The 198375-nt window shown below is 57.8% G+C and carries 198 protein-coding genes, 2 tRNA genes and 4 pseudogenes (1 of these 204 only partly in view); 103 read left to right on the top strand and 101 right to left on the bottom strand.

Annotated elements, in window-relative coordinates:
* Nucleotides 1-1484, top strand: the 3' portion of a protein-coding gene (locus ABWH92_RS06015) for an OmpA family protein (protein WP_375573068.1). Its footprint begins 313 nt before the window's first position; 1484 of the gene's 1797 nt are visible here — the last part of the coding sequence; the start codon falls outside the window, past its left edge; the stop codon is at nt 1482-1484.
* Between the two features lie 79 nt (nt 1485-1563).
* Here ABWH92_RS06015 and ABWH92_RS06010 read toward each other — a convergent pair whose 3' ends face one another.
* Nucleotides 1564-2490: a helix-turn-helix domain-containing protein gene (locus ABWH92_RS06010; RefSeq protein ID WP_375573067.1), complete on the bottom strand. Its 927-nt coding sequence runs from the start codon at nt 2488-2490 to the stop codon at nt 1564-1566.
* 177 nt (nt 2491-2667) lie between these two features.
* On the opposite strand from ABWH92_RS06010, the gene ABWH92_RS06005 reads away from it, so the two are divergent.
* From ABWH92_RS06005 to ABWH92_RS05995, 3 genes are all read left to right on the top strand, one after another.
* Nucleotides 2668-2958, top strand: a complete 291-nt coding sequence (locus ABWH92_RS06005; RefSeq protein ID WP_375573065.1) for a putative quinol monooxygenase — start codon at nt 2668-2670, stop codon at nt 2956-2958.
* A 122-nt stretch (nt 2959-3080) separates the two neighbouring features.
* Nucleotides 3081-3251, top strand: coding sequence for a hypothetical protein (locus tag ABWH92_RS06000; protein ID WP_375573063.1), 171 nt, complete (start codon nt 3081-3083; stop codon nt 3249-3251).
* Nucleotides 3252-3424: 173 nt separating this feature from the next.
* Nucleotides 3425-3715: a YggT family protein gene (locus ABWH92_RS05995; RefSeq protein ID WP_375573062.1), complete on the top strand. Its 291-nt coding sequence runs from the start codon at nt 3425-3427 to the stop codon at nt 3713-3715.
* Nucleotides 3716-3724: 9 nt separating this feature from the next.
* Here ABWH92_RS05995 and ABWH92_RS05990 read toward each other — a convergent pair whose 3' ends face one another.
* The 13 genes from ABWH92_RS05990 to ABWH92_RS05930 form a co-directional block, all read right to left on the bottom strand.
* Nucleotides 3725-4018: a hypothetical protein gene (locus ABWH92_RS05990; protein WP_375573060.1), complete on the bottom strand. Its 294-nt coding sequence runs from the start codon at nt 4016-4018 to the stop codon at nt 3725-3727.
* Nucleotides 4019-4169: 151 nt separating this feature from the next.
* Nucleotides 4170-4703, bottom strand: a complete 534-nt coding sequence (gene ppa / locus ABWH92_RS05985; protein WP_375573058.1) for an inorganic diphosphatase — start codon at nt 4701-4703, stop codon at nt 4170-4172.
* Nucleotides 4704-4835: 132 nt separating this feature from the next.
* Entirely contained in the window at nt 4836-5378 is a 543-nt protein-coding gene (locus tag ABWH92_RS05980) for a GNAT family N-acetyltransferase (protein ID WP_375573056.1), read from the bottom strand.
* 69 nt (nt 5379-5447) lie between these two features.
* Entirely contained in the window at nt 5448-7280 is a 1833-nt protein-coding gene (gene typA, locus ABWH92_RS05975; RefSeq protein ID WP_375573054.1) for a translational GTPase TypA, read from the bottom strand.
* A 230-nt stretch (nt 7281-7510) separates the two neighbouring features.
* The gene (locus tag ABWH92_RS05970; RefSeq protein WP_375573053.1) at nt 7511-7789 is read right to left on the bottom strand and encodes a hypothetical protein; all 279 of its coding nucleotides are present in this window, start codon (nt 7787-7789) and stop codon (nt 7511-7513) included.
* A gap of 312 nt (nt 7790-8101) precedes the next feature.
* Complete coding sequence (locus ABWH92_RS05965; RefSeq protein ID WP_375573051.1) at nt 8102-9505, bottom strand: DUF3179 domain-containing protein; 1404 nt, start codon at nt 9503-9505, stop codon at nt 8102-8104.
* Nucleotides 9506-9623: 118 nt separating this feature from the next.
* Nucleotides 9624-11348, bottom strand: coding sequence for a cation:proton antiporter (locus tag ABWH92_RS05960; RefSeq protein WP_375573049.1), 1725 nt, complete (start codon nt 11346-11348; stop codon nt 9624-9626).
* Nucleotides 11349-11854: 506 nt separating this feature from the next.
* Complete coding sequence (locus tag ABWH92_RS05955) at nt 11855-12616, bottom strand: hypothetical protein (protein ID WP_375573047.1); 762 nt, start codon at nt 12614-12616, stop codon at nt 11855-11857.
* Nucleotides 12617-12674: 58 nt separating this feature from the next.
* Complete coding sequence (gene clpB / locus ABWH92_RS05950; RefSeq protein WP_375573045.1) at nt 12675-15320, bottom strand: ATP-dependent chaperone ClpB; 2646 nt, start codon at nt 15318-15320, stop codon at nt 12675-12677.
* Between the two features lie 163 nt (nt 15321-15483).
* A complete protein-coding gene (locus ABWH92_RS05945; RefSeq protein WP_375573044.1) occupies nt 15484-15909 on the bottom strand; it encodes a GNAT family N-acetyltransferase in 426 nt (141 codons plus the stop codon).
* A gap of 47 nt (nt 15910-15956) precedes the next feature.
* Nucleotides 15957-16412, bottom strand: coding sequence for a hypothetical protein (locus tag ABWH92_RS05940; protein WP_375573042.1), 456 nt, complete (start codon nt 16410-16412; stop codon nt 15957-15959).
* A gap of 5 nt (nt 16413-16417) precedes the next feature.
* The gene (locus ABWH92_RS05935; RefSeq protein ID WP_375573040.1) at nt 16418-16834 is read right to left on the bottom strand and encodes a DUF6855 family protein; all 417 of its coding nucleotides are present in this window, start codon (nt 16832-16834) and stop codon (nt 16418-16420) included.
* Entirely contained in the window at nt 16831-17271 is a 441-nt protein-coding gene (locus ABWH92_RS05930; RefSeq protein WP_375573039.1) for an SRPBCC family protein, read from the bottom strand. Before ABWH92_RS05930 ends, ABWH92_RS05935 begins: the two co-directional genes overlap by 4 nt.
* Before the next feature lie 101 nt (nt 17272-17372).
* On the opposite strand from ABWH92_RS05930, the gene ABWH92_RS05925 reads away from it, so the two are divergent.
* Both ABWH92_RS05925 and ABWH92_RS05920 read left to right on the top strand, forming a co-directional pair.
* Nucleotides 17373-17990, top strand: a complete 618-nt coding sequence (locus ABWH92_RS05925) for a helix-turn-helix transcriptional regulator (protein WP_375573037.1) — start codon at nt 17373-17375, stop codon at nt 17988-17990.
* Nucleotides 17991-18055: 65 nt separating this feature from the next.
* Nucleotides 18056-18835, top strand: a complete 780-nt coding sequence (locus ABWH92_RS05920; RefSeq protein ID WP_375573035.1) for an MOSC domain-containing protein — start codon at nt 18056-18058, stop codon at nt 18833-18835.
* 11 nt (nt 18836-18846) lie between these two features.
* On the opposite strand, the gene ABWH92_RS05915 is transcribed toward ABWH92_RS05920, so the two are convergent.
* The 5 genes from ABWH92_RS05915 to ABWH92_RS05895 all read right to left on the bottom strand — a co-directional run bounded on the left by ABWH92_RS05915 (nt 18847) and on the right by ABWH92_RS05895 (nt 25781).
* Nucleotides 18847-19707 carry a DUF4167 domain-containing protein gene (locus tag ABWH92_RS05915; RefSeq protein WP_375573033.1) on the bottom strand — a complete coding sequence of 287 codons (861 nt, stop codon included), beginning with the start codon at nt 19705-19707 and terminating at the stop codon, nt 18847-18849.
* A 448-nt stretch (nt 19708-20155) separates the two neighbouring features.
* On the bottom strand, nt 20156-21001 hold the full coding sequence (prmC, locus tag ABWH92_RS05910; protein WP_375573031.1) for a peptide chain release factor N(5)-glutamine methyltransferase: 846 nt from the start codon (nt 20999-21001) through the stop codon (nt 20156-20158).
* Complete coding sequence (gene prfA, locus ABWH92_RS05905; RefSeq protein ID WP_375573029.1) at nt 20998-22071, bottom strand: peptide chain release factor 1; 1074 nt, start codon at nt 22069-22071, stop codon at nt 20998-21000. Before prfA ends, prmC begins: the two co-directional genes overlap by 4 nt.
* An 82-nt stretch (nt 22072-22153) precedes the next feature.
* Nucleotides 22154-24418, bottom strand: coding sequence for a phosphoenolpyruvate--protein phosphotransferase (ptsP, locus tag ABWH92_RS05900; protein ID WP_375574200.1), 2265 nt, complete (start codon nt 24416-24418; stop codon nt 22154-22156).
* A 97-nt stretch (nt 24419-24515) separates the two neighbouring features.
* Nucleotides 24516-25781, bottom strand: coding sequence for an aspartate kinase (locus ABWH92_RS05895; protein WP_375573027.1), 1266 nt, complete (start codon nt 25779-25781; stop codon nt 24516-24518).
* Nucleotides 25782-26116: 335 nt separating this feature from the next.
* On the opposite strand from ABWH92_RS05895, the gene ABWH92_RS05890 reads away from it, so the two are divergent.
* The 3 genes from ABWH92_RS05890 to ABWH92_RS05880 all read left to right on the top strand — a co-directional run bounded on the left by ABWH92_RS05890 (nt 26117) and on the right by ABWH92_RS05880 (nt 30003).
* Nucleotides 26117-27799 carry a methyl-accepting chemotaxis protein gene (locus tag ABWH92_RS05890; protein WP_375573025.1) on the top strand — a complete coding sequence of 561 codons (1683 nt, stop codon included), beginning with the start codon at nt 26117-26119 and terminating at the stop codon, nt 27797-27799.
* A 159-nt stretch (nt 27800-27958) separates the two neighbouring features.
* Nucleotides 27959-28708, top strand: a complete 750-nt coding sequence (gene ubiG, locus ABWH92_RS05885) for a bifunctional 2-polyprenyl-6-hydroxyphenol methylase/3-demethylubiquinol 3-O-methyltransferase UbiG (RefSeq protein ID WP_375573023.1) — start codon at nt 27959-27961, stop codon at nt 28706-28708.
* A gap of 257 nt (nt 28709-28965) precedes the next feature.
* Nucleotides 28966-30003, top strand: coding sequence for an endonuclease/exonuclease/phosphatase family protein (locus tag ABWH92_RS05880; protein ID WP_375573021.1), 1038 nt, complete (start codon nt 28966-28968; stop codon nt 30001-30003).
* 5 nt (nt 30004-30008) lie between these two features.
* Here ABWH92_RS05880 and ABWH92_RS05875 read toward each other — a convergent pair whose 3' ends face one another.
* Genes ABWH92_RS05875 through ABWH92_RS05860 form a run of 4 tightly spaced genes read right to left on the bottom strand, consistent with a single transcriptional unit; the run spans nt 30009 to nt 32464 of the window.
* On the bottom strand, nt 30009-30584 hold the full coding sequence (locus ABWH92_RS05875; protein WP_375573019.1) for a DUF1178 family protein: 576 nt from the start codon (nt 30582-30584) through the stop codon (nt 30009-30011).
* On the bottom strand, nt 30581-31429 hold the full coding sequence (locus ABWH92_RS05870) for a carbon-nitrogen hydrolase family protein (RefSeq protein ID WP_375573017.1): 849 nt from the start codon (nt 31427-31429) through the stop codon (nt 30581-30583). The genes ABWH92_RS05875 and ABWH92_RS05870 overlap by 4 nt, the downstream gene beginning before the upstream one ends.
* A gap of 12 nt (nt 31430-31441) precedes the next feature.
* Nucleotides 31442-31699, bottom strand: coding sequence for a glutaredoxin 3 (gene grxC, locus ABWH92_RS05865; protein WP_375573015.1), 258 nt, complete (start codon nt 31697-31699; stop codon nt 31442-31444).
* Between the two features lie 45 nt (nt 31700-31744).
* Nucleotides 31745-32464, bottom strand: a complete 720-nt coding sequence (locus tag ABWH92_RS05860) for a ComF family protein (RefSeq protein ID WP_375574199.1) — start codon at nt 32462-32464, stop codon at nt 31745-31747.
* 384 nt (nt 32465-32848) lie between these two features.
* On the opposite strand from ABWH92_RS05860, the gene ABWH92_RS05855 reads away from it, so the two are divergent.
* Entirely contained in the window at nt 32849-33793 is a 945-nt protein-coding gene (locus ABWH92_RS05855; protein ID WP_375573014.1) for a methyltransferase domain-containing protein, read from the top strand.
* Between the two features lie 25 nt (nt 33794-33818).
* On the opposite strand, the gene ABWH92_RS05850 is transcribed toward ABWH92_RS05855, so the two are convergent.
* The 5 genes from ABWH92_RS05850 to ABWH92_RS05830 all read right to left on the bottom strand — a co-directional run bounded on the left by ABWH92_RS05850 (nt 33819) and on the right by ABWH92_RS05830 (nt 40431).
* A complete protein-coding gene (locus tag ABWH92_RS05850) occupies nt 33819-33959 on the bottom strand; it encodes a Flp family type IVb pilin (protein ID WP_375573012.1) in 141 nt (46 codons plus the stop codon).
* A gap of 122 nt (nt 33960-34081) precedes the next feature.
* Nucleotides 34082-37825, bottom strand: coding sequence for an EAL domain-containing protein (locus ABWH92_RS05845; protein WP_375573010.1), 3744 nt, complete (start codon nt 37823-37825; stop codon nt 34082-34084).
* 82 nt (nt 37826-37907) lie between these two features.
* Nucleotides 37908-38312 (bottom strand): (deoxy)nucleoside triphosphate pyrophosphohydrolase, encoded by a 405-nt coding sequence (locus tag ABWH92_RS05840; RefSeq protein WP_375573008.1) that lies wholly within the window; start codon nt 38310-38312, stop codon nt 37908-37910.
* Nucleotides 38309-39568 (bottom strand): bifunctional glutamate N-acetyltransferase/amino-acid acetyltransferase ArgJ, encoded by a 1260-nt coding sequence (gene argJ, locus ABWH92_RS05835; protein WP_375573006.1) that lies wholly within the window; start codon nt 39566-39568, stop codon nt 38309-38311. Before argJ ends, ABWH92_RS05840 begins: the two co-directional genes overlap by 4 nt.
* Nucleotides 39569-39585: 17 nt before the next feature.
* Nucleotides 39586-40431, bottom strand: a complete 846-nt coding sequence (locus tag ABWH92_RS05830; protein WP_375573004.1) for a peptidylprolyl isomerase — start codon at nt 40429-40431, stop codon at nt 39586-39588.
* 235 nt (nt 40432-40666) lie between these two features.
* Here ABWH92_RS05830 and secA point away from each other — a divergent pair.
* Together secA and ABWH92_RS05820 are read left to right on the top strand one after the other, a co-directional pair.
* Nucleotides 40667-43256: pseudogene (gene secA / locus ABWH92_RS05825) on the top strand (preprotein translocase subunit SecA); the annotation flags it as partial.
* 173 nt (nt 43257-43429) lie between these two features.
* Nucleotides 43430-43549 (top strand): annotated as a pseudogene (locus ABWH92_RS05820) (SEC-C metal-binding domain-containing protein); the annotation flags it as partial.
* 7 nt (nt 43550-43556) lie between these two features.
* On the opposite strand, the gene ABWH92_RS05815 reads toward ABWH92_RS05820, so the two are convergent.
* The 6 genes from ABWH92_RS05815 to ABWH92_RS05790 all read right to left on the bottom strand — a co-directional run bounded on the left by ABWH92_RS05815 (nt 43557) and on the right by ABWH92_RS05790 (nt 49181).
* On the bottom strand, nt 43557-44726 hold the full coding sequence (locus tag ABWH92_RS05815) for an MFS transporter (protein ID WP_375573002.1): 1170 nt from the start codon (nt 44724-44726) through the stop codon (nt 43557-43559).
* 62 nt (nt 44727-44788) lie between these two features.
* On the bottom strand, nt 44789-45586 hold the full coding sequence (locus ABWH92_RS05810) for an alpha/beta fold hydrolase (RefSeq protein ID WP_375573000.1): 798 nt from the start codon (nt 45584-45586) through the stop codon (nt 44789-44791).
* 32 nt (nt 45587-45618) lie between these two features.
* Entirely contained in the window at nt 45619-46806 is a 1188-nt protein-coding gene (locus ABWH92_RS05805) for a L,D-transpeptidase family protein (RefSeq protein ID WP_375572998.1), read from the bottom strand.
* Between the two features lie 211 nt (nt 46807-47017).
* Nucleotides 47018-47977, bottom strand: coding sequence for an acetyl-CoA carboxylase carboxyltransferase subunit alpha (locus ABWH92_RS05800; RefSeq protein ID WP_375572996.1), 960 nt, complete (start codon nt 47975-47977; stop codon nt 47018-47020).
* A gap of 132 nt (nt 47978-48109) precedes the next feature.
* On the bottom strand, nt 48110-49030 hold the full coding sequence (locus ABWH92_RS05795; RefSeq protein ID WP_375572994.1) for a site-specific tyrosine recombinase XerD: 921 nt from the start codon (nt 49028-49030) through the stop codon (nt 48110-48112).
* A gap of 7 nt (nt 49031-49037) precedes the next feature.
* Nucleotides 49038-49181 (bottom strand): histidine kinase, encoded by a 144-nt coding sequence (locus ABWH92_RS05790; RefSeq protein WP_375572992.1) that lies wholly within the window; start codon nt 49179-49181, stop codon nt 49038-49040.
* Nucleotides 49182-49312: 131 nt separating this feature from the next.
* Between ABWH92_RS05790 and ABWH92_RS05785 the strand changes: the two genes are divergently transcribed.
* From ABWH92_RS05785 to ABWH92_RS05775, 3 genes are read left to right on the top strand one after another with little or no spacing between them, the layout of a single operon-like run.
* Entirely contained in the window at nt 49313-49945 is a 633-nt protein-coding gene (locus ABWH92_RS05785) for a shikimate kinase (RefSeq protein WP_375572990.1), read from the top strand.
* On the top strand, nt 49942-51063 hold the full coding sequence (gene aroB, locus ABWH92_RS05780; protein ID WP_375572988.1) for a 3-dehydroquinate synthase: 1122 nt from the start codon (nt 49942-49944) through the stop codon (nt 51061-51063). The genes ABWH92_RS05785 and aroB overlap by 4 nt, the downstream gene beginning before the upstream one ends.
* A 15-nt stretch (nt 51064-51078) precedes the next feature.
* Complete coding sequence (locus ABWH92_RS05775; protein WP_375572986.1) at nt 51079-52362, top strand: HlyC/CorC family transporter; 1284 nt, start codon at nt 51079-51081, stop codon at nt 52360-52362.
* A gap of 121 nt (nt 52363-52483) precedes the next feature.
* Here the strand turns inward: ABWH92_RS05775 and ABWH92_RS05770 are convergent, their stop codons facing one another.
* Both ABWH92_RS05770 and ABWH92_RS05765 read right to left on the bottom strand, forming a co-directional pair.
* Complete coding sequence (locus ABWH92_RS05770; RefSeq protein ID WP_375572984.1) at nt 52484-52930, bottom strand: hypothetical protein; 447 nt, start codon at nt 52928-52930, stop codon at nt 52484-52486.
* Nucleotides 52927-53883: a tyrosine recombinase XerC gene (locus tag ABWH92_RS05765; RefSeq protein WP_375572982.1), complete on the bottom strand. Its 957-nt coding sequence runs from the start codon at nt 53881-53883 to the stop codon at nt 52927-52929. Before ABWH92_RS05765 ends, ABWH92_RS05770 begins: the two co-directional genes overlap by 4 nt.
* Nucleotides 53884-54168: 285 nt before the next feature.
* Between ABWH92_RS05765 and ABWH92_RS05760 the strand changes: the two genes are divergently transcribed.
* Nucleotides 54169-55179: an ABC transporter substrate-binding protein gene (locus ABWH92_RS05760; protein ID WP_375572980.1), complete on the top strand. Its 1011-nt coding sequence runs from the start codon at nt 54169-54171 to the stop codon at nt 55177-55179.
* Between the two features lie 60 nt (nt 55180-55239).
* Here the strand turns inward: ABWH92_RS05760 and ABWH92_RS05755 are convergent, their stop codons facing one another.
* The 4 genes from ABWH92_RS05755 to ABWH92_RS05740 all read right to left on the bottom strand — a co-directional run bounded on the left by ABWH92_RS05755 (nt 55240) and on the right by ABWH92_RS05740 (nt 59911).
* Nucleotides 55240-55575: a hypothetical protein gene (locus ABWH92_RS05755; protein ID WP_375572978.1), complete on the bottom strand. Its 336-nt coding sequence runs from the start codon at nt 55573-55575 to the stop codon at nt 55240-55242.
* 161 nt (nt 55576-55736) lie between these two features.
* The gene (gene leuC / locus ABWH92_RS05750) at nt 55737-57146 is read right to left on the bottom strand and encodes a 3-isopropylmalate dehydratase large subunit (RefSeq protein WP_375572977.1); all 1410 of its coding nucleotides are present in this window, start codon (nt 57144-57146) and stop codon (nt 55737-55739) included.
* A gap of 92 nt (nt 57147-57238) precedes the next feature.
* The gene (locus ABWH92_RS05745) at nt 57239-59071 is read right to left on the bottom strand and encodes an autotransporter outer membrane beta-barrel domain-containing protein (RefSeq protein WP_375572975.1); all 1833 of its coding nucleotides are present in this window, start codon (nt 59069-59071) and stop codon (nt 57239-57241) included.
* A gap of 90 nt (nt 59072-59161) precedes the next feature.
* Entirely contained in the window at nt 59162-59911 is a 750-nt protein-coding gene (locus tag ABWH92_RS05740) for a LuxR C-terminal-related transcriptional regulator (RefSeq protein WP_375572973.1), read from the bottom strand.
* A 364-nt stretch (nt 59912-60275) separates the two neighbouring features.
* On the opposite strand from ABWH92_RS05740, the gene ABWH92_RS05735 reads away from it, so the two are divergent.
* From ABWH92_RS05735 to ABWH92_RS05725, 3 genes are all read left to right on the top strand, one after another.
* Nucleotides 60276-62900: a hypothetical protein gene (locus tag ABWH92_RS05735; RefSeq protein WP_375572971.1), complete on the top strand. Its 2625-nt coding sequence runs from the start codon at nt 60276-60278 to the stop codon at nt 62898-62900.
* Nucleotides 62901-63112: 212 nt separating this feature from the next.
* Entirely contained in the window at nt 63113-63430 is a 318-nt protein-coding gene (locus tag ABWH92_RS05730) for a bacteriocin (protein ID WP_375572969.1), read from the top strand.
* Between the two features lie 77 nt (nt 63431-63507).
* Nucleotides 63508-64092, top strand: coding sequence for an NUDIX domain-containing protein (locus tag ABWH92_RS05725; protein WP_375572967.1), 585 nt, complete (start codon nt 63508-63510; stop codon nt 64090-64092).
* Between the two features lie 62 nt (nt 64093-64154).
* On the opposite strand, the gene rplS is transcribed toward ABWH92_RS05725, so the two are convergent.
* The 8 genes from rplS to ffh all read right to left on the bottom strand — a co-directional run bounded on the left by rplS (nt 64155) and on the right by ffh (nt 69760).
* Nucleotides 64155-64694: a 50S ribosomal protein L19 gene (gene rplS / locus ABWH92_RS05720; protein WP_375572965.1), complete on the bottom strand. Its 540-nt coding sequence runs from the start codon at nt 64692-64694 to the stop codon at nt 64155-64157.
* A 238-nt stretch (nt 64695-64932) separates the two neighbouring features.
* Nucleotides 64933-65262: a GFA family protein gene (locus ABWH92_RS05715; RefSeq protein WP_375572963.1), complete on the bottom strand. Its 330-nt coding sequence runs from the start codon at nt 65260-65262 to the stop codon at nt 64933-64935.
* An 86-nt stretch (nt 65263-65348) separates the two neighbouring features.
* Complete coding sequence (gene trmD / locus ABWH92_RS05710; protein WP_375572961.1) at nt 65349-66032, bottom strand: tRNA (guanosine(37)-N1)-methyltransferase TrmD; 684 nt, start codon at nt 66030-66032, stop codon at nt 65349-65351.
* A complete protein-coding gene (gene rimM, locus ABWH92_RS05705; RefSeq protein ID WP_375572959.1) occupies nt 66029-66586 on the bottom strand; it encodes a ribosome maturation factor RimM in 558 nt (185 codons plus the stop codon). The genes trmD and rimM overlap by 4 nt, the downstream gene beginning before the upstream one ends.
* A gap of 42 nt (nt 66587-66628) precedes the next feature.
* The gene (gene rpsP, locus ABWH92_RS05700) at nt 66629-67087 is read right to left on the bottom strand and encodes a 30S ribosomal protein S16 (protein ID WP_375572957.1); all 459 of its coding nucleotides are present in this window, start codon (nt 67085-67087) and stop codon (nt 66629-66631) included.
* A gap of 23 nt (nt 67088-67110) precedes the next feature.
* Nucleotides 67111-67647, bottom strand: coding sequence for a GNAT family N-acetyltransferase (locus ABWH92_RS05695; RefSeq protein WP_375572955.1), 537 nt, complete (start codon nt 67645-67647; stop codon nt 67111-67113).
* The gene (locus ABWH92_RS05690; RefSeq protein WP_375572953.1) at nt 67644-68186 is read right to left on the bottom strand and encodes a GNAT family N-acetyltransferase; all 543 of its coding nucleotides are present in this window, start codon (nt 68184-68186) and stop codon (nt 67644-67646) included. Before ABWH92_RS05690 ends, ABWH92_RS05695 begins: the two co-directional genes overlap by 4 nt.
* On the bottom strand, nt 68183-69760 hold the full coding sequence (gene ffh / locus ABWH92_RS05685; protein ID WP_375574198.1) for a signal recognition particle protein: 1578 nt from the start codon (nt 69758-69760) through the stop codon (nt 68183-68185). The genes ABWH92_RS05690 and ffh overlap by 4 nt, the downstream gene beginning before the upstream one ends.
* A 439-nt stretch (nt 69761-70199) precedes the next feature.
* On the opposite strand from ffh, the gene ABWH92_RS05680 reads away from it, so the two are divergent.
* On the top strand, nt 70200-70625 hold the full coding sequence (locus ABWH92_RS05680) for a response regulator (protein ID WP_375572951.1): 426 nt from the start codon (nt 70200-70202) through the stop codon (nt 70623-70625).
* 43 nt (nt 70626-70668) lie between these two features.
* Here ABWH92_RS05680 and ABWH92_RS05675 read toward each other — a convergent pair whose 3' ends face one another.
* Nucleotides 70669-71778, bottom strand: coding sequence for a PAS domain-containing protein (locus ABWH92_RS05675; RefSeq protein ID WP_375572949.1), 1110 nt, complete (start codon nt 71776-71778; stop codon nt 70669-70671).
* 173 nt (nt 71779-71951) lie between these two features.
* A complete protein-coding gene (locus ABWH92_RS05670) occupies nt 71952-72164 on the bottom strand; it encodes a cold-shock protein (RefSeq protein ID WP_375572947.1) in 213 nt (70 codons plus the stop codon).
* 493 nt (nt 72165-72657) lie between these two features.
* Between ABWH92_RS05670 and dapF the strand changes: the two genes are divergently transcribed.
* Genes dapF through ABWH92_RS05650 form a run of 4 tightly spaced genes read left to right on the top strand, consistent with a single transcriptional unit; the run spans nt 72658 to nt 76526 of the window.
* Entirely contained in the window at nt 72658-73560 is a 903-nt protein-coding gene (gene dapF, locus ABWH92_RS05665) for a diaminopimelate epimerase (protein WP_375572945.1), read from the top strand.
* Between the two features lie 7 nt (nt 73561-73567).
* Entirely contained in the window at nt 73568-74860 is a 1293-nt protein-coding gene (mtaB, locus tag ABWH92_RS05660; protein ID WP_375572943.1) for a tRNA (N(6)-L-threonylcarbamoyladenosine(37)-C(2))-methylthiotransferase MtaB, read from the top strand.
* Entirely contained in the window at nt 74857-75870 is a 1014-nt protein-coding gene (gene ftsY / locus ABWH92_RS05655) for a signal recognition particle-docking protein FtsY (protein ID WP_375572941.1), read from the top strand. Before mtaB ends, ftsY begins: the two co-directional genes overlap by 4 nt.
* On the top strand, nt 75867-76526 hold the full coding sequence (locus tag ABWH92_RS05650) for a septation protein A (RefSeq protein WP_375572940.1): 660 nt from the start codon (nt 75867-75869) through the stop codon (nt 76524-76526). The genes ftsY and ABWH92_RS05650 overlap by 4 nt, the downstream gene beginning before the upstream one ends.
* A gap of 112 nt (nt 76527-76638) precedes the next feature.
* Here the strand turns inward: ABWH92_RS05650 and ABWH92_RS05645 are convergent, their stop codons facing one another.
* The 3 genes from ABWH92_RS05645 to ABWH92_RS05635 all read right to left on the bottom strand — a co-directional run bounded on the left by ABWH92_RS05645 (nt 76639) and on the right by ABWH92_RS05635 (nt 78236).
* Complete coding sequence (locus tag ABWH92_RS05645) at nt 76639-77106, bottom strand: GNAT family N-acetyltransferase (protein ID WP_375572938.1); 468 nt, start codon at nt 77104-77106, stop codon at nt 76639-76641.
* Between the two features lie 12 nt (nt 77107-77118).
* Nucleotides 77119-77376, bottom strand: coding sequence for a YjhX family toxin (locus ABWH92_RS05640; RefSeq protein ID WP_375572937.1), 258 nt, complete (start codon nt 77374-77376; stop codon nt 77119-77121).
* A gap of 218 nt (nt 77377-77594) precedes the next feature.
* The gene (locus ABWH92_RS05635; RefSeq protein ID WP_375572935.1) at nt 77595-78236 is read right to left on the bottom strand and encodes a TetR/AcrR family transcriptional regulator; all 642 of its coding nucleotides are present in this window, start codon (nt 78234-78236) and stop codon (nt 77595-77597) included.
* Nucleotides 78237-78345: 109 nt separating this feature from the next.
* On the opposite strand from ABWH92_RS05635, the gene ABWH92_RS05630 reads away from it, so the two are divergent.
* The 3 genes from ABWH92_RS05630 to leuB are packed head-to-tail and all read left to right on the top strand — an operon-like array spanning nt 78346 to nt 80384.
* Complete coding sequence (locus ABWH92_RS05630; protein WP_375572933.1) at nt 78346-78729, top strand: hypothetical protein; 384 nt, start codon at nt 78346-78348, stop codon at nt 78727-78729.
* Nucleotides 78726-79211, top strand: coding sequence for a DUF1772 domain-containing protein (locus ABWH92_RS05625; protein WP_375572931.1), 486 nt, complete (start codon nt 78726-78728; stop codon nt 79209-79211). Before ABWH92_RS05630 ends, ABWH92_RS05625 begins: the two co-directional genes overlap by 4 nt.
* Nucleotides 79212-79265: 54 nt before the next feature.
* The gene (leuB, locus tag ABWH92_RS05620; RefSeq protein ID WP_375572929.1) at nt 79266-80384 is read left to right on the top strand and encodes a 3-isopropylmalate dehydrogenase; all 1119 of its coding nucleotides are present in this window, start codon (nt 79266-79268) and stop codon (nt 80382-80384) included.
* 50 nt (nt 80385-80434) lie between these two features.
* Here leuB and ABWH92_RS05615 read toward each other — a convergent pair whose 3' ends face one another.
* Nucleotides 80435-81316 carry a hypothetical protein gene (locus ABWH92_RS05615; RefSeq protein WP_375572927.1) on the bottom strand — a complete coding sequence of 294 codons (882 nt, stop codon included), beginning with the start codon at nt 81314-81316 and terminating at the stop codon, nt 80435-80437.
* A 275-nt stretch (nt 81317-81591) separates the two neighbouring features.
* Between ABWH92_RS05615 and ABWH92_RS05610 the strand changes: the two genes are divergently transcribed.
* The 3 genes from ABWH92_RS05610 to ABWH92_RS05600 all read left to right on the top strand — a co-directional run bounded on the left by ABWH92_RS05610 (nt 81592) and on the right by ABWH92_RS05600 (nt 83463).
* The gene (locus tag ABWH92_RS05610; RefSeq protein WP_375572925.1) at nt 81592-82626 is read left to right on the top strand and encodes an aspartate-semialdehyde dehydrogenase; all 1035 of its coding nucleotides are present in this window, start codon (nt 81592-81594) and stop codon (nt 82624-82626) included.
* A 64-nt stretch (nt 82627-82690) separates the two neighbouring features.
* Nucleotides 82691-82996 (top strand): YciI family protein, encoded by a 306-nt coding sequence (locus ABWH92_RS05605; RefSeq protein WP_375572924.1) that lies wholly within the window; start codon nt 82691-82693, stop codon nt 82994-82996.
* Entirely contained in the window at nt 82993-83463 is a 471-nt protein-coding gene (locus ABWH92_RS05600) for a GNAT family N-acetyltransferase (RefSeq protein ID WP_375572922.1), read from the top strand. Before ABWH92_RS05605 ends, ABWH92_RS05600 begins: the two co-directional genes overlap by 4 nt.
* On the opposite strand, the gene ABWH92_RS05595 is transcribed toward ABWH92_RS05600, so the two are convergent.
* The 10 genes from ABWH92_RS05595 to ABWH92_RS05550 form a co-directional block, all read right to left on the bottom strand.
* Nucleotides 83445-84302 (bottom strand): DUF6544 family protein, encoded by an 858-nt coding sequence (locus ABWH92_RS05595; RefSeq protein WP_375572920.1) that lies wholly within the window; start codon nt 84300-84302, stop codon nt 83445-83447. The genes ABWH92_RS05600 and ABWH92_RS05595 overlap by 19 nt on opposite strands.
* A gap of 39 nt (nt 84303-84341) precedes the next feature.
* Nucleotides 84342-85313 carry a glycerophosphodiester phosphodiesterase family protein gene (locus ABWH92_RS05590; protein ID WP_375572918.1) on the bottom strand — a complete coding sequence of 324 codons (972 nt, stop codon included), beginning with the start codon at nt 85311-85313 and terminating at the stop codon, nt 84342-84344.
* 84 nt (nt 85314-85397) lie between these two features.
* Entirely contained in the window at nt 85398-86525 is a 1128-nt protein-coding gene (locus tag ABWH92_RS05585; RefSeq protein ID WP_375572916.1) for a helix-turn-helix transcriptional regulator, read from the bottom strand.
* Nucleotides 86526-86681: 156 nt separating this feature from the next.
* Nucleotides 86682-87383 (bottom strand): helix-turn-helix transcriptional regulator, encoded by a 702-nt coding sequence (locus tag ABWH92_RS05580; protein WP_375572915.1) that lies wholly within the window; start codon nt 87381-87383, stop codon nt 86682-86684.
* Complete coding sequence (locus tag ABWH92_RS05575; protein WP_375572913.1) at nt 87383-87763, bottom strand: VOC family protein; 381 nt, start codon at nt 87761-87763, stop codon at nt 87383-87385. Before ABWH92_RS05575 ends, ABWH92_RS05580 begins: the two co-directional genes overlap by 1 nt.
* A 139-nt stretch (nt 87764-87902) precedes the next feature.
* Nucleotides 87903-88808, bottom strand: coding sequence for a DMT family transporter (locus ABWH92_RS05570; RefSeq protein WP_375572911.1), 906 nt, complete (start codon nt 88806-88808; stop codon nt 87903-87905).
* Nucleotides 88809-88827: 19 nt separating this feature from the next.
* A complete protein-coding gene (locus ABWH92_RS05565; RefSeq protein WP_375572910.1) occupies nt 88828-89142 on the bottom strand; it encodes a DUF190 domain-containing protein in 315 nt (104 codons plus the stop codon).
* Nucleotides 89143-89151: 9 nt separating this feature from the next.
* Nucleotides 89152-90138, bottom strand: a complete 987-nt coding sequence (locus tag ABWH92_RS05560; protein WP_375572908.1) for a sodium-dependent bicarbonate transport family permease — start codon at nt 90136-90138, stop codon at nt 89152-89154.
* Nucleotides 90139-90338: 200 nt separating this feature from the next.
* Complete coding sequence (locus tag ABWH92_RS05555; protein WP_375572906.1) at nt 90339-91079, bottom strand: DUF429 domain-containing protein; 741 nt, start codon at nt 91077-91079, stop codon at nt 90339-90341.
* A complete protein-coding gene (locus tag ABWH92_RS05550) occupies nt 91076-91969 on the bottom strand; it encodes a bifunctional hydroxymethylpyrimidine kinase/phosphomethylpyrimidine kinase (RefSeq protein ID WP_375572904.1) in 894 nt (297 codons plus the stop codon). The genes ABWH92_RS05555 and ABWH92_RS05550 overlap by 4 nt, the downstream gene beginning before the upstream one ends.
* Nucleotides 91970-92063: 94 nt before the next feature.
* On the opposite strand from ABWH92_RS05550, the gene ABWH92_RS05545 reads away from it, so the two are divergent.
* Both ABWH92_RS05545 and ABWH92_RS05540 read left to right on the top strand, forming a co-directional pair.
* On the top strand, nt 92064-92933 hold the full coding sequence (locus ABWH92_RS05545; protein ID WP_375572903.1) for an HpcH/HpaI aldolase/citrate lyase family protein: 870 nt from the start codon (nt 92064-92066) through the stop codon (nt 92931-92933).
* 5 nt (nt 92934-92938) lie between these two features.
* Complete coding sequence (locus ABWH92_RS05540; protein ID WP_375572901.1) at nt 92939-93166, top strand: DUF1737 domain-containing protein; 228 nt, start codon at nt 92939-92941, stop codon at nt 93164-93166.
* A 27-nt stretch (nt 93167-93193) separates the two neighbouring features.
* On the opposite strand, the gene ABWH92_RS05535 is transcribed toward ABWH92_RS05540, so the two are convergent.
* The gene (locus ABWH92_RS05535; RefSeq protein ID WP_375572899.1) at nt 93194-93463 is read right to left on the bottom strand and encodes a BolA family protein; all 270 of its coding nucleotides are present in this window, start codon (nt 93461-93463) and stop codon (nt 93194-93196) included.
* A gap of 238 nt (nt 93464-93701) precedes the next feature.
* Complete coding sequence (locus ABWH92_RS05530; protein ID WP_375572897.1) at nt 93702-95699, bottom strand: methyl-accepting chemotaxis protein; 1998 nt, start codon at nt 95697-95699, stop codon at nt 93702-93704.
* Between the two features lie 461 nt (nt 95700-96160).
* On the opposite strand from ABWH92_RS05530, the gene ABWH92_RS05525 reads away from it, so the two are divergent.
* The 4 genes from ABWH92_RS05525 to ABWH92_RS05510 all read left to right on the top strand — a co-directional run bounded on the left by ABWH92_RS05525 (nt 96161) and on the right by ABWH92_RS05510 (nt 100849).
* On the top strand, nt 96161-96820 hold the full coding sequence (locus ABWH92_RS05525; protein WP_375572896.1) for a J domain-containing protein: 660 nt from the start codon (nt 96161-96163) through the stop codon (nt 96818-96820).
* Nucleotides 96821-96887: 67 nt separating this feature from the next.
* Nucleotides 96888-97889, top strand: coding sequence for a cobaltochelatase subunit CobS (gene cobS, locus ABWH92_RS05520; protein WP_375572894.1), 1002 nt, complete (start codon nt 96888-96890; stop codon nt 97887-97889).
* Between the two features lie 13 nt (nt 97890-97902).
* Entirely contained in the window at nt 97903-99822 is a 1920-nt protein-coding gene (gene cobT, locus ABWH92_RS05515) for a cobaltochelatase subunit CobT (protein ID WP_375572892.1), read from the top strand.
* Entirely contained in the window at nt 99812-100849 is a 1038-nt protein-coding gene (locus ABWH92_RS05510; protein ID WP_375572890.1) for an esterase-like activity of phytase family protein, read from the top strand. The genes cobT and ABWH92_RS05510 overlap by 11 nt, the downstream gene beginning before the upstream one ends.
* On the opposite strand, the gene ABWH92_RS05505 is transcribed toward ABWH92_RS05510, so the two are convergent.
* Together ABWH92_RS05505 and rpmB are read right to left on the bottom strand one after the other, a co-directional pair.
* Nucleotides 100800-101465, bottom strand: coding sequence for a VUT family protein (locus ABWH92_RS05505; RefSeq protein WP_375572888.1), 666 nt, complete (start codon nt 101463-101465; stop codon nt 100800-100802). The genes ABWH92_RS05510 and ABWH92_RS05505 overlap by 50 nt on opposite strands.
* A 24-nt stretch (nt 101466-101489) precedes the next feature.
* Nucleotides 101490-101774, bottom strand: coding sequence for a 50S ribosomal protein L28 (rpmB, locus tag ABWH92_RS05500; RefSeq protein ID WP_375572886.1), 285 nt, complete (start codon nt 101772-101774; stop codon nt 101490-101492).
* A 409-nt stretch (nt 101775-102183) separates the two neighbouring features.
* On the opposite strand from rpmB, the gene ABWH92_RS05495 reads away from it, so the two are divergent.
* From ABWH92_RS05495 to ABWH92_RS05485, 3 genes are all read left to right on the top strand, one after another.
* Nucleotides 102184-103053 carry a DUF3108 domain-containing protein gene (locus ABWH92_RS05495; protein WP_375572884.1) on the top strand — a complete coding sequence of 290 codons (870 nt, stop codon included), beginning with the start codon at nt 102184-102186 and terminating at the stop codon, nt 103051-103053.
* Between the two features lie 96 nt (nt 103054-103149).
* On the top strand, nt 103150-103776 hold the full coding sequence (locus ABWH92_RS05490; RefSeq protein WP_375572882.1) for a LysE family translocator: 627 nt from the start codon (nt 103150-103152) through the stop codon (nt 103774-103776).
* Between the two features lie 32 nt (nt 103777-103808).
* The gene (locus tag ABWH92_RS05485; protein WP_375572880.1) at nt 103809-104144 is read left to right on the top strand and encodes a gamma-glutamylcyclotransferase; all 336 of its coding nucleotides are present in this window, start codon (nt 103809-103811) and stop codon (nt 104142-104144) included.
* A gap of 33 nt (nt 104145-104177) precedes the next feature.
* Here ABWH92_RS05485 and ABWH92_RS05480 read toward each other — a convergent pair whose 3' ends face one another.
* Nucleotides 104178-104405 (bottom strand): hypothetical protein, encoded by a 228-nt coding sequence (locus ABWH92_RS05480; RefSeq protein WP_375572878.1) that lies wholly within the window; start codon nt 104403-104405, stop codon nt 104178-104180.
* 623 nt (nt 104406-105028) lie between these two features.
* Between ABWH92_RS05480 and ABWH92_RS05475 the strand changes: the two genes are divergently transcribed.
* The 5 genes from ABWH92_RS05475 to ABWH92_RS05455 all read left to right on the top strand — a co-directional run bounded on the left by ABWH92_RS05475 (nt 105029) and on the right by ABWH92_RS05455 (nt 111171).
* Nucleotides 105029-108157, top strand: a complete 3129-nt coding sequence (locus ABWH92_RS05475; RefSeq protein ID WP_375572877.1) for a helicase-related protein — start codon at nt 105029-105031, stop codon at nt 108155-108157.
* Entirely contained in the window at nt 108144-108575 is a 432-nt protein-coding gene (locus tag ABWH92_RS05470) for an RNA-binding S4 domain-containing protein (protein ID WP_375572875.1), read from the top strand. Before ABWH92_RS05475 ends, ABWH92_RS05470 begins: the two co-directional genes overlap by 14 nt.
* Before the next feature lie 116 nt (nt 108576-108691).
* Nucleotides 108692-109027, top strand: a complete 336-nt coding sequence (gene fdxA, locus ABWH92_RS05465; RefSeq protein WP_375572873.1) for a ferredoxin FdxA — start codon at nt 108692-108694, stop codon at nt 109025-109027.
* 421 nt (nt 109028-109448) lie between these two features.
* A complete protein-coding gene (locus ABWH92_RS05460; RefSeq protein WP_375572871.1) occupies nt 109449-110030 on the top strand; it encodes a CarD family transcriptional regulator in 582 nt (193 codons plus the stop codon).
* Nucleotides 110031-110307: 277 nt separating this feature from the next.
* Nucleotides 110308-111171: an RNA polymerase factor sigma-32 gene (locus tag ABWH92_RS05455; protein ID WP_375572869.1), complete on the top strand. Its 864-nt coding sequence runs from the start codon at nt 110308-110310 to the stop codon at nt 111169-111171.
* 129 nt (nt 111172-111300) lie between these two features.
* Here ABWH92_RS05455 and ABWH92_RS05450 read toward each other — a convergent pair whose 3' ends face one another.
* Both ABWH92_RS05450 and ABWH92_RS05445 read right to left on the bottom strand, forming a co-directional pair.
* On the bottom strand, nt 111301-112761 hold the full coding sequence (locus ABWH92_RS05450) for a M48 family metalloprotease (protein WP_375572867.1): 1461 nt from the start codon (nt 112759-112761) through the stop codon (nt 111301-111303).
* Between the two features lie 82 nt (nt 112762-112843).
* Nucleotides 112844-113857: a thermonuclease family protein gene (locus ABWH92_RS05445; RefSeq protein ID WP_375572865.1), complete on the bottom strand. Its 1014-nt coding sequence runs from the start codon at nt 113855-113857 to the stop codon at nt 112844-112846.
* A 265-nt stretch (nt 113858-114122) separates the two neighbouring features.
* On the opposite strand from ABWH92_RS05445, the gene ABWH92_RS05440 reads away from it, so the two are divergent.
* The 8 genes from ABWH92_RS05440 to ABWH92_RS05405 all read left to right on the top strand — a co-directional run bounded on the left by ABWH92_RS05440 (nt 114123) and on the right by ABWH92_RS05405 (nt 123342).
* Nucleotides 114123-115103, top strand: coding sequence for an ABC transporter ATP-binding protein (locus tag ABWH92_RS05440; protein ID WP_375572863.1), 981 nt, complete (start codon nt 114123-114125; stop codon nt 115101-115103).
* Nucleotides 115103-115864: an ABC transporter permease gene (locus tag ABWH92_RS05435; RefSeq protein ID WP_375574197.1), complete on the top strand. Its 762-nt coding sequence runs from the start codon at nt 115103-115105 to the stop codon at nt 115862-115864. Before ABWH92_RS05440 ends, ABWH92_RS05435 begins: the two co-directional genes overlap by 1 nt.
* A gap of 31 nt (nt 115865-115895) precedes the next feature.
* A tRNA-Arg gene (locus ABWH92_RS05430) sits at nt 115896-115972 on the top strand.
* Nucleotides 115973-116186: 214 nt separating this feature from the next.
* Nucleotides 116187-117665 carry a xanthine dehydrogenase small subunit gene (xdhA, locus tag ABWH92_RS05425; protein ID WP_375572861.1) on the top strand — a complete coding sequence of 493 codons (1479 nt, stop codon included), beginning with the start codon at nt 116187-116189 and terminating at the stop codon, nt 117663-117665.
* Nucleotides 117662-120004 (top strand): xanthine dehydrogenase molybdopterin binding subunit, encoded by a 2343-nt coding sequence (gene xdhB / locus ABWH92_RS05420; RefSeq protein ID WP_375572859.1) that lies wholly within the window; start codon nt 117662-117664, stop codon nt 120002-120004. The genes xdhA and xdhB overlap by 4 nt, the downstream gene beginning before the upstream one ends.
* Nucleotides 120005-120025: 21 nt before the next feature.
* Entirely contained in the window at nt 120026-120916 is an 891-nt protein-coding gene (gene xdhC / locus ABWH92_RS05415) for a xanthine dehydrogenase accessory protein XdhC (RefSeq protein WP_375572857.1), read from the top strand.
* A complete protein-coding gene (gene guaD, locus ABWH92_RS05410; RefSeq protein WP_375572855.1) occupies nt 120913-122211 on the top strand; it encodes a guanine deaminase in 1299 nt (432 codons plus the stop codon). The genes xdhC and guaD overlap by 4 nt, the downstream gene beginning before the upstream one ends.
* A 129-nt stretch (nt 122212-122340) precedes the next feature.
* A complete protein-coding gene (locus ABWH92_RS05405) occupies nt 122341-123342 on the top strand; it encodes a Gfo/Idh/MocA family protein (protein ID WP_375572853.1) in 1002 nt (333 codons plus the stop codon).
* Here ABWH92_RS05405 and ABWH92_RS05400 read toward each other — a convergent pair.
* The 5 genes and pseudogenes from ABWH92_RS05400 to puuE all read right to left on the bottom strand — a co-directional run bounded on the left by ABWH92_RS05400 (nt 123339) and on the right by puuE (nt 128128).
* Complete coding sequence (locus ABWH92_RS05400; RefSeq protein ID WP_375572851.1) at nt 123339-123632, bottom strand: DUF6958 family protein; 294 nt, start codon at nt 123630-123632, stop codon at nt 123339-123341. The two genes, ABWH92_RS05405 and ABWH92_RS05400, sit on opposite strands and share 4 nt — an antisense overlap.
* 111 nt (nt 123633-123743) lie before the next feature.
* A complete protein-coding gene (locus tag ABWH92_RS05395; RefSeq protein WP_375572849.1) occupies nt 123744-125135 on the bottom strand; it encodes a tryptophanase in 1392 nt (463 codons plus the stop codon).
* 150 nt (nt 125136-125285) lie between these two features.
* Complete coding sequence (locus ABWH92_RS05390; RefSeq protein WP_375572847.1) at nt 125286-125780, bottom strand: ureidoglycolate lyase; 495 nt, start codon at nt 125778-125780, stop codon at nt 125286-125288.
* A pseudogene (locus ABWH92_RS05385) lies at nt 125777-126668 on the bottom strand (bifunctional allantoicase/(S)-ureidoglycine aminohydrolase). Before ABWH92_RS05385 ends, ABWH92_RS05390 begins: the two are co-directional and overlap by 4 nt.
* A complete protein-coding gene (gene puuE, locus ABWH92_RS05380; protein WP_375572845.1) occupies nt 126665-128128 on the bottom strand; it encodes an allantoinase PuuE in 1464 nt (487 codons plus the stop codon). Before puuE ends, ABWH92_RS05385 begins: the two are co-directional and overlap by 4 nt.
* Before the next feature lie 159 nt (nt 128129-128287).
* Between puuE and uraH the strand changes: the two genes are divergently transcribed.
* Complete coding sequence (uraH, locus tag ABWH92_RS05375) at nt 128288-128665, top strand: hydroxyisourate hydrolase (RefSeq protein ID WP_375572843.1); 378 nt, start codon at nt 128288-128290, stop codon at nt 128663-128665.
* A 106-nt stretch (nt 128666-128771) separates the two neighbouring features.
* On the top strand, nt 128772-130169 hold the full coding sequence (locus ABWH92_RS05370; RefSeq protein WP_375572841.1) for a DUF3179 domain-containing (seleno)protein: 1398 nt from the start codon (nt 128772-128774) through the stop codon (nt 130167-130169).
* Nucleotides 130170-130187: 18 nt separating this feature from the next.
* On the opposite strand, the gene ABWH92_RS05365 is transcribed toward ABWH92_RS05370, so the two are convergent.
* On the bottom strand, nt 130188-130646 hold the full coding sequence (locus ABWH92_RS05365; RefSeq protein ID WP_375572839.1) for a hypothetical protein: 459 nt from the start codon (nt 130644-130646) through the stop codon (nt 130188-130190).
* A 130-nt stretch (nt 130647-130776) separates the two neighbouring features.
* Between ABWH92_RS05365 and ABWH92_RS05360 the strand changes: the two genes are divergently transcribed.
* The 17 genes from ABWH92_RS05360 to ureG all read left to right on the top strand — a co-directional run bounded on the left by ABWH92_RS05360 (nt 130777) and on the right by ureG (nt 141009).
* Nucleotides 130777-132039, top strand: a complete 1263-nt coding sequence (locus ABWH92_RS05360) for a urate hydroxylase PuuD (RefSeq protein WP_375572837.1) — start codon at nt 130777-130779, stop codon at nt 132037-132039.
* Nucleotides 132036-132893 carry an urease accessory protein UreD gene (locus ABWH92_RS05355; RefSeq protein ID WP_375572835.1) on the top strand — a complete coding sequence of 286 codons (858 nt, stop codon included), beginning with the start codon at nt 132036-132038 and terminating at the stop codon, nt 132891-132893. The genes ABWH92_RS05360 and ABWH92_RS05355 overlap by 4 nt, the downstream gene beginning before the upstream one ends.
* 18 nt (nt 132894-132911) lie before the next feature.
* Complete coding sequence (locus ABWH92_RS05350; protein ID WP_375572833.1) at nt 132912-133214, top strand: urease subunit gamma; 303 nt, start codon at nt 132912-132914, stop codon at nt 133212-133214.
* A 3-nt stretch (nt 133215-133217) separates the two neighbouring features.
* Nucleotides 133218-133439, top strand: coding sequence for a hypothetical protein (locus ABWH92_RS05345; RefSeq protein ID WP_375572831.1), 222 nt, complete (start codon nt 133218-133220; stop codon nt 133437-133439).
* On the top strand, nt 133436-133639 hold the full coding sequence (locus tag ABWH92_RS05340) for a hypothetical protein (protein ID WP_375572829.1): 204 nt from the start codon (nt 133436-133438) through the stop codon (nt 133637-133639). The genes ABWH92_RS05345 and ABWH92_RS05340 overlap by 4 nt, the downstream gene beginning before the upstream one ends.
* Entirely contained in the window at nt 133626-133931 is a 306-nt protein-coding gene (locus ABWH92_RS05335; protein ID WP_375572827.1) for an urease subunit beta, read from the top strand. Before ABWH92_RS05340 ends, ABWH92_RS05335 begins: the two co-directional genes overlap by 14 nt.
* A 107-nt stretch (nt 133932-134038) precedes the next feature.
* Nucleotides 134039-134362: a hypothetical protein gene (locus ABWH92_RS05330; RefSeq protein ID WP_375572825.1), complete on the top strand. Its 324-nt coding sequence runs from the start codon at nt 134039-134041 to the stop codon at nt 134360-134362.
* A 3-nt stretch (nt 134363-134365) separates the two neighbouring features.
* Nucleotides 134366-134752, top strand: coding sequence for a lysozyme inhibitor LprI family protein (locus ABWH92_RS05325; protein WP_375572823.1), 387 nt, complete (start codon nt 134366-134368; stop codon nt 134750-134752).
* Between the two features lie 8 nt (nt 134753-134760).
* A complete protein-coding gene (locus tag ABWH92_RS05320; RefSeq protein WP_375572821.1) occupies nt 134761-135210 on the top strand; it encodes an SRPBCC family protein in 450 nt (149 codons plus the stop codon).
* Nucleotide 135211: 1 nt separating this feature from the next.
* A complete protein-coding gene (gene ureC / locus ABWH92_RS05315; RefSeq protein ID WP_375572819.1) occupies nt 135212-136924 on the top strand; it encodes an urease subunit alpha in 1713 nt (570 codons plus the stop codon).
* A 12-nt stretch (nt 136925-136936) separates the two neighbouring features.
* Nucleotides 136937-137650, top strand: a complete 714-nt coding sequence (locus tag ABWH92_RS05310; protein WP_375572817.1) for a hypothetical protein — start codon at nt 136937-136939, stop codon at nt 137648-137650.
* A gap of 209 nt (nt 137651-137859) precedes the next feature.
* Nucleotides 137860-138228: an ArsR/SmtB family transcription factor gene (locus tag ABWH92_RS05305; RefSeq protein WP_375572815.1), complete on the top strand. Its 369-nt coding sequence runs from the start codon at nt 137860-137862 to the stop codon at nt 138226-138228.
* Nucleotides 138225-138686: an SRPBCC domain-containing protein gene (locus tag ABWH92_RS05300; RefSeq protein ID WP_375572813.1), complete on the top strand. Its 462-nt coding sequence runs from the start codon at nt 138225-138227 to the stop codon at nt 138684-138686. The genes ABWH92_RS05305 and ABWH92_RS05300 overlap by 4 nt, the downstream gene beginning before the upstream one ends.
* Before the next feature lie 95 nt (nt 138687-138781).
* Nucleotides 138782-139267 carry an urease accessory protein UreE gene (locus ABWH92_RS05295; protein WP_375574196.1) on the top strand — a complete coding sequence of 162 codons (486 nt, stop codon included), beginning with the start codon at nt 138782-138784 and terminating at the stop codon, nt 139265-139267.
* On the top strand, nt 139260-139745 hold the full coding sequence (locus ABWH92_RS05290; protein ID WP_375572811.1) for a hypothetical protein: 486 nt from the start codon (nt 139260-139262) through the stop codon (nt 139743-139745). Before ABWH92_RS05295 ends, ABWH92_RS05290 begins: the two co-directional genes overlap by 8 nt.
* 29 nt (nt 139746-139774) lie before the next feature.
* Nucleotides 139775-140389, top strand: coding sequence for an urease accessory protein UreF (locus tag ABWH92_RS05285; RefSeq protein ID WP_375574195.1), 615 nt, complete (start codon nt 139775-139777; stop codon nt 140387-140389).
* Nucleotides 140386-141009 (top strand): urease accessory protein UreG, encoded by a 624-nt coding sequence (ureG, locus tag ABWH92_RS05280; RefSeq protein WP_375572809.1) that lies wholly within the window; start codon nt 140386-140388, stop codon nt 141007-141009. The genes ABWH92_RS05285 and ureG overlap by 4 nt, the downstream gene beginning before the upstream one ends.
* Here ureG and ABWH92_RS05275 read toward each other — a convergent pair.
* Genes ABWH92_RS05275 through ABWH92_RS05265 form a run of 3 tightly spaced genes read right to left on the bottom strand, consistent with a single transcriptional unit; the run spans nt 140997 to nt 143212 of the window.
* Nucleotides 140997-141848, bottom strand: a complete 852-nt coding sequence (locus ABWH92_RS05275; protein WP_375572807.1) for a transglutaminase family protein — start codon at nt 141846-141848, stop codon at nt 140997-140999. The two genes, ureG and ABWH92_RS05275, sit on opposite strands and share 13 nt — an antisense overlap.
* Before the next feature lie 3 nt (nt 141849-141851).
* Nucleotides 141852-142907 carry a permease gene (locus tag ABWH92_RS05270; RefSeq protein ID WP_375572805.1) on the bottom strand — a complete coding sequence of 352 codons (1056 nt, stop codon included), beginning with the start codon at nt 142905-142907 and terminating at the stop codon, nt 141852-141854.
* Nucleotides 142904-143212 carry an ArsR/SmtB family transcription factor gene (locus tag ABWH92_RS05265; protein WP_375572803.1) on the bottom strand — a complete coding sequence of 103 codons (309 nt, stop codon included), beginning with the start codon at nt 143210-143212 and terminating at the stop codon, nt 142904-142906. The genes ABWH92_RS05270 and ABWH92_RS05265 overlap by 4 nt, the downstream gene beginning before the upstream one ends.
* A gap of 486 nt (nt 143213-143698) precedes the next feature.
* Between ABWH92_RS05265 and ABWH92_RS05260 the strand changes: the two genes are divergently transcribed.
* Both ABWH92_RS05260 and ABWH92_RS05255 read left to right on the top strand, forming a co-directional pair.
* Nucleotides 143699-143980 carry a hypothetical protein gene (locus ABWH92_RS05260; protein WP_375572801.1) on the top strand — a complete coding sequence of 94 codons (282 nt, stop codon included), beginning with the start codon at nt 143699-143701 and terminating at the stop codon, nt 143978-143980.
* 78 nt (nt 143981-144058) lie between these two features.
* On the top strand, nt 144059-144328 hold the full coding sequence (locus tag ABWH92_RS05255) for a hypothetical protein (RefSeq protein WP_375572799.1): 270 nt from the start codon (nt 144059-144061) through the stop codon (nt 144326-144328).
* A gap of 110 nt (nt 144329-144438) precedes the next feature.
* Here ABWH92_RS05255 and ABWH92_RS05250 read toward each other — a convergent pair whose 3' ends face one another.
* Nucleotides 144439-145215 (bottom strand): TSUP family transporter, encoded by a 777-nt coding sequence (locus ABWH92_RS05250; protein ID WP_375572797.1) that lies wholly within the window; start codon nt 145213-145215, stop codon nt 144439-144441.
* Nucleotides 145216-145541: 326 nt separating this feature from the next.
* Here ABWH92_RS05250 and ABWH92_RS05245 point away from each other — a divergent pair, with 326 nt between their 5' ends.
* Nucleotides 145542-146387: a MipA/OmpV family protein gene (locus tag ABWH92_RS05245; RefSeq protein WP_375572795.1), complete on the top strand. Its 846-nt coding sequence runs from the start codon at nt 145542-145544 to the stop codon at nt 146385-146387.
* 58 nt (nt 146388-146445) lie between these two features.
* Here ABWH92_RS05245 and ABWH92_RS05240 read toward each other — a convergent pair whose 3' ends face one another.
* The 3 genes from ABWH92_RS05240 to ABWH92_RS05230 all read right to left on the bottom strand — a co-directional run bounded on the left by ABWH92_RS05240 (nt 146446) and on the right by ABWH92_RS05230 (nt 151620).
* Nucleotides 146446-147612 (bottom strand): M20 aminoacylase family protein, encoded by a 1167-nt coding sequence (locus tag ABWH92_RS05240; RefSeq protein WP_375572793.1) that lies wholly within the window; start codon nt 147610-147612, stop codon nt 146446-146448.
* A gap of 685 nt (nt 147613-148297) precedes the next feature.
* Nucleotides 148298-150433: a TRAP transporter permease gene (locus ABWH92_RS05235; RefSeq protein WP_375572791.1), complete on the bottom strand. Its 2136-nt coding sequence runs from the start codon at nt 150431-150433 to the stop codon at nt 148298-148300.
* Between the two features lie 134 nt (nt 150434-150567).
* Nucleotides 150568-151620 carry a TAXI family TRAP transporter solute-binding subunit gene (locus ABWH92_RS05230; RefSeq protein WP_375572789.1) on the bottom strand — a complete coding sequence of 351 codons (1053 nt, stop codon included), beginning with the start codon at nt 151618-151620 and terminating at the stop codon, nt 150568-150570.
* Nucleotides 151621-151935: 315 nt separating this feature from the next.
* On the opposite strand from ABWH92_RS05230, the gene ABWH92_RS05225 reads away from it, so the two are divergent.
* Both ABWH92_RS05225 and ABWH92_RS05220 read left to right on the top strand, forming a co-directional pair.
* The gene (locus tag ABWH92_RS05225; protein ID WP_375572787.1) at nt 151936-153390 is read left to right on the top strand and encodes a D-alanyl-D-alanine carboxypeptidase family protein; all 1455 of its coding nucleotides are present in this window, start codon (nt 151936-151938) and stop codon (nt 153388-153390) included.
* A gap of 12 nt (nt 153391-153402) precedes the next feature.
* Nucleotides 153403-154479 (top strand): CobW family GTP-binding protein, encoded by a 1077-nt coding sequence (locus ABWH92_RS05220; protein ID WP_375572785.1) that lies wholly within the window; start codon nt 153403-153405, stop codon nt 154477-154479.
* Here the strand turns inward: ABWH92_RS05220 and ABWH92_RS05215 are convergent.
* Entirely contained in the window at nt 154466-154717 is a 252-nt protein-coding gene (locus tag ABWH92_RS05215) for a sulfurtransferase TusA family protein (RefSeq protein WP_375572783.1), read from the bottom strand. The two genes, ABWH92_RS05220 and ABWH92_RS05215, sit on opposite strands and share 14 nt — an antisense overlap.
* Before the next feature lie 55 nt (nt 154718-154772).
* On the opposite strand from ABWH92_RS05215, the gene ABWH92_RS05210 reads away from it, so the two are divergent.
* Nucleotides 154773-155315 (top strand): DUF924 family protein, encoded by a 543-nt coding sequence (locus ABWH92_RS05210; protein WP_375572781.1) that lies wholly within the window; start codon nt 154773-154775, stop codon nt 155313-155315.
* Between the two features lie 12 nt (nt 155316-155327).
* On the opposite strand, the gene ABWH92_RS05205 is transcribed toward ABWH92_RS05210, so the two are convergent.
* Nucleotides 155328-157376, bottom strand: a complete 2049-nt coding sequence (locus ABWH92_RS05205) for a methyl-accepting chemotaxis protein (RefSeq protein ID WP_375572779.1) — start codon at nt 157374-157376, stop codon at nt 155328-155330.
* A gap of 354 nt (nt 157377-157730) precedes the next feature.
* Here ABWH92_RS05205 and ABWH92_RS05200 point away from each other — a divergent pair, with 354 nt between their 5' ends.
* Entirely contained in the window at nt 157731-158942 is a 1212-nt protein-coding gene (locus tag ABWH92_RS05200; protein ID WP_375572777.1) for a GNAT family N-acetyltransferase, read from the top strand.
* Here the strand turns inward: ABWH92_RS05200 and ABWH92_RS05195 are convergent.
* The 6 genes from ABWH92_RS05195 to ABWH92_RS05170 form a co-directional block, all read right to left on the bottom strand.
* On the bottom strand, nt 158939-160561 hold the full coding sequence (locus ABWH92_RS05195; RefSeq protein WP_375572775.1) for an AMP-binding protein: 1623 nt from the start codon (nt 160559-160561) through the stop codon (nt 158939-158941). The two genes, ABWH92_RS05200 and ABWH92_RS05195, sit on opposite strands and share 4 nt — an antisense overlap.
* Before the next feature lie 5 nt (nt 160562-160566).
* Nucleotides 160567-163200 carry a DUF3772 domain-containing protein gene (locus tag ABWH92_RS05190; protein WP_375572773.1) on the bottom strand — a complete coding sequence of 878 codons (2634 nt, stop codon included), beginning with the start codon at nt 163198-163200 and terminating at the stop codon, nt 160567-160569.
* A gap of 2 nt (nt 163201-163202) precedes the next feature.
* On the bottom strand, nt 163203-163637 hold the full coding sequence (locus ABWH92_RS05185; RefSeq protein ID WP_375574194.1) for a RidA family protein: 435 nt from the start codon (nt 163635-163637) through the stop codon (nt 163203-163205).
* A 78-nt stretch (nt 163638-163715) separates the two neighbouring features.
* Nucleotides 163716-165101 (bottom strand): glycine betaine/L-proline ABC transporter ATP-binding protein, encoded by a 1386-nt coding sequence (locus ABWH92_RS05180; protein ID WP_375572771.1) that lies wholly within the window; start codon nt 165099-165101, stop codon nt 163716-163718.
* A gap of 30 nt (nt 165102-165131) precedes the next feature.
* Entirely contained in the window at nt 165132-166202 is a 1071-nt protein-coding gene (locus ABWH92_RS05175; RefSeq protein ID WP_375572769.1) for an ABC transporter permease, read from the bottom strand.
* Nucleotides 166203-166294: 92 nt separating this feature from the next.
* Nucleotides 166295-167311, bottom strand: a complete 1017-nt coding sequence (locus ABWH92_RS05170) for an ABC transporter substrate-binding protein (protein WP_375572767.1) — start codon at nt 167309-167311, stop codon at nt 166295-166297.
* Nucleotides 167312-167655: 344 nt separating this feature from the next.
* Here ABWH92_RS05170 and ABWH92_RS05165 point away from each other — a divergent pair, with 344 nt between their 5' ends.
* Both ABWH92_RS05165 and ABWH92_RS05160 read left to right on the top strand, forming a co-directional pair.
* Nucleotides 167656-168552 carry a phosphate/phosphite/phosphonate ABC transporter substrate-binding protein gene (locus ABWH92_RS05165; RefSeq protein WP_375572765.1) on the top strand — a complete coding sequence of 299 codons (897 nt, stop codon included), beginning with the start codon at nt 167656-167658 and terminating at the stop codon, nt 168550-168552.
* A 20-nt stretch (nt 168553-168572) separates the two neighbouring features.
* Nucleotides 168573-170693: a putative bifunctional diguanylate cyclase/phosphodiesterase gene (locus tag ABWH92_RS05160; protein WP_375572763.1), complete on the top strand. Its 2121-nt coding sequence runs from the start codon at nt 168573-168575 to the stop codon at nt 170691-170693.
* A gap of 223 nt (nt 170694-170916) precedes the next feature.
* Here the strand turns inward: ABWH92_RS05160 and ABWH92_RS05155 are convergent.
* A tRNA-Leu gene (locus tag ABWH92_RS05155) sits at nt 170917-171002 on the bottom strand.
* Nucleotides 171003-171190: 188 nt separating this feature from the next.
* On the opposite strand from ABWH92_RS05155, the gene ABWH92_RS05150 reads away from it, so the two are divergent.
* Both ABWH92_RS05150 and ABWH92_RS05145 read left to right on the top strand, forming a co-directional pair.
* Nucleotides 171191-171841 (top strand): exopolysaccharide biosynthesis protein, encoded by a 651-nt coding sequence (locus ABWH92_RS05150; protein WP_375572761.1) that lies wholly within the window; start codon nt 171191-171193, stop codon nt 171839-171841.
* Between the two features lie 31 nt (nt 171842-171872).
* On the top strand, nt 171873-172409 hold the full coding sequence (locus ABWH92_RS05145; RefSeq protein ID WP_375572759.1) for a disulfide bond formation protein B: 537 nt from the start codon (nt 171873-171875) through the stop codon (nt 172407-172409).
* Between the two features lie 3 nt (nt 172410-172412).
* Here ABWH92_RS05145 and ABWH92_RS05140 read toward each other — a convergent pair whose 3' ends face one another.
* Together ABWH92_RS05140 and ABWH92_RS05135 are read right to left on the bottom strand one after the other, a co-directional pair.
* Nucleotides 172413-172958: an HNH endonuclease gene (locus tag ABWH92_RS05140; protein WP_375574193.1), complete on the bottom strand. Its 546-nt coding sequence runs from the start codon at nt 172956-172958 to the stop codon at nt 172413-172415.
* 201 nt (nt 172959-173159) lie between these two features.
* Complete coding sequence (locus tag ABWH92_RS05135) at nt 173160-173804, bottom strand: DNA-3-methyladenine glycosylase family protein (protein ID WP_375572757.1); 645 nt, start codon at nt 173802-173804, stop codon at nt 173160-173162.
* On the opposite strand from ABWH92_RS05135, the gene gluQRS reads away from it, so the two are divergent.
* Nucleotides 173803-174681, top strand: coding sequence for a tRNA glutamyl-Q(34) synthetase GluQRS (gene gluQRS / locus ABWH92_RS05130; protein WP_375572755.1), 879 nt, complete (start codon nt 173803-173805; stop codon nt 174679-174681). The two genes, ABWH92_RS05135 and gluQRS, sit on opposite strands and share 2 nt — an antisense overlap.
* Here the strand turns inward: gluQRS and ABWH92_RS05125 are convergent.
* Nucleotides 174662-175108: a DUF4399 domain-containing protein gene (locus ABWH92_RS05125; RefSeq protein WP_375572753.1), complete on the bottom strand. Its 447-nt coding sequence runs from the start codon at nt 175106-175108 to the stop codon at nt 174662-174664. The genes gluQRS and ABWH92_RS05125 overlap by 20 nt on opposite strands.
* 78 nt (nt 175109-175186) lie before the next feature.
* The gene (locus tag ABWH92_RS05120; protein ID WP_375572751.1) at nt 175187-176131 is read right to left on the bottom strand and encodes an AEC family transporter; all 945 of its coding nucleotides are present in this window, start codon (nt 176129-176131) and stop codon (nt 175187-175189) included.
* A 117-nt stretch (nt 176132-176248) separates the two neighbouring features.
* On the opposite strand from ABWH92_RS05120, the gene ABWH92_RS05115 reads away from it, so the two are divergent.
* Together ABWH92_RS05115 and ABWH92_RS05110 are read left to right on the top strand one after the other, a co-directional pair.
* The gene (locus ABWH92_RS05115) at nt 176249-176620 is read left to right on the top strand and encodes a SnoaL-like domain-containing protein (protein WP_375572749.1); all 372 of its coding nucleotides are present in this window, start codon (nt 176249-176251) and stop codon (nt 176618-176620) included.
* Between the two features lie 85 nt (nt 176621-176705).
* A complete protein-coding gene (locus ABWH92_RS05110) occupies nt 176706-177344 on the top strand; it encodes a class I SAM-dependent DNA methyltransferase (protein ID WP_375572747.1) in 639 nt (212 codons plus the stop codon).
* A 70-nt stretch (nt 177345-177414) separates the two neighbouring features.
* On the opposite strand, the gene ABWH92_RS05105 is transcribed toward ABWH92_RS05110, so the two are convergent.
* The 3 genes and pseudogenes from ABWH92_RS05105 to ABWH92_RS05095 form a co-directional block, all read right to left on the bottom strand.
* Entirely contained in the window at nt 177415-177813 is a 399-nt protein-coding gene (locus ABWH92_RS05105) for a cobalamin B12-binding domain-containing protein (RefSeq protein ID WP_375574192.1), read from the bottom strand.
* 174 nt (nt 177814-177987) lie between these two features.
* Nucleotides 177988-179408, bottom strand: a pseudogene (locus ABWH92_RS05100) (methylmalonyl-CoA mutase family protein); the annotation flags it as partial.
* Between the two features lie 94 nt (nt 179409-179502).
* On the bottom strand, nt 179503-179808 hold the full coding sequence (locus ABWH92_RS05095) for a hypothetical protein (protein ID WP_375572745.1): 306 nt from the start codon (nt 179806-179808) through the stop codon (nt 179503-179505).
* A gap of 296 nt (nt 179809-180104) precedes the next feature.
* Here ABWH92_RS05095 and ccrA point away from each other — a divergent pair, with 296 nt between their 5' ends.
* The 14 genes from ccrA to ABWH92_RS05025 all read left to right on the top strand — a co-directional run bounded on the left by ccrA (nt 180105) and on the right by ABWH92_RS05025 (nt 191794).
* A complete protein-coding gene (gene ccrA, locus ABWH92_RS05090; RefSeq protein ID WP_375572743.1) occupies nt 180105-181373 on the top strand; it encodes a crotonyl-CoA carboxylase/reductase in 1269 nt (422 codons plus the stop codon).
* A 197-nt stretch (nt 181374-181570) separates the two neighbouring features.
* On the top strand, nt 181571-182446 hold the full coding sequence (locus tag ABWH92_RS05085; protein ID WP_375572741.1) for a DMT family transporter: 876 nt from the start codon (nt 181571-181573) through the stop codon (nt 182444-182446).
* Between the two features lie 134 nt (nt 182447-182580).
* Entirely contained in the window at nt 182581-184257 is a 1677-nt protein-coding gene (locus ABWH92_RS05080; protein ID WP_375572739.1) for an acyl-CoA dehydrogenase family protein, read from the top strand.
* A 208-nt stretch (nt 184258-184465) separates the two neighbouring features.
* Nucleotides 184466-184930 carry a BLUF domain-containing protein gene (locus tag ABWH92_RS05075; protein ID WP_375572738.1) on the top strand — a complete coding sequence of 155 codons (465 nt, stop codon included), beginning with the start codon at nt 184466-184468 and terminating at the stop codon, nt 184928-184930.
* A gap of 54 nt (nt 184931-184984) precedes the next feature.
* Nucleotides 184985-185833: an SDR family NAD(P)-dependent oxidoreductase gene (locus ABWH92_RS05070; protein ID WP_375572736.1), complete on the top strand. Its 849-nt coding sequence runs from the start codon at nt 184985-184987 to the stop codon at nt 185831-185833.
* A 64-nt stretch (nt 185834-185897) separates the two neighbouring features.
* Nucleotides 185898-186410 carry a TspO/MBR family protein gene (locus ABWH92_RS05065; protein WP_375572734.1) on the top strand — a complete coding sequence of 171 codons (513 nt, stop codon included), beginning with the start codon at nt 185898-185900 and terminating at the stop codon, nt 186408-186410.
* A 74-nt stretch (nt 186411-186484) separates the two neighbouring features.
* Nucleotides 186485-186679 carry a twin transmembrane helix small protein gene (locus ABWH92_RS05060; RefSeq protein ID WP_375572732.1) on the top strand — a complete coding sequence of 65 codons (195 nt, stop codon included), beginning with the start codon at nt 186485-186487 and terminating at the stop codon, nt 186677-186679.
* A 23-nt stretch (nt 186680-186702) separates the two neighbouring features.
* The gene (locus tag ABWH92_RS05055) at nt 186703-187290 is read left to right on the top strand and encodes a cob(I)yrinic acid a,c-diamide adenosyltransferase (protein ID WP_375572730.1); all 588 of its coding nucleotides are present in this window, start codon (nt 186703-186705) and stop codon (nt 187288-187290) included.
* A 46-nt stretch (nt 187291-187336) separates the two neighbouring features.
* A complete protein-coding gene (locus ABWH92_RS05050) occupies nt 187337-188050 on the top strand; it encodes a rhomboid family intramembrane serine protease (RefSeq protein WP_375572728.1) in 714 nt (237 codons plus the stop codon).
* A 178-nt stretch (nt 188051-188228) separates the two neighbouring features.
* Nucleotides 188229-188978 (top strand): electron transfer flavoprotein subunit beta/FixA family protein, encoded by a 750-nt coding sequence (locus ABWH92_RS05045; protein WP_375572726.1) that lies wholly within the window; start codon nt 188229-188231, stop codon nt 188976-188978.
* Between the two features lie 11 nt (nt 188979-188989).
* Nucleotides 188990-189925, top strand: coding sequence for an electron transfer flavoprotein subunit alpha/FixB family protein (locus ABWH92_RS05040; protein WP_375572724.1), 936 nt, complete (start codon nt 188990-188992; stop codon nt 189923-189925).
* Between the two features lie 50 nt (nt 189926-189975).
* The gene (locus tag ABWH92_RS05035) at nt 189976-190854 is read left to right on the top strand and encodes a 3-hydroxybutyryl-CoA dehydrogenase (RefSeq protein WP_375572722.1); all 879 of its coding nucleotides are present in this window, start codon (nt 189976-189978) and stop codon (nt 190852-190854) included.
* A 178-nt stretch (nt 190855-191032) separates the two neighbouring features.
* Nucleotides 191033-191254, top strand: coding sequence for a hypothetical protein (locus tag ABWH92_RS05030; RefSeq protein ID WP_375572720.1), 222 nt, complete (start codon nt 191033-191035; stop codon nt 191252-191254).
* Between the two features lie 9 nt (nt 191255-191263).
* Complete coding sequence (locus tag ABWH92_RS05025; RefSeq protein WP_375572718.1) at nt 191264-191794, top strand: hypothetical protein; 531 nt, start codon at nt 191264-191266, stop codon at nt 191792-191794.
* Here ABWH92_RS05025 and ABWH92_RS05020 read toward each other — a convergent pair.
* Entirely contained in the window at nt 191791-192474 is a 684-nt protein-coding gene (locus tag ABWH92_RS05020) for a TlpA disulfide reductase family protein (protein WP_375572716.1), read from the bottom strand. The genes ABWH92_RS05025 and ABWH92_RS05020 overlap by 4 nt on opposite strands.
* A gap of 50 nt (nt 192475-192524) precedes the next feature.
* Here ABWH92_RS05020 and argH point away from each other — a divergent pair, with 50 nt between their 5' ends.
* The 4 genes from argH to ABWH92_RS05000 all read left to right on the top strand — a co-directional run bounded on the left by argH (nt 192525) and on the right by ABWH92_RS05000 (nt 198281).
* Nucleotides 192525-193928: an argininosuccinate lyase gene (gene argH / locus ABWH92_RS05015; RefSeq protein WP_375572714.1), complete on the top strand. Its 1404-nt coding sequence runs from the start codon at nt 192525-192527 to the stop codon at nt 193926-193928.
* A gap of 127 nt (nt 193929-194055) precedes the next feature.
* Complete coding sequence (locus ABWH92_RS05010; protein WP_375572712.1) at nt 194056-194241, top strand: lipoprotein; 186 nt, start codon at nt 194056-194058, stop codon at nt 194239-194241.
* A gap of 12 nt (nt 194242-194253) precedes the next feature.
* Entirely contained in the window at nt 194254-195522 is a 1269-nt protein-coding gene (lysA, locus tag ABWH92_RS05005; RefSeq protein ID WP_375572710.1) for a diaminopimelate decarboxylase, read from the top strand.
* Between the two features lie 158 nt (nt 195523-195680).
* Complete coding sequence (locus ABWH92_RS05000; protein WP_375572708.1) at nt 195681-198281, top strand: TIGR02302 family protein; 2601 nt, start codon at nt 195681-195683, stop codon at nt 198279-198281.
* Nucleotides 198282-198375: the final 94 nt, after the last annotated feature.

Here is a 198375-nt window from a genome sequence, read left to right as displayed (position 1 = left end):
CTGCTGACGACACACCGGCTGAAGAAGCGCCCCCACCGGACAATCAAGCCAGCGACAACCAACCCGCACCAATTGAGCAGGAACCGGCTGAGGCACAGGCCGAAGCGGAAACCTCCGAACCTAGATCAGACGTTCCCAACGCAGAAGTTGAGGTTGAGGTTGAGGTTGAGGCGGATCCGGTTGAAACAACCGAAACCCAAGATGCTGAGCAGGCTCAACCGACCGCAGAAGCTGAAACTACTGAGCCAGCGTCCGTCGATGAGACGCCAACAGAAAGCCTCGCAGCCGAGGAGCCGGCTCCAAGCGATGAGCCAGCACAGAGCGAAACGTCGACGACGGAAGGGACTACCGAAGAGGCATCTCAAGAAACGCCCTCAGAAGTCCCGGCGGAGGATCCGATCCCTGAAGACGCCGCTACAGAGACCCCCGAAGTCCAACCCTCAGATACACTGGCGGAAACAATACCAACGCCAGTTGAAGATCCCGAAGCAGCAACAACCGTTATCCCGGACGAGACAACAGAGGATCAGGCGGCAGCGATTCGCGCGCAAGAAGAACAACGTCGCGAAGAGGCTCGCGAGCGGCGGAACGAATTGCTTGGCGCGGCTGCCGTTGGCGCTATTGTCGGCGCAATCATCCCCGCTCTCGGTGGACGCGTGGTGGAAGACCAAGGTGATCGATTAATTGTCGAGCAGGATGGGCAATTTTTCGTGCGCCGTGACGAAAGCAGTCTGCTGCGTGACGGTGATGCAGAGGTGCGTGTTGAACGCTTGAACAGCGGGCTCACGCAAGAGACGATCACGCGCGACAATGGCGTGCAGGTGATCACGATCCGTGACGAGGGCGGGTTTGTTCTCTATCGCTCGCGAATCCGTCGCGATGGACGCGAAGTGGTGCTCATCGACAACCGCGGCTTCGACGACCCCGGTGAGATCTTCATCGGCGACCTGCCGCCGCTGCAACTGCAAATCCCGCGGGAGCGTTACATCGTCCCGGCTCGACGCGCAGACTACGAGGTCATTTTCGACACGTTCGCTGCACCACCAGTGGTGGAAATGGAAGAAACCTTCACACTCCGCCAAGTACGCGAGAATGAGCGGGTACGCGATCTGGTCCGCCGTGTTGACCTCGACTCCATCACCTTTGAAACCGGACAAGCAACGGTAAGGCAAAGCCAAGTGCCACTGTTGGAAGATATCGCGCGTGCGGCCCTCGCCTTGGTTGATCGCGATCCGACCACTCTTCTTCTGGTCGAAGGCCATACCGATGCGGTGGGATCGGATATCTCCAATCTTGCACTGTCGGACCGACGTGCGGAAACCGTCGCTCGCATTCTGGTCGCCTACTATGACGTTCCACCGGAGAATCTCATCGTTCAAGGCTATGGGGAGAGCTTCCTCAAAGTGCAAACTCAAGCCGCCGAGGAGCAGAACCGGAGGGTGACAATCCGCAACATCACACCACTGTTGAGTTCAGCAAAGTAGCCAACACCACCGGCATCACCAGATGCTCCACCCCAGCACCATAGCGCTGGGGTGGAGCATTGAAAGCAATACGCCAAAGCTATCTAGCGTTTGCCGCAACCGCATCGTTCGAAACCATCGCTCGGCGACGAAACTGCACCGGCGTTTCGCCAAAGTGACGGCGGAATTGCTCGATGAAATGCGAGGTGCTTTCGTACCGAACAGCAAACCCAATGTCCGTGACACTGTCATTGGTCAACACCAGCAACTCACGTGCTTGATCCATCCTTTTCTGAAGCATCCATTTGCCAGGAGACGTTCCAAAGGTGCGATGAAAGTCACGGTTGAACGATGCCGGCGAACGGCCTGCCAATGTGGCCAACTCAGCAACTGTTAGATCCTGATCACCATACCGCTGCATAATGTGATGGAGATTCCGAGATGGCATGACGCTGCGCCCGTGCTGCAAGATGGCAAGCAAACGCTGTCTACCATGCAGCTTGCTCAGCAAGTGCAGCAGCTCGACCAGCTTGGTTCGAACAAGATGATCGTCGACCGCCAAATTCTCGTACACCGCCACCACGCCCTCCATGAAGGCAGTGAGGCGTGGGTTCACGTCGATCCGAACAGGGTCGGCTTCGGCTGTAGAAAACTCTTCCGATTCAACGTGCCGCAAAAAGGCCTCCACTGAATCATCTGAGAAAAAGATCAGTATCGCTTCCAACGGACCTGAGTTGGACACAAAATCTGATTGCAGCTTCCAGCCCGCAGGCAATGCAATGAGCGAGCCTGCATCCAGAACAATGCGCCCTTGCTCCCAGAGAAAGGTCTCTGTGCCTTTCACCAAGTAGCCAATGCACGGCATGGACGAGATGAAATCGATCCGTCGTAGATCCTCTTGCAGCGTTTTGTGAATGATCGCGCCGTGGCGACCTTTGAGGATTTCGCGAGTGAACGCGTAGGCCTGCAAATCGTCCGGCAGCACCATCGTGCCAATCTTGGCTTGATCAGCCTGCACTGTGCTCATGTGCTTTGCTTCATCGTCTTCCTATTCACCCGGTAGGCTCATGCCTCACCTGCCTTCGATGCGGCAATATGGCCAATAGGGGTGATTGGATACGCGCACTGCTGATTGGATGCGATTAGCAAGCCGCCTGCGTCGCGCTCACACTGTCATCGTTCTGAAAACAGAAAGGATGAACAGATGAGTGTTTGGGTGAGCCTGGATATGACCGTTGCCGAAGGTGGATATGAGGCGCTGGAACCGTTCTTAGAAGCGAAGCTGCCAGCCGTGCGCGGCTTTGACGGCGCACTTTCCGTTACGGTGCATTACGAGCGGCAAACGCAGAAGCTCTTGATTTTGGAAGAGTGGAAGTCGCGCGACCATCACGCTGCGTACATCGATTCCATCATGAAAAACGGTGTGATGAGCGAATTGGTTGCGTTCATGACTGGCCCGCCAAACGTGGCCTACCTACAGCGCATGCCTATCTAGAACTGTGCTTTGTTGAGCTGCTGACATAAACTGTCGCGCGCTGATCATGAATCATCTCTATCACCGATCAGCGTCTGCCAAGCCACCAGTTTGTTTGGCAAGTGAAACAAAAGGAACATCCTATGAAACTTAGTGCTCCCACGATGATCGTTTTTCTTATCTCGCTGGTCATCGCTGCGCTCGGCGTCTTGGCAGCGCTTGGTATTTTTTCCGTCATTCCGGCCCCTTCGGTCTGGATCATGACGGCAGCCTACGCGGTGCTGCTGGCCGGCGTCCTGCTCAAAGGGGTCTAATCTGTTTGTTATGAAAACACGCCATCGCGCCTGATCCATTGGCGCGGTGGCAAAGGAGCTCCCTTAAGGGTTTCGTGGCCGCTCACTTGTCAGCGCGCATTGCACTGTCTACATGAGCCAGACGTCGAGCCACGCATCCCGTGGCCCTTAAAAAACGCTAAGTGGAGCCAAACATGCGAGCCGTTCTTGATGTCATCATGTTGGCACTCAATCTCTACTGGTGGGTCATCATCATTTCAGCGATCTTGAGCTGGCTGGTGGCGTTCAATGTGGTCAACCCACGCAACCAGGTGGTGGGCACGATTGGTCAGGTGGTGCACAATCTCACCGAACCGGCCCTGCGCCCAATACGTAGGTTCCTGCCCAATATGGGCGGCATCGATCTCTCACCAATCGTTCTGCTGTTTGGCATTTTTTTCTTGCAACAGCTCATTGTGCGCTACGCCTACCCCAACGTTTTCTAGAGCAAGCGTCTAGAACACCGCGCTCCATGGGTGCGTGGTTGGCCGTTCAGCAGGATTGTCGCGAAGAAAATGATGCAGCACGTGTAGCAATTGGCGCTCGTGTTCCACATCACCGCTGCGCTGCGCGATGCGGATGTCGTCAATGATCATGTCGCGCACATGCGACAATCCCTTGTGATCTGAGGACAGATATGCGCCCAGGCTCGCCGCGACGCTGGGCGGGATATGCTCATGTTCGGCGATGGCGAGAATCTCTTCCTCGCTCAGGCCACTCATTCCCACCATGTCTTCCAAGCTTATCATGGTCACCTCCCGATACGACCACCATGATCAAGCTTGTCACAAATCTGTCACAAACGGGTTGCGCCGCATCAATGCGGGAGCCAGAAGCCCTAAACGAAAAAGGGCGCTCACCGAGCACCCTTTGGAAATTGCGTCACGTTGGCGGCTGACACTATTTGGCAGCTTTCGCGCGCTCAATGGCTTCACGCACCATATCCTTGGCCTCGTCCACGCCCGCCCAACGCTCGATCTTCACCCACTTGTTCGGCTCCAGATCCTTATAGTGCGAGAAGAAATGCTCAATCTGGCTGGTGAGGATTGTCGGCAGATCGGTGTAGTTCTGAACACCATCATAGCGACTGGTAAGCTTCTCGGTGGGTACGGCCACAAGCTTCTCATCACCACCACCATCATCTTCCATCACCAGTGCACCAACCACACGGCAGTTCATCACCGCGCCAGGAACAATCGGACGGGTGTTGCACACAACCACATCAATCGGGTCGCCATCGGCTGACAGCGTGTGCGGCACAAACCCATAATTCCCAGGGTAGCGCATGGGGGTGTAAAGAAACCGGTCCACGAACAAAGCGCCGGAGTCTTTCTCGATCTCATACTTGATCGGTTCACCGCCAATGGGCACTTCAATGATCACGTTCACATCATGCGGCGGGTTCTTCCCAATGGGGATGGCTTCAATGCGCATTCGGTTTTCAAGGCTCCGATCAGGGGGGTTGAATTTGGGCGGACAATATCAGTGCCTGCACGCAAATGCCTTAAGAAAGAGGGCTAACGTCCAAAGGTCGCAACTGCGTGACAAAGCCCGCAGGTGGCGTAGCTACTTCGCACCCCAAACAAAAGCGAGCTTTCGGCACTGTTCGTTCTGGTTGGGACTGCGTTTTGTTTGACCGTCACCAAAACGTTCAACACCGTGCGCCACAGGCTCGCCACCCATGGACCGGTAGAACCCAGTGGCCTGATCATTGTCTTCCAACGCCCAGACAACGAAGTGGCCAAGACCAGCGCTTTTCAGGCGCTCGCGCACGGCCTTGAACAAGCGCGAGCCAAACCCGAGGCCCTGATAGGCCGGATCAATGTAGAGCTCATAGATCTCGCCGCGCACACGAAGCGTGTTGGAGCGATTGGAACCCAGCGTCGCATAACCAGCGATTTTGCCATGCACTTCCAGCACCAAAACACCGCGCTGATGGCCAATCAAACGTGCCCACCAAAATGGGCCACGCCGTTCCACCATACGCTCCAACGCGACACCTGGAATGATGCCGCGATAGGCGCCACGCCAAGCACGATCATGCACATCGGCAACGGCACGTGCATCGCTTTGCTCGGCAGGCCTGATCGTGATCTGGTCAAGGCTCATAAGACAAGAGCCTAGGATCAAAACACCAAAACGCAAAGCGCTTTGTGCGAAACCAGCAAACGTTGAGATCTAGGCTGCCGCTTTGGCCTTCGCAGCCCTTTTTCTCTCATGAGGATCAAGGTGGCGCTTGCGCAAACGAACGGCGCTTGGCGTCACCTCCACCAGTTCATCATCACTGATGTAAGCCAGCGCTTTTTCCAGTGTCATGGCAATCGGCGTTGTGAGTCGCACCGCTTCATCTTTGCCCGAAGCACGCATGTTGGTGAGCTGCTTGCCCTTCAACACGTTCACTTCCAAATCGTTGCCACGGGTGTGCTCGCCAATGATCATGCCTTCATAGACCGGCGTACCTGGCTCGATCATCATGGGCCCCCGATCTTCCAGATTCCAAAGAGCATAAGCCACAGCATCACCCTGACTCATGGAGATCAGCACACCGGTATGGCGGTCTTTAATCGCACCCTTGTGAGGAGCGTACTCAAGAAACGCGCGGTTCATGATACCGGTGCCACGCGTGTCGGTCAGAAACTCACCGTGATAGCCAATCAGTCCACGCGTCGGCACATGCAGCACCAAGCGCTGCTTGCCACCACCGGATGGGGTCATCTCGATAAGGTCGCCACGACGCTCGGCGATCTTCTGCACCACGGTGCCAGAAAACTCTTCGTCCACATCGACGGTCACTTCTTCGATTGGTTCGAGAAGTGTGCCGCTTTCATCTTTTTGGAAGACCACTTGCGGGCGTGAAACGCCAAGCTCAAAGCCTTCACGGCGCATGGTCTCGATAAGAACGGCCAATTGAAGCTCGCCGCGACCCGAAACGATAAAGGCCTCTTTGTTTTCGCCCTCTTCGATATGCAGGGCAACATTGCCTTCCGCTTCGGCCATCAGTCGCGCGCGGATAACGCGGCTTTGCAGCTTATCACCGTCACGACCAGCCAGCGGACTGTCATTCACCATGAAGGTCATCGACAGCGTTGGTGGATCAATTGGCTGAGCCTCAATGGGCTCCTTGACCTGCGGATCGCAAATGGTGTCAGCGACGGTTGCCTCAGCAAGGCCAGCCAACGCGACGATGTCACCAGCATGAGCTTCGTCGACGGGCACCATTTCAAGACCCTTGAAAGTCATGACCTTCGAGGCGCGGCCAACTTCAATCTGCTCACCATCACGGCGCAGCGCTTTGATTGGCATATTGGCCTTCAATGTGCCTGACGCGATGCGCCCGGTGAGGATCCGACCCAAATAGGGGTTGGCAGACAGCGTCGTCGCAAGCAGGCGGAACGGACCTTCTTCCGTCACGGGCGCTGGCACATGATCCATCACCAGCTCAAAGAGCGGTGTCATGTTTTCTTGCGGGCCTTCCGCTTCACGCGCCATCCAACCCTGCTTGGCTGAACCGTACAGCACTGGGAAATCGAGTTGCTCATCGGTGGCATCAAGTGCCGCAAACAGATCAAACACTTCATCAAGCACCGCATCGGGACGGCTCTCGGGCTTGTCGATCTTGTTGATGGCAACGATTGGCTTCAGGCCGAGTTTTAAAGCTTTGGACAGCACGAACTTGGTCTGCGGCATGGGGCCTTCGGCGGCATCCACCAGCAGGATCACCCCATCGACCATATGAAGGATGCGCTCAACCTCTCCACCGAAATCAGCATGGCCAGGCGTATCAACAATGTTGATGCGATTGTCGTTCCAAGTAAGCGACGTGACCTTCGCAAGGATGGTGATCCCGCGCTCGCGTTCCAGATCGTTGGAATCCATCGCCCGCTCAGCAACGGCCTCGTTCTCACGGAACAGGCCGGACTCGCGCAGCAGCACGTCGATAAGGGTGGTCTTGCCGTGATCAACGTGGGCGATGATGGCAATGTTACGCAGTGCGTCAGACGCCTGAGCCATGACAGTTTCACTTTTCAAAATCTCGGAGGGTTGCGCTCCTTTACGTCGATTGGTGCAAAAAGGCTAGCGCATAACGACAGCTCGCAAAAACACCCCAGATGGCGGGGCGGCCATCCAGGGTGTAGCCCCCGCAGCTTTTGAAAGCTCATGGGGCTCGGGGGGATAGTAAGTCTGGAAACTGGGGCAGCGGGCAGCTGGCCCGGCCAGAAGGCCGGACCAGCCAAGAGGCCCTACTGCATCATGGCAGCCATGGCTTCATACTCTTCTTGAGTCAGCACCGTGTCGCCGTTCACATCTGCTGATGCGAAGGTTTCTGCAGTGGCATCAGGCATAGCCATGAGGAACTCATCCTCACTGATCACGCCGTCGACATTTTGGTCGACCTCGGAAAAGTCGGGGGCGTCCTGCGCCTGTGCCATGTAAGGTGCCATGGCCACGCCTATCGTAAGCCCGCCTGTAAGCAGAGCCATTTTCCAGGTGCGTAGGAAGCCGTGTGAACGTTTGATCATCGTGTGTCTCCTTTAGGTAAGACGCGGATGCTCGCGGATTTTTGGGAGGAATGGGCACCGGGCAGTGCCTTTGGTTGTGAGGGTGCGCAAACCACCAATCTGACAAGGCCCGGTGCCCGTGCCCGCTGCGGCTATCCGCTGCCACCGCGCCGAGCACGGACAACAGACTGGCGCTCGAATGTGGCTCCAAATGATCGCTTTTGCGGCGGGCTTGCGGCGAACCGGTCACGCCATGTTGCTCACTGTAAGTTACAGCCCAAAGGGCGGTTGATTGGACCAATCAGAGTGGCCAGTCTCAGCTGCCGAACAGGCTCACATCACCAACCGTGTTTCGGGAAAGGCCGCGTGCCAGCCGAACCAGAATGCGCGGTGCGCGGGCAGTCTTTGCAGCGTGCGGCTATCCTCCGCCGTCAGCGCATCCTCGCTAAGCGTCCAAGCCACACCATCCACATCAACAATCGACGCATCGCCATCATAGTGAGCGAAGACAACCTCCTGCGGATCGTAGACCCGGTTCGCACCACTGCTGTCGGTGAAGACGACAATCTGCTGAAAGCCAACCTCAGCGGTGTAGATTGGGTTCTCGCTAAGAAACGCAGTGTCCACCGCCAACTGGTCATCCGGTGCGCCAGGAAACCGAAGGCCCAGAACCTCTTGCTTGTTTAACAGATCATCATTGTTGAAGGGCGTGTTGAACATCAATTCATCGGTGGCAAAGTAGCGATTGTAGGCGACGCCCTCACCATAGTCGCGCGTATGGCCGGTGTTGAGAGAAAGCACCTGCGTATCGGGATGGCGGCGCTTCCACTCACCCCATGTCGTGGTCACCACAGGCTCCCACTCCATACGGATGCCCTGATCGACCAGTGGGCCAACGACCGGCTCACCACGCATGGTGCTCCAAAGACTTTGGGTTGCTTGATCGTACATCAGCTTGTTGGAGCGGTAGAGAAAGCCCGAAGTGCCCATCACATGATTGGTGCCATCGACCGTGGTTCGGTAGGGAATGACAGTGCCGCACAACGTGCAATAGACGCCAGCAATCTCAACACCACCAATCGTGTCGACGAACATTTCGTGCCAGGCGAGAACGCGCTGCGGATAGGCGCGCGCATCACCGTTGATTTCAAGACCAAAGACAATGTTGCTATCGTCCAGATAGTCAGCCTCTTCAGCGGTGAGCATGTCCGGGTTGCGCAACGGCGGAATGCCGTCCTGCACCACACCACCCCAGCGAATTTCATCAAGGCGAATACGGGCACTGTCGCTCCGCCCAGAGAAGTAGGTCTCAAACCGCGGATCGACCAATCGATAAATCAGCGCTTTGAAATCGGCATAGTCTGCGGTGATTGCCTCAGGCCGGTTCCAAAGCCACTGGAACCAAGCTTGGGAATCGGTGCCCAGCGATTGGCCACTCATACGCTCTAGAAACTCGAAGGTGGCAAGACGGGCCACCCAGTTGCTTGTGAAGGCCGTGGTTTCGATCAGCGGCGCGTAGTAGCCATCGCTCCAATTCTCTTCCAGTGTCTGGAAAACCTGCTCAAGGCGCTGAGGATTGCGCACGCGATACAAAGCGAGCAGCGATGTGAGCGGAAGCTCCGCCTCAACAAGCGTGGGGCCGGAGCTTGCGTTTTGCGCTGGAACCAGCGTCACCGGCGCCGCTGCCATCACGGTGGCCAACGCGGCAGACACCGCCAGTTTGCCAATCAACCTCATCTCGCACTCCTTGCTCTGCCAGGCAAAAGCTAGGAGCGCGGTGTTCACACGGTCAAATGGCGTTGGTTCACATTCTGGTTAGCTGAGACACCCAAATTCGGTGAAAACTGGTGTAACTTTAAGGGATCAGCTCCCGCTGCTGCATAGGGTCATCGGCAGTATCCGACGACGGTGTATCACCACCCAAAATCATACTGGCTGCCGCAGATGCCGCATCACGGTAGGGCATGAGCACAAGATCCGCACGCAGCGCCTGAAGCGCCTCATTGTCCTGATCATGATGGGCGGCGACCGCAACGCGACCTTTGTACCCAAGATCGCGAGCCGTGCGCAGAAGCGTTCGCCTGGGGTCGTAATGCGTCAATCCTGTTGCATGCTCAGGTACCGCCAGCACCAGCCAGTCTGCGCTCTCAACAGACAGATGAGACAGAAACTCTGGATCGGACGCATCTCCAAACACGGCTTCCAACCCACGCGCCTTGGCGAAGCGCACGGCCTCTGGGCTGAAGTCAACGCCAAGAACCGTTTTGCCGTCCTTCTCAAGCGCCCGCGCAATCGCAAGACCGTACCGGCCGAGCCCAAACAGGATCACATCGTGGCGTTGAACGTGCTTGGTGCCGGCATCAAGATCAGTTTTGGTACGTTTGCGTTCAAAGATGCCAATAAACGGTTCCAGCCGGTCGTACAGCTCATGCGAATAGGTGATCATGTAGGTTGAGGCGGCAATCGTGATGAGCCCGACAAGGGTCACCAGGCCCAGCGCATCATCGGCAACGTGCCCAATGGCAACCCCCATAGCCATGAAAATGAGCGAGAACTCGCTGATCTGCGCAACCGTCAGTCCGGCAAGCAGGCCGGTGCGTTTCTTGTAGCCCATGGCGCTCATGATGATCAGCACAATCAGCGGATTTCCAATCAGCACGAACAGCGAGAGCACAATCGCTGGGCCAACGCTTGCCCCGAGAACAGTGAGATCGAGAGACGCCCCCAATGCAATGAAGAAGAAGAGAAGCAGGAAATCGCGTAGCGAGGCCAGACGGGCCGCAATGGCCTCACGAAACGGCGTCGAGGCAAGCGACACACCGGCCAGAAGACCGCCCAGCTCTTTGCCAAACCCCAGATAGTGGCCGACCGCTGCCAGCAGAGCCGCCCAACCGATGGCAAAAGAGACCAGAAGCTCCGGAGCGCGGGAAAGCTGCTCCACCAGCGGGTTGGCGACATAGCGGATGAACACCACCACCGCGCCCAACATGGCAAGGCCATAACCCAGCACAGCAAGAACGTCGGTGAGCGCGCCGCTCTCGCCAGCCGCATTGCTCACACCGATGGCCGACAGCGCGATCATGGCGATGACCACGACAACGTCCTGAACAATCAGGAACCCCAGCGCGATCCGCCCATGCAGAGCATCGATCTCGCGCTTGTCGGAAAGCAGTTTGACGATGATGATGGTGGAGGAAAACGTCAGTGCAATCGCGACGTAAAAGGCCGTCAGCGCATCAAGCCCCAGCGCCAGTGCGATCAGGAACCCAAAAACGGTGGTGAAAACCACCTGTCCGAGGCCCGTGACCAACGCAACGGGGCCGAGGGTACGCACAAGATTGAAGTCGAGTTTGAGGCCGACCAGGAACAAGAGCACGGCGATGCCAAGTTCGGCCAGCAGATCGATTTGCTCATCGGACCGGGCGATATCCAGGAAGGACGGGCCAGCAAGAATGCCAACGGCAATGAAGCTGACGATCAAAGGTTGGCGTAGCATCAAACCGATGAAACCGACACTAGCCGCCAAGACCAGAAGCGCCGCGATTTCATAAAAAAGATAGCCTTCGATCGCTGCCGTCATGGCGCAGGTGTGGCGCTGGCGGTCTCTCCGCTGGCTCTGAAAAACTTTGCAAATGTGTCGTTGGTTCGGGGGGTACCGCAGGGCATGACGTCATCCAAACAAGCTGATTGATCAGACAAATCTAATGTCATGAGAGCGATAACGAAGCGCCCCGACTGTTTGAAGTCGTATTAACCCGCTCAGTAGAGTTCAGAGCATCTAAAAATGCCGCCGCCCCACCTCGTCATGGCCGGGCTTGACCCGGCCATCCATCCCTAAAAGCCCAGGATCATGCAAGCGGTCAGCATTAAGGCCGGATCCTCAGGTCAAGCCCGAGGATGACGGCCGGCAGATGAGTCAGATCGTTTGGTTCAACTAGCAAGCGAACCATGATCTGCGCACCGCGCAGAGGGATGTCGGATGGGAGATGATGGAGAAGCGGATCAAGGCGATGAAAGAGGTGGCTTAACTCGACCCGAAATCAAACAGCTATGTAATGCAAAACTAAAACAAGCGACTCTGTGCCCCTAGCTCCAAGGTATTTTTGAAATGAGATCGGACAAGCTATCGACCGCATGATCAGCTGCTTGTCCTAGGGCTGCTTCCGTTTTTTTCTTCGCAACCTTTGATGCGACCTCACCAAGGCTGCTCCGCGCCTTCTTCAAAAGAGACTTCTCCACCATAGGTGCTTTTAGAAGCGCGAGAGCAGTCTCTAGTATTGCGATGAGCTGTGCTCGCTCGACTTGGGTTAGAGCTAAGTCTGACTGAGGAAGGTTGGAGTTACGGGCCAATAGAATTGCACTGTCGATCATGACCGCGACCTGAGCAATCAACTGCTGGGCATCCGATGATTGGGGTAAGGGCGCCCAAACTGCTTCCGCAGAATCAGTCACTGTATGTGTCCCGGCGAGTTCCGGCTTTTCGGGCACTAACTGCTGTGCAGCTTCTTGCTCGTTAGGAGTCTGTCTCGGCTGGATGGAACTCTCAATCGATCGAAGATACGAAATCAGACGCGAGGCAAGCAATTTTGCAGTGTTCGGGTAAACTGGTCGGACAGACCTCGAAAAGCTGTTGATTACATCAGCTGGTATTTTGAGGTCCTGAGCGAGCTCAGATCCATAAGCCGACCAGGGCCCGAATACCTTTAGGACAGCGTCCGATATATTCGGAACTTCCGAAGGATGCACTTCATCGAATTCGCCGCGCTCTTCACTATTCAAGAGCTGAAGGTCAGCCTCAAGGCCATCCAAGAGCCGGTAAAGCTCCTCAATGTCGATTTCCTCAAACAAGATGGCTCCCGATATCGCCGAAATCTAATAGTGCTTTATCTAAGCGCTCGCTGGCGGCCTAAGCCGCCAGCTCTCCGCTATCATTCCCTGTGCCGGTGGTACCCCCGTCGCGGGTCCGGACCTCAAAGATGAGACGGTCGGCGCCGTTCTCGAACTTACCGGCAGACACTTTCACCAAGTCGCCATCCTTCACCGACCCTTCCAGGATTTTTTCGGCAAGCGGATCCTGAAGGTCGCGCTGGATGACCCTTTTCAAGGGCCTTGCGCCATAGGCCGGGTCATAACCCTTATCGGCCAGCCATTCGCGGGCCGTGTCGGCGAGATCAACAACGATCTTGCGATCCTCCAGCAGGGCGTGCAGGCGGCCCATCTGGATATCGACGATGGCACCCATCTCGGTGCGTTTGAGACGCTCAAAGAGTACGATCTCATCCAAGCGGTTCAGGAATTCAGGCCGGAAGTGCCCACGCACCATCTCCATCACATTGTCGCGCACACCCGACATGTCCTCGTCATCCTTGGCGGCAACCAGATACTCCGCTCCAAGGTTGGAGGTCATGATGATGAGCGTGTTCTTGAAGTCGACCGTGCGGCCCTGACCGTCGGTCAGACGGCCATCATCAAGCACCTGCAACAGCACGTTGAAGACGTCTGGATGGGCCTTTTCCACCTCATCAAACAGCAGCACCTGATACGGCCTGCGGCGCACCGCTTCAGTCAGCGCACCACCCTCATCATAGCCAACATAGCCCGGAGGCGCGCCGATAAGGCGGGCGACCGCGTGCTTCTCCATGAACTCCGACATATCAAGCCGCACCATCGCCTGCTCATCATCGAAGAGGAACGAGGCCAAAGCCTTGGTCAGCTCGGTTTTACCGACGCCCGTCGGCCCTAGGAACAGGAACGAGCCGAGAGGCCGGTTCGGGTCCTGCAAGCCAGCACGCGAGCGGCGCACGGCGGTGGAAACAGCGTGCACGGCTTCGGCCTGACCAACCACGCGGTGGGCCAGCTCATCTTCCATCCGCAGCAGTTTTTCCCGCTCGCCTTCCAGCATCTTGTCGACAGGCACGCCGGTCCAGCGCGAGACCACATGGGCGATCATGTCCGGCGTTACCGCCTCTTCGACCATATCATCACGCTCTCCGGCCTCTTCAGCTTCAGCAAGCTTCTTTTCAAGGTCGGGGATCGCGCCATAGGCAAGCTCTCCGGCCTTCGCCAGATCGCCCTGCCGCTGCGCCTGCTCAAGCTGGGTGCGCGCCTCGTCGAGCTGCTCTTTCAGTGTGTTGGCGTCAGCCAGCTTGTCCTTCTCCGCCTGCCAGCGGGCCGTCAGCTCGGCGGACTTTTGCTCAAGCTCGGAGAGTTCAGCCTCCAGCTTATCCAGACGATCTTTCGAGGCTGAATCCGTCTCCTTCTTCAGCGCCTCACGCTCGATCTTCAGCTGAATGACCCGGCGATCCAGCTCGTCCAACTCCTCGGGCTTGCTGTCCACCTGCATGCGCAGACGTGACGACGCCTCGTCCATTAAGTCGATGGCTTTGTCCGGCAAGAAGCGGTCGGTGATGTAGCGGTTGGAGAGCGAGGCAGCCGAGACCAGCGCCGCATCGAGGATGCGCACGCCATGGTGCAGCTCATACTTTTCCTTCAGGCCGCGCAGGATGGAAACCGTATCTTCCACCGTCGGCTCAGATACCATGACGGGCTGGAATCGGCGGGCAAGCGCGGCGTCTTTCTCCACATGCTTGCGATACTCGTCCAGCGTCGTCGCACCAACACAGTGCAGCTCGCCGCGCGCCAAGGCAGGCTTCAGCAAGTTGGAGGCGTCCATAGCGCCATCCGCCTTACCGGCTCCGACCAACGTGTGCATCTCATCGATGAAGAGGATGATGCCACCGGCAGCAGCTTCCACCTCGGAAAGCACAGCCTTCAAGCGTTCTTCGAACTCACCACGGAATTTCGCACCTGCGATCAGAGCGCCCATGTCCAGCGCCATCAACTGCTTGTCGCGCAAGCTTTCAGGCACATCGCCATTCACAATGCGCAGGGCAAGGCCCTCGGCGATCGCGGTTTTACCGACGCCCGGCTCACCGATCAGCACAGGATTGTTTTTCGTGCGGCGCGAGAGCACCTGGATCGCCCGACGGATTTCCTCATCGCGCCCGATCACCGGGTCCAGCTTGCCTTCGCGAGCCGCTTCGGTGAGGTCGCGGGCGTACTTCTTCAACGCATCATAGCCCTCTTCAGCCGACGCCGAATCCGCGGTTCGGCCCTGCCGCACGCCCTCAATAGCCGCGTTCAGGCTTTGCGGCGTCACGCCACCGGCCTTCAACGCCTTGCCAGCATCGCTCTTAGCGTCCAGCGCCAAGGCAAGCAGCAAACGTTCCACGGTCACATAGCTGTCGCCAGCTTTCTTGGCGGCCTCGTCAGCGGTGGTGAACACCCGTGCCATCGCCGGGTCCATGTAAAGCTGACCGCCCCCGCCTTCGACAGCGGGCTGCTTGGCCAGGCTTTGCTCAACCTGCGTTTTCACGACATCAGGCTTACCACCAGCGGCCTCAATCAGGCGCGCGGCAAAGCCTTCGCTGTCGTCAATTAGAGCTTTCAGGAGATGGTCGGGAAGCAGGCGTTGATGGCCCTTGGCCAGCGCGCTGGTCTGGGCAGCCTGCAAAAAACCGCGTGCCCGTTCGGTGTAGTTCTCAAGATTCATCAATCATCCTCCATGCACCCACCGACACCTCTTCAGGTCGTCGGAAAGGTCTCACACAAGGCCGAGACCCAAAAGGCATCTCGGTCAATCATGGCCGAACCCGCTTAAGCGGCGTTCCGCGCTGAAACCGATATGGGAATTGCAAGGGGAGGTTTGAAGGGGATCAGCTGAGCGAACCGGAATAAACGTCCGCCGCTTCCCGGGTGAACCCCAGTGAGGCATAAAACCCTCGAGCTTCAGCATTGCCGACATCCGTCGCCAGCCACACCTGTTCGCAGCCACCATCACGGCCCCAAGCCATGGCCGCTTCAAACAGACCGCGCGCCACGCCCTGCCGTTTGAACGGCGGTGCAACACCAAGATTGTCGATGTAAAGTTGCGGTGGTCGATCAGCCTGAAACTGGATCACCGCCAGCAGTTGGCCAACCACAACGCCACCACCAACGGCGACGAAAAGCGCATGCCCTGGCATCAGCGCCAGTTTTTCCAGATGCGGCGCCGTTGGAATGGCATCAAACACATCCTCAGCCACCGGCGGAAAGGCCGCTGCAAACTCTGGGGTGAGCCGTTCAATCGAGGTTCCAATCATGGAGCTTATGTAACGCCCAATGAGATGAAATGCGAGAACGGGTTGGCCTAGGAGCCGTTTTTGGAAAGGGCCCTTGCTCGCGCCCGCATGGCCGCCGAAGGATCGTTGAGCGCAACCTCAATCAATGGAGCAGCTTCCTCCGGGGCCACATGTGCTAGCGCATCTAGCGCCCAGACCCGTACCAATGCTCGTTTGTGGGAGAGGTATGGACGGATGGCATTGGCAGACGCGTAAGGAGCGTGTTGCACCATCTGCAACAGATGCAAAATCGCATCGGGTTCGGTTAGGCGAGGTAATGCCTCAAACACTTCGCGACCAGTGGCCTCTCCTAAGAGCCCCTCTTCCAAACGCGCTTTCAGCACCCAGCTGGCAGCGATCTCGTGCGGACCAGGAAGTTCAGTCAAAAGAACCGCACTGGGCACATCTGACTTCACAAGCGCTCTCAGCCCGCCAACTCGCTTGCCATCAAAGGCGTGAAGCGCAGTAAGAGCCTCGCCCGCCATCTTGCCTACCTCGCCCGGGCTCGGATGCGATTACCCCGCGGCTTGTGCTCCAACTCAGCAAGCCCCAGCAATTCAAGCACTGGCGACACATAGTTGGCAAAACGTCCGCGATACCCTTTGCGCAGTCCATAATACCCGCGCACTGGATTGCTTTCGTCACGGGCCCAAGCCTCGAGCGACCCTTCTTTCACCGGCTTGCCCTCATCGGCATTACCAAGATCCACCCAGTCACCGCGCTCCGCGAGCATTTCAGTGACATCCTCAAGCGCACGCAGTTGATAGGAGAGCTGTGTCGTACCAACCTGGACCACCAAAGCGGGGGGATCAGTGGCTTCGTCGCGCCATGCTTCATACTCGGAAGAGCCAGGCGGAGTCTTCAACTTCCATGGATCATCAGCTGTGCCTGCACCATAAGTGATCATGCGGCCTCTCCCTGTTGTCGGGCTTCTGACACCCGTTTCAAAGTGTCCGCAAACTGATCGAAGCTCGGCTGAAGGTTAGGCATAGTTTTCCCAATCAACCCAGCCAGCGGTCCGACGAAAGCTTCCTCCACGGAGAAACAAGTGCTGTTTCCATCGTGTTTCAGAGCAAAGGTGCGCGTTCCCGTAAAGAGGCCGAAAGGCATGCCACCCGTCCATATCATCCGTTGGTTTGGCTCGAAGGCTGACACTTTTAGCTTGAAGGCCTGTTTGGGCGCGACAGCAGCGCGCAGCACCAACTTACCGCCTTGTCTGAGATCCCCGTCCAACTCCATGATGCCGAAGTCTTCTGTTAGCAGAGCGTCTTTATCAGTGAGCACCGCCCAAATGGTGGATGGCGATGCGGCAATGGTGCGCTGTGCACCGTAAAACAATCCCATGCGTGTTCCTTCACTTGGCAGAAATCATTGAGGTGACACAGCCTCTAGCGCCCTTAATATGACGTCTTCTGTCATGTTTGCCCGAAGCCTGGGAGCCGGTCATGCGCGCATCGCGCCTTTTGCGCATTCTTCTCATCCTGCAGAACCGTGGTCGTCAGACCAGCCAGCAACTGGCCGACGAGTTGGAATGCGCCCCGCGCACTATTTTGCGTGATGTCGACGCCATGAGTGAGGCTGGCCTGCCCATTATCGTCTTTCAAGGTCAGGGCGGTGGCATTGAGCTGGGTTTTAACTACCGCACCCGTCTGACCGGTCTTACGACGGAGGAAGCCGAAGCGATGGCCTTACAATTGATGGCACCTTCACCAGCCATCAACACATTGGGGCTGTGTGGAACTTATGAGACAGCGCGTGCCAAATTCTTGGAGAGCCTACCGGACAGAACGCGCGTGGTCTGCGAGACGACAATGGAGCGCTTTGGCATCAGCAGTGGCTTGGCCCATGAGCCAGACCCCTACGTCATGGCACTGGCAGAAGCAGTGCGCGAGAAGCGTATCGTGACACTACACGCCCGCTCCAAAAAACCGCGCAAAGTACATCCAGCCGCGCTGACGCTATCGGAAAAGGGGTGGCAACTTACTGACGCATTGGCGCCAGATACGCCGATCCCACAGAACGGCTGGGGCGATCTCAACATCTCCGCAAGACAGTTTGAATGAGCCTACGTTGAGTTTGGCGCGCAGACAGCGTTTAGGGGGAAGATGAACGTAAAAGGATCGATTCGATGACAAACACAGCCACCATCACTCATCTCTGGCGCTGGCCGGTCAAAGGTCTGGGCGGAGAAGACCTCAATGAGGTGGCTGTTAAGGCAGGCGAACTTTTCCCTTTTGACCGCGCCTTCGCTCTTGAGAACGGTCCTTCTGACTTCGACCCTGCCAACCCCCAACATGTGGCCAAACGGCAGTTTGTTTGCATGGTTCACCAACCTACAACCGGACGGCTTTCAGCGACCTACAATGAAACAACAGCACAGCTGTGCATCACAACGCTTGATGGGCGCACACTGACGGTAGACCCAGGCGATCCCAAAACGCTGGAAGACCTAGCGACCGAGTTGGTAGATGAAGGAAAAACAGGCCCTATTCGAGGTGCTTTGCGCCTGTGCAAGGCCAATGACACAACAAGCGGTCACGGCTTCACCGATGTTCCGGGCCGCTGGATTTCGTTGCAAAACCAAGCCTCCATCGATTGGTTGGCACAGACAGTCGGCGCCAAACTCGATCCTCGGCGCCTACGCGCCAACGTGCTTGTCGATGGATGGGATGCTTTTGAAGAAGAAGATCTGATCGGCAAAACCATCGCGCTCGGCAGCGCGGAAATTCTTGTTGAAGTTCCAATCAATCGCTGCCGCGCGATTGATGTGAACCCCAACACGGCCGCCCAAGATCAGGAATTGGTGCGCGCTTTACAAGGTGGACGTGGGAAGCCAAGCCTCGGCATCTATGCCACCATCAAAAAAGCCGGGCGCATGGCGCCCGGCGATAAAGCTGTCGTTCTCTAGAAAGAGCGGACTTATGTGTCGTCAGATGCAGCTTGCTGCACCGGCGGCACGTCATCACCCAATGTAACCGGCTTGGGTGCTTCCGGCGCCGGTTTGGCGTCATCATCAGAATGCCCGCTGGCCTGCTGATCTTCTCCCTCAAAGCGATCAGCAACATCCACGCGCGCTTTACGCTGGCGTGGCGCGCGACGCGGTCGATCATCAGCGCTTGGTTCACCAGCATCAGCACCATTGGGCTCAGCCGCCACCGGCGCCTTATCGTCGTCGGTTGCCTTGTCGGCAGATGCTTCAGCATTTGGGCGATCTTCGCTCTGCGAAGCCTCAACCCGAGCATCACCACCGCGATTGTCATCACCACGAGATTCCTCGCCACGTGACTCCTCTCCGCGCGATTCATCGCCACGACCGCGGCGTTGACGGCCGCGATTGCGGCGAGAGCGGCGTTCGCCATCACCATCATCATCGTCACGACCACGGCGATTGTCATCGCGGTTCTGGCCGGAGCCATTGGCATTGGCATCAGGTTGCGGCGCGTCCGGATCAGAAGGATCAAACCCTTCGCGCCCATTGCTCTCTTCAGTATCGATTGGATCGTCGGCGCGTTTCACGTTCACCGGCTGGTTCATCTGCTGCTGGGCAGCAGCCACGATGCGATAAAAATGCTCCGCGTGCTGGAAGTACGCTTCCGACAACACCGTGTCCCCAGACGACTGCGCGTCACGGGCAAGGTTGATGTATTTGTCAGCAATATGTTGAGCGGTGCCGCGAATTTTTACGTCAGGCCCATTTGATTCATAGCTGCGCGACAGCGGGCTTGGCCCCTTACGTCCGCCGCGACCGCGACCACGCTTGTTCGATTGACCAGGTCTCATTGCCAATGTCTTGTTCTCTTTTTCTCTAAAAAATCCAAAAAGGTTGGCGACATCCCGCCTTCAGCGCCAAGCGCTCCTACAAGCTGATGTTCAAACCCTGCAAAGCTCCACGCTCCGCATCCAACGGCGATCCACGGCCAAGGCCGGACCAATCCAGTGTTCCTACTTGCGCACCATGTTGCATCAAGCATGCGATCCTGATCGCGAGCGATCCAGACCAAACCTGTTCAACTGTGAGGTTCGCTTGCTGCTCCCTACCTGGCCCACTTGCCATCTGTTCAGTGGGTCTTGGCTATGTTTCCAGGTGCCCTGCAGCACCAATAGCCCTAGCTGCTTCGCCACGCTTTTCCAAGCTTTTTTTGTCCAAACATGATCACGCGACCCTTCATAGCCTGCCAATCGAAGCGTTTTTGCGTTGTGCCTCGACATAGGTTTGGCGCAAACGGCTTCAGCGTTGAAAAGCAACAACGCGATCTCGGCCAGAAAGATCTTGGGCAGTTGAAAGATGACTAAGCCCGGCAGCTTCTCCCAACCCACTAACATCCTCCGCCTGATTATGACCGATCTCGAGAAGGGCATGCCCACCGGACTTCAGCTTGGTGGCAATCTGGGGCAACAACGCGCGGTACGCATCCAAGCCGTCCTCTCCCGCCACCAAGGCCAGCGCTGGGTCGTGCTCGCGCACTTCCATTGAAAGAGAGGCCATGTCGCCTGATCGAATATAGGGTGGATTGGAAACAACCATATCCAGCGGCCCATCCACCGCGTCCAACCAATTGCTTTGGAAAAATGTAAGCCTATCATCAAGACCGAGGCCAATTGCGTTGGCCTGGGCTTGGGTCACGGCGTCTGACGCAACATCGATGCCGGTTCCCGTGATGTGGGGGCGCTCACGAGCAAGCGCAAGCAGAACGATACCTGAACCAGTTCCAACATCCACCACGTTGGCAGCGCTATCGGCAGGCAACAACGCCAACGCTGCTTCCACCAACGTGCCGGTGTCGTCGCGCGGAACCAAGGTTGCATCGTTGAGACCAACCTCAAAGTCCCAAAACGCAGCATGACCCAACAATCGCGCCAAGGGCTCGCCAGTCTCACGTCGTGCCAACAGTCCCATAAGAACTTCGTGGTCACTTTGGGGAACAGTGTGGTCGCCAACAACGATCTGCGCCGCGGTTGAATGCCCGGTGACATGCTCCACCAACAGGCGCGCTTCCCGCAAGCCGTTGGCATCAGGGCGAGCATCAATACGCGTCGCAAGATCGCGTACGAGCGCATTGAAGGTTGGGCTCAATTGGCTTCGCTCTCGGCGAGCAGTTCCATCTGATGCGCAGCAATCAGCGGCTCAATCACACTGTCCAGCGCATCGCCAGAGATCACCTGATCCAGCGAATAGAGCGTCAGGCCAATCCGGTGGTCGGTAACACGGCCCTGTGGAAAATTGTACGTACGGATGCGTTCTGAGCGATCACCAGACCCCACCTGTCCTTTACGGGCATCAGCACGTTCATCGGCTGCCTTCTGCCGCTCCATATCGTAAAGCCGGGCTTTGAGCACTTCCATGGCACGAGCGCGGTTTTGATGCTGTGACTTCTCGCTTTGAAGAACAACAATGCCTGTTGGCAGGTGCGTGATGCGCACGGCTGAGTCGGTCGTGTTGACGTGCTGACCACCAGCCCCAGAAGCGCGCATGGTGTCGATACGGATATCCTCGTTGCGCACCTCAATATCGATGTCTTTGGCTTCTGGAAGCACCGCAACGGTGGCCGCAGAGGTGTGAATACGCCCGCCAGATTCTGTCTCCGGCACGCGCTGCACGCGGTGCACACCAGACTCAAACTTCAGCAATCCGTAGGCACCTTGGCCCTTCACCTCGGCAACAATCTCCTTAAAGCCGCCCACTTCACCTTCTGACTGCGAAAGCACCTCAACCTTGAAACCTTTGGTCTGAGCATAGCGCTGATACATCCGAAAAAGACTACCGGCGAACAGCGCTGCCTCGTCCCCGCCGGTGCCGGCACGCACTTCCAAGATCACACCGCCCGCATCGGCTTTGTCCTTGGGCAGCAAGGCAACTTGAAGGTCGGCCTGGAGGCTCTCAAACTGCTTTTCTAGTGTTTCAACCTCGTCTTGCGTGAGGGCTTTCATTTCCTCATCAAGATCCGGGTCGGCCAGCATCTCACGCGCTTCTTCCAGCTCATCGCGCGTTTTTTGCAGCAACTTGGCCTGCTCGGCGACCGGCTCGAGCTCAGCATAGTCACGCGAGAGCTGGACGAATTCGTCAGACTCAGCGCCCGATGCCATTTTGGCTGCAATGCCTTCAAAGCGCGCAATAAGCGCATCAATTTTTTGGTCTGAGATCATAAAAGCGTTTCAACAAAAGCTTGTCCCGGACTTGAACCGGGGTGGGAGCCGACTTTGCGTCCGAGAACGCGACCGGCGATCGTTAGAGGCTTATGCCATGTTCATCTGCATAGGCAACCAACGCCTCACGCACCGAAACAGTGGCCAGCGGGTCAGAGAGCATTGCGTCCATCGCCTCGGTAAGCGGCTCCATACGCACATCGATCACCATCGCCTTCACCGGACCAACAGAGGCCGGTGACATGGAGAGGCGGCGGAACCCAAGGCCAAGAAGCGCCAGCGCCTCAACGGGACGGCCCGCCATCTCACCGCACACCGTAACAGGGCAACGATTGCGTTCACTGGCATCGGCAATGGCTTTCAAGGGCCGAAGGAAGCTCGGGGACAAAATATCAAAACGCCCTGATAAGCGCGTGTTGCCGCGGTCAGTGGCGGTCATGAACTGGAACAAATCGTTCGAACCAACCGACACAAAATCGCAGCGGTTCATCACTGCATCCAATTGGTAGAGCAAGGATGGCACTTCGATCATCGAACCGATTTTCAGATCAGTCGGGGTCTTGTAGCCATGCTTGACCAGATGAGAGATTTCACGGCGCACAATCGCCTTGGCTGAATCCAGCTCGGCAACATCCGTGACCATGGGAAACATCAGCCGCAAACTGCGGCCAGCCGCCGCCATCAGCAGCGCTCGGATTTGTAAGCGCATCAAGCCCGGACGATCCAACCCAAGCCGCACCGCGCGCCAACCCAAAGCTGGGTTCTCCTCGGCGAAGGTGCGCATGTAGGGCAAAACCTTGTCACCACCAATGTCGAGCGTACGGAACGTGACGGGGCGCTCGCCAGCCGCATCAAGCACCCGAGCATACAGCGTTTCCTGCTCCTTGGTGCGCGGCAGTGAACGCGCCACCATAAATTGAAGCTCCGTGCGGAACAAACCAATGCCATCGGCGCCTGTTTCTTCAAGGCTCGGCAGGTCGATCAACAGACCGGCATTGTGCTGCAACATGATCGGCACGCCGCACGCAGTGACAGACGCTCGGTCTTTTAGCGCGCGATATTGCGCTTGGCGCCGGGCGCGGAATTTGACCTTCTCCACATAGGCCCGCTCTACATCGACGGGTGGACGCACATGAACCGCACCGTCTTCGCCATCCAGGATGATCGGGTCGCCATCTTCAACCAGCGCAACAACACCAGTTACGCGTCCAACGACCGGCACACCCATGGCGCGGGCGACAACAGCAACATGGCTGGTCGGACCGCCTTCCTCGAGCACCAGACCGCGGATTTTCGAGCGGTCATAGTCAAGCAGTTCAGCAGCGCCCATCATGCGCGCGACAATCACTGCATCATCAGGCATCTGATCTTGATGACGCCCATTCTCGCCTGAAAGCTCGCGGAACAAGCGGTAAGCCAGATCATCAAAATCGTTCAAGCGCTCACGGATCAATGGATCCTTCTGGCGCATCAGTTTGGCGCGCGTGTCCGACTGCACACGCTCCACGGCTGCCTCGGCGGTAAGACCAGACTGGATTGCTTCGCGCATCCGTCGCGCCCAGCCCCGATCATAGGCAAACATGCGGTAAGCTTCGAGGATATCGCGGTGCTCGCCGTGATGGGCAACGTCACCGGACTCCACAATGCTATCGATGGAGAGGCGCAGTCGCGCAACCGCCTGATCCAGCCGATCGATCTCTTCATCGATGTTTTCAGCGATCATGTCGGTGACGATGAGGCGTGGCTCGTGCAGCACCACGTGACCAAGACCCACACCATCGGCAATGCCAGACCCTTCAAGGTGCAGCTGACGTGCCGCTTCAAGATCAAGCCCCGAGCGCGAAACCCCTTGCAGTTCACCAGCGGCCATCATCTCAGCGATGACCATAGCCACGGTCTGCAGCGCTTCCACTTCCTCTTCGGAGTAACTGCGACGCGCCTGGTTCTGCACCGTCAGAACGCCCAGCACACGACCAACGCGCATGACCGGAACACCCAGGAAAGAGTGATAGTCTTCCTCTCCCGTCTCAGGCAGATAAGCAAAGCTTGGATGCTTTTGCGCATCAGCAAGGTTCAGCGGCTCAGAGCTTGCCGCAATAACACCAACCAGACCTTCGCCAATCTTTAGACCAGTCTGGTGCACCGCTTCCTTGTTGAGGCCTTCAGTGGACGAAAGCTCCAACACACCATCGGCGCGCAGCAGATACACCGAGCACACCTCAGCCACCATGTTGGCTGCGATGAGCACTGTAATCTTATCCAGCCGCTCCTGCCCGCTGATGCGCTCGGCCATGACCTCGCGCAAACGCCGCAGCAGGACACGCGGCCCCGCTAGCGAACTGCGCATGGGCATGGTGACCTCGCCTGTCAGATGGTTTGTGGTGCAAACCCTTGCAAAGGAAGTTTACGCCGCCGCACCGTTGCGGCAACCGGTTTTTGTCCGTTTATGCCGCGTCGAGACCATATAGCGAATGCAGCGTGCGCACGGCAAGCTCAGTATAAGCCGCATCGATGAGCACCGAAATCTTGATTTCGGAGGTCGTGATGGCGCGTATATTGATGTTTTTCTCCGACAACGCCTTAAACGCGTCGGCAGCAACACCGGCATGACTGCGCATGCCAATGCCAATAACTGAAACTTTCACAACGTCTTTCGAACCGTTAAGCGCGTCGAACTCAATACCACTTTCAGGGTGCTCCAAAATGCCAACGGCTCGGTCGTAGTCGCCTTCAGGCAGTGTGAAAGTGATGTCGGTTGTCGCGCCATCAGCGGAAATGATCTGCACGATCATGTCCACATTGATGCCTGCCTCGGCCAGGGGACCAAAAACGCTCGCAGCAACACCTGGGCGATCTTTCACCCGGCGCAAGGAAATCTGAGCCTCATCGCGCGAAAAGGCGATACCGGTGACGACCTGCTCTTCCATTATCTCTTCCTCATCGCAAATCAGCGTGCCGACCGGTGTATCGGTCGCAAGTTCGGGCGCTTCAGGATCATCAAAAGATGAGCGCACAAACACCCGCACCCCGTGAACCATGGCAAGCTCCACCGAACGTACCTGCAAGACTTTGGCGCCCAGCGATGCCATCTCCAGCATCTCTTCAAAGGCAATTTTGTCCATGCGTGTCGCCTTGGAGGCGACACGTGGATCGGTTGTGTAAACACCATCAACATCGGTGTAGATATCGCAGCGGTCTGCTCCGACTGCGGCGGCAATCGCCACCGCAGAGGTATCAGATCCTCCACGGCCCAACGTCGCGATGCGGCCATCCGGCGATATACCTTGGAAGCCTGCAATCACTGCCACTTGGGGTGTGCCGGTTTCACTACCCGACATCCGACCCACAAGCTTTTCAGCATCGATGGATTCGATACGTGCCGAGCCATGGCTGGCATCGGTCTTAAGCGGTATCTGCCACCCCTGCCAGGAGCGTGCGTCCACACCCATGCCCTGAAGAGTGATTGCGAGCAGGCCAGAGGTCACCTGTTCACCAGATGCAACCACCGCATCATACTCACGCGCATCATGCATCGGCGAAGCTTCACGACACCACGCCACAAGCTCATTGGTCTTACCCGACATAGCGGAGACGACGACGGCCACCTCGTGGCCTGCATCCACTTCACGCTTCACATGACGCGCGACTGTGCGGATGCGCTCCAAATCGGCAACCGACGTGCCGCCAAATTTCAGGACCAAACGGGCCATGGCTTTGCGCTGTTCTTATCAAGGGTCGAAGGGTGGGCTGGTGTCAGCCAGTAGACCGGCGCGTGTTAGCGGCAAAGCAGGTGCAAGTCCATGGGCGTTTCTGGGGATCAGTCAACGCGGCCGAGGTAAGCGTTTTACTATTAACTCTCCAATCGCGATGTATTGTTGACGCAACGTTACGTAAAAGCACGCACATCATCGTACTTTTTTAAGAGATTTGGCCGAGAAGGCTAGCGCTGGGGACAAAGCATAACGCTTTCGTCAAAACCGAACTTTTTGATCAATTGAACCGCCACCGCCTTTTTAGTCGGGCCGGTCCAATCGGGAGCCACTTTGTGAAAAATCTATCCATTGGAATGCGCCTCGTTGCGCTATCTGTTGTTTTTGGCCTGGGTATCTTCGCCCTTGCAGGCACGTTTTTGTATCTGTCGAACCAGATGCTCAATGAACAACGCAGCGCCGAACTGATCAGCATCACGGACGCAGCTGTGTCGCAGGTGGCGGCCCAACATGCCCGCGCTGAAGCTGGCGAGATCACTGTTGAGCAAGCACAAACCAATGCAATGAACGCCATTCGGGACATACGTTACCGCGACATCGAGTACTTTTTCATCCATGATCTGGAAGGCACCATGCTCATGCATGCGGTGCGTCCCGACTTGGATGGGCAGAATCTCAACGACCTTCAAGATCCTAATGGAACTTACCTCTTTCGCGAGCTGATCGTTGCGGCCAGCTCACCAGAGCGCTCAGGCTTTGTTGACTATTACTGGCCACGCGCTGGCTCCGATGAACCGATCCACAAGCTTTCCTATGTGGTTCAGTTCGAGCCCTGGGGTTGGGCCATCGGCACAGGCCTTTACACAGATGATCTGCGCGCGGCGCTGTTGGCCAAGGTCGCCAAATTCGCCCTCATCGGTGGTATCATCATTCTTCTTGGGGCTGTTGTTGGGTTTGCCATCAGCCGCTCAATATCTCGTCCTGTTCGCGCCATCACCGACACAATGAAGAAGCTGGCTGACGGTCAGACCGACATCACCATTCCAGCGCGCGAAGAGCGTCACGAGATCGGCGCTATGGCAGCAGCTGTCGAAGTCTTCCGTGACAATGCACTTCGTCAGACGGAGATGGCAGGCAAGGTGGAGGCTGATGCCAACCAGCAAATGGAGCGTCAGCAACGTATCGAGGGATTGATTACAGACTTCCGCGCCTCGGTCAGCACAATGCTTGATGCTGTGAGCGGCCGTGTGGGCGAGATGGAAGAGGTTGCTGTCAACCTTGCAAACGTCGCCGAAGACACATCGGGCCGCGCCACAACTGCCGAACAGGCCGCGCAAGATGCTTCATCCAACGTTCAAACCGTGGCCAGCGCGACGGAGGAACTGACAGCATCCATCGCCGAAATCTCCCGCCAAGTGGATGAAACCACAACCACGGTTGGTCAAGCCACCCACACGGTGCGCACGACCAATGAGAAAGTGGAAAGCCTGTCAGACGCCGCACAAAAGATTGGCGATGTGGTGAAGCTCATCTCCGATATTGCGGAGCAAACCAACCTTCTGGCGCTGAACGCAACGATTGAGGCAGCACGTGCTGGTGAAGCTGGCAAAGGCTTTGCTGTCGTGGCCAGCGAGGTGAAAACCCTTGCATCCCAAACCGCCAAAGCAACTGAGGAGATCTCCGAACAGATCGGGTCTATCCAAGATGCCACCGGCGAAACAGTTGTCGCTATCCGCGACATTGGCACTGTGATTGAGAACATCAACGGCACCATCGACATGATTGCTGAAGCCACGCAACAGCAAGGCGCAGCCACCGCTGAAATATCTTCATCTGTCATGGAAGTGGTGCATGGCACATCGAACGTCGCCGACAATGTATCGGTCGTAAAAAACTCTGCTGGCGAGACATCAAGCTCCGCTGGCACTGTGCGAACGGCCGCTCAAGACCTTTCACAGAAAGCTGACACGTTGCGCGGCGAAATCGACACGTTCCTAAAGAGCGTCACAGCCGCGTAAGATTAGCCTAACCACCACGTCATCAAAGGCCGAGAAAGGGAAACCTCTCCCGGCTTTTTTGTAGCGCGGGAAACAGGGCCGCGACATGAGGCCACTGGCGCTTGCCACCGCGCTTCTTATAGTGTGACACCAACGCAAGCAGCACAGGCACACACATCCATGGCCACGACCACAAGCTCCATCGATCCCGATGAAGTTGCACGCTTTTCTGCATTGGCCGCTGAATGGTGGGACCCCAAAGGCAAGTTCGGTGTGTTGCACAAGTTCAACCCGGTGCGTCTGGCCTATATCCGCGAAAAACTGTGCGCTCATTTCGGCCTGGATGAGAAGCTCGCCCACCCTCTCAAAGGTCTGCGCATTTTAGATATCGGTTGCGGCGGCGGTCTGCTTTGCGAACCGATGGCGCGTTTGGGCGCGACGGTTGTGGGCGTCGATGCCTCCGAGAAAAACATAAGCACCGCTGCCGTGCATGCGCAAGAACAGGGTCTGACCATCGACTACCGTGCAACCACAGCAGAGTCTTTGTTAGCGGACGGCGAAACCTTCGATGTCGTGCTCAACATGGAAGTGGTGGAACACGTGGCCGATGTCGACAGCTTCGTTGCCGATTGCGCGGCTATGGTGAAGCCTGGTGGCGTGATGTTCATTGCCACCATCAACCGCACCGCCAAAGCGTTTTTCATGGCAATCATTGGGGCCGAACGCCTGTTGCGCTGGCTGCCAGTTGGCACCCATCAATACGACAAATTGGTGAAGCCCGAAGAACTGGCAAACGCCCTTGAACCAACAGGCATGGCTATCATTGATCGCGCCGGCGTGGCGTTCAATCCATTGGAGGATCGCTGGAAGCGCGTGCCCAATGATCTGGACGTCAACTACATGGTGCTGGCGGCCCGGCCGAACGAGTAGGCAAGTCTGCTCATTCGTCCATTTCTTGATTGATCACGATACATGGCATCGCTGCGATGCCAAAATGAGCCCAACGTAAAACTTGGCCAAAGACTACAAGGCACCCAGAATCACTCATGATTTGGGGTCGATAGCGCGCGTTTTTCTGTCATAAAAACACCATAGCGATATCAGATACTTTGCTAGAGCAGTATTCACTCTGCTTTCTGACAAGCTTTTGCTCCCATCGTACCTTTCAGTCATGAACGGAACACGCCATGGCAAGCCGCGACATCTCCTTCGCAACGTTCAATCTCTACAATCTGCAACTGCCCGGCCAAGCGATCTATCGCGACACAGACGGGTGGGATGAACCAACCTACAAGAAGAAGATAAACTGGTCTGCGGCCAGCTTGTTACGGTTGCAAGCCGACATGATCGGATTTCAGGAACTTTGGGCAAGAGACGCGCTCGTTGAAGTGCTCAACGAGGCAGACCTCGCCACCAGCTACACGCCCCTTGTACCAACGAACCACAACGGGAAGAGCATCGTCTGTGCTGGCGCCGTGCGCACCGACATGCTGGTCGACGAACCAGTCTGGATCAAAGACTTCCCCGAAGAAGCTGTTTTGCAGTCGACCGGTGAAGATCCTCAGACCGAAAGCATCTCAGTCACCCTTCGCTCTTTCTCCAGACCTGTGCTTCACGTGAAAGTTCGGCCCGATCCACGCACGCCAGTGATTCATGTGTTTGTCTGTCACTTCAAGTCCCGGCGCCCGACCCAAATTTGGCGCGAACGCTCCTGGTACGAGAAAGAGATCCATGGTCCCCATGTAACGGCTCTCGGCTATGCGATCTCTACCATCCGCAGAACCGCCGAAGCGGCAGCGCTTCGCGTTGCAATCACCAAAATCACCAAGGGGACCAATGAGCCGGTGGTTGTGCTTGGCGATCTTAATGACGGCAAATCAAGCAACACACTCAACGTGCTCACAGAGCAGCCCAGCTACCTCAATCCACTGTCGGTTGGAGGTGGTGACAACGCGCTCTACACAGCCCAAACACTGCAAGAATACCGCTCAACCCGCGATGTTTACTACACGCATGTTTTTAAGAAGCAGCGCGAAAGCCTCGATCACATTTTGTTTTCTGAGCAGTTCTACGACAACTCAAAAGATCGTTTGTGGGCGTTTGATGAAATGATCGTCAACAATGATCACCTCAACTATGAGGATCACAAGGAAAGCGGCACAACAGATCACGGTCTGGTGCATGTCGGCTTTAAGTGGCGGCCAGCTCCAAGCGCGCAGGAGTAAGGTTCTTAGTGACCATCCTCAGGCAGCGCCGGTAAGACAAACACGTCTATGCCTTCCTCGTCGAGCGCCGCGGCTTCTTCCAGGCTCGCTTCCCCACGGATAGGGCGCTCATCAACCTCGCCATGATGCATTTTGCGTGCTTCTTCGGCAAAGCGCGTGCCTACATCCTCAGAATTGGCTTCCACTTCAGCCCGCAATTTGCGCACGGTCTCCACATAGGCCTTCACCGGCGCGGGTGCATCCTTCAAAGACGGCACAGATGCTGCAACAAGCGTGTTTGGCGGCGCAGCTGGGGCAGGCGAAACCTCGCTATCAACGGGGGCTTTGGGGGTGTCGTTTGAGGCTTCTGCTTCCAACGCTGCTTTCGCTTGCACCATAGCCTGGTGCACCTCTTTGGCAGCTTTTTCCTTGGCGCGACCGGTAGAGACATTCGGCGCCATTAGGGCCTTGCTGATCGACGCGTCACCGCAGACCGGGCATTGGAGCAACCCACCTTCGACCTGCATGTCGAAATCGTCGCTACCACGGAACCACCCATCAAAGGCATGGTTGTTGGAGCACCTCAGGGAGTAAGAAATCATGCAACAGCCTTCGACGGTGAGAGCGATACGGTTTCCAACGTAAAGTCTCGGTCATGAGTAAGCGCAGGGATCTTGGCACGTGCATCGGCGACTTTGGCAATGTCCAGGTCGGCCATCAAAACGCCGGGCTCATCATCGTCTTTTTCAGCCACGATCATACCCCAAGGGTCGATAACCAGTGAATGGCCATAGGTTTCACGGCCATCCTCATGCGTTCCGCCTTGGGCAGCGGCAGCCACATAGCTGCCTGTCTCAATGGCACGAGCACGCAACAGCACATGCCAGTGGGCTTCACCTGTTTGACGGGTAAACGCTGCTGGCGTTGTCAGCAGATTTGCGCCAGCGCGCGCCTGCGCACGAAAAAGCTTTGCAAAACGCAAATCGTAGCAGACGCCAAGACCCAGACGTACAGAGCCCAGATCAGCGACAGCACAGCGCTCTCCGGGTGCATAGATCGCGCTCTCACGCCAGCTCTCACCCCCAGCAAGATCAACATCAAACATATGAATCTTGTCATAGGTGGTGATCAGCGCACCATCGGAATTGAAAAGATGCGCCCGATTGGCAAAGCGCCCATCGGCAAGTGGCACAGCCATCGAGCCAATGTGCAAAGCAATGCCCAATGAACGGGCAAGCGTCGCAAACCGTACGGTCGCGGCATCAACTGCCCCTTCGGTCACTTCAGTCGCTATACGATCTCGATCGCGCTCTATCAGCGTCGTCATCTCAGGCGTTTGCACATATGTCGCGCCCTGTGCAGCTGCTTGGGCAATCAACGCGCACGCCTCGTCCACATTGGTTGACATGGTGCGCCCTGAGCGCATTTGAATGAGAGCGATCTTCATGATGATCTGTCCTTAGGCCGCCAGCAAGCCATCAAGCTTGCCAGCGCGCTCCAGCGCAAACAAATCATCGCATCCGCCAACATGATGGTCATCTATGAAAATCTGCGGAAAGGTTGCAGCGCCGCCAGATTTTGAAACCATTTCCGCCTTCACTGCTGGCTTCAACGTGGCGTCATGCTCGACAAACGCGACACCTTTTTGTTTCAGCAGAGACTTTGCTCGCGAGCAGAACCCGCACATCGCGCGGGTATAAATCGTAACACTGGCCATCAGGCCCTCCATACACCGGGTTGGGCAGAGCCCAAGTCAACGCCGTTATATGGTGCTGATGCTCTCCTGCACAACGGCAGTGGAAAAAACCAAAGCGTCGACGTGTTTAGGCCGCATGCTGCTGTCTTGTGAACGCAGCGTCAGTGCCAGCGCGTTGAGTGTTGCCCCGGTGGTGTGAACGTCATCAACCATCACCACACGCTTTTCAGCCAAGGCAGCACGCGCCTTTGGCGTCAGTTTAAACGCGCCGCGCACATTGCGCAGCCGATCCCCGCGCGACAAAGAGAGTTGCTGCCGCGTCCGCTTCACGCGCTTCACACCATCATAAAGAACCGGCGCTCCAGTAGTGGCACCAATGGCACGCGCGAGCAGGGCAGACTGATTGTAACGTCGATGTAACTGCCGCCATGGATGCAAAGGCACAGGAACAAGCACTGTATCAGCCTCAAGCAACAGCGCTCGCCCAGCGCGCGCCATCATGGCGCCCAGCGACTCCGCCAAATGCCGCTGGCCGGAAAACTTCAAGGCGTGCACAAGACGCGGCGCCACGCCGTCATGCGTGCATACGGCCCGCAGGCGATCAAACTCCGGAGGATTGGCAAGCGCTTCGGCTGACACAGCACCTGGTCCCAGATCATAGGCAAGCGGAAGTCCCAGCCGATTGCACACAGGAGCCTCGATCCATGGCACTTGCCGCCAACATGAACCGCAAAGTCCACCATCCATTTGGACCATGGTTCGGCACAATGGACAGCTGGGCGGCACGACAAAGTCGAGAGTGTTCGTGAAGGTGGCACGCGACGCGTGCAAAACACGAAGCGCAAGTTGGGTCAGAAAGCCTTGTGATGGCGTGTTGGGGAGATCAGTGTGCGACGCAGCGTTGGCGGGCGGGCCGCTAAGTGCAGATAGGCGCTTTGTCATTTTCCCCCCAAGAAATCGACCACGCAAACGACCTGAAGATCGACAGACTGTGCGTGAAACGCGCAAAGTGCCACTAAGGTCATACACCATTCGTCGTAAAGTATTAGCGTTGCATTGTCATGCGCAGATTCCCCATTAGGGTGCATTGCACAAAAAGAGACCACTTCTCGATAGTTGCGGCGCACCCTAGATGGCCACCAATGCCGTTCTGACAGGTCGAACCACCGTATGCCCACATCACCCTCCTCTCCCGCCCCCGGCGCACCGCTGATTTTTGACAGCCAACTGCTCCGCCAACGCAAACGCCGTGCTCTGGCCACGGCGTCAAAACCAAAAGCTCGCGATGGCGGCTTCCTGCGTGATCACGCAGCCCACGAAGTTCGTGAACGCCTTGATGCTGTGGAACGCACATTCGATCACGCCCTCGATCTCTCTGACGACGACGGCAAGGTCGCGGAGCTGCTCACCAAAAGCCCGCGGGTAAAATCGATGACGCGCTTGGTCAGTGATGAAACCCTTGCAAGCACTGGCCAAGTTCCAGCCAGCGTGGCTATGCAAGAGCACCTGCCAGCCGCCCCCGAAAGCCTAAACCTCGTGACGTCTGTCCTTGGCTTACAGTGGGTGAACGACCTCCCAGGAGCCTTGGTTCAAATTCGCCGTGCATTGAAACCAGACGGCCTGTTTTTAGGCGCGTTGATGGGTGGCAACACGCTGCATGAGTTGCGCGATGTTTTGTCCGCCGAAGAAGACGAAGCTACCGGCGGTGCAAGCCCGCGAGTGATCCCCTTCGTCGATGTGCGTGATTTTGGCAGCCTGTTGCAAAGGGCTGGCTTTGCACTGCCCGTGACGGACGTCGATACCCTGACGGTGCGCTACGGCAATCTGTTTGTGTTGATGGCCGATCTGCGGGCTATGGGTGCGACCAATCCGCTCGTCCATCGCAGTCGCAAACCCTGGACCAAAACGCGTGCGGTGCGCGCTGCGCAGCTCTACGCGGAGCGTTACGCAGACCTTGATGGGCGTATCCGAGCAACCTTTCAGATCGTTTCTTTTTCGGGATGGGCACCATCCGAAGTGCAGCAAAAACCTTTGCGTCCCGGGTCAGCAACAACCCGTCTTGCTGATGCATTGGGGACGCAGGAAGAGCCCAGTGGTGAAAAACCAAATCGCTAGGATAGAAAGACCCGTTTTTGGCGGACTACTGAAGGGCCGTAGAAATTGTCGACAAAATCACCCCTAAGTTGTCGCCAGCTAGCTGGAGACTAACCAAAATCGCAACTGATGTAGCCGCGATGATAAGCCCGTACTCAAGCGCAGTCGCGCCTGATTCATTGCGCATGAAGTTTCTTAGGATATTCATCGTAACGCCCCTACTCACATGGCACCGTGTTAGCGCCTGGCATTGAAGAATTATCCCGCCAAATTGTTAAAGATTGAACCAACCTGGCAGAGCTCGGCTCGCTAAGCATGCCGCTTGATACAATCCGTTGACGCTTGCGGGCGGAGATCGGCGTCAGGACAGTTGGCTTTGTCACCGTCTTTCCAGAACACCGGTCGGAAACTGTATTCAGCTTCAATGTGTGCAGCATCCAGGCACGCTTCATGAAAAGCCTTTGGCTTTGCGAAGAAAAATCCTTGGACGCATTCGCATCCAAGATCTGACACCACTTGGAGTTCCGCTTCGGTCTCCACGCCCTCAACAACCAAGCTCAGACCAAGCCCCCTGCCGAGCCCAATAATGCCTTGCAGCAGACGTTTTTTCTCCGAGTTTTGATCGCAGTTGGAAACAAAAGATCGATCGATCTTCAACTTGTCGAACGACAGATCGTTGAGATAGCTCAGCGATGAGTAGCCTGTTCCAAAATCATCCAACGCGATCTTCACACCCAACTGCTTTAAGCGACTGAAAAGGCGTTGAATGCGCGGCATCGCCTCATCGCTGAACACGCTTTCGGTTAGTTCCACGCACAACAGTTCGGGCGGGAAACCAGTCTGCTCAAGTGCACGAGTGATGTCGGCTTCCACATCGCGATGCCAAAGCTGCGCAACGGACAGATTAACAGCCATTTCAAGGGGCGCCCCGCCAGCATCGAGCCAAGCACGCCCCTGACGACAAACCTCCCGAACCATCCAAACACCCAGATCAGCGATAAGCCGCGAGCTTTCCGCAATCGGAATAAATTTTGAAGGGGGTATTGGACCGCGCGTGGGATGATTCCACCGGGCCAGAGCTTCGAAGCCGAGAATCTTGCCGTCCATGACATCGATCTGAAGTTGATAGTGGGCATCCAGTTCATCCGATTGAATGGCCGTACGCAGATCGCGAGCCAGATTCACCCGATCCTGCACTTCTTGATCAAGCCCAGCATGGAAAAGTAGCGCGCGATTGCGCCCTTCAGCTTTGGCTTCGTAGAGCGCCAAATCAGCAAAACGCATCCCCTCATCCGGATCACTGGTTTGTGCAGGCAGCATCACCATCCCGATACTGGTCGAGATATGAACAGAACCCTCGTTGAGTTTCACCGTGCCAGAGAAAGCCGAGATGATGCTTCGCGCCACTGCACTCAGGTCACAAGCCGACCCGACATCGGGCATAACAATGGCAAACTCATCACCACCGAGTCGAAACACCGTGCCTGCGCCATTAACAGACAAAGACAGACGCTCTGATACACGGCGCAGAAGTTGGTCGCCAGCTGCATGCCCAAGCAAGTCATTGACCTCTTTGAAATGGTCCAGATCAAGCAACAGCAAGCCAGCATTGGTGTCGCTGGTCTTGGTACGCTGCAAAACAGCATCAAGTTCGCGCGAGAAGTAAGAGCGATTGCCGAGACCGGTCAGCGGGTCGTGGAAAGCCAAGGCCTCTAGGGCACGCTCAGCACGTTTACGCTCCGTGATGTCCTGCACTGTGCCAAAGATTTCATACACTCGCCCACGCGCATCTTGTCTTGCTTTGGCAACAACACTGAGCTCGATGGATTTGGAGCGGCCAGCGATCCACTCAACATCCACAGCCTCGCTACCTTTGTTGCGCAAAACCTTGCGAAACGACCGCTGAACTGCTTCGCGCGACTCCGGCGAAAAACGCTGCAAAGCCTCGTCCGGCTGCTTGATGGCCTGGTCCTTGGACAAACCCACAAGGTCGAGATACTCCGGGCTTAACGTTACTGTTTTCGAGCGAAGGTCAAAAGACCAGGCGCCCAATCGACCCAAACGATGAGCCTCAGCAAGCTCCTGTGCACGGCGAGCAGCTTGCTCGCGCGCTTCGATTTCATCGGTGATGTTGGTTCCGGTGCCGCGATAACCCAGAAAAGCGCCATTATCAGCAAACCGTGGTTTGCCGTTGGCGCGAGCCCACATGCACCGGCCATCACTCAATTCCACTTTATAGATGAAGTTGCTGAACGCGCGACGTGCTCTAACATCCTCGTGGTGCTTTCGAAGAACCTCGTCACTTTCTGAGGTGCCGATCAGATCAAACCGCGGCACACCCACATAGGATTGTGCGGATTTGCCAGTGAACTGCTCAACAGCGGCACTCATGGACGTAAAAATGTGGTCAGCATCGGTTTCCCACATCCAGTCAGATGCAGTTTCGGCAAAGTCCTCCATCGCTGCATTGCGTTCTTCCAATGCTCGCTTGGCTTCGACCTCCGGCGTGATGTTGCTGCCTGTTCCACGATACCCCAGGAATCGCCCATTGGAATCAAAGCGGGGAATCCCATTGACGCGCAGCCACCGATCACGCCCGTCGGCGCCTTTGATCTTGTAGACGAGGTCGCGGAAAGGCAGATGTGCATCGATGTCTTTGCGATGGGCGGCAAACGCCTCGGCATTGTCAGGGTCATCGGCGAACGAAAAACGGCTTTTGCCAATGTAGCGCGATGGCGGATTACCGGTCTGGGCTTGCACCGCGTCGGTGATCATCGTCATCTTGTGGTCGGCGTCACTCTCCCACATCCAATCGGACGCCGTTTGCGCAAAGTCTTCCATCGCCTGCTTGTGATCGTCAGCAGCCTGCCGCGCTTCTACCTCTGCGGTGATATTGCTGCCAGTTCCGCGATACCCAACAAACCGCCCCTGCTTATCATATCGCGGAACGCCATTGATGCGCGACCAACGTGGTGTGTTGTCAGCGGCGTACGAGCAATAAACAAAATTTCGAAAAGGTTGCTGGGCCGCGATTTCACGTTTGTGATCATCAAAGCGACCGGCATTCTCCGGCAACGCCTCCAGTTTGAAGCGATTTCGGCCGATATAGTAGTCTGGCCTGTAGCCGGACTTATGAAACACCGCATCGGTGACCATGGTGAACCGATTGTCGGCATCCGTCTCCCACATCCAATCCGATGCTGTATTGGCGAAGTCTTCCATCGCCGTCTTGTGCTCATCAGTCTCCTCACGCGCCACAACATGCTCGGTTGTGTCACTCAGTGAGAAGATCGGTTGATTGGGGCTACCGGTCACTTTCAAGCCAAAAACGCGGCCAAACCGAACCATTGAGTCAGGAAGATCGCAGCAGAAAGCTTTCACACCATCGGATGCATTGATGATGTCGTCCAGTTCGTCAGGCTCCAAGGTTCGTCCAAGCAACGCGCTTAGGCAATCCATCTGCCGGCTGCCAAAAACATCCATTGGGTCGGAAAGCATAAGCAGGGCAAAATCGACAACACGATCATCCTGGATGATCGGTTCCAATGTGCCGCCAAGGAACCCCGTATCCCGTGTAAAGTCGGCCAAAACATCCCAAACCATGGCGACGGGTCTAGCGAACGCCAACACGCGATCTTTCGGGTGCTCAGTGCACGCCGCGATTGGCAGCAAAAGCCGCTGCCAACTGTGGGTTTGATGCGTCATCACCGCTTTATTGACGGCATAGGCGGGCGATTGCATCGCCAAGGCTTCGTCGTAACTGCGAACAAAAAACGACATGATATCTGTGTCGAAATCATTCGAGGACATGCCAAGCATTGACATGCCGCTAAACCGGGTGATGTTCGCGCCATAGTGGGTGTAGACAAACCCGCCTGTTTCCTCGGCCTCTACAATGAGGAAATCATCGGCAAGGGTGGAAAACGGCCCAGATTGTAAGTCTGTCAGTTGCGCATGATCGCCATGATGCCATGCCTCGACCAGCGGACGCATTTCTGGCGTCCGGTCCAAATCCAACGGCGCTATTGGTCGAATAATGCCTTGAACCTGCACAGATAGCTCCATCCCACAGGGCCAACGGGATAGATCAAATCTCTTCACGCAAGGTTAAGTAATCAACGAAAGGCCGTGTTTACTACAGCAGATCAATAAGCGGGGCGATCAGTGGGCCATCAGCCTCGGGCATAGGATAGCTGCGCAACTGGTTGGGGCGCACCCAGGCCAGATCCTGCCCTTCGCGCGGCTTGGGGTGACCTGTCCATCGTCGGATCACATAGAGCGGCATCAAAAGGTGAAAGTCATCATAAGCGTGGCTGGCAAAAGTCAGCGGCGCAAGGCAGGCCGTCTGCGTTTCAACACCCAACTCTTCGTGCAGTTCCCGCAGCAATGCCTCTTCAGGGCGCTCGCCTGCCTCAACCTTGCCACCTGGAAACTCCCAGAGACCCGCCATCGCTTTGCCTTCGGGACGTTTTGCGATCAACACTCGATGATCGGCATCCACCAAAGCAGCAGCGGCCACCAAAACAAGCTTCAGTGTCATGTGCGGTAATCGCCATTAATCGCGACATAGGCTTTGGTGAGGTCGCAGGTCCAAATGGTTGCCGCTCCGTCGCCAAGTCCAAGATCAACGCGCAAGGTGATTTCTGGCTGCTTCATGACAGACGCAGCAGCCTCTTCGCTGTAGGCTGGGTCGCGAGCGCCCTCAACGGCAACACGAACTTCGGTACCACCGGCGCCAAACCAAATGGCAAGCTTGTCGCGATCGGCGGGCTCCCCAGCCTTGCCAACAGCCATAACCACACGGCCCCAGTTGGCGTCTTCCCCAGCAAACGCCGTTTTTACGAGGGGAGAGTTGCCAATAGCACGCGCGATGACATCGGCGCTTGCATTGCTCGTTGCGCCTTCAACGCGCACCGTAACGAATTTCGACAACCCTTCCCCATCTTTCACGATGGCATGAGCAAGCTCGAGGCACAGCTCATCCAGCTTGGCCTGAAATACACCCAGCCGTGAATCCTCGATGTACGTAATCGGCGTCTCACTAAGTGTCTTGCCGGTCGCGAACAACAGCACCGTGTCAGACGTTGACGTATCGCTATCGATGGTGATGCGATTGAAACTTCCACCCACCGCTTTGCTCACCATCGCTTGCAAGACATCGGGCGCAATCGCTGCATCCGTAGCGATGAAGGAAAGCATCGTTGCCATATCGGGCGCGATCATACCGGCGCCCTTGGAGATCCCTGTTAGGGTGATCTCCTCGCCATCGATATCGACTTGTCGCGAGGCTGCCTTAGGAAAGGTGTCAGTGGTCATGATTGCCTTGGCAGCATCCACCCAACGGGTAGGTGCACCGTCAAGTGAACCAACCAATCCCTCCATCACATCAGCAAATTTATCTGCCGTGAGGGGCTCTCCAATAACACCTGTCGATGCGAGATAAACACTCTGTGGAGGCACATCCAAAGCGTGCGCAACAATATCGGCCGAGCGTTGGACCGACTGTTTGCCCTTCATGCCGGTGAACGCGTTGGCGTTGCCGGAATTGACGAGCAATGCCCTAGCTTTTCCCTCGCCTAGGAGGTCTTTGCACCACTCCACTGGCGCCGACGCGCAGGCTGACTGCGTGAAGGTGCCAGCAACGCTGGTGCCTGCGTCAAACGCCATCAAAAGAACGTCTGTACGTCCGGCATATTTGATCCCAGCCGCCGCCGTCGCCATGCGCACGCCCACAATCGGTAAGACATGTGGGTCGTGCGCAGGGGTAAACGGTGAGGGAAAATCAATCCCGCTCATAGAAACCAGCCTTTGTGTTATTCTGGTGCGGCTGGTGGCTCTAAGCCTTCGACTTCGTAGGTGATAGAAGCTTCCTCACGCAGACCGCCAATGGCGTCCACAAAAGCCTGCTGCAACAAACCCTGCTGGATTTGCGGTGCCAGCTCTTCAAAAGATGGTGCTTCGCTTTCGCGCACTTCTTCCAGATAAATCACATGCCAGCCGAAGCGGCTTTCCACTGGGTCCGGTGTGTAGCTGCCAACCTCCAATGAGAAAGCAGCATCTTCAAAGACGGGCACCATGCGACCACGGGTGAAAAATCCAAGATCACCGCCATTGGGGCCACTTGGCCCGGTTGAGCGCTCGGTCGCCAGTTCGGCAAAGTCCGCTCCGTCATCCAGCTCTTCGATGGCAGCACGCGCTTCTTCTTCGGTTTCCACCAGAATATGGCGCGCTTTGCGCTCTTCTTCCGGTTCAAAACCTGCAACGGCCTCGTCATAAGCAGCCCGCAAGGCCTCATCATCAACCTGAGCGGCAAGCACATCCACCAAGTAGGCGGTACGCAATGTGCGAGCACGCTGATAAGCAAGGCGGCGCTGGAAAGCTTCGCTGTCGGCAAGCCCTTCTTCTTCACCGGCACTGGCCAAAAGGTGCAAGTCGATCAAAGCATCAACGATCACCGCGCGCCGCTGATCGTCTGGCACCCGCTGCAACTGTTCAGCAAAGTCTTGGCTGGCCATAAGCGCTTCGTCTTCGGTGATTTCATACCCGTTGACGGTGGCAAGCACGGTGTCGGGCTCGAAAGCATCCTGCGCCAATGCAGCGCTCGACATGGCAAAGGTGGCAAGCCCGGCAACAGCCAGGCGGGTGAAGAGATGCGGCATTACGATGTTCCTTGAATTGGACGCTCGGCGTGAAAACGACCCTGTTCCTCAAAATCGGGCCGGACCATGGCGATGTTTCACGACGTTGACAAGCAAAAGGGCCATTCTTATCTGTGTGGCGCTTTCTCACCCGCTGCAAAGGGCATCATCAGCCATGCAGCCAGCTTTGCTTTTCTTGTTCATCGCACCCTGCCCTTGATGTGGCCGATAAGGGTGCGCGGAGATATTCCCCGCCATGCTCGGCCTTGGTTCCATCGCCTCCAAACTTTTTGGGTCCTCCAACGATCGCATCGTCAAAGGCTATCAAGCCCGCGTTGAGGCGATCAACGCGCTTGAGCCGGAGATGGAAGCCCTCTCTGATGATGCTTTGCGCGGCAAAACCGCTGAATTCCGCCAGAGGCTGGAAAATGGAGAGACGCTGGACAAGCTTCTTCCTGAGGCCTTTGCGGTTGTGCGTGAAGGCGGCAAGCGCGCCCTTGGCCAACGGCACTACGATGTCCAGCTGATCGGCGGCATGGTGCTGCATGAAGGCAAAATCGCCGAAATGAAAACCGGTGAGGGTAAAACCCTTGTCGCCACGCTGGCTGTGTATCTCAACGCGCTCGAAGGCAAAGGCGTTCACGTGGTGACCGTCAACGACTATCTCGCCCGTCGCGACGCGGCCTGGATGGGGCAAGTCTATGGTTTCCTCGGCCTTACCACCGGCACCATTGTTCACGGGCTGTCCGATGAAGAACGCCGCGCGGCCTATCGCTGCGACGTCACCTACGCGACCAACAATGAGCTGGGTTTTGATTATTTGCGCGACAACATGAAGTATCGCCGCGCGGAAATGGCGCAGCGCGCGCATCGCTTTGCCATCGTCGATGAGGTGGATTCAATCCTCGTTGATGAAGCCCGCACCCCTTTGATCATTTCCGGTCCGCTGGCTGACAAATCCGATCTTTACACAGCCATCGACAAGCTGGTGCCGCAGCTGGTGGAAGATGATTACGAGATCGACGAAAAGCAGCGCACCGCGAACTTCACTGAGCAAGGCTCAGAAACGCTCGAACGGATCCTGGCCGAAGCGAACTTGATTGAAGATGGCACGGACCTTTACGACACCGAAAACATTCAAGTCGTCCACCATATGAACCAGGCTTTGCGGGCCCATCAGCTGTTCCAGCGCGACAAAGACTACATCGTGCGCAATGGCGAAGTGGTGATCATCGATGAGTTCACCGGCCGTATGATGCCAGGGCGCCGCTTCTCCGATGGCCTGCACCAGGCGTTGGAAGCCAAAGAAAATGTGGCGATTAACCCGGAAAACCAGACGCTCGCGTCGGTCACCTTCCAAAACTATTTCCGCCTCTACGACAAGCTCGGCGGCATGACCGGTACGGCTTCCACCGAAGCTGAAGAGTTCGGCAACATTTACGGCCTGGAAGTGGTTGAAATTCCCACCAATGTGCCAGTGGCTCGTGTCGATGACGACGATGAAGTCTACCGAACGTTCGAAGACAAATACCGTGCCATCGTGGCGTTGATCGCCGATTGCTCGCGTCGCGGTCAGCCAATCATCGTTGGCACCACGAGCATTGAAAAGTCTGAACTGCTTTCGCAGATGCTTTCTGACAAGAAGGCAGTGCTTGCCATTGCCGATAAGCTGATCGAGCAGGCCGACAACACCGACAAAGGCGAGGCAGAACTTGCCGAATACCTGCGTCAAGCAGGCGAGTATCTCAAAGAAACCGCCAAGGGCGTAAAGGGCAAAAACCCAGCCATTCCGCACCAGGTTTTGAACGCCCGTTTCCACGAGCAGGAAGCTTTGATTGTTGCTCAGGCCGGCGTGCCTGGCGCGGTCACCATCGCCACCAATATGGCCGGTCGCGGGACCGACATTCAGCTTGGCGGCAACGCGGATATGCGCATCGTCACCGAGCTTGGTGAGATGGAAGACGGGGCTGAAAAAGAAGGCAAGGCTCAATCGATCCGCGAGGAAGTCGCAAAGCTCAAACAGCAAGCCTTGGATGCTGGTGGGCTTTATGTCGTCGGCACGGAACGTCACGAAAGCCGCCGGATCGACAACCAGCTGCGTGGCCGCTCCGGTCGCCAGGGTGACCCCGGACATTCCAAGTTCTTCCTGTCGTTGCAAGATGATCTGATGCGCATCTTCGGCTCCGACCGGATGGATGGCATGCTGCAAAAGCTTGGCCTGAAAGAAGGCGAAGCGATTATCCATAACTGGATCAACAAGGCGCTTGAGAAGGCGCAGCAGAAGGTTGAAGCGCGCAACTTCGACATCCGCAAAAATCTGCTGAAATATGATGACGTTATGAACGATCAGCGCCGCGTGGTCTTCGACCAACGCTTGGAGCTGATGGAAGAGGATGATCTGGCCGAACCGGTCAAGGACATGCGCCATGACGTCATTGAAGATCTTGTCGCTGCGCACATTCCTGAAAAAGCCTATCCCGAACAATGGGATACTGAAGGTTTGCAAGAGCAGGTCAAAGCCGTGCTCAACCTTGACTTGCCTGTTGTGGCGTGGGCTGACGAAGAAGGCATTGCCGAAGATGATGTCATGGAGCGCCTAAAACGCGCCGCCGATGAAGCTTATGCCGGACGCGTTGCCCGCTTTGGCCCTGACGTGATGCGCCAGGTTGAACGCGCGGTGCTGCTGCAAACCCTCGATGGACTGTGGCGAGAGCATCTGGCGACACTCGACAATCTACGCTCAGTGGTTGGATTCCGTGGCTATGGCCAACGCGATCCGCTGCAGGAATATCGCACCGAAGCTTTCCAGCTGTTTGAAGCGCTGCTCGCCAATCTGCGTGAGACTGTCACCAAACATCTGATGGTCGTTGAGGTGCGCACCGAAGCACCACCACAACTTCCAACCGCTGATGATGTGCCTGGCGCGGCGCCACAACCCGCTGAACCTATGTCACCAGCCATGGCAAAAGCGGCTGCAGGCATGGCAGCGCTTCGCGGTGAACTAGCCCCAGGCGCAGCACCAGTTGCACCAGAAGCGCGCGACCCGCAGCGTCCTGAAACCTGGGGCAAAGTCGGCCGAAACGAGCCGTGTCCTTGCGGTTCTGGCAAAAAATACAAGCACTGCCACGGCGCAATCTAGGTAAAGGTCAGTGGGCGCGCATCAGCGCCCGCATCGCCCATACGCCGACGACAGGGCCAAGCGCCATCACCACAAGGACCGGCTGCCAGCCCCATTGATTGGCAAGAACAGGCGTTGCCTGCACGGTGACCATAGTCAGTGCAAAACCAAGCGCTGTCTGGAAGGTGAGAAGGCTGCCTGTCTGGTCGGCAGGTGCATGGTCGGCGACCAGGGCTGAGAGTTGCGGAGAGTCTGGGATCACGCTTGCGCCCCAAAGCAGCAAAACGGGTAATACCAGCCAAATCGGCCCGCCAAAGGTAAAAGCCGCAAGCACTGCCGACCCGCCGCTGATCACCATCGCCCCGGCTGCTACCTGCGCCTTGCCCAGCCGGTCAGCAAGCCAACCGGTCGGCACGCACACCAGTGCACCCAAAGCGATCACCAAAAAAGCGGTCAGCGTCGCAAGTCGCGAAGCATCGTCACCAGGCATGCTGATCGCAAAGGAAGCCGCCGCAATGAGGCCAATCCACGCCCACATGGCGTAAAGCTCCCACATGTGCCCCAGATAGCCGATGATCGCCAGGCGCACCCCCTTGTTCGTCCAGGCGGTGCCGATAGCTTTGGGGTTGAACGCGGCTGCCGTGACATGATGCGGCCCGAGTTTCGCGCCCAAAGCCAGCAACCCGCCAAAAACCGCAAGCCCAGACGCCAGCATCACCGTCGTGCGCCAATCCGTTCCACCAGTTAGCGCCAGAAAGTGCGGCGAAGCTGACCCCAGCGCCACGGCCCCAACAAGCGCACCAACAAGCAAGCCGCGGTCGGTAGAACCCCAACCAACGGCAATCTTCATACCCACCGGATAAACCCCAGCGAGCAACGCTCCAGTAACGACGCGCAACAGCACCGCGCCCAACGTGTCAGGTGGGACAAACAATAGCGCGCCGTTCGCCAAACCAGCCAAGACAGCACAGCCTGCGAACACCAGCCTTGGATCAAGTCTGTCGGGTAGACCGGAGATGGCCAATGCCAACGCGCCAAGCACGAACCCACCTTGCACGCCGCTGGACAGCGCTGCCTGCTGACCAGCAGACATCGGAAACTCCGCCACCATGCCCGGCAACACGGCCGCCGACACAAACCAAAGGCTCATGCCACACACTTCGGCGATCATAAGAAGGAGGATGGAGCGCGTCTTCACACCCCATGCCTAGCGCGCAGCCAAAGCCCAAGCAATTGACCTATCGGCACATTTTCGTGTGATCAAAGAGAGGCGTAAAAGTCCCGCAACGCCGTCTCAAACGCGTCCGGCACCTGAACTGGTGCCATATGGCCAGCATCCTTCAGCATCACCATCTGCGCGCCAGGAATAGCGCCTGCCAGGGCCTGAGGGTGCTCGGCAGGGAACGAAAGATCGCGATCAGCACCAATCACCAGTGTTGGTGTCGATACGTCGCCCAACCGATCGAGCACATCATGGGCTTTGACGGCCAGGCCACACGAGAGCGCGCCTGCGACCGTGGTCGAACCGATCATACGCGCCACCGGATCAAGATCAGCCGGGCCAAACCCGTCGATCAGCCCAGCGCCATACCAGCGCTCCATGGTTTCGTGAATTTGCGCCCAGAGACCACGCTTGGTGATCGCTTCTAGCCGCGTATCCCACATAGAGGCAGCCTCCGATGGCAAGCGTCCCGTGGTGCAAGCAAGCACCAACGAGAGCATTCGATCAGCATGGGAGAGCCCGAGATGCTGACCGATCATTCCGCCAATCGACAAACCGCACATATGAGCGCGTTCGACACCGGCATCATCAAGAACAGCGATGACGCTCTGCGCCAGAAAGCCCATATCTGCAGCCTTGTCGTTGGGCTCGGACTGCCCGTGGCCAGGCAAATCCACCGCCAAACATCTGTAACTTGGCGCAAAGCGGGCAATCATGCCGTCCCAAAGCGATGCATTGCATGTGTAGGCATGCACAAAGATCAGCGCAGGTAAGTCGTTGGCACCACCAGTGTCGGTGTAGTGCACGCGTCGGCCATCAAGCGTGGCAAAGGGCATAACAAGTCCTTTGACGAGAAACCTCTAGGGGATCAGTTGCCTGAGAACATCCCGTCAAACAAGCTGCCAGCACGCGCCATGAACGAATTACCGGCTGCAGGGGCCGATGCAGGGGCAGCCTCCACCGCTGCTGTTTCAACGCCAGGGGCAGGGACCGGTGATGATGCCGCTGCTGGCGCGGGCGCTGCAACCGCCGTTTCAGCCAAGGGCGGCGGCGTGGGAGCCGCCGGGGCCGTTGCAACAACGGGCGCCGGTGCAGCGGTTGGCGGTGCCACGGGTTGCGGCGTGGTTGCCACCATCACTCGATCGGCAGCGACCGCTGGTTCACCGACGGCCGGCGCAACAACGCCATTGGGGTGGTACTCAGCCAACGCCACCTCAAAGGCAGCCCGATGCTCAGCCTGTGCAGCCTGAAATGACGAGGCGATAGGCTCAGGCGTTGTGTAAGCCGGGCATTGCTGGGCGGCAGAGAACTGTTCAGCGGCAACCGCGTTGAAGATGTAACGACGGTCGCAGACATCCACTTGCGGCGGTATCTTCGTCACTTCGAAATGCTGATAGCCTTCCTGAAGCATTTCCCAGAAGGCAAAGTGGCGGTGCCCTGCATGCCGGGCCATGTTCTCCGGCGTCATACGGAACGGAAAGGCGTGCACTTGGAACGCACGCTGACCACCCTCAAAAGCTTCGCGCGCCAGCGCATAAATCTCAGCAATCTGGTCATCTGTCATGGCGTAGCAGCCAGCAGATGAGCAGGCCCCGTGCACCATCAGGTGCGAACCAGTGCGGCCGTGCGAGCGATCAAAAGCGTTGGGAAAGCCCAAATTAAACGACAGATAAAACGAGGAATTCGGGTTCATCTGCGCCGGTGTGATGGTGTAAAAACCCTCGGGCGCTTGACGGTCCCCTTCTTGGAATTTCGGGCCAAGTTCGCCCGACCAGGTGCATATCTCATAGGTTTCCAGCAGCATGAAGCGACCGCTTGGGCCACGCTTCCAGACTTCCAGATCGCCCTCTTCCTTGAAGATGCGCATATAAACAGGGTCAGCCTCAGACATCGCCAGACGGTCCATCTTCAACTGCAACGAGGCAGGAAGCGGCTGGAGATGCTTGGGCATGTATTCAGACTGGCAAGCGGCCAACATCGGCGCGGCGCTGGCAAGCAGCAAGCCTTTCACCAATGTACGGCGACTTAACGCATATTTTGGGGGGACTGGAGACATCGTACGCAATACCTTCACGACGCAAAACAAACAGACGGTATTCTCACCATACAATTTGCCCTTGTGAGCTTACGAAAGGTTTACCAAACCTAGCATTGGCCGACTTGCGATGAAAGACGCAAGCCAAGGGCCTCACGCAATCGTCATCACGCGCGGTTTCGGTACGTTACGCTTGAATATGGCCTGACCATGACTGCAGTTGGGCACTTGGTTAAATGCTTAACGTGCGCCCAATGGCCAGAAACTTTTCCTGTCTCAGCGAACGCCAATCCGTGTGTGGCGCGCCATCAAACTCATCAAAACTTGATGCGATATGGTTTCGCACGTTCGCAATGGCATGTGCTGGATCGCGGTGAGCACCACCCAGGGGCTCCTCAATCACCCCATCAACCACTTTGAGGTCGGTGAGGTCTTCAGCGGTCACTTTGAGAGCCGAAGCCGCATCAGAAGCGCGCGCGCTGTCACGCCATAGGATGCTGGCGGCTCCTTCCGGTGAAATCACCGAATAAATCGCATGTTCCAACATGAACACTTTGTTGGCGGTGGCCAGCGCAATCGCGCCACCGGAACCACCCTCACCAATGATCACGCTAATCGTTGGGACTTTGACGTTGAGACAGGCCTCGGTGGAGCGGGCGATCGCTTCCGCCTGGCCTCGTTCTTCGGCTCCAATACCGGGATACGCGCCTGCCGTGTCGACAAAAGTGATGATCGGCAGGTTGAACCGGTCGGCAAGCTTCATGGCCCGCACAGCTTTGCGATAGCCTTCAGGTCGGGCCATGCCAAAATTGTGCTTCAGCCTTGAGGCGGTGTCATCGCCTTTTTCATGGCCAATCACCATCACCGCGCGACCATCAAAGCGCGCCATACCCATTTGAATGGCGTGATCATCGGCAAACGCGCGATCGCCAGCCAACGGCGTAAAATCAGTGAACAGAGCCTGCGCATAGGCTTTGTAGTGCGGACGATCAGGATGGCGCGCGATCTGCGTCTTCTGCCAAGGTGTCAGCTTAGAGTAGAGGTCGGTCAGCGCCTTCTGCGCTTTGACCTCCAGCCGGGCGATCTCGTCGGCAACATCAACCGCAGCATCCTCAGCTTGCAAAGCTTTCAACTCCGCCACCTTGCCCTCAAGGTCAGCGACAGGTTTTTCAAAATCCAGATAGGTGTGCATCACGCCTCAAACTTGGCTGGCAAAGGGGCCAACGGCCCTCGCCGAAAGATCGCCGGACTTGAAGTCGCTTCACGCCCGGAAGTCAAGGGATTGGAATGGTTCAGCTCTTAACAGGCTTAAAAGGTCAGCTCTTCATGTGGCATCACTGAGCGGGTGACAACTGGTCACCAACCCGTGCAACCGCTCGTCGAGCACATGGGTATAGATCTGCGTGGTCGCAATATCTTTGTGACCAAGCAGCGACTGTACCGTGCGCAAATCCGCGCCATGCGCAAGCAAATGGCTGGCAAAGGCGTGGCGCAACACGTGTGGCGACAGTCCCTTTGTTGGCAATCCGGCGGCCGCAGCCAGCGACTTCAGATCACGCGCGAAGGCCTGACGGGTCAAATGACCCTCCGCGCTGTCAGCGGGAAATAAAAAAGTGGAACGCGTCTGGCGTTTATCGGCATCCAGTGCCTCCAGATAGGCTGTCATGGCGCTTTGAGCGATGGGTGTCAGCGGAACCAACCGCTCGCGCCCACCTTTGCCGCGCACCACAAAGGCCTCTCCACCGCCGGCGACGGAACGCGGCAGGCTCACCAGCTCTGAGACGCGCAAGCCCGTGGCGTAAAGAAGCTCCAACAAAGCGCGCATCCGTAACGCCTTGATCTGCTTGCTCGGCGTCAGACCAGCAACCTCGCAGGCCTGTTTGGCCTGCGTCAGCAGCCGGTCAACAGCATCCTCCCCCATCACCTTGGGCAATGGCTTGGGCTTTTTCGGTCCGCGGAGCGGTTCGCACGGATCATCAGCGCGCATGCCTTCAGCGTAAAGAAACTGAAAATATTGTTTCAGCGCGGACAGTCTGCGTGCCGCCGTTGACGCTTTGGCACCATTGGCTTCCAACCGTGCCAGATAGGCGCGCACATCATCAGTGGACGCCGTGTTCAAAGCACCAGAAAGATCGTCGGCAAAATCAGTGAGATCACGCCGATACGCATCCAGCGTGTTGGGTGAAGCGCCGCGTTCCACGGCCAACATGTCCAGAAACAACCCGATGTCACCTGCGCTGCTCATTGCACGCTCACTGGTCAAAGCGTTCAGGTGCGATACGCACCGACACAGGTTCTGGCGTCGGTTCGATATAGGTGGCCAACGCATAAATTGCGCCAGCCGCAAGCGCGCCAAGTAGGGCTAGCCGTATCAAAAAGCGAAATGTTGTGGGCATTGAACCTTAAACGTGATGGGCGAGGCCGATGTCAGTGCGGTCCCAGGACTGCCAGAGGTCGTTAAGCGCAGGAAACCTTTTGTGCGCCTTTATCTTTCCAGTATGACTGAAAACGCTTAAGCAAATCTACCATGACGTCACACTCTTCATCAAATGCCGCGACGACGCTCGACGAGGCCTACCAACCACGCGCCAATGCCGCCGATATTGCCCGCATTCGCGAAGGCTTAGGCACGCGCGCCATCGTGATTGTTGGCATGATGGGAGCGGGGAAATCCTCCATCGGTCGTCGGCTGGCGCAAGCGCTGCACATTGAGTTCGTCGACTCCGATGATGAGATCGAAAAAGCGGCCAACCTGACAATCCCAGAAATCTTTGAGACCTATGGCGAAGCGCATTTCCGCGATGGCGAACGCAAGGTCATCGCCAGACTTCTGTCAGACGGCTCAAAGGTGATAGCCGTCGGCGGCGGCGCTTTCGAGAACCCACAAACCCGCCAAGACATTGCTGAGCATGGGTTGTCAATCTGGCTGAAAGCCGACTTTGAAACGCTTATGGCGCGGGTACGCCGTCGTTCGCACCGCCCATTGCTGCAAAACCCCGATCCCGAAGGCACGATGTTGCGTTTGCTGGACGCACGCGCGCCCAACTATGCCCTGGCGGACCTTACCGTTCCCTCGCGCGATGGCGCCCATGCCGATGTGGTTCAAGCTTGCCTGCATGCGCTCGGCGCGCACCTTCAGAATGAAACGGACCCCAAGTGAGCCCATCTCCACAAAGCGTCCACGTCGATCTCGGTGAACGCAGCTATGACATCCTCATCGGGCAGAACGTTTTGGAAAGCGCCGGTGAACGCATCGCTGCCTTGGCCCCTGGTGCCCGAACGGTCGTCGTCACCGATGGCCGCGTTGCGCGGATGCACCTGGATACGCTGGAAGCCAGCCTAGAAGCCGCAAAGATCGACAGTTTTGCGGTGATCGTGACACCCGGCGAAGGCTCCAAAAGCTGGCACGGCATCCAGACCGTGACCGATGCGATCATTGGCGGAAGGCTGGAGCGTGGGGACCTCGTGATTGCACTAGGTGGCGGCGTGATCGGAGATTTGGCAGGCTTCGCCGCTGCCATTGCACGCCGTGGCATGCGGTTTGTGCAGATGCCCACAACCTTGCTGGCGCAAGTGGACTCCTCGGTTGGCGGCAAGACCGGCATCAACACCGAACATGGCAAAAACCTTGTCGGATCCTTTCATCAACCCATCCTGGTGCTGGCTGATACAGCAACGCTAGAGACGCTGCCCGACCGCGAGATGAAGGCTGGCTATGCCGAAATGGTCAAGTACGGCCTCATCGATGATGCGGCCTTTTTTGAGTGGCTAGAAGTCAATGCACCTGCAGTGCTTGCTGGCGAGGTAGAACCGCGCACCGAAGCGATTGCTCGCTCTTGCGCGGCCAAAGCGCGCGTTGTGGCAGACGATGAGCGCGAAGGCGGTCGCCGCGCACTGCTGAACCTTGGCCACACCTTTGGCCACGCGCTGGAAGTGCTTTGCAACTACGACCCGGCCAAGCTGGTTCATGGCGAAGGCGTTGCGATCGGCATGGTGCTCGCCCACCGCTTTTCCAATCACCTGGGCCTCTGTTCTGGCCAAGATGTGCAACGTGTTGTCGCCCACCTTGAAGGGCTTGGCCTGCCGACCGATATCGCAGCCATTGAAGGGTTCAACCCGACAATCGATGAGTTGGTTGACGCCATGAAGCAGGACAAGAAGGTCGAGCGCGGCGCTCTTACCTTTATCCTCACACGCGGTATCGGCCAGAGCTTCATTGCCAGCGACGTCTCAGAAGGCTCGCTTCGCAGCTTTCTTTCCACTCTTGATCTCACCTAAGCGACCTCAACGCTCATGATCACCACCGAAATCTGGCTCACCGGCCTCGCGGTCCTCGGCCTTTTGGTTCTTTCCGCTTTCTTTTCCGGCTCGGAGACAGCGCTAACAGCTGTTTCCCGCGCACGTATGTTGCAGCGAGAGAAAACAGGCGACAAACGCGCTGGTATCGTCGGCAAGCTCACCGAAGCGCGCGAGCGGCTGATCGGCGCGCTGCTGTTGGGCAACAATCTTGTCAATATTTTCGCCTCAGCGCTGACCACGGTGCTCTTCACGGGCTTGTTTGGCGACAGCGGTGTTGCCTATGCCACCTTGGTGATGACAGCGCTGGTTCTGGTGTTTGCCGAAGTGCTGCCCAAGACGCTCGCCATCTCCAACACGGACCGATTTGCGATCTTTGTCGCGCCAATCGTGCGCATTGTGGTCTTCCTGTTCGCGCCCATCACAGCGGCCGTCCAATGGTTCATCCGCAGCCTTCTGAAAATCTTCGGAGTCGATGTGGAAAACATCGATGTGCTTTCCGCGCACGAGGAAATCCGAGGCCAGTTGGAATTTTTCCATCAAGAAGGCGCAGTGTTCAAGGACGACCGCTACCGGCTTGGCGGTGTGCTTGATCTGCACGATTTGGAAGTTTCCGACGTGATGATCCACCGCACCAAAATGCAATCCATCGACATCGATCTGCCCAACGAGGAAATCGTCGATGAGATCTTGAAGAGCCCCTACACACGCATCCCGCTCTGGAAGGAGCGCTCTGACAACATCATCGGTGTTATCCATGCCAAAGATGTCCTGCGCGCCTTGCGGGCCAAAGGCGATCCCTCAGGCGTGGACGTCACCGAGATTGCGCAAACGCCATGGTTCGTACCCGACACCAACACACTTCAGGCGCAGCTCAATGCGTTTTTGAAGCGCAAAGCTCACATTGCCCTGGTGGTCGATGAGTATGGCGAGGTGCAGGGCCTCATCACACTGGAAGATATTTTGGAAGAGATCGTCGGCGATATCGCCGATGAACACGATGTGTCCGCCGAGGGCGTGCGCACGATGCCTGATGGTTCAGTGGTGGTGGACGGTGGCGTGCCGATCCGCGATCTTAACCGGGTCATGGACTGGAACTTGCCCGATGATGAAGCCACGACCATTGCCGGGTTGGTGATCCACGAAGCCCGCCTCATCCCCGAGCGCGGCCAGGCCTTCACCTTCCACGGCTTCCGCTTCAACGTGCTGCGCCGTCAGGGCAATCGGGTGACAAGCCTCAAGATCGCCCCGCTGACAATCAAACCGCGGCCAGGGCTTTGAACTGGGTGCCATCTTCGACTATCTAAAAAGGGCGCAGACCCGTCAGATAATCCAAGACCTAGCGCATGCATGCCCTCGAAAGCCGGGATAGCCTGGTGGCTTGGGGTGCTTACCCCAATCATCACTCCACCAACGTGAACTGACCCACCATTCGATCGCTAGCGCGCCCAGGTTGGTTGTAGTCATTGACCACCTCCGCGTTCACCTGGTTGCCGGTCAACACAAGACGCATGGCCCGTGTTGCGGTGAAGGTGAAAAACACAGCGCGCAGTGAGGCCCCTTCCACCTCCGCCTCTTCGGCAAAACTCCACGTGCAGAGCGTGCGGCCGCAGCGTGTTTCGGCTTTCACGCGCACACCGCTGACAACATCTTCAATGCACCGCAAATCAACAGTGATGCGCGCCAGCTCATTTTGTGCTGGCCGCCTTGCGTCCCATATCGTCTGGCCTTGATACAAACACCAATCGGGTTCAGGCACCGTGATCGCTTGCGCGTGCGTCATGGTCGTGGTGCCGAAGTACGAAACACCGACCAAAACCATCACGGCAAAACCAAGCCAACGCATCATTCCTCCACCCGTGCGCGTGGATGAGCCTGTCGGTAGCTGGCCAAAAGCGCTGCGCCGTCAACACGCGTGTAGACTTGGGTGGTGGAAAGGCTCGCATGGCCGAGCAAGTCCTGGATGGTGCGCAGATCGCCACCTGCGGCCAGAAGATGGGTGGCAAAGGCGTGACGCAGGGCATGGGGCGTTGCTGTTGATGGCAAGCCAAGCCTACCACGCGCTGTCTCCGTTACGCGGCGCACAATACGCTGATCAAGCACGCCACCACGGGCTCCGCGGAAGAAAAAATCATCAATCTCCAGCGTGAAAGGCATCAAACGCGCATAGGCATCGCACGCCTGCCCAATTACCGGCAAAACAGGCACAAGGCGCGTTTTGCCCCCCTTACCGGTGATGCGCAGTGATCGGCTATCATTCTGAGCTGAAGGCGCTTCGCCCTTGGTAACCGACAGAGCCTCGGACACACGAAGCCCAGCGCCATACATCAGAGAAAACACAGCAGCATTGCGCGCCACAATCCATGGCTCAGCTTCCAAATCATCTGCCTCACCCCGCGCCATGCGCAGCGCAGCCGTCGCATCAACAGGACGCGGCAGTCGGTCAGGCAGTTTGGGCGTTTTCACCGCTCGTGCCGGAGCAGCTTCGGCCAATCCTTCGCGTTCCAAGAAAGTAAGGTAAGACCGGATCGCGGCCAAGTTGCGGGCGCGCGTTCGCGCACTTGCCCCTTCTTGCACACGCTGCGCCAAGAACCGCCGGATCGTCGCTGGTCGCAGATCGGCTAGAGCTACCATGACATCATCTGACACGCCTTCAAGAAAGGCCAGAAACCCACTCACATCGGTTGCGTAGGCGTGCAAGGTCGCCTCCGCCAAGCGGCGCTCTGCACGCAGATGCGTTTGCCAGTCTGAAAACCGCGTCACGAGCGATGGAACAAAGGGAAGTTGGGCCGATGCACTCATGCGAGCAGCATATCACACTGGGCGTTGGCAATTTGTTAATCACTTGCCGCTGCGGAATCGGGGCGTAAGGCCGCACTTCAAAGTAAATACCTGACACGCTGTTGACATATCATAGCTCGGCGATAGTTTCTGCCCACGCCTTCGGAATGAATTTCGTTATCTCGCGAGCATCGCTGAAGTCTCGCAGAAATAGTTATGTTTGATATTTATTCTTACATAATTTGAGTACGACAACCGAAGGTTCACAAAATCAGGGAGAATATTTTGTCTATCAAGAATCTATTCTTGAGCGCGAGCCTTTCTATTGTTGCATCAACAGGCGCGCTTGCGCTGACCTCAACGTCAGTACAAGCCTGCGACATTGATCGAGATATCGTTTTTGGCGATTTGGATTGGGCCTCCGCCCAGTTTCACAACCGTGTGGCCCAGTTCATTTTGGAGAACGGCTATGATTGTTCAACCGATGTGATCCCAGGGTCCACCCTGCCGATCTACAATGGCATGGCCCGTGGCGATGTGGACATCGCCATGGAGATCTGGGTGCCAAACGTTCAAGACTGGTGGGATGAAGAAACCGCCAAAGGCACAGTCGAGTCTGTCGGCTTGTCCTACCCCGACGCGGTTCAAGGCTGGTTCGTGCCCCGCTACCTGGTTGAGGGCGACGATGCCCCTGCCGCTGGCCTGACATCCGTCAGCCAACTCGGCGACTACGCCGAAGTCTTCCAGGACCCAGAGGACCCTGACATGGGTCGCTTCTACAATTGCATCGCCGGTTGGGGCTGCGAAGACGCCAACACGCGCAAACTCTCAGCCTATGGTTTGGATGAAACCTTCACCAACTTCCGTCCGGGTACCGGGGGCGCTTTGGCCGCGGCCATTGAATCCTCAATCCTGCGCGAACAACCCATCGTGTTCTACTATTGGGGCCCAACCTGGGTGCTTGGTAAAGTGGGTGACGATGTCATTCAGCTGGAAGAGCCAGCCTATGATGAGGACATCTGGAACGCGATGATGTCGGCAGAGCCGCCAGAAAGCGCAGAACAAGCAACCGCTTACCCGGTGATCCCGGTGGAGATCGGTGTGAACAGCGAGTTTGGTGCTGAAGCACCCGAAGTGGTCGCCTTCCTGGGTGAGTACGGCATGACCGGTGCTGACGTATCCGCTGCCCTTCTCTACATGCAAGAAAACGATGTGGAAGCTGACGAGGCTGCTGAAGAGTTTCTGCGCACCCGCGAAGACCTTTGGACCGCTTGGGTGAGCGAAGACGTTGCCGACCGCGTGCGCGACGCGCTGTAAGCAACGGACGTCCTATTGAGAAGGCAAAACGCCGGGGCAAACCCCGGCGTTTTTTGTGCGCTAAACCATCCGCAATTTTTGTATTTCCTGCTGCAAAGCATCCTGCAAACGCGGCGCCATAGCATGCACCCAGTCTGGCTCACTGGTACGGATCATGAGCCAAAACAAAGACTTTACATCCCAGAATGTGGCATCGATCAGCCCCACCTCTTTTCGGTCTCGCTTGAAATGCCAGTGAACCGAGTTGGGATACTTCTTTCGGGAATAGCTACCGATGTGAGAGATGTAGAGGCCGACACCCTGCGCGGCTCTTTCGACCAGCGCCATCATCTGCGGTCGGCTGATGTCATCTGGCAGATCAATCGGCATGTCGTACGATTTCTTGGGCTTGGTCATAGGCGTCTCCATACTGCTCAACCATGTGGAGCGGCACAGAAAATCAAAGCTCTAGAAAGCACAACAGCGCTCTCAAACAAAAAACGCCGAGGCAAATGCCTCAGCGTTTTCCAATGATTCTGAGTGTGGGCCTCGGCCAAATCGTCTGGGCTCGAGGCCTTTTAAACCTCGCGGATATCCACAAAGTGCCCATGGATCGCTGCAGCCGCCGCCATAGCAGGCGAAACGAGGTGCGTGCGACCCTTAAAGCCCTGACGGCCCTCAAAGTTGCGGTTCGACGTTGAAGCGCAACGCTCTTCCGGTGACAGCTTATCAGCGTTCATCGCAAGGCACATGGAGCAGCCAGGCTCGCGCCAATCAAAGCCAGCGTCAACAAAGATCTTGTCCAGACCTTCCTGCTCGGCCTGCTGCTTCACAAGGCCAGACCCCGGCACAATCATCGCCGACAGCGTGTCAGAGACTTTCTTATCCTTCACCACTTTGGCCACTTCGCGCAGATCTTCGATGCGACCGTTGGTGCATGACCCGATAAACACGCGATCGAGCTTGATATCCGTCATCTTGGTTCCCGCTTCCAAGCCCATATAGGCGAGCGCTCGCTCTTTGGAGGCGCGGGTGTTTGGGTCTTCAATCTGAGCAGGGTCTGGCACGGCGCCAGTCACCGAAATGACGTCTTCAGGGCTGGTGCCCCATGTCACGATCGGCGGCAGATTGGCAGCGTCCAGCACAACTTCGCGGTCAAAATGCGCGCCCTCATCGCTTGGCAACGTTTCCCAATAGGCCTTCGCCATATCCCACGCTTTATCCTTCGGAGCACGGGGGCGACCATTGATATACGCGTAGGTTTTTTCATCCGGCGCGATTAGACCGGCGCGCGCACCGCCTTCAATCGACATGTTGCAAACGGTCATCCGCCCTTCCATGGAAAGCGCACGGATCGCCTCGCCAGCATACTCGATCACCGAGCCGGTGCCACCAGCGGTCCCGATCTCGCCGATAATGGCTAGAATGATGTCTTTAGCGGTCACGCCCTCAGGCAACGCGCCATTGACGGTGACGCGCATGTTTTTCGCTTTTTTCTGGATCAGCGTTTGCGTGGCCAGCACATGCTCCACCTCTGAGGTGCCGATACCGTGCGCCAGCGCGCCAAAAGCACCGTGCGTGGAGGTATGGCTGTCGCCACAGACAATTGTCATGCCAGGCAGTGTGAAACCCTGCTCTGGGCCCACAATGTGCACAATGCCCTGGCGGATATCGACTTCGCTGTAATATTCGACACCAAACTCAGCAGCATTCTTGGCAAGCGTGTCCACCTGCAAGGCGCTTTCGGGATCATCGATCCCCTTGGAGCGGTCGGTCGTCGGCACGTTGTGATCCACCACCGCCAGAGTGCGCTGAGGCGCACGCACCTTGCGACCTGTCATACGCAGGCCTTCAAACGCCTGCGGGCTGGTCACTTCGTGGACAAGATGGCGATCAATGTAGAGCAGCCCGGTGCCATCATCTTGCATATGAACCAGATGATCATCCCAGATTTTGTCGTACATCGTGCGCGGCGCGGCTGCCATCATGCGCTCCTTGATCAGCTTTAAGAGAAAGAAAGAGCGATGTGCCGCAAAACCGCTACAACGGTCAAGTCATCAGGCGCACTTGAAAGATTGGTTTAGCCTCCAAATGGAATCGCAACCCGCGCTGAAATGGTGGCATCAAAGGCTTCATTCTCAAAAGCGTTCACTGATCCATCAATACCGATCGTTACACCAGCCTGTCTTACCACCTGAAGACCTGCACGAACACCTCCGCCCAGACTGGTGTCGGATGACGCCAACGGCGTGTTGCGATCAGGTTGATCCACCAAAGTTCCAAAGAGAGTGACACCAAGATAAGGCGACAGGGTTACCCCGCCATCGAGCGCAACGTCAGTACCAACCGTTGGTCCCAGGGCAGCGGTCAAACGCGTTGAGCGGGTCTCGGGGATGGCGGTGCCATCAGACGCTGCAAAGCCGTGACGGTTCATGTGTGTCACGGTCAAACTGGCGTCCGGCTCGATCCACCATGTTTCCTGCTCAAATCTCCTAGCGGCCCGAATCTGAGCCTGATAGGCCTGGACGTCAAATGCTCCGATTGCCCGTGTTACGGCAGGATCAAGCACCACCGATCCATCGCCGAAAGAGGCCGCCACCACCGCTTGCAGAGACACACCATTGTCCAAAATCGTTTGCGCAAAGGCGCCCAATGACCACAGATCTACGTCGGTGTCTGCTACCGTCCCATCGCGCTGGGAGCGCGCATACCGCCCAACCAGTCCGGCCTCAATCGCATTGCCAAACAGATAGGAAACACCGCCGGCAAGCGCCACCGTGGAGCCGTCCTCGTCGCGACCATTGCCATCCACTGAATGGAACGTCACCGACGCTTGGAGCCAAGCATTAAAGCGCTCATCGCTCAAAAATCCCGGAAGGTCTTGGGCAGTCGGGGGCGCATCCACGTCGGAAAACCCGTGAGCAACCCGTCGCGCGACAACAGCCCTGCGAACATCGGCAAGGTCCACGCGCTGGGTGAACCCGTTACGCAGCACCCCTACGGCACTTGTCGGCTCGGTAGCGCCTGAGGAAACCGGTGCAAAATTGCTGCTGTTAAGAGCGGCAGCATTATTGGCAGCCCGAACCTCGCGCAGCCGGTCTTCCAGCTCGTTGAACTGTATAAGCAACTGCTCAATGCGCGCATCGCGTTCCTCCAGGCCTTGGGTGACGTCGTCCTGACTGAGAGGATTATCCGGATCACCGACACCAAACTCCGGCGATGGGAAGAGGCCCGCCCTGATAAAAAGAACGCGTTCACGCTGCGCTTCACCGATCTCTTCACCCAGAGCATCGAGTTCCGCCTGCAACTCAAATTCTTCCACGCGCGGCCCAAGCCGCTGCAAAAGGATCGCGCGGGCAAATAGTCCTTGGCTGAGATTGACGCCAAAAGCGTCGCTAAGGCTGCCCGACTGACCCCCCGGAAGCGCATCAAGAGTCACCGCGTCCACCACAGCAGATGACCCCACACCATCAACCTCACCAGCCGCGCCGCTGCTGTCGCAATTGAGCGCTACGCCGACCTGATCTCCAGGATTATCACTGCTGACAACAATGAGGACGCCGCCGTTCGAGGGACCACCGGTGTCCGGCACCGTGAAACTGACCCGCACAGTGTTCCCAAAACCGTTTGTCGGAATGACTTGGGTCTCGCCAAGAAAGCTGACTTGCACGGCGTTGACGCCATTACCAAAAGTAATATCGACGTTGACCACTTCGCCGGGATCGAAATCGAAGTTCCCCGTGCCCCCCGGAGCATTGCCAGTAACTGTGAAACTGTCGCCATCTAAGGCCGCACAACCAAACGATTGTGCGTGGGCATATTGCGGCATAACAATCGCTTCGACCGCCAAAGCCGAAACCGCCAGACATAAGGAACTGGTACACGCCAGCCAACGCTTTGAGAGAAAAGGCATCCAAACCCCACCGATTAAAAGTCGGCGCGACATAAGCAGAGGGGTCAGGTGGGTGGACCTACCCTGTGGGGTAGGGTCAAAGCATCACATTCAAATGGTGCTGTGTGGCAACAAAGCAGCCTTTTGAACGGCCTGCGCGCGCGTCTTCACATTGAGTTTGCGAAACACATTCTTGAAATGAAAGCGCACGGTGTTTTCGGAGATACCAAGAGTGGCCGCAATGGCGGCCGTCGTTTGTCCAGCGCCCGCAGCAGCCACAACACTGGCTTCGCGCGCTGTTAACACCTCACGAGATCGGCCACGCAAATCGTCCGGCAGATCGGGTTCAAGCTTTTCAAGCGCTGAGAAAAAGTAAGTGGACGCCACATGGATCGCATCACGCGTGGCCAAAAAGCGTTCGTGGCTATCAGGTCCAATCCGGCCCATATAACAGGTGACACCATTGTTCCGGTTGACGGTCGAAAGAGGGACGATCCAGGCGTGGCGAACCCCAAAGACTTTTAGCAATCGCAATTGCCATAACGCAGCCTTTTCATCGGATCGGTCTGCCAGATGCTGGAGGTAGTCAAAGGGTTCGTGCGAAAGACCGGCCTCATGTATAGCAGAGCATTCTTCAATAATGCGGTCGCTGACGTAGCGGCGCACAAGGCCAATGTCATAGCTTGCAATTGCAAAATTGCCGGGCACGAGAGGCTTACGGAGGGTCTCGGCCCGCACGCTCCAAGCATCAAACGCTCCATAGCCGTAACCATCGAGAACCGACAGGAAGGCTGTTTTAAGCGCTGCAACATCACGCGCCTGTTGGAACATCGAAAACGACACCGCTGGATCGTGAAGCACAACAAGTCACCACAGTATTGATCAGTAACGCAGCCGCCAGAGCGAACTGCGGTGGGTATCCACACCCGCATTGACCAAAATGCAAGTCACATTTCGCTGAAGCCCACTATCTATAGCGACATAGCAGTCGTGATTCCTGTTCACCTAACATTCAGGCGGAATGCGCTTGATGTGACATCCGTCACGGCGCAGACGCAACAGCCTGCTATGAGACGGTGCGCCGCCGACCAGACCAACCCACCACTTGGTGGACAAGTCTGACTGGGCAGGCGTAACCTTATTGGCGTTACAAATGACTGGGCAGACAAGCAGCAGCACATCATCAACAACGCTGCACCTGAACCAACAAAGGGATCCCGCACGCATGGCTTCTTCAAGCTTCACCAAACCCTCCTTAAAACTGCTCGCAGGGGTCGCCACCACCGCCCTTTCCTTGGGCCTTGTTGCCACCGCGTCAGCGCAGAACAGCCAGCTTGATCCAACCTTCGGGACCGTCAGCGAAGGCCAGGGCTTCGGCTCCGTTTCGCAAACCATTCAAGCAGGCGGAGATATTGACGCCAGCTCTCTGGCATCAGGTTGCAATGGCTTCATCGCTGACGCACCTGACCTGATCTTGGACTATAGCGGCGATGCACCGGTGCTCATCGAAGGCCGGTCAGATGCTGACACGACCATGGTTGTTGAAGCACCAGATGGACAAATCCTTTGTAATGACGACTTTGATGGATTGAACCCGGGCATCGAAACATCATTTGGCGAGCCTGGACGCTATGCGGTGTGGATTGGCACCTATGAACCGATCCAAAACAACACCTATCCCGATGCCGACATTGTGCTCACCGAGTCGCAGGCGATAACACAACCCGTTGCACCTGCTCCCGGCGGTACAGCCACCGGTTTCAATGCCAACCAGGCGCCCACTTTTGGTGAGCTGGAAGTGGATGCAGCTTTTGGCAGTCAAAGCTTCACCCTTCAGGCGGGCGGACTTGTGGATGCCTTTGAAACCAATCAGGCCTGCGCTGGTTTTGTTGCTGATGTGCCCGATTATCAGCTGACCATAGCGCCCGGGATGAACAGCCCGATCGATCTGGCAGTCACATCCGATGTCGACACAACGCTCATTGTGGTCGCGCCCGACGGTTCAGTGCTTTGCAATGATGATGCTGTTGACCTCAACCCAGGTCTACAAATCAGCAACCCTCAGGCCGGTAGCTATGCTGTCTGGGTCGGCACCTTTGGCCCGATAGAGAACGATTTTTATCCCGAAGCCGTCCTTAACATATCCACCAATAGCGCGGTGATTGCCCCACAACCAGGCGGCAGTGGCTTCAACGCCAACCAAACGCCAACCTTCGGCGAAATCGCAGTCACAACCGGCTTCGGCAGCCAAACCTTTACGCTGCAAGCTGGTGGCGATGTGGATGCCTTTGCAGCAAACAACGCATGCGCTGGCTTTGTAGCCGACGTGCCAGACTACGTGATCAACTACCAGGGTGGCAGCCGCGGACCGCTCGATCTGGGCGTGGAATCAGCTGAGGACACCACACTCGTCGTGGTGGGCCCTAACGGCCAAGTCTACTGCAATGATGACGATCTAGACCTCAATCCAGCGCTGTCTATCGCATCCCCAACGGCAGGCAATTACGGGGTTTGGGTCGGCACCTTCAATCCAATCCAAAACGATTTCTTTCCTGACGCCACGCTCACCGTAACCGCTGGGCCTGGCGGTGACAGCGGCTCGGTCTCGCCGGGAGGTTTGGGTGACCGACTGCGCCTAGCGCCAACCTTCGGGTCCACTCAGCTGGGAGCTGGGTTCGGGTCGCATAGCATCGATCTGCAGGCTGGCGGCGCCATGGATGGCACCACCCTTGGCCAATTCTGCAACGGTTTCGTCGCGGAAGCCCCTGACTATGTCGTGACCTACAATGGCGGTCAGGCCTTGCGCATCACGGCAACGTCGGAAGAGGACACGACCATGGCGGTTGCACTGCCAAATGGTCAGGTTCAGTGCAATGATGACTTTTCGGGCCTCAATCCAGGTCTTATCGGCCCAGAAGGCCTAAGCGGCGACTACGCTGTCTGGATCGGCACTTTCAACCCAATTGAGAACGACATCTTCCCACCAGCCACTCTTCGGGTTGAGGAGGTTTCCACCACCAAAGTCCAGCCATCAGGCGCCGTTACATCGATGTCACTGACAGCAGGTTTCACACCAGATCCTTTCACCACAGTCCTTGCTGCCGGTGGTGTGGTGGATGCGGGAACCGTTGACCCCGGCTGCTGGGGCAACATCGCATCAGAGCCAGATTTCGTGCTCAACTACACATCAGGCGATTGGCCCCTGCGTGTGTTCGTGAACTCCGATGCTGACACAACGCTGCTGGTCCGCACGCCAACCGGCGAAGTGCTTTGCAACGATGACACCGATGGGCTGAACCCTGCTGTTTCCATGACAAATCCCAGCTCCGGTCGGTATGAGGTTTTCATTGGCACTTATGACCCGTCGGCTGGCAACCCAGAGGCGACGCTCGCCATCAGTGAGATTTTGGACGAGAAAATTCTACCGGATGGCGCCGTCACAGAAGCAGCCATCACCGGCGGCATGACACGCCAAGAGTTTGAACTCTTGGCCGGTGGTTCTTTCGAAGCGTTCAACACCTTCGGTGGCACCTGCAATGGTTTCATCGCCTCCAACCCCGATTTCATTGCGTATGTCGATGATGCTGGCCTCGACGTGGAGATGACCGTGCGCTCTGCCGAGGACACCACGCTGGCCGTCCGCGCACCCAATGGTACGGTGCTGTGCGATGATGACTCCGGCGGCGATTTCAACCCGCTGGTTCTGATCGACGGGGCACAGACTGGCGCCTACGAAGTTTGGCTTGGCACATTTTCCTCCGTCGGCAATGCGCCTGCCACACTGTCGGTACGCGATGTTAATGCAGCAAGTGGCACCGCGCCAAACGTACCAGGAGGTGGCAAGAAATAGCTGCCAGCCAATCCACCCAAGAGGTCGGCGGTCGCCACCGCATCTGCCGATCTTCAACCTTGGTGACCGATTGGGAACCAAACCGTTTTTGTAGCGTTTCGTGATCAGAGCATTGATCGCGAACAATCGACAGATGTGTCCCGAGGGGGCATCCTGTCACTGCCGCGTGTTGATGGATCGACACGTCCACCGCAATTCAGGAGATTTTCGTGATGTCGCACACCCAAGCTCTTCGTCCCGCCACCCAACGCGGTTTCAAGCGTGTTGCCGCCAGCTTCGTTCTGGCGGGTGCTCTGGCTATGGCAGGATGCCAATCCATGAGCCGGGTTGAACAAAACACGCTTGCCGGCGGCGTTATCGGTGGTGGCCTTGGCGCCCTCACCGCAGCAGCCTTTGGCGCCAGCGCAGGTTGGGTTGTTGTCGCAGGTGCCGCGGGTGCTGCCGCAGGCGCGATCTATGCCCGCAACACCACAACCAACGAATGCGCCGTTTCAAATGGCAACGGGACCTACCGCATCGTTCGCTGTTAGACGTCCCCAACACACGATTTTGGCCCGGCTCACACTCGTGAGCCGGGTTTTTTGTGCGAACAAGCAAGGCCTATCTTTTGAACGAAACAGATTTCTTTCGCCCCATTGAACAGATCGTTTTGGCTGATGATTGGGGCACGCTCACCAAACACACCTTTTCACTGAAACGTCGCGACGGCGCCTGGCAGCAACAAACGCGCGAAGCCTATGATCGCGGCAATGGTGCTGCTTGCCTGCTCTACAATCGCGAGCAAGGCACTGTGCTTTTGGTCAAACAATTCCGTCTACCGGCCAAGCTGAACGGTCATCAAGGCTTCTTGATCGAAACGCCAGCTGGTCTGTTGGAAGGCATGAACCCGGCAGAACGCATGCGCGCTGAATTGGAAGAAGAAACGGGATTCTCCGTTTCCAAGCTTACGCTTGTCTTCGATGCTTTCATGAGTCCTGGATCAGTCACCGAGAAGCTGGCCTGCTTCGTTGGCACTTACACTGCCAAGGATCAGATCTCAGAAGGGGGCGGCCATCCAGACGAAGGCGAAGATATCGAAGTCTTGCATGTGCCACTGAACGAGGCCCTGGCGATGATTGCGTCCGGCGCCATCGCCGACGCAAAAACCATCATGCTGCTGCAGTATTTGGCGCTGAACCGCAACACACTCTGATGGCGCAACAAAAAAGGCGGCCAAACGACCGCCTTTTTAAACCCGAGGGTTGAGAGAAAGACCTACTCGGTTTTGTCCTCAGCAGGCGCTACAGCTTCTGCGGCCGCAGCCTCGGCTGCCGCTGCTTCTGCCGCCTTGGCTTCTGCTTCCGCAGCGGCCTTGGCTTCATCCTTAGCTGCCTGGGCAGCGGCTTTATCAGCAGCGATGCCAGCGCGCACTTCATCGTTCAGCGCACGGGCGCGAACGTTGGTGGCTTCGGCGATACGCGCCGACTTACCGCGACGATCACGCAGATAGTACAGCTTGGCGCGACGCACCTTACCACGACGCACCACTTCGATGCTGTCGAGCAGTGGCGAGTAAAGCGGGAACACACGTTCCACACCTTCACCGTAAGAGATTTTGCGCACCGTGAAGCTTTCGTTCAGCCCACCGCCAGAGCGTGCAATGCACACACCTTCGTAGGCCTGCACACGGGTGCGGGTGCCCTCAGTCACGCGAACGTTCACTTTCAAGGTGTCGCCCGGTGAAAAGGTTGGGATGGGACGCTTGGCTTCAAGCTCAGCAGCGTGTTCTTTTTCCAGTTCAGCGATGAGGTTCATCGGCTGATCTCCATGTTTCGGTCCAGAGGCATCACGAGGGCCTTGCGCAAAAGGCGCTAAAAAGAAGGCCGCAGGATGCGTGCGTGTTCGAACAAAGCCCGTCGGTGATGATCGGTTCGATCTACCTGGTGCGCAAAGCGCGCCAAGTGCACAGGCTGTTTTAAAATCCAAAAGCCCGGCAGTCGCCTACCGGGTGAGCGGATCGCATACACGAGGCGGTAAGCCTTGTCGAGAGGTATCACTCGTATTGATCAGCCTGCGGAAGCCCATCGCTGATCTGGTAGTAATCGCCTTTGTCGGCCACGAAGATGTGGCTCGCCAAGTGCAGGCCGGTTGGCCGGTCGAGACACCCAATATTGATGCTCATATTATCGCCGCCGTCATCCCAAAACAAAGCCGAGCCACACTTCGAGCAAAAGCCGCGCTGCGCATGGTCAGATGAGCGATACCAGGTGAGCGTCACATCGCTTTGAAAGGTGATTGCATCTTTGGCGACAACGCCAGCCACCTGATAATGGCCGCTTTGCCGACGACACTGACTGCAATGACAAGCGGACAACTCGCTCATTGACCCTTCAATTGTGAAGGCAACGCCCCGGCACAGACATCGTCCATGCCACGTCCCTTGATGCGATGCGTCAGTGTTATCTTCGCTCATGTCTTGAGGAGATCAGGTCGCCTTGCGCGGGTCAATGCTTCCGACCGCTCGCGCCGCCAAGCATCAATCTTCTTGTGATCACCGGATCGTAACACGTCGGGGATGGTGCGCCCCTCCCACTCCACCGGACGGGTGTAATGCGGGTGCTCCAACAAACCATCCTCAAAGCTTTCATGCGCGCCGGACACATCATTGCCCATGACGCCAGGCAGTAGACGCACCACGGCATCAAGCACCACCTGCGCCGCCACCTCTCCACCCGAAAGCACATAGTCACCGATCGAAACTTCTGTGAGGCCGCGAGCCTCAATCACGCGTTCATCAACACCCTCAAAGCGACCGCAGACGATCACCGCGCCTGGACCATCGGCTAGATCGCGCACCATCTGTTGGCTCAAAGGAACGCCACGTGGCGACATCAAAAGCTTTGGCCGAGGGTCATTAGCGGGCACGTGCGTATCAAGCGCCTTGGCCAAAATATCAGCACGCAGAACCATGCCAGCGCCACCGCCAGCGGGGGTATCATCCACCGAGCGATGCTTGTCGGTCGCACTGTCTCGAATGTTGTAAGCGTCAAGCGACCAAAGGCCATCAGCCAGCGCTTTGCCGGCCAATGCGGCACCCAGCGTGCCTGGAAACATATCCGGATAGAGCGTGAAGACGTCGGCTTTGAACGTCATCCGTCGGCCTCGGCAGGCTTCTTCTTAGGAGGATCAAGCAATCCATCAGGCGGATCGAGCACAACATACCCGTCACCCACCGTCACGATCGGCACAATCGCCTTGGTGAAGGGCACCAACACCGATGGGCCGCCACGATCTGGCTTCACGTCCAGCAGATCATCAGCACCGTAATTGGCCACCTGCATGATCTCTCCAAACCGAGCTCCATCGGTAAGACGGACTTCCAAGCCGATCAGATCGGCGTGGTAAAAGTCATCCTCATCGTCCACGTCGGGAAGAACCGAACGCGGCAGACCAAGCTCAACACCATTGAGCTCAGCCACCTGCTCTCGACTGGTGATGCCCTCAAACGTTGCCACCACCATGTCGGGCGTTTTCCCAGCACGCATGCTGTTGATAGCCAGATGACCCTTGCCATCAGCCCGCCGCAGCGGGCCGTACTCGGAAAGACCAGCCGGATCGTCACCAAACAGCTTCACCCGCGCTGCACCGCGCACCCCGTTGGGCGCTCCGATGCGAGCTAGGATGATGAAAGGATCAGATCCAGCCATGGCCATAAAAGCCGAGAAGTCTTAACCCCAGGGGGCGAGACCCTATTCGGCTTTCTCTTCTTCGGCAGCAGCCTCTTCGGCAGGCGCCTCTTCAGCCGGAGCCTCTTCAGCAGGGGCTTCTTCGGCTGGTGCGGCAGCCGCTTCAGCTTCGGCTTCGGCCAATGCAGCAGCCTTGTCAGCTTTTTCCTGCTCGCGCTCTTTGGCTTTTTCGCCAGGGACAGCTTTGTTCGGGTTGTTGCGTGGCTCACGCTTGGCCAGGCCGGCTTCATCAAGGAAACGCAGCACGCGATCCGTCGGCTGTGCACCAACGGACAGCCAGTGCTGAATGCGTTCCACGTTCAGCTTCACACGGTCTTCGGAGTCTTTAGGAAGCAAAGGATTGTAGCTGCCCACTTTTTCCACATAGCGGCCGTCACGCGGGGCGCGAACATCCGCAGCAACGATGGAGTAGTAGGGACGCTTTTTTGACCCGCCACGGGCCAGACGCAATTTGATAGCCATAGATTGTCAGTTCCTTCTGTCAGCTATTTCAAGAATTCTGTTGGTGAGAGATGCCGATAAACATCGGCGGTAAAACTGGTGACCGTCTGCGTGCTCTCATAGGTGGCGCCAAGGCGCTCAGCGAGCTTGCGAGAGGGTATGTTGTCCGGGTCGACTAGGCTCATCGCGGTGTCCCAGCCAAGTGCTTCATAGGCAAAGCGCAGCGAGGCGCGTGCCGCCTCAAGAGCGTAGCCTTTGCCATGGAACCGTTTGACCAAACCCCAGCCAATCTCTGGCTCAGGCCAGCCTTTTGGAAAGTTCGGGCCAGCATGGCCGATGAACTGCCCAGAGGCTTTCTCTTCAATGGCAAACATCGCAAACCCGCGCAGATGCCACTGGCCGATGCGCTGAGCGACCATGCGCCAAGCATCCCACGGCGCCATCACGCCACCGATAAACTTGGCATTGTCCTCATCGCCATAAAGCTCGCCATAGCCCTCCGCATCGGAATCTTTCCAGCCACGAAGCAGAAGCCGCTCGGTTTCAAGCGTTGGAATGGTGAGCGCGTAGTCGGTGGTCAATGCACCATCTCCTCACGCCCAGCAATTTGGTGCCGGAAAAAGAAGGATGGGCGGCCATCAAACACGAAGTCTTCGCCGCGCAATGCACCAAGCTTTTCTGCCACCCGCTGCGAGGCAACATTGTCCGGGTGGGTCATGGAGAAAGGAGCCGGATTGTCTTCAATCTGCGTCCACCAAACCAGCGCAGCGCCGGCCGCCTCATGGGCATAGCCTTGGCCTGCAAAGGCAGGAAAAACGCTCCAGCATAGCTCAGGCTCATCAAGCCGCGCCGGGTGCCAAAGCCCCGCCCAGCCCACAAGCTCGCCGGTTTCTTTGTCTTCAACTGCAAACGTGCCATAGCCGCGCAACGCCCATTGACCGGCAAGACCTTCAAAGTCTTTCCACGCCGTGATGCGATCCACCGCACCGCCGCGAAAACGATTGGCTTCGTCATCGGCAACAAATGCGGCATAGGCGTCAAAATCCTCAAGCTCCCAACCGCGCAAGATAAGGCGCTCGGTTTCCAGCGTTGGAGCAACAAGGGGCAAATCGTCGGTCATTTGCGCTTCTTCTTTTTTCCGCCGCGCACCTGACCGCCAAGACCGGGCAGTCCAGGCATGCCGGGCATACCCCCACCGAGACCAGGAAGCCCCGGCATACCACCTGGCGCACCAAGGCCGGGAAGCCCTCCACCAGCTTGCTGCGCCATTTTCGCCAGCGCGTCGGGATCAAGGTTCGGTGTCTCGGCTGCGCCACCTTGAGATGCCTGGGCGGCTGCGATCTCTTCAGGGCTGGGCATGCCGCCACCGAACAGATTGCCAAGCATGCCACCCTTCTTCTTACCCATGGCCTTCATCATGTCGGCCATCTGGCGGTGCATCTTCAGAAGCTTGTTGACGTCAGCCACCTGCATGCCAGAACCCGCTGCAATGCGCTTTTTCCGGCTAGCTTTTAAAAGATCAGGCTTCGCTCGCTCTTTCGGCGTCATCGACTGAATGATCGCGATTTGGCGGGTGATGGCTTTGTCGTCGATGCCGGCTTGATCGATCTGCTTCTTCATCTTGCCAATGCCGGGCATCATGCCCATCAGGCCGCCCATACCGCCGAGCTTCTGCATCTGCTGCATCTGCTCTTTCAGGTCATTGAGATCAAACGCGCCCTTTTGCATGCGCTTGGCCATCTTGGCCGCTTTTTCTTGATCAATGTCCTGAGCGGCTTTTTCAACCAGCGAGACGATATCGCCTTGGCCAAGAATGCGGCCAGCGATGCGTTGCGGATGGAACTCTTCCAACGCGTCGGTTTTTTCGCCCGTACCGATCAGCTTGATCGGCTTGCCAGTAACAGCGCGCATAGCAAGCGCCGCACCACCGCGCCCATCACCGTCCACACGGGTCAGCACAATGCCGGTAACATCTAGACGCTCATCAAAAGCGCGCGCGGTGTTCACCGCATCTTGACCGGTCAGCGCATCGACGACCAGAAGCACTTCGTGCGGTTTGGCAACGGCTTCAATCTCCGCCGTTTCGCTCATCAACGCTTCATCGACCGTGGTACGTCCGGCGGTATCGAGCAGCACAACATCATGCCCACCAAGTCGCGCAGCATCCATCGCGCGGCGAGCGATCTGCACCGCGCTTTGACCTTCGACAATGGGAAGGGTCGGCACCTCAAGCTGCTCACCCAAAACGCGCAGCTGCTCCATGGCAGCCGGACGTCGGGTATCAAGGGAGGCCATCAAGACCTTTTTCTTCTCCCGCTCGGTGAGGCGCTTGGCGATCTTTGCCGTGGTCGTGGTCTTACCTGAGCCTTGCAAGCCAACCATCAGGATCGGCACCGGCGGCACCGAAGCCAAATCGATGGTTTGTGCGTCAGACCCAAGAACCGCCACCAGCTCGTCATGCACTATCTTGATAACCTGCTGGCCGGGCGAAACGCTCTTCAGAACCTCAACGCCAACAGCCCGCGCGCGTACCTGCTCGACAAAGGCACGCACCACTTCCAGCGCCACATCCGCTTCCAGCAGCGCGCGACGAACCTCGCGCAAGGCCTCATTGACGTCTTTCTCGCTAAGCGCACCGCGTTTGGTGAGCCCATCGAAAATGCCTGAAAGGCGGTCAGAAAGCGTATCGAACATCGTATCGGTCCAGTCTGGTTGCTGAGGCAAAAGAAAAGCGGTGAGCCAAACGGAAAGCGCTCCCGCGGGCGCATCGCGCTGGCGGGAGGTCACCTCCGGGATCACATACAGATAGGCGTCCCGGTCGGCTCATGCAAAAGCATCAGCAAAGAGATGGGCGTTCGCTACGGTGTGACGGTCAGCATGTCAAGCAACACCCTCGAATTAGGCGCTTGCTCAAAAGCCAGATCAAGGCTGTGCATTATAGCGATCACAAAAGACTAAAACGAGATTTGCCATGTGGACTCACTGAACTATTAGGCTTCAGGCTTTCCTATACAGAATCAATAAGAATTCACTTATGCCAAAAGTGCTACATACAGAGTACAAGTCAGAGCGCATGCTCCGACACCCCCTGACACGGCGCGCGCATACAACCTTAGAGATGCAAGGAGCGACAATGCAGGACATTGCGTCAGCTACTCCATCACCGCTCGCAAGAGTGTTGGTGGTCGATGATGATGAGCTGGACCGGTTTGTCATTCGCCGCAGTTTCAATGCTTTGGAATCGCCGATTGAACTGATCGAGATTGCGGACTCCCGCCAAGCGGTGAACGCCATCACCACCCACGAGCCCAATGTCACACTGCTTGACATCCAGATGCCCAACATGAGCGGTTTTGATGTGCTCGATGCCCTTGGCAAACTCGAAGCAGATCAAGATAAGGTTCGCCATGTTGTGATGCTATCCAGCTCATCACAACAAGAGGATCGCCGACGTGCACTTGCGCTTGGCGCTACGGACTATAGGGCCAAGCCTTCAACGCTTAGCGATTATGTGAAGCTCGTCGAAGATATCCGAGCAGCTTATCTGCAGCCAAGCTAGGCGGCGCAGCGTCTATCACAGGTATGCGTCGCAGTTGCGCGGCTTAGGGTTCGGCTTGTCCATCAAGAATTGACCCTGCGATTGTGAAAGCAACATTGGCGCCCTCGCCTTCAGCCAACCACATGCGCCCACCGCGCGCTTCAATCATACGCTGTGCGCTGGCCAGGCCAAACCCAGTGGTCGGAGACTTGATCCGAGATTGGGCTGATTGATCAATCAACGTTGCGCCATCGGCAAAGCCCGGACCATCATCGGATGTGATGAACTCAAGGAACCCTGGAGCCTCATCGCTTTCGGCCAGCGTCACCGTGCATCGCGACCGGCCAAACTTAACAGCGTTCTCAAGGAGGTTGCGCAGTGTGATCTGCAAAATGATCCGTTCAGCGACCACCACCTGCTTAGGATAGTCAAAATGAAACGCCCCGCTGGCATCAACCAACCCAATAAGATCGGCCAACAACAGTTGGAGGTCGACTTCCTCAAACTTGGCTTCATCGGGCAAAGACAACGCACGAGCGTAGCTGAGAATGCTATCAACATGCTCAAGTGTTGAACCTGCTATGGTTCCAATGGAATCCAGCAACGCACGCTGATCAGGTGACAAGACAATCGACGCATCGGACGTGGGAACAGTGTCAGCGAAGATCAGTTCCGTTATTACTTTGATCTTGCGCAGCGGTCCGCGGACATCGTGCGCTGCCATGGAGGCATAAGTGTTGACCTCCTCATTGAGTTTTCGCAGATCAGCAAGCGCTTGCGCATCGCGAAACTCCTGCTCTTTGCGAGCGGTGATATCGACACCGGTACCGACAATGCCAACCACCACCCCGTCTTCGGAGATCAAGGGAGAAAGAGTGGTCTGCCACCATAACTCGCCATTGGGGAGGTTCAGCACTTCTTCATAGGAGTATGGGGCACATGATCGCACGCATGTGAGATATTTAGCGTTGACGCTCTCAGCCATACGCGGCGGCAAAACCTCAAACGGCGTTTTGCCGACTAGATCCTTGCTCTTTAAGCCGGAAATCTTCTCATGAAACCGATTGAGCTTGCGGAAGACCAGCTTGCTATCGCCTTGAACTTCCAGAATAAACATCGCCAAGTCGAGGCTATCTGAAAGTTTGATGACTTCAGACAAACGTTGTTGCGGCAAAACTCGTCCTTCACGCTTTTCCAATCGCTGAACCGGAGAAGCTCAAGCCGACAATTCACATGTCCTCGTGCTACTCGGTCATGCAAGGTCAAGACACAAAAAAGCCGGACACATGGCCCGGCTCTTCCTTCAACAACGCATCCCTTACGGACTACGCTGTCATCAAAACGAAATCAGTCGTCCTGGACTTGCAGCTGCGCAGCCGCCATCCGGCCATTACGGCCTTCTTCCAATTCGTACGTGATTTTCTGATTGTCTTTGAGGGTCTGGAGGCCCGCGCGTTCAACAGCTGAAATGTGCACAAACACATCCTTGCCGCCTTCATCGGGAACGATAAACCCGAAACCTTTGGTCGCGTCGAACCACTTAACCGTACCTGTAGCCATGAAACGTCTCCTGCCGTGGCATAAAAGCAGCCTCACGTGCGAGAAGCCGCTTGTTCTGAACCGGCGATCTTTTGCGTTCCAACTGCCAAGGGCAGGTTAGGCTCTTCAAAAAAAATGCCGCCGCACGTTGAACAAATGTAGCATAAAACCGATTTTTAGCAAGGTGTGCACTGCACACTTCTAGGGTCAGAACCCATGTATATGGTCGAAATGGGCGGAGAGCATTTGTGCGGATGCAAGAAGCAAGGCTGCGGGAAGTCATGCGACTTTCAAGGACTTGCGACGCAGCACTCCGTGCAAATGAGCCCGATCCGTAGGACGCTCGATCTGGCATCGCCCTACTGCGTCAAAGCCTTTGACCGGGCAGCAAATCCCGCTCTTCAGGCTTTTCCTTGTATTGCTCGCCATCTCGAACGCCATTTCAATCATAGCCATGGGGCCTGACCCTTAAAAAACTGGCCATCAAAACAGCCTTCAGGCATACATCCGCGTCATGAACAACAACCCGCACAATCACTCGTCAAATGTACTGGCTGGCCGCGTTGCCCGCGTGATGAATGGTGCGGGCAATAAGATCACCGTTTTGGATCTCACTGACAGCGATCACATCGTGTCAGAGGACGAAGCCAGAGCCATTGCAGTTGAGCCTCAAACCACCTTCGATCAGCTGATGGTTCTGCACGCGCCACGCACCGAGGGAACGGTGGCACTGATCCGCATCTACAACACCGATGGCTCGTTGGCCGAGGCATGTGGCAATGGTACCCGCTGCGTGGCCTGGCATCTTGATGAGACACAGGGCTCGCAAGACACGCGTTTGGTGGAAACAGCACGCGGACTGCTAACTATCACCAAACCAGGCAACCCCTTAACCTACACGGTCGATATGGGCACACCGCGCTTTGCCTGGGATGAAATTCCTCTGTCCGAGCCGTTCCAGGACACGCGCTTTATTGAGCTGCATGTTGGCCCGGCCGGCGACCCCATCCTGTCCTCCCCGGCGGTGGTGAACATGGGCAATCCGCATGCGGTGTTCTGGGTCGATGACACAGCCTCCATCGGCCTTGATAAGATCGGCCCTATGCTCGAGCACCATCCGCTGTTTCCGCAGCGTGCGAACATCTCCATCGTCCAAGTGGTTGATCGGCAAACACTGGTGATGCGGACCTGGGAACGAGGCGCAGGCCTAACCCTCGCCTGCGGCTCAGCCGCCTGCGCGGCCGCTGTTTCAGCCGCTCGCCTGCGCCGTGCTGAGCGACATGTAACGGTTCACCAGCCCGGCGGCACACTCCAGATTGAGTGGGCAGACAACGACCATGTTCTGATGACAGGGCCAGTGGAACATGAGCGCGACGTGATGCTGACCGACGCCATTTTTACCAGCGTGGCGGCATAGAGAACCAATGACCGTTGATGTTCTCACCCTTGGTTGCCGCCTGAACACTGTGGAGTCCGAAGCGATGCGCCAGAGTGCGCAGGCTGCGGGCCATAGCAACACGATCATCGTCAACACGTGCGCCGTGACAGGTGAGGCCGTGCGCCAAGCGCGGCAGACGATCCGCAAAGCCAAACGCGACAACCCAACCGCCCGCGTGGTGGTGACAGGATGTGCAGCGCAGATTGAGCCGGAAACCTTCGCGTCTATGGATGAAGTTGATCTGGTGCTCGGCAATGAGGCCAAAACAGCGCCTGCGACCTGGGCAAGCCTGCCAACATCAACGCCAGACAAACTTCACGTCACCGATATCATGCGCGTGAAAGAAACAGCGCCCGCTTTCACCAATGGATTTGGTGAACGCACCCGCGCATTTGTCGAGGTCCAGAACGGCTGTGACCATCGCTGCACCTTCTGCATCATCCCCTATGGCCGCGGAAATGCGCGCTCGGTGCCCATGGGCGTGGCTGTTGATCAGATCAAAGCACTGGTCGACCAGGGTTACGCCGAAGCGGTGCTGACCGGCGTTGATCTCACCAGCTACGGACCTGACCTACCGGGATGCCCCAAATTGGGTGATCTTGTTCAGCAAATCCTGCGCCACGTGCCTGACCTTCAGCGCCTGCGCCTCTCCTCGATCGACTCCATTGAGGCAGATCCGGCGCTGGTCGATGCAATCAAAAGCGATGAACGCTTGATGCCACATCTCCATCTCTCGCTTCAGGCGGGTGACAATATGATTTTGAAACGCATGAAGCGTCGCCATCTGCGCGATGATGCGATTGCTTTTTGTGACGAGATGCGCACCGCACGGCCTGACATCGTCTATGGCGCCGACATCATTGCCGGTTTCCCCACCGAGACTGAGGCGATGTTTGAAAACTCACTGAGGCTGGTGGACGAGTGCGATCTGACCTTCCTCCACGTCTTCCCGTTCTCGCCGCGTCAAGGCACCCCAGCAGCCAAGATGCCACAGCTGGACCGCTCCATCATCAAGGCGCGCGCCGACGGGCTGCGTGAAAGGGGCCGCGAGGCGCTCGCCAAACATCTGGCGTCTCAAGCGGGCGCCACCCAGCCCGTGCTGATTGAACGCGTTGCCGATGGGCTAGCGCGCGGGCGTATCCCGGCCTACACCGAGGTTGCTATCCCCGTGACGGGCAACGGCCCAGCATCGGGAGATATTCTGCCCGTGACCATCACAGGCCATCAAGGACAGCGCCTCACGGGCACCCTAACCAACGAGGCCGATCAGGCAGCATGAGCGACGATCTTTCTTTCATCGCGATCACGCCGGAAAAGCGTGTCGAAACACCGTCTGATGAACCGGCCAAAAAAGGTTGGCTATCCCGCCTGACCGACGGACTAAAGCGATCCTCCAATTCGATCACCCAAGGCGTGGTCTCGCTGGTGACCAAGAAGAAGCTCGACGGCGAGGCGCTGGAAGAGCTGCAGGACATCTTAATCCAGGCCGACCTTGGCGTTGATACCGCAATGGCCATCACCACGCGACTGGAAGATGAGCGCTTCGGCAAAGAAGTCTCCGAAGAAGAGATCAAGCAGGTGCTCGCTGACGAAGTGGCCAAGGTTTTGGAACCGGTCGCCGAACCGCTGCGCGTCGCGCCATCGCGCAAGCCCCACGTGATCTTGATGGTTGGCGTCAATGGTGCGGGCAAGACCACAACCATAGGCAAGCTCGCATCCAAAATTTCAGCACTTGGCATGAAGCCCATGCTCGCCGCTGGCGACACATTCCGCGCCGCGGCCATTGAACAGCTCAAAGTGTGGGGCGAGCGTACCGGCGCCCCTGTGATCACCCGCCCGCAAGGCTCCGATGCCGCTGGCCTCGCCTTCGACGCGCTGACGGAAGCCAAGGCGAACGGCACAGATGTGCTGCTGATCGACACCGCAGGACGCCTACAGAACCGCACCGAGCTCATGGCCGAGCTTGAAAAGGTCATCCGGGTGATCAAGAAAATCGATCCGGACGCGCCACACGATGTTCTGCTTACGCTCGATGCAACAACAGGCCAAAACGCCCTCAATCAGGTGGATGTTTTTGGCAAAACCGCTGGCGTCACTGGCCTGGTCATGACCAAGCTGGACGGCACAGCCAAGGGCGGCATCCTTGTGGCCATCGCCAAGAAACACCAGATACCTGTGCACCTGATCGGCGTGGGCGAAGCCGTCGACGATCTGGAAGCCTTTGACCCAACCAGTTTTGCTCGCGCCATCGCCGGGCTCGACGATACGCAAGAGAACGAGCCAGCATGAGCGACGCGCAAGCCCCAGATCAGGGCGCAACACATCAAAAAGCCACCAAAAACCCCTTGATCAAGCTGGCGCTTGAGCTTGGGCCGCTGGTGATTTTCTTTTTCGTCAACGCGCGTGGGCAGAGCTTGATCGACCGCTATGAAAGCCTGCAATGGTTTCGCGAGCCGATCTTTCTGGCCACGGCTGTGTTCATGGTGGCAATCACCATCTCGCTGATTGCGTCCCGCATCTATCTGGGCAAACTGCCGATCATGCCGGTGGTTTCAGGCGTTGTGGTGCTCTTCTTCGGCGCGCTGACGCTGTTTCTGCACGATGATCTTTTCATCAAGCTCAAACCAACCATCGTGAACATGCTGTTCGCGACGGTGCTGCTTGGCGGGCTCTGGATTTTCAAGCTCTCGCTGCTCTCCTACGTCTTTGATGACGCCTTCAACCTGAAAGAAGAAGGATGGCGCATCCTCACGCTGCGCTGGGGCCTGTTCTTCATCTTTCTGGCCGTGCTCAACGAGGTTGTCTGGCGCACACAGACAACCGACTTCTGGGTCGCGTTCAAGGTTTGGGGCGTCATGCCCATCACCTTCGCCTTCACGCTGTTCCAGATCCCCGTGATGAACCGGTATGCGGAGCATGAAGAAGAGGAAGAGGCAGCCACCTAGCACCTCCCCGGAGCATGAATTGCTCCGGCCCTCCCCATCAAGGCCAGGATAGGCAGCTCCACCGCTGGAGCGTATTCCCCTCCCCCGTGTGGGGAGGGGCTAGGGGTGGGGGCTACAGCGCCTTGCGGAAGATGATCTTGTCCTCCCCAGCTTGGTAGAACTCGCGCACACGTGTCTCTTCCTCATAGTGCGACTGCCGATAGAAGGCGCGTGTCCGATCAAAACCTTCATCGCCAGAGGTTTCCACCAACAAAATGCGCACACCTTCCACGGCAAGCGTCTCCTCCACATGGCCAAGCAATGCCTGACCGATGCCTTGGCCGTGGTGATCGCTATGAACGGCGATCAGATAAAGGTTCCAACAGCCCGTGGTCATAGGCTCAGGAGCCGCGTAAGCGATGGCAACCGGATCAGGGTTGGCAAATGTGAGCCACAAAACGGTATCAGATGCACCGTTCAGATAGCCCTCCACCATTCCGCCCAACATATCCGGCGGGAAAAGATCGGTGCTGGCGACAACGCGTTTCAGCGCCGGCAGATCGGCACGCACAATGGGTCGGATGAATTGTGTTTTGGTCATGGGTAAATCTCTTTAGCGGTTGTCCAACTGAGGGCGCACGGAGACGCGGCCCTTGTAGGTGATGCGGTAGGGTTTTCCGCCCGTTGAGCGGATGAGTTTGCGCTTCTTCAGGCGTTCAAAAACGCGAAGTGTGCAGTCTGTCAGCACGTGACCATCGCGGGTGAAGCAGATGATTTCGTGCACCTTGCCGCTGCTGCTGCGCTTAAAGTGGATGGACCCACCTTGGGCGAGCACGTGCAGCACACGCTGTTCGTGTTTGGAAATGTTCATGGGATCGTCTTGAATTTGGAACGGCAAACGCCAAGCACCGCTCGCCGCCTTTCCCAGGCAGCAAGGTGCTCGTCTTATGGTCCCTTAAGGTTAGCCAGGCTGGCCAACCCTCTACGCCGGGGCCTTAGCGAATGCGCGCAATCTCTTGCATAAAAGCTCCAAAAGCAGCGCCGAACGTTCGGCGCGCAACGCTCACCTAAGCCAAGCCAGGCGCATCTTCAAGCCGGAGCGTAAAGGCGGCGCAACAATGTCAGCGCCCGTGTCGAACGGGCCACAATGGCCTCCTCGGACAAGGGTCCCAGAGCGCCTGTGGCGCGCCTGATCTGCACATCACCGATAAGCAGATCGATATAGATTTCCGCCGCCATATCTGGCTCACTCAAGACCAACGACCCATTGGCGTGGGCGCGGGTTAGCACATCGGCGATCAAGGGCAGAAGGCTATCCCGTCCACCCTTGGCGAGCGCCTCACCCAACGTGCCGGTGTCATAAACATCGCCCGCCGCGGCGCGGTTGATGGCGACCGCACGCTCGCTCGTCACAACCCGCAACAACACCGGCCCAAGCTTCTCCAACACAGCAAACGGATCGGTATGGGAGGTCAGCGCCTCGCTCAGCAGATCGCGCGCTGATTCCGCATTGCGCTCCACCAACGCTGCAAAGAGCCACTGCTTGTTACCGTACCAGCGGTAAAGCGTCTCGTTGGATGCCTTCGCCTCCTTGGCAATCGCAAGAATGGAGGCCGCTTTGTAGCCGTCGCGGACCAACACGCGATACGCCGCCTCTTCTATGGCCCGGCGGCGCACATCAGCCTTTGAGTTGGTTTTTTGGGGCGCTGAGTTCACCATCCGACCTGTCACCGATCCTTACCAAAATGTCACTTGCACATAACCGTAAACTCTTTTACGCCTTTGACAAGCGTAAAGTTCTTTACGTTTAGAAATTGATCTGAACCAGAAGGAAAACACGATGCCGTCCCGTCTACCCCATGCCGCCCTAGGTACGTTGATCATCTTGCAACTGGTGATGCTTGCCAGCCTCTTCGCTGGCGTTGCCCCGCACCCGCCCCGGGCGATTCCACTGTTTGCGATGGCGCCCTTCCTCGCCGCTTCCATGGCCATCGCCACGATGGCTTTGGTTCTTGGGCCACTGTCGAGCAAAGCAGCCCGCGCGCTGACCGGTTTGGCGGTTATCACAGCGCTCATCTCCTACGGCCCGCAAAAATGGATCGACGCAGCCATCGGTGAAATCTGGCCAGCCGTGCTGCTCGGACAGATCGCCTCGCTCATCCTGCTGACGTTGGTCGCAAAACCGAGTCTGGCTGAAAGTGAGCATGGGCGGGCATTCTCGTGAACATCGCCCAACTCCTCACCCTACCACCGTTGCTTCTTGTCGGACTGATGGCTGGCTTCTTCTACGCCTTCTCAGTCGGCGTGATGCCCGGGCTTGATCGCATCGCGCCAAACGCAGCCATCGAGGCGATGCAAGGCATCAACGAGGCAGTGCAAAACCCAGTGTTTTTCATCACGTTCTTTCTGACACCCATCGCGGCCGCCATCAGTGCACTGGTTCTTTGGCGGTCAGGCAGTACGGCCGCTGCGTTCTGGGTGGCGGGCGGCGGCCTCACCTATTTGCTGGGCGCGCTTTTGCTCACGGCCCAGGTCAATGTGCCGATGAACAATGCCCTGGCTTTGGTGGACTCAACGGTCAGCAACGCCGAGACAATCTGGCACGAGTACAGCAGGCGTTGGACGTTTTGGAACGGCGTTCGCACGGCCGTTTCCACCTTTGCCATGCTGATGATCGGTGTCGGAATGCTCACACCCTTGCGCTAAGCGAACCGTACCGCTACGCACGGGGCCTCTTTTCCTACACACGAGGCTCCGTCCATGGCTCCTGCCCGCTCCAACATTCTCGTCCTGCCCGGTGATGGCATCGGCCCTGAAGCCATGGCCGAAGTGGACAAAATCATTGCCTGGACGAATGCAGAGGGCCTGACCGCTATCGAAACCGACGTCGATCTGGTCGGCGGCGCGGCGTATGATGATCATGGTCAAGCCATATCTGATGCAGCGATGGAGAAAGCACTTGCAGCCGATGCGGTTCTTTTCGGTGCGGTCGGTGGCCCGAAGTGGGATGACGTGCCCTATGATGCGCGCCCCGAAGCCGGTCTCCTGCGCCTGCGCAAAGACCTGGCTCTGTTCGCCAATTTGCGTCCGGCCATCTGTTATCCGGCCCTCGCCTCCGCCTCATCCCTGAAACCGGAATTAGTGGAAGGCCTTGATATTCTGATCGTGCGCGAGCTAACCGGCGGCGTTTATTTCGGCGAGCCGAAAGAAGTCGTGACACTGGAAAATGGCGAGCAGCGCGCGGTCGACACACAAGTCTACACCACCCACGAGATCGACCGCATCGCTCGTGTCGCGTTTGAGCTGGCCCGCACGCGCAGCAATCAAGTGTGCTCCATGGAAAAGCGCAATGTCATGCGCTCCGGCGTGCTTTGGAACAAAGTGGTCACCGCAACCCATGCCGACTTCCAGGATGTGGAACTGTCACACATGTTGGCTGATGCGGGCGGCATGCAGCTGGTGCGCGCACCCAAGCAGTTCGATGTGATCGTCACCGACAATCTCTTTGGCGACATGCTGTCCGATGTGGCCGCTATGCTCACCGGCTCTCTGGGCATGCTGCCTTCAGCGTCCCTCGGCGCGGAAGACGCGACAACCGGCAAGCGCAAAGCCATGTATGAGCCGGTACACGGCTCAGCGCCCGACATCGCAGGCCAAGGCAAAGCCAACCCCATCGCCATGGTGGCAAGCTTTGCAATGATGCTGCGCTATTCGCTGGGCATGGCTGATCTTGCCACCCAGGTGGAAACGGCCATCGCCAACGTGCTCGATGCGGGCATCCGCACCGGCGACATCGCAGGATCAGGCATCACACCGGTAAGCACATCCCAGATGGGCGATGCGCTGCTGGCGGAAGTGCAAAAAGTGGTGGCGGGTTAAAACCCTTTCGTCGTGGTCGGGCTTCACCCGACCATCCAATTCTGCGGCATTCACCCCTGCACAAACACCATATCCTCGGCTCGCAACCAGCCCTCGGTTGTGCGCCCGCTCTGACTGTGCGTGAAGGTGACGTAAAGCCAATCCCGGTTGAACGTCACATTGAGAACTCGCCCGACGTCACCATCCACCAGATAGGCATCGCGACGACTTTCCTCATTAGGATCGTTGTGAAAATAGGCGCGCGGAACAGTTGCCAGAGCGGTTTGATGAAAAGCCGGATCATCGGTCGCTTCAAAGTCCCAAGGGTCTGGCGCAATCGCTGATATGATCGCCACTTGCTCCATGCCAGGAACAATAATGCGGTCATACTCGCCATGCCGCTCACGGCTGTAGTGAAACACCGGCTCACCATCTTCGATGCGATAAATGTCCGACGACCAAATCGGTCCTGATCGCGCACTGCTGCGCAGCCACCCCATCACATCATCGCGCTCCGGATTGGAGAAAATGCCGGCATAGGCAAAACCCGCCTTAGGGTCGGCAAGCGAGAAACGCCAATACATGTTCACCCCACCATAGCCAACGCTGTCCAGAACGCCGACATCCAAGAAACCATCGAAGTTGATGTCCAACAGCAGGATCGAATGCTGGTTCCGCCAAAGCTCAACGGGCAATTCAGTGTTGTGCAGGGCGATGCTGCGCTCTCCAACCTCCGCGAGCACGGCATCCTCTGTGATGGTGATGCGCGCCTGTGACCCGTCAAATGCGGGATGACTGACCGAGACGCTTGCTGAGCTGCCCGCCGGCGCACTGACCTGAATACCATGATCCAAGGGCGGAGGTGCATCATCCGACGCCAAAGCGGGCGCAATGCCGCTTAGCAAAAAAGCAACAGCACAGGCCGGAACCATCTTCTTAGGGTCTCTCCACATTGACATTGTCTCCCGTCTGTGGCGGTAAAGCGCACCATGCGCCAAGAAAGCATCCTAACCAAAGCCTTCGATCTCGTTGTGACGTCGCTCACAACGGCTTTGATGCTGGGCGCAACAAAAACCACCACCACCAAGACGACCGAGCTTTAACCAGCCCGTCCCTACCGCGCGTTCGGCTTTTCGCCCAACCCGGAGTTCGGGAGGGGCGATAGGGCTATCTTGCGCTTCGTGCGCAGTTGAGACACACACGGGCAACACGAAAAAGGATAGTTCCCATGGGGTATACCGTTGCAGTTGTCGGCGCGACCGGCAATGTGGGCCGCGAGGCCCTGGATATTTTGGCCGAGCGCGGCTTTCCCGCTGATACCGTTTTGGCCGTCGCTTCGCGTCGCAGCGCAGGGCAGGACGCTTACTTTGGCGACACCAAGCTGAAAGTGGTGGCGCTGGATAATGTCGATTTTTCCAAGGTCGATATCGCCATCATGTCAGCAGGCGGCGATATCTCCCGCGAATGGGCTCCAAAAATCGGCGCCGCTGGTTGTGTCGTCATCGACAACTCCTCGGCCTTCCGCATGGACAGCCAGGTGCCGCTGATCGTGCCCGAAGTGAACGCCGATGCGATTGAAGGTTTCCGGCAAAAAAACATCATCGCCAACCCCAATTGCTCCACCGCCCAGCTGGTTGTGGCGCTGAAGCCTTTGCACGATGCCGCCACCATCAAACGCGTTGTTGTCTCGACCTATCAGTCGGTGTCGGGCGCTGGCAAAGAGGCAATGGACGAGCTGTTCTCGCAAACCAAATCGGTGTTTTCCGTTGGTGAGATCAAGCCGGAGAAGTTCCCCAAGCGCATCGCCTTCAACGCCATTCCGCACATCGATGTGTTCATGGAAGACGGCTACACGAAGGAAGAGTGGAAGATGATGGCCGAGACCAAGAAGATCTTGGATCCGAAAATCAAGCTGACCGCAACCTGCGTGCGCATCCCGGTGTTCGTCTCGCACTCAGAGGCGGTGAATGTGGAATTTGAAAACCCAATCACGGCCGAGGAAGCCAAAGGCATTTTGCGCAATGCACCGGGCTGCCTGCTCATCGATAAGCACGAGGATGGCGGCTACATCACCCCGCATGAAGCCGCTGGCGAGGACGCCACGTACATCAGCCGCGTGCGCGAAGATGCGACGGCGGAAAACGGTCTGACCTTCTGGTGCGTGTCGGACAATCTGCGCAAAGGCGCTGCACTCAACACGGTACAAATCGCAGAGGTTTTGGTGAATCGCGGTCTAATCGAACCGAAACAGGCCGCTGCTTAAAGCAGACAGACCATAACTGGCGGGCATCAGCCCGCCAGATAAATCCGAACAAGCAGAGGTACCTATGACGGACCCCACCCAGATCATCGTGGTCGAACTTCAATACACCAGCGATGACCTGTCGAAGGTCGACGCCCTGATAGACGCACATATGGCCTTTATTGATGCGCAGTATAAGGCAGGCACCTTCCTAGCATCTGGACCCAAAGTACCGCGCACTGGCGGTGTCATACTGGCCAGAGGCTCAGACGTGGACGCCATCGCTGAGCTGATGAAGCAGGACCCGTTTCTGATTGAGGGCGTGGCCACCTATAGCTACACAGCGTTTCTGCCCCGCAGAACCGGTGCTGAGGCATTCGCAGCCCTTTGAAGGCGGCAAGTAAGATCACACTGCGCCCCTTCACCAGTGCCGACATTGGCGCTCTAGGTAGGCTGTTCGGCGCAGCGCGCGCCTCCATGCAACTGTTTGACGATCCCTACACCACCGGCGAACACACCTCTTACATTGCGGGGCTTGCAGTCGGCTGCGAGGTCACCGTCGCTGAGACTGACGAAGGCCTTGCCGGTTTCTTGAGCTTTGCCCGCAAGCTTGACGAGACAACAGGCGAGATCACCCATCTCTTCGTCCACCCTGATCATCAACGCCAAGGCGTTGGTGCGCAACTTCTTGACCACGCGATCAACCAGTATGGCCCGCCGCTCCACCTCTGGGTTTTCCAAGCCAATGCCCGCGCCCGCGCGCTCTATGAAAGCCGGGGTTTTGTCGTGACGGACCGCACCGACGGTTCGGGCAACGAGGAAAAACTGCCCGACATGCGCTATGACTTGGTGGGTTGAGGATAGGTCAACGAGGTCACCCGGACCTGAAAGAACGGGAAATAGTCGGCAGTTCCGTAGAGGTTACCCGCATGAACAACCGTCGGCACCGTAAAACCATCAAAGGTACGATACTCTGACAGGTCACCGCCAAAGGGCTGGAACTGAAACTGCTTCTGTGGGTTGGCATCTGACCATCTCGGCAACACAATATGGGTCGGTGCACCGCGCCCATCCACATGCACCTCGACCGACTGCTCCATCCCAAATGCGGTCAGCGTCACCTGCGCGCTATCCGGTCCAAGCAGCCGCCATTTAACATCTTCCATCGGCAAAAGCGCGGCTGGCGTCCAAAACAGGGCTTCGGCGACATAGCGCCCAAAAGCCGACCGCGCATGGTCGGCATTGCCACCTGCCCGTGCCACCGGCAGCAAACCAGCCAACCAGAAGCGGGTCCAACTGGAACCGCGTAACGCCGCATCCGACCCGGCGATAGACAGCCCACCCTGCTTTGCGTGCACGTGCCAAAGAAACCCATTCGGCGCTCCGAGCACTTGGCGCGCTTGGATTGGCATCCATTTGGGATCATCGGCCTGACCGAGACTAAGCCGTCCTTCCATGACAATGTCAGCAACGGTGAAGAGCGGCGAGCCAGGCGCAATGGCAAAACGGAAGTAGCGCTGAGCCGGTTCAGGAAGGCCTTCCAGCATCGCTTCGTCGAACCGCGGCGGGTCGATAGGCTGAGCGGCATGAAGCGCTGCAGCCACCGCTTGCTCTGCGCGCACATCCATGAAACGCCGCACGCCAAGGGCTGCGACCACCGCGACCAACACACCACCAATGCCAAGAATCCACTGCATCGGCGAAGTCTGTCATCGTGGCGCGAAAGGCGCGTTGATCTAGCGCCGTTCAGGCATCATCGGCCCGATCTCTTCAATGCGGTTCGTCCAAACAAAGCCGTCAAAACCGTTGGGCACGCGTGCCAGGGTCTCGTCATCATCAATGCCAGAAGAGAAATCGCCACCGCTATAGGGGCCGATCAGGATCACCGATGTGCCATGCTCGGCCAACCGCGCGGTCAACCTATGCGGATAGCCCCACACAAAGGGCGCAATGTTAATTGGCAGAACGAGAAGCGTCTCGCGACAGGCTTCAGGCACATAACCGCTCCACCCAAGGGCGAGCAAAGGCTTGCCACAATCAAGCAGAGAACGACGTGTGTACCCCCGAAGCCCTTCCACGCCTGCAAGCGCCGCATCCGTTGGAGGTCGACCGCCATAAACGCCAAGCGTCGACGAACGCGCCACCAAACTGCCATTGAGAAGCTCTGCCAAGGCCTCGCCCTCACCGGCGCGCCGCGACTTGAAATTGATCAAGAACTGCCGGTTCGCAAACAGGTCAAAAACCTCAACCAGGGTTGGCATCATGCCAACGCCCTGCCCGCGAAAGGGAAAGGTTTCTCCTCCATCTGCGGTATAGCCATATCCGACATCAAGGTCGCGCAGCTCCGCCATATCCGCTTCATGGGTAACGCCCGTTCCATCTGTGCGACAGTCCAGCGTCCAGTCGTGAAACACGGCAAACTGTCCATCGCTGGTCAAATGCACATCAAGCTCAACCACATCCGCGCCTGCCTCGAACGCGGCATTCATGGACGCAACGGTGTTTTCCAGAAAGCTATGGGTCGGCTCGTGGATTTGCGCGGCAGTACAGGTGTCGTTGCCAACACCATCCGCTGGAAACGTTTGATGGACACCACGGTGGGCAAGAAGCTGTGTCTCGCCCCCCTCAGAAAACAGCGATGTGTTGGCAGCCCAAAGCCCCGCACCAACACCCAGCAGAACCAAAACAAAGCGTACAAACCAGCGCATCCTCACCTCCTGAACGGTTTTCGCGTGGCTTAGAGCCGCAATACGGCGCCGAGGCGAGCAAGGCTGGGCAAGAATGTGGTGCGGTCAGTGCACTTGGCGGTGCGTGGCATAGACCAGATGCACCAGTTGGGTAGCCCGCTGACAATCAGTTTTCTCGCGCAATCGCGCCAGATAAGAGCGCACAGTCAGTGTGGAAAGATCGAACCGTGTGGCGATCTCGTCTGGTGTCAAACCGTCAGCCAGCGCCATCAAAACGTCGCTCTCGCGGGCCGTTAAGCCATAGCGCGCGCGCAAAAGGCTTGCGACGCTGGGCGGTTCGTGACGAAAGGACACGGCCAGCACAGGCGAACCAATGGCCGGAAGCGGCACCAGTGCGGCACAATCACGCCATGGGTGGGGGCAAGTCCGCACATCGGCGAACCATGTACCTGAGACATCATTGACCTCATTGGACACGGTAAGGGCAACCCGTTCGGTGCGCCCAGTTGCCTTAGACTGTCGGCCTGCAGCCACGATCGCTTCTCGCCAGGACGCGCTGAGCGCAAAGCCGGAAACATGGGGACCATGGATCGGCGCCACACCCTCCAAGGCGTAAACATCAGGACCAGCGCAAAGGATATCCCCGTTTAGCGCCACCACTGCACCCAACGGGGCGAGATCTGGCAGAACAGCGGCCAAAGCATCGGCCCGAGCGCCCTGGACAAGCAGCGGCAAAGCGGGCGCGATCATGGCATGCAACGGTGCCCGCATGGCGCGAAGCAGGGCAATCTCTTGCGCATCAACATGCCCTGCCGATGGTGCCCTTTGAACGGAGACCACACCACAGAGCCCATCATCAAAGCGCAGCGTCGCTGAAACGAAGTAGCGTAGCCCCTGCCTGGGAAGAAACTCCGCATAGAAGGGGTTTCTGTCCAGGTCAGAATCGCTGCCCAGTTGGGCGTCGTATTGAATGTCGGGAGCGTCCGGGCGCGCAATCATAGCCGGGCGCGGCGAAAGGTGGTGATAGTCTTCAATGTAGCTACGCATCAGACTGTCATCGAAGAAAGCCGATCGCGGGCCGACCATACCGAGCGCGCCACGCTCGTCAAAAAGCTCCAGCAACGCACCCACACCGCCAAGGTCAGCGCCCAGTCTGTCGAACACATGAGGCCAAGCGTCGGGCCTGCCTTGTGCCCCGGCAAGCACCGCGGCCAGCGATACTGCTTCAACCATGATCGCAACCCCCGGTAACCCTTAGCCGACCCAGACCATCTGCGCGTTTCTGGTCTTTAAAGGTTCACCCAAGGACGCCTTACGTCAAGCGGGAGTGCCAACGCTACAACCCAAGGCTGCAATAGCGACGATGCAGAAATTGACGAACGAGCGCATCTACCATTCGCGCGTGTGGCATCCTTCCGCTTCCATTTTACGATAGAAATCCACCAACTGCTTGCCGCGCTCAGGCTTAAAGCGTGTGCCATCGACAATCGGCGCAACAATCCGATCAACCCGGAACCCGCGAAAGTCATCACGCAACTCGCACCAAGCAAGCAGGGTCCAAACCTTGCCCCAGAAATAAAGACCAAGCGGACGCACCGTACGCTGGCTCGCATCGCCTTTGGCGTCGGTGTAGTCCATCGACAGCTTCTCAGATCGATCAATGGCTCGGTCAAGCAGATCAAGCGTTTCGCGCTGGCTTTCGGCAAACTCAAAGCTTGGCGCAAAGATCGCCGTGGTCTCGACCGTAGGCCGCTTGGCGTCCGGCAAAACCGCACCGATTTTCACCAATGCTTCCTGCGCAGCGCGGGCCATGGAAAGGCCGCCCCACGCCCGCACCATACGCGCACCAGCAACCAGAGAGGCGATCTCATCGCGGGTGAACATCAGCGGCGGCAGATCATACCCATCGCGCATGATGTAGCCAACGCCAGCTTCACCTTCCACCGGCACACCTGACCCCTGCAGATCAACGATATCGCGGTAGATGGTGCGTTCAGAAACTTCCAATTTGTCAGCAAGCATCCGCGCGGTGACAAGCCTGCCACCGCGCAAAAGTTGGACGATCTGAAACAGTCGGTCAGCGCGCCGCATCAGCTATCCTTGAACCGGAACCAGCCGATGGAATTGCCATCAGGGTCCTGGGAATAAATGAACGAACCTGACGGAATGTCGATGGCAGGTGAAAGCACCTTGCCGCCGGCCTCAACAATCCGGTCGGCAGTTTCTTCCAAACTCACCGGTGCTGCCAAATGCACTGTGGGGCCAATGCCTTCAGGGGCTGGTTTGCCTGGATAGAGGTGCCCAGAAATACCGCTCTTATTGTCGGCAACAGGCAAAAAAGCGAGCTTGTTGGGTCCTTCATCCGTTTCGTGAAGCTCAGTACCCAGGACGGCGCCGTAAAAGGCCCGGCCTTTGTCGAGATCGGTGACGGGAATTTCGGCCCAGACCACTTGGTGTTCAGGATGTGCCATCAGAAACATCTTTCATGTTTGGTTGCGATGGCAGGACCATGACACACCCCTCCTGACAGCATTCTGTCAGGAGCCTTCAGCATCCCTCACCTTAAGGAAAAAGGATCGGCCCCACGACTGAAACATCATGACCCAAAGATCATGATCGGCGACCAAGATGATTCAACGACAAGGACGCAACCAATAGGCCCGCAGCGGCCAGCGATAGCCAGGTCAGCGGATCATCAAAAAGAAAATGACCCAAAATCGCTGCGAACACCATCGCGATGTAGTTGCCCAGCGACATGAAGGTCGCGCCATAGTCACGGGTGATTTTCAGATATACCAAAAGCGCCAACGTCTCGAAAAATACGATGCCGAGCATGGCGGGCATGTTGCGCGTGGCCAAAGACCATTCAGGCAGCGTTCCTGCCGCGACACTGCCAATGAGCACAGCAACCGAAAGAAGCAGGCCCTGCGCACAGGCCACTTGCAAAGCATCAACCCCTTTCGGCCAACGCGAGGCAACAAACAGGCTGTTGCCGGCGTAAAAAACCGGGATGCAAAATGCGATCATCACCCAGAGCCAATTGGTGCCTACCATCGCGGCAGACTGGGTCGTGTCCCACGCGATCAAAAGTGCAACGCCAAACCCCAACGCTATGGCCGCATATTGGGCCGGTCTAGGTCGCTCGATCTTCAAAAGCGCGGCGGCAATCACCGTTACAATCGGCATGGTGGAGATGATCACCAGCAACACAAAGAGCGGCAAATTGGGCGAGGACAAGCTCTCTAAGATGAAGGGCAGGACAAACCCAAACGTTCCCGTCAGCCCGTAAAACACCATCGTATCACGCCGCAATGGCGGCCATGCGCGGCGGACGGCCGACAACAGAGTGAATGCGGCGGCGATACCCAAAACAGACACCGGAACAACAACATGGACGGGCACACCCGAGAGACCGGCAGCTTTGATCGCAGCAAGTCGGCCGCTCCAGAGAAATCCGAGCACGATGAGCAGGCCAATCTTCAGGAAACTGGTCCAACTGCTATCGTGTTCGTGCATGTGCGTGCGCAACAGGCGCTCACGAAAAATGCTCCGGCCTGATCACCTCAACATCCGACACAGTGACAATGCCCACCTGTCGCTTCACCAGCGCGTAGATGCCTTCCAGCATGCTTTCAATCCGGTGTTCGCTGGTGACAACGATGACCTGCGCCATGTGACCAGTGTCGCCGATCATGGCATCACCGCGCCATTCACCGCTGGTTCCACGCCCTGAAAGCACCGGCACCACGGTGTAGCCCGATGCACCAGCCTTATCGATGGCATCAAGAACCCGCCGCAGCATGGGTAGCTCGACAATGATCTCGATGCGCTTCTTTGTGTAGGTTTCCATATCGGGCTCCTAACCGGCGATCATCTGACCCAGCGCCGCATAAAGCGGGATGCCGAGCGTGATGTTGAAAGGGAATGTAATACCAAGCGAGAGCGTCAGATAGATGGCGGGCTTTGCCTCTGGCAGCGCCACCCGCATGGCAGCTGGCACAGCGATGTAAGAGGCTGAGGCTGCAAGCGTGATGAAAAGCGCAGCACCACCTGGCTCCAAACCAATAAGGTAAGCCACCGGTGCCGCCATCGCCGCACCGACCAACGGCATGGTGAGGCCGAAAACAACCAACCGCCAGTCGAGCAACTTTGCGCCTTGGCGCAAACCGCGCCCAGCGACGACGCCCATATCAAGCAAGAACAAGCAAAGCACACCCTGGAACGGATCGACGATGAACGGCGCAATGCGTGTCAAACCTTCTTCACCCGTCACCCAGCCGATGATGAACGCGCCCACCAAGACAACCACCGAGCCGTTGAGCATTATCTCGCGCATCAGTGCGCCGTCGCTTTCACCGGAAGACTTGGCTGACGGGTCGGCCCGCGTGGCCAACCATAGCGCGGTCAGAATGGCTGGCGTTTCCATCACCGCGGCCACCGCCACGATGTAGCCTTCAAAGGGCAGGTTGAGCGTTTGCACCGCTTGTGTGGCAGCAACCAGCGTAACGATGGAAATAGAACCGTAATGGGCGGCCACCGCTGCGGCATTGATCCCATCCAGCTTAGAGAAAGCGCGCAGATACCCGAACGCCACCATGGGAATCAGCGCTGAAAGCACGGCGCCGCCTGCCAGGGCGAGCAGCAGGCCAGTATCGAAGCCGAACTTGGCAACCTCCACACCGCCTTTGAAACCGATGGCGATCATCAGATAGATCGCCAGTGTCTTGGCCACCTGCTCAGGGATCGCCAGATCAGATTTGGCGAGCGCCGCAGCCAGACCAAGCGCGAAGAACAAAACCGGGGGAGAAAGAAGGTTGGCAAGCGCCAAAGACAATGTGCCGTCCAAGGGGAGAATCCTTTTGGAAGGTTGGACAGGAAGGTGCGCGCTGCCTACGCCTGGTGACCCAGCAGGTCAAACCAGTCTTAAGGCCACCCGCGGTTGGTTGAAGCAAGCCAAGTATGGCCAACAAGCGGTCGTTCCAACGGAACGGAGAAAGAAGGAATGCCGGTCGTCGCTTGCGACAGAGCGGATTGGCCCAAAAAGGACTACGCCCAGATCGCGATCTCCAATCCGTGCGCATCCTGTTCGGGTTGGGAGGGAAAACTCACAGCTTCACCCCGCACAATCCGTCCGGCGACCAACCAACAGACCGCTGCATCCAGAACATCATCGACGCCAACACCGGACGGTGGTGCATCAGTGAGGAAAGAGGCTGTCAGACCATGACGTGCCAGCAGCGCGCGCCGTTCATCCATGCCAGCTTCATGCACGCGACCCTTGATCTTTTTCGGCAGCGACATCGGAACACCGCTGTTGAGGACCGTGAAGGCCACTTCCGGGTGGCTTTCTTTCACGCGCGTGCGCAGCTTGGGGTCACCCTTTAGCAGGGCATCGATCTCAAGAATTTTAGGAAAGAGGTAGAACCCCTGGATGGAGACACCTTTGGGTGGCTCAGACAGAGTTTTGGCGAGCGCACTGGCTTTGCGATGCAGCGGATAGTCATCGTCGATACGGCCCGTCATCTGCGCACCCAGTTCGACGGCAGCGCGTGCCGGCATCGCGAAGACACTGGACTGGCGCGGTCCAAGCATCGCCCGCACCTGCTTCTCCGGCGATCGTCCGCCACCGGTGATCCGATCCGGCAGACCAATTGGCATATCAACGGCAATGGTGGCGTCCGGCCAAGCCTCAAGCAGCCCGGCAAAACTCTCGTAAACCCGCAGCTCCGGTGTCTCGCCCACAATAGCAACCCAGCCGCGCTTGCAGCCATCAACGCCTGCGATCATTGAGCAGCTTTCACCCTCACAGCGGCTAACTGCCTTTTGGTGACCATTGCCATGGGTGAGATCAAACTGGCCTGTTCGCGCGCCACCAGCAATTCATCGCTTCCCGCCTTAACCGAGCGAGCGACCATTTCGAACACTGATGAGGTGGCAAGCACCATGGCTTTTTCAGCACTTTGCCCCATCAGCACATGCGCGGTGATAAGGGCAGACAACATGTCGCCCGTGCCATGCGGGGCGCCCGGCACACGTCCGTGTTCGGCAAGCGTGGCCGTCTTGCCATCAACGAGCAACGTGCCGATGGCGTTTTTCATCATGCCAAACGCCGACGTTACAACAACCCGAGGCACGCCAAGCGCCTGCGCCATCGTCACCAACGTGGCATTGTCCTCCGCCTGCCCCATGGCGCTGAAAGCAGCAACCTCAAACCGATTGGGCGTGGCCAGGTCGCAGCGCGGCAAAAGCTCTGTGCGGATCGCCTCAACCACCTCAGAAGGCACATAGGTGCCATGGCTATCCGCGCTCACCGGGTCGCAGACCACAAGCACATCGGGTGACACCTTACGCACAGCGTCAATCGCACGGCACGTGGCCATCACTTGTCCAGCGCTGGCAAAATAGCCGGTGAGGATGGCACCGACCTCGTCAATCACCGGCGTCCCCGTGAGCGCCGAGAGGCTGTCATCAAACACCGCATCAGGCGTGGGATGGCGTGGCGGAACGCCCAGCGTTTTGGCGTGACCAGGATGCCAAGGCATCCAGATCGTCGGGACTTTCCAAACCGACAAGCCAAGCCGCTCAATAGCAAACCCGGCAGCGCGCAAGCCCACTGATCCGCGTCCTACTTGGGAAGAAATAGCCAAAACGGCCTTCGGGTCGTGAGTCTCCAGCATGAAAGCGCTCTTGCCATAGCTGCCGACGAATGACCACCTCGGCAGGGTGGCATCAAAACGCTATTGCAGTGCAACAAACCGTTTGGAGCGACCGATGACTGAGATTCCCTCCCAAAGGCCTACCGAGATACGCCCTCTGCGCACCGTCCTTTACATGCCTGGCTCGAATGCACGTGCCATGGACAAGGCCCGCACGCTCGATTGCGATGGTGTTATCCTTGACTTGGAAGACGCTGTCGCGCCCGAGGCGAAGGAAGAGGCGCGCAAGCTGATCGCAGAGGCTCTCAACGAAGGCGGCTACGGCCATCGCTTCATGATCCTGCGCGTCAATGCTGCGGATACACAATGGCATGAGGCTGACATGGCTTTGGCTGCCAGTCTCAACGCTGACGCGGTGCTGATTCCCAAAATCAATGACGCCCAGGACGTGCAAGCGGCGCGTGCCAAACTGCCCAATGCAACGCTCTGGGCAATGATGGAAACCCCACGCGCCATGCTCAACGCGCAAAGCATTGCATCGGCTGGCCTGCAAGGTTTCGTGATGGGCACCAATGATCTGTCCAAGGACACCGGCGCCCGCCTCACCCCAGGTCGCGAACCAATGCTGGCCTGGCTTTCCACCTGCGTGGCCGCCGCGCGTGCCTATGGGCTGACAATCCTAGACGGTGTGTTCAATTCCATTGAAGACGCCGAAGGCTTTGTCACCGAATGCGAGCAAGGCCGTGATCTCGGCATGGATGGCAAAACGGTCATCCACCCCAAACAGCTGGATCCTTGCAACGCCATCTTCGCGCCCGACGAGGCTGAGGTAACGTTTGCTCGCAAAATCATTGACACCTTCGCGCTTCCAGAAAATGCTGACAAAGGCGCACTGCGTATCGACGGCAAAATGGTCGAACGCCTCCACGCCGAGATGGCAGCCAAAACGGTGGCCATGGCAGATTCCATCGCCAAGCGAGGGTAACAGCAATGCAACTCTATCGCCTGCTCACTGCGGCCGACATTGACGATCACTTCTGCCGAAAGGTCACCCGCGCACTCAACGATGGATGGGAGCTTTATGGCAGTCCAACCATGACAACCCACCCGGAGTCAGGTGAGGTCATCTGCGCGCAAGCTGTCATCAAAACCCAAGACGGTGACTATCGCGAAGACGAGCCACTTTCAAAACAGACCGGTAGACCAGCGCTGCAATAGGCCTTAAGGGCGTTTCACTGACGCGCGTCAGGTTTCACCGCTGGCCGACGCATGGATCGCCAAGGCGTGCACGGGACCAGATAGCTCGTCAGCCAATACCTCATTGATCATGCGATGCATGGCGACACGGCTTTTGCCCTCAAAGGCCTTGGCAACGATATAAACCCGGAAATGGGTTTCACCGCCCGGCTTCCACCCGGAATGCCCCTCATGCTGGCTTGACTCATCGCACACGTCCAAAGCCTCCGGGCGAAAGGCAAGCTTCAATTTGGCTTCAAGGACGGATTGGACGGACATCGCAGCCTTCATCGTAACAGAGTGATTGAGGCTGTTAGCTAGGCGAGGCTGGGGACACAAACAAGCAGGCACGCGGCACAAAGCAAGTGCGTTTGTTGCGGTTTGCGCGTCAGCACTATCCCTATCAACACGGTGTTAGCATCTGAACGGCAGGATCCCGTTTTGGGGGCGCCCAAAGGCGCCCCCTGGGGGTCTAGGCCAGCATCCGGGGGAAAGCATGTTGGCCTATGACACCTGGTTATGCTGCGCGGATGGTCTCCAAGAAGGCGTTGATGTTGCGACGCATGTCGCCCGCCTTATCGTTGACCACCACAGAGGACTGCAGCACATCTGTTGAGGACTGGCCGGTGGCATCTGCTGCTTCGCGCACACCATGTATGTTGCGCGACACTTCATTGGTGCCTTCAGCGACCTGCTGCACGCTGCGTGCAATGTCTTGCGTCGCTGAACCCTGCTCTTCCACCGCAGCTGCGATAGCCGCCGCGGCTTCGTCCATAGCTTCAATTTTTCCAGTTATGGCCTGAATGGCCGATACCGAATTCTGCGTTGCCGACTGAATGGCCGACACCTGATCACCAATCTGCTCAGTGGCACTGGCAGTCTGTCCGGCCAGCGCTTTGACTTCACTGGCAACCACAGCGAACCCCTTGCCTGCATCGCCCGCGCGCGCCGCTTCAATGGTGGCATTGAGAGCCAACAGATTGGTCTGCTCCGCGATGTCCATGATCAGGCTGACAACCTCGCCGATCCGCTCGGCAGTTTGCGCAAGGGACTCCACCTGCTCACTGGTTGATTGCGCTGACCCGACAGCTTCGCGCGACATATCGGCAGAGTTGGCGACCTGCTGGCCAATCTCGGCAATCGAGGCGGACAGTTCTTCGGCCGCCCCGGCCACCGTCTGCACATTGGCACTCACCTCTTCAGAGGCTGAGGCAACGGCTTGCGACTGGGCGTTGGTTTCATTGGCTGTCGTTGAAAGCGACTCCGATGAATTTTGCATCACTTGCGCAGATTGCAGCACGGCACCTAGCGCTTCCTGGCTCGCTGTTTCGAAAGCATTGATGGCTTCTTCGATGGTTTCCGCTCGCGCCAGACGTTTGGCCTGTTCGGCTTCCTGCTCGCTGCGTAGCCGATCGCCCTCGATCATACTTTCTTTGAACACATCCACCGCTCGTGCCATCAGCCCCAGCTCATCACCACGATCAAGAGCAGGGATATCAGCGCTGTAATCACGCGCCCGCAACCGATCCATCACCGACGTCAAACCAAGCACGGGCCGTGAGATGGATGTGGCAAGGACAACGCCAAAGACCGCTGCCACAACAACCCCGATGGCACCGACGACCAGAGCAAGGGTGACTTGGATATCAAAGTCGGCGCTGAGCGCTGGACCAATCGTATCCTGCATGGCGATCTGGCTGCTGTTGATATCAACCGAATCGGCCATGATGCGCGGGCCGACCACATCCAAGGTGCCGGCATAGATATCGTTGCGCTGGTGAATGGCCTCGACAATGTGTCCAAGCGTTTCGATGTACAGGTCGAAATCAGCCTCGATGGTCTCTACACCAGCGCGTTGGATTCCGTCATCAGACACACGCAAAAGGGCCGGAATGAGTTCCATTGCCAGCGTCATCTCGTCAAACGCGCGTTCCTGCATGCGATCATCATTGTCGATAATGAACCTGGAACCGTAGACACGCGCCAGCAGAAGATGTTGCAAAGCGCTGCCTGCATAATAAGCGGCCTGATGGTCGTTGCCTTCGTAGGCATCAAGCAGGATTTGCGTCAGCGCGAGGCGTGCACGCGTACCCGTCGGCTGCAACGTTTGCGTAAGCAACGCATCGACCGTCGTTTGAGCCTCCGCAGCCTCTTCCATCGACCTTTGGTAGAGCAGCGCATCGGCATACATGCCTTCAAAAGGTGCCGAGTGCTGCGGGTTGCGCTCTTGAATCAGATCAAGCGCCTCGCGTAGCCGGTCAACCGACTGGGCGATGGCGGTGTTCGGATCATCCAGGACACCGGAACGGAAGCGCATCACATCCAGGCGCATGGTGGTTACGGCCTTGGAAAACTCTGAACCACCGTTTGAAAGCAATGCAGCTGATCTGTAGTTGCCAAAAGCATATTGATTGTTGACGCCGTTCCAGACGGCATAACCGGCCATAAGCCCAACAATCAAAACTGTAATGCCAAACCCGGCGTACAGTTTGCCTTTCAAGGATAACGACGTCATCGCACAACCATTTTGAAGCATTTCGCTACCATGGGTTTTATTTCTACAACCCAAGACAGTTTCTACTTCAACCAAATCTGGTTAACAGTTGGTTACTTTCATGTATATCGTGTTTTCAATCGCGCTTGACGTGGTAATAAGTGCGCACATTTATCAAAGAAAATTCGGGAAAAGCGCTTATTTTCAAGTCAACTGTGATGAGCTGGGCTTCTATCCCTCAACAGTGAGAGTTGAACTGAAGAATGAAGTCCAAAACTGTCATATATACTTTAAATTGCATAAAACATGCTTATACAACCTAAAATAGAAAACCTAACCATCCCTGCGACGCACAAGCCCCTCGACCAAAACCTCAAGACCGGCTAAACCAGCGCTCCGCCGATTTTCCGCAAAGAGCGCATATCATGCGAGCGCCGCATTGGCTCTTGTCCATGGCGCAAGCATTCCCATAATGGTTGGCTATGACGTCAGATTCCCCCCTCTTCGATTCCATCCGCATCAAGCCGCGCGGCAAAGCCAAGGCTGAAAAACCCAAGGCCGAGGCACGCCCATGCAGCTGGGAAGGCTGCGAAAAGAAAGGTGAGCACCGCGCACCCAAAGGCCGAGACCAAGAAGGCGAGTTTCATTGGTTCTGTCTGGAACACGTGCAAGCCTACAACAAGTCCTACAACTACTTCTCCGGCATGAACGATGAGGATCTGAGCAAGTATCAGAAAGCCTCTATGACCGGCCATCGTCCAACATGGGAGTGGGGCCGCAACGGCAAGGCTGACCCCGTGCGCAAGCGCAAGGGGCCAAAGCCAACCGCTTCGGGCAAGCCGCGCAAACCCTGGGCTGATGATGCTGGGTCGGATCCCTTTGGTCTGTTCGGTGATGCTGCCAGCGCGGCAGCCGCTGAAAAGGCGCGCAAGAAAACCCGGACCGTTGGCAACGCGGCACGCAAAAGCTTCTCCGCCCTCGGGTTGGACACCGATGCCGACGCCGAAGCCATCAAGGCGCGCTTTAAGGATCTCGCCAAACGTCTGCACCCAGACCTCAACAAGGGTGACCGCGGCTCAGAAGAGCGTCTTCGCGACGTCATTCAAGCCTACAACACCTTGAAAGCCGCTGGCTTCTGCTAGACAACGGACCGTCGCTCTTTCCGTCGGCCCAACACCTTTGCCCCTTGCCATCAAGGACACCAATCGCATGACCCTTGCCGTGCCTGCATCCAATGCCGCAAACGAAAACGCTGTGCCCGATACCCCCGTCGATGTGCGCAAAGTGTTCGGCATCGACACCGACATGACAGTGATGGGCTTTGCCGAAGCCGACGCGCATGTGCCCGACTTCGACCCTGATTACATTTTTGATCGTGACACGACCTTGGCCATTTTGGCGGGGTTCGTGCACAACCGCCGCGTGATGGTCCAGGGCTATCACGGCACCGGCAAATCGACCCATATCGAGCAGGTCGCTGCCCGCCTCAACTGGCCGTGTGTGCGCATCAATTTGGACAGCCACATCAGCCGTATCGATCTGGTCGGCAAGGATTCCATCGTCATTCGCGACGGATTGCAGGTCACCGAGTTCAAAGACGGCATCTTGCCCTGGGCGCTGCAAACCAACACAGCACTGGTCTTCGACGAATATGACGCCGGTCGCCCCGATGTGATGTTCGTTATCCAGCGCGTGCTTGAAGTCTCAGGCCGCTTAACGCTGCTTGACCAAAACCGTGTGATCCGCCCGCATCCAAGCTTCCGCCTGTTCGCCACCGCCAACACAATTGGCCTCGGCGATACATCGGGCCTCTATCACGGCACACAGCAGATCAACCAAGGTCAGATGGACCGCTGGTCGGTGGTGACCGTGCTGAACTACCTGCCGCATGACACCGAAGTCGACATCGTGCTTGCCAAAGCGCCAAGCTACAAAACCAGCGCTGGCCGTGAGCAGATCGCCAACATGGTGCGCCTGGCCGACCTCACCCGCAACGCTTTCATCAATGGTGATCTGTCCACTGTGATGAGCCCGCGCACAGTGATCACCTGGGCGCAGAACGCCGAGATCTTCGGCGGGATCGGTTTTGCCTTCCGCGTCTCATTCCTCAACAAGTGTGATGAGACCGAACGCCCGCTGGTGGCTGAATTCTATCAGCGCTGCTTTGGTGAGGAGATTCCTGATTCAGCGCTCAACGTCGCACTGAGTTAAAGCCGAGACCGTCATGGCAGATGCCCGCACGCGTCCAGGCTCCAATCAACGCACGTCAAGCCGTTCAGCCGCGCACAATGAGCCGCTGAAGAAAGCCGTCTCCGGCTGCTTAAAAGCGATTGCCGGTCGTGACGACATCGAAATCGGCTTTGCCGCTGACAGACCCGTTCTGGCTGGCGATACCGTACGCTTGCCCGAGCCGCCGCGCCGCATGACCGCAGAAGATGGCGCGATCCTGCGTGGTCTGTCGGACGCGATGGCTCTAAGATTGGCCTGCCACGACACCAAGCTCCACAAGTCGATGGCGCCTGATGGCCAGGCTGCCCGAGCGGTCTATGACGCGATGGAGCAAGCGCGCGTGGAAGCCATCGGCGCTGGGCGAATGCAAGGTGTTCGCGGCAATCTCTCGGCCATGTTGGAAGACAAGTATCACCGTGGCAATTTTGAAGAGATCACCGACAAGGCCGATGCACCCCTGGAAGACGCTATCTCGCTGATGGTGCGTGAACGGCTGGCGGGCATGCCGATCCCCAAAAGTGCGCAAAAAATCGTCGACATCTGGCGCCAGGATGTGGAGGCCAAGGCCGGCAAGGATCTCCAGGCTCTGGTCGACACGGCCAATGATCAGGAAGGGTTTGCGCGCGTCATTCGCGAGCTTCTGGTTTCGCTCGATATGGCTGATGAGCTGGCCCCCGAACCGACCGACAACAATGAAGATGACGAAGATTCCGACGTCAATGATGATGGCGAGTCCGACAGTCAGAACGATGATGAGGCCACCGGCGATGAGATGACCGGCTCGGTGGAAGCCGACGCCGCCGAGGCTGGTGAGGACGATGAAGCCGGTGAAAGCGAAGCGTCCGAAGAGTCCGTCTCTGAAATGTCCGAAGGCGATGAGCCTGATCAAGGCGAGGACGCTGGCAGCCCGCAAAACCAGCGCCAGAACCAAGGCTTCTTGGAGCCGCTAACGGACTACAAGGCTTACACCACCAAGTTCGATGAGGAGGTGAAGGTTGAGGATCTGTGCGATGCGCAGGAGCTGGAACGCCTGCGCGCCTTCCTCGACAAGCAGCTCCAAAATCTAGCCGGTGCCGTCGCCCGCCTCGCCAACCGGCTGCAGCGCCGCCTGATGGCGCAGCAGAACCGTGGCTGGGACTTCGATCTGGAAGAAGGCATGCTGGACTCAGCGCGACTTACCCGCGTCGTCACTGACCCCATGCAGCCGCTGGCCTTCAAGATGGAGCAGGACACAGAGTTTCGCGACACGGTTGTCACGCTTCTGATCGACAATTCCGGCTCCATGCGCGGACGCCCGATCACGGTGGCCGCCACCTGCGCCGACATTCTCGCCCGCACGCTGGAGCGCTGCGGCGTGAAAGTCGAAGTGCTCGGCTTCACCACCCGAGCCTGGAAAGGTGGGCAAGCCCGTGAAAGCTGGCTAAACGCTGGCAAACCCGCCATGCCGGGGCGCCTGAACGATCTGCGCCACATCATCTACAAGTCTGCCGATGAACCCTGGCGCCGCGCCAAGCGCAATCTTGGCTTGATGATGCGCGAGGGTCTGCTGAAGGAAAACATAGACGGCGAAGCGCTGGAATGGGCGCATGCGCGCCTGCTTGGCCGCCCTGAGCAGCGCCGCATCCTGATGGTGATTTCCGATGGCGCACCGGTCGATGACAGCACTTTGTCGGTGAACACAGGCAACTACCTGGAACGCCATCTGCGCCACGTGATCGACCAGATCGAAACCCGTTCACCGGTGGATCTCATCGCGATCGGCATCGGCCATGATGTCACCCGCTACTACCGCCGAGCGGTGACCATCGTCGATGCTGAAGAACTGGCAGGCGCCATGACCGATCAGCTTGCCTCGCTGTTTGAAGAGGAAAGTGCGGCAGCCGGTCGCCAGATGAGCCGCAAACTTGCGTCTTAAGGCGCTCGCATTTGCAGCAGCGATATCCCTATCGCCTGCTTTCGCCGACGAACCCATCACCATCAACGCCACATCGCTGCCTGTCTTTGATAGGTCAGTCCCAAGCAACCGCTTCGGCCCGTTGACCTATCTGGATGGGCTTTCGCTGAACAGCCGACACAGCGACTTTGAGGCCCTGTCAGGCCTAACCATGCAAAGAGACCGGCTAATCATGGTGACCGATGAGGGCAACTGGGTGACGGCCACGCTGCAGTCAGAAACCAATGGCATGCCCGTCAGGCTGACCAATGCACGCATTGGCCCGCTGCTGAACACCGACGGCTCGCCCATGCAATCCAAGCGGCTGGCCGATGCAGAGGCTGTCACGCTGATCGGTGATCAGCTTTGGGTAACGTTTGAACGTAACCAACCCATCCGCGCCTACGATTTGCAAGATGGTGTGCCCACGGGTCCCGCGCGCCTGCCGCTTGGCTCAGCGGCCCCGCTGCAAAGCAGCCGCAATGCAGGCCCTGAAGCGCTGGTGCATGTGACGACCGGCCCTTTGGAAGGTCAGACGATCCTGTTTTTGGAAGAACAGTGGCGTAGCGCACCGCTCGACAACGCCGCCCGTATCCAACCCGATGGCGGTTTGGCCTTGTTTCAGATCCGTCGTCTGGATCGTTTTGCGATCACCGGCGCGGCCATGCTGCCGGACGGCGATTTGGTGATCGTGGAGCGGTTTTTCACCTGGGATGATGGCATCTTCATGCGGTTGCGCTGGCTACCAGCGAACGAGATCGCCAACGGCGCTGTTGAAGGCCGCATACTGCTCGAGGCCGATGGCGGCACGATCATCGACAATATGGAAGGGATCGCGGTCACCGATCACCCCAACGGGCCGATCCTGACGCTGATTTCCGATGACAATGGAAACTTCTTTCAGCGCACCGTGTTGCTACGCTTTCAGATCACCGGCGATCTGAACGATCTGCCTGTGCTCACGCCGCCATCCCCGACCCCTCGGCCCGTGGCCCGTCCAAACCTGTAGCAAGCAGCAACAGGCGATAGGGGAAGAGCAAAACAGGAATTGCCAACAGCTTAATCGAGAGATCACCCAGCGCCCAGCTCACCCAGCGCGGCGCGTCCGCGGCGAGCAATCCGAACAAAGGCGCCATCTCGGTGGCAAACCCATCGCCGAAGCCAACCAGAGGCGTGATGAATGCGGCAAAAGCCAAGGTGAAGAACAGCGCTGTATCGACCATCGAACCGAAGAACGAAGAGACCGCAGGCGGCTGCCACCAAGCAGCTTTCTTTTCACCACGATTGAGATGGGCAAACAGCTGAACATCCAGCATCTGCGCCACCAGGAACGACAGGCCGGACGCCAGCGCGATGCGTGGTGTCGCGAACACGAACGACAGGACGACCGCGACCGCAAAACCAACCAACACAACCTGACGGGCTTTGGCAGCACCAAAGGCGCGGTTGGCGAAATCCGTGACCAAGAAAGCAAGGGGGAACGTGAAGGCACCCCAAGTGAGCAAATCGCCCAAAGCCAGTGGACCCAGAGATCCGGCCAGCGGGTACTGCACCAGCACGTTGGACACAACGATAACCGCCGCCATGCCAAGCATAGCGGCGATAAAGAAAGCAGTCTTGGTCATAAAGTGAGCCTTAAACGGCGAAGCTTAAGCGGTTTGCGCTTTAAGAACTTCTTTTTTCACCTGCAAAGCCGTTTTCGACAGCTCAGTGTCTTTGGCTTTCAGCAGAAAGGCATCCAGCCCACCGCGATGCTCCACTGAACGCAGCGCACTAGCAGAGATGCGCAGACGCACCGTGCGGCCAAGCGCATCGGAAACGAGCGAAACAGTGTTCAGGTTCGGCAGCCAACGGCGACGGGTTTTGTTGTTGGCATGGCTGACATTGTTGCCAGTCTGCACACCCTTGCCGGTCAATTCACAACGACGCGCCATGGTCGGTCATCCTTAAACGTTGGTTTTCTGCAAGACCGTCGCCCGGATTGGCAGTGCCTTGCGTGCGAACAACAGCGCCGGTCGGACAAGACGCTGAGAACCTTCTTCACCAGCGCTCTTCCGGCGGTACTTTTGCCGCTTTTGGAAACGAGGCGTGTCTATAGGCACCACTGCCCTTTCCCGTCAAGCGCCAGCGGGTTTCGTCAGCTTGCGCGATCATCAAAAAATGCACCAAAAATGCCACATTGGCGGGCAACCACCAGATTGTGGGGGCACGAATCGCGCATGGTTAACGGCTGGTCAACGGCTTTGGCCTAGCGTTTCGCTTCAATCGACCGCCAGCTTGGCCGGTGGTGGAGTGTGAACAAGGGCGCCGTTGCTCAAGCGGTACCGAACGAGGACAAAGACCGTGACCCCGACCAAACATCGCTTTCAATCCCGCGTCTTGAAAGGTGGCGCCGCTATGGCGCTCGGGCTGGCAACCTATTTGGGGTCGCTTCAAGCGGTCGATCAAACCGCGCATGTAAGCCCAATGGCCGGTCCTCAGCCTGCCCATGCCGCAGCGTCCAGCCTAAGGATCACTTATGCCGCACGGCTGGCTGGCATCCGCATCGGCACCGGCGTTCTCTCAGCCAACATGGACGGCGGCCGTTACACCGCCACCATCTCTGCCCAGACCAGCTCCGTGGGCCGCCTGGTCAGCCAAGGCCAGGGTGAAGCGGTGGCGCGCGGTGTGTTCGGCAGAACGGTCGCTGTGCCGGTGAGCTATGACCTCTCAGCGTCGGAAGAGGACCTCACCAATGTGGTGCGCATGCGCCTATCGCGCGGCGATATCTCTGAACTCTCCGCTGAACCTCAGCTTTCAGAACACCCCAACCGGGTGGCCGTACGTGCCCAACATCGCCGCGATGTTGTTGATCCGGTTTCTGCTCTCTTGATGCCAGTGCCCAATGCCGAGGCCGCGCGAGGCCCAGCGGCCTGTGGGCGTACGCTGCCGCTCTTCGACGGTCGCCAGCGCTACGATATCGCGATGACCTTCGTGCGCATGGAAGACGTTCAATTCGGCAATGGCCAAGCTGCCGTCTGTCGGCTGAGTTATCGCCCCATCGCCGGTCATCGCTCCAACCGCCGGGTGAACCAAGATCTGGCGCAAAACCCAAACATGTTTGTTTGGCTCTCCCAAGTAGGCGATCAAGCACTTGTGGCGCCTGTGCGTATGGAGATCGGTTTGGACTTCGGCACCTTGTCGATCCAGGCGCTTGAGTTCGCCGCGCAATAAGCCAGATCAAAAACCGGCACGGCCGCAAAACGGGTTGACGCGGCACAGTCTTGCTGGCCCTTTCTGAAGGTCGAATGATCTTGAGAAAGGCGCGCCATGCTGAGCGAACATCTGCCACATCTTATCTTGGCATGGTCCATCCAGTTCATGGGGATTGTCTCCCCTGGCCCTGGCGTGATGCTCATCTTGGGTGTTGCCACAAGCCGAGGCCGTGCGGCCTCTCTCATCACCTCCTTTGGCATTGCCAGCGGATCGGTGGTTCTGGCAGCGGCCACTGTTCTTGGTGTCACTGCTATCCTTGCGCAAATGGCCGATGCGATGACCGTGCTGCGCTGGCTTGGTGCCGCCTATCTGTTTTGGCTCGCCTACAAGTCACTGAAAACAGCCTGGCGTAACCCGCCCTTGCCAAAAGCGCAGGCGACGACCGTGAGCCCTTTGCGCACCGGACTCACCGGTTTTGGACTGCAAATCTCCAACCCCAAAGCCATTGGGTTTTGGCTCGCCATCGCGGCTGTCGGCGGCATTGGTGAGGCGCCACCATCGGTCATTCTGCTGTTTATTGGTGTGGCGTTCTTGAACTCGTTTCTCGGCCATGGGGCCTACGCGATGCTTCTTTCCTCACAACCAATCCGCCGCCTTTACGGAAGGTTCCGCCGCGTTGTTGAGGGGGTTCTCGGCTCGCTGTTTTTGGCGGCTGGTCTGCGCTTGGCACTGAGCCGCTAGCGTCTGTGAGAGACAAACAGAAGGTTTTTTGAATGTCAGCAGACACACGCCTGGCCAGCTACGGCACCCTCGCCCCTGGACGCGAAAACCATGAGCAGGTGGAAAAGCTCAAAGGCCACTGGATGGAAGGCACCGTACGCGGTCACGCCACCACCAACTCCAAAGGGCGGTGGGTCGGCTATCCGGGCTTCATCCTCGACCCTGCGGGCGCGGAGATACCGGTTTTCATTTTGCAGTCAGACGATCTGCCAGCGCACTGGCCCCATCTCGATGCCTTCGAGGGCGAGGCTTATCGACGTGTGGTCACAACCGCCCAGACAGCAGGCGGGTCGATCGATGTTTCGATTTACGAACTCAAACAGCTGTAGAAGACGATATCGTCGACCAGCCGAGGATTGAGATCAACCTTGCCAATGGTTTGGCACTTCAATCGTATCTTTGGGCAGGTTAAACAGCTCGCGCAATCTGCGCAGCGCGTATGTCTTGGCTTCAGCCTCGCGAGCCGCTGCGGCTCGCGCTTGCTTCTTGCGTTTTAGACGCTCAAAAACTTCCGGCAAAACCTCTGATCTGACCACCGCTTCGATGGCATCGTGTTGACTGGCCGGCTTCCATGGTCGTGAAAAACCCATAGTGCACCTGTGCTTCTCAGGTCCCCCGCAGGACGCTTGGGACGCCGACAACACGATGCTTGATCAGCACCCCTTTCACAAGACGATGCTAATGCGTAGGGCTTCTTGCTTACGTGGTAAACGCGCTCGCCAAGCGGCGCCGATCATCAGGGCCAAAGACCCAAATCCCATCGTGACACACTATGGTTAACGCCCGGCGCCTCATCACACGAAAACGAGGCGCGGTCTTGTGCCTGCAAAGCCAAAAACACCCCATATCCAGCGTGAACGAATCCTGAAAATCGGTCGAACCGCTGATTCGGACACGGTGTGTTCCCCGTTCGTTTAAAGGTTAACGTCCAAGGCTCGAGCGCCAGCTGAGGTGCTAGAAAGTCCAACGCACGCTTTTGAAATGGTCCCAAAGCACAAGCGTGCCATTTTGAAACAACTTTGCTAACGTCGTTGCAGGTCTTCATCTGATTTCGCCGCCCGCCTGGTGGTCGATAAGCACCCAACGCACCATATCTGGCGTGAACAGACCCTGAAAACCGCTCCAACCGCCGATTCGGACACGCCTTGTTCTGGGCACGTTCCTTAGGTTAACACCTACCCCATTCTTCCTGCGCTAAGGCCCTTTCCCCTCCATGCCCTACACCGCACGCTCCAAGGCGCCCGGCGCTGGTGTGACCGCCATTCTCGGCCCCACCAACACCGGCAAAACCTACATGGCGATCGAGCGCATGATGACCCACCAAACCGGGCTCATCGGGCTGCCGCTGCGCCTGCTCGCGCGTGAGGTGTATCTGAAACTCTGCGCCCGCGCCGGTGAAGACAAAGTCGCGCTGGTGACGGGCGAGGAAAAAATCATCCCGATGGAGCCGCGCTACTGGGTCTCCACGGTGGAGGCGATGCCGCGTGACCTGGATGTCGATTTCGTCGCCGTTGACGAAGTGCAAATGGCCGCCAACCTTGAGCGCGGCCACGTTTTCACCGACCGCATTTTGAATGTCCGCGGGAAGCTGGAAACCATGCTGCTGGGAGCAGGCACGATCCGTGGCCTGCTGGCGAGCCTGCTGCCGGGCGTGACCATCATCCAGCGCCCGCGCATGTCGCTGATCACCTATGCGGGTTCCAAAAAAATCACCCGCCAGCCACGCCGCACAGCCGTCGTCGCCTTCTCAGCCAATGATGTCTACTCCATCGCCGAGTTGATCCGCCGTCAGCGCGGCGGCGCTGCTGTGGTGCTCGGCGCACTCTCCCCGCGCACCCGCAACGCGCAAGTGGATATATACCAAAACGGCGATGTGGATTTCCTGGTCGCAACCGACGCCATTGGCATGGGCCTCAACCTCGATGTCGATCACGTTGCTTTTGCCGGACGGCACAAGTTTGACGGCTTTGACTATCGCGAACTCACCGCCGCTGAGATGGGTCAGATATCAGGACGCGCCGGACGCCACACACGCGATGGCACGTTCGGCGTAACAGGTCGCACCGAACCGCTGGACGATTATCTGGTTGAGAAGCTCGAAACGCACGCGTTCGAGCCGGTCAAACGTCTGCAATGGCGCAACGCCGATCTCGATTTCGCCTCCATTGAAGCGCTACGCGACAGCCTGGACGATATTCCAGGCCACGACCTCTTAACCCGGGCCCTACCGCAAGAAGACGCCGACACGCTGGATGGCGTGCTGCGCGACAAGGCATTGCGTGAACGTGCCACCAGCCGCGAGCGCGTGGAAATGCTCTGGGATGCTTGCCAGCTTCCCGACTACCGTAAGATCGCACCTGCCCAGCATATTGAGATCGTCGGCCAACTGTTCGCTCACATCGCCGATCGGGGCACCGTGCCGGACGATTGGATGGACGCCCAGCTGAAGAACTCCGACCGGGTAGACGGGGACATTGATGCGCTGTCAGCGCGCATCGCGCAGGTCCGCACTTGGACCTTTGTCGCAAACCGAAATGCATGGCTCGATGATCCGACGCATTGGCAGGAGCGCACGCGCGCGCTAGAGGACGCGCTGTCGGATGCGCTTCATGAAAAGCTGACACAAAGGTTTGTGGACCGACGCACCAGCGTGCTTATGCGACGCTTGAGGGAGAAGGTAATGCTTGAGGCGATGATCGCCAGCGATGGCGACGTTCAAGTTGAAGGCCAACATGTGGGTTGGCTGGCAGGGTTTAGGTTTACGCCGGACACCACGGCGGAGGACCTGGATGGTAAAGCGGTACGGACCGCAGCACAAAAGGCGTTGGCGGCGGAAATCCAACGCCGGGCTGAAAAGCTATCACTGGCTGATGATGCGGCCTTTGTGCTCGATGGCGAAGGCGCCATCCGATGGACAGGCGAAGTGGTCGCCAAGCTGTCAGCCTCCGATGATATCTTGAAGCCCAAGATCATTCTGCTGGCCGACGAACAGCTTACCGGCGGCGCCCGCGAGATTGTCGATACACGGCTCTCCAAGTGGCTGACCGACCAGATTGAAAAGCATCTGGGCAGCCTGCTCGCCTTGCGCGAAGGTGATGGCCTAGAGGGTATCGCCCGTGGCATCGGCTTCCGCTTGGCCGAAGAGCTGGGCGCCATTGATCGACGGGAAATCGCCGGCGACGTGAAAGCGCTGGAACAGGAAGCCCGCGCCACGCTTCGCAAGCATGGCGTACGCTTTGGTGCCTACGCACTGTTCGTCCCACAGCTCCTAAAGCCCGCACCGGCGGGACTGCTCGCAACCCTGTGGGCACTGCAAAATGGTGGCATGGACCAACCGGGGTTGCGCGAGCTGCCGCAGCTCAACGCATCCGGGCGCACCTCGATTCCAGTGGATGAGAGCTTCGACAAAAGGCTTTATCCAATAGCCGGTTTTCGTGTCTGCGGGCGCCGGGCCGTCCGCTTCGATATCTTGGAGCGCCTGGCCGATCTGATCCGTCCGCTGGTGTCATTTCGCGTTGGTCAAACCGAAGGCGAAGCCCCTGAAGGGGCCGCCGAAGGTGCAGGCTTCACAGTCACCGTTGAAATGACTTCTCTGCTGGGCTGCGCGGGCGATGATTTCTCTGAAGTGTTGAAATCGCTCGGCTACAAGATGGAACGCAAGACCGTTCCTATCGAACCGGCAGCCCCCGAAGCAGTGGTGGCCAAAGCGACTGAGGCCGAAACAGAGACGAAGGCAGACACCGCTACGCCCACAGAGCCGACAGCGGAGGCAAGCGCCACTGAGCCAGCAGCCGATGAACCCATAGCTGCCGAAGTGGAAACCACCGACGCTGCACCATCGTTAGAAACACCCGAGCCAACAACGCCCTCCGAAGCTCCGCCAAGCGACAGCGCAGACGACGCCACGCCATCGCAGGCGTCCGCCAGCGAGGCAACGGATGCTTCCCAGCCGAGCGTGTCTGAAGCAAGCGCGTCGGAACAAAGCACGGCCGAAGACGAAGAGCAGCCCACCGAACACATTGTTGAAATCTGGCGTCCAGCGCCCAACCGACCCCGCCATCAGGGTCGGCCTGGTGGTCGCCGCCAAGGCGCAGGCCATGGCGAGGGTCAGGAGGCTGGAAATGGTCAGCAACGTGGGCCGCGTCAAAGAGCTGACAAAGGCAAACGCCCAGATCGTGGCGACAGACGCGGCAAAGGTCCCAGACGCGACGGCAAAGGCGGCAAGCCATCCGGCCCACGCACCTACTCCGCCGCACCGCCCAAGAAAGAGCGGCAAGCCGATCCAGATTCGCCTTTTGCAGCGCTGGCAGGCTTGCTCGACAACAAAGATGGCGACTCCTAGCGCGAGCGACGACAGCGCCACGGAGAAGCTGCGCCTTGACCGCTGGCTGTTCTTTTCACGTCTGGTGAAAAGCCGCTCGCTGGCAGCCAAAATGATTGAAAACGGCCAAGTGCGCGTGAACGGTGAAAAAACGCATCAGGCCAAACGTGCCGTTGGTCCAGGCGACGTTCTCACCGTTGCCCTGCCGCGCACGGGCATAGACGCGGTCAAAATCATCAAGCTGGTGGCGTGCGGCACACGTCGTGGACCAGCGGCTGAAGCGCAAACACTGTACGAGGACCTCACCCCGCCTCCACCGCCGAAGGAAGAGAGCGATATGGCCGCCACCCGACGTGCTCCCAGCCCCGGACGGCGCCCCACCAAGCACGAGCGTGACCGCCTACAAAAGCTCAAACGCAGCACACCAGAAATTGACTAAGCGGTGCTACGCATTGGTCTCTTCCCTGCCTTGACAAGGCTGGGTCGATAACGATTTGGAAAGACAGGCACGCGTGTCAAACGTGCCGGACATGAAGTTGATCGGAGCCCCCCTAAATGACCTACATCGTCACGGAAAACTGCATCAAATGTAAGTACACCGATTGTGTGGAGGTCTGCCCCGTGGATTGCTTCTACGAGGGTGAGAACATGCTCGTCATCCATCCAGACGAATGCATCGACTGTGGCGTGTGCGAACCTGAATGCCCCGCCGACGCCATCAAGCCTGACACAGAACCCGGCCTTGAATCTTGGCTGACACTGAACACCAAATACGCCTCGGAGTGGCCCAATATCACCATGAAGAAGGACCAGATGCCCGAGGCCGAGGAGTTTGACGGCAAATCCGGCAAGCTGGAGCTGTTTTCAGCCGAGCCTGGCGAAGGTGACTGAGCCGCGTCGCAGGCCGTAAGAGCGTGTGGGAAAGTGGCGTAAGGGCAACCACAATGCCACTGCTGCGCAGCTCGCAAAAATGAACATCGATTAACCATAAGGTGGCAAGAGTTTGATTTTTGCCGCTTTTTGAGGTATGGTCTGTCTTCGTTTCAAAGGTAACTCGACCAGGCCGGACCCTTTTGCCGCCTCTTTCTCGTTAGTCCGCTCAACCACCAAACCGCCCAGCGCGGCCGTAAAAGCCCGGCGCTGATGGTGGCTGTTTGTGTTTGATCGCATACGCCCTGATGCCTCTCACCGTGGCACAGGCGCTTGAGAGCGAGTTTGTCTGGAAACGCCAACAACCAGATCGCATGCACACCGAGCATGCACTTGGTCGGGACATTCCCCACTGCCCGGCCCAACAGGAGTTTGTCAGCGTATGGCGACCGCAAAGAAAACGACGCAGAAGCAGGGTTTCAAAGTCAATGAGCAGATCGTGTATCCGTCTCATGGCGTCGGCCGCATCGTGGCCATCGAAAAGCAAGAGATTGCTGGCCTGACGCTGGAACTTTTCGTCATCACCTTTGACAAGGATAAGATGACCCTGCGCGTGCCTGTGGCCAAGGTTGAAAGCGTTGGTATGCGTAAGCTTGCCGAAGATGGCTTGGTTGAGAAATCACTGAAGACGATCAAAGGCCGCGCCCGTGTGAAACGCGCCATGTGGTCCCGCCGTGCGCAAGAGTATGAGGCCAAGATCAATTCTGGCGACCTCATTCAGATCGCTGAAGTTGTGCGCGACCTTTACCGTGCGGAAAGCCAGCCAGAGCAGTCCTATTCTGAGCGCCAGCTTTATGAAGCTGCCCTTGACCGCATGGCCCGCGAAATCGCTGCGGTGAACAGCATGACCGAAACCGAAGCTGTTCGTTTGATTGAACAGACATTGGCCAAAAGCCCGAGCCGCATGAAGGCGGTTGAAGAGGCTGAAGATGGTGATGCCGAGGACCAAAGCGCGGCGGCCTGAGAGCCCAACGGCCAGTCTTAAGACACGCAAAGCCCGGCCTTCTCGGCCGGGCTTTTTTTGTGGTCTGTCGTTGATTCTATTTGAAAATCAAACTGTTAAGAGAGTTTTTCAGCGCAAGGAAAAAGCAAAACACACGTTTTCCGAGCACCTCGTGATCTAAGGGGTTTAACCTTTCGTAAGAATCCTTAAGATGCTTCTATGGTATAAGTTCGATCCATTTAGTCCGAAACGGCAAGGATCAAACAGCCATAGCCAACGCACAGCGAGGGAACGTGCGATGAACGATGGATCAGGCCCGCGGCGGGACTTCGTTAAAAAGGCGATGCAAGCCCCCTATCTTGAGCGCGATGAAGAACATGCGCTGGCTGTTTCTTGGAAAGAACGACAAGATCAAGATGCGCTCCATCAATTGACTCAAGCCCATATGCGGCTGGTCATTGCCATCGCTGCACGCTTTCGCCATTTCGGCCTACCGATGAGTGATCTCATCCAGGAAGGGCATGTGGGATTGCTCGAAGCAGCCGCTCGGTTTGAACCGGCCCGCGAGGTTCGCTTCTCCACCTACGCGACGTGGTGGATACGCGCTTCGATCCAAGACTTCATTCTGCGCAATTGGTCGATTGTACGTGGCGGCACGTCCTCGGCCCAAAAGGCTTTGTTCTTCAACTTGCGGCGCCTGCGCGCCCGCATCACCCAGGACGGCACCGTTTCACCGTCAGAAATGCATCGCGAAGTTGCCGCAGCCATCGGTGTTTCCGTCAACGATGTTGCGACCATGGATGTGCGACTGTCGGGCTCCGACGCCTCGCTCAATGCTCCAATCTCCGACGGGGAAGATGGCGGCAGCGCTGACCGTCAAGACTTCTTGCCAGACGAAGCACCACTCCAAGATGAACTTGTTGGTGGCGTGATTGATTCTGAACGGCGCAACCACTGGCTCACCAAGGCGCTTGAAGTGCTCAATGAGCGCGAACTGAAGATCGTGCGCGAACGTCGGCTGGCCGAAGATGGCGCAACCCTCGAAGCCTTGGGAGCGACGCTCGGCATCTCCAAAGAGCGGGTCCGCCAGCTGGAAAGTCGCGCGCTGGAAAAACTGAAAATGGCGCTTCTCGACCAGCAAGGCGCAGGGTCCTACGTCTGACCAAAACCTGACCGGAAAGGGCAGACGGCAAGCAGACCGTCTGCTGAAAAGGCGGACCAGTCCGCCGTTAGTCCGCTCTTCGTCTGCATATTTGAGCAGACGGTCCGCCCATAAAAGCGGACGGTCCGCTTATTCCACCACCACTTTCACCTTGTCACCGGCCCGCAAACGGTCACCCGGACCAAGCGCATTGATAATACGGAACAGGGCTTCGGCATCGCCACCAGACTCCATACGGCGGGCAAGAGAAGAAACACTGTCCCCGCGCGCAACCGTCACCAGCTCGATGCGAAGCGGCTCAATGCCATTACGTTCATCCGCTGTCATTTGACGGAAGCTGGCAACCACGCTCGCCGCCGCCTGTGTGAAGGTGTCCGTGCGCGAATTGTTGGCAAAGATGAAGCGATAGACGCGGTCCTGCACCACGATCACCGCCACCTTGAACACCCAACCACCGGCAGCCGCGTTCGCAGTTGCGACCCGCAAGCCATTGGTGGTGTTGATAGCGATGCTGCCCGCATCAAGCCCGTCGATCCAGCCTGACTGCAGATACTCTTCCAGGCTTTGCCCGCGGCGTAGCTCCACACCGTCAAAACGCAGCGCACGGCCATCCTCATGGGCGCCCAGCACCGCTTGAGGCGTGTTGTCCAAGCGGAAGCCGGGTGGCGCTTCAAACGCGATACCAAGGCTCGGATGCAAGAAGCGTCGACCGCGAACAACGCCCTCGTCGGTTGGCTCGCCAAACACCATGCCGTCAATCGCAGCAAGATAGCGGTCGCGCTCAGTTTCCCCGATTCCAGGCGCCCCGAACTGACGCGCCAGACGCACCGCAGCCTCAATGCGCGCGGGCGTTGAGGGGTGGCTGGAAAGAAAACTCGGCACGCCATCATTGCCAGGCAGTGCATCCAAGGCGCTAAACCGCGCCATGGTTTCCAAGAAACGCGCCGCCGCATAAGGGTCATAGCCAGCGCGGCCAATCGTGCGCACGCCCAGCTCGTCGGCCTCAAGCTCTTGATTTTGCGAGAATTGCGCCAGCGACACGCCGTTGGCAAGCACCGCCATTTGGGCAGCCGACGGATCGGAGAGCACATCCGTCAGCACTCGGTCGATCAGCGCCGCCGTCCGCACCTCCTGCTCACGGGCGATGGCATGACGCCGTGTCACATGGCCGATTTCATGCGCGACGACGGCTGCCACTTCGGCCTCATCATTGGCCAGGGCCAACAGACCACGCGTCACATAGAGATAGCCGCCTGGCAGCGCGAACGCGTTGACGCTTGCTGAGTCGAGCAATGTCAGCCGATAGACACGCCCTGGTTCATCCGATGCAGCGATGACCTGTCGCAACATGGCGACCAACCGCGTTTCCAGCTCAGGATCTTCATAGATACCGCCAAACGCATCGAGAATGCGTGGATGCTCGCGCGCGCCAATCGCCTCTTCGGCGGCCAGTGTCGCTGTCGGGCCGGGCTCTCCACCGTCCACCGTCAACGGCACAAGCGGGCCATCTCCGTCCACCGATAGGCAGGCGGCAACAAGAATGGCCGCCAGCGCGGTGCTTGCCAAACGTGCGATCAAAGAAAGGCGCAAGAAAAGAAGGTCCTTACAAAACGGGTTCACGCAGCCCAGTGAATGGTGGCGTCAGCGGACGCCGGATTGGCACATCCTGGTGTCAGCCGCCAGTTGTCAGCAGCTCTATGGCTTCAGGATGATCCACACGGATCATCGGTCCGCCATCCTCAACAACCCAGCCACGCACCCGAACCGGCGCGCCTTGCAGGGCATGAAGATCAAATAGGCTGTCCTCAAACACCGGATCATGCTCCCGATCAATGGTGATCGTGAAATCTTCGCGCCAAGTTTCGCCAAAATTAAGGTACCAGCGACCGCGATGCGCCGCCACATTGCGCACAACGCCCTCAACAAGTTCAAAATGGTTGGTGCGCTCCAACAGATCACGGGTGTGTTGAGCATCGCGCACTGCATAATAGGGATGGTCCCAAACCGCGCGACGTTGTTCACGCGCAACATGCTCGCGCAGCATCAACTCGGGAATAAGGGAACGATTGTCGGCAAAGGTGTAGACCCGAGCAAGCCCTGCCAGCACCATCGCACCTTGCAACCAAAGCGGCTCTCCAGGAGCATCGTCCAAAACGATATGGGCCAGATGGCGATTGTGCCGGTCGGTTCGCCGCCCTCCAAAGTAGAGCTGCGCATCAACGCCGCCTTGCGCAACAAGCTCCTCCAGCAGGCGCTTGGCATCGCGTGCCAATGGCCATTCGCTCACATGATCGCGGCCAAGTGGCAGCTTCGGCGCCTGTGTGCCGACCATGCGCACGTCTGGCCCACGCTCCAGCTCCACGGTGTCACCATCAACCACGGCTTTGATCCGCACACGCGGACCCTCATCGAGCGTGGACCAATCAGGTTCAGAAAAGGCGTGGGACATGGAAGCTCGCGATGACAATTCAGCAGCGTCGAACGACGCGCGGTGGTCACCTGACTCACTTTGCCGGGCGAAGGCAAGGCCATCAGGCCACGCAATGGCGGCAGCCGAGGAGACACCCAAAGACAGGCCTGTGCGGCAAGCGGCTTGAAGCCAGTGGCGGCGCGTGATGCGCTGATGCCCAAACGGCTTGCTCTTCATCCCCTCATCCTCGCCGGTTTCACTCGCAGTCGTTGCCACGCGACAAGCCTAATCGAGCCGATGCCTATCGACGATCCGACCATCGTCGTCTCATCATGCATATTTGCATATCGTCCATGGCAACTTCGGCAATAGCCAATACGTTCTTCGAGGATTAGTTGGTTTCCGACCCACTCTCAGCATGCCCGTTTTCCTGCCGCGCACGCCCCGACACACGGACCAATGTCAGCAGCGTGACTGTGCTAGGTTCCCAAAAGGCGCATGACACCCTACATCCGCAGACCACCCAACGATCGTGACTCCCATGACTGACGCATCCCGAACTGACCCGATGATTGCCATCGCCGGTCTGCAAAAAACCTATAAGAGCGGATTTGAGGCCCTCAAGAACGTCGACCTGACCATCCAAAAGGGTGAGATTTTGGCTCTGCTTGGCCCCAACGGCGCTGGCAAGACGACTCTGATTTCTGCCATTTGCGGCATCACCATGCCAACAGGGGGTTCGATCAAGGTCGGCGGACACGACATTGTTCGCGAGGCCGGCAAAACCCGCCGTATGATCGGTCTGGTGCCACAGGAGATCACGCTGGAGCCTTTTGAAACCGTGCTCAACACGGTGCGCTTTTCACGCGGACTTTTTGGGATGCCTAGCAACCCAGCCTTGATGGAAGAGATCCTTAAAAAACTCAGCCTTTGGGACAAAAAAGACACGCAGATCAAAGAACTATCCGGGGGCATGAAGCGCCGCGTGCTGATCGCCAAAGCGATGGCACACGAACCAAAGGTGCTGTTTCTCGACGAACCCACCGCCGGTGTGGACGTGGAGTTGCGCAAGGAGATGTGGGACGTGGTTGCCGACCTGAAAGAGACCGGTGTCACCATCATCTTGACCACCCACTACATTGAAGAAGCCGAAGCGATTGCCGATCGCGTGGCGATTATCTCAAAGGGTCGCATTTTGCTGGTCGACGAAAAGGCCGCACTGATCGAACGCATGGGCAAGCGTAGCCTGACGATTGATTTCGACAAGCAACTCAGCGCCGTTCCAGACAGTCTTGCCGCCTATGATCTGGTCATGAGCCAAGACGGCACCAGCGCCACCTACACCTATGACACCCGTGCGGACCGCACGGGCATTGGCGCCTTGCTACGTGATGTAAACGCCGCGGGGTTATCGGTGCGTGATCTGCACACCGCGCAGAGTTCTCTGGAAGAGATTTTCGTGAGCCTGGTGGAACACGATACCGATCAGACAACCGCAGCCAGTGCAGGAGAAGCGGCATGATCAACATCCACGCCATCATCGCCATCTTCCACTATGAGATGGCCCGCGCCCTGCGCACAGCTTTGCAATCAATCATCTCACCGGTGATGTCGACATCGCTCTACTTCGTGGTGTTCGGCGCAGCCATCGGCAGTCGCATCGAGTCAGTGGAAGGGGTCAGCTATGGCGCCTTCATCGTGCCCGGCCTCATCATGCTGACCGTCATGACGCAGGGCATCACCAACGCCGCCTTCGGCATCTACTTTCCAAAGTTCATCGGCTCGATCTACGAGGTGCTGTCCGCGCCCGTCGGCGTGGTGGAAGTGGTGGCGGGCTATGTTGGTGCAGCGGCCACCAAGTCGCTGATCATCGGCATCATCATCATGATTACGGCGACGTTCTTCATCGATATCCAGATCGCGCATCCCATCGCCATGGCGCTGCTGTTGGTGACGATCTGCTTCGCCTTCTCATTGTTCGGCTTCATCATCGGCATCTGGGCGCAAAGCTTTGAACAGCTGCAATTGGTGCCGCTGCTGATCATCACGCCTTTGGTGTTCTTAGGCGGCAGCTTCTATTCCATCACCATGCTGCCGCCCTTTTGGCAGACGGTCTCGCTGTTCAACCCGGTGGTCTATTTGATTTCAGCATTTCGCTGGAGCTTCTTCGGCACCGCTGATGTGGCAATTGGCGTGTCACTGGCGGCCATCGCTGCGTTCACCACCGTGTGCATCGGCATCATCTGGTGGATCTTCAAAACCGGCTATCGCTTGAAAAGCTGATAAGACTTAGTCGATAAGAGCATTCATGGTGGGCCCCGTAGCTCAGTTGGATAGAGCACCAGATTCCTAATCTGGGGGCCACTGGTTCGAATCCAGTCGGGGTCACCACCTTTATTTGCTCTGGGCGTACCGCCCAACCGCGGCACGGCAGGCGAATGCAAAACAATCGCCGAGAAGTGCCATAGCGTTTGGCATTCGCGAAAGGCGGAACGCGTGCCAAACAGGCAAAAGCCGCCCAAACTTTTCGCACGCCTATGGATTGCGCGTTTGCATGCCAATAGCCTTATATGTCAGCCGGTTCGACGCATATCCTTGAGGTTTCATGGCAATTCGCAAATCCATCCGCTTTCTGCTCAACGATCAGCTGGTCGAGCGCGATGATGTTCGCGCCACCACAACGCTGCTCGACTTTCTGCGGTTGGAACGTGGACTGACCGGCACCAAAGAGGGCTGCAACGAGGGTGATTGCGGCGCTTGCACGGTGCTGGTGGGACGACTTGGGCCCAATGGCTTGGCCTATCAAAGCCTCAACGCCTGCATCCGCTTTCTGGGGTCGCTGGATGGTTGCCATGTGGTGACGGTGGAAAGCCTGGCACAAGGCGGCGCGCTGCACCCGGTGCAGCAGGCCATGGTCGATTTTCATGGCTCCCAGTGCGGTTTTTGCACGCCAGGCATTGTGATGAGCCTTTACGCGCTGTGGATGGAGAGACCTAACCCGACCGAAACGCAGATCGAAACGGCCCTGCAGGGCAACCTCTGCCGTTGCACGGGCTATGAGCCCATCATCAAAGCGGCCAAGGCGATCTCAACCTACGGATCGGTCGCAGAAGACGTGCTGATGACCCAACGCGAGCGCATCACCGAGCAACTGACCGCCTGGGCCGATGAGAGCTTGGTGGATGTCAGCGCAACAAGCGAGGCGGGCCCCGAAAGGTTTTTCATCCCGCAAACCCCAGACCATCTTGCTGACCTTCTCGCCGAACACCATGACGCCACCATCGTGGCCGGCGCGACCGATGTCGGACTTTGGGTCAACAAGGATCATCGCGCCATTTCACCGGTGATCTTTGTAGGTGGCATAAACGACCTGCAAAGCGTGACCACAACCGATGACGCCGTGACCATCGGCGCAGGCGTCAGCTACTCAGCTTTCGTGCCCGTGCTGCAAGAGCATTTCCCGCACATGGAAGAACTTTGGTGGCGCATTGGCGGCGAACAGGTGCGCAACATGGGCACGCTCGGCGGCAACATCGCCAACGGCTCGCCCATCGGCGACACGCCACCGGCCTTCATCGCGCTTGGCGCAACACTGGCTCTGCGCTCCAAATCCGGGGCCCGCACGCTCCCGCTTGAGGATTTTTTCCTGACCTACGGCAAGCAGGATCGCCGTCCCGACGAATTTGTCGAAAGCCTGACGCTTCCCAAACCAAAAGACGACTCGTTGAACGCCGTTTACAAGATTTCCAAGCGCCGCGATGAAGACATTTCTGCGCTCTGCGGCGCTTTCTCGCTCATCGTGACCAGCGGAACGGTATCTTCAGCCCGCATAGCCTTTGGCGGAATGGCTGGCACGCCGGCACGCGCCAAACATGTTGAACACGCCCTCATCGGCAAACCTTGGAAGCAAGGCACCACCGACGCTGCGAAAGTTGAGTTTTCTAAAGATTATCAGCCACTTACCGATTGGCGGGCAACAGCAGATTATCGCTTGAAAGCCGCAGAAAATCTTCTCACCCGCTTCTATCTGGAGCACGCCAAACAGGATCATCCGGTGCGCTTGACGCGTGAGGTCGCGGCATGAACGAGCATGTGAGCGACCTCGTCGCCATCAAAGGCGGCGTGCACCAGCCGACCAAGCATGATTCCGGCCACAAGCATGTGACGGGTCAGGCGGTCTACACCGACGACATCGAAACGCCCGCCAGCACGCTGCACGCCTATCTGGGACTATCCACCTGCGCCAACGGCACGATTGAGGCCATGGACCTCTCTGCCGTGCGGTCCTCACCCGGTGTGGTGGGCGTGCTCACCAGTCGCGATATGCCAGCCTCCAACGATATTTCGCCGACCCATCTGCACGATGAACCGGTGCTGGCCGATGGTGAGGTGCATTTTTTTGGCCAGGCCATGTTTGCGGTCGTTGCAACCAGCCGCGAGTTCGCCCGCGCCGCTGCCCAAAAAGCCAAGGTCGAATATGGCGAGCGCCCTTTCGCCCGCTCGGTTGATGAGGCACGCGAAGCGGACTACCCCAATGTCACCAAGCCGCTGACGTTGAAGCGCGGCAATGCAGCCTCGGCGCTGGAAGCTGCCACCAACCGCCTGCAGGGCCGCTACGAGATTGGCGGCCAGGATCATATGTATTTGGAAGGCCATATCGCGCTCGCCATCCCAGGCGAGGACGACGATATGACCGTCTATTCCTCCACCCAGCACCCATCCGAAGTGCAGCACATGGTCGCCCATGTTCTCGGCGTGCCATCAGCAGCGGTCACCGTGAATGTACGCCGCATGGGGGGCGGCTTTGGTGGCAAAGAAACGCAGAGCAACCAGTTTGCAGCCGTCGCAGCTGTGGCAGCCAAGAAGTTCGGCAAAGCGGTGAAAATCCGGCCCGACCGCGACGATGACATGATCACCACCGGCAAGCGGCATGATTTCGTGGTCGATTATGATGTTGGCTATGATGATGAGGGCCGCATCGAGGCTGTCTCCGGCACCTTTGCTGCCCGCTGTGGATTCTCCGCTGATCTGTCAGGGCCAGTAACTGACCGTGCGCTCTTTCATGCCGACAATTGCTACTACTACCCGCACGTTCTGCTGCAATCAGAACCGCTGAAAACCAACACCGTCTCCAACACCGCATTCAGAGGTTTTGGCGGCCCACAAGGGCTGATTGTCGGCGAGCGTATTGTAGAGGAGATCGCCTACAAGCTGGGCAAAGACCCACTGGAAATCCGGCGGATCAATTTCTACGACCGCGAAGGCGAGGAGAACGCCCGTTCGGTGACGCCTTACCATCAGAAGGTCACCGACAACATCATCCACCGCGTCGTCGATGAGCTGGAAGAAACTTGCAACTACCAGGCACGCCGCGAAGCCATTTTGGCCTTCAACGAAACGAACCCGATCATCAAAAAGGGCATCGCACTGACACCGGTAAAGTTCGGCATATCCTTCACCGCCACCTGGTACAATCAGGCGGGCGCGCTGGTGCATGTCTACCGCGATGGGTCGGTGCATCTGAACCATGGCGGCACGGAGATGGGCCAAGGGCTCAACACCAAGGTCGCGCAGGTGGTCGCCGACACGTTCCAGATCGATCTGGATAAGGTAAAAATCACCGCCACCACCACGGAGAAAGTGCCGAACACCTCCGCCACGGCGGCCTCCTCAGGCTCGGACCTCAACGGCATGGCCGCCGATAACGCGGCGAACCAAATCAAAGACCGGCTGATCGACTTTGCTTGCGAAGAGTATCAGGTCACCAAGGAACAGGTGGTGTTTGAAGCCAATGTGGTGCGGGTCGGCAATCAGCGCATCCCGTTCCCTGACCTGGTGGACCAGGCCTATATGAAGCGCATCCACCTCTCAGCGGCTGGCTTCTACAAAACCCCGGGCATTCACTGGAATCGTGACACCGGGCAAGGCAACCCGTTTTTCTACTTTGCTTATGGAGCGGCGGTATCAGAAGTCTCCATCGACACGCTCACCGGCGAGTATCATGTTGATCGCACTGATCTGCTGCACGATGTCGGCAAATCGCTGAACCCGGCCATCGATATCGGTCAAGTCGAAGGCGCATTCATCCAAGGCATGGGGTGGCTCACCACCGAGGAGCTCTGGTGGGATGACAAGGGCCAACTGCGCACCCACGCGCCCTCTACCTACAAGATCCCGCTGGCGTCCGACCGGCCCGCCACGTTCAACACCAAGCTCGTCAGCTGGTCAGTCAACAAAGAGCGCACCATTCGCCGGTCCAAAGCCGTTGGCGAGCCGCCCTTTATGCTGGCCGCGAGCGTGGTCGAAGCGCTCTCAATGGCTGTGGCCAGTGTCGGTAACTATGCGGCATGTCCCTGCCTTGACACGCCATGCACACCTGAACGTATTTTGATGGCGGTGGAGCGATTGCGGGGGCGGACGTAGAACGCGCCCCGAAAGGCCTTCATGCTGGATGTCGCCCACCCTGATGAGATTGAGCGTTTCGCGCGCAACACGCCCTGTGTGCTGGTTACGGTTAGCGACGCCAAAGGTTCAACACCGCGCATCGCTGGCACGCAGATGCTGGTATCATCAAGCGATGTTTTGGGCACCATTGGTGGCGGCCAGTTGGAATATATGGCCATCGATGCGGCACGCCGCATGCTCTCCCAGCAACCGACACATCAAGACAACCAAACCAGCCTATCCGTGCCGCTTGGCCCGGAGATCGGCCAATGCTGCGGCGGTCACATCACCCTACTTTTGGCTAGGCTAAGACCAGACATGGCCCAGGCCGTAACGTCACACGTTGAGACGGCTAAGCAAAATCAACCTTCCGTTTACATCTTCGGTGCAGGTCATGTGGGCAGAGCATTGGCCCACGCGCTTTTGCCCTTGCCTGTGAACAGCTTGCTGATCGACAGCCGCGAGGATGAACTCGCTCTGGCCGGATCAGCCATTGATCAGGATTTGACCCCGTTGCCCGAAACACACATTCGCGCTGCATCCTCTGGCAGCGCCTTCATCATGCTGACGCATGACCACTCGCTTGATTTTCTTCTCACCCGCGAAGCTTTAGACCGCAGCCGCACAGCCAATGATGTTGCTTACATCGGCATGATCGGGTCGGCGACCAAACGCGCCACCTTCACCCGGTGGTTTGAAAAAGAAACGGGCCATCGAGATGGTCTGGATCAACTCACCATGCCCATCGGCGCCTCCAAACTGACCGACAAACGCCCGGCCGTCATCGCTGCGATGGTTGCCGCCGAGGTGATGCAGGCAGTCGGCGTGTATGCTGAAGCTGGCGAGACGGAACAGCCAACCCGTAGCGCAAACGCGGAGGTGCCAGCATGAGCACGTTGCTGCGCGGGCGCACGCTCACCTTTCACCGCCGCCCCATCAATGGTGAGGACCACCGGGCCTACAGCTATCACACCGATGGCGCCGTCCTCATTGAAGATGGCAAAATCATTGCGCACGGGCCGTTCGACGCCCTGACAATGGCTCACCCAAACGCAGAGATCATTGATCATCGCCCGAACCTGATTGTGCCAGGCTTTATCGACCCGCACATCCACTATCCGCAAATGCAGGTTGTGGGTTCCTATGCCGGCAGTCTGCTGGAATGGTTGAACCGTTACACCTTCATCGAAGAGCAGCGCTTTACCGATGAGGCGCATGCTGAGCGCATTGCCGATCTCTTTATGAACGAGCTGATCCGCTACGGCACCACCACGGCGGTCGCCTTTTGCTCGGTGCATGCCAACAGTGCTGATGCCTTTTTCACCGCCGCAGCCAAACGCAACATGGCCATGGCCGGTGGTAAGGTGATGATGGACCGTGAAGCACCAGATGCGCTGACCGACACGGCTCAGTCCAGCTATGATGACACCAAAGCACTGATCGAGCGCTGGCACGGCAAAGGGCGAGCGACCTACGCCATCACACCGCGCTTTGCGATCACCTCAACACCGGAGCAGTTGGAAGCAGCAGGCACGCTCGCGCGTGAGCATCCAACCTGCCTGATTCAATCGCATCTGTCCGAAAATGATGGCGAGATTGCCCGCGTTGCTGAGCTTTATCCTGAAGATGAAGACTATACCGCTGTTTACGAGCGCTTCGGCCTGTTTAATGACCGCGCGCTCTATGGTCATTGCATCCACTTGAAACCGCGCGAGCGCGCTGCCATGGCCGAAGCTGGAGCTGTGGCGGTATCGTGCCCAACATCCAACCTCTTTCTCGGCTCCGGTCTCTTTCCCCACAAAGTCTTGCAAGAAGAAGGCGTGCGCATCGGCTATGCGACCGATATTGGCGGTGGCACCAGCTATTCCATGCTGCGCACCATGGATGTTGGCTACAAGGTCGCTCAGCTGCAAGGTGACCGCATGCATCCGCTGCAAACCTTCTTCGCCATGACCTTGGGCAACGCGCAAGCTCTTGGCATGGAGGCAAAGATCGGCACGCTCGACGCTGGCAGCGATGCCGACATCGTCGTGCTCAACGCCTCGGCCATGCCAGCCTCAGCGTTGAAGATGGAGCGCGTGGAAACGTTGGAGGAAGAGCTGTTCCTCCTCCAAACGCTTGCCGACAACCGCATGATCACCGAGACCTATGTGGCTGGTGTGCCACTGAAATCAGCCCTCAGCTAGCAACGACGTAGTCACCGCCGGGCGCGCGATAGCGCCTGGCGTGTTTCCTGGCCGATGGTGCCAAGGGCTATCAAGACCAGGACACTTTCCGCTACACCGGACGAAACAACAATCAGCCGGGAGATGACGATGAGTGAACCTGTCCGTTGGGGCGTGCTGGGTGCTGCCAATTTCGCACGCGAGCAAATGGCGCGCGCGATCCACGCCGCCGAGGGCGCGGACTTTGCCGCGCTTGCGACCTCCAGCGCGGAAAAAGCAGCCGGGTTCACCGCTTTCAATCCCGGCCTACGCATCCACGAAAGCTATGACGCACTGCTGGCAGACCCAGATATTGAGGCCGTCTACATTCCACTGCCCAACCATCTGCATGTGGGATGGACGAAGAAAGCCCTGGCCGCTGGCAAACATGTGCTGACCGAAAAGCCCATCGCGATGAGCGCGGTAGAGATCGATGATCTGATCTCCGCCAGGGACGCGTCAGGTTTGTTGGCGAGCGAAGCCTACATGATTGTTCACCACGCCCAATGGCAACGGGCACGCGAGCTGTATCGCGATGGTGCCATCGGCAAGCTCATCCATGTGGACGGGCTCTTCAGCTATGACAATGCCGCTGACCCGGACAACATTCGAAACCGCCCAGAGTCCGGCGGCGGCGGCATCCCAGATATTGGCGTCTACACCTATGGCGCGACACGCTGGGTCACAGGGCAGGAGCCCCTTTCCATCACCCATGCGGATGTCGATTTTGAAAATGGCGTAGACGTTTTGGCACGGGTCTCAGCCCGCTTTGATGGCTTTACTGCGCATTGGGTGAACTCAATGCGCATGCATCCGTTTCAAGAGATGACATTTATGGGCGAAGAAGGCGTTATCCGGCTGACCGCACCCTTCAATGCCAATCTCTACGGCCCAGCTTTGGTTGAGCTGCATCGCAACATCGGCAATGGCCATGGCGCATCGGTCACGACCGAGCGCTTCGCCGCCGCCAACCATTATGTTGATCAGGTTGAAACTTTCAGCCGGTCGGTGCGCACCGGCGAGCCCTATCCCTGGACCTTGGAGGATGCGCGCGGCACACAAGCAATGATCGATGCGGTCTTTGCCAAGGCCCGCGAAGCATCAGCGAGCTAGTTCGTTTTCATAATCCGCATCGGCTTGGTGGGAAGGCGCTTCACCAAGCCCTTGGCTTCAAGATCAAGCTGCACGCATTTCTGCCACCAGCCCGATGTTTTGCCTTCAGGAAACAGATCGTCTGGCAGATTGGGTTTCAGTGCCGCCAGAGCGTCTTTCACCACCATGCCCGGCTCTTCAGTTGGCAGCACGGCAAGCAAAGCTTCTTTCATCGCGTGATATTTGGCGGCGTCCACATTGGTGACGTGCCCTGGCACATTGACGTTTTCGACGGCGATCTTTTCCGACATCTCTGATGCGCCATGGCCAGGTTTTGCCTGGCCATGCCCTCTTTTTGTTTGGTCGACAAACCAGGTCCATCGTCGGCAAGACAATCGACCTGGTCAAGTCTGAAGGGCCGCCTAGGCCGCTGCCCTGTCACCAGAGGCATCAAGAGGCGCAAACTGGCAGGTGAAATGCCGCATCTGTTTGGGCTCTTGTGTAATGGCAAACCCGCGCAACGTGTCGACCTCAACCTGCAACTGTTCGAAAGCTTCAACAATGTAGTCAGCGTGCGACTGGGTGTAGGTACGCCGAGGAAAGGCAAGCCGCACCAGTTCCATCGCGGCAGGTTTTTCTGACCCATCCGGTTGGCGCCCAAACATCACACTGCCGATCTCGCAGGCACGGATACCGCCAATCTCATAGAGCTTGCAGGCCACAGCGTGAGCCGGAAAATGCAGCGGGTCCATAGCGGGCAACCAGCGCTTGGCATCGATGAAGACCGCATGCCCACCGGCGGGCTTCACCACAGGAATGCCCATCGCATCCAGCCGCTCCACGATATAGGCGTTGGTGCGAATGCGGTATTGCAAGTAGCTCTCATCGACGATCTCAGCCAGCCCCTGGGCCAGAGCATCCAGATCACGGCCTGCCAAGCCGCCATAGGTGGGAAAGCCTTCCGTCTGAATGAGCTTCACACGGGCCTGTTCAGCAAGATCATCATCATTGAGTGCCAACCAGCCGCCGATGTTGCCAAAAGCATCTTTTTTCGCGCTCATCGTCATGCCATCAGCCACGCTGAAACAGTCGCGCACAATGTCCTGGATGGAGCGGTTCTGCTGACCATCTTCGCGCTGCTTGATGAACCAAGCATTCTCGGCGAACCGACAGCCATCGATGATGAAGGGCTTGTGGTACTTGTGCGCAAGCGCCGCTGTGGCGCGAATGTTCTTTAGGCTCACAGGCTGACCACCGCCGGCATTGTTGGTGATGGTGATCATCACCACCGGCACCGCATCGCCATGCTCGGCCAAAAACGCATCCAGCGCCTGCAGATCCATATTGCCCTTGAAGGGATGCAGCGATTGGCTGTCGCGTCCTTCGGCGATGTTGAGGTCATGGGCCTCGGCGCCGCTCGCCTCAATGTTCCCGCGCGTGGTGTCGAAATGCGTGTTGGACGGAATGGTTCGTCCAGCGCCGCCGAAGATCGACATCAAAATCGCCTCCGCCGCTCGGCCCTGATGGGTTGGGATGATGTGCTTGAAGGGCATCAGATTGGTAACGGCGCGTTTGAAACGCTCGAACGAGGGCGAACCTGCATAGCTTTCATCGCCTTGCATGACAGCGGACCATTGCTGCGCGCTCATCGCGCCAGTGCCGCTATCGGTCAGCAAGTCGATGATCACATCCTCGGATTTGAGGGCAAACAGGTTGAACTTGGCCGCACGCAGTTTCTCTTCGCGCTCGGCCCGCGTGGTCATGCGGATCGGTTCAACGGACTTGATGCGGAAGGGTTCGATGATGGTTTTCATAAGGCTTCTCCGGTTTGTGAAACCCCGGATATCCTTAGAACCTGATTTCCGGGGCTAGCGCCGCGGTTGCATCCCTCAAAGTCGCCTTTTGGGGCCTGCCGCGCTCAACGCCGAAAACAAAACCGAGCTATCATCAAGCCGATTGAGCTGTCAAATCGCCTGCCCCACCACCTGATAGGGCGTATCAAACCAATGCTCTTCTAGGTTGGGCGTCTCACCGATCCGGTCCACCACGGCAAACAGGCCATTGCCCGCAAGCGGGGTCAACACACCGTGCCAGACACTGCGATGGTAGTTCACGCCCTCGCCGGTGTGGGTGAGAAACGCCTTCGGTGTACCGGGTTTCCCGCCATCATCGTGAGCGACAATCACCAGAAACGGATGCGTGTCCATCGGCAGAAACGCCTGTGACCCCTCCGGGTGCCGCTCCATCATGTCGAGTGTATAGGGCAGCGACCGCAGCTGCGCTTTGAAGAGGCTGATGCCCGCCTTGCCGTCCGGCCCAAAATCCAACCTGGCTCGATCATGATAGCGCCCGCAAAGGCCCTGATTGATCAGTCTGTCCGGGTCGCCATCCACCGACAGCACATCGCCAAACGGCGCGAACGCTTCGGCAGTGAGCGGCTGAGCGATGATGCGGCTCATCGCAAAAAGGAACCTGGACGACCCAGGCGCGGCAGCCGGTTCATGTCCTTGTAAAGCAGGTAGCGAAAGCGCCCTGGCCCACCGGCGTAACAGGCCTGCGGGCAGAAGGCGCGCAGCCACATAAAGTCACCGGCTTCCACCTCCACCCAGTCCTGGTTGAGCTTGTAGACAGCCTTGCCCTCCAGCACGTAGAGCCCATGCTCCATAACGTGGGTCTCTTCAAACGGGATGGTGCCGCCGGGCTCAAACGTCACGATGTTGACGTGCATGTCGTGCGCCAGATCATCGGGATCGACAAAGCGCGTGGTGCCCCAACGCTCCTCTGTGTCCGGCATCCAGTTGATAGGTTGCTCCTGATCGCTGGTCACGAATGGCTTCGGCGCGTCGATCCCATCAACGGCCTCATAAGCCTTGCGAATCCAATGGAAGGTGGCCGGTTCTTGGCCTTCATTGGCAACAGACCAACTGCTTCCCGCGGGCAGATAGGCATAGCCGCCAGCTTCGAGCACCTGATCGATACCATCGAACCCGCTCGATTGATTGGCCGTGAACCCAAGATTGGCCTTAGCCGCCCCCGCCTCGACCGTGAGCCGCAACGCGCCACCGACCACGAACACCACGCCTTCTGCCAGGGAGTTCTGGCTCGGGCTTTTGCGACCCACCGCCAGGCCCGACCTCCATGATGAGATGAGCAAACGTTTCGGCAAAGCCTGAAAGCGGCCTGGCGATGGTCCAGCTACGGGCTTTTTCCCAGTTCGGCAAAGGGCTGGTCACGATATCGCGCATCACGCCCTTCGGGATTACGGCATAAGCATCGGTGAAGATCGCCCGACCCGTCATCAACGCACTTTGCGGTGGCAGACCGCCAAGATCCGTGGGGTAGCTCATTGATCACTCCACATGGCGTCCAGGCGCAGCCGAGCAATGCGCTCCACTTGCGCGCAGGCTTCGGCAAACTCTGTGTCCCGGTCATTGTCGAGGCGACGTTCAAACGCCGAAAGGATCGATGCTTTGGTGTTGTCCTTCACCGCGATGATGAACGGAAAGCCGAAGCGCCCGGTGTAGCTTTCATTGAGCCGCTCAAAGGTTCGGCGCTCATCATCGGTCAGCGCATCAAGGCCAGCAGAGGCCTGCTCGGCGGTGGAGGCTTCGGTCAGCCGCTCGGCCTGCGCCAACTTGCCTGCCAAATCCGGGTGAGCGGTCAGCACGCCCAGCCGCTCCTCCTCGCTTGCGGCGCGAAACGCGCGGCACAGAGCGCTATGCAACCCGGCGGCCGTGTCGTGCGCCGAGCCAAGCTCCAGCTTGTAGGCGCGCTTAGCAACCCAAGGCGAATGCTCAAAGACACCGCCGAAGGTCTCGATGAACTCATCTTTTTTCATGTATGAGGGCTTCGTCGTTCCGTTCCTCTGGAACGACCACTCCGAAGCCGGATGTGTCTCAGTCCAGTGGTCAGCTATGTCGATTCTGCGTGCAAACCAAACACCCTCATGGCCCTTGGCGTGTTCCAGGAACCGTTTCAGCGCCATGATCCGTCCTGGCCGCCCAGCCAAACGGCAGTGGAGCCCAATGGACATCATCTTTGGTGCACCCGCTTCACCTTCAGCATAAAGCGCGTCGAAACTGTCGGTGAGATAGGCGAAGAACTGATCACCGGAGTTGAACCCTTGCGGCGTGGCAAAGCGCATGTCGTTGGCGTCCAGCGTGTAAGGCACAACCAATTGGTCGCGACCACCGGCCTGGATCCAATAAGGCAGATCATCGGCGTAGCTGTCAGCAACATAGGCAAAGCCACCCTCTTCGGCTGCCAGCTCCACCGTCTGCATCGAACTGCGCCCGGTGTACCAACCACGTGGGCGCTCGCCGACCACTTCAGTATGGAGCGCAATCGCCTCGTCCATGTGCTTGCGTTCCGCCTTGCGCGAGAAATCCTTGTACTCGATCCATTTCAAGCCGTGGCTGGCGATCTCCCAATCGGCGGTCTTCATCGCCTCCACCTGCTCCGGCGAGCGGGCAAGCGCTGTCGCAACGCCGTAGACGGTCAGTGGAACGTCCATGCCGGTAAACAGCCGGTGCAGCCGCCAAAACCCGGCACGCGCACCATACTCGTAGATCGACTCCATGTTCCAGTGGCGCTGCCCTTCCCAAGACGCAGCTCCGACGATCTCTGACAGAAACGCCTCAGAACCTGCATCCCCGTGGATTGTCGCGTTCTCCCCGCCTTCTTCGTAGTTGAGCACGATCTGCACCGCGATCTTGGCCGGACCTGAAGCATCAACTGCGGGCCATTGCGGGTCCGGCGGGTTGGCGCCGTAGCCAATCATGTCGCGGGGATAACGGGGAGGCGTCATAGGGGTACTCCAACTGAGCCGTTTATTGGCTGACCATTCTCAGACCTTGGGCAGGCTCTTGCATACACTTTAGGCAGGCAAGGATACCAACCGGTTTGCCAAACGCGGTAAACCGGTGCAGTCCTGCCTTTAACAAACTGAAGCAGGAGACGGGCCAGCATGGCAAGCGCACAGGACCCCACCACAAATGGTTTTTTGACAACGCACGTGCTCGACACAGCGCGCGGCGTGCCGGCTGAGGGCATTCGCATCTGGCTCTACAAAGTGACAGCAGAGGGCCAACATAAGATCGCCGAAGCCATCACAAACGCCGATGGCCGCACCAATGAGCCGATCCTTCCCAAAGAAGCTTTTGAAACCGGCCAGTATGAGCTGATCTTTTTTGCTGGTGACTATCTGCGCGCCCATGGGCTGGTGAAAGAAGAGCCGCTGTTTCTCGATCACGTGCCCATTCGCTTCGGCATGAGCGAGGACGATCACTACCATGTGCCGCTTCTGCTCTCGCCCTACGGGTACTCCACCTACCGCGGGAGTTAGCCACCGCGTCTTCACAAACCACCCTACCAAATCGTGATCCGTGGTGAAGTCTGCCCGCCCGGCGCCCATGCTAAGCCTTTCCAACGTTTCTGTTGTGAAAGGTTTGATGATGAAGGCTCTGCGCGCGCTCAACCGATGGATCCTTGCACCGCTCTTTGTCGCTGGTGTCTCGCTCCAAGCAACGTCACTCGCCGCACAAGAGGCGGGTGCTGCCAACGCCACAATCTCCGACCACGCCATCGAGCAATTTGGTGAACCGCCAGCCATTCCCGATGGCCCTGTGTCGCCGGAGTTGGAAGCCGCGCTGCGCACCCTGTTCATCGACTTTTTCGATACGCGTCGCTGGGGTTCGGACGAAGTAGAAGCTTTGGAACAAGTGGTTGAAGCGGGAGACCCGCGCGCTGCTTGGGTCATCACCGACATGATGCGCTTCACCCTCAACGCGTTCTTCCACCGCGACCTAGCTGAAGCCGCTGCAAGCCTGCTGGATATCGAGTTGGAAACCAACACCTTCTGGGGTGAACTGACCGACCATCTGATCGCCTGGGATGTCCCGGCCATACCAGGCTACCTGGAATACAAACGCGCAGTTTTCACCAGCATCGTACCCGGTTGGGAAGATCTGATGATCGAGGGCGATATCGACTGGCGGCTTGTGTCCTGGGGCGGTGTGCTCATCGATTCACGCCCTCATGATGCAACCGATGATCCGTGCCGATGCATCCCCGCTGCCGACAATCCAGAAGTCGTGGCCGCCGCCGACGCCACCTGGCCGGCCGATGATGACGTCGTCTTCGGCATCGAAGTGAATGGCGAATACCGTGCTTACCCGCGTCAGATCATGGAAGTGCGGGAGATGGTCAATGACACGCTCGGCGGACGCGACCTTGGCATTCCATACTGCACCCTCTGCGGTGCGGCCCAAGCCTACTTCACCGACCGGCTGCCAGAAGGTGTGGAACGACCGATTTTGCGCACATCAGGTCTGCTGATCCGCTCCAACAAGGTGACGTACGATCTGGTCACCGACTCCATCTTTGACACTTTCCGTGGTGACGCTGTCACCGGCCCATTGGCCGAACGTGGCGTACGGCTGGAACAAGCCAGCGTTGTCACCACCACCTGGGGCGCATGGAAAGAGGCGCACCCCCAAACCACTGTTCTGGAAGAGCGTTATGCCCTTGGTCGCAACCCCGATTTCCGCAACGGTCGCGATGCCGATGGCCCAATCTTCCCGGTGGGCGATGTGGACCCACGTCTGCCCATCCATGAAGACGTGATCGGCGTAATCTCAGCATCTGGCACGCCTTGGGCCTTTGAACGCGCTGGCGCGATGGCAGCCTTGCTTTCAGGCGATGAGATCGAGGTGGAGAACATCCGGCTGGAGCTTGATGCTGGTGGCATCCGCGCGGTCGACGCCGATGGTGGTGACCTGTCGAGCCACCAAGCCTTCTGGTTTGCCTGGTCACAATTCTATCCGCAAACGCAGCTCTGGAATGAGTAGAGCTGGTAGACCTGGTCACTAGACCCGTAAGCTGCGCGTGCAGGCCTGAAACGCCTGCACCGCAGGGGCCGCGCCATCAAGCAACAGCACGACGGACTGCTCGCCCAACAGAGCCGTGGCTGTTTCGTTGAACGCCAGCCCATTAAGAACATTGCCAAACCCACGGTCCGTCACGGTGAGGGTCGCGTCGTCATCGGAGAGTATGTGCCGATTGGTGCTGATCATATTGCTGGCTGGTCCATCAAACCGCAAAGCGAACACCGAGCTTGCAATCCAAGGCTCGTCGAGCGTTATAGCAATGGCATAATCCAGGCTTTGAAGGTCATAGGTGACGCTCACCACTGCACTGTCCTGCGTATGGCGAATCTCGCAGATATCTCCGGGCACAACCTCCCAGGCCATTGCGGACGCGGTGGAGAGCAGCAAAAGGGCAAAAGCGCGAAACATGAGCACCCATGTAACGCTCAAACGGAACACGGACAGCCCCAAGCCGAACCGCGAAGCAGGCAATCCGGCCTTGGCAAACGGCGAACACGTGGCCCCTTCCCCTCTGGCGTGATCCTTGCAAGGATTGGCACACATAGTTTCGCGTTAAAGGCCCCCTTGAATGTTTGACCTTTTTGTCCTCGGCGACTGGCTGGAATTTGTCGTCCGCTGGCTGCATGTCATCACCGCCATTGCCTGGATCGGATCAAGTTTCTACTTCATCGCGCTTGATCTTGGGCTGCGCAAAGGCACCCACCTGCCCGAAGGCGTGGCGGGTGAGGAATGGCAGGTGCATGGCGGTGGGTTCTACCACATCAACAAATACATGGTGGCCCCAGCCAACCTGCCTGAGCACCTGGTCTGGTTCAAATGGGAGGCCTACTGGACCTGGATTTCAGGCTTCGCTCTCCTGGTTCTGGTCTATTATTTCGGCGCTGATCTTTTTCTCATCGACCCCCATGTGATGGACCTTGCCACTTGGCAGGCCATTGGCATTTCGGTGGTCTCACTGGTTGCTGGTTGGGTGCTTTACTCCAGCCTCTGCAACTCCAAACTTGGCGACAATCCACCGGTGATGATGGGGGTTCTGTTTCTCATCATCGTGGCGTTCAGCTTCTTCTATGCGCAGGTGTTTTCCGGGCGCGCGGCGCTGCTCCATCTGGGCGCATTCACCGCGACAATTATGGTCGCCAACGTCGCCATGGTGATCATCCCCAACCAGAAGATCGTTGTCGCCGACATGAAGGCGGGCCGCACACCCGACGCCAAATACGGCAAGATCGCCAAGCTGCGCTCCACCCACAACAACTACCTTACCCTGCCTGTCCTGTTCCTGATGCTGTCGATCCATTACCCGCTCGCTTTTGCCAGCGAATACAATTGGATCATCGCGGCCTTGGTGTTCTTGGTCGGCGTGTTTGTGCGTCACTTTTTCAACACTATGCACGCCACCAAAGAGAAGCTCATCTGGCCGTGGTTCGCCGCAGCCGCCACCATGCTGGTGATCGCCGTGCTTTCCATGGCGCCGATGTGGAACGGCCATGATCCGTGGGAAGATGAAACCAGCATGAGCCCCCGTCAGGAACAGTTCGCCGCCGCGCCAGGCTTTGAAGATGTGCATGCCATCGTGCTCGGGCGCTGCTCCATGTGCCACGCGCAAGAACCGACATTGTTCGACACCTATTGGGCACCCAAAGGCGTGCGACTGGAAACCGAATGGCAGGTAGCACAGCATGCCCACACCATCGCCATGCAGGCCGGCTACACCCATGCCATGCCGCCTCAAAATGTCTCCGGCATCACCGAGGAAGAACGAGCGATGATCGTCGAATGGTACCGCGCCGGACGCCAGGGTGTGCGGGCCGATGAATTGGCGTCTCAGTGAACCATCAGGTTTCGCCGCCAACCTTTCAGCGCACACAAGGGTGTGGGCGTATCAGCGTCAAGCACTCTGGTGATCGCACACGCATCGACCGGCTTTATCAGCAAGGCGCGGCACGCATCCGCGTGCCCGATCATCCAGGCCGCAGCGATCTGGAGGCCGTCATCATCAACACAGCGGGCGGTGTGACTGGCGGTGATAATCTGGCGTGGGAGGCTGCTGCCGGCGCTGGTACGAACCTCACCGTGACCACCCAAGCCTGCGAAAAAGTCTACAAGGCCGATCAAGATACCGCCAACGTCAACGTAAGGTTAGACGTTGCAACAGGTGCGACGCTCAACTGGCTGCCGCAAGAGACCATTCTTTTTGATCAGGCCCGCCTGTCACGCACCATTGAGGCGCACCTTCACGGCAATGCGTCTCTGCTCTTGGTTGAGCCGGTGATCTTTGGACGCCGCGCCATGAACGAAACAGTGCGGTCCGGCCTTTGGCACGATACATGGCGCATTCACCACAACAACTGCCTCATCCACGCTGAAAACGTCAGACTTTCAGGTGAGATTGCCCAAATTTTGGACAGGAACGCCACTCTTCATGGTCACACGGCGCTTGCCACCCTGGCGCTGGTCGGCAACCATGCCGAGGGCAAGCTGGCAGGTGCGCGCGCTCTGCTGGCCGATGGACAAAGCTGTAGTGGAGGAGCGTCCTGTTGGACGGTGGCAGATGCAAACAAGCTGATTGTGCGGCTCGCCGCGCGCGATGGCTACACGTTGCGCCAGGCGCTTATCCCGCTGATCAACTATCTGGCCGCCCATGGTCAACACGCTGCGGCCGTTCCCAAGATTTGGTCGCTTTGAGTTTTTAAGGACGTTTGCATGCAACTCACCCCCCGCGAAAAAGACAAACTGATGGTCGCGATGGCCGCCATGGTAGCGCGCAAACGGCTTGAGCGCGGCGTGAAGCTCAATCACCCCGAAGCGATCGCTCTGATCACCGATTTCGTTGTCGAAGGCGCCCGTGATGGCCGTGCCGTGGCCGATCTGATGGAGGCCGGAGCCCATGTCATCACCCGCGATCAGGTGATGGAGGGCATCGCTGAAATGATCCATGACGTGCAGGTGGAGGCGACTTTTCCTGATGGCACCAAACTGGTCACTGTGCACGAGCCGATCCGCTAGTCGATGAACCTTTCCACCTTTCACCCCCTAGCAAGCTTTGACCTGCTGGCCATTGGCATCGCGCTGGTGGTTGTGATGAGCGTGATCGGCTTCAAGATCCTCACCGGGCGCCCGTGGCGGCGCACACTGCCGCCCGACGAGATCGACGCAGACTCCTTTTCTTCCACCAGCACCACGCGCCCGCGCGCAACACCCCCATTGCTGACCAAGGATCGTGACGGATGAAACAGCTCTTTATTGCCACCATTGCTTTGATGCTACCGGCGATAAGTTTTGCCCATGAAACAGGCGTGCCGCACCATCATCCCCATACCGATTGGACAGCACTGATCGCCTTGGCTGTTCTGGCGGTGATCGGCGGGCTCACCCTTGTCAGGCTGCGCGCTGCAAAAGCCAAAAAGGACGATGACCATGATCCCCGGTGAAGTGATCACATCCCCTGGCGACATCACCCTCAACCAGGGTGCCGACGCCATCACGCTCAAAGTGGCCAACACGGGCGACCGCCCGGTGCAGGTCGGCTCGCACTATCATTTCTTTGAGACAAACCCCGCACTTGCCTTCGACAGAGATGCGGCACGTGGCATGCGGCTCGACATTGCTGCTGGCACTGCGGTGCGGTTTGAGCCTGGCCAAGAGCGCGACGTGACGCTGGTGCCACTGTCGGGCAAGCGCGAAGTCTATGGCTTCCGCAAAGATGTGATGGGCGCACTTTGATCAGCCCGCTCACCCTTTTGAAGCGCAAGAGGTTCACAGGCACCCAGACTGGGGGCCTGGCAACCGGCCGACCCCAAGAACAAGACCAACAAAGGCATCAAGACCCTATGAAGAAAGCAAGCGCCAGCGCGGTGATGGACCTTAACTTTGCGCTCTGGCGCATGGGGTTTGAGGCCCAATCTGTCATCGCCATGCGTGCCATGGGCGCGGCGGGTTTCTGGAACAATTCCGGCCATGAGAATGAATTGATGATCCGCGAAAAGCAGGTGGCTTTCGCCAAAGGCACAGCGGGCGCGGCGCGGGCGCTGATGCGCGGGGAAAGCCCCGCCGCGATCATGCTCGAAGCAGTAAAACCCATGCAGAAAAAGACCGGCGCCAACGCCCGTCGCCTCACCAAACGCGGCCCGCGTATTCCAGGCGTGACGGGCTAGAGGATGCGGGCACTGCTAGCTCTTGCTGTGATGGCTGCCGGTGTCTCCTTGGCGCTACCGAGCTTTGCTCAAGACAAAACCAATTGTGCTGACTCAGCCAACCTTACCCAATCAGAGATGAACCATTGCGCCGGGCTAGACTACCAAGCCGCTGATGACGAGCTGAACGCCGTCTGGGCAGAGCTGCGTGACAGGCGTGGCGAAGGCCACAGCTGGGACCCGATCTTGGAAGCCCAGCGCGCCTGGATCGCGTTTCGCGATGCCCACTGTGAATCCGTCGCCGCACCCTATGAGGGCGGATCAATCCAGCCGCTGATCCGATCCAGTTGCCTTGCCGACGTCACAGAACAACGTACCGCGCAGCTGCGTGACTTCTTGAATGAGCCCTGAGGTCAACTGTGGCACGCATCGTACTCTCGCACGACTATCCCGCACCACCACAAGCCGTCTGGCAGCTGGCCATCGATTTCGATGCCTTTGCCAAAGCCATGCAGGGCGTTGCCACGCTCCGCAACCTGCCCACCGGTCGCCTACAGCAGGGCATGGTGATTGACGCTGAGGTTTCGCTTCTGGGCAAGCTGCCCTGGCAGCCGCACCACATGGAAATTGAGGTCTGCGACCATCAGGCGATGACCTTTCAAAGCCGCGAGCGCGGTCCGGGCATCAAGCGCTGGGACCATCATTTGAAGGTCACGAAAACCAATACCGGGTGCCGCCTAACCGATACTGTCGAGATTGAAGCTGAGCGATCCTGGCTCACCCCCATCTACGCGCTCTGGGCGCGCTTCGTTTACACCCGTCGCCATGCACCGCGCATGGAGATGCTGAACCAGTTGCAGGAGGCCTGATATGCCCGCCACCCTTTCCCGCGCCGACTATGCCGGCATGTACGGCCCGACCACTGGCGACAAGGTGCGCCTAGCCGACACAGAGCTTTTCATCGAGGTCGAACGCGATCTCACCACCTATGGCGAAGAGGTGAAGTTCGGCGGCGGCAAGGTGATCCGCGACGGCATGGGTCAGAGCCAGGTGACCCGAGCAGGCGGCGCGGTGGACACGGTGATCACCAACGCGCTGATCGTCGATCACACCGGCATCTACAAAGCCGATGTCGGCCTGAAGGATGGGCGCATTCACTCCATCGGCAAGGCGGGCAACCCGGACACACAGCCGGACGTGGATATCATCATCGGCCCGGGCACCGAAGCGATTGCTGGCGAAGGCAAAATCCTGACGGCTGGTGGGTTCGACGCCCACATTCATTTCATCTGCCCGCAGCAGATCGACGAAGCGCTGATGTCCGGCCTCACGACTATGCTGGGCGGCGGCACGGGCCCAGCCCATGGCACGCTGGCCACCACCTGCACGCCAGGGCCTTGGCACATTGGCCGGATGATCCAGAGCTTCGATGCTTTCCCCATGAACATCGGCCTTTCCTGCAAGGGCAATGCCTCGCAGCCCGCCGCGCTGGAAGAAATGGTGCTGGGCGGCGCCTGCGCGATGAAGCTGCATGAGGATTGGGGCACCACACCCGGTGCCATCGATTGCTGCCTATCGGTCGCCGATGAATACGATGTGCAGGTGATGATCCACACCGATACGCTCAACGAGTCCGGCTTTGTGGAGTCCACCATCGACGCCATCGATGGCCGCACCATCCACGCCTTCCACACCGAGGGCGCAGGGGGCGGCCACGCACCGGATATCATCAAGGTCTGCGGGCTGGACAACATCTTGCCGTCCTCCACCAACCCGACCCGGCCCTACACGGTGAACACGGTGGCCGAGCATCTCGATATGCTCATGGTCTGCCATCACCTCGACAGCCGTATCCCCGAAGACATCGCGTTTGCCGAGTCGCGCATCCGCAAAGAGACAATTGCGGCGGAAGATATCCTCCACGATATGGGCGCGTTCTCGATCATCGCCTCGGACTCCCAGGCCATGGGCCGGGTGGGTGAGGTGCTCATCCGCACCTGGCAGACCGCTGACAAGATGAAGCGCCAGCGTGGCGCGCTGCCCGATGAGACCGGCGACAACGATAATGTGCGCGTGCGCCGCTACATCGCCAAGTACACGATCAATCCCGCCATCGCGCATGGGCTTTCCAAAGAGATCGGCTCCATTGAGGTGGGCAAGCGCGCAGATCTGGTGCTCTGGAACACAGCCTTCTTTGGCGTGAAACCCGACATGGTGCTGGTCGGCGGCAGCATCGCCGCGGCGCCGATGGGCGACCCGAATGCGTCCATCCCAACGCCCCAGCCGGTGCATATGCGCCCCATGTTCGGCGCGTTCGGCAAGGCGATCACGAATAGCTCCGTGACATTCGTTTCCGAGGCCGCGCTGGATGCTGGCCTGCAAGAGTCGCTGGGCGTGGAAAAAGGCATGGTCGCCTGCGAGAACACCCGCGGCGGCATCAGCAAAGCGAGCATGGTACACAACAGCGCCACACCGGATGTGGAAGTGGACCCAGAAACCTATGAAGTGCGCGCCGACGGCGAACTGCTCACCTGCGAGCCCGCAGATGTGCTACCTATGGCACAAAGGTATTTCATGTTTTGAGGGACAGTAAAATTGGACGATATTTACGACGACCTCCCAGATAATCCACAGTTAGCATTCGCCAAGCTTGAAAGCCATTATCGTCAAATGGCACAGGATAGAATTGAGAGGTCCGAACAAGGCGGTGAAATACGTGAGTATCAGTTAGAATACATAAATCAGGTAATAGCCGCAGCTACCGCTTGCGAAATCCATGAGCTTGCCGCTTACGAAGTGCCCAATGATGAACGCGATCTTTGGCAATACTATACCAGGCTGAAGCGAGATGTTGAAAACCTTGTAATCCAGATTCGCATTCGAGGGGGTCGGCGTAATCGTCGATACAGTGTGGCGTTGGATGGGCCGCAAAAAGAGCGAATACACTTTTACATCAGTCAAATACGAGAGGCCGTCGCGGCTTCCGACATCTCTGGTGATAAGAAAGATGCGGTATTCAAGAAACTCGCGGAGCTTGGATTAGAGATTGATCGGGATAGGACACGCTTTGACAGAGTGGCAGACAGTATTCAAAAACTCGGATCCTTGAGCAAGAGCACAGAACAAGAAGTGGCGGCTCCTTGGTGGAGATGGGTAGCATTGTTTTTTGGCGTGGTAGATGAAGCCAAAGAGAGGGAACAGCAGCAATCTCTTCCAAGCCCTGAGGAGCGCAAGAAGTTAGAGCCACCTCGTCGACAACTCCCGCAGCCAAACAGGTCGGATGATATCGACGACGACATACCGTTTTAACTAAAGCGCACGGCCCGAGGGCGCGGCGCGGTTGGGCCTCAGGCCCAGAGCACGACAGTGCGTAGCGCCCGCCCATTGGGGCGGGACGGGCGCTATCCATCGCGAAGGCGATGGAAAAGAAAAACCACTTCACCAGCACGATAGAACCGCAGCGAGGCTGATAGCGAAAAGAGCATTGACTCTTCGTAAGTATCTACTTACCGTAAGTTATGACTTACGAAACAAATCTCGCAACTGATCAATCTGCCCTGCCCCCGTCTCAGGTGTTCGCTGCGCTGGCCGATGACACCCGCCGCGATATCTTTGAAGCGCTGCGTTCTGGGCCCAAAACGGTCAGCACCATTGCCAGCGGTCGCCCGATTTCGCGGCCCGCGGTTTCCCAACATCTCAAAGTGCTTGCTGACGCAGGCTTGGTAACAGCCACGCCGAAGGGCACCAGCCGCCTCTATGCGGTCGATCCACAAGGGCTTGCACCGCTGCGCGCCTATCTCGACCGCGTCTGGGGCGATGTGCTGGGCGCCTTTGCGGCCGAAGTTCAAAACCAGATAAGTCCATCAGATAAGGAGCCAAACCCATGACTGCCCCCATCGTGAAAACCATCGAGGTACCTTGCACGCCGGATGTGGCCTTCTCCATTTTCACCCGCGACATCACCACGTGGTGGCCACTCGGTGTGAACTCCGTCTCTGCGATGGAAGGCGAAACGGCCAAAGCCGTGAAGTTGGAGCTCAAAGAGGGCGGTACACTGACGGAGATCGGCCATGACGGCACCATCCACAATTGGGGAACGGTCAAAGTGTTCCAGCCCGGCCAGCACCTGCAATTGGCCTGGCACATCAATGCACCGGAAAGCGACGCAACGCTTGTCGATGTGCGGTTCGCTCCATCAGGCCAAGGCACACAGGTGGAACTGACCCACACCGGTTGGGAAGCGCTTGGCGAGCGGGCCGACAGCATGCGCGAAGGCTACAACAGGGGTTGGGTCGGCGTGTTTGAAGAAGCCTTCAAGAACGCTGCCAAGGCCCAAGCAGCCTAGAGCCTTGATTGCCTAAAACTCAGGCGACCAACGGATAGACACGGGATGATGATTGGGTGACGGTACGCCAAGCGTCCACCACCGGTCATCGTTCTATGTCTTTGCTCACCTGCTCATCTGTTCTTGATCACACCCACCATCCGGCCGACACCATCACGCTGGATGAAACCGACCGCCATCGCCGCCGCATGAAGATGACGTCCGATGGCGGTATCGGCTTTCTGCTCGACCTACCCGAAGCACGTCTTTTGAAGCATGGCGAAGGGCTGAAGCTCTCTGACGGACGAGTGGTTGAGGTCCGTGCGCACCCCGAAGCGCTTTACGAAGTGACAGGCCGCGATGCGCGCCATCTGCTCACGCTGGCCTGGCAGATCGGCAACCGCCACTTGGCCGCCGATATCACCGAAACCCGCATCCGCATCCGCGCCGACCATGTGATCAAAACCATGCTAGAAGGTCTTGGCGCGACGGTCAGCGAGATCGACGCACCCTTCGATCCCGAGGGAGGCGCCTATGGTGGTGCGCACCATAACCACCATCATGATCACACCGGTCACCATGGAGACCACCATCATGACTAAAACGGCTACCACTTTCTTCGCCGGTGCTCTTGGTGCCGCACTGATGCTGGCTGGGCTGTCACCCGCCTTGGCGCAGTCGGTCGGAAATTGCGATTGGCGCGCATCCGCCCATGCACTCGTTGAGCCATGGGATGCTCCACAAAACACCCGCACCTTTGCCAATGGCAATGTACGTCTGGCCGTCAGCGACACAATCGAGCCAGGCGCAGCCGCCCTGCATTTGGTGATCCTCTCACCGCCCTATGGCGAGCTTGGCGGGCGACAATGCCGCGTTGTCTCAGCCGACGGCAATCTTGGATTTGCAGGCCTCACCCTGGAAGCCATGATCTCCGACTATGATCCGGCCATTGGATTGATCTTTGCCATGCAGGCAAGCGCTTACGATGAAAAGTTCGGCGACATCTTGCCAAAAACGCTGCGCGTGACGCTGAACCAGGCCACTGGCGAGATTCAAGCGCAGCTTGAAAACCTACCGTGAGCGCGAGCACCACACATCTTGTCCGTTTGATGGCGTGGCTCTCGCCGGTCTTCCCCACCGGTGGCTTTGCCTATTCAGCTGGTTTGGAGCAGGCCGTCGCCGATGATTTGGTGAGCGATGAAGCAAGTCTGCAAAGCTGGCTGGAGACCTTGCTCACCCATGGCAGTTTTTGGAACGAGGCGGTTCTGATCGCCGCCACTCATAGGCAGGAAGATGATGTTGAGTCACTCAGCGCTCTTGCCACATCGCTCGCCCCTACTGCCGAGCGGCACCGCGAAACGCTCGATCAGGGTGCAGCCTTTCTCGATGCTGCAAATGCTTGGGGCAGTGCAGATCTGCCGCGCGAGACGCCACTTCCCGTCGCACTTGGCGCTGTCTGCCAATCAGCAAGCATTCCCTTGATCGATACGCTGACAGCTTCGTTGCAAACGCTAATCTCCAATCAGCTGCAAGCGGCTATTCGGCTTTCCTTGATTGGGCAAACTGGCGCCGCGCGTTTGTTGGCCGCTTTAGAACCCATGGTCTTGGCAACCGCAGCAAGGGCTGAAACCTCGACACTGAATGATCTTGGCGGGTCAGCCTTCCTGGCCGACATGGTCAGCGCGCGTCACGAAACACTTGAACCGAGGCTCTTTCTTTCATGACCAAACCAGCTCACGGCCCGTTGCGCATCGGCATCGGCGGACCCGTCGGTTCCGGCAAGACCACCCTGACGGCGGCGCTGTGTAAGGCACTGCGTGACACGCACTCAGTCGGCGTGGTCACCAACGATATCTACACCAAGGAAGATGCCGACGCGCTGGTGCGTATGCAGGCGCTGACATCTGACAGGATCATGGGCGTGGAAACCGGCGGCTGCCCACACACGGCCATCCGCGAGGATGCATCCATCAACCTGCGTGCCATTGAGCGGCTCACCGAACGTCATCCCGATCTGGATGTGGTGTTGATTGAGTCGGGCGGCGACAATCTGGCCGCCACCTTCTCACCGGACCTTGCTGATCTCTCGCTCTATGTGATTTCGGTCTGCCAGGGCGAGGACATCCCGCGCAAAGGTGGCCCGGCCATCACCCGCTCGGACATGCTGATCATCAACAAGGCGGACCTCGCCCCTTATGTCGGGGCGAACCTCGACACCATGCAAGCGGACGCGGACAAAGCCCGCGCAGGACGACCCTTCGTCTTCACGGACCTGAAGTCGGGCCAGGGCGTCGATGAAATCGTCAGCTATCTGACTGAAACCGGCGGCCTTCAAGCCGCCTGAGCGCGGTCGCGGTGTAGGTGAATGGAAAGCTCCGCATAGCTTAGCGATCCATCAGCCTCCACCCACATCGGTTCGCAGAGCAGCTTCGCATCGCGCACACCAAGCGCCGGGATGTTCCAGCCCATGGAATGGCTGACGGCATAACGCTCGCCAGGTTTGGGATTGAGGCCAGGGCGGATATCACGCGTTCCCATCTTCAAATGATGCGCAATATCCCACTCCAGCACCTCGCCACCGTCACGTATCACCACCCAGCAATGCATGTCGTTACAGGTGCCGTTCTTTTCTTCAGGAAAAAAGTAGCCAGCGACATAGCCCGCTTCAACGCCAACACTGCGCAAGGCGGCAATGAGGTAGATATTGATATCAACGCATGACCCTTCGGTGACACCGCAGCCAAGCATCGGCACCTCATCGCAACCCTCATAGTAGCGCGCATCCGGATGGCCATAGGTGAAAGCCTTGGCCGTGTGCGCAACCAGCGCGTCCACTTTGCCGCGTACCGCCCGTTCGCCCGCGACCACCTGATGAGCGTTATCGATCAGCGCACTGGCAGCGCGTGTGAACCTGCTATCGCGCGGCAGAAACATCGCTTCGGGATAAGTCGTCCCACAATCGGATAGCTGATAACGGAAGGTGATGCTGGAGCGTGCGCCTAAACCGACCGGTGGAACCACAATCACGCTTTGCCCGGTTTGCGCCTCTTGGGTGAAATGCATGGGCACATCGTCGGTGGCCATATGAAGCAGTGTGTGATGCGGCGACGGCATGCTGATCGGTGCTATCAAAGGGCGGCTGCCAGCCTCTGATGTATCAACCTCAACGGTGATGATCGGCATCGCTCAAACCCCTCCAGTCACCAGTTGGAAGATGAACCCGCTGATGATAGCGCCGCCAACGCCAAGACCGAGATAGACCGCAAACACCCGAGGCTTCACCAACGACCAGACGGCGGCCATCGCCGGGATGGAACTGACGGCACCAGCGATAAGGAAGGCCATGGCTGCGCCTTGGCTCATGCCCTGCTCGATGAGACCGGCCAGCATGGGCGGCGCCACGTAGGAGTTGAGATAGGCTGGCATGCCAACCAGGGCGGACACGATGATCGGCATCAGCCCTTCGCCACCCACAAGACCGGCAACCAGCTCAGCAGGCACATAAAAGACCAGGATCGCTTCAAGCACATAGGCCAGGATAAGCCACTGCGCGAGAAACAGTGCCATCTGCCAAAACGTTTCAGAAAACTCGGCTCGGCGCTCAAACTCCTGCCAAAATCGCCACTGCGGCTTACCATCCAGCGGATCAGCCTTGCTGCAACAACTCTTTTTCGGTTGAACTTTGAGCACATAGGCAAACAAACCGGCACGGCTAAGCCCAGCAACAACCATGCCGCCTGCAAGCCCAAGCCCGACAGCCGCAACGGCCTTGGCAACGGCAAAGTTCCAGCCGAGCGCTGCCGCTGTGATCAGAGTGTTGCCCGGATCGACCAGCGGCGAAGCAAGCCAGAAAGCCATGACGGCTGAAAGTGGCGCACCAAGCGCCAACAGACCGGCGATGAAGGGAATGACCTGGCACGAACAGAAAGGCGCGAGCCCACCCACCAAGGCCGCCAGAAGGATCATCCGGTACTCCCGACCTCTAAAGGCCGCACCCACCAGCCGCTCGGCACCGGTGGCCCGCAGATAGGCAAGCAACAGCACAGCAAACAGAATGTAGGGCAGCGTGCGCAGAAACGCGCCAGTAGCAAAATCTGCCACCGCAACCCATTGCCCAGGATCGCGTACCGCCACAGCGAGGAGTGCAAGCGCGGTGACCGTCCAGGGTGTTTTCAGCCAACGCCACAGACGAGCCTGAAACGCCTGACGTGCTGAGGGAGGAGCAAGCGTGGTATCGCTCATGCCGCTTCTTCTTTCTGCAACTGATCGGCACAACACTCTTTGAGAATGTAGCCGGCCAAAGCTTCCAGATGATCGAAGTTGGCCCGACACACGATCATGCGCCCCTGCCGCTCCTGCTGGACAAGATCAGCGGTGGCCAGAAATTTGATGTGGTGTGCAAGCGTCGACGCCGGGATGCCCGTGCGCTCGCCAATCACACCCGTCGGCAAACCGTCCTGCCCTGCTTTCACCAAAACCTGGAGAACCGCAAAGCGCGACGGTGAGCCCATCGCAGAGAATCCATCGGTTGCGAGTGAGATGTCCATGACAACCCTTTTATTTCGATAAAACTAGAAATATCGAAATATAAAGAGTCGGTCAACCAAAAGGTTCACGATGGCGGAAATCGCACCAAAAGCGCACCCAGTGCACCAAACCGCTCACGCGCTCGCGATCAAAGAGGGTCAGTGAGACATCCCGGTCCCGTCAGGCAGGCAAAAAAAGACGTCACATCACAAAAATGCGGAACGTGAAATTGCGCCCCTCAGCCCACTGATCACGGATCTCGTGTGAACCCGTCAGTGGTCTGAGACGGCAAATGCGGGGCTTTGGCAACGCTTTTACGAGCCACTTCACGCGCCCTTCACCGACCGGTCGCAGCCACCTCACGTCCGCGTGACGCCATGTGACAGCCACCCCGCTTGTGAATTTTCCAGATCGGAATATCTTCAACTCATCGAACGAGACACAGCGTCTCTTCAACAACGCAAAAGAAAAGACCAAGATCTTTTCAAGAAAAAGGACTAAGTAACATGAAAAAATTCGCTCTCACCACTGCTGCTCTGGCCGTTGCTTTCGGCGCTGCCGCAACACCAGCTTTGGCTGGCAACTCAGACCGCGACGGCCTTTATGACTTCGATGCCAGCATTGTCTCCGTTGATCGCGCCGCCGGAACGATCAACCTGTCGACCGGTCACACGCTTGACCAGTCAGTTGAGTACTTTGCCTTCCCAGCACGCGCTGCTGCCGGCGACAAAGTTCGCATCGACATCGGCCAGGACAACACACTGAAGGGTGTTCGCGTCCTCAACTAAACCAAGACCACAGACACCTGGTGGGGCCTCCTCCCTCCCCACCAGGTGATCTTGGCTTGCAAGGCGCGCATGAGGTTTATGATGACCTACCGCAAAGCCACATTGAGCGTTGTGTTCGCTGCCGCCTTACCAATCGTCACCTTGGCGAGCCCTATTTTGGCAAGCGGATTGTTTGAAATCTCCAAGACAGAGATCAAAGTCGTCGCGGCGGATCAGAGCACAGGTTTGGTGGCCTCGGCGAACGAAAGCACGCTTCTGCAAGGCAATACACGATCAGGCGACAAGCTTGTCGCTGTCACCGACACAACAAAACAAGAGAATGTGCGTTACCGCGCCACGCGCGGTTGAACGCCATACGCGCCGATCCGCCCTCGTTTGCCCCACGCTTCACGGATCGGCCACTACGGCAGAAGCCTGTTCCCTGGCAGGCTTCTGCCATTTTCCATGGGCCCAACACATTAGCTGAGCCAAACCCACGCGGCCGAGGCAATCAGCTGGACCGCGAGCAGTGTCAGGACCCCTTTGAAGGCAGCGCGAAACGCTTTTTCCGGCAAGGCGTGCAGCAGTTTGGTGCCAAGCAAAGTACCCAAAAAACCGGCCGCGACCATGGCCACCATAACCGGCACCCAGGCACCGAAAGCAAACCCCAGAAAGCCGAACACCACCACCTTCAATCCGTGCTGCATCACCATCGCAGCGGCATGTGTGCCCGCATACTGTTTGCGATCATCCAGACGAGGCGCAAGAAGAGCGGCAACAAACGGCCCAGTGGCACCAACAAACATGGTGAGAATGGTGGCAAACACCCCGCCAACCACCAGCCCGAACGGGCCGCCCTTGGCGCCCTTCACCTTCGGGGCCCAGAGCGTGAAGAGCACAAATAGGCCGACAAAGGTTTTGAGAAGCGTCTCCGGCAGGGTCACCACCAGCTGCCCTCCGATCAGCGCACCGATGAGCGCGCCAACCGTGAAGATGCCAAGCATTGGCCAGACGACTTGGCGCAGTTGGACCAGCGCACGGCCAGCATTGGCACCCAGTTGAACAACACCATGCACCGGGATCAGCACCGCCACCGGCACAACGGACGCCATCACCGCAAGCAAGGCCACACCGCCACCGATACCAAACGCAGCAGTCAGAGCGGCGGTAAAAAAAGCGGTGACAACGAGAAGAGCGGCGAAGCCAAGCGACAAGCCGTCTGGCAGAAGACTTTCAATACCGGCGAGGGCTTGCATCGTTTACCAAGTGTTGACCATTGCGCACAGATCTCGCTCTGGCAGGAGTGCCTGAGAAACGCAAGTCCGGTTGCTCAAAGCATGAATGAAAAGTCATTTAATTCAATATGTTAAAGAAAGAGACTGTGGCGCTTCTCATATCACCAATGCATCAGATCGTTAGCATCTGATCAGAAAAGATGACCAAACATTAACGGTGAACTCACGACCTGTCGGCTACGCAAGAGGACAGAGAATGATGCGCCCAACGACCAGCGAAACAGACCGCTTCGTCGCGACGCTGATGGTTGGCGCATCGATGCAATCACCCCTTGGAGAGTCCCCCAATGACCAAGACTTTAGCCGCAAAGCTTTGTGTAGCCACAGCTCTTGCCAGCCTCGTAGCGACTCCCGCTCTGGCGCAAGCATCGCTTGAGCGGGTTCAACAAGGTTGGCACTTTTTCGGCCAAAACGGCCAGCCTGGGGAAGTGCGCCTTGGCCTTGGCGCAGGTTTCAGCCCTGACTATCAAGGCTCTGATGAGTATGAGGTGATGGTCCTGCCCGTTATCACCGCGAGCAATGTGCTCGGCTTCAACTTCACCCCGTTCGCGCTTAGCTACAATCTGGCAGAGTACAACAGCGCTGGCGGGGCATGGAGCGTTGGCTTTGGTCCGCGCGTTGCGTTTGATTTCGGGCGTGACCAAGACAACAACGCGGCGCTGGCAGGTCTTGGCGATGTGGATTCCAGCATCCTGCCAGGCGCTTTTGTCAATCTGCGCCTTGGACCGGCCCTCGCGACGGCATCGTTCGGCCAAGACATAGCTGACGGCCATGACGGCGCGGTGGCTGATTTTGGTCTGAGCACTTTTGTGCCGGTGACGCAGCAGATCACGCTGGTGCCGGGCATCACGGCCAGTTGGGCTGACGATGATTACATGCAGTCTTACTTTGGCATCAACGCCACCCAAGCCGCCAACAGCGCCTATGGCGTCTACAATGCTGAGGGCGGCTTCAAGAGCATCGGCGCCAATGTCAACGCGATCTACGCGATCAACGAAAACTGGGCCGCCAACACCAGCCTTGGCTATGAGCGACTGATTGGGGATGCCGCCGATAGCCCGATCGTTGATGGGCCAGGCAGCGCCAATCAGTTCTCAGTGATGTTTGGCGTGACGCGCGGATTTAGCTTTTAAGACAGCGCATTGCTCACCAGGGCCCCGGCTCAGCTTGCGCTGTCCGGGGCTTTTTTGACTATCCAGCCAACCGGGTTTCCACCAGCTCCACCCAGTAGCTGGCGCCCAACGGGATGATGTCGTCGTTGAAATCATAGTGTGGCGAATGCAGGTTGGCGGAGTCCTCACCATTGCCGGTGAAGATGAACGCACCAGGACGCCCTTCCAGCATGAAGGCGAAATCCTCGCCTCCCATCACTGGCGCCATCGCAGTGTCGACCTTGTCGGCACCGACAACTTTTGAAGCAATGGTGGCGGCGAACGCTGTTTCGCGCTCATGGTTCACGACCACCGGATAGTTGCGCTCATAGTCGAGAACCGCCGTGCAGCCCATCGCCGCAGACACGCTTTCCACAATCTCGCCAATGCGCCTCTCGGCAAGGTCCCGCATCTCCGGGATCAGCGTACGCACCGTACCGGTCAGCTTCACACGCTCGGGGATCACATTGTCTGCGTCGCCAGCATGAATGGTGGTGACCGAGACAACAATGCTCTCCAGCGGATCAGCGTTCCGTGAGGCGATTGTCTGCAGCATGGTGATGATCTGCGCGGAGGTCACCACCGGATCAATGCCAGTATGAGGGCGGGCGGCATGGCCACCAACGCCGGTCACAACAATCTCAAAAATATCCGTCGCCGCCATCGTTGGCCCGGCGCGCATGGCAAACTCGCCCACCGGAATGCCCGGATAGTTATGCATGCCATAGACCTCTTCGATGCCGAAGCGTTCGAAAAGTCCGTCATCCATCATGGCTTTCGCACCAGCACCACCTTCCTCAGCAGGCTGGAAGATCACCGCCACGGATCCGGCAAAGCCACGTGTTTCGCAAAGATGTTCGGCAGCACCAAGCAGCATTGCCGTGTGCCCATCATGACCACAGGCATGCATCATGCCCGGCTTGGTGGACGCGTGAGGCACACCAGTTTCTTCTTCAATCGGCAGTGCGTCCATATCGGAGCGAAGGCCCACGGTTGGCCCGTCGCCCTTTGTGCCTTTGATGATGCCAACAACACCGGTTTTCCCCAGACCTTCAACCACCTCATCGCAGCCGAACGCACGCAGCTTCTCAGCCACAAAGGCCGCTGTCTCCTGCACCTCGTACATAATTTCTGGGTTCTGATGCAGATGACGCCGCCACTCTTTGATAGCATCGGCGCGAGCAGCAAGGCGGTTGTTCACGGGCATTGGTGTCTCCAAATGGTGTTCGCTGCACTATACCTGTGTTTGTCACAGGCATCCAATCTTGGAGTGTCCAACCGTTATCGTCGTGGGCCGTGCCGTCTTACACGGGCTCTGAACGCCTTCCACCGAAATACCGTGAAGACCACGCTTGCTGCACAAAAGAGGACTAGCCCTAACGCAATCGAAAATATCCAGGCATCGATGCGGTAGGACGAAACAGACCGGGCCGGAAGGAATATGTCAGATCTTAGCCTCGAATATACAACAGTCACTTCTGCGCCTTCTTGGAGAGTGTTTTGACTGCTTGGAACAAGAAACGAATTGACGATTCGGACATCACGATAGTCTACATAGCTAACTGTGACATCGTCGATATTATCCGTAAAGTCTCGAGCGATCGACATGCCCATGTCGACGATGTCTTCCGTCGAGAATTCTCCGATGTCGTTGACAGACAGAACTGTCGATTTCACCTCAACCCCTAAGGTGGTAAGCAGGATGTATTTCAAACCGCTGTGCTGGGTTTGGAACACAAAAATCAACATCACCGATGAGAAAATGAACGCAGCAACTATGCGCAATACATAGTTGTCTTCTGTTGCTTCATGCGGCCGAAAACTCGTACTCATAGTTGAAAATATAGTGTGTCAAATCAGTATATTCAAAAAAGTCTATTCGAAGACTATATTTACGCGGCCTGCCGTTCCCTGTCTTTCTTGATGCTCCAGGCCAGAATCCCGAGCACGACCAACGCGCCAGCGGTTTCAAGAAGCGGCGTGTTCGGCCACATCAGGGCAACACCTGAAACGGCTGTCAGGATGCGCAACGGCCAATTCAGCGGATACTCCATGTGCCCTTCAATGGAGGCACCGAGCGCGTAGACGCCGAGAGTCGCGGCCATGAAGATGAACAGCGACTCCATCAAGTCGCCACCCAAAAAGTTGGTGTACGCAAAGAGCACCGGCATCAAATAAATGCCCTTAGCGAGCTTCCAGCTCATCACGCCGGTGGCCATGGGTCGCGTTTTGGCGATCGCCGCCGCGGCAAAGGCTGTCAGGCAAACCGGCGGTGTGACGTTGGAATCTTGAGAGAGCCAGAAGATGATCATGTGCGCCGAAAGCAGCGCCGTGGTGATCAGCACTGGATCAAGCACTTGCTGATACACCACGGTCAACAACTCCTGGGGCATGGCTCGCACCAGGGCAATGGCGTCTTCGCGAGCCATGGGTTCGGCCAGGGCCGGCAAGATCGACGGATCGGCCAGCATGAACGACATGCGTGCTACTTCGGGGATCGTGCCATCCACCAGAGCGGAAACCAGATGCGCGTTTTGGATCAGGGCGTGCAGGGCCGGCGCGGAAAGCGTGGCCAACACGATGTAGGCCGCCGTCACCGGCAGACCCATGCCCAGCACCAGGGAGGCAAGCGCGATGAGCGCGATGGCGATCATCAAATTGCCACCGGCCCAATCGGCGATCATCAGACTGAACGTGTTGCCGATGCCGGTCATGGCGATCACGTTCACCATGGCGCCGACAGCAACCAGCAAGACGCCTGTCATGATCATGTTTTTGGCGCCCAAGATCAGCGCTTCGATGATCGCTTTGGGGCCCATCTTGTTCGGGGTCAGCCAACTGGCGACGATCACCGAGAGGATTGCCCAAATCGCCGCGAACACCGGTGTGAAGCCGTAGATTAACAAGCTGATCAACGTGATCACCGGGATCAGGAATGATGGACCACCCCGTTTCAGCACGTCCATGGCTGAAGGCGCATCATCAGCGGCCACCTGCATGTTCAGCTTCTTGGCTTCAATGCGGACGAAGAAACCAACAGAGAGGAAATAGACCATCGCGGGCAGGAAGCTCACCGCGACGATGTCGAGATAGGGGATCTGTGTGTAGCTCGCCATCACGAAGGCCCCGGCGCCCATGATCGGCGGCATCAGCTGTCCACCCGTCGAACTGGCCGCCTCCACCCCAGCAGCAAAACGCGGTGGAAAGCCCGAGCGTTTCATGAGCGGAATGGTGATGACGCCCGTGGACACGGTGTTGGCCACGGCAGAACCGGAGATTGTTCCCGTAAGGCCGGAGGAAAAGACGGCCACATAGCCTGGCCCACCGATAAACTTGCCAGCCACAGCGCGCGCCAAATCGATGATGAATTCACCGGCGCCGGATCGCACCAGAAACGCCCCAAACAGAATGAAGAGGAACACAAATGTCGCGGAGATGTTGGCAATCGTTCCGAACATGCCCTCATCGGTGAAGATCGTGCGGAACACGATGGTCTCCACCGACAGCCCGCCAAAGCGGAACACATTGTCCAAATGCTGACCCCAGAAAGCGGGATAGGTCAGCGCCAAGATGATCAGGATCGGGATGATCACGCCGGTGGCGCGGCGGGTCAGCTCAATCGCACCGATGATGACGATGATCGCATAGAGCCATTCTTGCGGGGCCAGCGACACGCCGCGCGCATAGATGGCGTTTTCCGAGGCGATCAAAAGCAACGTGGCCACCGAAACCACGATGCCGAACGCCATATCGAAGGCAAGCACCGCACGGCGCGCGCCGACACTGCGCGTTCGGATCATCGGGTAGCGCATGGACGCCAGCATGGCGAACCCAGCAAAGTGGATGCCGGTTAGCCAGAAGGTCGACATGGTGCCGATGAAATTGGCGTAGAGGTGGAAGATCGACACCGCCAGCGCCAGGCCGGAGAACACCAGGCCGATCAACCCAGCGTCGAGCGACCGGGTTTCGTCTTCCATATGGTCGTCTTCTATCTGGATGCTCGGTTTGTCAGCGGGCGCATCAGACATCTTGCATCCTTCCACGAAGCGTCATGGCCGGGCTTCACCCGGCCATCCAGCTCATATTGTCGTCGATCTGAGATAAGGCGTCCTAGGAGGAAGGAAGGCCAGATCACATCCGGCCATCGCATCGTCGTTAGGCTTTACATCACCGGGCGCAAGCGGTCCGGAATGTCCACGCCCGCTTCTTCATAGTAGCGGATCGCACCAGGGTGCAGTGGCAGTGGAAGACCGGCAATCGCAGCGTCCAAGCTCATCGCATTGGTGGCTGGGTGAATGCCCTGGAGGAAGGCGAGGTTCTCATAGATCGTTTTGGTGATCTCGTAGATCGTCTCTTCCGGCAGATCATCACGCACCATCAGGAAGTTTGGCTGAGCGATGGTCTGCACATCTTCATCAACACCCGGATAGGTGCCAGCTGCAATGGTGTAGCGGGTCCAAAGCTCATCGAAATCGCCGTTGGCCGCAGCCATCTGTTCATCGGTGAAATTGAGCAGAGCAATATCGTCACCCATCGCAGCAAAGGCGCGGGACACCGCACCAACCGGCGCACCAGCCGGCGTTGACATGCCAACAATTTGACCGTTCTGCAGCGCATCCGCCGACGGGCCATAGCCCGCAAAGACCAGCTCGTAGGAATCATCCATATCAATGCCAAGACCGGAAAGAATGGTGCGGTTGGATCCGATGGTACCGGAGTTCTGACGGCCCATGGACATGGATTCACCAGCCAGCGCTTCAATGTCAGAAACCGTTCCGGTATCGACGTGCTCACTGCGGATCACGAAGTGCTCGACATTCGGCCAAAGCATGGTGATTGAGCGCAGGCTCTCCTGCGGGCCCGCATCGGCCAGCGGCCCGGTACCAGTGGCAGCGTAAGCACCAAACAGACCCTGAACGATGGCAAACTGAGCTTCATTGTCGCGCAGCAGCGCAATGTTCTCACCCGATCCTGCGGAGTTGATCGCCGAAACGTTGATGCCCATCGAAGGTTGCAAACGCACCTTGATCAAGGTGGAAAGTGCAACACCCACCGGATAGTAGGTGCCGCCAGTGGAAGCTGTCGCCAGCAAATAATCCTGTGCATCCTGAGCTTGGGTGGTGGCCGGTGCGCCAACAACGCCCAGTGTCAGCGCAGCGGCAAGCGCGCCTGCACCCAGCACCGAACGACGGGTTGGTTTGGTGGAATTGGTCATAAAGTTCTCCCTCGACTTCACGTTGATTGTTCTGCCAATCGGTTCTGACCCGATTTTTTTCAAGGCGCCAACGCTTATCCGTATTTTCTAGTACGGGCTGTGTTCAAAGGTAAAGCCTAACTGTTGAGCAGCGCGCCGCTAGCCAGGCAAACGCAACGCGAAAAACCCACACCGAAATGTGGTTTTGCCATCCTTGCGCCACATCGGTTAGAAACGAAGATGAGAGCTGGTGTGAGTCGCGCAAATGCTCACAAATCGGCACCAAGCATACACGCATGTCTGTGTCACACTGATCGCTAGAATGGGCTGAACCCCGTGTCATCCATCCGCCTTCCGCTGCTTGCCTCCGCCCTTTTGGTGTTTGCTCTGCTGCAAACCGGCTTGGCACACGCACAAACATCCTCCGGCCTCGGTCACTACGATGGGCCCAACATCACCATTGATGTGGGATCAATGCGCGTGCTCTCATCCAACCGTGCATTCGATGCCTGGTATCCAGCCTCCACCACCAAGCTGATGACCGCCTATGTGGTGTTCCAGGCGGTGCGCGAAGGGCGCGTGACCATGCAATCGCCGGTGACGATCTCCGCCAATGCCGCCGCACAGCCACCCTCGAAAGCTGGTCTGGCTGTCGGTCAGGTGCTGACGGTGGAAAACGCGCTGCGTGTGCTGATGGTCAAAAGCGCCAATGATATTGCCGTAGCGCTGGCTGAAAGCGTGGCCGGATCGGAACCCGCCTTTATCGACCGGATGAACAGCACAGCGCGTGCGCTGGGTATGAGCCGCTCCACCTTTACCAACCCGCATGGCCTGCCCGACCGTGGCCAGGTGACCACCGCCTATGATCTGGCACTGCTGACCATGGCCTTGATGCGCGACTATCCGCAGCACAATGATTTTTACTCCATGGGCGCTGTGCGTTTGGGCGATGCCCGCTGGGTGAACCACAATCTTCTCTTACAGCGCTATCGTGGCGCGTTTGGCTTCAAGACCGGCTACATCTGCGACAGCGGGTTCAATCTGGTGGCAGGCGCGCGCCGCGGTGGGCGCACACTGATCACCGTCACCCTGGGCGCTCGTTCTGGCCTGGAGCGCGCCGCGGCAGCGGCCCATCACCTGGATGAAGGTTTTCGTCGCGGCGGCGGCCTGTTTGGCGATGCCGCAGGGACAGCACTTGCCGATTTCGGCCCACGCGGCGCCGTTCAAACCACGGCAACCCGTATGCGCCCTATCGTTTGCCAAAGCCCGCGTGTGCGCCCGACATATGAAGAAATTGCAGGCCAGTTCGGCACCGCAGGCCCGGGCTTCAACCCAACAGCAACCGCCAATGCCTTCAGCGGCGACTCCAGCTCCGTGGTGCTGCCCAACGCCGGTGCCGCCAGCGGTGAAAACGACGGCGCCGATGAGATCGATGTTCTCGACACCTTGCTGGGACCAGTAATCCGCGAACCTCAGCCGGTCCGCTTGGCATTGGGTGGCGCGACCGGACCAGCCGTTGCGCCAACTGGACGTTGGCTGGTGCCAAACCCGATCTCCCGTCCCCCGTCAGGTCAACTTGCCTTGGTCCCTGTCACCGCACCCGCAGCGGCAACGTCGGCAGCGCTGCCTGGGCAGATCGCCCCTGCGGCCAGTGGCCCGGCAGTGCAATTGGCGGCACCGGCAAGCGCGCCTGCAGCCAACACAACAACCAGCAATCCAGGGTCAATCCTAGGCACCGTTGGCCGTGCTGTCCCGATCCCCGTGCCATCGCCACAGCCGCGCCCCAACTAAGCACACGTGGCCATGGACCTTAAACGCCCCGACCGCATGCCGGTGCTCGTGCTATCGGGCTTCCTAGGCGCCGGAAAAACCACGTTTCTCAATCAGCTCCTGGCAACACCAGCGCTGGCCAACTCCTTGGTCATCGTCAATGAGTTTGGCGATGCCGGGCTCGACGGCCTGTTTCTGGAAGCAGAAAGTGAGGCCAAAGGAACCGGCCTCATGGTGGAGGAGCTGACCTCCGGCTGCCTGTGCTGCACCTTGCAAGGACCGCTGGTGACCACATTGGAGGACTTGCTGCGCGCCCGCGATAATGGCCGCATCAAACCCTTCAAACAGCTTGTGATCGAAACGACAGGTCTTGCCGACCCTGCCCCGATCTTGGGAGCTTTTGCCAAGCACCCCTATTTGTCGCTGCGCTATCTGGTGGGTGGCATCGTAACGGTGGTCGATGCGGCGCAGGAGATTTCTCATCTGGATGAGACAGAGGAAGCGACAGCACAAATTGCTGTTGCCGATGTTCTGGCAATCTCCAAAAGCGACTTAGCCGACGAGAAAATGCTGACCGAGCTCCAGGCCGCACTCATGGCGCGAAACCCCCACGCACGGCGGGAAACCACCGCACACTTGGCCGCCGATACGGACTGGCTGGAACAGCTTTTGGCGCAGGCGAGCCCCATTGAGCCGACTGCCGACACCGCGCATGGGCACCATCACAGCCATCATCACGATCATGACCATAACCATGACCATCAACATGCCTATTCCGTTGTAGTTGAAACCGACGCGCCGCTGCAAAGCCGCGTGCTTGCCATGTTCATGGACCTGCTAGGTATGAACCTACCTGGCGAGCTTCTGCGCGTGAAAGGTATTGCCTGGATCGATGCTGGTGAAGGCGCCGAACCCTGGGCAGTGCACGCCGCCGGGCCACTTCAACATCCCGCCCGACCGATCACCGGGCCGATTGTTGACAGGCTCACACCCTATCGCACGCAAATCGTGGTGATCACCCGCACCGACCAAACCAAACGGGTCAACGATCTGTTCAAAGCCTGCATGAAACAGAACCAAGCTGCAGCATCAGAGCCTAGCCACGCCTGATCCAAAACGTCGCGCGAGCGCCATCCACCTGCTGCCCAATCACCTCATGCCCTTCTTCGCGGGCCATATGCGGCAGATCAAGGATCGCCATGGGGTCAGAGCTTTCCACCCGCACCACCTTGCCGACGCTCAAGCCTAACAGAGCCTTGCGCGCACGCAGCACCGGCAGCGGACATTTCAGCCCGATGCAATCGACCATGAAGACACTCTGTTCACCAAGGACCGGCTCGTCAGTCATGGGGTTTTGTGTCACCGTCTTTGGCAAAACGCCAGATCAGTGATGGAGCATTTCAATGGATGATCGCGCGCTCGACCTTTTGGATGCCTGGTGGGAGATCGGAGAGGAGGGTTGGTACAGCCAATCCGATGAAACCGACGCCATGCTCAAGGAGCGCTTTGGCGATCTTGTGGATGCCGCCCGCGCTGGCAAGCTTGATCATTGGCAAGATGCGCCGCACACCACGTTGGCGCTGTTGCTGCTGCTTGACCAGCTGCCACGCAACATCTTCCGCGGCACACCGGAGGCTTTTGCGTCAGATGCTCAAGCGATGAAAGTCGCCGATGCAGCGCGTGCGAAGAGTTTCGATAAAGCCTATCACGGCGTCGCACGGGGCTTCTTCTACATGCCCTATATGCATTGCGAGGACCTGCACGCGCAGAACACCTGCTGCGACATCTTCCGCCAGATCGGCAATCAGAACGGCTACTACTACGCCCTGGTGCATATGGATGCGATCAGGCGCTTTGGTCGCTTTCCTCATAGAAACAAAATCCTCGGGCGCGTTTCCACGCCCGAGGAAGAACTTTACATGAAAACCGGTGGCTTCTCCGCCTAACGGTCCAACTGTCTAGGCTGCCGCCACATCGGTGAGGAACTGATTGACCATACCGCGCAGCTTCTGCGAACGCTCGGTCACCTCACCTGATGCCTGCTGAACCTGACCGGCAGACTGCGATGTCTCATCAACGGCCTGGCTCATCGTTGCCATGGCTTCGGCGACCTGACCGGTGCCGTGTGCAGCTTCGTTGATGTTGCGAGAGATTTCAGACGTCGCAGAGCCTTGCTCTTCAACCGCAGCCGCGATGGCATTGGTGTAGGTCTGCACATCACGCATCGTCTGAGCGATGCCTTCAATGGCCTGGGCAGACTCCGTGGTAGAGCCTTGAATACCAGCAATCTGGCTGGCGATTTCTTCCGTCGCTTTGGCCGTCTGATTGGCCAGCGATTTCACCTCACTGGCAACAACCGCAAAACCCTTGCCCATCTCACCGGCTCGTGCCGCCTCAATAGTTGCGTTAAGAGCCAGCAGATTGGTCTGTTCTGCGATATCCTGAATGAGCGAGACAACATCACCGATCTGCTGTGCAGCAGCGGCAAGCTGGGTAACTTTCTCGCTGGAATCCACAGCCGAACGGGTCGCCTGATCAACGATCTCGTTGGTCTGAACAACCTGGCGTGAAATCTCCTCAACCGACGATGACAACTGTTCGGTTGCAGCCGCCACAGTCTGCACATTGGTTGAGGCTTCTTCCGATGCCGTACTGGTGGTCATCACCTGACCCCGGGAGGTATCGGCCACCCCATTCAGCGCCGTCACCGCACCTTGCATCGACTGCATGTTCTCGGTCACAGCATCCAGCATGGCCATGGATTCGTTGCGGAACCCGTCAACCAGCGCATCCACGCGCCCTTGGCGTTCCAGGCGAGCAGCCTGGTCTGCATCGGATTCCTCGCGCAGCTTGATGCGTTCCATTGCACCTTCGCGGAAGCTCAACAGACCACGTGCCATGGTGCCAATCTCATCGTTCAAATCGGCATCGGCGATCTCAATATCGTAGTTTTCCCCGGTGAATGATTCCATGGCAGAGGCAACGCGACCAATGCCTCCGGTGATCTGGCCAGCGACCCGAAGGCTGAGAATGCCCGTGCCAATCAGCACAGCCACAACCAAACCAATCTCGATGTAGAGCAACCGCATTGCACTGGCGGCTTGACCTTCAGCCATGGCTTCAAGCTCGTGAATGGCATGCTCTTCAACAACATGAAGCGCTTCGATACGCGCCGTGCTTGCATCAAACCACTGCCGACCAGTCACAGTGCTGATATCGCCCCCAAAGGGACCAGACTGCGCCACCTGTCGATAGGCATCAACCGGGCCGGTCACCGACTCGTTCATTGCTGCAGCGAACTCAGCTTTCATGCTCGACGAGGCCAAGCGGTTGAAAATCGAAAAATCCGTTGCCTGCGCACCTTGCAACGCCAACATGCGAGCATACACCGGCTCCTCAAAGACTCCGGCCGTGAATCCGGTAGCGCCCATTGCACGCTCCAGGCCTGCGGCCTCTTTGGCTTCGATGATCGAAATGTAAGCTTCCACACGTTCAGCCATCAGTCCTGAATGGGCGAAATCCTCGATATGCTCCAACGCCACGATCAGGTGGTGGATAGATGAGGTGTAGATGCTGGCCATATCGCCAACACTGACCGTTCCATTGTCGACCAGCGTTCGAACATCAAAAACGCGCGCTTCATCTTGGTAAAGCGTTTCCACATAGTCGGAGAAAGCGACCTCAATCACGTTCGACATCGTGGAAAGCATATGTTCAACTTCGGCATAGCTCGCATTGGTTGCAATGCGTTGCGCGGCAAGTTCGTCGGCAAAGTTTGCACCCGATGATGCGATAAAACCGGCTGTAAGCCCACGTTCGCGTTGCAACTCGTGGACAACCGTTCCGATGATCTCAGCCTTATGGAGCAAAAGGCCCATATCGCTGGCACCCTTGGCTTCTTTCCATGTCGAATAAAGCGTGAAACTAGAAATTGCGGTAAGTGCAATCAAAGGTAGAGCGCAGCAAAGCACGATGCGCTGCTTGATAGATAGCGTGGACAAAGACATACGAACCCCCAGTACAATCTTAAGTACCCATCGCCTAGGTAGGTTGACGAACCGTTAAATCCGCTATCTTAACGCTCCGCTCACCATCGCTGCGAACGCGCCCTTAAGTGGTCCGAGCGTAGAGAAAAGCCTACAACCTCTAAGGGAAAGTTGTGGCGTGCGCCTGTTTTTACCTCTTTTGGCAAAACTGCCTAAACATTTAGGCGCTAGCCAGGCCTCTGTTAGCGCGAAGCTGGAGTCAGCTCTCTCCGGCGACAGTTCGCGCTCAGCAAACAGCCATGCCTCGCTCACCCTGTTTGCAACCATCCGCTTGAAAACAGCAATGCATTTTGCTCCAGCGCCTGGATCGGTCAGATGAGCGTGGCAACCATCACCACGGCGCCTGATCTGCCGCATGGCTACGCCTGGCTGGCAGCCAATGCTGTCGAGCACAACATCTTCTTCGAACCGCAGATGATGGAGCCCGCGCTGCGCCATCTTGCATCTGAAGGCGTGGAACTGTGCCTTGCCACCGATCCACAGGATGGCATACCGCGCGCAGCGATCCCTGTTTACCGCCCGCATGGTCGTTATGGCCCCATGCCGACGCCCCTTCCATTGGCGGTTTGGCATCATCCTTACTCGATGCTCGCAACACCCCTTGTCTCCCCTGAAGACCCGTCAGCTGCCTTGGAAGCCTTGCTCGCCAAAGCCGGTCGACGCCATGACGGTCCCCCGGTTCTGCTGATGCAAAACATACTAGCAGACGGCACTGTCTGGCCGATGCTGCAGCAGGTGATCGAGGCCAGTGGGCGCCGTTTTCACATCCTTGAAACAAGGCAGCGTGCAGGTCTGAAACGTGACGTCGAGGAAACGAAAGCAGCAACACTGCGCCAACTGCTGGGCAAAAAAAGCGCGCAATCGATCAAGGCCAGTCGACGCAAACTCGGCGAACACGGCGCACTTTCGCACACCATCGCAATGGCCCCCGACGAGATGCCCGAGGCGATTTCCATCTTCCTGGCATTGGAAGCCGGAGGCTGGAAAGGCCGCAACGGCACAGCCCTGCGCAGCTTGGGCCATGATGGCTTTGCGCTGGAAACCGCAATGAACCTTGCGGAAAACAGTCGTGCCCGCGTTGATTTTACCCTGCTCCAGACGCCAGGCGCTGAAGCCAAACCAATCGCTGGCACGCTCTCCCTCAAAGCGGGCAATACGGAAACACCCATCTGGATGCCTTGGAAAACGGCTTATGATGAGACCTTCATCAAGGCCGCGCCAGGGGCACTGGCATTGGCTGACCTTACCGAACAATTGTTGGCCGACGCGCAAAGTGCCAACCAACCGCTCCTGCTGGACAGCCTGGCAGCACCAAACAGCGTGATTGCCCGTCGACTTTGGCGCGATCACTGGACACTGATTGACGTGTTGATCGACCTGCAACCAGGCGGCAGTGGCGCGTTTGGCCCTATCCTTATGGCCGAAAAAGCACGCAAATCGGCTTTTGTTGCTGGCAAGGCTGCTCGGGCCGCCATCAAACGCGCGGCCAAGCGAGCACAAACAGCCCTGACATCGCAACGCTGCTAATCCTGATGCTTCAGCATCCGCCGAATGATCTTACCCGTGGTTGTCATCGGCAGCGTTTCCACAAAGCGGATGTCACGTGGGTACTCATGGGCGGCAAGGTTCGCGCGCACATGAGCGCGTAACTCCTGCGCCAAGGCATCGCTCTGATCAAACCCTTCGCGTAACACCACAAAGGCACGCACGATCTCGGTGCGCAGATCATCAGGCACGCCCACAACCGCCGCCATGGAAACAGCTGGATGACCGGTCAGACTGTCTTCGATTTCGCCTGGGCCGATACGGTGGCCGGAGGATGTGATCACATCATCATCACGACCCATGAACCAGATGAACCCATCCACATCGCGCATCGCCATATCGCCCGTCATCAGCAGACTACCGAGCGTATCGGAGGTCAGATACTTGCGCTGCGTTGCCTGCTTGGCCTTCCAATAGCCCAGAAACATCACTGGATCGGGTGAGCGCACGGCAATCTCGCCAAGCTCACCAGGTTCCGTCATGCTGCCATCTTCGCGCACAACAAAAACATCATGGCCAGGCACCGCCTTACCAGTCGCGCCGGGGCGAGATGCTCCATGGCTGGCCGAAGAACCGATGATGAGATTGCACTCCGTTTGGCCATAGGCCTCGCTGATCGCAAAGCCAAGCGCGCGTTCCGCCCACTCATAGGTTGCCCGGCCCAGCGCCTCGCCAGCAGACATCACAGAGCGCAAACCAATGGCCCGCACATCGTCATCGCCGACGCCGGCTCGCATCAGTTTCAGCGCTGTGGGCGGCAAGAAGGCGTGGGTGACCCCTCGCTTCGCCATCATTTTGGCAACACCCACCGGGTCGAACCCTTTGGGATCTGAAAACGCAACCACAGGCGCCCCTTGGGCCAAAGCGGGGAAAAGCAGGTTTAAGAGACCGCCCGCCCACGCCCAGTCGGCAGGGGTGTAAAACACATCCTCCGGCGAGACCTTGCCACCATGGGCAAACAGAAAGCCGGGCATATGGCCTGCCAACACGCGGTGACCATGCAGTGCACCTTTGGCTGGCCCGGTGGTGCCGGACGTGTAGATCATCAGGCAAGGGTCATCAGGACCGGTATCAGCTGGTGCAACGGCTTGGCCACTATCAGCCAGTAAGGCGTCATACTGAAGAGCACCGTGAGCCTGTTCCAGCGCGACGATGTGCTCCAAATCGGGCAAATCATCTTTAACACTCGCCAAGCTTGCCGCACCTGCCGCCGAGACGAACGCAAAGCGTGCGCCGCTATCGGCCATACGGTGGGCCAGCGCATCGCGCCCATACCGTTCTGAAAGCGGCACGCTGATAAGCCCAGATCGCAGAATGGCAGCCTGCACCACCAAGGTTCGCGCGCCCTGGGAAGAAATCACGGCCACGCGATCACCGCGCCTGGCCCCCAGCGCCAAGAGGGCACCCGACAATCGGGCTGCTTCATCAGCCAATGCACCGAACGATGTTGTGTTGCCGGTTCTGCCATCAACAATCGCCGGAGCCTGCGGATCGATAGCAGCTGGCGCATCCAAAATCTGCGCCCCAATGTTCAGCTGCTCGGGGATGTCCCAGGCGAACGCCGCGCGCGCTTCATCATAGGTTGCTGAAGGTGCAAGCATGATCATCAACCCCGACCGGCGGGGCCATCCTCGGGCGTTGGCTCCGCATCGGTTTCCACCGTGCGATCTGGCTTGACCTCCGCCTTAGAGGGAGGCTCTGGCGCTGGCACCGTGCTAACGCCGGTCTGTTTGATGGCTTCATCACCCGACAGGCCACCTGAGCCCAGGCCTTCAGGCAACGTCGCACCAGCCTTGGCCAGCGCCTCAAGCACATTGTCCAAGTTGCGGATCGTGACATCGGATTGCGCAAACGGAATCTCGATACCTTCTTCGGTGAAACGACGGAAAATCTCGAACCGCAAATCAGAGCGCACGCCATAGCCATTGCCGACATCGGCCAGATAGGCAAACAGCATGAAGTCCAGAGAACTCGCGCCAAACTCGATAAAAAACGCGGCCGGTTCAGGGTAGCTCAACGTCATTGGGTGGGCGTTAGCGACCTCAAGCAGGATCTCTTTGACCTTCTGCGGATCGCTATCATAGCCCACACCCACCGGCACATCGATACGCCCCAGCGTGTCGCGGTGCACGCGGTTCTTCACGGTGCCGGCAATGAAGTCCTGGTTCGGTATCAAGACGGTTGCGCGGTCAAAGGTTTGCAGCTCCGTGGCACGCACATTGATGCGCTTGACGATGCCTTGCTCTTCACCAACGACAATCCAATCACCCTGTTTGAAAGGGCGTTCGGCAAGGAGAATGAGACCGGAGACAAAGTTGGAAACGATCGACTGCAAACCAAAGCCGATGCCAACTGAAAGCGCACCGGCCACCAGCGCGATGTTCTCAAGATTAAGACCGAGCGAGGAAAGCCCGATAGACGCGGCGATGATAATGCCAATGTAGCCAATACCGGTGCGGATCGACGATTTCAGCCCGGTGTCCAACGACGTGCGCGGCAGATATCGGTTTTCCAGCCAGCCTTGAATGCCGCGGGTGATGACAACACCAATGAACACCAAGGCAACGGCAATAAGCACTGAGGAAAGCGAGAACGAGAACCCACCAATCTCAATGCCCGTGAAAACACGGCGGAAAATGTCGGTGAGTTGACCTGTTTCCACCCCAAAGGGCGCGATGATCAACGAGGCTGCAGCAACGATAAGAACCAGCTTGATAAGGCCGGCCAAAAGCACCCCGAACTGACCGAGGCCAGAGCGCGACAAGCCGACATTGTCGTGCAGCCAAACCGATGTGCGCGTATCCTCTTGCAAGGTCGCCGACATCAGCCCTTCCACCAGGGCAGCGGCCAGATGCAGTGCGGCCAACACCACCGCAGTCCAGATCAACCGATCAACGATAAACGCGGCCAGCGCCAGATAGCCAAACAACTGCGCAACAACGACCGCCAACGATGCCAAGCCGGTGATCGGCAACGTCCATCGCCACAAAATATGGGCGATTGGCGGCGTTTCTTCGGCTTCGCTGGGTGCCAGTCCGCGCAGCACAGCGCGCAGCGCCAGAAGAATGCAGAGCGCGGCCACCAGCGATGGCATAGCTTCAAGCAGTTGCACCACCACAAGCGGTGAAACAAACACTGCTGCAATGGTCCGCAACACCTCACCAACGAGGTAGGCAAAGGCCGCAAGCCGAAAGAAACCTTCGGCCGTGCGTGCATAGCCATTGCCCACCGGCACCAAACGCCAAGCAGGCAGACCAGGCGCAAGAAAGGCCCGCACGATACCGCTGATGAAGAAGAACAGAACGGTGTTGGAGACAATGCTGTTGATGATGGCCTTGGCCCGCAAAGACAGGCCGCCAACCGACTCCAGCCCAAATAGGAGCAGCAAGAAACCAACCGCTGGAATAAGCGTGCTCACAAGCACGATCCGCAACGCGCCAAGCGTCTTGTCGAAACTGGTTGGGTCCTTGGTATCGGCGCGCGCAGCCTTGCGCAGAGCAAATCGGCGCAGCGGAATGGCCAGCAAGAGCAACACAACGACCAAAACACCAAGCCCAGCAAACGCCGATGGCGTTGCGCGGTCACGCACCGAGTTCCAAGAGTTGCTGGTTAGATCGCTGAGCCGCTGCGTCAGGCGCGGTACATCGCCCAATGCATCAGCCCAAAGGTGCGGCGTGAGAATGGGCGACGAGCGCTCGAAAAGCCTATTGGTGAACTCGGTGGCGCGTCGTGAAACAGTTTCATCGTGAAGGGCGTTCGCGCGGCCAAGCAGAAGTTCAGCAGGCTGAAGTTCACGCTCCAACGTAGCGATACGATCTTGCTGAGCAGTGATTTCGGGAGTCTCGGCCAACGCACCATCCGCCGGTGCCAGGCCTTCCAACAAAGCACGTTGCTCCGCCAGACGCGGCGCCAAATCATCCACCATCACCTGAATGGCGTTGCGTGTGGCCGCCACCTCATCGCGCAACGAAGCCAACGCGTCGAGCGTCAAGCTATCGCGCGTCAGCTCTTGGCGCACCGCATCAAGCTCTTCCGACCAATCAGCCAGTTGCTGCACAGGGCCTTCGCCAGCACTTGGTCGTGTGGTTTCAGCGCCAATCTCGCCCTGGGCGATGTCAGCAAAGGTGTCAGGGTTGGCGGGCGTTTCCACTCCGCTTTGTGCCCAAGAGGGTACAATCAGAGCCTGCCCAGACAGACCAAACAAAAGGACAAACAACAAAGAGCGAAGAAATGCAGTCATCTTTAAGCGCCAGGCTCAGACCAATAGCCGACTTTTGGCAACACAGGTCCGCCCGATGTCGCGGTTGGGCGTTTGGCAATCATGTCGATCTCAACAAGCGCCCCAACGGCAAGGCCCGTGACACCCACTGTTGTGCGCGCTGGTCGACGGTCAGCAGGAAAATAGCTTTGATACGTCTCGTTAAAGGCTGCGTAGTCGCGCTCAAACTGGGTGAGAAAACAGCGGCATTGCAGGACGTTCGAAAGATCCAACGTCAAACCGCGTAGTACGATCTCCAGATTGCGCATCACCGCATGGGTTTGCGCGACGATACCGTCAGGCAAAGGCGCATTCGGATCATCAGGATCGGTCGGCATCTGGCCGGTGAGGATCACCCAACCATCAGCCTCAACGGCATGGGAAAACGGTGCAACAGGCTGCGCTGCACCGGCAATCATGTGAAACTTCGGATCATCGCTCATGCGCGTGTCTTAGAAGCGTTCGCCATGCGGTGCAACAAACAGGCGGAGTGAACCTTAAGCGCTCACCTTACGTGCATCAGCATCCTCGTCGTTCTTGGCCTCATCCTCCGAGGATGCACCCGATGCTTCAGATGAAGCGGATTCGCTTGGCCCTTCCGCAGCGTCCTTGTCAGTGACCTTGGGATCGGTAGATGCGACATTTGCTAGCTTATCAGCCTCTTGGTCGCTTTCAGAGAGCGGCTCATCATCGTTGCCCGCCTGAACCGATGATGGCGAGAGGACCTCACCCACTTGATCAGGGTAAAGAACACCGGCCAGATCACCATTCTTGCCCACCACAGGCACGGGATGCTCGGTGTCCAAGACCGTTGGCAGAGCGTCTTCGATGGAACTTGAACAGTCGAGCTGCTGGCCATCTTCGGCCACCTCGCTCAAACTTGGTGAGCCTGGTGCCGCGATAGCTTCTTCCAAGCTGTTCTCGGTGACAAAGCCGACATAGTTGCCGCCATCTTCCACCACATAGCCAACATCGGTGCCGCTGCTGCGCATGGTGGAGAGCGCCTTCTCAAGATTTTCATCCGTCAAACGCAGTTTGGGCGGCTTGGCCACCACGTCCACCGTCAACACGCGCGCGCGGTTCACATCACGCACAAACTGCGCCACGTAATCGTCGGCCGGGTGCATCAGGATATCCGCGGGCGTGCCCACCTGGCTCAAAACGCCGTCTTTGAGGATGGCAATCTTGTCGCCGATCTTCAGTGCCTCATCCAAATCATGGGTGATGAACACAATCGTTTTATGGAACTTGTCCTGAAGCTCCACCAGCTGGTCCTGCATTTGCGAGCGGATGAGCGGATCAAGCGCCGAAAACGCCTCATCCATCAGCAGAATGTCGGCATCCGTGGCCAACGCGCGTGCCAGACCAACACGCTGCTGCATGCCGCCGGAAAGCTGGCTCGGATACTGGTCTTCGTACCCTTCCAGCCCAACCTGGATGATCCACTCGCGAGCTTGCTTGTGGCGCTCTTTCTCGCCGACGCCCTGCACTTCCAAACCGTAGGCAACATTTTCCAACACAGTACGGTGCGGAAAAAGACCAAAGCGCTGGAACACCATCGACATGCGTTTGCGACGAAAATTCTCAAGCCCTTTGTTGGAGAGCTTCAGCACATCCTCGCCTTCCACAACGATCTTACCGTCCGTGGGATCGATCAGCCGATTGAAGTGGCGAATAAGCGTGGATTTGCCTGAGCCGGACAAGCCCATGATGACAAAGATCTCGCCCTGCTCAATCGACAGCGACACATCGTGAATACCCAGCGTATGGCCGGTTTCGGCCAGCAGCTCGGTTTTGCCCATGCCAGCTTTCACTTTGCGAAGAGCCTGTTTGGGATATGGCCCGAAAATCTTGGTTACGTTTTGAACGTCAATAAGTGCCACAGGTGGCCTCTAACAGTTGAAAAAGAGAAATCAGTGACCAGCCGCGCGATAGCTTTGCATACGCGCGCCATAAGCCTGAGTGATGCGATCAAACACAATGGCCAGAACAACGATGGCAAGCCCCCCCAGCAAGCCACGCCCTGGGTCATTGCGTTGCAAACCAAGCAGCACCGTTTCGCCGACACCGCGCGCGCCGATCATCGAGGCAATCACCACCATGGCCAGCGCCATCATGGTCGTTTGGTTGATGCCTTGCATGATGGATGGCAACGCCAGAGGGAGTTGTACATCTTTCAGGATCTGAAACCGGGTCGCGCCAAAGGCACGACTGGCCTCGGTCACCTCGCCATCGACCTGGCGAATGCCAAGATCGGTGAGGCGGATCAGCGGCGGAACCGCATAGATCACCGTCGCAATGACAGCTGGAACTTTACCCAAACCCAACAACATGACGGCCGGAATGAGATACACAAAGCTCGGAATGGTCTGCATGAGGTCAAGCACAGGATTAACCACCGCACGGGTGCGATTGGAACGCGCGATGATCACACCGACCGGCACACCAATCACGACCGAGATGAGGATCGAAACCAACATGATGGCAATGGTCTGCATCGCCTGATCCCAGAGATCGAACGCGCCAATGACATACATTGCCGCGCCCATCGCAAGGACCAACAGGATCTTGCGGCTTGCTGCATAGGCTATCAACATGATGAGCGCGATGATCTGGAGTTCCTGCACCCATAACCATTCCATTGGCTGAATGATGTCTTCTCCAACTGTTGTGGTGTAACGCGAAATGAAGAACAGAGCTGCTTCAATGGCAAAGACTGAGCCCGCAAGGATCGCTTTCTTGGAGATGATATAGGTGAACAGGCTGATCAGCCCACCAAAGACTATGAGAATGACAATATCCGGCTCTGAGCGGCCCAATAGCAATCGCTCAATCCACACCAAAATACTCAAAATCGGATTGAAGAAAGCCTCGATCTGGTCGCCATAGTTGACCGTCAAGAACTCAATAAAATCATTTGTGGTGCGGCGTACTGTGCGCCCGATATTCACAAAAATGCCGTTCCATTCCAACTCTTCAAACATCACTAAAACATCCTGCCCAGGGCTCGGAAACGAAGTCCGCAATAAAAAACGTGCGGCGTCTTACACGCCGCACGTTGAAATGTTGAGTCGAGCTAGAGCGCTGCCCGCACCCGCTCAACCACATCTGCGGGTACCCAGCTTTCCCACTCTGTGGTCGTTTCCAGGAAGTTGGCCGCAGCCTCATCGGCATCGGCATCATTGTCCTGCATGTACGCCACAGCTTGCGAGGTAGAAAGCGTGGTGGTCTCATAGTTGGTCAAAAGCTCTACCAGTTCCGGCGCTGCCTCAGCAAACTCTGCATTGGCACCCACATGAACCGGAGACGATGGATAGGCTGTGGTTTGGGTTGGATTGTCCGACTCGCGCATTTCATCCCAGATCGCCTGATCGAACGGGTCTTCTTCAAGCTGAACCAACTGGTCACCCACCTGACCGAAGAGGCCGGTCGGCGCCCAATAGTAGAACACCACCGGACGTTCGCGACGCACGCGGCTAACGATATCAGCAGCCATGGCGCCGCCCGAACCTGGGCGGAAATTGGTGTAAAGATCGCTCAGGCCGTAAACTTCAAGCTTGCGCGTGTTGATGTCTTCGCAAACCCAACCGGCAACACAATTGTAAAAGCGGCCCTTGTCTGGGTCTTCTGGGTCGGCAAACAGCTCAGCATAACGGGCAAGATCGGTGGGGGTGCGCAGATCAGGCGCTGGTGCGTCCGGACCTTCAACCAAGTAACGTGGGACAAACCAGCCTTCCAAGGCTGCGGGAAAATTAGGACCAAGATCGACCAAAGTGCCCGCATCCAGGCCCTCCTGCCATGCGGGCGGCGGATTGGCAGTCCAGATTTCCATGTTCGCATCCAAATCACCGCGGGCAAGACCGGTGAAACCAGCCAGCGTTTCCACGGGGATAATCTCCACCTCGCAGCCAAAGCCTTCACGCATGATCGTGGCGGCAACTTCGGTGTGGAAAGCGTGGGATTCATAGCCCAAGCCAGCCATGTTCACCGGGCGGTCGATGGGACATTCCTGCGCCTGAACGGGTGCAAGAGCAACGGCTGAGACAGCCGTGAACGTAGCAAGGCCAAGCCCTGCAGTGGTGAGGATTTTCATGAAAAGTGTCTCCCGTGCCATCGGCACTTAGTGGCAGTGCGCGTGGGTGGGAAGTGGATTGCCCTCATTGGCAAAGCACCTCCACGCGCTTCCATGAAATTCAGCATAGGGCCTCAGCCCTTGGTGTCCACCCTTTCAAGGTAAAAGTACCTGCCTGAGTCCTTCGACCTCCTGACGACCTCTTGCCATTGCAAGCAGCTCGGCCGGTCCACTGTCCTCGCTCGGTCAGACTTCGTTAAGCATGCATCGTTTTTGGTGCCCTACACCATCTTACGTTAACTCGCACTTGAAACCACGGGTTGTATGTCTTGATCAAACACGCAAGTCGAAGTCGGGGGACCTTTGTGCGTTACTTTTCCAAATTTGTAGCCGTCGCGCTGACACTGGCGTCAGCAACATCAGCGCACGCTGAAACACTGACTCTCGGTTCGGTCAACGACGACATCCGCAAACATATCGAACGGTTCACACCGCTTGCCCAATATCTCGAACAGGAATTAGCCGATGACGGGGTAACCAACGTCGAAATCTCTGTTCTTCCCAATTCTCAGGCTATGGCAGAGGCTTTGCGCCAAGGAGATGTGGATCTTTACTTTGACAGCCCATTGGTCGCGACCCGCGTCGCGCGCTTGGCGGATGCCGTCCCGTTTTTGCGACGCTGGAAGAACGGTGAGGCCAGCTACCATTCAGTGATTGTTGTTCCAACCGACAGTGAGATGGAATCGATTGAGGACCTACGTGGTGCCGTCATTGGATTCCAAGAACCAGACTCAACATCGGGGTACTTGTTACCAGTTAGCTTACTGCTGGAAGCAGGTCTGCCGCTGCAACATATGCGCCAGGATCACCAACAGCCAGACGAAGACTCGGTCGGCTATGTATTTACCGGCGATGACCGCAACACAGCGCTCGCGCTTGTCCGCGGCACCATCGATGCTGGCGCCACCGACAATCAGGGCTTTGAGGCGCTACAGGTTGCACAACCGGATCGATTTCGCGCATTGGCGCGCAGTATTGAGGTTCCCAGGCAAATTGTTGTGCGCAGCGCGGAACTGGATGAAACACTTGGGTCAGCCATTTCCTCCACCCTGCGGTCCATGACTGACAGCCCGGAAGGCATCCAGGTGATGGCCTCGTTCCACAACACCACCCGCTTTGACGACTTTCCGCGGGGCATCGAGGGGACGTTTGGACCCATTCACACCATTCTCGATGAGATCCGTGAGAACTCGTTGATGTAGCCAGCAACAAGGCAAGCACCATGTCATTTGGCTACGTCTTTGAGAAGGGCTCACGGGATGGGCTAGCACGCCGCATGGCGATCACGTTTGGTGCCGCTGTTGCCCTGTTCGTTGTCGCGGTCCTGGCGATCAACGTTCAGACACAACGCCTTCTGCTCGCAGAGCGGGAAACTCTCAATGTCGATCACCTGCTAAGTTTGACCAAAGAAGTTTCCACGCCTCACCTCCTGGCAAATGACGCTGCCGCATTGGAAGTCTTCTTTGAGGAACTGTTGGCGCGGGACGATATTCTGAGCGCCTTTTTGGTCGATGCCAGCGGCTTTGTTGTTGTTGGCGGGTCGTATGATGAGATCCCTTTCCTTTCGACCATCGACGACCCCATGATCGATCGAGCACGAGAAACCGGTCTGCGGCAGGTTCAACTCAATGAGAGCGAAATGGCCCAGGAAGTGGCTGGCCCCATTTTCGTCGGAGGCCAACTCATTGGCGTGCTGCGGATCAGTCTTTGCACCAAAACATTGCAACAAGACATCCAAACGGTTTTCGTCACCAACCTCGCGCTCGGCGTTCTCTTCTTCTTTGTCGCGATGATCGTCTGCTACGCTCTCGCACGCCGTTTGACCGAGCCCCTTTCTCGACTCACCGCCATCACGCAAGAGGTGGCTGCCGGCGATCTCGATCAAGCAATCGATATTCGTGCAGACGGTGAAATCGGCGTCCTTGCTGATGGTCTCAACACAATGCTGGAAACGGTACGCAGCTCGATGCTCGAGATCCATCGCGTTGCCTATGAAGACAAACTCACCGGTGTGCCCAACCGTAGCTGGCTTAACAACCAGCTTGAGCATCTTGCTCTGCACAACACACAAAGCGAGACCAGCTTTGCGGTTATGTTCCTTGATCTCGACAACTTCAAAGCCACCAACGACACACATGGCCACCATGTCGGTGACTTACTCTTGCGCGGTTTTTCTCGACGACTGGCCCGGTGCATGCGCGAGCAGGGCCTCACCTTGCTTGACGTCACGCGCGATGAGCGTCACCTGGCAAACTTTTCCACCAACGAAGCCGTCTTGGCGCGCCTTGGTGGCGATGAGTTCACCTTGATCGTTCCAAGCGATAAAGCCGACGCCCTAGCGGCGCATATCGTCTCAGAGATGACGCAACCGTTCCGAGTGGAAGGGTGCCACCTCAGCAACACAACCAGCATCGGTATCGCCCTGTTTCCCAAGCACGCAACAAGCCGCGAGCATCTGCTGAAATGCGCCGACGTCGCGATGTATCAGGCCAAACGCTGCGGCCGGAACACGCACCGCTATTACAATCATGCCACGCATACAAAAATGAAAGAGCGCTCTGCCCTTGAACGCGACTTGGAACAGGCAGTCGAGCAGAACAGCTTTCAGATGCACCTCCAACCGCAGTTCGAAGTTCAGTCAGGCAAGCTTGATGGTGCTGAAGCGCTTATTCGTTGGGACCATCCGACCAAAGGCTCTGTGGCACCTGATGTATTTCTACCCGTGGCTGCCAGCATCGGCCTGTTACCAAAGATCGGGCAACTGATGCTCGCCAAAGCCATTGAGGCCACCGCATCCATCAACCGCGATCGTGAGGAACGTTTGGCCATTGCCGTCAATGTTGCCATTGAAGAGCTCAACGATGATGGCTTTGCTGACACGGTGAAGCATTGGCTGGACATCTACGATGCCGATCCAAACACCTTGGAAATCGAAATCACCGAGAACACCGCCATGGAAGAAAGCGCGCTTGTGGAACGCCAAGTTGCCGAGCTGCGGGCAATTGGCGTGCGCTTTGCCATCGATGATTTTGGCATGGGCTACTCCAATCTTGGTAGATTGAAAGCGCTGGCCTTCGAGACCTTGAAAATTGACCGCAGCCTTATCACAGGCGTGGGTGAAGACCCTGCCTCAGAAAGCCTTGTGCACACCATTCTTGATATGGCCAAAGCCATCGATGCCGATGTGGTCGCCGAGGGCATCGAAACAGCAGAGCAACTGGCGTTCTTGCGCGAAACCGGGTGCGGCTACTATCAAGGATATTATGGTGGCAAACCCATGCCAGCGGACGATTTCATTAGATGGGTCACCCGGCGCGACAATGAGCCGAGGCTGGCATCCTAAAACAGATGGTCGGCAAAACTTGCAACCAGCAGTGCACAGAGTCTGACACGCAAAAGCCGACCGCGCATTCCGCCAGTCGCGTTACAGTTGGATGGAGTGCTATTGAGAGGGCAGACCTCGAAGCGCCCCGGTTGTTCCAAAGGAACTGAGCCGAATTCGAAGGCCACCTCGGCGCTTGCATTACAAGCACTTGTCGAGCGTGATCTTATTCAAAAAACGACTGTGGTGCCCCTGGCCAGACTCGAACTGGCACTCCTTTTGGGAACTCGATTTTGAATCGAGCGCGTCTACCAATTCCGCCACAGGGGCAAACCTAAAGCTCAGTGCGGTAGATGGCGCGGACCATACTGCGATCCGCCGAAGCGTCAATCCTCTTTTGCATCCCTTTTGGCAGCTCGGGTCATGTTTACGCCGTAACCATAGCTGGTAACGCGATGGCAGCTTATCGCTGCTAGACTTTTTCCACTTGTCGTCACATCAAAGGGCCGATCCAAAGGATGACCGCCATCTCTTCGCCAGCTGAAACCGCACAGCTTGAAACTGATTCTGCCACCGCCTTCGACCGCATTGACGCGGTGTTGGCAGAGGCACAGACCTCTGGCGCGGAACGTCTGGAGCTTGGCGCGTTGGCGCAGGCGCTGAAGGAACGCGCTTTCGGACTGATGGTCCTGGCGCTCGCGCTGCCTTGCTGCCTGCCCTTCGTCTATCTGATCCCACAAATCGTTGCCCTGCCCATTCTGGTGCTCACCGGTCAGATGGCATCAGGTCGCCACGTGCCCTGGCTACCGGCAAAACTGACCACCCGCGACTTTGACATCGCTGCCATGCGCACCGTGGTCGCAAGAGGGAAAAAATGGTTTGGCTGGACCGAGCATTTCTCTAAGCCACGTTTGTTGGCGCTTTCAGGACCACGCGCCACGCGTGTTGTCGGCGCGCTGATGATGATTCCGGCGGCATCGATCCTTGTGCCCCTGCCCTCCACCAACACGGTGCCTGGCATCGGCGTCACGATCACCTCCATTGGGCTCATCGAACGCGATGGGTTGATGATCCTTCTTGGGCTGTTCATTGGCCTTGCTTGGGTGGCGTTCCTGCTTGTTTCCGCACCGCTTCTGGCCGTTTGGGCGCTTGGGTTTTTCGGTGGTTGACTTCTTCATCGGTTAGCGGTGGTTTCGCGCCATGAGCACAACGACCCAAACCGATGATTTTTACCCAGCCGACAGCCGCCAAGCACGCACAGCCCTTGGGGTGATCGCGGCATCCCTGATCATTCTGGCCATCGCTTGGGCCTTTCAACTGGTTGGCGGGTACACGCCTTGCAAGCTCTGCTTGGAGCAGCGCGAAGGCTACTACGCGGCCATCCCATTGTTGGCGGTCGCCGCCCTTGCTGTGGCGCTGAAATGGCCCGCCTGTGTGCCACGTGGGCTTTTGGCCGTCGCGGGCATTTTGTTTGCCATGTCGATGGTGACCGGCATCTATCAAGCTGGCGCAGAATGGAATTTCTGGGCAGGACCCAATGATTGCGGCACAGGCGGGTCACCGACAGTGTCGACCGGCAGTTTGCTCGATGAGATCGGCCAAACAACCATCATCTTTTGTGATGAGGCCGCTCTGCGCGTGCTTGGCCTGTCCTTCGCTGGATGGAATGTGATTGCAGCAGCCGCTTTGATGAAAGTCTGTATCGCTGCCGCGCTCTGGCCGCCGAAAAGAGCCTAAACCCTACGGATCCAGCTCGGTATCCCAGTAGAGAAAGTCCATCCAACTCTCATGCAGGTAGTTGGGCGGGAACTGCCGCCCATTGGTCTGCAAATCGTGCACAGTTGGCGGATAGGGCTCCTGACGCGGGAACATCTGAGCCACCTTCGGCATTTTGCCGCCCTTTTTCAGGTTACAGGGGCTGCACGCGGTCACGATGTTTTTCCATGTTGTCTGTCCGCCACGAGAGCGCGGGACAACATGATCGAAGGTCAGATCATCGGGAGAGCCGCAGTATTGGCACTCGAACCGATCCCGCAGAAACACGTTAAACCGGGTGAATGCCGGATTTCGTTGCGGCTTCACATAGGTTTTCAGCGACACCACGCTGGGCAGCCGAAACTCCGTCGTCGGACTGTGCACGCAGGTGTCATATTCGGAAAGAATATTCACCCGGTCTAGGAAAACGGCCTTGACGGCTTCTTGCCATGGCCAAAGCGACAGCGGGTAATAGGAAAGCGGTCGGAAGTCAGCATTCAGCACCAAGGCCGGGCAGGCCTCAGGTTTCATACTCCGCGAAGCAGACGCCAGCACCGGGCGACCGGTGGGCTGAAACTCTTCCGGTGAAACGGCGACGGTCAAGCTCTGCTCCCGGTCCGATTCGCACAACACAAACGTTACGCACGCTGTATGTATAGCGCGTGTGACAAGCTTGTGAAGACACACTTGGCCGCATGCGAAAACTGACTGTGGGAAGCTGACCCGAAGCGCTTAGATCGCGATGCCAGACTTACCGCCCTGCACCACCGAATGGTACGACCACAAAAGCCGTGCTGCCACGCCGCGCCACGGCGACCAGGCTTCGGCGCGTTCTGCCAAGGCATCAGCGGTCATGCGCTCGTCCAACCCAAGCGCCCACGCCGCTGCTTTCTGCAAAGCCAGATCGCCCACGGGCATCGTGTCAGCATGGCCAACGCAAAAGAGCATATAAATCTGCGCGGTCCATGGACCAACGCCCTTGATGGTCACCAATTCACTTTCCATGGCTGCCACATCCAGAGCGTTAAGGCGCATAAAAGCTGCCTCATCTGGGAGCGCATCTGCAATGGCGCGAAGGGTGCGTTGCTTAGGGCGTGACAGCCCGCAGGCCTTCAGTGCCTCATCGTCGGCATCAGCAAACCGCTGCGCCTCAAGCGCACCAAGCGTGCCAATGGTGCGCACGGTAATCGCCTTGGCGCTGGCAACGGACACCTGCTGCGCGATCACGATGCGGGCCAAACCTGCAAAATCGGGCGTGGAGCGGCGCAACGGCACATGATCCACCGCGTCCATGGCTCGGTGAAGCGCAGGATCGGAGGCACGAAGCGCGGTTAGCCCCTCGACCACATCCGCGTCACATTCTATGCATCGAAACATGATCCAGCCGGTCTTGAGATTCGCGCCATCACCCAATGGCTATCTGCATTTGGGCCATGCGTTAAGTGCCCTTGAGTGCCAACGCTGGGCAGATGCCCTAGGTGGGCGCATGCTGCTGCGTATCGAAGACACCGATATATCACGCGCGCGCCCGCACTATGTTGAGGCAATCTTTGACGATCTGGCCTGGCTTGGCCTGTCATGGGAAGAACCGGTGCGTGTGCAGTCTGAGCATTTGGAAGCGTATGAGAAAGCCCTGCGGCTCCTTTATGACCAAGGACTGGCTTATCCCGCGCCTGCCTCACGCACGCAGATTGCACACGCTTTGGATGGATTGAAAACCGAAGGCATCGCTTGGCACATCGATCCCGATGGCAGCCCGCATTACCCTTTTGGTGATCGTGACCGAGGCGAGCGCCCGGACATGATGCCGGACGATGTACCGATCCGCCTGGATATGGCAGCAGCGCTTAAAAAGCTTGGCATTTCCAAGGTGTCGGAAAAACGCCTCGACACACCAACATCAGCGCCTGTTACCACCATGACCGACCCATCGCTTTGGGGCGATATCTTGCTGCGCGGACGTGATCGTCCGGCAACGTATCACCTGGCGGTGGTGGTTGATGATGCCGATCAGGGCGTTACCCATGTGGTCCGCGGCCTTGATTTGGGGCCATCAACCAGCGTGCAGCGCTTGCTCCAGGAGCTGCTTGGTCTGCCTGCGCCCATCTATCACCATCACCGACTGGTGCTTGGTGAGGATGGCCGCAAGCTTTCCAAGTCAGAAGGGGCGAAAAGCTTGCGGTCTTTAAGGCGTACCGGCATCGCGCGCGACGCGCTGATCGCGCGGCTGATGGCTACTCCACCGTCACCGTGATGACGTTGGAGAAAATCGGCGGATTGTGCGGAATGTGATTGTGGTCGCCAACCAGCAATTGCAGCGTGTGGGTTCCAGCAGGAAGATCCAGTGTCACCTCCGTCTGGCCACCACCAAAATGCCGATGATTGTCATCGCTCGGCAAGGCTGCTTCCAGATCCACCTGATCAATGGGCATGTTGATCAATAGATGATGGTGACCAGTGTTCATCTGCTCCACACCAGCCGGTGCCACCCCCATACCGCGCAGACCAAATTGAATGGTAACAGGGTTGGAAAGCGTGGCGCCTTCTTCAGGTGAGATGAAGTAAACCTCAGCACCTTCTGGCGCAGCGGTTTGATGATCCATGGCCAGCGCAGCAAAAGGCGCGCAGGCCAGCATGCCCGCCAAAGCAACAGTTGAAAGCAATGTGTGTGAGCGCATCATTGTGTCCTCCCAGTTTTTTAGGTGGACGTAGATAGAGCGCGCGAAAAAAGCGACCAATCACGATTGCGCGATCCAGCGCTAGACAGGCGCCCAACGCGTCAGCACCCACAACCAGCCGGTGACGGAAATGATGGCCAGCGCTGTCGACAGCGCAATGGACGAGGAAGCAATGCGAACCCCCGTTCCATAGCGATTGGCAAGCAGATAGGCGTTGATCCCTGATGGACAGGCGGCGAACAGAACCGCCGCCCCCAGCCAAATCGGCGGAAGGTGCAGCACGTAAGCACCGAAAAGAAACACCAGCCCGGGATGCAAGATGAGCTTGATAAAACTCACTGTCAGCGTGATCCGCAGATCACCGGCAAGCCCGTAGCGTTTGAGGGCCATACCAGCCGAGAAGAGGGCGCACGGCACAGCCGTCGACCCCAGCATATCCAAAATCTGAAACGGGATCGCGGGAATGGTCCAACCGGTGAAGCGCCACACCAGCCCAAGCAAAATACCGATGATGATAGGGTGGGTGAAAATCGAAACAGCAAGCTTGCGTAGAGTTTCGCCAAAATCGCCGCGTTCCGACCCACCCAGCTCAATGGAAAGCGTAGCCGCGCTCATCATGAGTGGAAGATGCACCGCGATCAGCAAAAAGATCGGTACCCGCCCGGCATCGCCATAGGTGGTCAGAATGAGCGGAATACCGATCAAAACCGTGTTCGCTTGCGCGGCGGAAAACCCAGCCACCGTACCGGTCGGTTTGTCGCGACCGAAGCCACGCGTGACAATCATATGAGCGCTGGCCCAAACAACGATCACAGCTGCAAAATAGACCGCCCAGTAGGACCAAGGCGACGCTTCGGGAACATCAGCGGTGGCCAGTGTCTTGAACAACAAGCACGGCACCGCGACGGTGAACACAAAGTCCGACAGACCATCGCCAACGTGATCTTTGATGAGACCAGTGCGCGCTGCGGCAAAGCCGATAGCAATGAGACCGAAAACCGGAAGGACGATAGCAAGAAGCGACATAGTCTTCCTGTGGCACCGCCTGTCAGGAGGCGCAAGCGCTCACGCAACTGTGCAGTGACAGCGCACAAGCCTGTGGCATGCTGCCACGGTAATCTGTGTTTATCGGGAAAATAGATCATGACTCTGCAAGAAATCGCCGACGCTCTGGCCCACCATTGCCGCAATGGAACCGAGGAAGAAGGTCTGAAAACGCTTTACGCTGAGGACGCTGTTTCGGTCGAAGCGATGGCGCAACCAGGAGGCGGGCCGCAGGTTTTTGAAGGGTTGGATGCCCTGCGCGGCAAGCACGACTATTGGAACAACACCATGGAAATCAAATCCATGGAGGTGCTTGGCCCCTATCCGCACCAGCCGGATAAGTTTGCGCTTGTGTTCAAGGGCGAAGCCGTAGTGAAGGAGTCCGGCGAGAGTTTCCCCATGGACGAGGTTGCCATCTTCACCGTCAAAAACGGCAAGATCGTCCGCGAAGAGTTCTTCTACTCCATGTGATGAGAGCCACGTGAGGCGGCGCAAAGCACCCCACGAAGCGCGATGAGCGTTTTGACCTACGGGGAAGAATGGGAAAGGATGGGTTATGACCAGCTCATCCCTCCCCTCCACCTCGTCACGCAAATCCAAACCTTTTGATGCAATCGTGCGGGCCTTTGGCCTGCTCTACAACCGATTGCCTGGCAGCTATAACGGCCTGGTTGGGGCCCTTGGCTACCGCGCACCAGACCTTGTGGCCGACGCTTTGGCTGACCATCTCTCACTGGCAAATCCGATGGTTTTGGATGCGGGGTGCGGCACAGGCCTCACCGCCAAGGCTGTGCATGCGCGTTTCCCAGGCGCCACAGTAGACGGCTTTGACCTGTCGGAAAAAATGCTGCGCGAAGCGACAAAAACAGGGTTTTACAGAACCCTCAAACCTGCCGATGCGACCCAGGCCTTACCGTTCGAAACGGGCGGGTACGATGCGGCTGTCTCCAGCGGGCTTTACACACTTGGTCATGTCGGCCCAGAGGCCTTGCTACCAGTGCTGGACGCCATCAAACCTGGTGGGCTGTTTGCGCTGAATATCTACGATGGTGCGTGGGAAAAGCTGCGCTTTGAAAAGGCCATCGACCAGTTGGTGGCCGATGGCCTCATCACAGTGCGCGCGCACGAACAAGCGACCCATTTTGGCCGCATCGGCCAAACATGCCGCGTTATTGTGCTGGACAAAACCACCTAATCAAGCGCGGTTTAACCCCTGGTGAGCGTGTTCCATCAGACTTTAACGATTGCGCCCATTCAACGTCACTCTAGGCCGCTTTTTCTTGGCGCTCAGCCACGATGCGCACAATATCAGCCATGATCGTGTTCACTTTAAAGTCTTTAGGCGTGTAAACCGCAGCAACACCCATGGCTTTGAGCGCCGTTTCATCTTCCGGTGGGATAATGCCACCCACAACCACAGGTATATCATCGGCACCTTCTTTGCGCAGACGCTCCATGACATCTTTCAACAGAGCCACATGGCTGCCCGAAAGAATGGAAAGCCCTACAATGTGCACGTCTTCCTCGATGGCGGCGTTGACGATTTCCGCCGGTGTTAGACGGATACCTTCATAGACAACTTCCATGCCACAATCGCGCGCGCGCACCGCAATCTGCTCGGCTCCGTTGGAGTGCCCATCCAGGCCTGGCTTACCAACCAGCATTTTAAGGCGCCTGCCCATTGCGGTGGAAATGGCGTCCACATCGGCGCGCACACTGCTAAGGTCATCCACATCGGCACGCGCGGCTTTGCCCACACCTGTCGGCGCGCGGTATTCGCCATAGACAGAGCGCAGGGCTGCACCCCATTCGCCAGTGGTAACACCCGCTTTGGCGGCTTCCACCGACGCATCCATGATATTGCTGTTGCCCTCGGCGGCGTTCTTGAGACCAACGATGGCCGTTTCCACCGCCGCATCATCACGCTGTGACCGCCAGGCATTGAGCGTCGCAACTGTTTCGTCTTCCACGCCCTCAGGCACAACCATGATCGCGCCTTCGCCGGTACCAAGTGGGGATTCCTCGCTCTCCTCGTAGCGGTTGACGCCAACAACGGTCTGGTCACCCTTTTCAATACCTTCCAGGCGAGCGGTATTGGAGGCGACAAGCTGCTGCTTCATGTAGCTTGTCTCAATGGCTGCGATGGCACCACCCATGGCTTCAATCTGGGCCAGCTCGGCGCGGGCTTCCTCTTTCAACGCTTCCACTTTGGCATCCACCTCTTTGGAGCCATCGAAGAGATCACCAAACTCCAGAAGGTCAGTCTCAAATGCCATCACCTGCTGCATACGCAGTGACCATTGCTGATCCCAGGGGCGTGGCAGCCCCAAAGCCTCATTCCAGGCCGGCAATTGAACAGCACGAGCGCGCGCTTTTTTGGACAGCACCACGGCCAGCATTTGGATCAAAATGCGGTAGACATTGTTCTCCGCTTGCGGCTCGGTGAGGCCCAGAGAGTTCACCTGCACACCATAGCGGAAGCGACGATATTTCGGGTCGTCTACACCGTAGCGCTGCTCGCAGATTTCGTCCCACAGATCGACGAAAGCGCGCATTTTGCACATCTCGGTGACGAACCGCATGCCAGCATTCACGAAAAACGAGATGCGCCCAACGGCCTTGGGAAAATCCTCGTCGGGGATGATGCCGCGTGCCTTCACCGTGTCGAGCACGGCAATCGCCGTGGCGAGGGCGAAGGAAAGCTCCTGAACTGGCGTCGCACCCGCCTCCTGCAGATGGTAGGAACAGACATTCATCGGATTCCATTTGGGCGTGTTTTTGTAGGTCCAGCCGATCATATCGGTGGTCAGCCGCATCGAGGGTTCGGGGGGAACACATAAGTGCCGCGGGAAAGATACTCTTTGATGATGTCGTTTTGCGTGGTGCCAGCAAGCTTGGCACGGTCGGCCCCCTGCTCATCAGCGACAGCCACATAAAGCGCTAGCAGCCAAGGCGCGGTGGCATTGATCGTCATGGAGGTGTTCATGGCATCGAGCGGAATACCATCAAACAACGTGCGCATGTCGCCCAGATGCGCGACCGGCACACCCACCTTGCCCACCTCGCCACGCGCAAGCACATGATCAGGGTCGTAGCCAGTCTGCGTGGGCAGATCGAAGGCCACAGAAAGCCCCGTCTGGCCCTTGGCAAGATTGATTTTATAGAGCGCGTTGGAGTCTTTGGCCGTGGAGTGCCCCGCATAGGTGCGGAAAATCCAGGGACGATCGTTCTGCCGGTTTTCTTGCGGTGTCTCGCTCATGTCACTGACGCCTTGTCCAACTGTGTGCACTGCAACATCAGCCACAATAGGGCGCAGAAATCTTGGCGTCACCTCGTCTTTGGGAGAAAGCCGCTTAGCGCATCATCAAGCGCTTGATGAAACAGGCACCCAGGATAAGCGTGGTTGCACCTGCAACAGCGGCAAAGAACGGCAGATGGGGCTGATTGATCACATGGTTGGCCGAACCGACATGAATCATAAGCCATGTCGCGCCGATCAAAGATCCCACCATCAGGATCATGTAATTGCCGATCAAACCGAACGCATTGTCTTTAAACGCACCATCGGCGCACCACGCCATTGGCCAGGTTAAAACCGAGGCGATGAGAAAGATGAACCACACATTGTCCATCACGAAAGGTGGTAGCAGGCCAGCCATTCTCTGGTGTCCTTGTCCGTTCCGGGCAGCCGCCCGCTTTCGTCGCCAGACGTTCCCTTGATCGGCCAACAGTACATGCAGTACCTGAACAACCCGTTTCTTGATAGGCCCAGATTGAGTTAACCGGCGTTAACGGTTGCAGGTGCACTGACCATCGTCTCTGCACCGGTCCCAGTGCCTCTGCGATAACACGATAGAGAAGGATGAAGCCCTGACGGACATTGGTCGTATGGTTTTTTGCAGCGCAGCAATGCATAGTTCACTGCACAAATCGTTGAACGCAGATGAGGCCCGCCATGGCACTTGCCGAAACCTCCGGTGACATCAAAGACTTGTACGAAATTGGTGAGATTCCGCCGCTCGGCCACGTCCCCGCCAACATGTACGCCTGGGCGGTACGCCGTGAACGTCATGGCGAACCGGAAGTGGCGATGCAGCAGGAAGTCGTGCCAGTCTGGGATATTGGCGACGATGAGGTTCTGGTCTTCGTCATGGCCGCTGGCGTCAACTACAACGCCATCTGGGCCGGTCTCGGCGAGCCAATCTCGCCCTTCGACTTCATCAAGAACGACTATGTCGTCAATGGCTCAGATGCTTCGGGCATAGTCTGGGCCGTCGGTTCAAAGGTGAAGCGCTGGAAAGTCGGCGATGAGGTCGTCATCCACTGCAACCAAGACGATGGCGACGACGAAGAATGCAATGGCGGCGACCCCATGTTCTCCCCCTCCCAGCGCATCTGGGGCTATGAGACAATGGACGGCTCCTTCGCCCAGTTTACCCGGGTTCAAGCCCGCCAGCTGATGACGCGACCAAAGCATCTGACCTGGGAAGAAGCCTCCTGCTACACGCTGACGCTCGCCACCGCCTACCGCATGCTTTACGGCCATCGCCCGCATGTTCTTCGCCCTGGCGACAATGTGCTGGTCTGGGGCGCGTCTGGCGGCCTTGGTGTGTTTGCAACGCAAATCTGCGCCGCCGCCGGGGCCAACGCCATTGGCGTAATATCTGATGAAGACAAGCGCGATTTCGTCATGTCACTGGGCGCCAAAGGTGTGCTCAACCGCAAAGACTTCAATTGCTGGGGTCAGCTGCCCAAAGTGGGCTCGGATGAGTACGACACTTGGTTTTCCGAGGTTCGCAAGTTTGGCAAGGCCATTTGGGACATCACAGGCAAAGGCGTGAACGTTGACTTCGTCTTCGAACACCCCGGCGAAAGCACATTCCCTGTCTCGACCTTTGTCTGCAAACGCGGCGGTATGATCGTGATTTGCGCTGGCACCACCGGGTTCAACCTGACGATGGACGCCCGCTATGTCTGGATGCACCAGAAGCGCGTGCAAGGCAGCCATTTTGCCCATTTGAAACAGGCTGCTGCCGCCAACAAGCTGGTGATCGAACGGCGCATTGATCCTTGCATGTCAGAGGTTTTTGCTTGGCGCGATATCCCCAAAGCGCACACCAAAATGTATAAAAACCAGCATGCACCTGGAAACATGGCGTGCTTGGTCGGTTCGCCGAAGCCTGGCCTGCGCACCTTTGAGGATGTGCTCGACGCGGCGAATTAGGCCAGCCATGATCGTGATAGCCGCCCTTGAGGCGGCTATCCAAGCATACCTTCCTTCCTGAACTTGTTCGCTTGGCGGGCGCTTATGAGCTGGATAGCGGGGTCGAGCTCGTCCGTGACATGTGGGACGTTCGGGATGACAAATCGGCCCGGAAAGCTTAAGCCGCATTTTCGGCCCTTACCTCCCGAAAGCCACCCATGCTGCTGCGCCTTGCGCCCGTCCTTTTCGTGCTCATCTGGTCCACGGGCTGGATTGCAGCACGCGCCGCGGCACCGTTAGCCGACCCGCTAACATTCCTTGCCGCGCGCTACGCGCTGGCAGCCCTTGCGCTCTTTCTCATACTTCTGGTTTTCGGCGTGAAACTGCCTTCGGATCGCCGCCTTTGGGCACACGGGCTTGCATCCGGTGTGCTGTTGCATGCGATCTATCTTGGCGGTGTCTGGTACGTGATTGATGAGGGCCTTGCCACGCCGCTTTCCGGCCTCATCGCCGCGCTGCAACCTCTGTTGACCGCCGTTCTTGCCGTGGCTTGGCTTGCCGAGCAGCTAACCCGTCGCCAATGGCTGGGGTTAGGTCTTGGATTTGCAGGTCTCGTAATCGCGCTGCTGCCAAAGCTCTTTGAGCTGGAAGGCGAGGCCTTAACAGCCGCCGCGTGGCTCATTGTCATCAATGTGGTGGCAATGGTCTCGGTAACCCTTGGCACCCTTTATCAAAAACGCTTCCTGCAAGGTGGCGATCTGCGCGCCATCTCTATGCTCCAATATGTCGGGGCAACCCTGGCAACGCTGCCCTTTGCCTATCTGCTGGAAGAGATGCACATCACCATCAATATCGAGAGTATCGCCATTATGGCCTGGTCGGTGTTGGGCCTTTCGCTGGCGGCCATTGGTCTTTTGCTTCTGCTGATCCGCCATGGCGCCGTGTCGCGCGCGGCAACGCTGATCTACTTGATACCACCCTTGGTGACCTTAGAAGCCTGGATGTTGTTCGGTGAGGATCTTGCCCCGATTGCCATCCTTGGCATGCTGATCACGGTGTTTGGGGTTTACCTGGTCAATAAAAAGCCGACCTAAGCGTCGATAGAGCAGACGCGCCAGGGATCAACTAGGCCCATCGGCGGGGTTGTTGCAGTGCAAACTGTCTATCATTTTGCACCGCACAAAGAGACTGATGCACTGCGATCCAGACACACGACGAGGACACCACCATGAGCCTGGCCGAAGATCTCTCCATCAAAGATACCGACATTCTCACGCTCGCCGCCGATGCACTGGAAGCGGTGAACGATGTTTATGACGCTGCCAAGCAATCGGTTGCGGCTCTCACCATGGAAAATGGTCGCGTCAAAGGTGCGCTGCTGGAGCAGCATCAACACGCCGCTCATGGCCTGGCTTGGCTCGCCACGTATCGCGAGGCGTTGCGCGAACTCATCGCCTATGCAGGGCGTTTGCAAGGCGAAGGTCTTTTTGGCGAAACCGAAGCCCTGATCGTTGAAATCGGCTTTGCGGAGTATCTGGCCCAGATTGAGGGCGGCATCCCAATGAATCAAGGCGAGACTGTTCGCCTGGCCGCGCTCGGTGTTTCACACAAAACCGCGCAAGCCTTTGCCAACAATCCGTCGATCCGCGCCCTCATCGCGTCTGGTTCAACCCCAGAGAAGCGCGCATCGCTTGTCGCGGCCATGATGGACGATGGCGGCGCGGCCACCGTGGGCGCCGATGGGCTGGATGAAACGATGGAGGCGTTCCGCTCAGAGATGCGCCGCTTTGCAGCTGATGCCGTCGAGCCGCACGCCCATGAATGGCACCTTGCCAACGACTACATACCGATGGAGATCATCGATCAAATGGCCGAGCTCGGCGTGTTCGGTCTGACAATCCCTGAAGAGTATGGCGGCCTGGGTCTCGGCAAAGAGGCGATGTGCGTCGTCTCCGAGGAACTGTCCCGCGCCTATATTGGTGTCGGATCGCTGGGCACGCGCTCTGAGATTGCAGCTGAACTCATCCTCTGCGGCGGCACCGATGCCCAGAAGGAAAAATGGCTTCCACAGATCGCGTCAGGTGAGACCCTACCCACCGCTGTTTTCACCGAACCCAACACGGGCTCCGACCTGGCGTCGTTGAAAACACGCGCGACGCTGGACAGCGACACCTACACCATCAACGGCAACAAAACCTGGATCACCCATCCGGTACGCGCCGACATCATGACGGTGCTCGCCCGCACCAATCCTGATGAGCCGGGCTACAAGGGCCTGTCCATGTTCATCGCCGAAAAACCGCGCGGCACCGACGACGACCCGTTTCCCCATCCCAATCTGTCGGGCGGCGAGATCGAGGTGCTCGGCTATCGCGGCATGAAAGAGTACGAGATTGCTTTTGATGGCTTTGAAGTTCCCGCAGCCAATCTCTTGGGCGAAGCCGAAGGCAATGGCTTCAAACAGCTGATGGAGACCTTCGAGTCCGCGCGCATTCAGACAGCGGCCCGCGCCGTAGGTGTGGCACAATCCGCGCTCGATCTAGGTCTGCGCTACGCCAAGGAACGGGTGCAATTTGGCAAGGCATTGATCCATTTCCCCCGCGTTGCTGACAAGCTCGCCATGATGGCCGTGGAAACCATGATCGGCCGGCAACTCACCTACTTCTCCGCTCGCGAGAAGGATGAGGGCCGCCGCTGCGATGTGGAAGCGGGCATGGCCAAGCTGCTCTGCGCCCGCATTGCCTGGGCCAATGCTGACAATGCGTTGCAAATCCATGGTGGTAATGGATTCGCGCTGGAATACGCGATCTCGCGCGTGCTCTGTGATGCCCGCATTCTCAACATCTTCGAAGGCGCCGCAGAAATCCAAGCCCAAGTGATCGCAAAACGCCTCCTAGAGGCGTGAAGACAAATCACGGGCACAAACATGCCAGCCGTTGAGCGTTTTCTTGAAAAGAAAGCAAGAATGCTGGCAACTTCCCGTCACGTAACCATCGAACACTCTGCGTTTGTGCAGTTCGCTGTCCAGAAGACAGATCAATTGAGTTGCATTTAACACAATTGCAACCTGAAGTAGAGAAGACTACAAGCCTTCACCAAAGAAGGTCGGTCGCATGCCGCTCTATTCCATCATTTACATCAGCCGCGCCCCCGAAGTGCGTGGAGAGCAGCGGCGCATGTTTCTTAGCAACTTGGTCAAGCAAGCTGATGGAAACAACATGCAAAACGGCGTGTCAGGTTGCCTCATTCACGTCGATGATTACTTCATTCAAGTCATGGAAGGGCCGCGTGGGCCTCTAAGTGAAACCTTCAACCGCATCGCTCAGGATGATCGCCACCACGATGTGCATCTGGTCCATGCCGGCCCCCTGGTCACCCGACAATTCACGTCACCATCACTGGCAGCCTTTGATATCGCCAGCGAGTCCAACCCAGTTTTTCTCAAGTATCGGGTGAGGCCAGATTTCTGCCCCTATCATATGGCGCCGCACGCCTTGACCGACCTGATCGAACAGATTGCCCTGGTCTGCGCCAAGCTTGACAGCAGCAATCGGCGTGACAAATCGCTGGCGGCCTAAGGTGCATCTCAACATGCTATAGCCTGGGCCAGGGGAGCGCGCTAAGGCGTGCAGATGGCACACGCGATCCAAACACCACGCTCTATTCTCATAACCGGCACATCAACAGGTATTGGGCATCACGCAGCGCATACCTTGGCAAAGCGCGGCTGGACGGTGGTCGCTGCAGCACGCAAGGCTGATGATGTAACCAGGCTGAAGGCTGAGGGTCTGCTGAGCGTTCATCTCGACCACGCCGATGAGGCCAGTATCCAAACAGGTTTTGACCAAGCCCTGGAATGGACCGACGGAAGGCTCGACGCTCTCTTCAACAATGGTGCCTATGGACAGGTGGGCGCGTTGGAAGATGTGACCACGGAGCATCTGCGAGAACAGTTTGAAGCCAACTTCTTTGGCTTGCACACGCTGACGCGCAAAGCGCTGCCGCTGATGCGCGCTCAACGGTCAGGCCGCATCGTCCAATGCTCCAGTGTTCTTGGGTTCATCGCCGCTCCTTATCGCGGCCCCTATGTGGCATCAAAATTCGCCTTGGAAGGCTACACAGATACACTGCGCGCAGAAACCAAACGCTTCGGCATCCAAGTCATCTCCATTCAACCTGGACCCATCACCAGCGCGTTTCGTGCCAACGCCTTGGCTATGTTCCAGCGCACCATCGATGCTGATAGCTCCGCTTATGGTGATGACTACACCACGCAATTGAAGCGTCTGCACGCGCGCGGCAAAGCATCGTTCGAGCTTGGGCCAGAAGCGGTAACAACCGTTCTGATCAAAGCGTTGGAAAGCGCCAATCCTAGGCCAGCCTACAGGGTGACAACGCCAACCCATCTGATGGCGCTTGCCAAACGTATCCTGCCCTCCCGTGTTCAAGCGACCATGCTGGCGAACGCGCGCGACAAATGAATGCGGCATCCTTTGATGTCAAAACGCATCAAATCCTGACACCGCATGTCACAGAGGACAGTCTATGACGCCCGCCCAAGTTACAGCAGCACCCCTTGTTCCTGGCCACGCCAAGAGTTGGGTAGTTCTCGCCATCTACCTGCTTGCTACGGCGGCTGCTTCGATCACCGGCAGTTTTGCCAGCAACCCCGATACCAGCAGCTGGTACCAAGCGCTCAACCAGCCGCCATTCCAGCCCCCATCCTGGGCGTTTGGTGTGGTTTGGCCCATTCTCTATCTGCTGATGGCCTACGCTGGTTGGCGAGCTGATACAGCTGCCCCACAAGCGAATAAAAGCGGCCTAAGGCTGCGCTACAGCGCCCAATTGCTGCTCAATGCCGCCTGGACGATTGCCTTCTTTGCTCTGCAATCGATCATCGGCGGCCTGATCGTCATTCTTGCGCTGCTCGTGTCCATCATCATCTGGATGCTGGCTGCCCGCCAATATGATCGACTGGCCGCATGGCTTTTCGCGCCCTATGTCGCATGGGTGACATTTGCCACGCTGCTGAACGGGTCGTATGTGCTGCTCAACTGATGCGGCGCCTTACCTGACATTCCCCCACCCCGCGTACGTTAACCCAGCAACCGCTTTGATCCGTAGGACGTGACATGAGCACCTTTCTTCAAATCCTGTCGTTTCTCGCGCTCGCCTCTGTGGCGGTGGTTCTGTTCTTGGGCCTGGCCAATTTGATGCGTGGTGGCAGCAGCAACCGTTCGCAGCAGCTCATGCGCTGGCGCGTTATCCTGCAGGCGATTGCGATCGTCGTGGTGATGATCGTTGCCTGGTTCGCAAGCCAAAGCTGAACACAACTCTCAAGGAATCCCGCATGGTCATTCTGACAAAAATTTACACCAAGACTGGCGATGATGGCACAACAGGCCTGGGCTCTGGGGAGCGCCGCAAGAAGTTTGACCTGCGGGTTGAGGCCTATGGAACCGTTGACGAGACCAACGCTGCCGTCGGTATGGCACGCCTTTCCACCGGCGCTGACCCGGCTCTTGCTGATCTCGATGCGATGCTGATGCGCATTCAGAACGATCTTTTTGATCTTGGCGCTGATCTCTCCACCCCGCCGACTGATGAAGACCTTGGCTATGAACCGCTGCGCATCGTTGAGGCGCAGGTGACACGGCTGGAAGCCGAGATCGATCAACTGAATGCCGATCTTTCACCTCTCAACTCCTTCGTTCTGCCAGGTGGCTCACCGGCCGCCACTGCTCTTCACATGGCACGGACAATCTCACGACGCGCCGAACGCCTGTCCGTCGAATTGGCTGACCAGGAACCGGCCATGGTGAGCAGCCATGTGCGCCAATATCTCAACCGTCTGTCGGACTTTTTGTTCGTTGCCTCGCGCTGGACCAATGACAAGGGAGCAGCTGATGTCTTGTGGGTGCCGGGCAAAAACCGCTAAGAGGCAGACGCCCCGCCGCAATGGCAAGCCGCTTGGATAACCTCTCATGTTCTTGCCGTTCTTCGATTCCAACCCAAAACAACGCATCACGGTGCAAGCGGTCACGGTGGCTCTCATTGTGCTCAACGTTGCGATGTTTCTTCTCTTCCAAGGCGCGGTCGTCGACTATCCGGACTATCGCCTGGCGCTGATCCCCGTCACGCTCTTTGCTGAGCAAGCCCGGCCTGCCGATCTGATCTTGATCCCTGAAGAAACAACGCTGCTCAGCTACGCGTTTCTCCACGGCTCGTGGTTGCACCTGGCAGGCAACATGCTGTTCCTGTGGGTCTTTGGCGACAATGTCGAAGACGCCATGGGCCATGTGAAGTTTCTGATCTTCTTCATCCTGTGCGGCATCGCCGGTGGCCTGGCCTATGCCATCATGACCCCTGATCCCGCCGCACCCCTGGTCGGCGCATCGGGCGCAACATCAGGCGTCGTGGCGGCCTATCTGATGTTGCATCCCAAGGTGAAAGTGTGGGTTCTGGTGACGCTGCTCATCAAGTTTCCCTTCCAACTGCCAGCCTGGATCGTGCTTGGCGCCTATGTCGTGTGGAACGTCATCATGGTGCTGTCGGGCGAGAACGGGTCGAACACCGCGTGGTGGGCGCATATTGGCGGCCTTGTCGCCGGTGCGGCTCTCACGCCCCTGTTCAAACACCGCGATGTGAAACTGTTCGACCAAGACTTGCCTGAATCTGTAACCGCCAACAAAGGGTGATGCCTCGGGTGGTCGAGGTGCTCTCCTGCGGCTTCACGCCCAACTTTGGGATCGTTGACAGGTCGTTGGCCCAGCCCTAGCTTGCCGCCAGCGCTTTGCTGCGATGCACAACCTGTGTTCAAACCAGGCCATGCGCGCACGCGCCGTTACAGCCCAACCGCAAGAATAGGATGTTTGCGTGAAGATCTTGGTGCCGGTCAAACGGGTGGTCGACTACAATGTCACCATCACCGTGAAGGAAGATGGTTCAGGGGTGAACCTTGCCAATGTGAAGATGTCGATGAACCCCTTCGACGAAATTGCCGTCGAAGAAGCGCTTCGTCTGAAAGAGGCTGGCAAAGCTGAGGAAATCGTCGCCGTTTCCATTGGACCGGACAAAGCGCAAGAAACACTGCGCACCGCTCTGGCCATGGGAGCTGACCGCGCGATCCTTGTGAAAACGGACGAAACCACCGAGCCACTGGCCGTCGCCAAGGCGCTGAAAGCGGTGGTTGGCGAGGAAAATCCAAATCTCGTCATCATGGGCAAACAAGCCATCGACGATGATTGCAACCAAACCGGCCAGATGCTTGCCGCACTGCTGGGCTGGGGCCAAGGCACATTCGCATCCAAAGTGGAGCTGGATGCTGACAGCGTGGCCGTTACGCGTGAGGTCGATGGCGGTCTGGAAACTGTCAAACTCGCCCTTCCTGCCATAATCACCACCGATCTGCGCCTCAATGAGCCGCGCTACGCGTCCCTGCCCAACATCATGAAAGCGAAGAAAAAGCCGCTTGATGTGAAAACACCCGATGAGATCGGTGTTGATTTCACCCCGCGCTTGGAAGTGCTCTCCACAGCCGCACCAGCCAAACGCGAAGCCGGGGTCAAAGTCGCCGACGTCGGTGAATTGGTTGACAAACTCAAAGCCGAAGCTGGTGTTCTTTAGGAGATATGACGATGACAACACTCCTGATCGCCGATCACGACAACAACGCGCTTTCCGCTGAAACCACCAAAGCAATGACAGCCGCCGCAGAGCTCGGCGCCCCCGTCGATGTGCTGGTCGCCGGCCTTGGCACAGGATCTGTCGCTAACGAAGCCGCGTCGCTGCAAGGTGTGCAGAAGGTTTTGCATGTTGATGACGCCGCGTTGGAACATGCGCTCGCCGAACCGATGGCTGCACTCATCATCTCACTGGCCGATGCCTATGATGCCTTCGTTGCGCCTGCCACCACCACCGGCAAAAACATCATGCCGCGTGTCGCCGCGCTGCTCGATGTGATGCAGCTCTCCGACATCATCAAAGTGGAAAGCGCTGACACATTCCAGCGCCCCATCTATGCGGGCAACGCAATCCAGACGATTAAGTCCTCTGACGCCAAAAAAGTCATCACCGTACGCGGCACTGCTTTTGATGCCGCTGACACCGGCGGATCAGCGCCAGTCGAGACTGTCGCCCTGCCCGATGTACCGTCAGTCTCAAGCTTTTTGTCGGCTGATATGGCCGAGACCGAGCGCCCCGAGCTCACCAGCGCCAAAGTCATTCTCTCAGGCGGCCGCGCACTGGGGTCTAAAGAAGAGTTTGAGCGGGTGATCTTACCCTTGGCCGACACGCTCGGTGCGGCTGTTGGTGCCTCGCGCGCAGCCGTCGATGCGGGCTACGCCCCCAATGACTGGCAAGTCGGCCAGACCGGCAAAGTGGTTGCTCCAGACCTTTACATCGCCGCTGGCATCTCCGGCGCCATCCAACATTTGGCCGGTATGAAAGACAGCCGGATCATTGTTGCCATCAACAAAGATGAAGATGCCCCAATCTTCGATGTCGCTGATTACGGTCTGGTCGCTGACCTCTTTGAGGTGCTGCCAGAGTTGAAATCAGCTATTGAATCCTAGAAGAGTAGCGAGCGTCTGAAAAAGACAAGCGACGGAAAGAACGAACAAGCATGAGTGGCATTCAAAAGGTCGGCATTGTCGGCGCCGGGCAGATGGGATCGGGCATTGCCCATGTCTGCGCCCTGTCGGGTATAGATGTGGTGCTTCAAGACTTGGCTTTGGACAAGGTTGAACAGGGTCTGGCCACCATTTCTGGCAACATGAACCGGCAAGCCACCAAGGGCATCATTCAAGAGGCCGACATCAAGCCCGCCTTGGCCCGTATCGCTGCCTCGGATGCCTATGAGAACATGGCCGATTGCGATCTGGTGATCGAGTCAGCAACCGAAGATGAAACCATCAAGCGGAAGATTCTCGCCCAGCTAGCCCCAGTGGTGAAATCCAGCGCCATTTTGGCCACCAACACCTCGTCCATTTCCATCACCCGCTTGGCAGCATCCACCGATAGGCCAGAGAAGTTCATCGGCATCCACTTCATGAACCCGGTGCCTTTGATGGAGCTGGTGGAAGTGGTGCGCGGAATTGCCACTGATGATGAGACCTATGAAGCCTCGCGCAAATTTGTGGCCGACATCGGCAAACAGATCACGGTCGCCGAAGACTTCCCGGCGTTCATCGTCAATCGCATCCTGCTGCCGATGATCAACGAAGCCATCTACACGCTCTATGAGGGTGTCGGCTCGGTGGAAAGCATCGACACCGCCATGAAGCTTGGGGCCAACCACCCGATGGGACCACTGCAACTGGCCGACTTCATTGGTCTGGACACCTGTTTGTCGGTGATGCAGGTGCTCTACGACGGCCTGGCCGACACCAAATACCGCCCCTGCCCCCTGCTGGTGAAATATGTTGAAGCCGGATGGGTTGGCCGCAAAGCTGGCCGTGGCTTCTATGACTATCGCGGTGAGACACCGGTTCCAACGCGGTAGACTGTTGTTTGCCGATCAGCGCTGGGTGCTTGATCCAACCGTCATCTGTTTGGTGACGGGTGAAACATGTCATGGCCTGGCCGGACGGATGACAAATCCATCCAACCTTCCGCATTCCATCAACTGATCGGAAAGCATTTGCCCCTAAGCTTGACGCCAAGCTTAGGAGTTTACCCACGTGGAACCTGTCGCAATCGCATCCTCAGCGATGGCCAACAACCAGGCGCAAATCGGCGCCGCTGCTGCGCAAAAGGTCATGAAAATGAACCAGGAAGCCGCGCAGCAATTGGTTGCCATGATCGATCAGGCAGCGGCCAACTCGGCAGCTTTGGCGGATGCGCAAGCGGTTGGCTCGGCCACCGCAGCCGGTGTCGGCACACGCGTCGACCGCCAAGCCTAGGGCGCGCGCATGGGCGGCATCATCCTGGTTGGGATTCTATCCGGCATGGTCTTTGGCGCGCTCGCCACGATGATGCGCCAATACGCGAGCGCTATCATCCTTGCACCCATCATTCTGGCGCCTATCGGCTACCTCTTCGTTTGGCGTGACGCATTGATTGGCCCATGCTTTTTCGCCAGCAACTTCGCCACTGATGCCTGCACACCAATGCGTGGATTGATCGCCACCACCTTGGAACATGCCGGTGACACGGTGATTGTGGTGGTCGCGCACATAGTGGTCGCGTTTGTCATGGTCGCTGTGCTTTCAGTCTCGCGAACCGCCATTGCCAAAGCAAATATGAAGTCACCCCATCAAAGAGAGATGGAACGCTTGGCCTACGAGCAAAGACTGGCCGCTCAACTGGAAACCAAGCGGCGCATGGAAGAAGAGATGGAAGCCGCCACCAAGGCAATCCACGCTTCGCGCGCTGCGCGTGCCAAAGCCCGAGAAAGGGCCAGAGAACGCGCCCGTGAGGCCCAACTGGAAGCGCCGTCTTAGGGCACGCGCGCCGCATCCACCAGCGCCACCGCATCACGGCTGTCCCAATGGGCCGCGCCGGCGAGAAAGCCCTGCAAACAACCATCGCTGTCGATCAGCAAGGTCGTCGGCATGCCAAACGCCAAACCTTCAGCGCGTAGATCCTGAAAAAGATCGGCTGAGCTATCCTGGTAGAAGGCCAACGCCCCCACCTCGATTTCATCCAAAAACCCCTGCGGGTCAGCGCTTTCGCGCGTGTCGATGTTAACGGCGACCACTTCAAAATCATCGCCACCCAGATTGGCCTGAAGCCGATCAAGCGCGGGCATCTCTTCGCGGCATGGCGCGCACCATGTGGCCCACAGATTGAAGAGCACTGTCTGTCCGCGCCAATCCTCCATGGTGCGCGAAGCGCCTTCACCATCAAGGAAGTTCATCATCGGCGCAGGGCGGGCGTCATCAACCACGGCAAACGCTGCCACCTCGCCTTGCGCTGCGGCATCCAAAGCGGCGCGTCGCTCCTCACTGATGGTGCATGCTGCTGCCGTTTCATCATTTGCAGGGAGGTCATTGTTGAGATAGACCGCAAGCCCACCGGACGCGACGCCAAGTATGGCGGCGACCAACAGCAACACCGTCAGCCTTATCTTGCCACCATCCCGCTTGGGAGATTGGCTGTCTGGGCTTTGCGGTGACGACATAACAACGTTCCTTTGAAGACTTGGGCGAACAACAAGGGCAATACGGCCAGATGAGTGATACAAGCAAAGACACTGGCAAAAACAGCATGTGGGGCGGGCGCTTTGCCGCAGGGCCTGCCGCCATCATGGAGGACATCAACGCCTCCATCGGCTTTGACCAAAAGCTCTACCGCCAAGACATTCAAGGCTCCAAAGCGCACGCCACCATGCTGGCAGAGGTCGGCATTCTGACCGCTGAGGATCGTGACACGATCATCAAGGGTTTGACGCAGATTGGCGAAGAGATCGAACACGGTCACTTCACATTTTCGCGTGCCCTTGAAGACATTCACATGAACGTCGAAGCGCGACTGCGCGAGCTGATCGGCGATGCCGCTGGACGTTTGCACACCGCCCGTTCGCGCAACGATCAGATAGCGACCGACACCAAGCTCTATGTCCGTGCCGCCATTGACGGCATCGACGCGGCCCTGGCCGACCTCCAGAAAGCCTTGGCTAAAAAAGCACTGGAGTATGCCGGTACGGTTATGCCCGGCTTCACCCACCTTCAGTCCGCTCAACCGGTAACCTTCGGTCATCATCTGCTCGCCTATGTGGAGATGGTGAACCGCGACCGGGGCCGTTTCCAAGATGCTCGCAAGCGGCTGAATGAATCCCCGCTTGGTGCCGCTGCACTGGCTGGTACCAGCTTTCCCATTGACCGGAAGATGACGGCAGAGGCGCTGGACTTTGATCGACCAACAGCCAACTCGCTGGATTCAGTTTCCGACCGCGACTATGCCCTCGAAACGCTGGCCGCCGCTTCGATCCTTTCCATGCATCTCTCGCGTTTTGCTGAGGAGATCGTCATCTGGTCGTCGGCTCAATTCCAGTTCATCCAGCTGTCGGATGCGCTGACCACTGGCTCATCCATTATGCCGCAGAAGAAAAACCCAGATGCAGCCGAATTGGTGCGCGCCAAGATCGGTCGCGTCATGGGCGCCTTCACGGCGCTGATGACCGTCATGAAGGGCCTGCCCATGGCCTATGCCAAGGACATGCAGGAAGACAAAGAGCCGATTTTTGATGCGCTGGAAACGCTGGAACTCTCTATTGCGGCCACGACAGGCATGGTTCGCGACATGGTGCCCAACGCCAAAGCGCTGAAGAAGGCCGCCGGATCAGGCTATGCCACCGCCACAGACCTTGCCGATTGGCTGGTGCGGGTGCTGAACATGCCATTCCGCGATGCCCATCATGTCACCGGCACACTGGTCGGCATGGCAGCTGAGCGCAAAGTAGACCTGCACAAACTATCACTGGATGAGATGCAAAGCGTCGAACCGCGGATTACCGAGGATGTCTATTCCGTGCTTTCGGTCGACAAATCGGTCCGCTCACGCCTCAGCTATGGCGGCACGGCCCCGCAGAACGTACGCAAACAAGCACGCAAATGGTTGCGTCAACTTAGTTGACGCAGAACAGATGGACGTGTGGGTTGCGTCAGTTGAGCTGATGCAGAACAACAGGAATGTTGGTTGAAAAAGCTGACCAAAACCGCCTAGGGATAGTCAGCACAGTTTTTCGTGAAAGAGACGCGCCATGCGCCTTCGCACATTGATCCTAACAACTTTGCTCGCCCTGACCCTGGCGGGTTGCGGCGTGAAGGGCCCGCTTGAGCCACCGTCGGCCCGCAACGCGCCTGAGCAGGCGGGTGATGGGGCTGAAGCACCCGTTGCAGCACCGCAAGAGGATCGCCCGTTTATCCTTGATGGGCTCCTTCTCTAGCAAAGCGCCGTCATGCATCATTTCCAATATCGCGATGGCCGCCTCTTTGCCGAGGACGTGCCGGTTGAAGCGCTTGCCCGCGAGGTGGGCACGCCGTTCTATGTCTACTCAACCGCGACACTTGAACGGCATTATCAAGTGTTCACCGACGCGTTCGGCGACCTGCCAGTGCTGGTTTGTTACGCGCTGAAAGCCAACTCCAACCAGGCGGTGATGGAAACGCTTGCCCGCCTTGGTTCTGGCGCTGATGTCGTCTCAGGCGGCGAACTGCAGCGTGCGCTACGCGCCGGTGTGCCAGCCAAAAAAATCATGTTTTCGGGCGTTGGCAAAACCCGTAACGAGATGGAAGACGCGCTCACGGCTGGTATTCTATGCTTCAACGTGGAAAGCGAACCGGAGCTTGAGCGCCTATCTGCTGTTGCCACCGCAATGGGCAAGGACGCGCCGGTCAGCTTGCGCATCAACCCCGACGTGGACGCCAAGACACACGCAAAAATCACCACAGGACTGTCGGAAAACAAGTTCGGCATACCTTGGGTACGCGCCCGCGATGCTTATGCCCGCGCGGCGAGCCTGCCTGGCATTCAGGTGATCGGCATCGACATGCATATCGGCTCGCAGATCACCCAGCTGGAACCGTTCGATCAGGCGTTCGGCAAATTGGGTGGCTTCATCGAAGCGCTGCGCAGCGATGGCCACACGATCCATCATGTCGATCTGGGCGGCGGCCTTGGTATTCCCTACACCGACGACAATGATCCGCCACCGCACCCCGATGACTACGCGACGGTGGTGAAAAAGCATGTCGATCAACTCGACTGCGAGATCATTTTCGAGCCTGGAAGGCTGATTGCCGGTAATGCCGGTATCCTGGTGACCAAGGTGGAGTATGTGAAGCCCGCCGACGGCAAGACGTTCGTGATCATCGATGCGGCGATGAACGATCTCATCCGCCCAACGCTCTACGATGCGCACCACACCATCCGCCCGGTGGTCGAGCCGACCTCACCGGAATTGTGGCCCGTTGTCGATCTGGTAGGCCCGGTCTGCGAAACCGGCGATTACATCGCCAAGGACCGCTCCTTTCCGCCGGTGAAAGAAGATGATCTCATCGCGGTTTTCTCCGCCGGGGCTTATGGCGCGGTGCAAGCTGGCACGTACAACTCCCGCCTTTTGGTGCCCGAAGTGATGGTGAACGGCGACCAGTTCCATGTTGTGCGCCCGCGCACCACGATGAATGAGCTGATCGGCCTCGACTCCCGTCCAAGTTGGTTTGAGTAGCTGCGACCCTTCAGCCCTGTCATCTTGGGGGTTGATCCAAGAACGTCACAAATGTGACCTCCGCAGATCCCGGACAGCACGGTCGTCAGAGCAACAATCGGCACACCGTCAAGCATCAAAGCCTTGTCTTGGCCACACCTGCGCGCCAAACTCCCAGTATGAGCCGTGCGCACCTGCCAGAATCAGGGCTTGAAACCCAGCTTTCCAAACGCATCGCCCGGGCCACTGGCCGGGCGAAGCTTTTTGCATTCGTTGAACGACTGTGGCCGCGCCTGGTCTTAGTCGGCTCAATCCTTGGGCTGTTCCTTGCGCTTTCCTGGCTGGGTATTTGGCCATTGCTACCAGACCTTGCCCGGTTTGCGCTTGTTGGCCTGCTGGGCCTTGCTTTCTTGGCGTCCATACTTTGGGCTTTGCGGACTCCACGGGCATCTCATCAGGAGGGTATGAAACGGGTTGAAGCAGCCTCGCATCTAGAAGGCAGGCCTCTGGCCGCACTCAACGATGCGCCGTTTGACACAAGCAGCCCGCAAGGCATGGCGCTCTGGCAGGCGCATCAGGACCGCATGGCCGACAAGGTTAAACGCTTGACCGCCGGGTTCCCAGCACCGCGGACCGAACTGTTGGATCGCTGGGCCCTTCGCGCGCCCGTTTTGCTTATCCTGGTGGTCGCATTCTTCGTCGCCGGTCCGCAACGCGTTGAGCGGATTGCCCAGGCGTTCGCTCCTATTCAGTCGGCACCCACGGTGCCGGTGCGAATTGATGTCTGGGCAACGCCACCGGCCTACACAAGCTTGCCGCCGCGCACTCTGCTTGCGGGCGCCACAATGGATGGCACAACCGAGCCACCCATTGGCGCCATGCTGCCCACGGGCAGTCGGCTGACGATCCTTTTGAGCGATCCGGACGCCGTTACCGCCAGCCTCACACCGATGAATGGCACAGAGACACTGACTCTTACGTCAGAGGAAGAACAGGCCGGAAGCCTGGAAACGGTGCTAGCCGCCGATGTGACGCTTGATCTTTCATCGCAGGCAGACACGCTATCCCTTCCGCTTCTCATCACACCTGACACGCCACCAACGATCCACTTTGCCGGCGAACCTGAGGGTACGGCGGTCGGGGCGATTGAAATTCTCTACACCGCTGAAGATGACTACGCGGTGGAAAGCGCACACGCCGATGTTGAGCCTGCCGACGAGCGCTACGCCGACGCCACGCCGCTCATACCAGCGCCGCGCATCGATCTCGTCCTGCCACAAACCCCGACCGGTGGCACCGTGGAAACCACGCGCGACCTTTCCGCCCATCCCTGGGCTGGACTTGAGGTCGACATGACCTTGGTGGCCACTGATGGCGCGGGCCAAGAGGCGACCAGTGAAACCCTGACCGTTCTCCTTCCACAGCGTCCTTTCCGCGAACCGCTGGCCCGAGCTTTGGTTGAGCAGCGCCGATTGCTCGCCATCGACAGCCGCACCCAGCCCCGCGTTCTGACCACACTGGAAGGCCTGGCGCTGGCGCCAGAAACCTTCATGGAGGATGAGTTTTCCACGTTCCTTGCCCTTACCGTCACCACACAGCGCCTTCGCTTTGCCCGCGAGGACCAAGAGCGCTTAGAGGTGATCGATATGCTCTGGCAGTTGGCGCTGCAGGTTGAGGACGGTGATCTGTCGCTCGCTGCGGAGCGTTTGCGCGAGGCTGAAGAAAACCTTGCCGAGGCGCTGGAAAACGGGGCAAGCGATGAAGAGATTTCAGCGCTGATGGATGAGCTTCGCCAGGCTTTCCAAGAGTATATGCAAGCGCTGGCCGAACGGCTGCAGAACCAAGATATGGCGCAGATGCCGCAAGACATGCCTATGGCCAACCTCAATCCGTTGGCCATGCAGGATATGATGGATCAGATCCAAGATTTGGCCGAGCTTGGCGCCTCCGAAGCAGCCCGTGAACTTCTTGACCAATTGCGCGAACAGCTTGATCAGCTGCGTGGCGCCCAGGCCATGGAGCGGCGCGAACCAAGCCCGCAAGAGCAGCAACTGCGCGAGTCGATGCAAGAGCTACAAGCGATCACCCGCGAGCAACAACGCTTGCTGGATGAAACCTTCCCCTTCTCATCTGATGCCCAGCGCCAACAGGTGCGGCCACCACGGCAATTCTCTCCGCCAGGCGGTGAAAATGATCAAGCCGAACGCCCCGATGGCAACCAAAACACGGCGCCACAGTCCGACCCGCTGAACGAGCTTGCTGAGCAACAGCGCACGCTTGAGGAGCAACTGAGAGACCTGATGGATGCGTTGCGCGATCTCGGTCTCAACCCAGATCAGTTCGGTGAAGCAGGCGATGCCATGGAAGGCGCTGGCGAGATGCTGCAGCAAGGCGACCCCACCACGGCGCTTGGTGAACAAGGACGGGCTCTGGAAGCCCTACGTCAAGGCGCGCAGGACATGATGGAGCAGCTTGCCCAAGGCGAAGGCCAGGGCGGTGAAGGCCAAGCCCAAGGGCCAGGTCAAAGCCCAGGACCAGGCCAAGGCATGCCACGGATCACCTTCGGCCCGGGCGGTGACGGTCAACGCGGCACTGATCCACTAGGCCGCCCACAACGCGAAGCTGGCGGCCAGAATGCTGATGGAACCGTTCGCGTACCCGAGGAAACCGACATCCAGCGGGCCCGCGATATCTTGAACGAGATCCAGCGCCGACTCGGCGAACAAATCCGCCCGCAGGTGGAGCGGGATTATCTCGATCGGTTGATCGACCGGTTTTAGCTAACCATCCCAACAGGTGTCATCCTCGGACTTGATCCGAGGATCCATCTCTCTGCACTGCAAACCGCACCAATGCGCCGGTGGATTGCAAAGA

This window comes from Ahrensia marina (genome assembly GCF_042140245.1).
Taxonomy (GTDB): domain Bacteria; phylum Pseudomonadota; class Alphaproteobacteria; order Rhizobiales; family MH13; genus MH13.
Note: the sequence above shows the minus strand (reverse complement) of the source record. Positions and strands in the feature narration are given on the sequence as shown.

What these genes read in the sequence shown, in the direction of transcription:
- ABWH92_RS06010 (WP_375573067.1), bottom strand. Translation starts at nt 2,490, where the DNA reads ATGAGCACAGTGCAGGCTGATCAAGCCAAGATTGGCACGATGGTGCTG.
- ABWH92_RS06005 (WP_375573065.1), top strand. Translation starts at nt 2,668, where the DNA reads ATGAGTGTTTGGGTGAGCCTGGATATGACCGTTGCCGAAGGTGGATAT.
- ABWH92_RS06000 (WP_375573063.1), top strand. Translation starts at nt 3,081, where the DNA reads ATGAAACTTAGTGCTCCCACGATGATCGTTTTTCTTATCTCGCTGGTC.
- ABWH92_RS05995 (WP_375573062.1), top strand. Translation starts at nt 3,425, where the DNA reads ATGCGAGCCGTTCTTGATGTCATCATGTTGGCACTCAATCTCTACTGG.
- ABWH92_RS05990 (WP_375573060.1), bottom strand. Translation starts at nt 4,018, where the DNA reads ATGATAAGCTTGGAAGACATGGTGGGAATGAGTGGCCTGAGCGAGGAA.
- ppa (WP_375573058.1), bottom strand. Translation starts at nt 4,703, where the DNA reads ATGCGCATTGAAGCCATCCCCATTGGGAAGAACCCGCCGCATGATGTG.
- ABWH92_RS05980 (WP_375573056.1), bottom strand. Translation starts at nt 5,378, where the DNA reads ATGAGCCTTGACCAGATCACGATCAGGCCTGCCGAGCAAAGCGATGCA.
- typA (WP_375573054.1), bottom strand. Translation starts at nt 7,280, where the DNA reads ATGGCTCAGGCGTCTGACGCACTGCGTAACATTGCCATCATCGCCCAC.
- ABWH92_RS05970 (WP_375573053.1), bottom strand. Translation starts at nt 7,789, where the DNA reads ATGATCAAACGTTCACACGGCTTCCTACGCACCTGGAAAATGGCTCTG.
- ABWH92_RS05965 (WP_375573051.1), bottom strand. Translation starts at nt 9,505, where the DNA reads ATGAGGTTGATTGGCAAACTGGCGGTGTCTGCCGCGTTGGCCACCGTG.
- ABWH92_RS05960 (WP_375573049.1), bottom strand. Translation starts at nt 11,348, where the DNA reads ATGACGGCAGCGATCGAAGGCTATCTTTTTTATGAAATCGCGGCGCTT.
- clpB (WP_375573045.1), bottom strand. Translation starts at nt 15,320, where the DNA reads ATGAATCTTGAGAACTACACCGAACGGGCACGCGGTTTTTTGCAGGCT.
- ABWH92_RS05945 (WP_375573044.1), bottom strand. Translation starts at nt 15,909, where the DNA reads ATGATTGGAACCTCGATTGAACGGCTCACCCCAGAGTTTGCAGCGGCC.
- ABWH92_RS05940 (WP_375573042.1), bottom strand. Translation starts at nt 16,412, where the DNA reads ATGGCGGGCGAGGCTCTTACTGCGCTTCACGCCTTTGATGGCAAGCGA.
- ABWH92_RS05935 (WP_375573040.1), bottom strand. Translation starts at nt 16,834, where the DNA reads ATGATCACTTATGGTGCAGGCACAGCTGATGATCCATGGAAGTTGAAG.
- ABWH92_RS05930 (WP_375573039.1), bottom strand. Translation starts at nt 17,271, where the DNA reads ATGGGATTGTTTTACGGTGCACAGCGCACCATTGCCGCATCGCCATCC.
- ABWH92_RS05925 (WP_375573037.1), top strand. Translation starts at nt 17,373, where the DNA reads ATGCGCGCATCGCGCCTTTTGCGCATTCTTCTCATCCTGCAGAACCGT.
- ABWH92_RS05920 (WP_375573035.1), top strand. Translation starts at nt 18,056, where the DNA reads ATGACAAACACAGCCACCATCACTCATCTCTGGCGCTGGCCGGTCAAA.
- ABWH92_RS05915 (WP_375573033.1), bottom strand. Translation starts at nt 19,707, where the DNA reads ATGAGACCTGGTCAATCGAACAAGCGTGGTCGCGGTCGCGGCGGACGT.
- prfA (WP_375573029.1), bottom strand. Translation starts at nt 22,071, where the DNA reads ATGATCTCAGACCAAAAAATTGATGCGCTTATTGCGCGCTTTGAAGGC.
- ptsP (WP_375574200.1), bottom strand. Translation starts at nt 24,418, where the DNA reads ATGCGCAGTTCGCTAGCGGGGCCGCGTGTCCTGCTGCGGCGTTTGCGC.
- ABWH92_RS05895 (WP_375573027.1), bottom strand. Translation starts at nt 25,781, where the DNA reads ATGGCCCGTTTGGTCCTGAAATTTGGCGGCACGTCGGTTGCCGATTTG.
- ubiG (WP_375573023.1), top strand. Translation starts at nt 27,959, where the DNA reads ATGGCCACGACCACAAGCTCCATCGATCCCGATGAAGTTGCACGCTTT.
- ABWH92_RS05880 (WP_375573021.1), top strand. Translation starts at nt 28,966, where the DNA reads ATGGCAAGCCGCGACATCTCCTTCGCAACGTTCAATCTCTACAATCTG.
- ABWH92_RS05875 (WP_375573019.1), bottom strand. Translation starts at nt 30,584, where the DNA reads ATGATTTCTTACTCCCTGAGGTGCTCCAACAACCATGCCTTTGATGGG.
- ABWH92_RS05870 (WP_375573017.1), bottom strand. Translation starts at nt 31,429, where the DNA reads ATGAAGATCGCTCTCATTCAAATGCGCTCAGGGCGCACCATGTCAACC.
- grxC (WP_375573015.1), bottom strand. Translation starts at nt 31,699, where the DNA reads ATGGCCAGTGTTACGATTTATACCCGCGCGATGTGCGGGTTCTGCTCG.
- ABWH92_RS05855 (WP_375573014.1), top strand. Translation starts at nt 32,849, where the DNA reads ATGCCCACATCACCCTCCTCTCCCGCCCCCGGCGCACCGCTGATTTTT.
- ABWH92_RS05850 (WP_375573012.1), bottom strand. Translation starts at nt 33,959, where the DNA reads ATGCGCAATGAATCAGGCGCGACTGCGCTTGAGTACGGGCTTATCATC.
- ABWH92_RS05840 (WP_375573008.1), bottom strand. Translation starts at nt 38,312, where the DNA reads ATGACACTGAAGCTTGTTTTGGTGGCCGCTGCTGCTTTGGTGGATGCC.
- argJ (WP_375573006.1), bottom strand. Translation starts at nt 39,568, where the DNA reads ATGAGCGGGATTGATTTTCCCTCACCGTTTACCCCTGCGCACGACCCA.
- ABWH92_RS05830 (WP_375573004.1), bottom strand. Translation starts at nt 40,431, where the DNA reads ATGCCGCATCTCTTCACCCGCCTGGCTGTTGCCGGGCTTGCCACCTTT.
- ABWH92_RS05810 (WP_375573000.1), bottom strand. Translation starts at nt 45,586, where the DNA reads ATGCCCTTTGCCACGCTTGATGGCCGACGCGTGCACTACACCGACACT.
- ABWH92_RS05805 (WP_375572998.1), bottom strand. Translation starts at nt 46,806, where the DNA reads ATGTCTCCAGTCCCCCCAAAATATGCGTTAAGTCGCCGTACATTGGTG.
- ABWH92_RS05800 (WP_375572996.1), bottom strand. Translation starts at nt 47,977, where the DNA reads ATGCACACCTATCTGGATTTTGAAAAACCTGTCGCTGACCTTGAGGGC.
- ABWH92_RS05795 (WP_375572994.1), bottom strand. Translation starts at nt 49,030, where the DNA reads ATGAGCAGCGCAGGTGACATCGGGTTGTTTCTGGACATGTTGGCCGTG.
- ABWH92_RS05790 (WP_375572992.1), bottom strand. Translation starts at nt 49,181, where the DNA reads ATGCCCACAACATTTCGCTTTTTGATACGGCTAGCCCTACTTGGCGCG.
- ABWH92_RS05785 (WP_375572990.1), top strand. Translation starts at nt 49,313, where the DNA reads ATGACGTCACACTCTTCATCAAATGCCGCGACGACGCTCGACGAGGCC.
- ABWH92_RS05775 (WP_375572986.1), top strand. Translation starts at nt 51,079, where the DNA reads ATGATCACCACCGAAATCTGGCTCACCGGCCTCGCGGTCCTCGGCCTT.
- ABWH92_RS05770 (WP_375572984.1), bottom strand. Translation starts at nt 52,930, where the DNA reads ATGATGCGTTGGCTTGGTTTTGCCGTGATGGTTTTGGTCGGTGTTTCG.
- ABWH92_RS05765 (WP_375572982.1), bottom strand. Translation starts at nt 53,883, where the DNA reads ATGAGTGCATCGGCCCAACTTCCCTTTGTTCCATCGCTCGTGACGCGG.
- ABWH92_RS05755 (WP_375572978.1), bottom strand. Translation starts at nt 55,575, where the DNA reads ATGACCAAGCCCAAGAAATCGTACGACATGCCGATTGATCTGCCAGAT.
- leuC (WP_375572977.1), bottom strand. Translation starts at nt 57,146, where the DNA reads ATGATGGCAGCCGCGCCGCGCACGATGTACGACAAAATCTGGGATGAT.
- ABWH92_RS05745 (WP_375572975.1), bottom strand. Translation starts at nt 59,071, where the DNA reads ATGCCTTTTCTCTCAAAGCGTTGGCTGGCGTGTACCAGTTCCTTATGT.
- ABWH92_RS05735 (WP_375572971.1), top strand. Translation starts at nt 60,276, where the DNA reads ATGGCTTCTTCAAGCTTCACCAAACCCTCCTTAAAACTGCTCGCAGGG.
- ABWH92_RS05730 (WP_375572969.1), top strand. Translation starts at nt 63,113, where the DNA reads ATGTCGCACACCCAAGCTCTTCGTCCCGCCACCCAACGCGGTTTCAAG.
- rplS (WP_375572965.1), bottom strand. Translation starts at nt 64,694, where the DNA reads ATGAACCTCATCGCTGAACTGGAAAAAGAACACGCTGCTGAGCTTGAA.
- ABWH92_RS05715 (WP_375572963.1), bottom strand. Translation starts at nt 65,262, where the DNA reads ATGAGCGAGTTGTCCGCTTGTCATTGCAGTCAGTGTCGTCGGCAAAGC.
- trmD (WP_375572961.1), bottom strand. Translation starts at nt 66,032, where the DNA reads ATGACGTTCAAAGCCGACGTCTTCACGCTCTATCCGGATATGTTTCCA.
- rimM (WP_375572959.1), bottom strand. Translation starts at nt 66,586, where the DNA reads ATGGCTGGATCTGATCCTTTCATCATCCTAGCTCGCATCGGAGCGCCC.
- rpsP (WP_375572957.1), bottom strand. Translation starts at nt 67,087, where the DNA reads ATGGCTATCAAATTGCGTCTGGCCCGTGGCGGGTCAAAAAAGCGTCCC.
- ABWH92_RS05690 (WP_375572953.1), bottom strand. Translation starts at nt 68,186, where the DNA reads ATGACCGACGATTTGCCCCTTGTTGCTCCAACGCTGGAAACCGAGCGC.
- ffh (WP_375574198.1), bottom strand. Translation starts at nt 69,760, where the DNA reads ATGTTCGATACGCTTTCTGACCGCCTTTCAGGCATTTTCGATGGGCTC.
- ABWH92_RS05680 (WP_375572951.1), top strand. Translation starts at nt 70,200, where the DNA reads ATGCAGGACATTGCGTCAGCTACTCCATCACCGCTCGCAAGAGTGTTG.
- ABWH92_RS05670 (WP_375572947.1), bottom strand. Translation starts at nt 72,164, where the DNA reads ATGGCTACAGGTACGGTTAAGTGGTTCGACGCGACCAAAGGTTTCGGG.
- dapF (WP_375572945.1), top strand. Translation starts at nt 72,658, where the DNA reads ATGAACAACAACCCGCACAATCACTCGTCAAATGTACTGGCTGGCCGC.
- mtaB (WP_375572943.1), top strand. Translation starts at nt 73,568, where the DNA reads ATGACCGTTGATGTTCTCACCCTTGGTTGCCGCCTGAACACTGTGGAG.
- ftsY (WP_375572941.1), top strand. Translation starts at nt 74,857, where the DNA reads ATGAGCGACGATCTTTCTTTCATCGCGATCACGCCGGAAAAGCGTGTC.
- ABWH92_RS05650 (WP_375572940.1), top strand. Translation starts at nt 75,867, where the DNA reads ATGAGCGACGCGCAAGCCCCAGATCAGGGCGCAACACATCAAAAAGCC.
- ABWH92_RS05645 (WP_375572938.1), bottom strand. Translation starts at nt 77,106, where the DNA reads ATGACCAAAACACAATTCATCCGACCCATTGTGCGTGCCGATCTGCCG.
- ABWH92_RS05640 (WP_375572937.1), bottom strand. Translation starts at nt 77,376, where the DNA reads ATGAACATTTCCAAACACGAACAGCGTGTGCTGCACGTGCTCGCCCAA.
- ABWH92_RS05630 (WP_375572933.1), top strand. Translation starts at nt 78,346, where the DNA reads ATGCCGTCCCGTCTACCCCATGCCGCCCTAGGTACGTTGATCATCTTG.
- leuB (WP_375572929.1), top strand. Translation starts at nt 79,266, where the DNA reads ATGGCTCCTGCCCGCTCCAACATTCTCGTCCTGCCCGGTGATGGCATC.
- ABWH92_RS05615 (WP_375572927.1), bottom strand. Translation starts at nt 81,316, where the DNA reads ATGTGGAGAGACCCTAAGAAGATGGTTCCGGCCTGTGCTGTTGCTTTT.
- ABWH92_RS05610 (WP_375572925.1), top strand. Translation starts at nt 81,592, where the DNA reads ATGGGGTATACCGTTGCAGTTGTCGGCGCGACCGGCAATGTGGGCCGC.
- ABWH92_RS05605 (WP_375572924.1), top strand. Translation starts at nt 82,691, where the DNA reads ATGACGGACCCCACCCAGATCATCGTGGTCGAACTTCAATACACCAGC.
- ABWH92_RS05595 (WP_375572920.1), bottom strand. Translation starts at nt 84,302, where the DNA reads ATGCAGTGGATTCTTGGCATTGGTGGTGTGTTGGTCGCGGTGGTCGCA.
- ABWH92_RS05590 (WP_375572918.1), bottom strand. Translation starts at nt 85,313, where the DNA reads ATGCGCTGGTTTGTACGCTTTGTTTTGGTTCTGCTGGGTGTTGGTGCG.
- ABWH92_RS05585 (WP_375572916.1), bottom strand. Translation starts at nt 86,525, where the DNA reads ATGGTTGAAGCAGTATCGCTGGCCGCGGTGCTTGCCGGGGCACAAGGC.
- ABWH92_RS05580 (WP_375572915.1), bottom strand. Translation starts at nt 87,383, where the DNA reads ATGCGGCGCGCTGACCGACTGTTTCAGATCGTCCAACTTTTGCGCGGT.
- ABWH92_RS05575 (WP_375572913.1), bottom strand. Translation starts at nt 87,763, where the DNA reads ATGGCACATCCTGAACACCAAGTGGTCTGGGCCGAAATTCCCGTCACC.
- ABWH92_RS05570 (WP_375572911.1), bottom strand. Translation starts at nt 88,808, where the DNA reads ATGCACGAACACGATAGCAGTTGGACCAGTTTCCTGAAGATTGGCCTG.
- ABWH92_RS05565 (WP_375572910.1), bottom strand. Translation starts at nt 89,142, where the DNA reads ATGGAAACCTACACAAAGAAGCGCATCGAGATCATTGTCGAGCTACCC.
- ABWH92_RS05555 (WP_375572906.1), bottom strand. Translation starts at nt 91,079, where the DNA reads ATGATCGCAGGCGTTGATGGCTGCAAGCGCGGCTGGGTTGCTATTGTG.
- ABWH92_RS05550 (WP_375572904.1), bottom strand. Translation starts at nt 91,969, where the DNA reads ATGCTGGAGACTCACGACCCGAAGGCCGTTTTGGCTATTTCTTCCCAA.
- ABWH92_RS05545 (WP_375572903.1), top strand. Translation starts at nt 92,064, where the DNA reads ATGACTGAGATTCCCTCCCAAAGGCCTACCGAGATACGCCCTCTGCGC.
- ABWH92_RS05540 (WP_375572901.1), top strand. Translation starts at nt 92,939, where the DNA reads ATGCAACTCTATCGCCTGCTCACTGCGGCCGACATTGACGATCACTTC.
- ABWH92_RS05535 (WP_375572899.1), bottom strand. Translation starts at nt 93,463, where the DNA reads ATGTCCGTCCAATCCGTCCTTGAAGCCAAATTGAAGCTTGCCTTTCGC.
- ABWH92_RS05530 (WP_375572897.1), bottom strand. Translation starts at nt 95,699, where the DNA reads ATGACGTCGTTATCCTTGAAAGGCAAACTGTACGCCGGGTTTGGCATT.
- ABWH92_RS05525 (WP_375572896.1), top strand. Translation starts at nt 96,161, where the DNA reads ATGACGTCAGATTCCCCCCTCTTCGATTCCATCCGCATCAAGCCGCGC.
- cobS (WP_375572894.1), top strand. Translation starts at nt 96,888, where the DNA reads ATGACCCTTGCCGTGCCTGCATCCAATGCCGCAAACGAAAACGCTGTG.
- cobT (WP_375572892.1), top strand. Translation starts at nt 97,903, where the DNA reads ATGGCAGATGCCCGCACGCGTCCAGGCTCCAATCAACGCACGTCAAGC.
- ABWH92_RS05505 (WP_375572888.1), bottom strand. Translation starts at nt 101,465, where the DNA reads ATGACCAAGACTGCTTTCTTTATCGCCGCTATGCTTGGCATGGCGGCG.
- rpmB (WP_375572886.1), bottom strand. Translation starts at nt 101,774, where the DNA reads ATGGCGCGTCGTTGTGAATTGACCGGCAAGGGTGTGCAGACTGGCAAC.
- ABWH92_RS05490 (WP_375572882.1), top strand. Translation starts at nt 103,150, where the DNA reads ATGCTGAGCGAACATCTGCCACATCTTATCTTGGCATGGTCCATCCAG.
- ABWH92_RS05485 (WP_375572880.1), top strand. Translation starts at nt 103,809, where the DNA reads ATGTCAGCAGACACACGCCTGGCCAGCTACGGCACCCTCGCCCCTGGA.
- ABWH92_RS05480 (WP_375572878.1), bottom strand. Translation starts at nt 104,405, where the DNA reads ATGGGTTTTTCACGACCATGGAAGCCGGCCAGTCAACACGATGCCATC.
- ABWH92_RS05475 (WP_375572877.1), top strand. Translation starts at nt 105,029, where the DNA reads ATGCCCTACACCGCACGCTCCAAGGCGCCCGGCGCTGGTGTGACCGCC.
- ABWH92_RS05470 (WP_375572875.1), top strand. Translation starts at nt 108,144, where the DNA reads ATGGCGACTCCTAGCGCGAGCGACGACAGCGCCACGGAGAAGCTGCGC.
- fdxA (WP_375572873.1), top strand. Translation starts at nt 108,692, where the DNA reads ATGACCTACATCGTCACGGAAAACTGCATCAAATGTAAGTACACCGAT.
- ABWH92_RS05460 (WP_375572871.1), top strand. Translation starts at nt 109,449, where the DNA reads ATGGCGACCGCAAAGAAAACGACGCAGAAGCAGGGTTTCAAAGTCAAT.
- ABWH92_RS05455 (WP_375572869.1), top strand. Translation starts at nt 110,308, where the DNA reads ATGAACGATGGATCAGGCCCGCGGCGGGACTTCGTTAAAAAGGCGATG.
- ABWH92_RS05440 (WP_375572863.1), top strand. Translation starts at nt 114,123, where the DNA reads ATGACTGACGCATCCCGAACTGACCCGATGATTGCCATCGCCGGTCTG.
- xdhA (WP_375572861.1), top strand. Translation starts at nt 116,187, where the DNA reads ATGGCAATTCGCAAATCCATCCGCTTTCTGCTCAACGATCAGCTGGTC.
- xdhB (WP_375572859.1), top strand. Translation starts at nt 117,662, where the DNA reads ATGAACGAGCATGTGAGCGACCTCGTCGCCATCAAAGGCGGCGTGCAC.
- xdhC (WP_375572857.1), top strand. Translation starts at nt 120,026, where the DNA reads ATGCTGGATGTCGCCCACCCTGATGAGATTGAGCGTTTCGCGCGCAAC.
- guaD (WP_375572855.1), top strand. Translation starts at nt 120,913, where the DNA reads ATGAGCACGTTGCTGCGCGGGCGCACGCTCACCTTTCACCGCCGCCCC.
- ABWH92_RS05405 (WP_375572853.1), top strand. Translation starts at nt 122,341, where the DNA reads ATGAGTGAACCTGTCCGTTGGGGCGTGCTGGGTGCTGCCAATTTCGCA.
- ABWH92_RS05400 (WP_375572851.1), bottom strand. Translation starts at nt 123,632, where the DNA reads ATGTCGGAAAAGATCGCCGTCGAAAACGTCAATGTGCCAGGGCACGTC.
- ABWH92_RS05395 (WP_375572849.1), bottom strand. Translation starts at nt 125,135, where the DNA reads ATGAAAACCATCATCGAACCCTTCCGCATCAAGTCCGTTGAACCGATC.
- ABWH92_RS05390 (WP_375572847.1), bottom strand. Translation starts at nt 125,780, where the DNA reads ATGAGCCGCATCATCGCTCAGCCGCTCACTGCCGAAGCGTTCGCGCCG.
- puuE (WP_375572845.1), bottom strand. Translation starts at nt 128,128, where the DNA reads ATGACGCCTCCCCGTTATCCCCGCGACATGATTGGCTACGGCGCCAAC.
- uraH (WP_375572843.1), top strand. Translation starts at nt 128,288, where the DNA reads ATGGCAAGCGCACAGGACCCCACCACAAATGGTTTTTTGACAACGCAC.
- ABWH92_RS05370 (WP_375572841.1), top strand. Translation starts at nt 128,772, where the DNA reads ATGATGAAGGCTCTGCGCGCGCTCAACCGATGGATCCTTGCACCGCTC.
- ABWH92_RS05360 (WP_375572837.1), top strand. Translation starts at nt 130,777, where the DNA reads ATGTTTGACCTTTTTGTCCTCGGCGACTGGCTGGAATTTGTCGTCCGC.
- ABWH92_RS05350 (WP_375572833.1), top strand. Translation starts at nt 132,912, where the DNA reads ATGCAACTCACCCCCCGCGAAAAAGACAAACTGATGGTCGCGATGGCC.
- ABWH92_RS05345 (WP_375572831.1), top strand. Translation starts at nt 133,218, where the DNA reads ATGAACCTTTCCACCTTTCACCCCCTAGCAAGCTTTGACCTGCTGGCC.
- ABWH92_RS05340 (WP_375572829.1), top strand. Translation starts at nt 133,436, where the DNA reads ATGAAACAGCTCTTTATTGCCACCATTGCTTTGATGCTACCGGCGATA.
- ABWH92_RS05335 (WP_375572827.1), top strand. Translation starts at nt 133,626, where the DNA reads ATGATCCCCGGTGAAGTGATCACATCCCCTGGCGACATCACCCTCAAC.
- ABWH92_RS05330 (WP_375572825.1), top strand. Translation starts at nt 134,039, where the DNA reads ATGAAGAAAGCAAGCGCCAGCGCGGTGATGGACCTTAACTTTGCGCTC.
- ABWH92_RS05325 (WP_375572823.1), top strand. Translation starts at nt 134,366, where the DNA reads ATGCGGGCACTGCTAGCTCTTGCTGTGATGGCTGCCGGTGTCTCCTTG.
- ureC (WP_375572819.1), top strand. Translation starts at nt 135,212, where the DNA reads ATGCCCGCCACCCTTTCCCGCGCCGACTATGCCGGCATGTACGGCCCG.
- ABWH92_RS05305 (WP_375572815.1), top strand. Translation starts at nt 137,860, where the DNA reads ATGACTTACGAAACAAATCTCGCAACTGATCAATCTGCCCTGCCCCCG.
- ABWH92_RS05300 (WP_375572813.1), top strand. Translation starts at nt 138,225, where the DNA reads ATGACTGCCCCCATCGTGAAAACCATCGAGGTACCTTGCACGCCGGAT.
- ABWH92_RS05295 (WP_375574196.1), top strand. Translation starts at nt 138,782, where the DNA reads ATGTCTTTGCTCACCTGCTCATCTGTTCTTGATCACACCCACCATCCG.
- ABWH92_RS05290 (WP_375572811.1), top strand. Translation starts at nt 139,260, where the DNA reads ATGACTAAAACGGCTACCACTTTCTTCGCCGGTGCTCTTGGTGCCGCA.
- ABWH92_RS05285 (WP_375574195.1), top strand. Translation starts at nt 139,775, where the DNA reads ATGGCGTGGCTCTCGCCGGTCTTCCCCACCGGTGGCTTTGCCTATTCA.
- ureG (WP_375572809.1), top strand. Translation starts at nt 140,386, where the DNA reads ATGACCAAACCAGCTCACGGCCCGTTGCGCATCGGCATCGGCGGACCC.
- ABWH92_RS05275 (WP_375572807.1), bottom strand. Translation starts at nt 141,848, where the DNA reads ATGCCGATCATCACCGTTGAGGTTGATACATCAGAGGCTGGCAGCCGC.
- ABWH92_RS05270 (WP_375572805.1), bottom strand. Translation starts at nt 142,907, where the DNA reads ATGAGCGATACCACGCTTGCTCCTCCCTCAGCACGTCAGGCGTTTCAG.
- ABWH92_RS05265 (WP_375572803.1), bottom strand. Translation starts at nt 143,212, where the DNA reads ATGGACATCTCACTCGCAACCGATGGATTCTCTGCGATGGGCTCACCG.
- ABWH92_RS05260 (WP_375572801.1), top strand. Translation starts at nt 143,699, where the DNA reads ATGAAAAAATTCGCTCTCACCACTGCTGCTCTGGCCGTTGCTTTCGGC.
- ABWH92_RS05255 (WP_375572799.1), top strand. Translation starts at nt 144,059, where the DNA reads ATGATGACCTACCGCAAAGCCACATTGAGCGTTGTGTTCGCTGCCGCC.
- ABWH92_RS05250 (WP_375572797.1), bottom strand. Translation starts at nt 145,215, where the DNA reads ATGCAAGCCCTCGCCGGTATTGAAAGTCTTCTGCCAGACGGCTTGTCG.
- ABWH92_RS05245 (WP_375572795.1), top strand. Translation starts at nt 145,542, where the DNA reads ATGACCAAGACTTTAGCCGCAAAGCTTTGTGTAGCCACAGCTCTTGCC.
- ABWH92_RS05240 (WP_375572793.1), bottom strand. Translation starts at nt 147,612, where the DNA reads ATGCCCGTGAACAACCGCCTTGCTGCTCGCGCCGATGCTATCAAAGAG.
- ABWH92_RS05235 (WP_375572791.1), bottom strand. Translation starts at nt 150,433, where the DNA reads ATGTCTGATGCGCCCGCTGACAAACCGAGCATCCAGATAGAAGACGAC.
- ABWH92_RS05230 (WP_375572789.1), bottom strand. Translation starts at nt 151,620, where the DNA reads ATGACCAATTCCACCAAACCAACCCGTCGTTCGGTGCTGGGTGCAGGC.
- ABWH92_RS05220 (WP_375572785.1), top strand. Translation starts at nt 153,403, where the DNA reads ATGGACCTTAAACGCCCCGACCGCATGCCGGTGCTCGTGCTATCGGGC.
- ABWH92_RS05215 (WP_375572783.1), bottom strand. Translation starts at nt 154,717, where the DNA reads ATGACTGACGAGCCGGTCCTTGGTGAACAGAGTGTCTTCATGGTCGAT.
- ABWH92_RS05210 (WP_375572781.1), top strand. Translation starts at nt 154,773, where the DNA reads ATGGATGATCGCGCGCTCGACCTTTTGGATGCCTGGTGGGAGATCGGA.
- ABWH92_RS05205 (WP_375572779.1), bottom strand. Translation starts at nt 157,376, where the DNA reads ATGTCTTTGTCCACGCTATCTATCAAGCAGCGCATCGTGCTTTGCTGC.
- ABWH92_RS05200 (WP_375572777.1), top strand. Translation starts at nt 157,731, where the DNA reads ATGAGCGTGGCAACCATCACCACGGCGCCTGATCTGCCGCATGGCTAC.
- ABWH92_RS05195 (WP_375572775.1), bottom strand. Translation starts at nt 160,561, where the DNA reads ATGCTTGCACCTTCAGCAACCTATGATGAAGCGCGCGCGGCGTTCGCC.
- ABWH92_RS05190 (WP_375572773.1), bottom strand. Translation starts at nt 163,200, where the DNA reads ATGACTGCATTTCTTCGCTCTTTGTTGTTTGTCCTTTTGTTTGGTCTG.
- ABWH92_RS05185 (WP_375574194.1), bottom strand. Translation starts at nt 163,637, where the DNA reads ATGATTGCCGGTGCAGCGCAGCCTGTTGCACCGTTTTCCCATGCCGTT.
- ABWH92_RS05175 (WP_375572769.1), bottom strand. Translation starts at nt 166,202, where the DNA reads ATGTTTGAAGAGTTGGAATGGAACGGCATTTTTGTGAATATCGGGCGC.
- ABWH92_RS05170 (WP_375572767.1), bottom strand. Translation starts at nt 167,311, where the DNA reads ATGAAAATCCTCACCACTGCAGGGCTTGGCCTTGCTACGTTCACGGCT.
- ABWH92_RS05160 (WP_375572763.1), top strand. Translation starts at nt 168,573, where the DNA reads ATGTCATTTGGCTACGTCTTTGAGAAGGGCTCACGGGATGGGCTAGCA.
- ABWH92_RS05150 (WP_375572761.1), top strand. Translation starts at nt 171,191, where the DNA reads ATGACCGCCATCTCTTCGCCAGCTGAAACCGCACAGCTTGAAACTGAT.
- ABWH92_RS05145 (WP_375572759.1), top strand. Translation starts at nt 171,873, where the DNA reads ATGAGCACAACGACCCAAACCGATGATTTTTACCCAGCCGACAGCCGC.
- ABWH92_RS05140 (WP_375574193.1), bottom strand. Translation starts at nt 172,958, where the DNA reads ATGAAACCTGAGGCCTGCCCGGCCTTGGTGCTGAATGCTGACTTCCGA.
- gluQRS (WP_375572755.1), top strand. Translation starts at nt 173,803, where the DNA reads ATGATCCAGCCGGTCTTGAGATTCGCGCCATCACCCAATGGCTATCTG.
- ABWH92_RS05135 (WP_375572757.1), bottom strand. Translation starts at nt 173,804, where the DNA reads ATGTTTCGATGCATAGAATGTGACGCGGATGTGGTCGAGGGGCTAACC.
- ABWH92_RS05125 (WP_375572753.1), bottom strand. Translation starts at nt 175,108, where the DNA reads ATGATGCGCTCACACACATTGCTTTCAACTGTTGCTTTGGCGGGCATG.
- ABWH92_RS05120 (WP_375572751.1), bottom strand. Translation starts at nt 176,131, where the DNA reads ATGTCGCTTCTTGCTATCGTCCTTCCGGTTTTCGGTCTCATTGCTATC.
- ABWH92_RS05115 (WP_375572749.1), top strand. Translation starts at nt 176,249, where the DNA reads ATGACTCTGCAAGAAATCGCCGACGCTCTGGCCCACCATTGCCGCAAT.
- ABWH92_RS05110 (WP_375572747.1), top strand. Translation starts at nt 176,706, where the DNA reads ATGACCAGCTCATCCCTCCCCTCCACCTCGTCACGCAAATCCAAACCT.
- ABWH92_RS05105 (WP_375574192.1), bottom strand. Translation starts at nt 177,813, where the DNA reads ATGCTGGTTGGTAAGCCAGGCCTGGATGGGCACTCCAACGGAGCCGAG.
- ABWH92_RS05095 (WP_375572745.1), bottom strand. Translation starts at nt 179,808, where the DNA reads ATGGCTGGCCTGCTACCACCTTTCGTGATGGACAATGTGTGGTTCATC.
- ccrA (WP_375572743.1), top strand. Translation starts at nt 180,105, where the DNA reads ATGGCACTTGCCGAAACCTCCGGTGACATCAAAGACTTGTACGAAATT.
- ABWH92_RS05085 (WP_375572741.1), top strand. Translation starts at nt 181,571, where the DNA reads ATGCTGCTGCGCCTTGCGCCCGTCCTTTTCGTGCTCATCTGGTCCACG.
- ABWH92_RS05080 (WP_375572739.1), top strand. Translation starts at nt 182,581, where the DNA reads ATGAGCCTGGCCGAAGATCTCTCCATCAAAGATACCGACATTCTCACG.
- ABWH92_RS05075 (WP_375572738.1), top strand. Translation starts at nt 184,466, where the DNA reads ATGCCGCTCTATTCCATCATTTACATCAGCCGCGCCCCCGAAGTGCGT.
- ABWH92_RS05070 (WP_375572736.1), top strand. Translation starts at nt 184,985, where the DNA reads ATGGCACACGCGATCCAAACACCACGCTCTATTCTCATAACCGGCACA.
- ABWH92_RS05065 (WP_375572734.1), top strand. Translation starts at nt 185,898, where the DNA reads ATGACGCCCGCCCAAGTTACAGCAGCACCCCTTGTTCCTGGCCACGCC.
- ABWH92_RS05060 (WP_375572732.1), top strand. Translation starts at nt 186,485, where the DNA reads ATGAGCACCTTTCTTCAAATCCTGTCGTTTCTCGCGCTCGCCTCTGTG.
- ABWH92_RS05055 (WP_375572730.1), top strand. Translation starts at nt 186,703, where the DNA reads ATGGTCATTCTGACAAAAATTTACACCAAGACTGGCGATGATGGCACA.
- ABWH92_RS05050 (WP_375572728.1), top strand. Translation starts at nt 187,337, where the DNA reads ATGTTCTTGCCGTTCTTCGATTCCAACCCAAAACAACGCATCACGGTG.
- ABWH92_RS05040 (WP_375572724.1), top strand. Translation starts at nt 188,990, where the DNA reads ATGACAACACTCCTGATCGCCGATCACGACAACAACGCGCTTTCCGCT.
- ABWH92_RS05035 (WP_375572722.1), top strand. Translation starts at nt 189,976, where the DNA reads ATGAGTGGCATTCAAAAGGTCGGCATTGTCGGCGCCGGGCAGATGGGA.
- ABWH92_RS05025 (WP_375572718.1), top strand. Translation starts at nt 191,264, where the DNA reads ATGGGCGGCATCATCCTGGTTGGGATTCTATCCGGCATGGTCTTTGGC.
- ABWH92_RS05020 (WP_375572716.1), bottom strand. Translation starts at nt 192,474, where the DNA reads ATGTCGTCACCGCAAAGCCCAGACAGCCAATCTCCCAAGCGGGATGGT.
- argH (WP_375572714.1), top strand. Translation starts at nt 192,525, where the DNA reads ATGAGTGATACAAGCAAAGACACTGGCAAAAACAGCATGTGGGGCGGG.
- ABWH92_RS05010 (WP_375572712.1), top strand. Translation starts at nt 194,056, where the DNA reads ATGCGCCTTCGCACATTGATCCTAACAACTTTGCTCGCCCTGACCCTG.
- lysA (WP_375572710.1), top strand. Translation starts at nt 194,254, where the DNA reads ATGCATCATTTCCAATATCGCGATGGCCGCCTCTTTGCCGAGGACGTG.
- ABWH92_RS05000 (WP_375572708.1), top strand. Translation starts at nt 195,681, where the DNA reads ATGAGCCGTGCGCACCTGCCAGAATCAGGGCTTGAAACCCAGCTTTCC.